Below are 230,686 nucleotides of genomic sequence, written 5' to 3'. Positions count from 1 at the left end.
CGGTGGGATCGGGGCCGCGCTTCCGGTGTCGGCCACGATCGGCACCATCGTCAATGCGGCACCGTCGATCGACGTCGACGCGTTTGCGTCCTGGCCGAGCGGCCCGATGATGCTGGCCGCTTGGGTAGTTCTGTTCTGCGGGCTCGGTTGGCTACGGACCAGGACCCGCGACATCACCTGAAAAAGCTGTCTGGGGCCGGGTCTACCGTGGATCTCGATGAACACGATCAACACGGACAGTCCGGTAGCTGGAGAGGTGGATCGAGCTCCGGGCTGGATCCGCCGCTTGGCCCACGCATGCTGGTTGCACCGAAGAGTTGCGATCGGCGCGCTACTCGTTACGGTCATCGCCTCTGCGATCGACATCTCGTTTCCTCTCCTGACCCGCTATGCGCTCGACGCCGCAAGCCAGGAGAACCCGGGCAAGGTGATCGGGTTCGTCGCGATGGCGATCGCGTTGCTCGCGATCGTCCGCTTCGCGTGCCAGTACGGCCGACGGATGCTTGCCGGCCGACTCTCGCTCGACGTTCAACACGACTTGCGGCTCGCCCTGCTCGGTTCGCTGCAACGCCTCGACGGACGGGGGCAGGATCAGATCCGCACAGGCCAGGTCGTCTCCCGGTCCATCACCGATCTGCAGCTCGTCCAGGGTTTGCTCGCGATGGTGCCGATGTCCGCAGGAGCGCTCCTGCAATTCGTGCTGGCGATCGGCATCATGGCGTGGCTCTCGCCGCTGTTGACTCTCGTCGCTGTCGCCGTCATCCCAGCAGTAGGGCTGGTGGTGTTCCTGATGCGACCGATGCTCTTCGCCGCAACATGGTCCGCGCAGCAGCGGGCCGCCGACCTCGCCCAACACGTCGAGGAAACCATCACCGGCGTTCGCGTCGTCAAGGGATTCGGGCAGGAACAACGAGCCGTCGACCAGCTGGAGAAACATAGCCGCACGCTGTACTCCGAGCGCCTTCGCGCCGCGTGGTTGAACGCGAAATTCGCGCCAACCATGGCCGCCTTGCCCCAGCTCGGGCAGGTGGGAGTGATCGCTCTCGGCGGGTATCTCGCACTGCACGACAAGATCACCGTGGGAACGTTTCTCGCGTTCGCCACCTACATCGTGACGATGACCGGAGTCACCCGAACTCTGTCGTCGGTCATCGTCATGGCGCAGCTGGCACGCGCCGCTGTAGAGCGTGTCTACGACGTCATCAACGCTCAGCCGGACATCGCCGATCCCGACCATCCGGTGGACCTGCCCGACGGTCCTCTCGGAGTCACCTTCGACGACGTGGCATTCGGATTCGACACCGAACGCGACGTCCTGACCGGGCTGAACCTCCGCATAGAACCGGGCGAGACAGTCGCCGTCGTGGGCCCGGCCGCGTCGGGCAAGACCGCGTTGTCCTTGCTTCTCCCCCGGTTCTACGCACCGACTTCGGGTGCGGTGACCGTCGATACCGCCGGCGAGACGTTCCCGATCGGCGAACTGCGCAGTGAGCAGCTTCGTGCCGCCGTCAGCCTCGTCTTCGACGAGCCCTTCCTGTTCTCGGACACCATTGCCGCCAACATCGCATTGGGCCGCGAAGACGCCTCCGACGAGGACATCCGCGACGCAGCAGGACTGGCACAGGCAGATTCGTTCATCGAGGCACTCCCGGACGGATACGACACCGTTGTCGGTGAACGAGGTCTGACGCTGTCGGGCGGCCAGCGTCAGCGCATCGCACTTGCCAGGGCACTGCTCGTCGACCCACGGATCCTGGTCCTCGACGACGCGACCTCCGCAGTCGATGCGGCTACCGAAGCCGCGATCTTCGACGCGTTCCGGGCCAGACGGCGCCAGACCACGCTCATCCTCGCTCACCGGCGGTCCACCCTGACGCTCGCAGACCGGGTCGCGGTTCTCGACGGCGGACGGATCATCGACTCCGGAACCGTGGACGAACTGGAAGCGCGATGTCCGCTCTTTCGTGCCCTGTTCTCCTCGCCGCCGGAACTACCGGCCGAACTCGACGACGTCGACTCCGATGCTTTCGGACGTGACCGCAGCGAGCCGACAACCGAGCAGTTGTGGCCGCAGGCACCGAAATCCGAAGCCGACAGCACAGCCGCTACGACGCAGGGTGCGGGCGGACCGATGGCCGGAGCGCTCAGCGGAATCGCGGTGACGCCGTCCCTGCGGGCAGCAGTCGATGCTCTCCCACCCGCACGCGAAGACCCCGGAATCGCTCCTGAGAGCCTGCGCGAATCGAATCCACAGTTCTCACTACGACAGATCTTGAGGCCGGTCCGCTGGGTTCTACTGGCGGTTGTCGTGTGCCTTGCCCTGGACTCCGCAGCGGCGATCGCATTTCCCTCCCTCGTCAGATATGCGATCGACCACGGAGTCGTGACCGCGGACAGCAGCACGCTCTGGATAGCGACGGCATTCGGCGCCCTCCTGGTCGCAGCGGACTGGGTCGTCGTCGCGGTCATGACGGTGCTCACCGCCCGGGCCGGCGAACGCGTGTTGTTCGGGCTCCGCGTGCGCAGCTATGCACACCTGCAGCGCCTGGGCCTGGACTACTACGAACGTGAATTGTCCGGGCGCATCATGACGCGCATGACCACCGACGTCGACGCGCTGTCGTCGTTCATCCAAACCGGCATGTCGACGGCGATCGTGAGCGTTCTGACCGTCGGCGGAATTTCGATCGCACTCCTGGCGACCGACGTGACGCTCGGACTGGTGGCGCTGGCCGTCATCCCACCGCTCGTGGTTGCGACCGTGATCTTCCGCAAGATCTCCTCGGTTGCCTACAGCCAGTCCCGCGAACGGATCTCGCTCGTCAATGCCGACTTCCAGGAGAACATCGCCGGTCTGCGAGCGGCTCAGGCCTACCGCCGCGAAGAAGGTGCGGCGCGTAGGTTCGCAGAACGCTCCGAAAGCTACCGCCGATCGCGGATGCGGTCGCAGCGAGCCATTTCGATCTACTTCCCGTTCATCTCGTTCCTGTCCGACCTCGCGTTGGCCGCAGTGGTGTTCGTCGGCGCGCACCAGATCGCCAACGGGTCGACGTCACCCGGCGTACTGATCGCGTTCGTGCTCTACCTCGGACTGCTGTTCGGACCGATTCAGCAACTCTCACAAGTGTTCGATGGTTACCAACAGGCAAACGTCGGATTGCAACGAATCGGTGACCTTCTACGTACTCGGAGTTCGATCGAAACAGCCGACAGCGGGGATCTGATCGCGATCTCCGGACGGCTCGACGGCGCCGTCCATCTCGACGGGGTCGGGTTCCGGTACTCGGGTGCGGACGTCGACGCCCTCTCCGATTTCGATCTGCAGATTCCGCCGGGCACGACGGTTGCCCTCGTCGGCAGAACCGGTGCCGGGAAGTCGACGGTGGTGAAGTTGCTCGCCCGCTTCTACGACCCGACGTCCGGATCCGTCGACGTGGACGGAACCGACATCCGGAACTTCCACCTCTCGCAGTACCGACGTCGCCTCGGCGTGGTCCCGCAAGAGGCGCATCTGTTCACCGGCACGGTCGCCGACAACATCGCGTACGGGAGGCCGTCGGCGTCGCACGCGGAGATCGAGGAAGCGGCGCGTTCCGTCGGCGCACTGAATTCGATAGCCGACATGCGTGGAGGCATGAATCATCCCGTCGGCGAGCGCGGCCAGGGGCTCTCGGCGGGCCAACGCCAACTGATCGCATTGGCCCGTGCCGAACTGGTCGACCCGGACCTTCTGCTCCTCGACGAGGCGACCGCGACGCTCGATCCCGCGACCGAACGAATGGTGCTCGAAGCAAGTCGGTCGGTCACCCGGAAACGGACTTCCGTCGTCGTAGCTCACCGCCTCGCGACAGCTGCCCGAGCGGACCTCGTTGTCGTAGTTGACCGGGGACGTATCGTTGAATACGGCCCGCACGATGTTCTGCGGTATGCCGGTGGTCACTACTCGGGACTCTGGGATGCATCGCAGGCGCGTGAGGGGAATAATCTGACGTCGAGAACTGTCATCGAAGGCAACCCCGTCGCGTGACAGTCGGCACGGATTTGTACCGCCGAGAGGTAGTGCGCGATCGCAAGATCACGGACTTCCGTGAGACAGCTCACAAATTGTGTGCCGCACAATTGCTCGTCACACGCTCGGGCTAATCTCACATATATAGGCGCTCTGATCGGGTACCGAAATAGAAACGAGGCGAACACCTGCCGTGAGCAGCAGTTCTACATCCCAATTCGGACAGAACCAGTGGCTGGTTGACGAGATGTACCAACGCTTCCAGGACGATCCGTCGTCCGTGGATCCCAGTTGGCACGAATTCTTGACCGATTACTCGCCGGACTCGGCGAACACGGGAGGTGGAAACGGGACTGCCTCGAACGGCAACGCGGCTGCACCCGCCGCTGTTGTAGCTCCGCCTGCTGCTCCCAAGGCCACGCCTCCCGCCCCCAAGACCGCACCTCCTGCGCCGCCTGCCAAGGCGGCCGCACCGGCCCCCGCGAAGACGGCAGCGCCCGCCGCGAAGGCCGCCCCAGCCAAGCCTGCAGCAGCCAAGCCTGCGGCCGCTCCCGCGAAGCCCGCTCCCGCCGGCGGAGCCGAGGAAACCAAGGTTCTCCGCGGCGCCGCAGCAGCAGTCGTCAAGAACATGTCGCTCTCGCTCGAGATTCCGACAGCAACCAGCGTGCGTGCCATCCCCGCGAAGCTGATGTTCGACAACCGCATCGTCATCAACAACCACCTCGCGCGTACCCGCGGCGGCAAGATCTCGTTCACCCACCTCCTGGGTTACGCGATCGTCCAGGCAGTCAACGCGTTCCCCAACATGAACCGGCACTTCGCCGAAATCGACGGCAAGCCGAACGCGGTCACCCCCGAGCACACCAATCTCGGACTCGCGATCGACCTTCCCGGCAAGGACGGCAACCGCTCACTGGTTGTTGCCGCCATCCGGAACACCGAGTCGATGAACTTCGTCCAGTTCCACGCGGCGTACGAGGACATCGTCCGACGCGCCCGTGAAGGCAAGCTCACCGGCGAAGACTTCACCGGCGTCACCATTTCGCTGACCAACCCGGGCGGCATCGGCACGGTTCACTCCGTTCCTCGCCTGATGAAGGGCCAGGGCGCCATCATCGGTGCCGGCGCGATGGAATACCCCGCCGAGTTCCAGGGCGCCAGCGACGAGAAGCTGGCCGAGATGGGCGTCGGCAAGTTGATGACCCTCACCTCGACCTACGATCACCGCATCATCCAGGGTGCCGAGTCGGGCGATTTCCTGCGCACGATCCACAACCTGCTGATCAGCGACGAGTTCTACGACGAGATCTTCCACGCGCTCGGCAACCCGTACGAGCCGGTGCGTTGGCGCAAGGACGTGCCGGAAGGCGCTGTCGACAAGAACACCCGTGTTCTCGAACTGATCGCTGCATACCGTGACCGCGGCCACCTCATGGCCGACACGGACCCGTTGCAGTTCGTCAAGGACAAGTTCCACAGCCACCCCGACCTCGACGTCATCAGCCACGGCCTGACTCTGTGGGATCTGGACCGCGAGTTCAAGGTCGGCGGCTTCCACGGCCAAGAGAAGATGAAGCTGCGCGACGTGTTGAGCGTGCTGCGCGACGCGTACTGCCGCCACGTCGGCGTCGAGTACACGCACATCCTCGAGACGGATCAGCGTCAGTGGATCCAGGACCGCGTCGAGGGCCATCACGCCAAGCCTTCGGTCGCTCAGCAGAAGTACATCCTGAGCAAGCTCAACGCCGCCGAGGCCTTCGAGACGTTCCTGCAGACCAAGTACGTCGGCCAGAAGCGCTTCTCACTCGAAGGCGCCGAAGCCGTCATCCCGATGATGGACGCCGTGATCGACCAGGCCGCCGAGCACCAGCTCGACGAGGTCGTCATCGGAATGCCGCACCGTGGCCGTCTCAACGTGCTTGCCAACATCGTCGGCAAGCCGTACTCCAAGATCTTCACGGAGTTCGAGGGCAACATGAACCCGGCAGCCGCTCACGGCTCCGGCGACGTGAAGTACCACCTGGGCGCCAGCGGAACGTACATCCAGATGTTCGGTGACAACGACATCGCTGTCTCCTTGACCGCCAACCCGTCTCACCTCGAGGCCGTCGACCCGGTTCTCGAAGGCCTGGTCCGCGCAAAGCAGGACATCCTCGACAAGGGCGAAGAAGGCTTCACCGTCCTGCCGCTCATGCTGCACGGTGACGCTGCATTCGCCGGTCAGGGCGTTGTCGCCGAGACGCTGAACCTCTCGCTGCTTCGCGGCTACCGCACCGGCGGCACCGTACACATCGTCGTGAACAACCAGGTCGGCTTCACCACCGCTCCGGAACATTCACGCTCGTCCGAGTACTGCACCGACGTCGCGAAGATGATCGCCGCACCGGTCTTCCACGTCAACGGCGACGACCCCGAGGCGTGCGTCTGGGTTGCTCAGCTGGCCGTCGACTTCCGTGAGAAGTTCGGCAAGGACGTCGTCATCGACCTCATCTGCTACCGCCGCCGCGGTCACAACGAGGGCGACGATCCGTCGATGACCCAGCCGGCGATGTACGACGTCATCGACACCAAGCGCAGCGTTCGTAAGAGCTACACCGAGTCCCTCATCGGCCGCGGTGACATCTCGCTCAAGGAAGCCGAAGACGCACTTCGCGACTACCAGGGCCAGCTCGAACGGGTCTTCAACGAGGTCCGTGAACTCGAGAAGTTCCAGCCCGAACCGTCCGAGTCCGTCGAACTCGACCAGACTCCCCCGGCTCGCCTCACCACGGCTGTCGCTCCCGAGGTTCTCGAGCGCATCGGTGATGCGTTCGTCAACGTCCCCGAGGGCTTCACCGTTCACCCGCGCGTCAAGCCTGTTGCCGAGAAGCGCCGCGAGATGGCCCGTGAGGGACATGTCGACTGGGCGTTCGCAGAATTGCTCGCGTTCGGCTCGTTGGCCGAGCAGGGTGCCTTGATCCGTCTCGCGGGTCAGGACTCCAAGCGTGGAACGTTCACGCAGCGTCACTCGGTCCTCATCGACCGCAAGACCGGCAACGAGTACAGCCCGATCGCCAAGATCGCTGCCGACGCCGAAAACGGCGGCAAGTTCATGGTCTACGACTCCGCACTCACCGAGTACGCAGGTCTGGGCTTCGAGTACGGATACTCGGTGGGTAACCCCGACGCTCTGGTCCTGTGGGAAGCGCAGTTCGGTGACTTCGTCAACGGCGCGCAGACCATCATCGACGAGTTCATCTCTTCGGGTGAGGCCAAGTGGGGTCAGCTCTCCGACGTCGTGCTGCTCCTGCCGCACGGTCACGAGGGTCAGGGTCCGGACCACACCTCCGGTCGCATCGAGCGTTTCCTTCAGCTGTGTGCAGAAGGCTCGATGACCGTCGCGGTTCCGTCGACTCCGGCCAGCTACTTCCACCTGCTGCGTCGCCATCACCTCGACGGCATCCGCCGTCCGCTGGTGGTCTTCACGCCCAAGTCGATGCTGCGTAACAAGGCTGCAGTCAGCAACGTCGAGGACTTCACGACGGGCAAGTTCCGTTCCGTCTTCGAGGAGCCTGCATTCGAGAGCGGCGAAAGCGCCCGCGAATCGGTCAAGCGGGTTCTGCTGGTCAGCGGCAAGCTGTACTGGGAGCTTCTGGCGAAGAAGCACAAGGACGAGCGTGACGACATCGCAATCGTGCGCATGGAGCAGCTCTACCCCGTGCCGAAGCGTCGTCTCAAGGAGACCCTGGACCGTTACCCGAATGCGGATCAGTTCCGTTGGGTTCAGGAAGAGCCCGCAAACCAGGGTGCGTGGCCGTTCCTCGGACTGGCTCTGCCGGATCTTCTGCCGGAGACCTTGACCGGCATCAAGCGCATCTCGCGTCGTCCGATGTCCGCTCCCTCTTCGGGATCGAGCAAGGTGCACGCGGTGGAGCAGCAGGAGATCTTGGACGAGGCGTTCCTGCCGACCAACTGAGCAGTGGCGTTCCTGCCGACCAACTGAGCAGTGGCGTTCCTGCCGACCAAGTAAGCAGTGGCAGTACCCAAAGGCCGGGCCCCACATTCCGCAAGGAGTGTGGGGCCCGGCCTTTCTGCGTTCACGTCAATTCGATTGCAGCAGACCCAGATCCGGCCCGGCATCGAAGCCGACGGCGGCCAGTGCCAACGCGGGCAACGACTGAACCGTCAGGTCGATCAGTTCCTCGCGGGTGATTGCGGGCGCGCGGAGCCAACTGATGGTGGCTTCCTCGACAAACGCGATCCAACCTCGAACGGCCAACTCCACCTGAGGCGTTCGAGTCAGGCCGATCTTGGGGAGCTGATCGAGGGTTCTCTTGGCCATGATGTCGCGAGTCTGCTCGAACACCTCACGCATCTGCGGATCCCCGCTGGCGGTCCCCCGGAGCAGCGAGACGTAGGTATTGCGGTTCTCGGTCACGTAGTCGACGTACGACGCCAGCACCGATCGGAGGGTGAGCATCGGATCGTCCGACTCGCTCGGCTCCGTGCGCTGGAGCATCTGTTCACTGCTGTGTCGGACGATGGCGAGATGGAACTCGCTTTTCGACGCGAAGTAGTGGAACAGAAGCCCACGCGACACCCCCGCTTGATCGGCGATGTCCTCGACGGAAATCTGCTCGAGCGGCCGTTCGGCCAGCATGCGCGCCCCAAGGTCGATGAGTTGCGCTCGGCGTTGCGCAGGGTCGAGCCGCGTTCGCTTTACTGCGTCCATGCCCAATAGACTACTGAATATCCGTCAATAAGCTATTGACCGTGACTCAATAAAGGCATATCGTTCCCTACATGAGTCTTCCAGTTACAGATACCTCAGCACCTGCCGCGGATACTCGCCACGTCGGCACACTGATCATCGGCAGCGGTTTCGCCGGTCTCGGTGCGGCGATCAAACTGGCACAGGCCGGCATCACCGACTATGTCGTTCTCGAGCGCGGCAACGACGTCGGTGGAACCTGGCGTGACAACAGCTACCCGGGCGCCGCGTGTGACGTGCCGTCGCATTTGTACTCGTACTCTTTTGCACTCAATCCGGAGTGGACGCGCTCCTTCTCCACCCAGCCCGAGATCTACAAGTACATCCAGTCGGTGGCCAACCGCCACAAGGTGCTCGACAAGCACATTTTCGACTGCGACGTTCTCTCCGCCCGCTGGGACGAGTCGTCGGCTCAGTGGCACGTCAGCACCAACAAGGGTGAATTCGTCGCAAAGATCGTCGTCTCGGCCGTCGGCGCACTGTGTGAGCCTTCACTCCCGGACATCAAGGGCATCGACGGCTTCAAGGGCGAGATCTTCCACTCCTCGCGCTGGAACCACGATGCCGATCTGACGGGCAAGCGCGTGGCCGTCATCGGAACCGGCGCCTCCGCCATCCAGATCGTGCCCGCTATCGGCAAGAAGGTCTCACACCTCGACGTGTACCAGCGCACGGCGCCGTGGATCCTGCCCCGCGCAGACCGCGAGTACACCAAGATCGAGCACCTCGCGTTCAAGTACCTTCCCGGCTTCCAGAAATTGTGCCGCACCGGTATCTACTGGATGCGAGAGACGCAGGTCGTCGGCCTGGCCAAGGCGCCGGTCTTCATGAAGCCGCTGCAGTTCGCCGCCGAGCGTCACCTGAAGGCTCAGATCAAGGACAAGGATCTTCGTAAGAAGGTCATGCCCAACTTCCAGATCGGCTGCAAGCGCATGCTGATCTCGAACAACTACTTCCCCACCCTCGCCCAGGACAATGTCGACCTGGTGACCGAAGGCATCGAGGAGGTCACCGCCAACGGGATCGTCTCGAAGACCGGCACCACCCGTGAGATCGATGCCATCGTCGTGGCGACCGGATTCCACGTCACCGACTCCCCCACCTTCGCGGGAATCTTCGGCAAGGACGGACGCTCGCTCGCCGAGGTCTTCGAAGAGACCGGCATGCAGGGATACAAGGGCGCCGCAGTTGCCAACTTCCCCAACATGTTCTTCCTGGTCGGCCCCAACACCGGCCTCGGACATTCGTCGATGGTCTTCATGATCGAGTCGCAGATCAACTACCTGGTCGACGCGATCGCCACCATCGACAAGTACGACATCGGCACCATCGAGGTGCGCAAGGACAAGCAGGACAAGTACAACAAGGACCTGCAGGCAGCTATGTCCAAGAGCGTGTGGAACAACGGCGGTTGCGCCAGCTGGTACATGGACAAGCACGGAAACAACACCACCCTGTGGCCTGGCTTCACCTTCCAGTTCCGCAATGCCACCAAGCATTTCGACCTCGCGGCATACCGCAGCGTCGCCACCTCGGATCTCGGCGCCGTCGGCACCGCGACCACTTCACAGATCGACCTCGACGACGAGAAGGCAGTAGCACAATGAGTGATTTTGCAGGCAAGGTCGTAGTCATCACCGGAGCGGGATCGGGCATCGGTCGCGCACTCGCACTGAACCTGGCCGGCCAGGGCGCCAAGTTGGCGATCTCCGACGTGGACACCGTCGGGCTCGCCGAGACAGCACGTCTGGTGGAGGCCATCGGCGCCGAGGTGAAGTCGGACCATCTCGACGTCACCCAGCGCGAGGCGGTTCTCGAGTACGCCGACGCGGTTGTCGCCCATTTCGGCAAGGTCAACCAGATCTACAACAACGCCGGAATCGCGTACCACGGCACCTTCGAGAAGTCCGAGTTCAAGGACTTCGAACGTGTCATGGACGTCGACTTCTGGGGAGTTGTCAACGGCACCAAGGCATTCCTTCCCCACGTCATCGCCTCCGGTGACGGGCACATCGTGAACGTGTCGAGCCTCTTCGGTCTGCTGTCGATGCCGGGTCAGAGCGCCTACAACTCGGCCAAGTTCGCCGTTCGCGGTTTCACCGAGTCGCTTCGCCAGGAAATGCTGATCGCCAAGCACCCGGTGAAGGTGACCTGTGTGCACCCGGGCGGAATCAAGACCGCCATCGCACGCAACGCCACCGCAGGCCCGGGTGAAGATCTTGCGGTCTTCTCCGAGTTCTTCGACCGCAAGCTCGCGCGCACCACTCCGGAGGACGCCGCCAAGACGATCGTCAACGGTGTTCGCAAGAGCAAGCCGCGAGTTCTCATCGGGATGGACGCAATCGCACTCGACGCCTGGGTTCGCCTCGTAGGATCGGGCTACCAGCGCATCGTCGCGATCGTCGCCGGCCGAATGATGCCCAAGTCCAGCTGAGTTCGTTTCACAGCGTCGTTCGTTTCACAGCGCAGTTCGCATAAAGAGTCAGGAGCCCTGCCGGTGAGCACGTTCACCCTTCCGCTGCCCGTGGTCGCATTCTTGTTGAAGCCGTACTTCCGTCTGGCTTTCAACTCGCGGCTGCCGTATCGGATTCAACGTCTGTTGCTCGAGGCCGGGGCACCGCTACAGCAGGTTCCAGCGGGCGCCGTCGTGCGCCCGCTGGAGCTGGCTTGCCGACCGGCTGAGAAGATCACCGTCGGCGCAACCGAGCGCCCCACCGCAGTTCTCTACCTGCATGGCGGGGCGTACACGCTGGGTTCGCTGGCCACACACCGTTCTCTCGCAGCTCATCTCGCCCGTGAGTCGTCCAGTGCGGTCTTCACCTTGGACTACCGTCTCGCGCCGGAGAATCCGTATCCCGCCGCTCTCGACGACGCGGTCTCAGCCTTCATGCAGTTGGTCACCGAGTTCGACTATTCGGAAGACCGCGTTGCCATTGCCGGCGATTCGGCCGGTGGCGGTCTGGCCGCGGCGACCGCTCTGCGTCTGATCGAGCGTCACGGCGTGACCCCCGGCGCGCTCGCACTGATCTCGCCGTGGGTCGATCCCGGCGATCGGGGTGCTACCAAAAAGGCCGACCTGGTGGTCAACACAGCTTGGTCCTTCGATGCCGCCGACGCTTACCTTGCCGGCGGCGACCGTACTGATCCTGGCTACGCGCCGATGCACGGCAAGCTCGACGGGTTGCCGCCCACCAGGATTCACGTCGGTTCCGAGGAGGTCCTCTACCCGCAGATCATGACGTTCACCGACAAGCTCTCCGCTGCCGGCGTCGACGTGTCCCTGGTGGAGTACGCACGACTGTGGCATGTGGCTCACGCACAGGCGTCACTGGTGAAGGAAGCAGCAGACGCCGTTGCCGACCTCGGCCAGTTCATCGCATCGAAACTGATTCGTGCCAAGGATGATTCGAGTTCAGCAGTGGGATCGAACAGTCACTGACGGGTGGCCCACTCCGTCCATGTCACTGACGGGTGGCCCACTCCGTCCATGTCACTGACGGGTGGCCCACTCCGTCCATGTCACTGACGGGTGTCCCACCAGGTTCGTGCCACTTCCGAGGCTGACGCCTTGCCGGTCCGCACCTGCTCGATCATTGCGGCGAGATCGGTGGTGGACAGTTCACCCGCAACGACGCTGAGCGCCTTGACAGCCGAATCTCCCAGTGCGCCCGCTCGAAAGAGCGGAACGACATTCTGCGCAGCCAGAACGTGATTCGAATCAGCGAGCACTGTGACGGCATCGGATTGTGCCAGCGCTGACAGCGTCGTGGTTCCGAATACCTGTGCACCGGGTACGTCTGCCGGCGTTGCCTGATCGACACCTGCGAAGACACACTCGGCGCCCTCGGCCAACTGTTCCACTGCCCCGTCCTCGACGAATCTCGCGGAGACGAGCGGCGTCGCCGCGGCACACGAAGGAGCAAAGGCTTCTATCGTCTTCGCTCCCAACGACTGTGCGTATCCGGTGTCGAGTGCGAGGACCGCACGATCTTCGGCCATCGCATAGTCGGAGACCGAAAGACCCTCCGGCAGAGAGCGACTCAAGGCTTCGAAGACGTCGTCGGCCTTGCGGGCCGGGGATGACGGGTCGTAGTGATCGAGCAGCGCACCGGTGAACTCGGGCACCAAGGTGACTCGCGCTGCGTCCAGAGCCTCGAGTGATTGGGTTCTGCCTCCACCCACCGATTCGACGCGAGCCGACAGACCGGAGGATGAGAGCACCGTCGAATACACCTCGGCCAACACCGAACTCTCCACTGATGCGTCAGCAGCCACCACGATCTGGTCACGAGACTCCGCTCCGGCGCTCTCTACCACCGAATCACCGTTTGCGCATCCGCTGAGAATTGGCAGGACCATCAGTGCTGCAACAACAGTCGAATACTTCGTGCGTGTGCTCTTCACCGAAATCCTCACATCCAATCCCATGGATCGAAAACCGTGCCATGTCGGTACCTATCGTTACACTTGTCGGGCGATGCGCGGTAACCAGTCCTGACGCAGCCACTCGGTGGCGGCGCCGTCGAAGCCACTCGGGTGGCTTCGCCACAAGGGGATGGTTTCCGACGCCCGAAACACGGGACGCCCGAAAAACCGGAAGGACGCTCATGCGCACCTCACGATTTCGTTCCAACCGTTGGCTCGTAGCCGCGGCAACCGTTGTCTCTCTGACTGCACTGACAGCGTGCGGTAGCAGTGACGGTGACTCCAACAGCGATCCCAACGCGGTTGTCGTCGGCTCCGCCAACTTCACCGAATCCGAGACGATCGCCAACATCTACGCCGAAGCACTGCGTGTCAACGGGTTCGATGTGTCCACGTCGTTCAACGTCGGCAGCCGTGAGGCGTACATTCCGGCGCTCAAGGACGGGTCGATCAGCGTCATTCCGGATTACACGGGAAATCTCCTGCAGTACTTGGATCCTGACAGCACGGCCACCAGCTCCGCTGATGTCCTCGCCGCTCTTCCCGCAGCTCTCGGGTCGGAATTGGCCATTGCGACGCCTGCATCCGCCGAGGACAAGGACGCCGTCGTCGTCACCAAGGAAACCGCTGACAAGTGGAACCTGAAGACGATCGCCGATCTGGCTCCGCATTCCGCCGAGGTCAAGTTCGGCGCTCCGGCCGAGTTCCAGGAACGTCCAGCCGGATTGCCCGGTTTGAAGTCCAATTACGGTCTCGACATCTCGGCAGCCAACTTCGTCCCGATCGCCGACGGCGGTGGACCGGCAACAGTGAAGGCTCTCTCGTCCGGCGACATCACGGCGGCAAACATCTTCACGACGTCTGCCTCCATCCCGGCAAACAACTTCGTGGTTCTCGAAGACCCGAAGAACAATTTCCCGGCTCAGAACGTGGTGCCGGTGCTGCGCGCGTCGAAGTCTTCCGACAAGTTGAAGACAGTCCTCGATGCGGTGTCCGCCAAGCTCACCACCGAAGAGTTGTTGGCACTCAACGTCCAGGTGTCCGGCGACACCAAGACGGAGCCGGCAGCGGCGGCCAAGGCGTGGGTGACGGCGCAGGGCCTCGACAAGCCGGTCTCGTAGTCACGTGATCACATTCGAGGGCGTCACCAAGCAGTATCCGGACGGCACCACCGCCGTCGACCGTCTCGATCTCACCATCGAGGCCGAGTCGTTCACGGTGTTCGTGGGGCCGTCCGGGTGCGGCAAGACGACGTCGATGCGCATGATCAACCGGATGATCACACCGACGTCGGGCAAGATCTTCGTCGACGGTCGTGACATCGAACAGACCGACGCGGTGAAGCTGCGTCTCGGCATCGGGTACGTCATCCAGAACGCCGGCCTGCTTCCGCATCGCACCGTGATCGACAACGTCGCAACAGTTCCGGTACTGCGCGGTGAGTCCCGCCGCGCAGCGCGCAAAGCCGCGTTGGGGGTACTCGAACGAGTCGGTCTGGACATCTCCCTTGCCACCCGCTATCCCGGGCAACTCTCGGGTGGGCAGCAACAACGTGTGGGAGTTGCGCGTGCATTGGCTGCCGATCCGCCGATCCTGTTGATGGACGAGCCGTTCAGCGCCGTCGACCCGGTGGTGCGTGAGGATCTGCAGACCGAAATGCTCCGTCTTCAAAGCGAACTGAAGAAGACGATCGTCTTTGTCACCCACGACATCGACGAGGCAATCAAACTCGGTGATCACATTGCCGTCTTCGGTCCCGGCGGGCGGCTTCAGCAGGTTGCGGCGCCTCGCGACGTGTTGGCCGCACCGGCAACGGATTTTGTCGCCGGATTTGTCGGACGCGATCGCGGATATCGGGGATTGTCGTTCCGCGCTGCCGACGAGGTTCCGTTGCACCCCGTACGCACGGCCGTCGAGAACGAATTGAAGGCTCTGCGTCTCGAATTGGGCGAGTGGGTTCTCGTGGTCACGGACAGCGGAAGTCCACAGGGATGGATCGACGTGACCGGCGTCGAAGGCCTGCGCTCGGGACGCACTCTCGCGCAGTCGACGTCGGCCGGTGGTTCGTTGTTCTCCCCCGGCGGTGATCTACGCCAAGCACTCGATGCGGCAATCTCGTCCCCTTCCGGTATCGGCGTTGCCGTCGACGGCGAGGGCGCGGTCATCGGCGGGATCCTTGGCTCCGAAGTCGTGGCGAAATTGGCAGATCAGCGTCGACGCGAGGACGAGGAACGCAACCGAGTCGCCTTCACCGAGGGATTCGGGGCGTAGCGGCATGCGCTGGCTCATCGACAATTTCTCGACGGTCGTGGACTACTCGAAGACCCATCTGTATCTGGCGCTGCTGCCCTTGCTGATCGGTCTCCTGATTGCCGTTCCGGTCGGAACAGCGATCCGCAACGTCAGATGGCTGCGCCGAATCACGTTGACCCTGGCGAGCATTGCGTTCACGATTCCGTCGCTCGCGCTGTTCGTCACCATCCCCCAGCTGTTCGGACTCAAGACCCTTGATCCGCTCAACGTCGTGATCGCACTGAGCGTCTATGCGACAGCACTGCTCATCCGGGCCGTGCCCGAAGCACTCGATTCGGTGCCGGACAACGTCATCGACGCTTCCACCGCCGTCGGGTTCACACCGCTACGACGCGCCCTGACGGTCGAGTTGCCGTTGGCACTGCCGGTGATGATCGCGAACATCAGAGTTATTGCCGTTACCAATATTTCGCTGGTTTCGGTCGGATCGCTGATCGGAATCGGCGGGCTGGGAGTTCTGTTCAAACAGGGCTACGACCGCGACTACCCGGATCAGATCGTTGCCGGCATCATCGCGATTGTCGTGCTGGCCCTGGCGCTCGATCTGATCCTGTATCTGATCGGCCGATTCCTGACCCCGTGGACCAGAACATCGACCTCGTCGAAGGTCCCCGCCGTCGTGGCTGCCGAGGGGGAACCCGTATGAGCATCTTCACCGGAGCCTGGGACTTCATCGTCGATCCCGGAAATTGGAGCGGCGACACCGGAATCGGCACCCGCATCCTCCAGCACCTCTGGTACAGCGTTCTGGCCGTGGCGCTTTCGGCTGTGATCGCGGTGCCCATCGGATTACTCATCGGCCATCTGCGTCGCGGTGAGATCGTGGTCGTCAGTCTCGTCAACGCACTGCGGTCGCTGCCCACTCTCGGCCTGCTGACCTTCCTCGTTCTTCTCATGGGACTCGGGGTGATGCCGCCGATTCTCGCCCTCGTCATCCTCGGCATTCCCCCACTACTCGCCGGCACGTACGCCGGAATTGCCAGCGTCGACCGCGGCGTCGTCGAGGCCGCGCGGGCGATGGGTATGACCGAACTCCAAGTGCTCTTCCGCGTCGAGATACCCAATGCGCTGTCATTGATTCTCGGCGGACTGCGTAACGCGACACTGCAGGTGATTGCCACGGCAACGGTCGCCGCCTACGTCAACCTCGGCGGCCTCGGCCGGTACATCTTCGACGGTCTCGCGCTCTACAAGTACGACCGAGTGGTCGTCGGCGCAATCCTGGTCGCGGTTGTGGCTCTGGTCGTGGACGGCTTACTGGCGCTGGTGGTCTGGGCATCGGTTCCCGGGACCGGCAGGCTGCGCCGAACACCCGATCTCACTCGTCTGTAGATCGGTACACACGAAAAAGCCCCGATCGGAACCTTGTGTGCGGGTCCCGATCGGGGCTTTCGTAGTCCCTCTTAGCTGGTCACGCCCTCAGCATGCGCTGCGGCCGCGACGGCTTCCGCTACTGCGGGTGCCACGCGAGGGTCGAGTGGGCTGGGGACGATTTTGTCCGCCGCCAACTCGTCGCCGACCACCGACAGGATTGCCTCGGCGGCAGCGAGCTTCATACCTTCGGTGATGCGACGGGCGCCGGCGTCGAGCGCGCCCTTGAACACACCGGGGAAGGCGAGAACATTGTTGATCTGGTTCGGGAAATCACTGCGACCCGTAGCCACGATCGCCGCGTACTTCGACGCGGTTTCGGGGTGAATCTCCGGGTCCGGGTTGGAGAGCGCGAACACGATCGACTCGGGAGCCATCGAAGCGATGAGCTCCTCGGGGATCTTGCCCGCCGAGACACCGAGGAACACGTCGGCACCTTCGAGAGCCTCGATGGCACCACCGTGCAGGTCGCGGGGATTGGTGCGGGCCGCGAGTTCTGCCTTCACGTCGTTGAGGTCGCTGCGCTCGCCCGAGATGATGCCCTTCGAATCCAGCACGATGACGTCGCTGATTCCGGCGGCGAGCAGGATGTTCGCGCAGGCAACACCCGCAGCACCGGCGCCGGAGATGACGACCTTGAGTGTGGTGATGTCGCGGCTCTGGACCTTCACGGCGCCCTTGAGGGCAGCGAGGACCACGATGGCGGTTCCGTGCTGATCGTCGTGCATGACGGGGCAGTCGAGGGCTTCGATGACGCGCTTCTCGATCTCGAAGCAACGCGGCGCCGAAATGTCCTCGAGGTTGACCGCGCCGAAGCTCGGGCGCAGACGGATGAGCGTCTCGACGATCTCGTCGGGATCCTTGGTGTCGAGAACCAGCGGAATGGAGTTCAGTCCGGCGAAGTTCTTGAACAGTGCCGACTTGCCCTCCATGACGGGCAGCGACGCGCGGGGGCCGATGTCGCCGAGTCCGAGAACCGCGGTGCCGTCGCTGACCACGACGACGAGTCGGTTGGTCCACGTGTATCGATCGGCGAGGGTTTCGTCTGCAGCGATGGCGCGGCTCACCTGAGCAACACCCGGCGTGTAGGCGATCGAGAGGGCCCGCTGCGTATCGAGCGGCGCGGTGGTCTCGACCGAGAGCTTGCCACCGACGTGAGCGGCAAAGATTTCTTCGTCGGTCAACTCGACCTTGGGTACGTTGATGGCTTCAGTCACGAGGGACACGATGACACTCCTGATTAGTCCAGCCTCAAGCGGGGCTGGGTTACTGGGAAGTAATCCTTCGGACCGCTGCGAAACTACGTTCACAACGGTCAGAGATCATTTCTTCCGCGAACGACTACTGAGAAGAAGAGCATTCGGCGTGCGCGAGAAAGTGGGCCGCAATACATCCGAAGCGTCATGGTGTGGGGCGGGTGAGCCCTGGCGTATCCATGCAATCTAGGTTTCGGGAGAAATTCTGACGAAACCTGCACTTCGGGGCCGGGCTGTGGCGCCGCCTCGAAGTAACTCCAGTTTGCCACCAGAGTCGGATCACAATCAAATCCTCCAAGCGGTCGGATTCCTCACCACACTCGAACCCGAGCCGTCATCCCCACCGTGTCATCCCACCGTGTCATCCCACCCAGTCATCCCCACCGCGTCATCCCCACCGTGTCATCCCCACCACTGCGTCACCAACAACAGCCCCGCCACCACGAGCACGACCACCGACCCTGCAACTGCCGCGATACCCCGCCTGCGGTCGCACCAGATCTGCGCGGCCAAAGCAACCACCGAGGCCGCAATGTGCGCGGTGATCGACGTTGTTCCCGGACCCGGGAATCCGCGGTTGCCGCCCAGATATGCCGAACCGATGATCACGAGTGTCAAGACCACGATTCCGGCCGCCACGGTGCCGCTCAGGGCGCGTAGAGCGCGAACCAGCAGCCATTGTCGTTTGTCGGCGGGATAGTCGTAATCGTCTTCGTACTGATAATCCTGATAATCCTGGTACCGGTAGTCGTCCTCGTACCTGTCGTCGTATGTCATCTCTTACGCTCCCGCGACGAATCCGCGGACTGATTCCGCAATGAGTTGAACTGCGATGGCGGCGAGCAAAAGACCGGCGATGCGTGCCAGCAGGCTGATGCCACCCTCACCCAGTATCCGGATCAGTGCCGTCGAGAAGCGCAGGACCACGAACAGCACGAGGTGGATGGACAGAATCGCCAACGCGATCGCCAGATACGACGCCGCTTCACCATCGGCCTGGGCGACAAAGACGATGACAGCCGCAATTGCACCGGGACCGGCCATCATCGGCGTTCCCAGAGGAACGAGTGCGACGTTGACGTCGTCGGCTCCCTGCGGACGGTTGGAGGCCTTTCCGGTCAGCAGTTCGAGTGCGATGAGAAGCAGCAGCAATCCGCCTGCGCCCTGCAACGCCGGAATGCCGATGTGGAGGTAATTGAGTATCGCCTGACCGCCGATGGCAAAGACCGAGATGACCGCAAGGGAGACGGCGGGGGCCTGCCATGCCGCTCGGTTGCGATCTTCACGGCTTTTGCGGCCGACCAGTGACAAGAACACCGGGATGACTCCGGGCGGGTCCATGATCACGAACAGCGTGATGAACACGGTGAGGTAGAGCGTGGTGTCGAGCATCAGCGCCCAAGTACCTCCACGCCGGTGGCAGCCGAGACGAGTTTGTCGAACTCGGCCTCGTCCGTGAGCTCGTCGCCGAGTCCGATCGTCTTGTTCTCGCCGTGGTAGTCCGAGGATCCGGTGACTGCCAAGCCCAGGTCGACGGCCAGGCTGCGCAGGACGTCACGATCGTCGCTGCGATGGTCCGGGTGATCGACTTCGAGACCCCCGAGACCCAGATCGGCCAGATCACGGATGTGGTCGAGCGCAAGCAATCCGCCGCGCGAACGGGCCCGTCCATGCGCAAGGACAGTTACTCCCCCGGCCGCTGCCACCAGTTCGACGGCGTACTCGAGCGGAGTGTCGTACTTGGGAACGTCGTATCGCCCTCGACTGGACAACAGGTCGGAGAAAGCCTCACTGATGCTCGACACCACTCCCGCTCGCATCAGGGCCGCTGCGACGTGCGGGCGTCCGACGGACGGACCGGCGTCAGCCAGGATCTGATCGGGATCGACGGGCAGACCGTCGCGCGCCATCATGGTCGTCATCACCCGGATACGTTCGACGCGTTCGGCGCGCAGTCGCTCACGTTCTTTGGCGAATTCGGGATGCGTCGGATCGAACAGGTACGCCAGAAGATGAACAGCGACCGGCCAACCACGCTCACCTCGACCTTCGCACGACATCTCCATCCCACGAACCAGGCTGACGCCGGCCGGCAAGGCGTGCGCCGCCTCGGCCCAGCCCGAAGTCGTGTCGTGATCGGTGATGGCGACGACGTCGAGTCCGGCGTCGGCTGCGGCGCGCATGAGGGCAGCCGGGGTATCGGTGCCGTCCGATGCGTTGGAGTGGGTGTGAAGGTCTATTCGCACTGTTCCAGTGTGTCAGCAATCGGCAACTTCATCGCGCTCCGGTGGCCGAGCCGGAAGCTGACGTACGATTACGCCGCAGCGGCAGCGCAATTCGATCACGTGTCGCTGCAGTGCCGTTCCCCTGCACTACAGACCGAGAAGGAGCGAGCGTGCCAACCATGCCGTCACTGCCGAATTGGTCGAACGGCAAATCGACGCAAGCCGATGCGCCCAAGATCCCCGTTCCGGCAGCCCGCGCGATCGTCGACTGCGCGGTCTACGTGGACGGCGTGCGGTTGCCGGGCAAGTACACGCACCGCGCCGCGTTGGCCGAGGTCCGTAGTCGAGACAACGCGTTCGTCTGGGTGGGCATGCATGCACCCGACGAAGGCCAGATGCAAGATGTCGCAGCAACTTTCGGACTCCACGAGTTGATGGTCGAGGATGCCGTCCATGCACACGAGCGCCCGAAACTCGAACGCTACGACGACGTCATGTTCCTGGTGCTGCGCACGGTCGTCTACGTACCGCACGAGTCCGTGGCGACGGCGAGCGAGATCGTCGAAACCGGCGAGATCATGGTGTTCGTCGGTCCCGACTTCGTGGTGACCGTCCGGCACGGGGATCACTCCGAACTGGCAAGCGTGCGCAAGTCACTCGAGCAGAATCCCGAGCGTCTCGCCATGGGCCCGTTCGCGGTGTTGCACGCGATCACCGACCACGTCGTCGACAGCTATCTCTCCGTCATCCAACTCGTCGAGCAGGACGTCGACAGCATGGAAGAGTTGGTGTTCAACCCGCGGAACACCGTTGCCGTCGAGCATATCTACCTGCTCAAACGTGAAATCGTCGAACTACGACGCTCGGTCACTCCACTCGGATTGCCACTGCTCCAGCTGACCCAGCCCGCGGGCGGCCTCGTCCCGAAGGAGATCCGGCGATACTTCCGTGACGTAAGGGATCACCACACGATCGTGGCCGAACGTATCTCGGAATACGACGAGGTGTTGAGTTCTCTGGTCGATGCCGCACTCGCGAAGATCGCGGTGCAACAGAACACCGACATGCGCAAGATCTCGGCTTGGGTCGCTATCGCCGCCGTGCCGACGGGCGTTGCCGGTATCTACGGAATGAACTTCGAGAACATGCCGGAACTCGGTTACAAGTACGGCTATCAGTCCATCCTGTTCCTCATCGCGTCGGTGTGTGTCGGCTTGTTCTTTCTCTTCCGTCGCAACAACTGGCTGTGAACCTCGCACGCTGACTCCCTGTACTTGCCACCGTCGCAGGCGGACAATGGATATGGGTACGCATTTTCATTCCGTTCCCGAAATTCATTTTGCGACAAGCAAATTCAGATCCAGGAGAGATGGAGGAACAACCATGCCTACAGTCGAGCAGTCTGTAGAGATCGCGTTGCCACCCAAGGACGTCTGGGAGTACATCGCCGTCGCCGAGAACTGGCCCAACTGGGAGAATTCGATGGTCGAGTGCAAACAGATCACCGACGGCCCGATGGGCGTGGGAAGCCGTTGGCACGGTGTCTCGAGAATCCTGGGCAAGCGTCTCGAGTGGACATCCGAATTCACCGAGTACGACCCACCGAGATCGTCGAAATCGACGTCCGTCGAAAGTCCGGTCAGCTTCTCGCAGACCACGACATGCGAAGAAGTCGGTGACGGCACTCGGGTCACCTACCGACTCGACAGCGAAAGCGGACTCGGCGGCGTATTCGGCAAGATGGCAGACCCGATCGTGACGAAAGCATTTTCACGGACCGTTCGGGTAAGTCTCGAGAACTTGGCGGACATCCTCGTGCACGCCGAATGATCTGACGGACAAAGCGCCGGCGCAGCTAGAGCGAGGCAGCGGAACGGTGCGGATCGCGAATGTCGATCCCCGCCTCGGTCCACGCTTCCCGCAGGGCCTCCGCGCCGCGCAGACGCACCCAGGCGGCTTCGGTACCGGTCAGGGGGACCACGCCAAGGAAGCGCACCGGATCGAACGGCTCCGGCAGCGTCAGGTCGGCGATCCCGCTGTCACCGAGAAGCACCGCCGTGAACGCAGTGTCCTTCCACAGCGGCTCGCCCAGGTCCAACAGTGCGTCCTCGAGCAGCACGACGCCTTCGACGGACGGCGCCGCAGCCAGCACCGCGAGCGTCCTGGCCACACCCGACGCGACACCCGTGCCACCGCGCAGGGTGAGCACCAACTCGGCGCGAGGACCGCGTGTGGGGTCTGCGACCAGTTCGTTGGGGTCGCCCATCGGATGACGCGAGCACCCCAGTGTGACGTAGCGGACCAGGCCGTCGGGTGATTCGAAACGCAGCACGTCCAGCGGTTCGACACCGAGGAACGTCACTGAGGCCGCGGTGGGGTCCGGCCCCTCGATGCTGCTGACGAGATGGGCCCGGACGGAAGATACGACGCTGTCTGACACTCGTCCATCTAAACACCGTGCCCGCGAGGTTCGCAGCGCAGATACCTCGCGGTGGCGGTAGCGTCGTCGAAATGGTCTCCGTTCTCGCTGTCAGCGACGAGACCGTCGAATTCCTGTGGAGCAGTCAAGTTCGTTCACTCGGAGTCGACGTGATCCTCGGCGCGGGCGACCTGCCGTTTGCGTATCTGGAGTACCTGTCTGACCAACTGAATGCGCCGTGCGTGTTCGTTCCCGGAAACCACGACGTCGATCTGTCCGGATATTCGAACAAGAGATCCGGTTGGATGCGGGCAGGTATGCCGGCGCAGTGGCCCGGCCCGACCGGCGCAGTCAACGCCGACGGACGCATCGTGACCGTCGCCGGTCTGCGGATCGCGGGCCTCGGTGGTTCCATCCGATACAACACGGGTCCCAATCAGTGGTCCGAGCGCCAGCAGAGCCGACGCGCCCGCTCGCTCACCTGGCGAAACGCCTGGCAATCGCGGCTTCCCGGCGGCCGGGCGGGCGTGGATGTGCTGCTCACCCACAGCCCCGCCCGCGGTGTCGGCGACGCCGAGGATCGGCCACATCGTGGGTTCGAATGCTTCACCCCCTTGATCCGCACCCTCGATCCGACGGTCATGATTCACGGACACATCCACCCGCACGGGCGAACACCTCTCGATCTGGAGGTAGGCCGGACTATCGTGCTCAATACCGTCGGCTTCACGCTGATGGAGATTTCCCCAGGTACTCCGCCGACGATCGTGAGGCGCCGACATGGCTCGTGACACCGGATTTCCCACAGCCGACGCGGAAAACGACTTCGCTCGTCAGCGTCGACGCGCCGACGTTGCCCGTCTGGTCAGTTGGCTACGACGCGAACCGGACGACGTCAACGCGATCCTGCCGTTCGACGAGGTTGTCGCAGCGCTCGGCAAGGTTGGTGAGAAGTCTCTGGGTCTGCAGGTCGTCACCATCGAATCGATAGTCGGAAGTGTCGACCGCACAGGTGATTTCGACAGGTACTTCCGTCCGACGTCCACTCATTCGCGCGCTCGTTGGGAGCGACTTGCGGTGGCGCAACGACGCGGCGAATCGGTGCCACCCGTTCAGTTGTACCGTGTCGGCTCCATGCATTTCGTGATCGACGGACACCACCGAGTGTCCATTGCGTGTGCGATGCACCAGAAGACAATCGACGCGTACGTCACCGAGATCATCACGCGCATCTCGCCGGAAGGCATCACTCAGCGCGCCGATCTGCTCATCAAGGACCATCGCCGACTCTTCCTCACTCGCGTTCCGCTGCAGGGCTCGCAACGCGAAGCCGTTCAGGTCACCGACCCGTGGGAGTACGCCGAACTCAGTGAGTGCGTGGAGGCGTGGGGTTTTCGGCTCATGCAGGAAAAGGGTGAGTTCCTCGGCCGAGACACGGTCGCCCGGCGCTGGTTCGGCGAGGAATTTCTCCCCGTCGTGCGAATGCTGAGGGGCGCCGACATGTTGCCCGAGCACACCGACGCCGAAGCGTACTTGTGGATCGCCCGGGAGCGGTACCGACTGGTGCGGCGGCACATGTGGAATGACGAGATCGTGGCCGAACTACGCGATCGAGCACCGCGAAAGCACAAGCCCGCTACGTAGCGACAGCGAACCGCACCTCTCGGGTCGGGATCTTCGGGTGCATGAACTTCAGCAACGAACGCGCTTCTTTCTCGATGGACGCGAGCGCGGTCTTCGGTTGCTGCGCAAACAGAGTCGCGCTCAACTCGACGGTCTCCTTTGCCGGCGTCACCGTCGCGAATCCCACCACCTTTCCGCGCACCAGGATGGCGGGCTTGATTATGCCGTTGACGGTGAAGACGCGAGTTCGGTACTGCTCGTCCATGATTCGTGAGCGGTCGGCGTGCGAGAGCAGGATGTTGTCGAACGGAGCAAGGATTCTGACCGGCGGTGTTCCGGAGGTCGGTCGTGGCGCGTCCGGCAGGTCGAACACCTCGGCCCCTTTCGCGTTGACAAAGGTGATCAAGCCGGGACGTAGCCTCTCGAAGACTTCGGCGAGTCTCGTGAGCCCCGACCACGCTTGCGCATCCTTCACGCTCGCGGGCCCGAAGGCAGCCAGATAGCGCAGCACCATCGCGTCGGGATCTGGAGTTGAACTCACCTCTGCGCCAAGCCAATTCGCCAAGGTCGTCAGTGCCGGCGCTCCGGATCGTCCCCACAAACCTCGCGGTGGGACCTGCACCATCGGCAGTAGCCCTCGAACTCCGTGCGCCAGTCCCTCGGCCGCGTGGCCGGGAAAGCGCTCTGCCAGTATCGGTCTCATCTGCATCTGAGTAAGCGGCCCGTCCGCTACCAGGTCACGCCCCGCCTGCGCCAGCGCGTCGAGATCCAACCCGGTGAGCGCCGCACGCTGAGTGCTGTTGGTGTGGAGGTCGCGTTCCATGATCGTCTGAACCGTGGCACGGAAGGGACCCGCATCGGCGGCCGAGAGGGCAAAGACCGTGCCCCGCATGGCAACCAGCCGCACCACCTGGCGCTTCTCGACAAGGGTGGAGAGGTCTTCTGCCGCAAAGTTCTTCAGCCGCGCCCACAGTGCCAGGTAGGGCGGATTCGGCGCCTGGGCCTGCAGACCTGCCAGATGCTCGATCGCATCCAACGCGCTGACCTCGGCCCGCCGCAGCAGGAACTGCCGCGCCAGAGTCGCCAGGTTGAGCTCGCGATCGGTGATCAGTGCAGACATCGACAACTCCTCAACGATCGTGGTCAGGGGCGGTGACGATCTCGAACGGTATCTCGACTCGCGCGAGCGTTCCGGACCCTTCACCCGGTCCGACCGAGAACGAGCCACCAGCGGCAACCACACGCAGTTCGTGCGAGAGCAGTCCGATGTGCCCGGCGGCCCGTCGTTGGGCAATCCGATCGGCGCTGATCCCCCGACCGTCGTCCGAGACCACGAGCACCGCACGGTGGTCCAGCCGCGCAAGCTCGATCCGGACGTTCTGCGCGCCGGCATGTTTGACGACGTTGCCCAGAAGCTCTCGGGTGGCGCCGAACAAGACCTCGTCCGCGGACGTGCGTAAATCGTCGTTCCAGCCCGAAGTGTCGACGTCGACCACCACTCCGCCGCGTCCCTGCGCCGAGCGCGCGAGGTCCCCGATCGCGCGGGCAAGGCCAACGTGGACGAGAACTGTGGGATGCAGTTCCGAGACGGACGACCTCAGCAGCGTTGTCGCTTCACCAAGCGCTTTCCCAGCTCGCGCCAATGCGACGGGTTCCGCACTGCCTGCCAATTCGTCGAGATCCATCCGCGCCGCGAGAACGTACTGGAGCGCCCCGTCGTGCAGTTGCTCGGACAGTTCTGTGCGCTCACGCTGCTCGAGCCCCATGAGTTCGGCCAGAAGGCTCGTGCGATGCCCGACGAGCTGCCCGATGGTCAACACTCGTGACCTTTGAATCCGAGTCAATCCGATTGCGCCCGCACCCACCCCGGCCAAGGCCATGGTACTCAGCAGGATCGACGGCCACGGCTCGGAATTCGAAGTCATCGTTGCCCAACTGGAAGCAAAAAACACACCGATCGTGCAGGCAACGACGCCGACACACACGTCCGTCCGCAGTTGCGTACACGCAAGAACCGGAATGACGAAGAGCCCGTTGCTCAAGATGTCGGCGGTCCAACTCTGCTCGGCTGCGAGACCGGTCAGCAATGTCAGAGTTGCGAGCACGGCGAGGTCGACGAACAAGCCGAGCCAGATCATCGTCACCGGGCCGGTGCCGCCTTTGCGGATCCACAGCGCCACGGCTGCCGACCAGAGGGCATAGGCGCCCAGAATCGCGAAACACCATCCCGCGTCGTTCATCGGCGGGACGAAGATCAGTGTCAGGGCGATGAACAGCACCAGAGCGCCGCGCACCGTCAGTTGGAGGTACGCACCGCGGTAGGCGTGTTCGCGCATGATCCGTTCGAGGTCCGGGCCGCCGGGCAGGTGCTCGGTTCGTACCGAGGATTCGTTCATCTGTCCTCCTGTGCCGCCCATCCCAGTTCCCTGTGAATGAGCTTCGCACACGAGATTTCACAATCAACCCGCAATACCGTGAATGGCACAGCATTCACCGAACCTCGAAACCACGCAGGAGTGCTCATGATCTCGACCCGAGCAAGCAAGCGCCGCATCGCCACTCGATTTGCCGTCGCCGGCGCCCTGGCAGCGGCGCCGATCGCCGTGGTCGCCGGGACAGCGCAAGCCGCCCCGGCCTCCACCCATCACGAACAATTCGGCCGCCTGGTCCCCCTACCCGAGCCGGCCGACGCAGCGCCCGGCCCCGAACAGGTACCGCTCCCCTGGGGCGCGACGTATTCGGTCACCTTGCCCGGGTAAAGGTCACAGCAGCAGATTGGCTCCCGTACCGCCGTCGAACACTGCGATCTTGGCGGGATCGAACCACAGATCGATAGACCTGCCCTGGGCCACGGTGGACTCGGACGAGAGCCTGGCAACCAGTTGACCGCCACCAGCGACGGCCGTTCCCGAATCGGCGGCGAGTTCCTCGAGTTCACGAGAATTGACGGCGGGGCCACCAGCGAGGAAATACGCGTACTTGTCGGAACCCATCGATTCCAGCACGTCGACGTCGACGGTGAACGTCCCACCGTGCGGCTTCTGCGCTGCATCGACCAGCGCCACGTCCTCGAAATGTTCCGGCCTGATACCGACCACGACGTCCTTGCCCGAGCCGCTGCCCGAGATCTTCGACTGCGCCGCCGCGGGCAGGCGAACATCGCCGATCGGCGTGCTGACGCCGTCCGCCGTCAACTGTCCGGGGAAGAAGTTCATGGACGGGGACCCGATGAACCCCGCCACGAACAGATTGTTCGGACGATCGTAGAGTTCCTGCGGCGCACCGATCTGTTGCACGATTCCGCCGCGCAGCACGACTACCCGATCGCCGAGCGTCATCGCCTCGGTCTGGTCGTGGGTCACGTAAATCGTTGTCGTACCGAGTCGCTGCTGCAGACGGGCGATCTCCGTCCTCATCTGCACGCGCAGTTTGGCGTCCAGGTTGGAAAGCGGCTCGTCCATGAGAAACGCCTTCGGGCTGCGCACGATTGCGCGTCCCATCGCGACACGCTGACGCTGACCGCCCGACAGGTTCGCCGGTTTGCGATCGAGATGCTGGGTGAGGTCGAGCACCCGCGCTGCGTCGTCGACCTTGGCGTTGATCTCGTCCTTGGACATCTTCGCCAATGTCAGTGGGAACGCGATGTTCTGGCGCACCGTCATGTGCGGATACAGAGCATACGACTGGAACACCATCGCGATGTCGCGGTCCTTGGGGGCGCGTTCGTTGACGCGTTCACCCGCAATCCTCAGCTCGCCGGTCGAAATGTCTTCCAGCCCGGCAATCATGTTGAGAGTCGTGGATTTTCCACAACCGGAGGGGCCCACGAGAATGATGAATTCTCCGTCGGCGATGGTGATGTCGACATCACTGACCGCCTTGGCTCCGTCCGGGTACAGCTTGGTCACCTTGTCCAGCACGATCTCGGCCACAGGCTTATCCCTTCACTGCGCCGGAAGTAAGCCCGGCCACGATACGACGTTGGAAGAACAGAACAAAGATGATGATCGGAATGGTGATGACCATGGCGGCCGCGGCGATCGACCCGGTGGGCTCCTCGAATTGTGAAGCGCCGGTGAAGTTCGCGATGGCCGCAGGGGCGGTGATGGAGCGTTCGGTCGACGTCAACGAGATCGCGAACAACAGATCGTTCCAGCAGAAGATGAAAACCAAGATGCCCGCAGTGACGATACCGGGCGCGGCCAGTGGAGCCACCACCTTCCGGAACGCCTGACCCGGCGTCGCGCCGTCCATCTGAGCCGCCTTCTCGAGTTCCCACGGAATCTCTTTGAAGAACGCCGAGAGCGTGTAGATCGCCAACGGCAACGCAAAGGTGATGTACGGCAGGATGAGTCCGGCCCAGGTGTCGAAGAGTCCGAGCCGTCGTTCGATGTCGAACAACGGGCTCACCAATGAAATCTGCGGGAACATCGCGATCAGCAGTGCAACACCCACCAGCAGCTTCTTGCCCGGAAAATCCAGGCGCGCAATGGCGTACGCTGCCATGGTCCCGATCACCACGGCGATGACCGTCGAGATGAGTCCGATACCGATGGAGTTGATCAGAGCACTGGTGAAGGCGCTGGTGTCGAAGATTCCTCGGTAGTTGTCCAGGGTCCACTTCTCCGGAATGAACTTGCCGTCCTTGATCGTTCCGGCCGGTTTGAAGGACAGGCTGGCGATCCACAGGACGGGAACCAGCGCGTACAGCAAGACCAGAAGGTTGACGACGGACCAGCTGATCTTGAGTCTGGGAGTCACGGTCATGTCAGCGTCCTTCCGTATCGGATCCGGGAGCCGAAGCACCGAAAAGTTTGATGAAGATGAACGCGATCACGGCCACACACACGAAGATCAGCACGCTGATCGCGGATCCGATGCCCAGGTTGAATGCCTTGAACAGATTGTCGTAACCCAGAATCGACACCGACCCGGTGTCGTTCGCTCCCTTCGTCAGCACGTAGATGTTGTCGAAGATGCGGAATGCGTCGAGTGTCCGGAACAGCAGAGCGACGAGGATGGCGGGCTTCATCAGCGGAAGGATGATGCGTACCAACCGGGTCCACGCGCCAGCGCCGTCCACCTGAGCCGCCTTGAGAAGGTCATCGGGCACGAGCGCCAAGCCGGCGAGCAGGAGCAGCGCCATGAACGGCGTCGTCTTCCAGACCTCGGCAAGGACGATGATCGCGAGCGACGGGATCTGGTCGGTGAGCGGCGCACTGCCGTCGGGCAGGAGATTGGCGAGGTAGCCGGTCCCCGGCGTCCACGCGTAGTACCAGCTGTATGCCGCCGCGACGGTGACGATGCCGTACGGGATGAGCACAACGGTGCGGACGAGCCCCTTACCCACGATCGTTCGGTGCATCACCAGTGCGATGGTCAGTCCGAGAACGAACTCGATGACGACCGAGACGACAGTGATCGACGTCGTCACCGCGAACGCTTGCCACCAGTAACCGTCGGTCAGCACCGACACGTAGTTGTCGAACCACACGAACTTTCGTTGATCCGGGAAGCGCAGGTCGTAGCGCTGCAAACTCAGCCAAACGGCGTAGACCACCGGATATGCGGTCACCGCGATCATGAGAATCGCGGCCGGGGCCACCAGCCAGAGACCGAGGCGACGCTCGGCCGCCTTTCCGTCCGACATCTTCGACTTCGCGGAGTGCTTCGGCTCCGGCGAGGGCGTCGCGACTGTTGGTGCAGCTCCCGAATTTTCGCTGTCGATCGTCACGGAATCAGCCCCTCGGAATTGACTGCCTTACGTACCTGCTCGGCAAGATCGTTCACGGTCGATTCCGGATCGATGTTTCCCACAGGGTTCAGCGTGGCAGTGATGAGCGTCGAAATACTCTGATAGGCAGGAGAAACCGGACGAACCGAAGCGGTGTCCAGGCTGTCGCGAACCTCACGCCACGCCGGGTACGCCTCCTGGAACGCCGGGTCGTCGTACAGGCTCTCGAGAGTCGGCGGAACGCCACCGGCTACCGCGTTGTTGCGCTGATTCTCCTCGTTACGCAGACAGGTGAGCGCCTCGAACGCGAGGTCCGGATGCTGGCTGGTCTTGGCCACCGCTACGTTGAAGCCGCCGATCGTGACCTCGGCCGGCTTACCCTCGATCACCGAGGGATACGGAGCGGCAAGGAAATTCCGTTCTCCGTTCACCGTGAGCACCGTGTTTCCGGTGTTCTCACTGGTGACGTTGCCCTTGTCGTCGATGTACGGCAGATCGCCCTTCTCGGCGTTCTCCATGATGCCGGGCAGCACGAACGGCCAGTTGACCTGGAAGGCAGATTTGCCGCTCTCCATACCCAGTCGCGACGACGCTTCATCCCCCTGCGAGATCGAGGGATCCGCACCCTTCGCGGTAGCGACGCGCTTCATGACGGTCAGCGCCTGCTGGGCAGCATCACCGTCGGCCACCGTCACGGTTGTTCCGTCGGGCCCCACCACCGATCCGCCGGCACTGGCGAGAAGGGTGTTGAACCAGACCATCAATCCTTCGTACTGCTTGCCCTGCACACCGATCCAGCTGGGGCGCCCCTCCGCGGCCAGGCCTTCGGAGATGTCGATCATCTGATCCCAGGTTTGGGGTGGTTGCCCGTCCGGCATCAAATCCTTTCGATACCAGAGCAATTGGGTGTTGGTGTTCAATGGCGCCGCATAGAGCTGGTCCTGCCACTTCGCCGACTCCAGCGGACCCTCGAGCGTCCCGTTGCTGACCTCGGCCGCCACGTCGTCAGGAAGCGGCAATGCCCATCCGGCTTCGGCGAATTCGGCAGTCCACACCACGTCGAGCGTCATCAGATCGAGTGACTTGTCATTGCCGGTCAGACGCCGGGCCAACTGAAGTCGCTGGTCGTCGGCACCCTTGGGCAGAGTTTTCTGCTCGACCCGGTACGCGCCGTTCGACGCCGCCGAGCAATTGGCGGCGGCCTCCGCATACTGCTCGGCGCCGTCGGCGGCGGTGTAGAAGGACAGCACCACGCCGTCGTCCTTGTCTGATCCACACGCACTGAGCAAGGGCGCCAACAACAATGTCGCCGCGCCGAGCAGCCCCACCCTCAATTTCTTCTTCTGCCCCGCCTGCAATCTCTTGTTCTGCACAGCCGTCCTCCTCGGGCGGCGAGACGGCGCAGTCGATTCGGCTGGCCGACGCACCACACATCGGCACTTTTGCCGGAGAAGGGACCTATTTCCTTGTCCGGCAAACGGTCACGGGAAGGAGTACTGCCTCGCCCGCGTGTACATAAAGTAACCGAGATCACACAAGTTGGCAGCCCGAGCGAGAATGTCAGATGGCGAGCTTGGCGAGCAGGTCGCGCGCCGACTCCGCCGTCTTGGGCTCACACAGTACGTCGTAACGTCCGGCGACCAACTGCATCGTCGAGGCGAAGTCCCGCTGCCCACGCGTCGCGGCGTACGGGATGGTCGTGGAGATGACACCGAAGATGATGCCGCCCACGATGCCCGCGATCAGCGGAGCGAGGAACCCGCCGGTGACGATTCCGAGCACCAGGCCGAAGAAGACACCGAGCCAGGCACCGGAGACGATGCCACCACCGATCACCTTGGCCCACGTCAACCGGCCGAGAACGCGCTCGACCTGCATCAGGTTCACGCCGACGATCGTGACGTCCTGAACCGGGAATTCTTGATCGGAGAGATAATCGACTGCGCGCTGCGCCTCGGCGTAGGTGGGATACGACCCGATGGGCCATCCCGAAGGCGGTGTCGGCAACGCTCCACGGCGCGACCCATTCGACGATTGACCGAGCGGATTGGACATGGCTGGCAGCGCTCCTCTTTTCGGGCACGTCATCCACGCGGATGACGCAAGTACATCTACCCCTATTGTGCCCTTTACAGACCTGATTCGTTCGGCTATGCGAGCGTCAGGCGTGTTCGGGCGGCGTGAATTCCGACGTGCGCGTCATCCCCGCGGCGCGGCCCTTGGCCGAAATCACCAGTGCCATCTTGCGACTCGCCTCGTCGATCATCTCGTCGCCGAGCATGACGGCGCCCCGCCCTCCTCCGGCGGCTGAGGTGTGGAACGCGTACGCGTCCAAGATGAGTTCTGCACGGTCGTAATCGGATTGGCGCGGACTGAACACCTCGTTGGCCGCCTCGATCTGCGTGGGATGCAGAACCCACTTGCCGTCGAAGCCGAGCGCTGCCGTCCGCGCCGCCGACCGAGTGAAAGCCTCGACGTCGCGAATCTGGAGGTACGGACCGTCGATCGCCTGGACGCCGTGTGCACGTGCGGCCATCAAGATGGTCATCAAGATGTGGTGATACGCGTCACCGCGGTCGTAGCCGTCCGGTTGCTCACCGACGACCAGAGTTCGCATGTTCAAGCTCGCCATGAAGTCGGCCGGGCCGAACACGAGTGCCTCGACGCGGGGACTCGCGGTGGCGATCGCGTCGATGTTGGTCAAGCCGATCGCGTTCTCGATCTGCGGCTCGATTCCGATCTTGCCGACCTCGAGACCGTTGGCCTTCTCGACCTGCGTCAACAACAAATCGAGTGCCTGGACGTGACTCGCGTCGGGAACCTTGGGCAGCAGAATGGCGTCCAGATGCGCTCCGGCGCGGCCGACCACCTCCACGACGTCGGCATACGTCCATTCGGTCGTCCAGTCGTTGACCCGGACGACCTTGACCTGTTTGCCCCACCCGTCCTCGGCCAACGCGTCGCCGATCGACTCTCGTGCCGCCTGCTTCGCCAACGGCGCCACCGCGTCTTCGAGGTCGAGGAAGATCTCGTCGGCGGGCAATCCCTTCGCCTTGTCGATCATCTTCCGACTGCTGCCGGGAACTGCCAATACCGATCGACGGGAACGGTTGCGTGAAGTCATTGCGGACTGCCCTTCTCGATTTTCGGTGGCGCCGTTGCAGATTTTGACGCTGGACGAATTAGCCTTGCAATCATGGCAGCAGCAGGCAAGGTATTTGCAGCCAGGCTTGCCGGCCTGGTTGTGCTCGGCCCGGACGGCGAATCGATCGGTCGTGTGCGCGACGTCGTCATCACGGTCCGTATCGGACGCCAGCAACCGCGGGTTCTCGGTCTGGTGATCGAAATGTTCACGCGCAAACGCATTTTCGTTCCGATGCTCCGCGTGACAGCCATCGAGCCGAGTGCGGTCACCCTGACCACGGGCAACGTCAGTTTGCGGCGCTTCAACCAGCGGCCGGGTGAAGTACTCGCGCTGGCGCAGGTACTCGATTCGCATGTGCGCGTGGACGACCCGGAACTCGAGGAGCTTCACGGCGTCGACACGATAGTCGTCGACCTCGGGATCGAATCGACGCGAACGCGAGACTGGGTCGTCTCGAAGGTCGCCGTTCGCGGCCATCGCGGACGCCTCGGTCGACGCGCGGCGATTCACATCGTCGACTGGCAGCACGTCGCCGGCCTCACCCAGAGCGATCTCTCGCTCCCCGGCCAGGGCGTAGCTCACCTCCTTCTGCAGTACGAAGGCATGCGACCCGCCGATGTGGCCAACGCCATGCGGGAACTGCCGGAGAAGCGCCGCCACGAACTGGCCGTGGCACTCGACGACGAACGCCTCGCCGACGTCGTGCAGGAACTGCCGGCGGACGACCAGACCGATCTGCTGATGCACCTGGAAGTCGAACGTGCCGCCGATCTACTCGAAGCGATGGATCCCGACGACGCCGCCGACCTGTTGGGCGAGCTGCCCGAGACCGAAGCCGAATCACTGTTGCAGTTGATGGACCCGCAGGATTCCGAACCTGTTCGACGCCTGCTCGAGCACTCTCCGGACACTGCCGGTGGCCTGATGACGCCCGAACCGGTGGTACTGACGGCCTCGACGACCGTCGCCGAGGCCCTTGCCCGCGCCCGCAACTACGACGTGACCCCGGCGCTGTCGAGCATGGTCTTCGTCGTACGTCCGCCGACGGCGACTCCGACCGGGCGGTATCTCGGCTGCGTCCACTTGCAGAAGCTTCTCCGCGAGCCTCCCGCCAGCCTTGTGGGCGGAATACTCGACACCGACATGCCCCGGTTGGCGCCGGACGACTCGCTGGCGTCGGTCACCCGATACTTCGCGACCTACAACTTGGTGTGCGGGCCGGTCGTGGACGACGAGAACCACCTGATCGGGGCCGTGACAGTCGACGACGTGCTCGATCACCTCCTGCCGGAAGACTGGCGTGAGGATTACTCCGACGACGAGGAACTACTCCGATGAGCGAACGGGCGTCGAGCACGACCGCACGGCAACGACTGGAAACGCCTCGCGGAAGCCGCCGGTTCAATCTCGATTTCGACGTCGAAGCTGTCGGACGCGTCAGTGAACGCATCGCCCGCTTCCTCGGTACCGGGCGTTATCTCGCGATCCAGACGATCATCGTGATCGTCTGGATCCTGATCAACGTGTTCGCGGTGGCTCTGCAGTGGGACCCGTATCCGTTCATCCTGCTCAACCTCGCCTTCTCCACCCAGGCCGCCTACGCGGCGCCGCTGATCCTCCTGGCCCAGAATCGTCAGGAGAATCGCGACCGGGTCTCGCTCGAGGAGGACCGCTCACGCGCCGAGCAAACCAAAGCGGACACTGAATTCCTCGCTCGCGAACTGGCAGCGCTGCGCATCGCCGTCGGCGAGGTCGCCACCCGCGACTACCTGCGGCGGGAGCTCGAGGAGATCAAGTCGATCCTTGCCGCCGACGGCGAACCGACCCCGAAGAAGAAGCACCGTGACTCGAATACTGCGAAACAAAGTCACAACTAGCTGAGCGTTCGCTGAGTTTTGCTGCACGCACCGTGACCGATATGTAACGTAAGTCACAGCAGGATGGATTATCACGGTGGGTACTCCGAGGCGGGAGCACCAGCAAAGGGGAATCGTGCGAGTACGCGGAATGATTGCAGCATCCACACTGGTGGGGGGACTGCTTGTCGTAACAGGTCCAGCAGCCCTCACGGCCGGAAGCGCACCATCCGGCGGGTCGCAGGTCCCCATTGCCCTCGCAGGCTCCGCCTCCGTTGCGCAGCCGGACTCTGTCGACTTCCTCCCGACGCCCCGCACCGTCCGAACGCAACGATCGGCCCCACCCAGCGATACGGTCGCCGGCGCTCCGGCAGCGCCCAACGCTGCGGCCGTCGTCCTCACTTCTCTGGGCATCCCCGAGATCGTTCTGAACGCGTACCGATCCGCCGAACTGGTGATGATGACCGAGGCGCCGGGCTGCGGCATCCCTTGGCATCTCCTGGCCGGCATCGGACGCATCGAATCCGGTCACGCCAACGGCGGCAAGACGACGTCGGTGGGTACGACGGTCACCCCGATCCTCGGCCCCGTCCTCGACGGACGGTTGGCAGGCAACGAAGTCATTCGGGACACCGACAAGGGCGCGATCGACGGAGACCCGACCCACGACCGCGCTGTCGGGCCGATGCAGTTCATTCCGGCCACCTGGGCCGGTTATGCCAGCGACGGCAACGGGGACGGAATCAAGGACCCCAACAACGTCTTCGATGCGGCGCTCTCGGCAGCGAAGTACCTCTGCAGCGGCGGACTCAACCTGCGCGATGTCGCCCAGGAGACCAAAGCTGTTCTGCGGTACAACAACTCGGCCGCCTACGCGGCAAACGTGATCATGTGGTCGACGGCATACAAGAACGGTGTCATTCCTTCCGGCCAGCTCCCGTACACCACCGGCATCAACACCGGCAGCTCGGCGATCAACGCCGCCGCCTCGGCAGACTCCGCCGCTTCGGCCGTTCTCGCCGCTGCTGCAGCTACCGACCCGGCGGCAGGCGACAAGGAATCTGCGTCGACGACTCCGACCACCACCCCCCCTCTCTTCCCAGGCCTGCCCGACATGCCCGCGCTCTCACCCGAGATCCAGGCACTGATCCCGCCGGGAGTAACGCCGACCAGCCCCACTCCGGGACCCAACGCCGCCCGGAACGCGGCTCCCGGTCCGATCATCCCGCTCCCCGTCCTCACCTCACGGGGTCTCGTCTGGCCGATTCTGACGGCTGAGGGATGGCGCTGGCCCGACGACATGTGCGTGATCCTTCCGGATCCAGCAGCACTCGACGCCTTGCAGGACGGCATCCTTCTGCCGTGCACGGTCCCAGGAATGGCAGTAGCCGCCACGGCACCCGCCACCACCGACGCAGCGCCCGCGGAATCTTCGCCGCCGGCTGCCCCGTCGCCTGAGCCCGCTCCGTCACCCGCACCGGCCCCCGCACCGGAACCTGCCCCGGCTCCGGCATTCGCGCCGTTCTTCCCGGGCCTTCCCGGCATGCCCGCTCTGTAACCAAAAAATCACGAAAGAACAGTGCATATGCCCCAAACTGCCCTTCTAGATCACGGTTGAATAACGGAAACGCAACAAATCAGGTAGCCTCGACTCCGTCAGTTGAACGGAAAACCTCCTCGCGGAGGTTCAGGAGGCATACACAGTGGGTCGGCACAGCAAGAAGACAGATTCGCACATCCGTCGAAATTCGGTCATCGCGCTCACCGGACTCATCCCTATCGGACTCGTCACCGCAGCCAACACGGCCGGCGCCGCTCCCAAGGTTCCGTTCTTCAACACCAGCTCCGCCGAAACGGTGGACACTGCCGCGCAAGCCACGCAGGAACCGCAAGCGCAGATTCTGCCCGCCGTCGAAGCAATCGCCGAGCCTGCTCCCGCCCCCGCGCCGGAACCCGCGCCGTTGGCTCCAGTGCAGGCGACTCCCCCGCTCCCAGCCTCCATGGCCGAGGGAGCACTCGGAATCCCGGGCGTGAGCGTCGCCGCATACCAGAACGCCGAGCGGATCCTCGCCGTCGAGAAGCCCAACTGCAACATGCACTGGACACTCCTGGCCGGTATCGGCCGCGTCGAATCCGGCCACGCCAACGACGGCAAGGACGCCGACGCGAACGGCAACCTCTACAAGCCCGTGATCGGCCTGCCACTCAACGGCAGCCTTCCCGGCCAGGCCGTCATCATGGACACCGACGGCGGCGCCCTCGACGGCGACACCGTCTACGATCGCGCAGTCGGCCCGATGCAGTTCATCCCGTCCACCTGGAACCAGTACGCGGGCGACGGCAACGGTGACGGAATCGCCGACCCCCAGAACCTTTTCGACTCCGCACTGACCACCGGCAAGTACCTGTGCGACGGCGGACTCAACATGCAGGACGTCACCCAGGTTGCCTCCGCGATCCACCGCTACAACAACTCGGCCGCCTACGTTGCCAACGTTCTGGCCTGGTCGCTCGGGTACTCCACCGGCATCGTGCCCGCCGCATCGGACCTGCCGCGCATCCACTGACCTACCTGGACTTACCATGGAGTCATGTCTGTACTGACCGAGTCCGACGTTCGCTCCGCGCTCGCGCGAGTTCTGGACCCAGAGATCCGCAAACCCATCACCGAGCTGGGGATGGTCAAGGGGATCTCCCTCTCCAGTGACAACAGCGTCGACATCGGCATCTATCTCACGACCGCCGGTTGCCCGATGCGCACCGAGATCACCGAACGCGTCACCAAGGCCGTCGCCGACGTCGCCGGGGTCGGTGCGATCCGCGTCGAACTCGACGTCATGGACGACGCCCAGCGGACCGAGCTCCGCAAGTCGCTTCGCGGCGATTCCGCCGAACCCGTCATCCCGTTCGCCCAGCCGGGTTCACTCACCCGCGTCTACGCCGTAGCCTCCGGCAAGGGTGGCGTCGGAAAGTCCAGTGTGACAGTCAATCTCGCGGCAGCAATGGCCGCGCGCGGGCTGTCTGTCGGCGTACTCGACGCGGATATCTACGGTCACTCGATCCCCCGCATGCTCGGCACCGACGCCAAGCCCACTCAGGTCGAGCGCATGATCATGCCGCCGGTTGCACACGACGTGAAGATGATCTCCATCGCGCAGTTCACCCAGGGCAACACTCCTGTCGTCTGGCGCGGACCGATGCTTCACCGCGCGCTCCAGCAGTTCCTCGCCGACGTGTTCTGGGGCGATCTGGACGTGCTGCTTCTCGATCTGCCGCCAGGCACCGGTGACATCGCCATCTCGGTGGCTCAGCTCATCCCGAGCGCCGAGATCCTGGTCGTCACCACACCGCAGCAGGCCGCTGCCGAGGTCGCCGAGCGAGCGGGCGCCATCGCCCTGCAGACCCGCCAGCGCGTCGCCGGCGTCGTCGAGAACATGTCGTGGCTCGAACTTCCCGACGGCACCCGCATGGACGTCTTCGGCGAAGGCGGCGGGCAGACCGTCTCCGATCGCCTCACGAAGGCCGTCGGCGCCAAGGTTCCGCTTCTCGGACAGATTCCGCTGGACCCGTCCGTCCGCGAGGCAGGCGACGCCGGGACGCCGATCGTCCTCAGCGCTCCCGATTCACCCGCGGCCATCGCACTCAAGGACATCGCCGACAAGTTGGCCGTCCGTCAGCGCGGGCTGGCCGGAATGTCGCTCGGTATCAATACGGTTCGCAACTTGTAGAACCCCGCATGCGAAAGGGCGCCTGTCACCGATCGGTGACAGGCGCCCTTTCGCATATCGAAACTAGGTTGCGTCGAAGTCCACAGGAGGACGTTCGCCCGCGGTGAGTGGCTTGTCCTTCGACAGCGTCTTCGGCTCCTGCACTCCGCTCTGCGGCTTCTTGTCGAAGTTGCCCGTGAAGATGGAGTCGTCGCCATCGAGAAGGTGCTGGGTGATCACAGCGCGCGGCGTCATTCCGCGCAGCTTGTTCAGATCTGCGAGTGGTTTACGCAGATCCTCGAAATCGGTGCCCAGTTCTTCCTTGAGCTGATTGGAAGCGCCCGAAGCATATTCGCGCACCTGCCTCAGGGACTTCGTGACCCAGGAGACCGCACCAGGAAGCCGCTCAGGTCCCAAGATGACCAGAGCCGCTACGAGGAGGATCATGAACTCGCCCCAACCGATGTTGCCAAACACAGGGTCAGCCTACTGTGTGCTCGCTCGGTGCGCGCATGTCCGGATCAACCTCACAGGAAGATCGCAGGGTCCGATCAGTCGGACACAGGCGTGACCGAAATGTCGACCTGCCGTCCGTCGCGGATCAACTGGACGTTGACCGGCTGATCGACGGTCGTCGCGTTGACCGCAACCACCAGTTCGTCGGCACTCGTCACCGGTCGGTCACCGACCTTGACGATGACGTCACCCTCGACGATCCCCGCACGTTGAGCTGGGCTGCCGTCGCGGACGTTGGCCACCGCAGCACCGCTGGTCGCGTCGTTGACCGCGGTGCGGGCATTCACGCCGATGTCGGGGTGATGAACCTTGCCGTCGCGAATGATGGTCTGCGCCACCTCGGTGACCGTATCGATCGGAATCGCGAAGCCGAGCCCGACCGAACCACCGGACTCGCTGAGCATGGCCGTGTTGATACCGATGACGCGGGCTTCGTCGTCGACGAGTGCACCACCCGAGTTGCCGTGGTTGATCGCCGCATCGGTCTGGACGGCGTCGATGACGGCGTTGGTGTCGGTGCCTTCACCCGACAAACGCAGAGGCCGGTTCAGCGCACTGACAATTCCGCGGGTGACAGTCTTGCTCAATCCGAGCGGTGAGCCGACGGCGACGACGTCGTCGCCGACCTGAACATCCTCGGATTTTCCGAGCTGAGCGACCGTCAGATTGTTGGCCGACACCTTGAGCACCGCGAGGTCTGTCTTGACGTCACGTCCGACGATCTGGGCATCGGTCTTGGTTCCGTCGGAGAAGATCACCTGGATCTTCGCGTCCTGAGCGGGCGGTACTGCCGAGGAGATCACGTGGTTGTTGGTGACGATGTACCCCTCACCCGAGATGACCACACCGGAGCCGGTACTTCCCTGGTCACCGACGGCGACCTGAATCGACACCACGGAAGGCAGCACTGCGTCGGCGACCTTCGCCACCTGCGACTCCGGCTGTTCACCGCCGCCGGATTGAACGAGCGTGACACGTGAGCTGGTGAGTGAACTGCGATCGGCGGTGATGACAGTGGCGAGCAAGCCACCGACAAGAGCGATGACAAGTGCCATGCCCGCAAGCGCGGCCAGTGCTGAGGGGGCGACCTTGCGACCGAACAACAGCTCACGCACGTCGAGCTTCTGGGCGGGAGGCAACTGCACCGGCGCCTCGGACTCTGCAGGCTTGCCCAGCGAGACCTCGGATTCAGGATCGCGCCACGGATCACGCGGGGGTTCTTCGTCGGGTGTGTTGTTCGCCGACGCCTCGGGATCGCGACCGATCGACTCGGTGGCGTCTGCGGGTCGACCGAACGCTTCGGCCAGAACCGGGTCCGGATTCCCGATCACGACGTCGGAAGACGGGGTCGATCGCGTGGCAATCGGAGTGAACGAGCCCTCGACTCCACTCGGTCGACCGAACACCTGGCGCGAGGCCGGATCGATCTGAGGTCGGTACACCGGCCGGGGGTCGAGCACCGGCGCATCTGCCGGTCGATCCGCCGAACCGCTTGCCGAAGAATCCGAGCTCACTCCGGAGTGCCCCCTCTTTCCGTCAGTCACGTTGTCCAGTATCACTGATCCGTGCCGGGAAGCTGGCGCGCGGCGTCATTTGCGCCAGCGCGCGGTGTCATTTGCGCCAGCGACGGGACAACCGCTTGCTGATGGTGGAAAAGCCTGCGGGCTGATTGCCGACGGAACCGTCGGTGTTTTCCGAATTGGGTCCGGTGGTCGGACTGTTGCACGAGGGAATCTGACTGAGAAGTCCCACCAGGGACAACGGCATCGTCATCTCGCCGCTTCGACGCAGCGCACCACGTGCCTGCTGCTGAGCATCGACGGCCGCAGCGCACTCGGCGCAGATCGAGATGTGATGCGAGGCCCGCAAGTAGGCCTGCATTCGGAGTTCTCCGTCGACGTAGGCAGCGATTGCCTCGCTGGCCAGATGTTCGGTCGAACCGAACTGGCGATGTGCCCGCGCCTCCGTCATTCGTCCCTCCAGGTGATTGACCACGTCCCGCTCTGTAGCTCGAACCCGACCGTCAGAAACCGACGAGTTCGGATTCGGCTGCGCGCTGCGCTGCCAGATGATCACGAATCGCCTGTCGCCCACGATGGATACGGCTACGAACCGTTCCGAGCTTCACTCCCAGTGTGGCACCGATTTCCTCGTACGACAGACCTTCGATGTCACAGAGCACAACAGCGGCGCGAAATTCAGGTGCGAGTGAGTCGAGTGCGGCCTGCAGACCTGCGTCGAGGCGCGCGTCGTGGTAGATCTGCTCGGGGTCCGGACCGGGTGAGGGAACGCGGTCGTAGTCCTCGGGCAGCGCTTCCATACGGATACGGTTGCGTCGGCGAACCATGTCGAGGAACAGGTTTGTGGTGATGCGGTGCAGCCAGCCCTCGAAAGTTCCGGGCTGATAATCGGAGAGCGAGCGGAACACCCGAATGAAGGTGTCCTGCGTCAAGTCCTCGGCGTCCTGGGCATCGCCTGACAACCGGTAGGCCAGGCGGTACACCCGGTCACCGTGCTGACGCACGAGTTCGCCCCAAGACGGCATGGAGGACTTCTCACCAGTTGCATCGAACACAGCAGTGCCGATCAATTCGGAATCCACAGCCGATTCCGTCGTCAAAACTTCCGACTCTCGAGGGCGAGGCTCGTCGTTGACCTGGTAAATAAGTTGATCCTCCTGCTCGGGATCGCGTAGTTCGATCACCGCGTTGTCCGAATCACGTAATGCGCGATATTCGGGAGAACCAGCCGTTGCTGTGATTTGTTCCCGATCACCGAGCTGCGAAAGACCAACTTGGTAAAAATCGATACCGCCGTGCGATCTTCGATCCGGCGATGTATACACCTTTTCTCATCGCGGTGTGCACGCCATATGAGGAGCCTGAGGGATTCCTGAGAATCCTGGTGACTGCGCGCCTTGCAGCGACAATCCGAACCGCCCGATAACCTCATGAGCGTGACCCACGCCGAACAGATACTCCGCCACGTCGAGGACGTAGTTTCCGAGGACGAGATTTTGACCGCGGCGCGAGATCGAGCGCTGGATCTCGGAGCCCATCCGGTGACGCCCGCCGTCGGTGCGACGCTCGCGATGTTCGCGAGGATGCTCGACGCGAAGACGGCCGTCGAGGTGGGTACCGGAGCCGGCGTGAGCAGCCTGTGGCTTCTGCACGGAATGCGCGACGACGGCGTCCTGACCACGATCGACAGTGAACCCGAACACCAGCGGGCGGCCAAGCTGACCTTCCGCGAAAGCGGAATCGCTCCGGCACGCACTCGCCTGATCAACGGACGGGCTCTCGACGTACTTCCCCGGCTCGCAGACGGCGGCTACGACCTGGTGTTCGTCGACTGCGCCGCGATCGACCACCCCCACTACGTCCGCGAAGGTGTCCGCCTGCTGCGCTCCGGCGGTGTCATCGTTCTGCACAACGCCCTGGCCGACGGCCGCGTTGCCGACAGCTCCGCTCGCGACGCGACAACGGTTGCGGTCCGAGAAGCAGCAAAGGCCGTGACCGAGGACGAGCGACTCATTCGAGTCCTCCTCCCCCTCGGCGACGGCCTCCTCTGCGCGAGCAAGCTCTAGATCCAGACGCCCTTACCGATGGCGACGACGCCACCCTGACTGACGGCAAATCGTTCGCGGTCACGTTCGAGATCGACGCCGATGATTTCGCCGTCACCGACCACGACGTTCTTGTCGAGGATCGCGCGCCGCACGACGGCGCCCTTGCCGATGCGCACACCCGGCATCAGCACGCTGCCCTCGACGGTCGCACCGTCCTCGATCATCACGTTGGAACTGAGTACCGAATTGCGCACGGTCGCCGCGGACAGGATCGACCCCGCACCGACCACCGATTCCTGCGCGAGTCCACCCTTCACGAACTTGGCGGGCGCGAGATTCTCGGTGGCGCCGCGGATGGGCCAGCGACGGTTGTAGAGATTGAAGATCGGGTGCACCGACACGAGGTCCATATGAGCGTCGTAGAAGGCGTCGAGGGTACCGACGTCACGCCAGTAACCGCGGTCTCGATCGGTGGCGCCGGGAACGACGTTGTCCTTGAAGTCGTAGACCGACGCCTCACCCGCGGCGACCAAGGCGGGAATGATGTCTCCGCCCATGTCGTGGTCGGAATCGGAGTTCTCGGAATCAGCGCGGATGGCGTCCACGAGCACCTTGGTGGTGAACACATAGTTACCCATGGACGCGAACGTGGAATTTGGGTCGTCCGGTGTGCCGGGAGGATGGGCGGGCTTTTCCAGGAACTGCGTGATGCGTCCGGACTCGTCACTGTCGATGCAGCCGAAAGCGAAAGCCTCACTTCGCGGTACACGAATACCCGCGACCGTCACGCCTGCCCCGGATTCGATGTGGTGCTGCACCATCTGTTCCGGATCCATCCGGTACACGTGGTCGGCACCGAAAACCACGATGTACTCGGGGTCCTCGTCGTAAACGAGATTGAGCGACTGCAGGATTGCGTCGGCACTGCCGGTGTACCAGCGCGGCCCGAGACGCTGCTGGGCCGGGACCGGAGTGATGTACTCACCCGCGAACCCGGACAATCGCCACGTCTGCGAAATGTGACGGTCGAGTGAATGTGACTTGTATTGCGTCAACACACAAATACGCAGATATCCCGCGTTGACAAGGTTGCTCAACACGAAGTCGATAAGTCGATATGCACCTCCGAAGGGCACTGCGGGCTTCGCTCTGTCCGCGGTCAGCGGATACAAGCGTTTGCCCTCGCCCCCGGCGAGCACGATTCCAAGCACATGCGGCTGGCTTCTCACACCGCTAACCTATCCGCACTGGTGAACTCCCGCTAGCGAAGCAGTCCGAGAGGTCCGATCGTGTCCCCCTCCGAACGGTCGGGGATAACGCGATCGGTAGCCGGATCGACCACGGGCGGTTAGGTTTAGCGCGTGCGAGTCGCAATGATGACCAAGGAATACCCGCCGGAGATCTACGGCGGTGCAGGAGTACACGTAACCGAGCTCGTCCCTCAGATGAAGCGGTTGTGCGAGGTCGACGTGCACTGCATGGGCGCCCCGCGCGAAGGCGCGATCGTCCACTCTCCCGACCCCGCTCTCGCCGGATCCAACCCAGCCTTGACGACGCTCTCCACCGAGTTGCGGATGGCGGACGCCGCGGCCGGTGTCGACATCGTCCACTCCCACACCTGGTACACCGGACTGGCCGGGCATCTCGCGTCGGCTCTCTACGACGTGCCGCACATCCTCACCGCGCACTCACTCGAGCCCAGACGCCCGTGGAAGGCCGAACAGCTAGGCGGCGGCTATCGGATCTCGTCGTGGTCCGAACGCAACGCCGTCGAGCACGCAGACGCGATCATCGCCGTCAGCTCAGGTATGCGACTCGACGTCCTCGACGCGTACCCCGCTGTCGATCCGAGTCGCGTACACGTAGTGCGCAACGGAATCGACACCGAGGTATGGCATCCCGGGGGATCTGCGCCGGGAGCGCCGTCCGCACTCGCGTCGATCGGCGTCGACCCCGCAAAACCCATCGTGGCCTTTGTCGGACGGATCACGAGGCAGAAGGGCGTCGGGCACCTCGTCGCGGCAGCACACCACTTCGACCCGGAGATTCAGCTCGTGCTGTGCGCCGGCGCTCCCGATACGCCGGAGATCGCCGCCGAAACGGAGAAGGCAGTGGCCGAACTCGCCAGACATCGGGGCAATGTCTACTGGGTGCGCGAGATGCTCCCGACCGAGCAGATCAGGGAAATACTCTCGGCAGCAACGGTATTCGTCTGCCCTTCGGTGTACGAGCCCCTCGGAATCGTCAATCTCGAAGCCATGGCGTGTGAGACCGCCGTGGTCGCTTCCGATGTCGGCGGTATCCCCGAGGTGGTCGCCGACGGCGTCACCGGACGACTCGTGCACTACAACGCCTACGAGCCGAACGCATTCGAGGAATCACTCGCTGCCACCGTCAATGCCGTTGTCGCCGACCGAGAAGGCGCCGACGCGATGGGTCGTGCGGGCAGAATCCGTGCGATCGACGAGTTCTCCTGGGCCGAAATCGCCAAGCAGACGCTCGAGGTCTACGCGGACGCCGTCACGAGACGCTGATCCGCGTCAGATCTTGCGATAGGTCGAGACCGTCGCCGACGCGGTGACGGTGCTCGGCTGCGGCAGCTTCGCCACGGCGGCAGCCAGATCGGCGGGCGTCAGGTGCCTCGCCGACGGTCCCATCCCCACCAAGTCGAGGACGTCCTGGTGTGAGAGTGACATCGTGAACTCGACCTCGTCGCTGCTCACGCGCTCGAACAAGCCGGCCATCGACGATTCGAGACGTTCCACCTTGCGATCGTCGACCTTGACCATCTCGAGAATGTCGATCAGCTCGCGCAGATGCCTGTCGGTGGGCGTCAGGACCACCAGAACGCCGTCATCGGCGAGAACTCGATGGGACTGCGGACCGTTGCGTGGAGCGAACACACAGAGCACGTGGGAGAGCGCTCCGTCTCGAATTGGAAGTGGTTGCCAGACGTCCGCGACGATCGAGCCGATCCTTTCGTGGATCTTCGCCGCTCGCCGTGCCGCGAACTTGGACACGTCCAAGGCTATTGCCCGAGAATCAGGCAGCGAATCCACGACGTGTGCGAGGTATTGTCCTGTGCCTGCACCGATTTCGACGATCCGCGCAGGATCCGCCCCTGCCGTCGTCGCGCAGGCCCGGGAAACGGCATCCATCAGCGGGCCGAAGTGGCCGGCGCCGAGAAGTCGTGCACGCGCGGCGATCATCTCGGCACTGTCGCCGGTGAACTTCGTGGCACCGCCACTGATCAGGCTCACGTAACCCTGGCGAGCCACGTCGAATCGATGTCCGCGATCGCACTCGGCGGCGCCGTCCACCAATTCCAGCTCTGCGGCGCACTGCGGACAGGACAGTAGATCGACCACGGCGGCAAGCATTGATCCGTCCTTTCGGCTACCGGCGGTGCGCACACTTCAGGCCCCGTACCGAAACGGATACGGAGCCTGCGTGCAATCACGTGCTGTTGTTCGTACTGCTACAACCTGGACCCGACTAGCTGGTGACGTTCGTGAGTTCCACACCGAGCGCTGCAGCTTCATCCGGGGTCAGCTCGACGACGAGGCGTCCGCCACCCTCGAGTGGAACCCGCATGACGATTCCTCGTCCCTCTTTGGTTGCTTCGAGGGGACCGTCCCCGGTCCGGGGCTTCATGGCCGCCATCCTCTGCTCCCTCCAGATCTGCGCTGCATTGCTCTGCGCCTCGACTAACGGTGCGCCCCGCCAACAATCAGCGAGGCTCGTACCCTCCATTGTTCCCTATGGATGCAGGAACCGGGAATCTGAGTCACATTTAGGGGTGTTCAGTCGACCGTCACACCTGCGCCGGAACCCAGCAATCAGCCACGTGATCGTCGACCATTCCGGTAGCCTGCATGAGCGCATAAGCCGTGGTAGGACCCACAAACTTGAACCCGCGTCGCTTGAGTTCCTTAGCCATGGCAGTCGACTCGGGAGTGACCGCCGGAACCTCTGCAATTGATGTCAGTCGTCTGGTGCGTCGAGGCGGCGAGAACGACCAGAGTAACGAATCGAGGTCCAGATCGGGTGAATTCACGAGCACTCGGGCGTTGGAAATCGTCGCCTCGATCTTCGCGCGATTGCGGACGATCGCGGCATCGGAGAGCAATCTCTCCACATCCGCAACTCCGTACGCTGCGACCTTGTCCGGATCGAACCCGTCGAAGGCTTCGCGGAACGCCTCGCGTTTGCGCAGAATCGTGATCCAAGAAAGCCCCGATTGGAATGCTTCGAGGGCGAGCCGTTCGAACAGTTCGTCGCGCCCGTGCAGCGGACGCCCCCACTCCTCGTCGTGATAGTCGCGGTACAGCGAGTCACCGGGCGTCTCGACCACCCAGCCGCACCGAACCAGTCCGTCTGCCATCAGCCCTGGGAATCCTTCGCTTCGGATTCGGTCTCAGGCGCCTCCTGCGTTGCTTCGGCCTTGGCCGGAGCATCCGCCTTCACCAGAACCTCGGACTTCTCGTCACGGCCCAGTTGCGCACGCAGAGAATCGATTTCCAACCCGAGGCGATGCAGGGCCCAATCCACTTCACTCGCCTTGTATCCACGCAACACCTGCTGAAAACGAAGAGCGTCGACGTCCGCCCCGGTGACGTCCTCTGCCGGGAGTACGGTCGCCGTCGTGCCAGGAGGCAGCGGTGGCAGCTCTTCCGAGCGCCCGAACACAGCGCTGGCGGCGAGGAAGATCATCGCGCCGACCAGTGCCATGACAATCAGGTACAGGAGGATCGTCATCATGAACCGATACTCCCATACCCGAGTGTGAGCGGTCAGACCCCCGCGGTGCGCACTATCGAATTCATCGGGGGTCGATCGAGTAGCGAAACCTCAGTGGTCTCGGGCACGAAAGAATCGCCGTCGACCAGGAATTGGGTCAACCCGGCACCCGAATCCTCGATCCCGCACCGCCGGAGCATCGTTCCGATGATCTGCCGGCTCATCACGCCGAGGTCGGCGAGCGGCCGGTTGCGATGCTTGCGCACACCGAGATTGACCTGACCGATCGCCGCCAGCCCCAACGTGTCGTACGTGTCGAGCAGAAGGCCGATCTCGACGCCGTAGCCGGGCGCAAACGGGACAGCGGACAGCAGCTCACGGGTGCCCGCGTATTCACCGCCCAATGGTTGCAGTACCGACGTGAGTTCGGGCCGCAGCGCAGCCAACATGGGCCGCGCAACCAATTCCGTGACTCGTCCGCCGCCGTTGGCGTCCTCCGTGCCGCTCACGCGCAGCGGACGGCGGTAGTAGCCCTTCACCAGATGGATGCCGTCCACCGTGAGCAGCGGCCCCAGCAGTTTGGGCACGAACGCCGGATCGGGATTGATGAGATCGGAGTCGACGAATGCGATCAGATCGCCGGTCGTTGCGGCGACCGAACGCCACAGCACCTCACCCTTGCCCGCGGTCGGCGGGATGGACGGGACTGCGCTCTCACGACTGATCACCGTCGCCCCCGCCGCGCGAGCACGCTCGGCGGTACGGTCGGTCGAACCGGAATCGAGAACGATCAACTCGTCGACCAAACCACCGAGCAACGGGTGAATGGTGTCGACCACCGCAGCAACGGTGTCCTCTTCGTTGAGCGCGGGCAACACCACCGAGACGGTTCGGCCACCCTTCGCCCGTTCGAGTTCGGCGACCGTCCAACTCGGATGGTCCCAACTGTTGGCTTCTGCCCATACGCGGGTCGGGCCCGCACCGGTGATGCTCATGCCAGACCTCGAACCGTACGTACCGGGGCACGGCGTCCTTGGATCGCGGCCACCATGTCGACTACTCGACGGGTGGACGCCACCTCGTGAACACGGAACACCCGGGCGCCGCCAGCCGCGGCCATTGCTGTCGCTGCCAATGTTCCCTCCAACCTCTCGGAAAGCTCCACACCAAGAGTCTCCCCGATGAAGTCCTTATTGCTCAGCGCCATCAGCACTGGCCACCCGGTGTTTACAAGAACGTCCACTTTTCGCAACAACTCGAGCCCGTGGAAGGTGTTCTTACCGAAATCGTGAGTGGGATCGATCAGAATCGCGTCACGCGGCACTCCGAGTGCCAGGGCGCGTTCTGCCGCCGACACGACCTCGGTGACCACATCTGCGACGACGTCGTCGTAGCGGACACGGTGCGGACGGGTGCGCGGAACCGCGCCACCCGTGTGCGAGCAGACGATCCCGGCACCAGTCTCGGCGGCAACCAGGACGAGGTCGGGATCCGCACCCGCCCACGTGTCGTTGATCAGGTCGGCGCCCTCGCCGCGTGCCAAACGCGCGACGCCGCTCCGCCAGGTGTCGACGCTGATGATCAGCTCGGGGTACTTGGCTCTGATCGCGGCGACGAACGGAACGACTCGCCTGACCTCCTCGTCGGCGTCGACGAGGTCACCTGGCCCGGCTTTCACTCCCCCGATGTCCACCAGATCGGCGCCCTCGTCGACGGCCCTGTCGACGGCAGCCATCGCTGACGAATCCGAGAACGTCGCGCCCTGGTCGTAGAAGGAATCGGGAGTGCGGTTGACGATCGCCATCACCAATGCACGGTCGACCGCGACCGGACGCCCACACAGGGTGGGCGCCGGACCTGGCTGCGCGGTAGAACCGGAGAGTGAAGACATGCCACTCATACTGGCATGACGGAACTCGGTCTAGCCCTTGGGTACCGAGCCTGCCGCGACCTTTCCGACGTATTCGTCGTACGAGTCCACGTAACCACCCTCGCGGCCTTCGAGAACGTGCAGAGTGTCGGCGCCGACGTCGTAACCCTCGTTGCGCAATTCCACCTTGCGCGACTTGAAAGTGCTGGTGTGTTCGAGTGAGTCGACGATGCGGATGAACAGCGGGACCGCGTAGTTGGGAAGCTTGCCGTAGAGGTGAGCTGCAACTTCGCTTCCCTCGAAGCTCTGCCCGTCCCGCAGCTTGACCGCCGCCATTCCCGCGCGGCCGTCGGTGCCCGGGATCTCGACGCCGTAGACAACTGCTTCCTCGACGGCCGGGTGCGAACTCAGCGCGCCCTCGACCTCCGTGGTGGCAACGTTCTCGCCCTTCCAACGGAAGGTGTCGCCGAGACGGTCGACGAAGGCGACGTGGCCCCATCCCTGCTTGCGCACCAGGTCTCCGGTATCGAACCAGGTGTCGTCGTCCTTGAATCCGCCGCGCACCAGCTTGCTGTTGCTCGCGGCTTCGTCGGTGTAACCGTCGAAAGGCGCTCGGTCCGTGACCTTGGACAGCAGGAGCCCGACCTGACCCGTGGAGACCTTGCGAAGGCGACCGTCGGCTCCACGCAACGCTTTTCCGGTGTCCTCGTCGAACTCCACGACGGCGTGCGGCAACGGACAGATGCCGGCCGTCTTGTCGACGTTGAGTGCGTTGACGAACGCGATGTTGCATTCGCTCGCACCGTAGAACTCGGCGACGCGGGGAATGCCGAAGCGCTGGGTGAATTCGGCCCAGATCTCCGGGCGCAGACCGTTACCCACCATCAGCCGAACAGCATTGTCGCTGTCGGTCGGCTTGACCGGCTGGTTGAGCAGATAGCGGCAGAGTTCGCCGATGTAGGTGAACGCGGTCGCCTTGTTGAGTGCGATGTCGTCCCAGAACCGCGAGGCGGAGAACTGACGTCCGATCGCGATTGTCGCACCGGACGCGAGCACCGAGGACAGCGAGACCGTCAACGCGTTGTTGTGGTAGAGCGGCAGGCAGCAGTACAGAGTGTCCGAGCCGCGCAAGCGCACACCCATCAACCCCAGCCCCGACATCGACTTCAGCCAACGGAAGTGAGTCATCAAGCTGGCCTTGGGCATTCCCGTGGTACCCGAGGTGAAGATGTAGAACGCCTTCTCCTTCGCAAGCACCTCGGCGGTGACCGCCGGGTTGGCCGGATCAGCCGTCTTCGCCAGATCCGCGAGTTCACTGACGAGAAGCTGCTTCGGTCCGGTAAACCCCGCCGGCAAGGATTCGAGGGCCTCTTCGCACTCGTCGGCGACCACCAGGACGCGCGCGTCGAGCAGCGTAAGGCTGTGTGCCAGAACGTCGTCGCGCTGGTTGTAGTTCAGCATGCCCGCTGCCGCGCCGAGTTTGACGGCGGCCAACGCGATCAGCAGGGCTTCGGGGGTGTTCTTTGCCAGCACTCCGACGACGTCTCCGCGGTCGACTCCTCGTCCGCGGAGGACGTCGGCGTAGCGGTTCACCAGTTCGTTGGCCTCCGCGTAACTGGTCGCGTGGCCCTCGAACCGGATGAACGGGCGCGACGGGTGCGCGTGCGCGGCCTTCTGGAAGATCAACCCGATCGATTCCTTGGCCGAAGGCTTGCGGGTGAGCCCGGCGGCCCCCCGCGCCAGGATCGGCACCTCGGTGATCATCGACGGCAGTTTTGCCGCCAGATCCAGCAGGCCGACGGTCGAACGGGCTTCCGAACTCATGGCTCCCCTAACACGTATCCGGCGCCCATTCGGCCGCCCAGTCTGCGGCCACCTTACTGCACGGTAATAAAGCCCGCCATGCGCCAGGTCAGGGTTTCACGCAGGCGTCTGATCAGGATCTGACGCACGCGTCGAGCGCAGCCTCGACGTCCGTCCGCACCAACAGAGTGTCCAAAGCCTGACGCCCGACGAAGCCGGTCCCGTCGAGCTTGTTCAACCACTCGAGCAGGCCGGTGAAGTGCCCGACGGGATCGAGCATCACCACTGGTTTCTCGTGCATTCCGAGGTAGCCGGCGGTCCACGTCTCGAACAGCTCTTCCAGCGTCCCGATTCCGCCCGGCAGCGTGATGAACGCGTCGGCGTGATCTTCCATCAGCTTCTTGCGCTCGCGCATGGTGTCCGTGACGATCAGCTCGTCGGCATCGACGTCGGCTACTTCCTTGTGCACCAGGGCCTTCGGAATGACGCCGACGGTCCAGGCGCCCGCCGCGCGGGCCGACTCGGCGACAGCGCCCATCATCGAGACGTTGCCACCGCCCGAGACCAACTGCCATCCGCGTCGACCGATCGCGGTTCCCACTTCTGACGCCAACGCCAGGAACGATTCGTCCACCGGACCCGACGCGCAGTAGACGCAGATCGAGTACTTCTTGTCGGAATCGGTCACCATTCTTCTTCTTTCCCCAGATCTGCGGCCTCGTCGACGCCCTTGTCGGCGTTGAGGACGATTCGTACTGCTTCTTCCACACTGTCGGTGACGTGAAGCAAGTTCACATCACCTTCGGAAATCTTTCCGTCGCGCTCGAGGGTGCCGCGGATCCAGTCGACGAGTCCGGACCAGTACTCGGTACCGAACAGGACGATCGGGAAGCGCGTGACCTTGTGGGTCTGCACCAGGGTCAGTGCCTCGAACAGCTCGTCGAGTGTTCCGAAGCCGCCGGGCAGGCAGATGAATGCCTGGGAGTACTTCACGAACATCGTCTTGCGTGCGAAGAAGTACCGGAAGTTGATTCCGAGATCCACCCACTCGTTGAGTCCCTGCTCGAACGGCAGCTCGATGCCGAGACCGATCGAGTATCCGCCCGCCTCGCTGCAACCGCGGTTGGCAGCTTCCATGACTCCCGGTCCACCGCCGGTGATGACGGCGTATCCGGCTTCGGCCAACGCCGTTCCCAGCTCACGGCCGGATTGGTACTCGGGATGATCGACCGTGGTGCGTGCCGAACCGAACACTGTCACCGCACGCGGGACCTCGGCGAGTGCGCCGAAACCTTCGATGAATTCGCTCTGGATACGCAGCACACGCCACGGATCGGTGTGTACCCAGTCCGTGGGTCCGCGCTTGTCGAGCAAGCGCTGATCGGTCGTGGTCTTCTCGTCCTTGCGCTTGCGTCGAAGCTGAACGGGCCCGCGGTGCTTGATCGACGAGCTCTGCTTCTTCGAAGCCGAATTCTTCTCTGGTGCCATGCGGCAAGGCTAACGGTCAGGCCGACAGATACTTCCTCAGCACGGCCGCGACGTCGGTGATCTGCTGCACCGGAACGTGCTCGTCGCGCTTGTGTGCGAGGTTCGGATCACCCGGTCCGTAGTTCACGGCAGGAATGCCGAGCGCCGAGAATCTGGACACGTCGGTCCACCCGTACTTCGCACGGAACTGACCACCGGCCGCCTCGATCAGGGCGGCAGCGGACGGGTTCGCCAAGCCAGGCAGCGCGCCGGGCGAGGAGTCGGTGACCTCGAATCCGAGGCCCAGACCGTCGAACACTTCGCGCACGTGCGCCTCGGCTTGTGCCTCGCTGCGATCGGGCGCGAATCGGAAATTGACGTCCATCTCGGCTTCGTCCGGGACGACGTTTCCAGCGACCCCGCCGGAAATCCGCACCGCCGACAAACCTTCGCGGTAGCCGCAACCGTCGATGTCGACCGAGCGCGGCTGGTAACTCGACAACCGCTCCAACGCACCGCCGAACTTGTGAATGGCGTTGTCCCCCAGCCAGGACCTGGCCGAATGTGCGCGAGTTCCCGAAGCCGTCAACCGAACCCGCATCGTGCCCTGGCACCCGGCCTCGATGAAACCGGCCGTCGGCTCACCGAGAATTGCGACGTCGGCCGCGAGCCATTGCGGGATCTCGCGTTCGATCCGTCCCAGGCCGTTGAAGGTTGCGGCGATCTCTTCGCAGTCGTAGAAAACCAGGGTCAGATCGTGGGCCAGGTTCTCGATGGTGGCCGCCAGGTGCAGAAAGACCGCATCGCCCGACTTCATGTCCACGGTCCCGCAGCCGTGCAGGATGTCGCCGTCACGCCGCGAAGGAACATTGTCCGCGATGGGCACCGTATCCAGATGTCCGGCGAGCATGACGCGACTGGGCAAACCACGCGAGGTCCGCGCCAACACGGCGTTGCCGTTGCGGATGATCTCGAAGCCCGAAGTCTGCTCACGCAGCGCATCCTCGACGGCCTGCGCGATGACGGATTCGTCGTGCGAGACGCTGGGGATGTCGACCAGGGCGGCCGTCAAGTCGATGGGGTCCGAAGCAAGATCGAGGATGCTCACACGCACCAGCCTAGGCCGGTGCACCCACCACCCAGTAATCTCTAGTCCCGTGAGCGCACAGGGAGCAACAGCAGTAGGTATCGCCAACGTGACCGCGGACGGAACCGTCCTCGACACCTGGTTCCCGGCACCGGAGCTGGGAACATTCGACAAGACCGGTACCGAGAACGTCGAGGGAACAGACATTCCTTCCGATCTTGCACTGCTGGCAGGCACTGACGACGCTCGCGAGGTCTCGCAGGTCGTCGTCCGCACCACCATCGCCGATCTCTCCAAGGCACCGGTCGACGCACACGACGTCTACCTGCGCCTCCACCTCCTCTCGCACCGTCTCGTCGCACCCCACGGCGTCAACCTCGACGGCCAGTTCGGCCTGCTCAGCAACGTCGTGTGGACCAACTTCGGCCCGTGCGCCGTCGAAGGCTTCGAGCAAGTTCGCTCACGTCTGCGCATCCGCGGCGTCGTGACCGTGTTCAGCGTCGACAAGTTCCCCCGCATGGTCGACTACGTCGTGCCGTCCGGAGTGCGTATCGGTGACGCGGACCGTGTCCGACTCGGTGCGCACCTCGCCAGCGGAACGACCGTCATGCACGAAGGCTTCGTCAACTTCAACGCCGGCACCCTCGGTAACTCCATGGTCGAAGGCCGCATCTCCGCGGGCGTCGTCGTCGACGACGGATCCGATGTTGGCGGCGGCGCCTCCATCATGGGCACCCTCTCCGGCGGCGGCAAGGAAACGATCTCCCTCGGCAAGCGCTGCCTCCTCGGCGCAAACGCCGGCCTCGGCATTTCACTCGGCGACGACTGCGTCCTCGAAGCGGGCCTCTATGTCACCGCGGGCACCAAGGTCACCGGCCCGGACGGCACCGTCGTCAAGGCCAAGGAACTCAGCGGCAAGTCGAACCTTCTCTTCCGTCGTAACTCGGTCTCGGGTGCCGTCGAGGTCGTGCCGTGGAAGGGCACCGGCGTCGAACTGAACGCTGCTTTGCACGCCAACGACTGATGACTGACACCGACGTCTCCGACGGAACAACCACTGCTCTCGGCCACGGTCTCAAGGTCCGCCATCTGACGATGATGGGCCTGGGCTCGGCCATCGGCGCCGGCCTGTTCCTCGGAACCGGCGTCGGTATCGCCAAGGCCGGCCCGGCCGTCCTGATCTCCTACATCCTTGCGGGCGCCGTCGTGGTGTTCGTGATGCGCATGCTCGGTGAGATGGGAGCTGCGATCCCGGCGAGCGGTTCCTTCTCTCACTACGCGCGCCTGGGGATCGGCGAGTGGGCCGGCTTCGTGATGGGCTGGCTCTACTGGTTCATGCTGATCATGGTGCTGGGCGCCGAGATCACCGGAGCCTCGGCGATCGTGAACGACTGGGTGCCGTCGATCCCGCAATGGGTTGTCGCCCTGGTCTTCGTGGTGTTCTTCGCCGTGGTGAACCTGGCGAAGGTCAGCAACTTCGGTGAGTTCGAGTTCTGGTTCGCCGCAATCAAAGTCACCGTCATCATCGCCTTCCTCGTCATCGGCGTCTTGCTGGTGTTCGGCATCCTCCCCGATACCGATCCGGTCGGTACGAGCAATCTGTTCGGGCAGGGCGGCTTCATGCCCAATGGGTTGTCCGGCATTGCCGCAGGACTGCTCGTCGTGGCGTTCGCCTTTGGTGGGATCGAGATCGTCACCATCGCCGCAGCCGAATCCGAGAATCCGGAACGCTCCATCGCCGTCGCTGTCCGCTCCGTGGTGTGGCGCATCAGTGTCTTCTACATCGGTGCCATCTCGATCATGGTTCTGGTGCTGCCCTGGAACGACCCCGAACTCGAGAGCGGCCCGTTTGTGGCCGTCTTGAACAAGGCGAACATTCCGGGTGTTGCCGGGTTCATGGAACTCGTCGTAGTGGTGGCGTTGCTTTCCGCGTTCAACGCCAACATCTACGGCACCTCTCGCATGGCGTTCTCACTTTCGCGCCGCGGCGACGGACCCGCTTTCATGGCGAAACTGTCGAGCACCGGAGTTCCGACCAATGCCGTTCTGCTGTCGGTGTTCTTCGGCTTCGTCAGCGTCCTGCTCAACTGGCTGCTCCCCGACGACCTGCTCGGCATCCTGCTCAACGCAGTCGGCGCCGCGCTGCTCGTCATCTGGATCTTCATCGTCGTCTCGCATCTGCGACTGCGCAAACAACTCGAAGCGTCGGGCAAGCTGACAGTTCGTATGTGGCTGTTCCCGTATCTGAGCTACGCGACTCTCGCGATGCTCGGCGTCTTCGTCGTCCTCATGCTCTTCGACGCCGATGCCCGTGCACAGTTGATCTCGACCACCGTGTTGTTCCTGGTGATCGCGGCATTGGGTTTCCTGAACGCCCGCTGGCGTAAGCAGAATCAGCCCGCCTGATCCGTGTGCCTATGCATCCCGCCTGTTCACGACGACGATGCTGAGGCCGAATACGACGAGCACGAAGAGGGCGAAGTAGACCAGGCTGCCCCAGGGTCCCCAGTGGAAGTCGACGCTACCGCCGGAACCGAGAAAGTTGTTGGCGTTCATGAACGGCAGGAACGGCATGATCTTCTCGCCGATACTTCCGAACAGGTTGAAAAGATTCTCGATCAGCAAGGGCCACAACAGCAGTAATGCGATCGCACCTGCAGACTGCCGGAGCAACGCGCCCACTCCTACGGCTAGAACTACGCAGAAGAACGCGTAGATCGGTGTTCCGTAGACGACCCGCCAGTTATCGTCGCCAGACAGAGTCAGGAATCTTCCGGCGTCACCTGATGTGGCCTTCGTGAGAGCGAAAGCGCCGAATGACAATACGAGAGTCAGTACCGCTCCGAAACCACCGATGAGGCCCGCTTTGGCGATGAGCACCGAAGCGCGGTTCGGAACTGCCTGGAAGGTGGTGCGGATGGTCCCGAAGCGATATTCGCTGGTGATCGCGAGAGCCGCCATGATCATCAGAACCAACACACCGAAGCCGGTCACTCCACTGAGTGCCCCCGACACTGTCGGCATCATTGCACCGTTGGGGCTGCTGAGCGACGACTTGGCGCTGAGTCCGAAAGCTGTGGCGAGTCCCAGCCCGAGCACGATGATGATGATCGTGCACCACAACGGTGATTTGGTCGTGGTGATCTTGATACGTTCAGCACTGAGAACAGCCATTACAGTGCACCTCCCATAGCCTGCTGTGTGTATGCGTTCTGAGTTTCGGGGACTGCTTCGATACCGGATGCGTGGTACTGGACATCGTCTCCGGTCAACTTCATGAACGCATCCTCGAGCGACCCCTGCTGAGACGCCAACTCGTACAACACGATTCCCTGCGAACCAGCCAAACCACCGATCACATCAGTGGTCGAATCCACGACCACCAACGCCGGCGCAACACCGGAACCGTCCTCACGCACCGTCAACCCCTGCGAGAGCAACACACTGCGCAACGCATCGAGCTGAGGACTACGCACCCGCACCGTCGACTCCGACGAGCGATCCACGAACTCCGCCACCGTCGAATCCGAGATCAACCGACCCCGACCGATCACCACCAACTGCTCCGCCGTCAATGCCATCTCCGAGAGAAGGTGACTCGACACCAGCACCGTGCGGCCCTCGGCCGCCAACCGCTGCATGAACTTACGAATCCAGACGATGCCCTCCGGATCGAGACCGTTGACCGGCTCGTCGAACAACAACACCTTCGGATCCCCCAACAACGCACCCGCCAACCCGAGACGCTGCGACATACCGAGCGAGAACCCGCCGGCCTTCTTGCCCGCCACCTCGGACAATCCGACCAACCCGAGTACCTCGTCGACGCGGGACTTCGGGATCCCGTTCGAAGCGGCCATCCACTGCAGATGCGCCCGCGCACTGCGATTGGGGTGCACCCACTTCGCATCCAACAACGCGCCGACAGTCCGCAATGGCGTCTTGAGCTCGCGGTACGGCTTGCCGTCGATCAACGCCGCACCCGACGTCGGCTGATCCAAACCCAGGATCATCCGCATCGTCGTCGACTTACCCGCACCGTTGGGGCCCAGAAAGCCCGTCACGATGCCCGGCTTGACGGTGAACGACAAATCGTCCACCGCTTTCGTCGGTCCGTAAACCTTGGTCAATCCCCTCAACTCGATCATGAGGACCAGTCAACCATGAAAACCGAACTGTCGGAACTTTCGGACGCCAACAGAGAAAGCCGTTGCGTGCGTTCATTGTCGGCGCTAGTATCGAATGTATGTTCGACACTACCGGGGGGTAAAAGTGACGACGAAAGTATCTGAACAGGCGATATCCAAACAGACGATATCCGAAGAGACGATCGGACAATTCCGAGCGTCACTCGTCAGCATGGATCGTTCCATCGACAACGCAGCTCGCGTGGATCTACTACGCGCACTGGAAGAGCTGAAGGCCAGTTGCGCTGGGGCCCAGGCATTGCTGGCTGCCGATCTCGACACGGTAACCCGCAAGGACCGCGGAGAACGGGGAGTTCCGCGCCCATACCAGGGCCGTGGAATCAACGCGCAGATTGCCCTCGCACGGCGAGAGTCGGCATGGTTCGGAACTCAGCATCTCAACCTGGCCCGCGCACTGAACGACGAGATGCCACACACACTTCGACTACTCGTCCGTGGCTCCATCAGTGAGCATCAAGCGACAATTCTCATGCGTGAAACTGCGTGTCTCACAGTCCAGGATCGCGCTGCATTGGATCGCGAGTTCTGCTGCGACGCTGCGATCTTGGACGGATGTGGCACCCACCAACTGACAGAAAGAATCCGCGCACGCACTGCGGAAATAGACGCCGACAGTGTTGCCAGACGAGCACGCAAAGCCGTACGAGACAGACGTGTGACGTCTCGGCCTGCGCCCGACACGATGTGCTGGCTCAATGTCCTACTTCCCGCTGCCGCGGGTACCGTCGTATATGCCACGCTCGGCCGCGATGCAGATTCCGTACTTGCCGGCGGGGACGAGCGCACGCGAGCTCAGATCATGGCTGATCTCCTGGTGGAGCGGGTCACCGGAATCGGCCGCGCCACACCGACACCCGTCACGGTGAATCTGATTGTCTCCGACCAGTCACTACTCGGCGACGGTTCCGACCCTGCCCACGTCCACGGGTACGGACCTGTTCCAGCAGCCATCGCACGTGAATGGATCACCTTGTCCGGCGAGGACTCCGAAACCATGACAACGGTTCGAAAGCTCTACGCACGCCCCGATACGGGCGCACTGACCGCAATGGAATCCACCGCGAGAACCTTCCCGAAGGGGTTGGCACGATTGATCGAACTTCGTGATCGAAGCTGCCGCACTCCGTGGTGCGACGCGCCGGTTCGCCACCGCGACCACATTCTCGATCACTCGAGGGGTGGCCTCACCAGCGCAGCCAACGGTGCCGGGTTGTGCGCGGCATGCAACTACGCGAAACAGGGCTCGGACTGGTCGGCCGAACCTGTACCAGGTACCCGGCACACCTTCACCACGACGACGCCTACCGGGCACCGATATTCGTCTGAGGCTCCGCCACTTCCGACGCCCTGGGCCGGTCCCGACGCGGCCTGAGGTCCTCGGCGTGGCCTGAGGTCCTCGGCGTGGCCTGAGGTCCTCGGCGTGGCTCACGATCCTCGGTGAGCCAGTGCGTTCACAAACACCTCGGAAATCTCCGAGGGGTCTCGAGCGATGTACGTCGAACCGCCCGTCACGCGGGAGATATCGGCGAGTGCCGCCGCATCGGCGTCATCGGTGATGCCGATGGTGACGATGATGACCGGACGCGCCGGATCCTGCTCGCGTGCAAGAACATCGAGCAGCTGTTCACGGCTGATGCTGTCGGGATCTTCGTTGGCACCGTCGGTCAAGATGATGACGCTGTTGACCGCTCGCGGATCGTACGATTCCTGCACCTTACGGAAGGCGGCCAGAGTCGTGTCATACAAACCGGTGGCGCCACGCTTGAGTTCGGTGAGACGGTTCGCCTGATCAGCCATCAACTTTCGCTGAGTCATGCCGTCGACGATGGTGTCGTAGCGCCTGATCGGCACTAATTCCTGAAAGTCCTGGGTTCCGTTCATACCTTGGGAGAACGCCCAGAGACCGGCAGCGACACTGTCCGGGAAGACCTGATTGCCGGCGAGAGCGGCAGCAGTGGTCAACTGCATGCGCGTCTTGCCGCCTGCTGCCGGGTAGTCCATCGACGCAGACACGTCGATCGCAACGAGTGTCCGGATCGGCTTGGCCATCAGAGCCCAAGCGCCCAGCGTTTGATCGGCCACCGACTGTTCGGAGACCGTCAAGGCCGTCACGTCACCAACTCCACCTTCGACAGCTCCACCGCCGGAAGTGCGGAAACCGCTGCGTGTCAGCACTTCCTGAGCAGATTCACTGTGCAACAGGTCGGCTATGGCGTCACTCTTCTTCGCTGCCGCGTAGTGCCGATCCGGCGCCGAGGCACTGACCACCAGGGGGTAATCCATGATCATGGTTCCAGTCGCCGGTACTGTCGCGGAAATCTTCGACTCGGCTTTCGTGAACTCGACGACCTGTTGCTCGGTCGAAACACCGACCTTGCCGGAGCTGACCAATTCGGTGAGCATCTTCTGCCCTACCGGCTGATCTTCGGTACGAACGCTCTCTGCTTGGGCATGGGGTACGAGTGCCGCTCGAACCGATTCGGAGGTGGCCCCGGTCTCCGCGAGGGCTCCGAGAATGGGCGCCGACGCAACCCCGGTGAACAACGGATTGCCCAGCGCGAGATCGGGAACCTGAAGCGCCGTGAGCCAACTGGCAAACTGCTCGCCACCGCCGGACGCGAGGACGACAGGCGAGGTGGCGATCGAACCACCGGCGGCAGCGACCGGCCCCTTGGCCGTCAGTGCAGCTTTGCCGACCCACGCTGTCGAATCCGGTATCCACATGTCCGGTGCGTCCACGCCCTTGCCCAGGGTTCCCGCTACGTCGCCTGGCAACGCAGAGGTGACCGTGATCCGCGAACAGCCTGTCTGCTCCGGCGACGATTCTGCGAGGATCTCCGTGACTGCAGGCGCGATCGCAGGATCTGCTGCCAGCGAGTACTCGTCGACGCTCTCGCAGGAATCGGACTGTGTTGCCTTGAAGACCACCACCCCGGTAGCGACTACCGCGACGGCAACCAACCCACCCACTGCGTAGAACCCGATCGATCGTCCGCTGTCAGGACTCGAATGCCGTCCGCCCGCCATGAAATCTGCCCTTCCGAGGCCACTCGCACTAGGACATACCGACGGCATGCGTGCGACTGGAGCTATCCCTACCGGGCGGTAGTGTAGCCAAGAACACAGAAATTCCAACTAGCGCTGAATCGTCGGAGAACCGACGAGCCCATATTCCGGGACAGTCCGACCGAAGTCACGAACCTTCAAGCGTCGCAGCGACTTTTCAGCAAACGGCTCTGCTCAGAAGAGCTCGCGCTTCTGGACCTTGCCCATCGCGTTACGCGGAAGAATCTTGGCAAAGCGAACCTCACGGGGACGCTTGTGCGCCGACAACTCAGCCCCGACCAACTCGACCAATTCAGCTTCGGTGACCTCGGGGCTCCCGGGCTTACGGACTACGACGGCGATGATCCGCTGACCCAGATCGGCGTCGGGGACACCGATCACCGCAACTTCGGACACCGAAGGGTGCCCGAGGATGGCGGTCTCGATCTCGCCGGCGCCGACTCTGAATCCACCGGTTTTGATCAAGTCGATGGATTCGCGGCCGACGATTCGGTGGAACCCACCCTCGTCGATGACGGCGACATCACCGGTCTTGAAGTAGCCGTCCTCCGTCCAGGACTCGGCGGTTGCGTCTGGACGGTTCAAGTAGCCGTCGAAAAGCATCGGCCCACGTACCTGTAGACCGCCGATACTCTCGCCGTCGTGTGGCACGTCGTTGCCCTTCTCGTCACGAAGACGAGTCTCGACTCCGCGCAGCGGCACGCCGACCCACCCTGGGCGTCGCTCGCCGTCGAAACGTGTGCTCAGAGTCAGCATCGTCTCACTCATGCCGTATCGCTCGATGGGCGTCAATCCTGTTCGGTCCCGTAGCTTTTCGAAGACAGGCACAGGAAGCGGCGCACTACCGGAAACCAGAAGTCGGGCACCGGACAACGCGCGGGCAGCTTCTTCGTCCTCGGCGATACGCGACCAGACGGTGGGAACACCGAAGTAGAGGGAGCCTTTCGCCCGGGCGTAATTTTCCGGCGTCGGCTTGACGGTGTGGATCACCCGGCTGCCGATCCGGAGGGGGCCGAGGATTCCGAGGATCAGTCCGTGCACGTGGAAGAGCGGAAGCCCGTGCACGAGCGTGTCTCGCCACGTCCAGTCCCAGGCCTCGGCAAGCGCGTCGATCCCGGCTGCGATGGCCGAGCGACTGAGCAGAACGCCCTTCGGTGGGCCAGTGGTTCCGGACGTGTACAGGACGAATGCTGTGGACTGCGGTGCCGGTTCGGGATAGCTGTGCCACGAGCGAGCGTGCAACCGGACGGGAACTACCGGCAGAGTGTCGCAGTGGTCGTCCGTTTCACCGAGCCACGCCTGGGCCCCGGAGTCACGCAGAATGTGCTCCCGCTCAGCCTTCCCCGAGTCCGGCGGTACCGGCACAACGGTGACGCCGGCAATCAATGCCCCGACGACGGCGAGGATCGTTTTTGCTGTGGGAGTTGCCAATACGGCAACCCGATCGGCCTGCGCCACCCGTTCCGCGACCGAGGTCGCGGCACCGAGAATGGCACTCCGCGAGAGAACCGTGTCACCGATCGTCACGGCGTCGTCGAGGTCGTCACCGCGGGCGACAGCAAGGGGGTTCAGTGATCTCAGCAGCACCACGACAGCATCTCACAGGGCCGAAGGTCGCAAACTTTCTCCTGCCCGACGCGCGTCTATCGAGTGCGGAGGGAACAGCGTCACCAGCGCCGCCCCCAAGAGCGCCCCGGAAAGAACGGCGAATCCGTGCGCGTCGTCGACCGTCACCAGGGTTGCGCCGCCGACGACAATCACGGCCGTCAGAACAATCTCAGGCATTCGCGGGCGCACCAGAACACCGATCCCCGCGGCCGCCGCTGCCAGAGCAAGTGTGGCTCCGGAGTTACCTGCGCCGGTCGACGGAAAGACTGCGGTGGTGAGCAAACCGAACAACAGTTGACCGAGCAGGAAGAGAGCCCAGCCACGTGCGGCGCCCCAGAGCCGAAACGCAGGCGGTGCAACCACGGCCAGCGTCACGAGATTGGTGACGGTTCCTGCGACCCCTCCGTCCTGGACGAGCACGGAGGTCAGAATGCGCCACCATTGACCGTCGCGAATCAACGCGGGATCACGACGAAACATCTCGAGTAGTCCTGGTATCAGCGCCTGCAGGATGGATGGCACTGCAACCATCAGCCAGAGGAGAGCTGCCGAGAGTGGGAATTCTCCGAAAACTCGACGACTTTTCAACCACACGAGCATCAGTGCAACCGAGGCGACAACGACAGCAAAAATCAGTACCGCGTCCAAGCCGCCGGTCCCTGAGGTGGTCACAGCGCGACCTTACATCGGACCGATACCGACATCAGGGAACCTGACACCTGGGAAAGCACACGGTTCAGGCGGAGAGGCGCTTTGCTGCCGCGGCGATTCGTTCGTCTGTTGCAGTGAGCGCGATTCGCACGTGCTTGCTCCCGCTCGGTCCGTAGAACTCACCGGGGGCAACGAGGATCCCACGATCGGCGAACCAACTGACCGTCGCTCGACATTCCTCGCCGCGCGTCGCCCAGAGGTATAGACCCGCCTCGGAATTGTCGACGGTGAATCCGGCGCCTCGAACAGCTTCGATCAACACGCTGCGACGCTCGCGGTACCGCTCGCGCTGGATGTTCTCGTGTTGGTCGTCGCCCAAAGCTGCGGTCATCGCCGCCTGGATCGGCAGCGGCAGGATCATGCCCGCGTGCTTACGCACCTCGAGCAGTTCCGACACCAAAGCCGGATCACCGGTGACGAACCCCGCGCGATAGCTCGCGAGATTGGACGTCTTCGAAAGTGAGTGGACCGCAAGCAAACCGGTCAGATCGCCGTCGTTGACCCGGGGATCGAGAATGGAGAGCGCATCCGATTCCCACGTCAATCCGAGGTAGCACTCGTCGGAGACGACGATCGCGCCCCGCTCGCGCGCCCAGGCCACGACCTTCTGCAAGTGCTCGAGGCCGAGCACTTTGCCGGTGGGGTTCGACGGCGAGTTCACGAAGATCATCGCCGCCGACTCGGGACCGAGCTTGTTCAAGCCGTCGGCGCGCAGGACGCGAGCGCCTGCCAGCTTCGCCGCGACCTCGTACGTCGGATATGCCAACTCCGGAATGACCACCAGATCGTCGGCTCCGAGACCGAGCAATGTCGGCAGCCACGCGATCATTTCCTTCGTGCCGATCGCCGGCAGGACCGCTGCCGGATCGACGTCGGGAATGTTGTAACGGCGATCGAGTGACTCCGCTACGGCCTCGCGAAGTGCGAGCGTGCCGTGCGTCGTCGGATATCCGGGTATCTCGGCAACAGAAGACAAAGCCTCCTGTATCACCGGATCAACGGGATCAACCGGCGTTCCCACGGACAGGTTCACGATGCCGTCGGGATGAGAGTGCGCCTTCGCCGTGACGTCGGCGAGCGAATCCCACGGAAAATCAGGAAGCCCAGCGGCCACCGGAGTACGAGACAAGATCTCTATTCCTCACCCATGGGAGGCAGCGCCTTGATGAACGGCGTGTCGTAGTCGACCTTGCCGAGCTTGGCCGCTCCACCCGGCGAACCGAGATCGTCGAAGAAATCGACGTTCGTGCTGATGTACGCGTTCCACTGGTCCGGGACGTCGTCTTCGTAGAAGATGGCTTCGACGGGACAGACAGGCTCACACGCGCCGCAGTCGACACACTCGTCGGGGTGGATGTAAAGCATGCGTCCACCCTCGTAGATGCAGTCGACAGGGCATTCTTCGATGCACGCCTTGTCCATCACATCTACACACGGTTCAGCAATCGTGTAGGTCACTGCCGATCTCCCTGCCTTCCTGTCGTGCATCGCCGCCGCAACACGCAGTTGCAAGGGGCCGAAAATCCGATACGACTCTCACGTACCGCGGGAACAGCCTATTATCCCCCTGCCAACCGACTCTGAGCAGGCGGGGGTAACACATTTCAGCCTACTGCGGTGATGTTCCTCGACCGAATCGCGATCCACTTCTCCCCCGCGGCAGCCGCGCGGACCAAAGCGCCGCGCTCACCGAGATAATCCGCCACGACGCCGACCACCGGAATCTTGCCGAAAATCTCGTACGGTTTTGTCCGCGACGGCCGCTTGTGCAGCTCGTCCGTGATGGCACGAAAAGTCTTGGACGTGCGCCACAAGGTGCCGATGAGCGCGAACGGGCGCCAGGTCTCGTCGGCACCGCTGACCGACTTTTCGGCGAAATCCTCACCGGCGAGCAGATCTCGGGACTTGGTCTCACGCCGGCACAGCACCGACGCCAGGAGGTCCACCTGCTGATCCCGCTCCGTCACTCCGTGTTCACGGGCAACCGCAACGAGCACAACGGCCTGATTCGCGAATGCCAAGAGGTCCTGGATCGGCAGCCGATTGAGGAGGACGCCGAAGATGCCGGGGAACGCGACGGCGACGGTGTTGAGTGCACCCAACCGGGTCGTCCACCACTTCGAGCGCTGCTCGTCGGTCATCACCGACCACGCCGCCGTCCCGGGGAACTTGACGACGTCGAGGACCCAGGCCGCCGCGTCCAACACCATCGCTGCGGCATTTCGCTCGGGATCGGTCGGCTCGAAGGTCCGACGCTTGATACCGAGCGGATCGCTGTAGGCGAGATCGAGAACCGGGTTGATCCCCCACACCGCTCGATCGAGAACCTCGACGACCTTGCGGTCCCCCAGTACGTCAGCCATCAGGCAATCGCTCCTTCGCGTCGTGCATGTGTGGTGGTTCGTTCGCGTGCCGGACGTCCGATTCCCTCGGCGATGGCGCGCAGTTCTGCGACGGTCTTCTCGGACCCGTGTTCGGAGCCAGCCATCCGCGAGATCGTCTCCTCCATCAGCGTCCCACCGAGGTCGTTGGCTCCGCCGTTGAGCATCATCTGTGTTCCGGTGATCCCGAGCTTGACCCAGCTGGTCTGGATGTTGGGGATACGACCATGCAGCATGATGCGTGCCAGTGCATGCGCAGCGCGGTTGTCCCGGTTGGTCGGCCCTGGCCGTGAAGCGCCCGCCAGGTACAGCGGCGCGCTCTGGTGAACGAACGGCAGCAGCACGAACTCCGTGAATCCACCTGTACGGTCCTGGATTCCGCGAAGAACGTTCAGGTGCCCGACCCAGTGGTGCGGCTGATCGACATGCCCGTACATCATCGTCGAACTCGACCGCAGCCCCACCTCGTGCGCCGTGGTGACCACTTCGATCCACTCCGCCGTCGGCAGTTTGCCCTTGGTGAGGATCCAGCGCACCTCGTCGTCGAGGATCTCCGCTGCCGTACCGGGAATGGTGTCCAGGCCCGCCTCACGCAGAGCGGTCAGCCAATCCCTGATGCTTTCACCGCTGCGCGATGCACCGTTGACGATCTCCATCGGCGAGAACGCGTGGACGTGCATCGACGGCACGCGCTTCTTGACGGCCCGGACCAGGTCGGCGTAACCGGTGACGGGAAGTTCCGGATCGATACCGCCTTGCATGCACACCTCGGTCGCGCCGGCGACGTGCGCTTCCCACGCACGGTCGGCGACCTGCTCTGCCGACAGCGTGAACGCGTCAGCGTCGCCCTTGCGCTGCGCGAATGCACAGAACCGGCAGCCCGTGTAGCAAATGTTGGTGAAGTTGATGTTTCGGTTCACCACGTAGGTGACGTCCTCGCCGACGGCGTCCTTGCGTAGCGCATCCGCCAGTGCCACAACAGCTTCCAGACCCGGGCCCTCCGCCGTGGCAAGGGCCAGGTACTCGTCGTCGGAGCATCCGGCCGGGTCGCGTTCGGCACTGCGCAGCGCAGCCAGCAGATCGGTGTCGACGCGAATCGGAGCACTGAGCTCGAGTACCTGTTCGCGCACGGTCTCCCAGTCGCCGAACGCACTGCCCAGGTCACTGCGGGTCTCGGTGTTGCGCCCGTCTGTATCGATCTCGGTATTGAGATCGACGCGTCCGCTCGATTCCCACGACTCGTCCGGTTCCTGCCACGGTCGACCCACCGGTTTGGTGTCGGGCCGGGCGAGGCCGGTTTTGGGGTCCGCCAGTGCCTGCACGTGGCCCGCAATGCGCGGATCGATCCACGGAGCCCCGGCCAGGACATATGCCGGCTGAGCCGCAGTGCGTTCGGTCAGGGTGAAGCCGCCTTCGGCGCTGATCTCCGCCAAGGTCTCGAGATTCGGCCACGGACGCTCCGGGTTGACGTGATCGGGGGTCAACGGTGACACCCCGCCCCAGTCGTCCACACCGGCGCCGAGCAGCGCGAGGCACTCGCTGTTCGAGACGAGATTCGGCGGACTCTGAATCCGCATCGTCGGCCCGAGCAGCAGGCGTGCGACGGCGATGGCCGCGAGAAACTCGTCGAGTCCTGCATCAGGGGTATCGCGCATCGCGGTATCAGGTTTGGCCAGGAAGTTCTGGATGATCACTTCCTGGATGTGCCCGAACGCCTTCTGCGACTTGCGTATCGCCATGATCGATTCGGCACGCTCGAGGAAGTTCTCCCCGATGCCCACAAGAATTCCCGTGGTGAACGGGATGTTCAGTCGGCCTGCGTCGGTCAGGGTGCGCAGCCGAACCGCCGGGTCCTTGTCCGGGCTGCCGTAGTGGCATTCACCCTTGTCGGTGAACAGGCGGGTTGCGGTCGTCTCGAGCATCATGCCCATCGACGGCGCAACGGGCTTGAGCCGCGCGAGTTCCTGCCAGCTCATCACACCGGGATTCAGATGCGGGAGCAGTCCGGTCTCCTCGAGCACCCGAATCGACATCGCCCGCACATAGTCGAGGGTGGAGTCGTAGCCGCGTTCGTCCAGCCACTGCTTTGCTTCCGGCCAGCGAGCCTCGGGGCGATCACCCAAAGTGAACAACGCTTCCTTGCAGCCCAATTCGGCGCCTGCCCTGGCAATGTCCAAAACCTCGTCCGGCTCCAGGAACATGCCGTGCCCAGCGGCACGCAGTTTCCCGGGCACCGTGACGAACGTGCAGTAGTGGCACTTGTCCTGGCACAGACGGGTCAGCGGAATGAAAACCTTCCGCGAATACGTCACGGTGTTCGGCCGACCCGCTGCCAGCAGACCCGCATCGCGAACCTTGGCTGCCGAGGAACACAGATCGGTCAGATCGGTTCCCCGCGCCTGCAGCAGCGTTGCCGCCTCGTCGACGTTCAGGGTCGCTCCATCGCGTGCGCGACGGAGAACTCGCCGCATCGCCGACGCTGACGGGCCGGGCGACGGACTGGACGAGGCGGACGCGGAAATACCTGGCATCGGAAGCATGGTGGGTTTGCCGGAGTCATCACCAGTTCGGTTCACCTAGCGATCATGCGCCATGTGGGACGACTAGTGCCACCCGGTGCCAGAAGTAGGAGGCCTTACCGCCCCGACACGGCCTCGATCACGACGGCCGGTAGTCGTCGTCGACCGCGACCTCGACTCGTTGATCCACCACGTCAGCCACTGGCGCGTCGAGTGGAATGTCGGTCAGATCGGGTTCTTCGGGGGCGTTCGGATCTACGGGTGTCGATTGTTCGAGCGCATCTGATTCCGGAGCCTCCGGGTCGAATGTCGCATCTTGTTCGGTCATCACGTGCTCCCTTCGCAGTCGCCACACTCCACGATAGGGCCGATGTCGACAGATCGCCCCTCACTCGACCAAAGTAGTGCCCATGACTGCCCCGCAACCGCTGACCATGGCCGACCCGTTATGGCGACCCAGCGCCAAAGCCCCGAGGCTGTGGGCAATCACTGCCTCGCTGTTCTGGGTACCCGTCATCGTCGCCGAAATCGTCTGTGCCGTCTTGATACCCGGAATCCCGTCCTGGGTGGTGGGCCTGATCTTCGCAGTCACCGTCCTATTCGCGGCCACCTACATTCTGATGGTTCCGGCGTGGCGGTATCGCGTACACAGATGGGAAATCAGTGACACTGCGGTGTACACACGCACGGGGTGGTTCACCCAGGAACGACGGATCGCACCGATATCGCGCGTGCAGACCGTGGACACCGAACGCGGACCGATCGACCGCATGTTGGGTCTGGCAACCGTGACCGTCACTACGGCGTCGTCTGCCGGGGCTGTGAAGATCTCCGCGCTCGACCAGGAAATCGCCGACCGCACAGTGGCCCAACTGACGGAGATCGCGGGCACCAACGTGGGAGACGCAACGTGAACGAGAAGCAGTTGGGCGACCCGACCGCGATCGAAATCCCGGTCGAGGCGGAAACGGCAGCTGCCGAGGCCGCCGAGGAGGAACAGCCCTGGCTCCGCCTCGACCGCCGCATGCTTCTGGTCCACCCCGTCAACGAAGTCGTCAAACTGCTCCCGGTCCTGCTCGTCTCCGTAGTTCTCGGCAGCCAATCCGGAAACCACTGGTGGGGACTCGGCGTCGTCACTCTGCTCGTCGTCTTCGGTCTGTTGCGGTACTTCACCACCACGTACCGAATCGGGCCCGTTCACGTACAACTGCGCACCGGGGTATTCCAGAAAAAGCTGCTCTCCGTCCCGCGTAGCCGCATCCGATCCGTCGACGTCGAGGCCGGGGTCATGCACCGACTGCTCGGGCTGTCGATCGTGCGCATCGGGACCGGCCAGCGCGCCGGGATCGGCCACGATTCGAACAAGTTCGAACTCAATGCCCTCTCGACTGCCCTGGTTCCGGACCTACGTGCCGCACTGTTGGCCGGCGCGCAACAGGCACGGCGACTGGAAACCCCGGGCACACCGGTCGAGAACTTCGCCGAACCGGTCGACACCGAGATCGGTCACTGGGAGCCCAGTTGGGTTCGCTACGCTCCCTTTTCGTTCACCGGAATCGCCATCATCGCAGCGATCATCGGCATCTCGTTCCAATACGGCATCGGCACTGCCGTCGCGAAATCGTCGGCAGTAAGCGACAGCTTCGACTCACTCGAGAGCCTCGGCATCGCGCTGCTTGTCGTCATCGCACTCGTCGTGCTGCTGGTGCTGTCGAGTGCACTCGCCTGCGTCCAGTACCTGATCGCGTTCGGCAACATGAAACTCACCGACAACGGCCGCATCCTGCATGTCAGTCACGGCCTGTTGAAAACTCGGCAAACCACACTCGACCGCGCCCGCCTCCGCGGCACGACGCTCAAAGAACCGCTTCTACTGCGATTGGCCCGCGGCGCGCGGCTCGACGCCATCATGACCGGGGTCAGCGCCGAGAAGAAGGAATCTTCGCTGCTGCTCCCGCAGGGACCACGCAGGGAAGCCGAGCGAGTGATGGCTACCGTGATCGGTGATTCACGCCAGGCGTCCGCCCCGCTGATCCCGCACGGGCCAGCCGCGCGGCGTCGCCGGTACACCAGGGCACTGTTTCTCGCGACTGTGGCGTTTCTGGTCTGCGTGGCGTGCGCGGCTTCTGGTCTGGATGTACCGATCTACGCGTGGTTCGGGGTCGCCGTACTCGCCATCGCTGGCGCTGCCCTCGCCTACGACCGATACAACGGCCTCGGCCACGCAGTCCTGCCGGGATGGTTGATCACCCGAAGCGGCTCGCTCGATCGCCAGCGCCACAGCCTCGAATCCGAAGGTGTCATCGGATGGACGGTGCGCGAGACGTTCTTCCAGCGACGCGCAGGCGTGGCAACCGTCATCGCCGCGACGCCAGCAGGCACCGGAAGCTACGAGGTGATCGATCTCCCCGCCGAGAACGCGTGGGCATTGATCGAAGCCGTCACTCCGGGCGGTGGCGACGTTTGGGCAGGTCGTCGATGATGAGCCTCGCCAGCGAACCGAGACGCGATCGCTCCGGCTGGATGGTCGGAACACCGAGGAGTTCCAGCGGGGCGGCCGTCACCGGTCCGACGCAGTAGGTCGGTACCGGTCCGCGCATAGCTGCGACGAACCGCTCCAGCTCGCCCATCTCTTTTGCCGTGCTGAGCATCGAGGAGACCGCGGGGGCACTGGTGAAGGTCAGCGCGTCGATTGCACCGGAACGAACTGCAGCGACCAACGCGCGGACTGGCGACTGATCCGGCGGCCGGATCCACCGATAGACCGACACGGGGGTGACAACCGCGCCGATGTCGGCGAGGGAGGCGCTCAGGTCCGTCAACGGCTCCCATTCGGTGATGGTGCCGTGCAACTGGACCGCGACGCGTAAGCCTGCCACTCCCTCGCTTCCGAGGTGCGCCAGAACTTCCTCGGACGACTCACCCGAAGGCGACCATTCCTCGCGCAGTCCGGCGCCCCGGATGGCGCCCGTCGCCTTGGGGCCGCGGGCGATGATGCGCGTGCGGGCCAGAGCTCCGAGGAACTCGTCGGTCAAACCCCACGACGCGACGGCGTCGAGCCAACCCCGAAAGCCGATTCCGGTGCTGATCACGACCAATTCCGGTGGATCGGAAATCAACGCGGACGTCTGAGTGCGCAGGTCTCGATCGTCCACCAACGGCAGCACATGGATCACCGGTGTCCGCACGATCTCCGCCCCTCGACGTTCGAGGAGCGTCGCAAATTCTTCGACACGCCGTTCTGCGGTCAAGGCGATAGTCGCGCCCGCCAGATCATCTTCAGCCACAGGCTGAGTGTCCCTTATGGATGGGTCACTTTCCTACGCGCGCGCCGAGAACTATTGCGAACTGAGGGCGGCAAGCCTATTGATCGCTACTTTGAAGAGGAAAACCGCGGCCGGAGCGATTGCGCCGACCAGCAGTAAGAACGTCAGAGGGGACGAGAGCACCAGCACGTCGCCGCCCGGACCGCCGACCATGCACACCAAGAACCCGACGATCCAACCGGCGAGCGGCAATGCGGCCATACCCGGCGTCGTAACCGTGCGGGCGGCGATCACCAATACGAGGTTCGCGGTCGCTGCCACGAGAATGCTGATCGGAAATGCCGTCGTACCGAGATGAGTCGGCAAGAACAGGACTGACAACACCGCGCACAAGAACCCGTCGAAAATCAGGACACCGAGGATGATGGGGTCGAGCCACGACAGCGACGTTTCTGTCGAAGCGTCTGTGTTGTTCTCGGCCGTGATCATGGTTTTGATAGTGGTCTATCGACGGCCAACGCGCGAGCGCGGGGTCCCTCCCGACAAGCACCCCGGCTCGCGCCCGAAAAGCACGAAGTCGATCAGGGAACCGGCGGGAACCCGAGCAGCGTCAGCAGATGACTTTGCTGATCTGCAAATGCGTAGAGCGATCCGTAATACATGTCGTGGTAGTAACCGGCCATCGGACGCAACGAATCAACGAAGGCGACGATCTGGTTCTGCAGGTCCCAGTTGTACATTTCTTCAGCCCCCAGGCTTTGCTGTTACCGAAAGGACCACCCATCCGGTGACACGCATCACACATCACTACGGCGGCGATCGCAATGCCTGTGAGCCGACGCCCAGGTCAGCTGGGCAGCCCGCCGAACAGATCGCGCTCGCGACCGTCCTCACCCACCGGACCGAGCGTGCCGGCGGCCAATACGAAATGCTCGACCGTCAGGATCGGTTGGACCACGTTGTTCGACAATGCGAACTCGGCTCCACTCGGGGCTACCGTCACCTGAGTGGCGTGGGCGCTCAATGCCCTCGCCTTCGCATCGATGACGCCTCGAACATCGATTGCCGTCGTCACGTCTGCGTCCTCGACGCTCGGCAATTCACCGGGCTCGGGCAGACGCCAGTTCTCCGGGAACTCGGAAATCGCCGCGATGCCGCGTTCGAGTCCGCTGCGCTCGGTCACGGTCCAGTAGAACTTCGGAGTCGACCACGGCTCGCCGGCCTCGGGATATGCGGTCGTTGCTGCAGCTTCCACGGCCGCTGTCGTGATCGCGTGTGCCTGGATGTGATCCGGGTGCCCGTAGCCTCCGTTGGGGTCGTACGTGATCACGACGTGCGGCCGAATCTCACGAATGACGGCAACCACCGCGCCGACTGCCTCGTCGAGTCGAGCATTGACAAAGGCACGGGGATTGGCGGCCGAAGGTGTGCCGATCATTCCGGAGTCGCGATACCGACCGGCACCGGCGAGGAAGCGAGGAGCGGCACTGCCCAAAGCCGACAAAGCAGCGCTCAATTCGGCGATCCGGTAGCCCCCGAGTTGATCGGCCTCGGCAGCCACGAGCCCGGCCCACGCGTCACCGATCACTTCGCCTTCCTCCCCCAAGGTGCAGGTGAGGACCGTGACGTCCGCGCCTTCGGACGCGTAACGCGCGATGGTGCCACCGGTGGTGATCGTTTCGTCGTCCGGATGTGCGTGCACCAACAGAAGTCGCTTCGCCGACGCGGTCACTTTGCCACCCTCACCCAGTCCGTAGCGTTTCCGAATATCCCCACCTGCACCGGCCCGTCGAGGACCACGCCCTCGACTCCGGTCCCGACCGCAACCAGCGCTCGGCTCTGCACGATCGGCAAAACCGCCGCAAGATCCCACAACTTGGGTTCCGCATCGGCGATCAACGACCCGAGATCCCCGATGCCACTGAGCGCTTCGTCGATCCGACCTTGCAACGCCGGATCACACAGCCCGGACAGGTTGCTCGGAGCCTCGACGCTTGTCGTTCGGACAGGCTCCGGAGACTGCGACGGCGTGGGTGCGGGCACCGCCGAACCTGCCACAGGAGTGGAAGGTGCTGTCGGGCAACTGAACCGGGAGGCCAGTGAAGTTGCGGTGTCAGCGCCTGCTCGGCTCCAACCGACGATCATGTCGACGCGTCCTGTGGTCAGATCCTCGCCGTAGAGCTCCTCCGGCGGCACCGATTCGACGGTCGCCAGGATCCCCACGTCACGCAATTCGTCGGCAGCGGTGTTTGCCACGGCGATCGCGATGTCGTCGTTTTCGGGAGCGCCGATCAGCAGGGTCAACTGAGCGCCGTCCCGGACGATCGATCCGACCGTTCCAGTGCCAGTAACGATTCCGGTGGGCGGTGCTGTCAAGTAGCCGGCTGCGGTCAGCTCGCCGAGCGCCTGCTCTCTCGTCGGTTTCGGCGGCGCGGTTGGCGCATATCCCGGATCCGACGGCGCGAGGATCTGAGCTTTCACCGGGGCCGACGCCGATTCACTCCCGGCCGCCACTACGGCGAGCAGGTCCGGATCGAGCAGTCCCAGAACACCTTTACGCACCCGAACGTCCGCGAAGTTCTTGCTGCGCCCATTGACGTTGATGTCGAGAGTGCGCGGAACGTAGGAGAATGCCGTACTGACACCCGGGATTGCAGAAAGCTGAATATCCGTGGCACTACCCGAATGAACTTGCGCCACTTGAGCGTCGTCGGTACGCAGTGCATCCGCCAACTGCGAAGCCGTTCCTCCGCGTCGCAGAACTATCTGATCCGGATCTGAGGGCTTGCCCCAGAATCGGTCGTTGCGTTCCAGCACGATTTCGTCTCGACCACGGTCGACCGAGCGCACGTGAAAGTGGGCTCCCGACACCGGAATCCCCTCACTCAAACCGGTGCTGAAACCGCCGGGAGTGTCCTTGATCAGGTGAGATGGAAGAATATCGGTGAACAACTCTCGCCACGCCGGATACGGCGCACGCATCACGACGTTGACCGTCTTGCCACCGCCGGACGAGTTCACGTCGTCGATCATCTGATAGCCCGCGGGGTTGACCACACCGGGAACCGAGATCATCTGCTGCCAGAGATAGCGAAAATCCTCTGCCGCAATGGGAGCGCCGTCCGACCATTGAGCTTCGTTGCGCAGTTGGTAGCGAATAGTGAACGGAGCCTCTGACGTCACTTCAGCCGAAACGAGAAAAGAATCGTCGATCGCCCACTCCGTCGCACCAGGCTGCGTCGGCGAATTGATCGGGCGAAACGCACTGGGCAACACGAGGTTGCCGACTGCGGAGTTGACCGGCGACTGATCCGCGAGCAGGTGCGGGTTGAATCCGCCTCCTACCTCGTCGATCGCCACAGTGACCTGCTTCATCGCCGGAACAACCGGAGTCGGTGTGGGCTTGACGGTTTCGGTGCTCTCGACCGGAGGCGGCGGATCAGCCGTACACGCAGTCAGCGACAACGCCGTCACTGCCACTGCCAACGCCAGGTAGCGACGTCCTGAGGCCACAGACAATTCCTTCCGTACGGGGCCGCGTCGCCCCCTCGCACTCGATTTCCGGGCAGAACTTTCGCCCGGAAACCATGAAGGCGAATGTACCTTTCCGCCGAAAACTCGGCTGAAAGGCACATCCGCCTGTCAGGTGGTAACCGACGAAAGACTACAGAGCAGCCTTGTCGCGAGACTTGCTACGCGAACGCTCGCGAGCGCGCTCGGTTGCATTGAGATGCACCTTGCGGACGCGGACGTCCTCGGGGGTGACCTCGACGCACTCGTCGCCGGAGCAGAATTCCATGGCCGCTTCGAGCTCGAGCTTGATGGGCTTCGCGAGGGTCTCCATCACGTCTGCGGACGACTGACGCATGTTGGTCAGCTTCTTCTCGCGGGTGACGTTGATGTCGAGGTCTTCCTGACGGGGGTTGATACCGACGACGTGACCCTCGTAGGTGTCTGCGCCGGGCTCGACGAAGAAGGTTCCGCGGTCAGCCAGCTGGATCATGGCGAACGGCGTCACCGTGCCGGAACGGTCCGACACGAGAGAACCGGTGTGGCGAGCACGAATCTCGCCGGCCCAGGGGCCGTACCCGTCGAAGACGGCGTTGGCGATGCCGGTTCCGCGGGTATCCGTGAGGAATTCCGTACGGAAGCCGATAAGACCACGCGAAGGAACGATGAACTCCATACGAACCCAGCCCTGACCGTGGTTCGACATCTGAACCATCTTGCCCTTGCGGTTGGCCAGAAGCTGAGTGATGGCACCGAGGTACTCCTCGGGGCTGTCGATGGTCAGCTCTTCGAAAGGCTCGTGGATCTTACCGTCGACAGTCTGAGTGACCACCTGCGGCTTTCCGACGGTCAGTTCGAAGCCTTCGCGACGCATCTGCTCGACGAGGATGGCGAGCGCGAGCTCTCCACGACCCTGGACCTCCCAGGCATCGGGACGTCCGATGTCGAGGACCTTGAGCGAGACGTTACCGACCAGCTCCTGGTCCAGGCGAGCCTTGACCATGCGCGAGGTGAGCTTGTGACCCTTGACGCGGCCGACCAGCGGTGAGGTGTTGGTACCGATCGTGACCGAGATAGCCGGCTGATCGACAGTGATGCGAGGCAGCGCAACCGGGTTGTCGAGGTCGGCAAGCGTGTCGCCGATCATGATGTCCGGGAAGCCCGCAACAGCGCAGATATCGCCGGCAAGCGCAACCTCGGCGGGAACACGCTCGACACCGATGGTGGTGAGCAGTTCGGTGATCTTGGTCTTGGTGATGACGGGCTCGCCGTCGACCTCGCGGCACCAGGACACGGTCTGGCCCTTGCGCAGCTCGCCGTTGTGGATGCGAACCAGCGCGAGGCGACCGAGGAATGCCGACGCGTCGAGGTTGGTGACGTGAGCCTGAAGCGGCGCGTCGACCGTGCCCTTGGGGGCCGGGACGTACTCCATCAGAACCTGGAACAGAGCGGTAAGGTCCTCGGCGTCGGGCGCCTGACCGTTCTCGGGCTGCACCGTCGAAGCCTTGCCCTCGCGGCCGGAGGCGTAGAGAACCGGCAGCCCGAGCGCAAGCTCGGCGGCTTCGGCGGCCTCGTCGGAGAGATCGGACGCGAGGTCCAGGAGCAAGTCCTGAGCCTCGGAGACAACCTCTTCGATGCGAGCATCGGGACGATCGGTCTTGTTGACAACCAAGATGACGGGCAGTGAGGCAGCAAGTGCCTTACGCAGCACGAAACGCGTCTGCGGAAGCGGGCCCTCGGACGCATCGACGAGCAGGACGACGCCGTCGACCATGGACAGACCGCGCTCGACCTCGCCACCGAAATCGGCGTGGCCCGGGGTGTCGATGACGTTGATGACGGTGACCGAGCCATCCTCGTTGCGCTTGTGCACCGAGGTGTTCTTCGCGAGGATCGTGATGCCCTTCTCGCGTTCTAGGTCGCCGGAGTCCATGACGCGATCGACCAGCTCGGCGCGCTCCTCGAACGCGCCGGACTGACGAAGCATGGCGTCGACGAGGGTGGTCTTGCCGTGGTCGACGTGTGCGACGATGGCAACGTTACGGAAGCTGGTGGTGGTCACGCGATGGCTCTCCTGGCTGAGTTGATTCGGCCACGCGAAAGTCAAGTCGCACGGCTCTTCTGGTGGCCGCTGCACGAGTGTGTGATCCGAATCAGGGCACGAATCGCCTGAATAGGCACCGCGGCCTAGTAAATACTACTCGCTCCGAGCGGATTCTCCTGCATTGTGCGGCCTCTATCACCGCCCCCACCAGCCAATAGTGATCTGCACCACGCTGAAGCGAGTAGGATTACGACCTGGAGAAACAGGGTGTTTAAGGGTACGCTAACCTCGTTCCAAGAGCGGGCTCTCCGCCGTAGTGAAACAGGAAAGCCGCAGCGTCACATGGGAAAAATCAAGGCAAGCAAGGTCTCGAAGCTCAAGCCGAAAAAGAAGTGCTGCCGGAAGAAGACACGGTGCATCAAGTGCCCCGTCGTCATCATGCGGATGAAGAAGCTCGAGAACGAGGGCGCATCCAAGAAGGAACTGAAAGCCGGTCTCAAGAAGGCCCGCGCGGCGTAAGCGACCTCAACTCCTCGAGCAGTTCGGGGATCCAGGCTCGATCGCTGTCGACCAGATCCATCGACAAGAGTTCATCGGCATCGACCCATGCCAACTGAGCGTGGTCGAGCGCGACCGGTTCGCCGGACACCAACTCCGCCCGGTACGCCCGCAGGACCAACCCGGCCGACAGTTGCACATCGACGCCGATTCTTGTTCCGCATCGAACCTCTAACGCAAGCTCCTCGCGCAACTCGCGGGCCAACGCAGCCTGCGGCGTTTCGAACTCCTCGACCTTCCCGCCCGGCAGTTCCCAGCGACCGGCCAACGCCGGCGGACTCGTCCGCTGCGCGAGGAGCAGCCTTCCCCCACGGAAGATCGCACCGGCGACAACTTCGCGATCCCTTGCAGGCACATCACTCATCGCACCATGATGGAGTATGGCCACTTTGTTGTCCGACTCCGCGATCCAAAGCGCTCTCGACGAACTGCCGGCCTGGCAGCTGTCGCCAGGCTCGATCACTCGTACCGTCGATTCCGCGACTTTCCCGGATGCGATCGCGCTTCTTCAACGCATCGCGGCAGTCGCCGAGGCCGCAGATCATCATCCCGACATCGACGTTCGCTGGCGAAAGGTCACGTACACGCTTTCGACACACTCGGCGGGCGGTCTCACGGAACTGGACTTCGACCTTGCCCGTCGAATTGACGTACTCGTCGACGATTCGGTCCGTTTCGACTGATCTCCGAGTGAACAAACCTCGCAATCTGACGTAACAGTTGCATCAACTTTCACATAGATCACTTCAGTCACAGGTATGGTCGCCGTAAATCACGATCGAGGCCGGTCATGCCATAGACTCCCCCCGGTGCGTAGCTGCTCAGCAACTGAACAGCTGTACAACCCGGGGGCTCTGTACATAGAGTGACCCCTCGAGCCGTCAAACGCGGAGCTCGCCTAGGCGCCCGCGCGGTATGACTAAGGATGGGGAAACAGTGCTTCGAACCCGAGGTATGCGAAAGGCGTTCACCGCCGTCGCTATTGCCGCAGTAGCAGGACTGGCATTGCCGGCGCAGGCAATGGCCGATCCGGCAGCACCGCCCGCACCCGAAAGTGTGCCGATCGAGTTCCTCGCATCGTTTGCGCCCGCCATCATCGGCGCCGCTGCAGGTCCGGCTGACGTCGCCGGCGGCCCGCAGCAAGCGTTGCTCGACCAAGCTCGCGCGATCCTGAACTCCCCCGGCATTCCGCCCGAGATCAAAGCCACCCTCGAGAAGGTCATCACCTTCCTCGACGGCAGCGGCGGCGGCGGACCGGAAATCCCGAACGAGAACGCCCCCGTCATCGCGCAGTTCCTCTACCCGACGCTTGGCAAGGGCTGCATCTCGGCCACCGCCGATTCGGTCGGAACCGCGCTTGCTGTTCCGGGCCCGGCTCACCTGCCTCCTCCCGGCCCCGCTGCCGGTCAGGCTGGATTCGTCTTCACCGCCCTCGGAACGGCTCCCGCCGTCGACGACCAGCCGGTGCCGATGACCGTGACGTGGGTCAACATCGACAACCAGCGCAGCGCCACCCAGAACCTGACCAACGCGTCGCGCATCAACCCGGATGGTCCCGCCACCTTGTCGGCTATTGCCGATACAGGTCCGGGACGCGTCCTCTCGGTGATCAGCGGTTCGCTGACCACCCAGCCGGAAGGCGCAGATCGCATCACCTGCAGCTTCCTCCCGACCGTGGGTATGTTCGCGGTCGCTTGATCGAAGTCTCGTGAAAGGGACCCGCCGAATTTCGGCGGGTCCCTTTTGCATCTCCGATCACCGTGATAGACCCGATAGATGGGACATCTACGAGTGGACATCACGCATGGCCGTCCAGACAAGGCATCGAGCCCAGACGACCAGTCGATACGGTCTCACAAGTCGAGTCGATCGATACTGTCCATCCGATCCGAGGGGTCCATTCTCTCGATCGGATCGGCGTACTCGATCCTGTCGATCGGTAGCGTCGGCTCTTTCCTCTCCATCGGAAGCATCGGGTCTACGGCGTCGGTGCTGAGTTCGGGCTCGTTCGCCAGCCTCGGGTCGGCACTGTCCGGCCTCTCACACTGGTCACTACTCTCCTGGCGTGGAAATCACGCAGCACCTGAGGAACATCCGAAACTTGTTGTCATTGCGCCGGAATCGGATTCGAGCGATCCGGATCGATCACTGCGGTCCGTCTCGCACTCTCAGACCTGATTCGGTCGCGGCCAGTCGCGGCCTTCCAAGGACTCGACCGAGGTATTGAATCGCCGCAGAAGGTCACCGAGCGCGAGGCGCTGCTCCGGCGTCCACTCACGCAAGACTTTTTCGACGCCGGCCGTCGAATGTTCGCGATCTGCACGAAGTTTCGACAGACCCTGCACCGTCGGCCGAACCTTTCGCGCCAGCCCACCGTCCGGATCCTCCACTCGCTCCACCAAGCCCTGACGCCTCAGCGCGCCGATCTGCCGGTTGATGGTCGAGATGTCGAGCGAGAAGGCACAGGAGAGCTCCTTGAGGCTCATCGGTTGTTGCAATTCCAGTCGTCCGAGCAGTAGATACGCGGACCGGTCCAGATGAAGTTCCGCCCGTTGAGCGAGCGCGTGATAGCGCGAGAGCAGGGTCAACTCGTACTCGATATTCACCAGTTCGGGTTCCCGATCCACACTCATATTGTGCAGAATACACACGATGTGTAGCGTGCACACTGGGGCGAACGCACCGAAACCGAACACGCCATGGCGGGAGCCGAATGTCCGTTCACGCAGATTCGTCGAGCGTCGACGAGAAATCCCCGGACAAGAAAACCACGGCCACGAACTACGCCCCTTCTGGTCCCGTACTCACTGTCCTCGGGCTGTGCGGAATCGTCGTCGCCTTGATGCAGACGCTGGTAGTCCCCATCATTCCGCAGTTGCCTCACCTGCTGAACTCCACTCCCGCCGACACCTCGTGGGCGGTCACCGCAACGCTCCTCGCCGCCGCGGTGATCACGCCGATCAGCGGGCGCCTCGGCGACATGTTCGGCAAGAAACGAATGCTGCTCGTCAGTCTCGGGATGGTCGTTTTGGGCTCGGCCATCTGTGCGATCGCACCTTCACTGATCGTGCTCGTTGTCGGCCGCGCTCTTCAAGGAGCATCGGTCGGGGCAATTCCATTGGGCATAGCCATCATTCGTGATGTTCTTCCACCGAAGAAGGTGGCCGGAGCCATGGCGGTCATGAGCGCCACCCTCGGCGTCGGCGGTGCGATCGGACTGCCGATCGCTGCGGTGATCGCTCAGAATGCCAACTGGCACTTCCTCTTCGTCACTTCGGCAGCGTTCGGGCTGATCTGCATCGCACTGGTTGCGTTCGTGATTCCCGAATCGACGGTACGACGCCCGGGACGCTTCGACTTCGTCGGAGCGTTCGGCCTCACCGTTGGTCTGATCACTCTGTTACTCCCCATCACCAAAGGCGGAACCTGGGGATGGGGCGACCCGAAAACCCTGGGCCTCCTGGCAGTTTCCGCTCTCAGTTTCCTCGTCTGGGGTTGGTGGGAACTTCGACGCAGCGCACCGCTGGTAGACCTCCGCGTATCGGCCCGGCCTCAGGTTCTTTTCACCAACTTCGCCTCGATCGCCGTCGGTTTTGCCATGTACGGCAATTCCTTGACGCTCCCCCAACTCCTCATGGCACCGACGTCCACCGGCTACGGACTCGGACTGTCCATGGTCGCAGCGGGACTCGCACTGGCCCCCGGTGGACTCGTCATGATGGCGCTCTCACCCGTCTCCGCTCGCATTTCGGCGTGGCGTGGCCCACGAATCACGCTGATGCTTGGCGCCCTCGTCATCGGATTGGGTTATGCCTTTGCATATTTCACGGTGTCGAGCGTCTGGCAGGTCGCCGTGGCCGGAATGTTCATCGGCGCGGGCGTCGGGCTCTCTTACTCGGCCATGCCCGCCCTGATCATGGGAGCAGTCCCCATCACGGAATCTGCAGCCGCGAACGGACTGAACTCCTTGATGCGATCGATCGGCACGTCGACGTCTGCCGCGATCGTGAGCGTCGTTCTGGCCGGAATGACCATCACCGTCGGCACCGCAGTGATCCCCTCGTTCGAGGCGTTTCGTGCCACGTTCCTGATTTCCATCGCCGCCGCCGCTGTGACGATGGTGTTCGCCGGGTTGATTCCCAAACAGAAAGTCACGTAAGGGAATCAACCCGGCAGAGGACTCACTTCTCCGAAGAGCCTTCGATGCTGCCAGTCTGCAACTTCGACAAAAGTGTGTAGATGAAATTGATGATGATCTCCACGTGGTGCCCTCTCACATAACGGGTCCCCGACCCGTCAACGACGGTACCGCAGAACTCTTCTGCATCGAATCACCGACAATCAATTCTGCAACGTGTTCTAATCTGAAGCGACGACAAACCGAGGAGCCCTTCATGACCTGGACGCGTACCGAACTCGAAGACGCCTTCGCGGGGTACCAGAACACCGTTGTCGAGTGCACTCGTTCCGGCGATTGGAACGCCTTCGCGGACATGTTCACCGAGGACGTCGTCTACGTGGAACACGCTTTCGGAACCCTCAATGGCCGAGAAGCTGTACGCAAGTGGGTCACTCGCACAATGACGGAGTTCCCGGGGCACCGCATGACCGAATTCCCGGCCAACTGGTTCGTCGTCGACGAGCAGCGCGGATGGATCGTGTGCGAGATCGACAACCCGATGGAGGATCCGGGCGACGGATCCAAGCACGGAGCCGCCAACATCACGATCCTGCATTACGCCGGCAACGGATTGTGGTCTCGCGAAGAAGACGCCTACAACCCGATGAACTTCCTGTCGATGGCAAAAGCATGGTGCCTCGCCGCCGAAGCGGCGGGCACCCTCCCCGATGACGCCAAGGCCTGGCTCGCCAAATTCGGCGCTATGGTGCGATAGATCCTGTCGGCAACGAGGAACCAACCGGTTGGGCCGGCCCGACCGAGCCGGCCAACGACCACTGCCCGTAGTCGCGAGTGAGGATCGAGTTCAGATCCACGCCGACGCCGTCGACCTTGCGCTTGTCGATCTCGAACTGGTGCAGGTTTGCCCTCGGGTGCACATATCCTGCGGGCGAACCCCAATTGTGCTGCCAGAACCAGGTTCCGATGCCGGCGCTGATCATTGCGTCGATCACGCGCGTGTTTCCGTAGATACCGAGTGCTCCGTTGCCGACGACCGAGGCCCACCCCTCGAGGTACGGCGCGATCAGGGTGGTGATTTCGGTACTGGTCGGGTTGTCGTCGATCGACGCGTAAATCGGCCGACCGGACGGCCCACCGGCCGCAGCGTGCAGTTCGAGGCCACGGGACGCATGACGCTTGCCTGCCTCGCGAGCCCCGCGCCAGTCCGCCGTTCCGCCCTTGCCGAATTGATAGCAGGAAACGACTTGGAGTCCAGCCGCCGTCAACGCGTCGGTTTCCCGCGCCAGTACGGGCTTGCCGACCATCCAATTGGCGCCTGGGCGCCTGTCCGAAACATATCGAATGGCGCCTGCATACCCGGCGGCCTTGATTGCCTGAGCGGACGGCACGCCGGCGGCGTAATCGAGCAAGGTCCCGAGAGAACCGGCATTGGCCACCGACGTCGTACCGCTCAATGCAGCGAGTCCGGCAGCTGCCGATCCAGCCGCTGCGTACTTGAAGAGGTTTCTTCGCGAGACGTGCACAAAGCTCCGATCATCGGCGTGTCCCGCTGGAAGTGGCGGGCAGGCAAGCTATCTTCTTTCGCTCGCATTCCACCACAGTCACATCATCCCCGCCATGCACTTGGCCAACATGAGCCACATTTGCGACAAATGGGCTCAGCGCCCGCTCCACCACACAGCTCGACGAAACAGAGAAGTGCCCCCGAGCCACAGGCTCGGGGGCACTTCTTGCTCTGCGGGACTTACTCTGCCGACAGGCCTTCAACGCTTCCGGAGATGAAGTCGAGGAATCCGAAGAGGTCAGCGAAAGCGCCGAGGAAGTCTGAGATGTCGCCGAAACCGATAGTAGGCATTGATGTTGCTCCTGTCAGTGATGAACTGTCCGTGATGGCGGGCCACTGGCTGGCTGCCGGGGCTAACACTAGAGCCCTTCCGTTACTTTTACGACACCAAATGTGTCCGGGACGTTACATTTCAGGCCCGCTCAACTGACCTCATATCCACAGGTAACGACCAGTCACGGTGAATAATTTGTCGACATATGGCGCATTCCTGACAAAATTCGAACATGGTTCCCGAGAACAGTTATCGTGCAGCATCACAGCTGTACCGTGGTTGCAAGTTCGGAACGCTCGACTTCCCCGCCCTGAGAGATTCGCCCTCAACGTCTCTTACTTGCAAATCGGTGCCGAATCTCCCCCTCTCGGACGCATTGCATCCTGAGGATGTGCGCAAATTTTCAGCCCAAACTTCGGTTAGCGAGATCTTTACGCTGAAAACGACCGCCCCGACGGGGCGCGGGACCGTACCTATCGGTCATCATGGTGACGCTATTCACACTGATATGAGGAACTCGAGGCACCGATAACAACCAGATCTCGACACCGATTGGACGTTCGAGGGCACAGTGGAGTTCATGAACCTCACAAAAAAGAAATCCTGGAGTGAGCTGTCACCCGCGCAGCGCCGCGTCGCCGCCCTGCTCGCAACGATTCAGTCCCTGTTGGCGATCGCCGCGTGGACAGACCTGGCGCGACGCCCTGCCGATACGGTCAACGGCAGTAAGAAGAAGTGGGCGGCGATCATCTTCGTCAACTTCTTCGGACCGCTCACCTACTTCCGCCGAGGCCGGATTCAGTCGAAGTAGTCCCAGAACTGCAGCCACTTCACGGAGGCGAAGAGCGTCAGAGTCACGACGTACACCGCAATTACCGCTGCGACACCGCGCCAGTTCGTGCGGGGAACGGCGCCGTCGACCGGGTCGAGCCAGTGGCGGAACCACCTGGTGACCGTCGGCATCAGGAACCACGTCATGGCGCCGACGCTGACTATCTGGCTCAACCACATCGACAGCCATGGAGGCGCTCCGATCCCGTCGAGCAGCGGACCGAGAAATCGCGACAGCGTCATCACTGTCGGATAGAGAACGAGCAGGATGATCATCGCCGTCTTCCAATTCGGCGTCGCACGGGTCTGCCCGTTCTCCGTGCGCAGAATCGTGCCGAACGGTGTCGACCGCGTGGTCTCGGTGAAGTCCTCGGCCAACTCGGCTCGCAATTTCGGCAGTGCCGCGGCCCTTTCGGGCGACGCCATCCACTCCGCCAATTGCTGCTCGGTCCGGAACCGAAGGACGGACTTCCACTGGGTGGAGTCGGTGACCGACCGCAACAACATCACCGACTCGTAGCCGGAGAATCGCGAACTGAGATCGATGAGATGGCGTTGCGTTCGCAGAAACTCGTTCTCCTTACCCACGACGACGACGTGGTCGTACACGCCGATACCGGGCGGCGGCAGAACTCCGTCGACGAGGACCAGATCACTCGTCTGTGCCAGAATTCCCGTTGCCGCAGCGGCTCTTTCGAGATCGCGGCGATCACTCGACTCCAGCCAACGGTGAAGATCGTCGGCACTGTCGAATGTGACAGACATGCCGTGCGACACCGGTTCCGGTTGATCACTGATGCCACAGCTCAGGTAGCCGTCGAATCGACCGGCGGTCTCGGCCGCACGCTCGACCCACGCCCGGAATCCCGAACTCGTTCGGTGATACCCGGTGATGGCGGTTGCCGACACGTCAGCCCGACACCCGGCGCCCTTGCACGTATACGTGTGCAATCGCGGGCTCGCGCATCGCCATCAGGAGGCCGAAGAGCGTCTGGTCGCGGGCGAGTATCGGATCATCCGAACGCGTTCCGTGGTTGACGAGCCCGGCGAGCGGCGGCCACCCGGAGGGATCGATCACCAGGAAGTCGGCCTCTTTGCCCTCGTCGAAGTTGCCGATCCGGTTCTCCATGTCCAGCGCGCGAGCACCGGCGAGTGTTCCGGTGAACAGCAGTTCGGCGGGGTGCATCGACACTCCGTCGTCGCCGGCTTCGGAGATATGAACCTTGAAGGCGTCGCCGAGGACTCGGGTGAGCAGGCACTCGTCGCCGCCGCCGAAGTCCGATCCGATCGCGATGTTGACCCCTGACGCAACGGTTCGTTTCCACGGCATGGTGCCTGAGCCGAGAAACTGCTGGGACGTCGGGCAATGTGCGATCGAGGTTCCGGTCTCGGCCATGCGTGCGAGTTCGGAGTCCTGGCAGTGCACCGAGTGCGCGAGTATCGCGCGCGGACCCAGAAAGCTCTTTCCGCCGACCTGTGAGCCGGGGAGGAACTTGCCGTCGTACGTGTCGAGATAGGTCTCGACCTCGTACTCGGCGAGTGTGGTTGCCACCTCGCCGGTTCCCGGCCGATTGTTCTCATTGAGGTGACTGTGGAAGTAGACGCCTCGGTCACGGACCGAGTCGTACAACTCCCCCAAGTCTTTAAGCGTCCGTGTTGTCACCGCGAGGGAGAAGCGGGGAACCACTGCAACGTGAATGAGTGCGGTGTTCACGTCGCCGGTGTCGGCCGCGTGCCACTTGTCGATCTCCTCGCGGGTGAGTCTGATCGCGTCCTCTTCCGAGGTGATCAGCGCGGCAGCGGACGCCGGGCCGGTGGTCTGAATCCCGCGGCCGCTGACCACTCGAAGGCCGCGATTCAGAGTTTCACTGAACAATGCGTCCTGCGCGTGCGGGAAGGCCGATCCGAACACCATCGCGGCCGTCGTTCCCGTGGCGATTCGGCGAGCGCAGAAGGCCTCGGCAGCGTGCTGGGCGAACTCCGGATCAGCGAATCTCGATTCGGAGGGAAAGACGCACAGGTCGAGCCACTCGAGGAGTTGGCCGCCGCCGTACGCATCGCCGGCGTAGGTCTGCGGGAAATGAATGTGGGCATCGACGAATCCGGGCAGCAGGAAACCCGGTCGATGATCGTGAGTTTCGCCGCCCGCGAGGTCTCCGGGGAGCGATTCGAATTCTCCGCAGTAGACGATCGTTCCGGCATCGTCGATCGCCAAGACGCCGTCGGGGATCGAGACGAGCGACTGCGCCGCATCCTCAACCGTCGGACGACCTGAAATGTGGAAAACATGGCCTCGATGAAGGTGCGTCACTTACTGAGCAAAGCACAAAACTACCCGGCGCCGCGCGGCGAATGCTGTCCTTTTTGTCAGATATTGGGATCAAGCAAGAGTTGCATGCCAAACAAGAGCAGCAGCCAGTGCACCTGCACCATTCAACGACCAATGCAGAGCAATCGGCGCAATCAGGCTGCCGCTGCGATGACGAAGCCAGGTGAATACGAGACCGGCCGCAGCGGTGGCGAGAACGGCTCCGAGGATGCCGGCGACCTGGCCGACCACTCCGGTACCGAGAAAGCCGGACAGCCCTTCGTTACCGCTGGTCAAACCCATCGACGACGCGATGTGCCACAGTCCGAACATCAGAGAACCGGCAGCGGCGACGCCGCGGAATCCACTGACCCGGTTCAACGTGCCGTGCAGGACGCCACGGAAAGCCAACTCTTCGGGAATGACGGTCTGCAGCGGGATCACGATCATCGACGCGATGATCGCGCCGGAAATAGTGGCGTAGCGATCCGCCATGAAGAAAGGACGTGTGAGCGGAAGCAGAGCGCCGACGGCGACAACGGTCAGGACCAGGCCGACGGCAGCAAGCGCGTACTTCGAACCTCGCCGCAGGTCACGAGGGGACAGCCCCAATTCCGCCCAACCCATTCCCCGGCGCTTGGTGAGCGCCAACAGGACGAGAGCAGAGATGGGTACCGTCGCGATGCTTGCCCAGGCGGTGGTGAAATGCGCGATCAGATTGGTTCCCACCAGCACCACGATCACAACAGCGATATCCACGTATGCATGCATCCGCGGAAAACGAGGAGCGGTCGTTGCGATCTCCACTGGACCGATCTCCACTGGGCCGCCGCTCGTTAGCTGAAAGTTCACTTTTTCCAGTGTACTGACGCATGAGAACTGCCCGCCACTGTTTGCGAACACGCTCACAGTGACGGGCAGGTCCCGAAACACCTCTGATCAGGCGCCGAGCGTGCTCGCAAACTTCGGAACGGCGTTGTCGATTGCGTAGGTCAACCCCGGTACCGAGCCACTCGAGAACGCATTGACGAGTGCCGGGTCATCGAGGATCAACAGATGTCCCTCCTGGGCCGACGGGATTGCGCGCAGTAGCGGATCGTTCGCAAACGCACTGCTGTCGAGGAAGATCGGAAACAGCACCGTGAGATCCGCGTCGAACAAGTTCAGGTTCTCGTTGGCGACCGGGATGTAGAAGTTTCCGGTGGCTTTTTCGGTGATCGCCGTCGGGATCGTGAAGCCGAGGCGCGTCATGAAGTCTGCGCGTGCGTCGCCTGGTACGTACGCGCCGTAACCATCGGAACTGTAGGCGCCGACGGCCGCTGTCTTACCCGCAAAGCTCGGATTGGCGGCAATTGCAGCGTCGAACTTGGCGTCGAGGCCGGACAGTAGCGCCTTTCCTTCTGCTTCCTTGCCGAGAGCCTTCGCGACGAGTTCGGTCTGCTGCTCGACCGTCGTCCCGTACGCAGTGGCCAGACCCGGGGGAGGCCCGACCGTCGGCGCGATGGCGCTGAGCTTGTCGTAGGTGGCCTGCGTGTTGTCGCTTCTCGTCCACAAAATCAGGTCCGGGTCGAGAGCAATGACGTCCTCGATGCTCAGGTCCATCGTTCCGAGGATCTTCGGGTCCGTGGTGAACTCGTCCGCAATCCAGGGTCCGACGCCCTTGCCACCGAACGCCATCCAGTCCGCGACACCGACCGGCTGTGTTCCGAGGGCAAGTGCCGTCTCGGCGTCCGACCAACCGAGCGCGACGACGCGCTGCGGGTTGGCCGGGACCTCGACGTCGCCGAACATGGTCGAGACGGTTGCTCCCGCCTCCGCGGGTGCGTCAGCGCTGTCGCTGCTGCAGCCGGCAAGCCCGGCGACGGCGAGCGAGGCCGCCAAGGCGGTGACTGCAATCTTCATTCGAGAGACTTTGATTCGCATGGTTACCAGCACTCCTCCAACGCTCCAGCGAGAATTAGGGAAGGCTAGCATCAGCTAACGAAGGCTGTCGCCCATCGGCCAGATCGTGTTCAGGACGCGTCTGCGGCCCGTTCGAGCTCCGCGATGTCGATCTTCTTCATCTTCATCATCGCGTCCGTGGCGCGTTGTGCCTTGGCCCGATCCGGATCCTTCATCAGTTCGAGAAGACGATTCGGGACTACCTGCCAGGACAATCCGAACTTGTCCTTGGCCCATCCGCACGGGCCCTCTTCCCCACCTTCGGTCAGCCTGGACCAGTAGTGATCGACCTCAGCCTGATCGACGCACGGAATCTCGAACGACACTGCTTCCGAGAACGTGAACATCGGTCCGCCGTTCAATCCGGTGAATCGCTGACCGCCGAGCTCGAAGCTGACGGTCATCACCGATCCCGCCTGCATTCCGGAAGGCGATCCCTCGACGTATCTTTCGATTCCCAGGATCTGCCCGGAACCGAACACCGAGATGTAGAAGTTCGCTGCTTCTTCTGCTTGGTTGTCGAACCACAAACAGGGAGTGATGGAAGGCATGTTCTGTCCTTGTCGATGAGGTTACGAATCAGGTGTACAGGGTTATAGACCCGGCCCGAAGCGGAAACTCATCGCAAGGAATTACTCAAGCCGACAACGCAGAGTCGAGCATCGGCCAGGAGCGAACGAGTTCGTCGCGCCAATACGGCCAACCGTGCGTCCCCACCGGTTGAGCGCTGCGGGTGACATCGACTCCGCGATCGCGCAACACCTGCGTGATCTGGTCGGTGCACAGGTTCGATCCCAGTTCCATGACCCCGCCAACGACCAGTACCCGGCCCAGGGCAGGAGTATCGAGAGTTTCGTGCGGGCCTGGTAGTCCCGATCCCGAGGCGAGATACACCTTGGTGCCGCGCAGATTGTCGGCATTGGCGAAAATGTCGTGCTCTTGCCAAGCCTCACTGCCGGCCGGACCCCACATCTGCTCCGAACGGGCATTTCCGTTGATGACCACAAGATCGGTCAACGCCTTGCCGAATCCTCCGACGGTTGTGTAGCAGCCGCTGTAGCCCGCGACCGCGTCGTACAACCCGGCCGAGCGTTGGGCCAGGATCAGCGCGGCCTCTGCGCCCATCGAGATCCCGCCGATTGCATTGTGCCCGTTGGTTGCCAACCTCGTGTCGATCAGTGGGGGAAGCTCTTTCGTCAGGAACGTCTCCCATTTCAGACGACCGAATTTCGGGTGGTCTTCCTGCCAATCGGTGTACATGGTGCCGGTTCCACCGATGGGGAGTACGACGTTCACGTTCTTGTCGGCAAAGAACGGGACGATATCGCCGTTGGCCGGAGCCAGCCAGTTGTTCTCTTCGATCTGCCCGGAATTGCCGTCCAGGAGATACAGCGTCCCGCGTGGTTCCGAGCGGTCGGCAGGAAGCAGCACTTTCACCTGCATGGTGCGCCCCATGGCGGGACTCGCGACGTCGAGAAGAACCAAGCGCGAAGACAGTTCGGTGACACTCGTTATCTTCGGGGTCTCGTCGGCGAGCGCGGTCGAGGGCAACGCAAGTAGTGAAATCAAGGCGAGCGCGCCGACGAGAACGACGCTTCGAAGGCTTGCTCGATGGGGCCTCACACGCCGAGCGACGCGGCGATCATCGGCCACGAGTCGTGTAAGTCGTCTTCCCAGTATCCCCATGAATGCGTTCCTGCCGGCTTGAAGTTGTAGCGAATATTGTTCATACCCAATGCGTTCGTCCTGTCCGCAAGCTGGGTGGTGCAGTAGTGAGTTGCCGCCTCGATTCCGCCACCGAGTACAAGCTGCAACGCCAAATCTGTGACGTCGTTGTCGATCCGTGGATCGGCAAGCGTGTCGTACGGACCCGGAATCCCGGTTGCGGTAGTGATGTACATCGGGATTCGAGGTAGCTTGTCCGCGTTGACAACCGGATCGTGAGCCGGCCAACCCGGGCCATCGTACGGACCCCACATGTTCTCCGCGTTGCCACCACCCACTGCGACCACGAGTTTCACGAAGTCCTGACCGATGCCTGGACTCGTCATCGCACACCCGCTGAAGGAGCCGACACTGTTGTACAGCGCGGGCGCCGCCATAGCCAGATCCAGTACCGACGTGCCTGCCATCGACAAGCCGGCAAGTGCGTTCTCGCCGGTCGTCCCGAACGTCGAATCAATGACTGGCGGTAGTTCTTCCGTCAGGAACGTGGTCCACATGTTGACCCCGTTGTTGTTGCCGGATTTCGCGAGGCCGGGGTCCGGCCGCTCCCAATCGGTGTAGTAGCTGAATGCTCCACCGAGAGGGGTGACCACGTTGACGTGCTTGTCCGCGAAGAACTTCGGTGCATCGGTCCGCACCGACCACGTCGCGTCGTCTTTGCCTCCGTCCACTCCATTGAGTAGGTAGAGCGTCGGAGCGGGCGTGGAGGTATCAGCCGGCCGCAAGACCTGCAACGGAATGTCGCGCCCCATCGACAGTGAGTACACCGAGATGTCGACCAGCCTGCTGTCCACCGACTGAGCGTGACCCGGTGCCGTGAGGAGCTGGAGCCCACATACTGCCGTGGCCAACGCCACGAAGACGCGGAAAACCGTTCGCAAAGCACGAGTCTCGATCATCCGGGTCACTCTCTTCGGCAGCGGAACCTTTCGAACGGTACCGGCTGAAAGAGGCAAACCCGACGTGATCGGAAAAACTCGATCCGGTCGACACGGAAAGGCTCACGCACCGAGTGCGTGAGCCTTTCTCGTCAGACGACGCTTACTTGGGCGTAACCGTGCCGCCGCTGAGCGTGGTCAGTGCGTCGACGAGACGCTGACCGAGGTTGTTGACGCTTCCGATGGCTTCACCGAGAGATCCCATGAGTTTCCTCCTGCAGTTTGTCGAAATTGAAGTAACTACACCCGGAGCGGGCGTGGCAAAGTCGCGCTGAATTAGGGGGTGGGGTCTTTGGAGATGGTCTCTACCGATCCCATGAAGGTCTTGAGCAGACCGTCAGCGCTGAACAGTGATCCCAGGCCCTGAACAACAGCGCCGAGAATTCCTTCCATTGAACCCATGTGAATCTCCTTGAGAGGTCAGAGGTCAGCTGCCGAAAAGCACCCGACAGTGCTGTGACAGCTGCGTCACATCTGTAATGTATCCGTGACGTGGGTAACAGTAATCATACGAACGACCAGTTGGCAAAGGATTCCGACAATGGGGTCATTATTTCGACTAATAAGGTCTGCTACTGAAAAAATTCCGGACAATCGGTCGAATTTCACCAATTCTGTCGTCGCATTGATCAACTGTCCCAAATCCTGCGGTTACCCACCAGTAAACTGAAATCATGTCTAGCGCAACCTCACTCACGCAGTTGGCTAATTTCCGGTGGCACCGCCATCGACTCGACCGAGCGGCTGCCGGTGACGCCGATCACACCGATTGCACCGTTCTCGATCTCGGGATTCAGAACACCGGACCTGACGGAGCCGTCTGGGCCCTGCGGATCCGCGGCGTCCGCGGCGTCCGCGGCGACGCCACTGAGCTCGCTCTTGCCTGGACGTTGCGCGGAGCTCCCCACTATTACCGTCGGGGCGACCTGCCTGCCATCGCCGTCGCCACGTCGCCGTTCAGCGAAGCCGATGCAGCCAAGCGCATTTACGACGCGAATCGGCCCCTGAAGGCCGCCGGCATCCCGACGCTGAGTGCCCTGCAAACAGTTGCTACTGCGATGCGGGACATCGTCTCGAAACCAACCGTCAAGGGCGAGATGTCCGCGCAATTGACCACGCGAGTCACCGAGCCCTTTCTGAGATTCTGCCGCCCGTGCAACGCCACTCATCTGTACGAGATGCCGTTCCGGCTCGCGGCACTCCAGGCAGGCCTCAAGCTACAGCCGGGCACATCTCCCCCAGTGCTCGAACGCATTCCGGGTTGGCGCCGACGCCCGTACACCTCCACGGCAGCAGACGCCGATCCCCGCTTCGACGTGATCCGCGGGTATCTGCGCTTCTACGGCCCCGCCACTCCTGCTCACGTCGCGTCGTTTCTCGATGCTCCGGTCAAGGACGTCAAAGCCCACTGGCCCGTCGATGCCGAGGAGATCGAGGTGAACGGCGAGAAGCGGTGGATTCTCGAACAAGACCGCGAAGACTTGCTCGGCTCCCCCTCCGATTCGAGTACGCGCTTGCTCGGGCCTTTCGATCCGTATGTACAGCTCAAGGATCGGGAGACCCTGGTGCCCGATCCTGCCGCCCAGAAGACGGTGTGGCCGACCCTCGGGCGACCGGGCACGGTGGTGGTCGGCGGCACGATCACCGGACTGTGGCGACCGCGGGCGTCCGGAAAAAAGCTGAAGGTCGCGGTCACCCCGTGGGGAACGTGGTCACGATCGGCCCGCGCAGCGGTGGCCGAGCAGGCCGAAATACTTGCCGAATTTCGCGGCGTCGAGCTCTCCGAACTGGTCGAAGTATCTTGATCGAGCCAGTGGCATCCGGATAATTCCAGCTCACACCCGCCCCGATTCGGAGAAGGAAACCCCCAACGATAACCTGAATGCGACCTTCGCACGCACCCTTGTTCAGGAGAGATGATGGCCGACTTCCTCTATGAGGACCTGTTGCCGATCGGTGATGACACCACCGAGTACCGATTGCTCACCACCGAAGGGGTGTCGACAGTCGAGGGACCGGACGGCCGCACCTTCCTTCAGGTCGAGCCGGAAGCGATGCGCTTGCTGACCGAAACGGCGCTGCACGACATCTCTCATTACCTGCGCACGGATCACCTGACGCAGCTCGCGAGCATCCTCGACGATCCCGAAGCGTCGAACAACGACAAGTTCGTCGCGCTCGACCTGCTCAAGAACGCCAATATCGCCGCTGCCGGCGTTCTGCCGATGTGCCAGGACACCGGAACCGCCATCGTCATGGGCAAGCGTGGACAGCACGTACTCACCCCCGGCGACGACGAGAAGTCCATTGCCCGCGGTGTCTACGACGCATACACGCGTCTGAACCTGCGCTACTCGCAGAACGCCCCCATCACGATGTGGGACGAGAAGAACACTGGCAATAACTTGCCCGCGCAGATCGAGCTGTACGCCGATACTGCTGCCGGACATGAGAACTCGTACAAGTTCCTCTTCATGGCCAAGGGCGGCGGCAGCGCCAACAAGTCCTACCTGTACCAGGAAACCAAAGCGATCCTGAACCCCGACTCGATGATGCAGTTCCTCGAGGCAAAGATCCGCTCGCTCGGTACCGCTGCCTGCCCGCCGTACCACCTTGCAATCGTCGTCGGCGGCACGTCGGCCGAGTTCGCGATGAAGACAGCCAAGTACGCGTCCGCGCACTACCTCGACGAGCTCCCCACCGAAGGCGCCATTACGGGCCGCGGCTTCCGCGATCACGAACTCGAGAAGAAGGTCTTCGAGCTCACGCAGAAGATCGGCATCGGCGCACAGTTCGGCGGTAAGTACTTCTGCCACGACGTCCGCGTCGTTCGACTCCCCCGCCACGGCGCTTCATTGCCCGTCGCCATTGCGGTGTCGTGCTCGGCCGATCGACAGGCGAAGGCCAAAATCACGCCGGAGGGCGTGTTCCTGGAACAGCTCGAATTCAACCCGGGCCGTTTCCTGCCCGAGGTCACGGACGCTCAGCTCGACGAAGAGACCGATGGCATTTCGGGTACCGGCAAGGGCGCTGCGGTCAAGATCGACCTCACCAAGCCCATGGCCGAGATCCTCGCCGAGCTGTCCAAGCACCCGGTGAAGACTCGTCTCTCCTTGACCGGTCCGCTCGTCGTGGCACGCGACATCGCGCACGCCAAGATCAAAGAGCGTCTCGACGCAGGCGAAGAGATGCCGCAATACCTCAAGGATCACCCGGTGTACTACGCCGGCCCCGCCAAGACACCCGACGGTATGGCGTCCGGTTCGTTCGGCCCGACCACAGCCGGCCGTATGGACTCGTACGTCGAGCAGTTCCAGGCCGCCGGTGGCTCGATGATCATGCTGGCCAAGGGAAACCGCTCCAAGCAGGTCACCGACGCCTGCAACACCCACGGCGGTTTCTACCTCGGATCCATCGGTGGACCGGCAGCACGCCTGGCACTCGACTGCATCAAGAAAGTCGACATCCTCGAGTACGCCGAACTGGGGATGGAAGCCGTCTGGAAGATCGACGTCGAGGACTTCCCCGCGTTCATCGTCGTCGACGACAAGGGCAACGACTTCTTCGCCCATACCGGTGAAGTGACCCTGACGATCGGTAAGCGTCCAGGCCTGTAGACACGTCAACAGCAAAGAGCCCCGGCGAGTTTCGATCGCCGGGGCTCTTTTGTGTCTTTGTCAGGTCCAGAGCGCGGCCACGAATACGGTCACGATCGACAAACCGCCGACGACGTGTACCAGATTCGGATTGGGCTGGCCCTTCTTCTGCTTCGCCCGGGTGATCTCGGCAAGCGCCACGATGACCAGCGAAAGCACCAACTTCACAGCGATTTTCGCGTGAATGTAGTTCTTGTCCAGGGCGCCTTCGCCCAACCCGACGATGATCAGGCCGGACACGAACTGCATCCTGGCACCCCACACCATGACCTCGGTGATCGAAGGAGCCTTGAGGACGGTGAAGTAGCTACCGACCAGGGCAGCCATACCGAGTAGGTGAATCACTACAAAGACGTTGTATAGAACAGACATACAAGCACTTTAACTTGTACCTTGTTCTGGCCGAACGGAACTGCGACTTCTCTCAGAGAAGTCCGGCTTCGGATGCGGCGGAACGATATTTCGCTGCCAAGGTGTCCACCGTCTCGTGTGCGTTGAGGCCACTGGGATTGGGCACGATCCACAGTTTTGCCCCCTCGAAATCACGGTCTTGGCGCCCGGCCTTCGCCTTCTTGTCACCGAAAGCTGTTCGATAGGCGGTGATCCCGGCGAAGGCAACTACTTTCGGTTTTGTCGCACGCACGACCGCCCGCACCCGCACTCCCCCGGCGGCAAGCTCCTCCGCCGTCAACTCGTCGGCTCTGGCCGTCGCGCGAACGGCGAGATTGGTGATACCGACGCCGCGATCGATCAGGTGCTGCGTATCGGCGTCCGACATACCCGCGGAAGGATCGATCGGACGCTCGATGATGCCTGCCCTCAGCAGTGCCGGGTAGAACCGATTACCCGGCCTGGCGAAATGCGCGCCGGTCGCCGCCGTCCACAGTCCCGGATTGATACCGACGAACAACAGACGACAATTCGGCCCGATCAGATCCTCGATCTCGGCGTCTCGGAACGATTCCAGTTCGGCGCGCGTGAATCCCATGCTGCCAGTACATCAGGCCGTCACGACAGCGCTTCGCGTACCTCGTCGATCGCGTCGTGCATCATCTGCTCGTACACGTCGATGTCCGCGATCGAGGCCGGACTGCTGGTGATGCTGATCGTCACCGTGTCCCCGATCCCGTGTACGCCGTGGGTCAAGGACATGACCGGTGACAAACTCGGGAAGCCCGCTGTGAACCGAACGACGCCGCCTCCGAGCACCAGATCCGCGTCACCGCGCGCGACACTCGACACCACGGTGTTGCCGGTGACCTCGTCGGGCACTGCCGTGAAATCGTATTGCTGCACGCCCCAACGGACCAGCGGGCCGGGAACCGCGTTCAGCGCGAGATCCGAAGCTGCGCTGGACGGATGGGATGCCCGTGCGCGACGCTCGTCCATCGACGCCTTGATCCGTTGAGCTCGCTCACGGAGGTCATCGATATCCGGGAACAGTCCGACACCTGCATTGCGGAAGTGGTTGCGCGCCGTGGGTGTACCCGCCTTGGCGATGGTCACCTCAGCTCCCAGTTCCGGCGGTACCGAGCCGTCTCGCTCGGTGAGGTAATTCGCCATCGCTACCGAGATGGCTGTCATCGCTCCGACTGTGACGGATACGCCGTCGCCACGGAAATCTGCGCTGTCCCGCACGACCATGCGCACCAATCGATGAGGTCCAGGCGGGATGTTGGAGCGCACCTTGGGACGGCTCGCCGCCTGCGGCGCAACAACTCCCGATTCGGTGTCCGCCTGCAGCTGTAACTGCGCTCGGTGCCCCGCCCGGCCGTCGCGGAACAGCGAAACAAGTTGACCCGGAAGGCGCAGGGCGGCGCGGCCCAGAATCTCGGCTGATCCGCTACGCCGCACGTCCGTCTTCTGCTTTGCGGGCGGTTGCGGCGAGAACAGCTGGCGAGCAATCGCCGACGCGCGTTTGCCGTCCGCCAGAGAATGCGCGACCTGCAGAACTGCGATCAGCGCCGGGCCGCTACAACGCGGCGCGCCGGTGACGCCGTGGAACAGGTGAAGCGTCCACGGGGACTCACGCGGGTCGACGTGGTTTTCGAGAAGCTTTTCGATTCCGTGAATACACGATGGCCACGAGTCATCCGGCAGCTCATGCACTCTCACCAACGAGGCATCGACCGGCATGGGATCCCAGAGCGGATAGTCGAGATGCCACGGTGATTCACGAATCCGAACATTGAGATCCGGAATGAGCGACGCTCTTTCCACCACCGAGCGTCGTAGCTCGTCGATCGACTGGCTCTGCCCGTCGAAACAGTAGAGCAGTAGTTGATCGTTGGGGATCTTCTCCGAAATCCAGAAGGTTTGGGCATCGGTGGGCGTCATCCGTAACACCGGGAGACGGTACCACCGGCTCGTCAGCCCTTTTCGGCAGCAGCTTTCAGCTGGGACAGGCCCTTCTCGAAATCCTTTCCGACGAGCTTGTCCATGCTGAAGATGAAACCGAAGATCTTGAAGAACAGATTCTTCTTTCCAGTCATCTTCCACGTCACCTGAACTTCACCGGCATTGGGAGAGGCACCGGCATTCGGAGAGATGAGAAAGGTGGTGACGTTCTGTGCCTTGAACGGCTTGAGGAAGGCCAGGTCCAAAACTACGCGTTCGTCTGGGACGGATTCGGTTATCACCATCGAACCGGAGCCTGCCTTCTTGTTGCCGGCCCAGGCGTACGAAGCCCCGACGCCCGCGTCAGGACCCGCGTACGTGCGCTGCATTGCCGGGTCGAGACCTTCCCAGGGCGACCACTGCGTCCACTGGTGGAAATCGTTGATCAACGCGAAGACGACCGATGCTTCTGCCTTGACGATCGTCGTACGTTCTACCAGGAATTCGTCGGAATTCTGCGAAGCCATCGTCGATCTCCAATTCTCGGGCGTGACAAGTGTTCGGAATTATCCACGGTCGACGAGATCGGGGCGAGTCGACACTCAGTCGCGCAGACACAGGCAGAAGTGGTGACCGACCGGGTCGCGGTAGACGCGGAAAGTCTGATGCTCCGGGATGCCGGTCACCCGCTGCGCACCCAGGCTGATCACCCAAGCCTCCGCGGGGTCGAGAGAATCGACGAGCAGATCCAGATGGATTCCGACGCCGGATGTCGGCCAGTCGACCGGAACAAAATCCGGAGCAAGCTGAAACGCGAGCCGCTCGCCGGCGGGTCCTTCGATCACGTGCCAATCATCTTCGTCCCGAACGCTTTTCCAGTCGAGGACCTGGACGTAGAAGTTGGCCAATGCAGCCGGATCCGGGCAGTCCAGGACTGAGTAGTCCATACCGATGTTCGGACGCGTCACTGAGCCTTCTTCTCCTGAACTTTCTTACGCACGAACAACAACGGAAGCACCAGCGTCGCAAGTGCTGTTACCAGCCACACGACGACTGTTCCCAGAATCCACGTCGAGACACCGGAGATCGACAGATTGGAGAAAAGCGACGCCACCAACAGAGCGACAAACGTCGACACCAATCCGATTCCGCCGAGAAATGCTGGTGCGTGGCGCTTTGCCACTGTCGCGATGAACGGCGCCAGAACCGACTGCGCTATCGCAAAGATCACGACCGCAACGATGAATCCGGATGTGGGCGCCGAGAAGCCCGAAAGAATCAACGACGCAACAAGAAGCCCGACAGCGGCAGAACCCAGGAAGATCGCGGCGCGAATCAGGAAGCTGATCATTTGTTGATCCTATATGTCGGAAATCGAGCAGAACAGATATTCACAATCCCAGAGATTCCTGCACCTCTCGCAATGTACGGGCAGAAGATCGGAGCCCCGAAGCCTCTTTTTCTGAAAGCGGTACCTCGAGGACTCGACCGGCACCCGCACGACCGACCATCGTGGGAAGGGACAGGCAAACGCGCTCGAGTCCGTGGACACCGGTCTGCAAGGTCGATACCGGAAGAACCCGTTGTTCGTCCCGCAACACGACTTCCGCGATGAATGCGCTCGACAATCCGATGGCGAGGTTGGTCGCACCCTTTCCTTCGATGATCTCGTAGGCACTCTCGACCACAGACTTCGCGACATTCGCGCGTAAGTCGGGGCCGAGGACGCCGCCCGACGGTCCCACGAACGAGGTTGCCGGCACTCCGCCGATGGTTGCGCTCGACCAGAGCGGAATCTCGGAGTCCCCGTGCTCGCCGACGATGAAGGCATGGACGTTCTCGACCGCGACTCCGAGTTCGGTGGCCAGCAGGAATCGCAATCGGGCCGTGTCGAGCACCGTCCCCGATCCGAAAATTCGGCTGCGGTACGACGGTCCCGCAGCCTGGATCGCTGCGTAGGTCGCCACGTCGACCGGGTTGGTGACGAAGAGTAGAACCGCGTCCGGTGACACCGCCAATAGTTGTTCGGTCAGAGTCTGTGCAATCTTGACGTTCACCGCGGCAAGTTCGAGCCGCGACTGGCCGGGATGCTGTTTTGCGCCCGCGGTGACGACGACCAAGTCGGATCCCGCGGTGACCGAGATGTCATCACCTCCCTCGACGGTGCACGGCGGTGTGAACTGGGTTCCGTGGTTGAGATCGAGAACTTCGGCGCGGACCTTTGCACTGTTGGTGTCGTAGAGGGCGAGCGCGTCGGCTGATCCGCGTATCAAGCACGCGTACGCAATCGCAGTGCCGACGCTTCCCGCACCGACAACGGACACTTTTCGCCTGGATGAACGATTCGGCGTCGTCATGGGTAAATGGTGCTCGCTCGATAACGATTTCGCAGCACAACGGATTGCCAGCCTCTTCTCAGGGTTTGGATGCCGGCCTCTCAGAATCGACGTGGATCATCGCTGGCATGGCTGAGGTAACCGTTCTTGCAGTTGGCGGCACCGGCGAATCCCACGTCGGCGACCACGGCGCGCGTGTGCGCGGACTCCTCAGTGCCGTCACCGACGAACTCGACAGTCGATTCGATTCTCGCTGGGTCGCCTATCCCGCGTCGTATGGCCCGGTCGCCGACGGCGGCCTGAGCTTTCGGCACAGCACCGCGATGGGTGTGAAGGCCCTCTCGACCGCAATCGCAGAGACAGACGGCCCAGTCATGCTGATCGGATACTCACAGGGATGCACCGTGATCCGCGCGGCACTCCCGACATTGACTTCTCCGACGACTTCTCCGACGCTGAACGGCGCCAACATCATCGGAGTCGGACTGATCTCCGATCCACAACAACCGACCGGCGTCATCGAAGGTTGCGAGGGACACGGAGTTGCCGGCGACGGACCCGAAGTCCAGCCGTGGATTCCGGTCAAGTGGATCGGGCACCCACAGGACATGATCTGTAATGCCAGCGACGACAGCTACATTCGCGACATCGCAGACTTGACGCGCTGGATGTCCTTCTCCCAGACACGCGTGTGGGCACAAAAAGTTTGGGAACTACTTCGTAGCAATGCTTTCCAGAATGCGCAGAAGACTCGTTTCAGTCCGAAACAGTGGCGCACCGATCTACGACGCATTCGCACCGCGTTCCTCGAAGTCCTCGGCTATCTGCCGACGCGGTTGAACCTGAACCGCTTTCAGCTGGAGAACCCTCGCGGCGGTAGACACATCAGCTACGCGATCGAACCTCTCGACGAGAGCGGACTGACCGGGTGCGAGCTTCTGGCGTCGTGGATGAAGGTCCAGGCAAACGGCGTCGAGCAGCGCGTTCACGCAGCCTGACCTTTACCGTTAGTTTACCTAACGAACCCCGGCGAGCCATTCGACGCCCTTACGTTCCTTTCATGCAACTGAGCAGAATATTGTCGTGTGCCGCCGTGACCGTCGCACTCCCCCTCACCGCCCTGGCGACCCCGGCCGGCGCATCGCCAACCGGCAGTCTCGACTGGTCCGGTTCGTTCGGTAGTTCAGCACCCCAACCGGTTTCGACGTTCGACGTCCAAGCCCACCGCGGCGGGCTCGGCCTGTACACGGAGAGCAGCCTGGCCGCGTTCTCCAATGCTCTCGAAATGGGCGTCAGCACACTGGAACTCGATACCCAGATCACCGAAGACGGGATCGCTGTCGTCACGCACGATCGTAAGATCTCGAACAAGAAATGCCTCGACACCGAGCCCGCCACTACCGGCGACCCGGAGTTCCCGTACGTCGGCAAATTCGTCAACACGCTGAGCCTGCAACAGATCAAGACCATGGACTGTGGCACGCTCCCCCTTGCCGGATACCCTGAGCAGCAAAATGTTCCGGGAGCGAATATGCAGACACTCGAAGAAGTGCTCGCTCTGGTGAAGTCGTACAACGCACCCGGAATCAAGCTCAACATCGAGACCAAGGTGGAAGCGGGAGCGCCCCACGAGACCGCCCCGCGTGAGCAGTTCGTCTCTGTAGTCCTCGATACGATCCGGGCAGCCGGATTGTTGGACAGCGTCACCATTCAGAGCTTCGACTGGGGCTCGCTCATGCTCACCCGTCAACTCGCGCCGAGTGTGCCCGTGGTCGCGCTCACCAACGGTGACTTTCTCCAGGTAGGCAAGGACGGAGCGTCACCGTGGCTCGGCGGTCTGGACATCGATGATTTCGGTGGCGACGGCATCTCGGCGGTGGCAACCTTCGGCGCCTCCGCCTACTCCCCTGTCCAAGGAACTCCCCAGGGTGGAAAGGTCGGCGACCCCGGCTTCGCCTTGTACCCGACAGCCGACATGATCGCGAGCGCACATGCGCGTGGCATGAAGGTCATCCCGTGGACCGTCGATGATCCCGCCACCATGCACGCCCTCATAGACCTGGGTGTCGACGGAATCATCACCGATTACCCTGACCGTCTCCGCGCCGTCCTGTCCGAGCGCGGTATGCCGCTACCAGCGCCTGCGGTCAAGAAGTAACCTCCACCGCACACCGAAGCAGGTACCTGAACAGGTACTTCGGCCGATGTCCGCGGGGTGTCGCCGGACGCATCCTGGACAGGTACTTGCTCGGGCGATCGGAGGTGAATTCTGATGATGTCTTTGAAGGATCAGTTGGACAACTGCGAATACCTACTTGCCGACGCGGAAATGGCGGGTGACTGGAATGCTGTTCGGCGATTCAGGGAATACCGGCTGAGGCTCGTTCGACAACTGTGCAGGCAAAGGGCTGCCGGTCTCTGCGCCTAGAGTCCTCACGTCAGCCGTATCTGAACTGGTCCCTCTGGGCTCTGAGCTGGTCCCTCTGGGCGGTTACGATCCGCCGTCGCCCGAGTCACAGTCGGGTGCTCTCACCAATTGAGCTACAGAAGGTATGGACCGCAGCACTTTTCGACCGCGATCGTGTGTGTCGAAACCATACGGAGCCTTCCGGGGTCCGCGCTACTGATTTTCCGACTCGACGATCTCTGGTGATCACCGCTCCGAGTTGGTCCCCACGTCCCCGCGGGGACGTCTCCGGCAAGGCCGCACCGAATCACCGCTGACCAGCAGTCGATGGGATGATTACCTGTGTGTCCATGTCCCCACCGCTGCCCGTCAAGAACGGGGTTGGCCCGACGCGTCTACGCATCCCGCTCTCTGGGCCATGGACGACGATCGCCGAGTACGTCGTAGCCAAGTTCGACCATCTGGACGCCGAAAACCTGTATCGGCGGTTCGACGACGGCGAGTTCGTGGGTATCGACGGCCACCCGATCTGCCGGAGCGCCGAGCTCAGCGCGCACCGGTTCGTCTGGTACTACCGCGAGTTACCGGCGGAGGACCCGGTGCCGTTCCGCGAGGAGATCCTGCACCTCGACGACGATCTCGTCGTGATCGACAAACCACATTTTCTCCCGACCACCCCCAGCGGGCGTTACCTGCGCGAGTCGGCGCTCGTCCGACTGCGGGTCCGCCTCGACAACCCAGATCTGACCCCGATCCATAGACTCGACCGCGGCACCGCAGGCGTGGTGATGTTCTCAGCTCGCCCCGCGACGCGCGGCGCGTACCAGTCACTGTTCGAGAAGCGGCAGGTCACGAAGGTCTACGAGGCGGTGTCGGCGCGACCGTCCCGGTGGGACCAGGATGCGCCAGCGCTCGACGTCCCTCTCGTTTACCGCAACCACATCGAAGCTCGACGCGGCGAGTTGCGGGTCGTCGTCGACGACAGCCGTGAACCCAACTCCGAGACCATGATCGAGGCGCGAGGGATGGGCGTGAGCGCCTCCGGACGTGCTGTGCTGCACACGGTTCTACGTCCGCAGTCCGGACGGATGCACCAGTTACGGGTGCATCTGGCAGCTCTCGGCGCCGGGATCCTGGGCGACCGGCGATACCCCGACCTGCTTCCCGACGCCCCGGACGATCATTCCCTCCCCCTCCAATTGCTCGCGAGGGAACTCGAATTCACCGACCCGTTGACTGGGAGAGCGCGGCGGTTTGTGACACGTCGGACGCTCAGCGAGTTGCCCGTGGGGTGAGGACCAGAAGCCGGATTTAGACGTTGAAGCGGAACGCTAGTCCGTCGGAAAATACGCCTTCGACCAGGAGAAACCTGTCCGTGACAAGACGGGCGATCCCCGTTTGATCCCCTTTGTCGCGGTGCTGTCGAAGGTCACACTTAGACTGATGCATTGTGACCACTGGCATCGAGGGGTAGATATGGGCAACGCACGTCGTGTAGCTAAGTGGGTCATCGCGTCGAAAGACCTACTCGGCACACTGGCGCTCCTCGAAGATTTCGGCCACACCTATCTCGATGAGAACGCTGAGCTTCCGATCCAGGACTACACAGTATTTACTCCCAGTAGCAACAACTTGTTTGACACTCCAGACCTCGAACGAGCGATCGAGCGACTCGGCGAACAACCTAACAACGTCAACATCAACTTTAAGCGCCCACAGAATGACCCGCTCGCACTCGTTCGAGAGGTTCAATACAGCGCCCACGTGATCCACGTCAAACAGTTGGTAACAATTGAACTTGTGGTGCTGGGGCAGGACAGCGAGTCGATGGATCAGTTCTTTGCTCATGCTCGCGACGCTCTCGACGCTCGTATCAGCGAACTCTGGCCTGAGACAATTGAGGAATTCGAAGCCAGTGCAATAGGCGTCGCCCGGACGCCCACAGTACCGCGTCGTTTGCCGTCAGTTCCCCAGTCAACAACTCGGCCGACTCCTCCGGCAACGGCACCCGATGCCTCCACAGCAAAACCTGATTCCAAGAGAACCGTTCGCGAGCGCGCAGACGCGATAGCGCGCCACCCGCTCTGGTCAGCACTCATTGCCGCACTTGTCGCTGGATTAATCATTTTCGCCCTCACTGCTCTCGTAACCTAATTCCGCGGTCAAAGCTGTCTGTGGGAGCTGTCACAATATTGCCCATGGCAGCAGAAGCGAACAGCCCTCAAGACGACGAGCGCAATCCCGACACGCTCCCGACCAGCCGAGACCCCAGTGGTACCTGTCCACGATGTGGGCGCGTCAGCAACTTCACTCCCGAGCAGTCGCTGAATCTAAGGAGCTCTGTCGAGTCCGTCACGCCTCTCCGATGCCAAGGCTGCCGGGACGCAATCATCGTGGTAGAAGCTTTCGGTCACCTGGATGGGGTTTCCAAATGGCGGGGCGTTCACTGGTGGCCTAAGCCGGGGCATCTTGAAGATGCGGCAGATGTCCCGACGAACCTTGCGAGTGCCTTCCAGGAAGGCGTGCGGTGTGTCGGCGTCGAGGCCCCGCACGCGGCCGTCGCTATGTTTCGCAACGCGCTAGCCCAGATCGTGCAGGACAAGGGCAGTGAGGAAGCCAGGAAGAAGCGCACGCTGAACGATGCCGTCAAACAGATGGCCGACGACCGCACACTGCACGACGGGTTTAAAGAATGGGCCGACCACGTTCGCACAGTCGGCAATGCTGGGGCACATCAAGAGACCTGGGATGAAATTCCACTGGAACAGGCGCAGGAATTACAGGATCTCGTCAAACACCTAATCGACACGCTTTACGTGCAGCCAGCGAAGCTTCGTCGCGCCATGCCAGCGACCAAACGCCCCAAGCTCTAGCCCCACATCTGGCGGACGTTCGACGGCTCCGGGTAGGTCGGGGCCGCGAACGCCGCGTTGAGCGCATCGGTCACTACGTCCGTCGAGTCCGCGTACAGGTGGCCGTAGGTGTCCATCGTGATCTTGAATGAGCTGTGGCCGAGGTGCGCTTGGATCGCCTTCGCGGGGACGTTCGCCGCAATCAGCAACGAAGCGCAGGTGTGGCGTAGCGCGTGGAAGGTGAGCGTGGCCGGCAATCCGGCCTCCTTCACCGACGCCTTCCACCATTTCAGATAAAAGTCTCGCCCCCAGTGCATCGGCGTATAGCCGTAGGGCGCTTCCTCCGACGCCACCGGCGACGGCCACACATAGGCTCCCGGCGCGAAGGCTGAACGCTGCTCTCCCGTCTCCAAATCCTTGTGGGTGAAGCGGCTTTGGCGTTCCGCGTGGCGCTTCAGCTCTTCTACTAGCGCGGAAGCGATCGGTACCACGCGGGTCTTGTTATTCTTCGGCGCCACGACATACCACTCGCTGGCGCTGATCGTGCTGATGGATTCCGCGACGGTCACGCGTCCCCGCAACAGGTCCACGTTCTCCCACCGGAGACCACAGCACTCCCCCGAACGCATTCCGGTCTGGGCCGCGAAGCGCACCAACATCCCGAAAGCGTCTCCGCTGGAGGAATCGCCATCCGCGACCACCTTCGCAGTGCCGACCGCGAGCCGTTCGACCTGGCTGGCGGAGAGATAGTGGACCTCCTCGCGGTGATGCTTCGGCATATCGTCCCGAGTCAGTCCGTTCGCTGGGTTTCCTCGGAGGTACCGCGCCCGCACAGCCGCGTCGAGAATCTGCTTCATCACCCGAACCGCGTTGTGGACGGTACCCGGCGCGAGGGGCTTGCCGGGCGCTACGGCGACGCCGGATCGCTTGCGTGCTTCCTCGAGACGTTCCCGTCGCCGACGGTCGCGCAGCGTATTCGGATTGGCGAGGTCGGGTTCCCCCTTGTTGTTGTGGTTGACGCGTTTCCCCTCTGTGCCGAGGAACGTAATCCACGCCACGAGGTCCATCGTGGTGATCGACCCGATGGCCCGGTGGGCGAACGTCGGGTAAATCCGGTGGTCGAGGATCGTGCGGTAGGCGTGTTCGGTCTTGGGCCGAAGGTTCCGCGACGCAAACCACAACTCCGCGACCTCTCGAAACTGGCGCTTGGCGTCGTTGGGGTCGATGTAGTCATCCCGGTTGCGGTCGCTCTTGATGTTGTCGAGGAACCGTTTCGCCTCCGTCTTGGTCATGAACGTCTTCGACTTGCGTTCGCCAGCGTCGTCATACCAGCGCGCCTGGTATCGGCCCGAACTCAGATCACGGATCGAATAACGGTTTGTTCCTGTGGTTTTCGGCATCTCAGATTACCCCACTCTGGTCGGTTGACTGGAAGAGGCGACGAACGGTGGACTCTTGCCACGTCGAGCGCCCAGCCGGGGACAGCACCCCTTCCGTGGTGAGCGTCCGCGCGATTCGCGCAAACGAAAGTCCCGCATTGCGTTCCATGACGATTCGGCGGACGACTGCTGGCTTCGCCAAGCGAGGCCGACCAATCGCCACGCCCGCCGCTTTCTTCTGGGCCAGCGCGTCTTTCGTTCGCTGCGAGATCATTCGGCGCTCAAACTCCGCGAACACCGCAAGCATTTGGGCCATTGCGTTACCGGCTGGGGTTGCGAGGTCAATTCCCATATCCAGAATCGACAGATTCCAACCCTGACGCTCAGCGGTAGCGAGGATTTCCGACGCGTGCTGGGACGAGCGCACCAGCCGATCCATCTTCGCCACGACCAGCCCATCCCCCTGACCCGACGCCAAGAGCTCGAGAGCCTCCCGCAGACCTTCGTTGACGTACTTTCCTGACTTGCCTTCGTCGCGGAACAACTCAATATCCCAGCCCCGCCGCTCGGCTTCAGCCATGATCGCTGCCTCCTGCGCGTCGAGACCTGCTCGACTATCGACCTGCTCCTCAGTGCTCACCCGCACGTATCCGAACATGTATGGCTTTTCAGTGACAGTCATGGTGGACCTCCTTGGTCGATTGATTGAATTCGGTTGGGCTAGCTAGGTAATTCGCCGTCAATACCGATTGGTGCGCAAGGAAAGCAGAAGATTTCGGGCTTGGTTTCGGGCTTGGTTTCGGGCTTGGTTTCGGGCTTGGTTTCGGGCTTGGTTTCGGGCGCGGTGGTCGAGCATTCGAGGACTACTCCGCTGGAGTCCTCGTGGTCGGGTCCGCGCAACAACGCCCCACACGTCGAGCAAACCTCACCATTTCGAGCATTACGAATCGCGTACATCTGCACTCTCCCTACATATTTCGAGGCTTAAACGACCGTTTCCGCCTTACGCCTCGAGACCGTACGCCGAATCCGCGTCGAGCACTACAAAGCCTGGTACAGACGTTGAGGGCTACGGCTGCGATGAAAGTTGAACGCTCAGTGCAGTATTCGTAGCCCAATTGCCACGTAACGTTGCCAAGCGTCACTACGTCCGATTCCCCTACTCGTCGCCGCAAGTCCTTGACAGATGGAATCAGGGGTCAATGAGTGTGGGTCTCGGACGTAAGCGCGCCGACGGGCGAGAGAGGCCGCGTCGGCGCGGGAAGTCAGAAAGGTTCCGGCCCCGGATCGACCCCATCCCACTCGACCGGCTCACCAGTCGTCACAGCAGGTGGGCGCAGTGGCACGGAGACTGGCGCGGCAGAACTCGCCATCGCATCGACCTCGGCCCACCTCTTCGCCTCCAGCTTCGCGTATCGCTCACGATCCGCGTCCAGAGTCCTCCGAAACCCTTGCTCTTGCAGCGTTTCTGCCAATGCTCAACCCCGCTCTGTTACTTGACTTTTGAATGAAATGTGAAGTCGCCTCGCGTACACGAGGGCCGACCGAAAGGGAAAGACAGATTTTCACGGTATTCCCTACCGTTTCAGTAGGGATCATCCTAAACTGCTCCCCATGCTAGTCCGCTCCCAACCTATAATGCTGCCTTCACCGCTTGAATTGCTGACAACTCAGAAGTTCTGTCCACCAACCAATTCCAGCCTGAGATCTGGGTGATTCAGCTTCTCCGAACTCTGGCCAGTTCGGTCGCCGCTTCAGTAGTAGTAGTCCTATCCGGCGAGCGAGTACCCCGCTCGCCGAGTAGTAGTCCCTCCTACGGAGGGGACTAACACTACTCAGTGTTATTGACTAACACCGGATAACACGGATAACACTCAGTGTTATCCGGTCCTAGTCAGTACTATCCGATAACACTGACTAGGACTCGGACCCCAGGCTTTAAGGCCCTCACCAACCCAAACCAACCCAGATCCAACCCAGATCCAACCAAGACTCATGATCACGACTAACTATGATCGGCTCCTCGACCGTTTCCCATTACTACTCTGCCCCATTAACTTTGAACTCCGAAGCACTCACAGAAGTCCACGCATGCCCTTCCGAGAACGGGTCCACCGGGCCGACCGTGTACAGCTTCGAGTTCCCCGGCCCCGGTTGCTCATTGAGCCAACCCCGCCCCACACACGACTCGCGCCCGGCCTTCAACAACTTCCCCTTCCCTCCGGGCTTGCTGTCTGTCGTGGAGATTCCGAGCGCTTCGTTGAAGTCGCCTGCCTTGAAAGGCCGTGGCGCTTCGCCGCGCTCTTTCGCTGCGGCTTCGTGGTCTCGGACTACCTTGTACACATCCAAAGCCCAACGCCCCGTCTCATTTTCGGCCTTTGAGCCCTTCTCCGATGTGGCTGAAAGCCGCCGCGTCGGTGCGTCATAGTCCAACGTGAACACCGGTACCGACACATCGCGCCCACGGGCGGTGAGGTAGCGCAGGTTGTCGGGTGGGGATTCGTTGACGGTGCCGCCGTGGGTATACGACCACTTCACACTCATCCAATCCTCCAACCGATACGCGCCCCGCGCTCGAATATCCCCACCATTCGCGGACGAGCTGCCGGAGTGCGCCGCGAGCACGACCAGCGACAACCCCGCCCGCCGCGCAATCCGATCAATCGCATTCGTCCAGGCGCGGGTGTCGTCGTTGCTGTTTTCGTCGTGATTGATCGCGGCCCCGTACGGATCAACCACCCACACCGACGATTGCCGACTGAGCAGCAGGTTCACGATGTGGTCTTCGACGTGGTCAGCGGGCAGGGGGACCTTGTAGCCCTTCCACGGGTCCAAGTACAGCCGGTGGTGACGCTCGACGTCGTCGCCCAACCCCATATCCCGAATCCAGTTCTCGGACATCGTTTTCTCCAACTCGAAGTTGGAGTATGTGATTGAGCTTCCGACGGGCAGATTCCCAATCTCGTACTTGCCGAGGAACTTCGCGCCTGTCACCATCGCCACCACCAGATTCATCACGAGCGTGGTTTTGCCGGCCTTAGCTTCGGCAACGAGCAGCACGTTCGACCCGACGGGCGCCAGGTCCTCGACCACGTACCGGACCGGTGTCGGGTCCTTCGCCAACTCGACCAGAATCTCTTCGGACTGGGGTGGAGCTTCCCAGCCCTCCACCGCGAGGTCGTGTTTCGCGAGCTGCCGCGCCTTCATCTGCCTACGGGCAGCGATCCGCTGTTGTTCGATTGCGGCGGTGTCAGCCTCCTCATCGTCCAAGAACGATCCGCCCTCGATCAGCTCATGCCAAAACCCGCCCGGAGACAACGCTTCCGAAGCGATCCGCAGTCCTTCCAGCTGCACTTTCGGCGTCGGATCGCCAGCCACCAACCGCGCACCCGACCGAACCAGCCGGTCGAACTCCGCGCCAGGGTTCCGCTCAGCGTCATCAATGGCCACAACGAACGCCGCCCTCAGTATGTCGAGTGCTTTCTGCACGCCGGTTTCGCCTTGCTCTCCCAGTCGTAGAAGCGCGCCAACGCTTGATCGTGTGTTCTCGTGCCGCGAACCAGACAGGTCCCGAACGGCGTTGCCGAGAAGAGCGGCGACCACTACCGACATCGCCCCGCTCGGAAGCGCGGAGAGAAGGTCCGTTGCGGCCTCCTGACTCGCTAGCTGAGTCGGTTGCGTGACGTTCGCGGTTAAAGCCTCGACTAGCCGCGTCGGCAACTCCGAAAGGTCGCCCGGAGCCGGTGGGGTCAACGAGACGTTCCCCTCTGGATCGCGCCAGCGGTACTGGTCGCCGGTTTCGGGATGGATGCTCGGGAAGACCACCGAGTAGCGATGGCCGGGGTGGATGAGTTCGACGTCATTTCCGGGTAGCTTGCTCGGCCAAGTCAGCCCTTCGGGTACTCGATAGAAACGCTGCTCACTGCCGTCTGACCGAGAAGTTGAGGTCCACGTCGCCGGAAACTCGCACCCGACCTCAACCTCGAAAGCAGACAACGTCGCCGCGCCGACTTTCCCATCGTGCGTCGTATCGACGTCAACCGCCACCACCCCGTCGTGCAGCCGCAGTCCGAGGTTGCCGTCGGGAGATTCTCTGCGCCACAACTTGATCTGCGCAGGGTCTGGGTACGGCGCAGTTTTGCCGGTCCATCCGGTCGGCGGAGGGTACTTCTGGCCAGGCGGCAACGGAATCGGTGAGCGCCAGCCCGCTTTGAAGTACGTGGCAGCGAGCGCGCCAAAGCCCTTATTTCTGTTGATCGTTCGATCGTTGGTAGATTGCGTGGAGGTTGCGTCGGTCATGATGGTTCCTTCTGGGAAGTGTTCTAAGAGCGTGGGTTCGAGTGGGGGTTCGAGCCGGAGTCCGAACCCGAACCCCACACAAATTCGAGCTGGTCGGTTATGCCCTACCCGTCGAAACCTCTGTTGTAGTCCCACTTCGGAGGCAAGATCACCACCGCGCCATCGCGCCGACTAAGCCGCTTTCCGGGAACCAGCTTCGTCAGTCCCTCTCCCTCATCTCCCCATCGTCCAAGGTGATTAATCTCGCCGTTCGCCAAGACGACGTACGAAACCGCCGCATCTGCACCAACTGCGATGTTTCCGGTGACATAGGTGACAAGCGCGACCGCAAGTCGCGGTTCACCCACAACCTCCTCATCGAGTTCAATCTCGTTGACTACATACATCTCTGGCGGCAAAGCAACGACCTTCGCTCGACTCTCTTCACGTGCGGCCTCCTCGAAGGCCGCTGCGGTTTCCGGGTCGTCGTAGTCGAGCGCGGGTCCGGTAGAATCGTTCATGTGAAGTCCTTTGTCGACTGAGTGGTTTCGGGAAGGCAAGGAAAGGTTGGTGGGGCTGGTACCCCGTTGGCCGGCAACGTCCCCGGCGCTCCCCTAGCGTCGGGGGCGTTTTGTTTGTGCAGGAACGGATTCCCCGGATGACTCCAGAGCATGGAACCGACCCCGAAGGCAGCCAGATAGCTCAGCATCTGCATCACGATCGGCCTCCGCCACTCGGGAACCAGGACAGCCCATTTCCCTCCGAATCACACCGAGCGCGAGCGCGGTCCCCGAGCACACCCATGACGACCGTCGGCCCACACGAAACCAGAAGAATCGCGCTGTCTGCGTGGATCGAGTAGTCGGGTTCCGAAGCAGACAAGTCGCGGCGATACTCCTGCCACTGACCTCCCATCCCCGTCCAGTCCGTCGCGCCGGATCGGTCATACCGATCCCGGTCACACTGCAGCAGGGGCGCTGACGCCCTCCCTCTTTCTCGTGCGGCTAGCTGCTCGTCGTACCGAGCTACCGCGTCGTGTCCCGATACGGCATCTAGTTCCGGCTCTTCCCGGAGGTACTTTGCGCGCTGAATCTCCAACGCGTGCAGCAGCAGTGCTCGGGCGTACTCTTCCAACGTCCAGACGATGGAGACTGGATACAGAACCAAGCGCCGGTGACGATAGTCCAGATCCAGGGTGTCAATCGACCACCACAGCAAGCAAGGCGCGGCCGGATCATCACGAGCCACATCGAGAGCCTGGCGCTGCAGCGCGTGATTGATCCCGTCCTTCAGCAGGAGAAGCGGCTGGTCGCGATCAGCAAGCTCGAACACACCAGAACGCGAGTAGGGCGGAGCTGGGATTGCTTCTCCATCGACTCCGAGCGCGTGCTCATCCCACCCGCGCATACCCGGTTCAACCCACTGAAAGTCAGCTCGGTCGATACACCGAACATTCGTGCCAAAGGACTCGTCACGAACTAGTTGTGTCGGTTCGTTGTAGCCGTGCGTTTGCTCCATCGTTCGCGGAGCCCAACCAAGACCCCGCGACAGCCCTTCGCGATGGTCCGCGACGAAACGACCTACCCAAGGATGATCGAAATACCCAGCGCTGTAGTCAGTTTGACGACCAAGCATCAGTTCCGAAGGGTCACCCGACGGTTCTGGAAAGTGAATGTCACCTTGCAGTGCGTCGTATTTTGCGACCAGCTCAGCGCGCCGCCGGGCGGAAATGTTGTCGGTCATGCGGCACCGTCGGAGGTTCCGATGCGACGCATACCTTTGACCCATTCGGCGATGTCTTCTGCCGTGTAGTGCCGGACTCCTCGAATGAAGTAATGGGCCAGATTGCCACGCTCAGTCTCCCGCTTGATGAAGCTCAGTGTGCACCGGAAGTATTCGGCGCTTGTGAACTCGGCGGCGGCTTCAGCGCGCATGAAGCGACTCGGAGCGATGGAATCCGAGGTGGCCTTGGACGGCTCGGTAAGTGCCGTAGTCATACGAGACATAATTTGGGTTCCTTTCGGGTGGCTAGATAGCCAGGAACCGCGCCCAGAAACGAGAAAACGCCGAATGAGAGCACAGCCCTGACGGGACAAGATGGGCCTCCGGCCCAAACTGCGAGCCTCGCGGCTCAGCTGTGGGCCTACAGGCCCGTTCTCTCAATTCGACGTAGAAGTTATGTCACTCCGCGCTCGGAGGACTCGTAAGAACTATATCCGATCCGAACCGATCCGGTCGAATCGAAGCCGATCCGACCCAATCAATACCGAAGTCCCGCAACACTTTCTAACCTACCGGCGGTCGGGAGTCCGCCAGACAATACAACAAACCCCGACCGCTGAGCGTGAATCGGTCGGGGTTTGTTGTCGTCGCAGCCGGGACAAGTCAACCGATCACACGACGCGCGAAGAGGCACGGACAAGTCAACGTGCTGTCCCCTCCGTGATTCCGCGTGAACGTGGGCGCTCACGCGGAAGTATTAAATGAAGTTGTCGGGGCGGGGTCCGACCCGGAAGCGCCCGAGACGGACCCCGCGAGGTCACTAGCGACCGACTTTGCGACCGGATGAGCTGCCACGAGCCGAAGTTGCGCGGCGGGCGCGACCCTTCGTCCCCGTCGATATCTTCGACCCGGCAGATTTGGTCGAGGCTCTGGGCTTCGACTGCTTGCGGGACGTGACCTTCACCGACCCGGTGCGATTCTTGAGGTCAGATGAAACGTGGACCTTGGTTTTGGCGTTGGGCTTCTGCGAGACCGCGATGCTGCCTTTGACGAGGATTTGCCGACCTCCCGGCGCGCGGTAGACCGCGCCGACCTTCGCGCCCGTGAACTTCCCATCAGCAGAAGTCCCAATGCGCGAGTGATCTTGGAGGCTGCCGGATACGTACCGCTTCCGCATGGCCTTGCTTCCGAGTGCGCCGCCGATAGCGGCACCCGCCGCAGCGCCAGCGATTGAGCCGCCCGAACGAGCAAACCGGCCGCGTGCATCGCGCTTGTAGTTGCGGCTCATGACGATCGACCTCGTCTCAGTCGGGCCGCACCACGCACCGCGTCCGCCGTCATATCGACCGGCGGAGCCATGCCCTTGTACCGACCGCCCTGCGATGGCGGCGCATCTTCAAGACCGGGTGGAGTCGGCCCCGGCCCCCAGCTGAACTCGCTGGGTCCGGGAGTACTGCCACGCTTGAGCATTACCGACTCCTCACTCGACCTGTGCTGTCGAGGCCGCGGGTCGACATTCGGGGTATCGCTGTAGACCTACCAGACGTTGCCGCTGTACTCGCGCGCTTCGCGGCTTGCCGACGACCAGCGCGGTTCGGCGGTTGAGCCGCCGACGACTTGGACGCTGAGACGAACCTGCCGTGAGAGTCACGAAGTTTCGGCTTGGTTGCCTTCGACTTTGCTGCCCCCGCCTGAACTCTCGCAGCGACTCGCCGCTTGTTCGACTTGGTAGCCATCACGGATCACCGCCAAGTCAATTGCGACGGCGCGGAATACGTTGCGCCCGTTGTAATCTGAACGCAGACCGCAGCGCCGCGATGCCGAACACCTACGCCGAACTGGCGCGCAAAGAAGCTCTCCTGCAACGGATACGCCGGAACCGTACCGGGAAACAGACGGAGACCGTGGTATGCCGTATTGGTGTGCTGCCGGAATGCGACAGGATTGAGGTCGCTGCTCGGCCCGCCGGTAGCGACGACCGTGAAATATCCGGCAGGAATGAACTCCGACTGGATTACGAGCAGTTCACCATACGAACCGAGCACAGGAAGACGGTTGAACTCTGCGGGTGCGACAGCTCCGACGACGTTGTCCGGCTGAAGGTACGCGGGCGCACCCACCGAGGGGATGAAGTCCCACTTCGCAATTGGGCCTGCCAGTTCTGCCCCGTACTTTGCGCGGCTCTCTTCACCTGCGCGCCACGAGCGAACGTCCTCTGCTTCTTGCGGATTTACGAGCAACAACACTTTGGAGCCTGTCTTGCGGCCATACCCCTTGGACGTGACCATGCGTGCTGCATCTTCCACGTCGGAGGAATCAATCACGGGCGCACCCGAGGCGATGTAGTGGTTGGTGTTCTCTGCGAATGTCTTGCCGAGGTACGACGGTGGGGTGATTCCATCGGTGCCGGTATACAGACCATAGACCGGAACATGGAACTCATTCTCACGCTGCGCCGGATCGAAAAGACGTCCGAGAATCGAAGTGCTGACTTTCCGATTGTCGGCTTCGATAATCGAGGCAAAGAGCGCCTCGATCTGGCGTGAGTCCGCGTCGCGGAGGTACTTCCACGTGCTTCGAGTCGCCATATCGAAGTCGCGAATGGTGTAGCCGACCTTGAGCGCCTCGTTCGGAATCCGCGCAGACTGCGGCACACCGAACTCCGACGCTTCCTCAAACTCCAAATCGGAGGTGGACTGCGGAACCGCGTCGGCTTGGCTTGTCGTCGGATAGCTGAGAAGTTGGGTGATTGCGCTGCGCTCTTCGTTGTAGATCGAGAGCGCCAGTTGCTGCTCGGCCCAAATCGAATTGAGATCTACGCCGTCCGCGCTGCGTGTGACGATTGCGGATTCTTCGGAAAAGCCGCGATTTCTTGCCATGAAATGCTCCAGGAGAGAGCCAGCCCTTTGGCTGGAAACGGGGTAATGGACACCCGGTCGCGCTCCGCGCAGTGCCGGGGTGGGGCACTACCCCGTGGAGACGTTGTAACTCCGGGCGCTCTCACGAGCGAATCAACCGGCTTACCGGGCCGACTCTACGCCGCCGATCCGCGACGAAATCGACGCGGAAATTCGTCACGCCCATCCCCGTTTCATCCCCGCCCATCCCCGTACCGATCCGGTCCGATCCCGAACCGATCACGTACCGATACGGACCAAAAAAGCCTCTGACCTGCCGGGATAACGGCAAGGCAGAGGCCCTGTCCAGCGGCTACGCTGGATCAAAAAATCCCATCAAACGTTGAAGCGGAACTCCACCACATCGCCGTCGGCCATGACGTATTCCTTACCCTCCATGCGGACCTTGCCTGCAGCCTTGGCTGCGGCCATGGAACCCGCCTCGACGAGGTCGTCGAAGGACACGATTTCAGCCTTGATGAAGCCGCGCTCGAAGTCGGTGTGAATGACGCCGGCAGCCTGGGGCGCGGTGTCACCCTTGTGGATCGTCCAGGCGCGAGCTTCCTTCGGACCAGCCGTCAGGTAGGTCTGCAGTCCGAGGGTGTGGAAGCCGGTACGCGCGAGAGCGTGCAGGCCCGGCTCGGTCTGACCGATCGAGTCGAGCATTTCCTGGCGGTCTTCCTCGTCGAGCTCGAGGAGTTCCTGCTCGACCTTCGCGTCGAGGAACACAGCGTCGGCCGGTGCAACGGATGCGCGCAATTCCGCAACCTTCGCTGCGTCGGTGAGCACAGACTCGTCGGCGTTGAAGACGTACAGGAAGGGCTTGGTGGTGAGCAGGCTCAGTTCACGCAGCAGCGAGAAGTCGAGCTTGTCCTTGACGCTGAACAGCGTCGTACCCTCGTTGAGGAAAGCCTGAGCCTTCAGTGCCTCGTCGTGGGCCGGCTTGAGCTCCTTGTTCTTGCGAGCTTCCTTGTCCAGACGCGGGAGAGCCTTTTCCAAGGTCTGCATGTCGGCGATCACGAGCTCGGTCTCGATGACTTCGATATCGGAGGCCGGGTCGACCTTGCCGTCGACGTGGATGACGTCGTCGTCGGCGAAGACGCGAACTACCTGGCAGATGGCGTCCGCTTCACGGATGTTGGCCAGGAACTTGTTACCAAGGCCTGCGCCCTCGGACGCGCCCTTCACGATTCCCGCGATGTCGACGAACGACACGGTCGCGGGGAGGATGCGCTCGGAGCCGAAGATCTCGGCGAGCTTCTGCAGCCGCGGATCGGGCAGCTCGACCAGGCCGACGTTGGGTTCGATGGTCGCGAACGGGTAGTTCGCTGCCAACACGTCGTTGTTGGTCAGTGCATTGAAAAGGGTGGACTTGCCGACGTTGGGCAGTCCGACGATTCCGAGGGTAAGGCTCACGGTCTGTGGATTCTACGGCCTCGCCGCGACGTGACGGGTACTCGCCCCACCGTCACGTCGCGGCAGGTGATCAGTTGTAGGTATACGAATCGACGGACGACACGATCGCAACCAGGAAGATGACGTAGAACGCGATGAACAGCACCCAGCAGATGACGGCTATGAGGAGCGAGATCTGACCGAGCTTCTTCACCCGCTCGGACGCGTACTGCGCGCCCTGGTGATCGCCCATCGCCCACTTCGGGTAGATGTCGTGGAGATGGTTGAACGCGGCGAACGCGATAGGCCAGAAGAAGATGATCGACGCGACGGCCCATCCCGCGTTGGACTTCGGCGGACCGTACTGAGGCGCCGCGTACGTGGGTGCGGCGCTGTACTGCTGGGTCGCGCTGTACTGCTGACCGGTCGGATACTGCTGTCCGGCTGAGTACTGCGGGTCGGTCGGGTACTGCTGGCCCGTCGGATACTCCTGGCCGGCTGAATATTGCTGACCGGCTGAATACTGCTGGCCCGCCGGATACTGCTGCTCCTTCGGATCCTGCGGGTCGGTCGGATATTGCGGTTCGGTCATCATTCCCCCAAAGAGTCGGATTCGGTTCTCTATCGCAGAACCTAGTGGAGACTTACCGCTGCCGTGTCACAGTGGGCGCCTACGCTCTCGAGGTGACTCGGATGCTGATCGTGCTCTTGATATGGATAGTGGGTCTCGGCACCGCCGCGCTCGCAATCGTCGCCTCGCCCGGATGGTGGGTGATCGCTGTCGTCACTCTCGCGCTGGCGGCGATGGGCACCTATGACCTCACTCAGAGGTCCCACAGCATCCTCCGTAACTATCCGGTCCTGGGGCACGCGCGATTCCTCCTCGAGAAGATTCGACCGGAGATCCAGCAGTACTTCGTCGAATCATCCACCGATGGAATGCCATTCGATCGCGAAACGCGAGATCTGGTTTACGAGCGGGCAAAGGGAACACTGGCGGAAGAGCCCTTCGGGACCGAGCGCGACGTCAATGCGATCGGCTACGAGTTCATGACGCATTCGATTCGCGCACGGACCGCCCCCGACACCGTTCCGCGAGTTCGCCTCGGCGGACGCGATTGCACGAAGCCGTACGACATCGCTCTCTTGAACGTCTCCGCGATGAGCTTCGGGTCGTTGTCCGCCAACGCAATCGAGGCCCTCAACGCCGGCGCCGCCAAAGGCGGCTTCGCCCACGACACCGGCGAAGGCGCGATCAGTCCGTATCACCGCAAACACGGCGGCGATCTGATCTGGGAAATTGCCTCGGGATATTTCGGATGCCGAACCGAGGACGGCCGATTCGATCCTGACCGGTTTGCCGAGCGTGCCGGCCTCGATCAGGTGAAGGCCATTTCGATCAAGCTCTCGCAAGGTGCGAAACCCGGGTTGGGTGGCGTGCTTCCCGGAGTCAAGGTCTCCCCCGAAATCGCCGAAACCCGCGGGGTACCCGTCGGCCAGACCGTGATTTCGCCACCCGCGCATACCGCGTTCAGCACCCCGGTCGAACTGGTCGATTTCATCGCGACCCTGCGAAAACTGTCGGGCGGCAAGCCAGTCGGTATGAAACTGTGCGTCGGCTCGCGTCGCGAATTCCTCGGAATCTGCAAGGCGATGATCGAACGCGGCATCACGCCGGACTTCATCATCGTCGACGGTTCCGAAGGCGGCACCGGCGCAGGTCCGGTGGAATTCGAGGACCACATGGGCATGCCGTTGACCGAAGGCCTGATGCTCGTGCACAACGCCTTGGTGGGAACCGGTCTGCGCGCTCTCGTGAAAGTCGGCGCTTCCGGAAAGGTGGCGAGCGGTTCCGACATCGTCAAACGCATCATCCAAGGCGCAGACTTCACGATGGCTGCCCGCGCAATGATGTTCGCAGTGGGCTGCATTCAGGCCCAGATGTGCCACACAAACCGCTGCCCGGTCGGCGTTGCCACTCAGGATCCGGCGCGCACCCGCGCACTCGACATCCCCGACAAGAGCGAGCGCGTCTACCGCTTCCAGAAGGCAACTGTCGCCAGCGCACAACAGATGATCGCGTCGATGGGCATCGATTCGTTCGACCAACTGCAACCGGGAATGCTCAACCGCCGCGTCGACGGTCTCACCACGCGTACCTATGCCGACCTGTTCGACTGGCTGATGCCGGGCGAACTGCTCGACTCCCCGCCGCAGAGCTGGCTCACCGATTGGATCGACGCCGACGCTCACCGATTCTGACGCCGGTCGACTCCCGCGCCACAGATCGCGCGGATTCACCCGTCTGGTCCTACAGTGACAGATGGCCCGCTGTGACGGCGGCCACACTGCACTAGTGGACGGAGTTCGACGATGAGCTTGACGACTGCGCCGGAACCAAATGTCGAGTACCTGAAAACCGATCCTGACCTGCCACCTGTCGGCGTCATCGACAAAACACCCATTTCCACCACTGCGCGCGTCGTCTTCCTCGTTCTCGGACTGGTCGGCGCGGGCTCCTGGTACATGATTGCGATCGTCCGCGGTGAACACATCAGCGCCGTGTGGTTCGTGTTGGCCGCAATCTGTACCTATCTGATCGCCTACCGCTTCTATGCGCGGTTGATCGAACGCAAGATCGTCAAGCCTCGCGACGACGTCGCAACTCCCGCCGAGATCATGGAGAACGGCGCCGACTACATGCCGACCGACCGTCGGGTGCTGTTCGGTCACCACTTCGCGGCAATCGCCGGTGCCGGTCCCCTGGTCGGACCCGTCCTGGCGGCGCAGATGGGATATCTTCCGGGAACGATCTGGATCATCGTCGGCGTGGTGTTCGCCGGGGCGGTGCAGGACTTCATGGTCCTGTGGATCTCGTCGAAGCGCCGCGGGCGCAGCCTCGGTCAGATGGCTCGCGAAGAACTCGGCCTCGTCGGCGGCGTCGCCGCATTGATCGGCGTGTTCGTCATCATGATCATCCTCATCGCCGTTCTCGGACTTGTGGTCGTCAATGCGCTCGCCGAGTCCCCGTGGGGTGTGTTCTCGATCGCGATGACCATCCCCATCGCCCTGTTCATGGGCGTGTACCTGAGGTATCTGCGGCCGGGCAAGGTTTCCGAAGTCTCCCTGATCGGCGTCGTCCTGCTTCTCCTGGCCATCGTCTCCGGTGGTTGGGTAGCCGATACCGGTTGGGGCGCAGACTGGTTCACACTCTCGAAGGTCACCATTGCGTGGCTGATGATCGCGTACGGATTCGCCGCTTCGGTGCTGCCGGTCTGGCTGCTCCTGGCACCGCGCGACTATTTGTCGACGTTCATGAAGGTCGGCACCATCGCGCTGCTGGCCATCGGAATTCTGGTCGCACGACCCGCGCTGAACATGCCTGCAGTGACGCCGTTCGCCTCCAACGGCGAAGGCCCGGCCTTTGCCGGTTCACTGTTCCCGTTCCTATTCATCACCATTGCCTGTGGCGCACTCTCGGGCTTCCACGCGCTGATCGCGTCCGGCACGACGCCGAAGCTGCTCGAGAAGGAAAGCCAGACCAAGATGATCGGTTACGGCGGCATGCTGACCGAATCGTTTGTCGCGATCATGGCTCTGGTCACCGCCTGCATCCTCGATCAGCACCTGTACTTCGCACTCAACGCTCCCGCGGCGCTGACCGGTGGAACACCGGAAACCGCAGCCGAATACGTCAACAATCTGCCCCTCGGCACCGCCCCCATCACACCGGACGTGCTGACGCAGGCAGCCGAGGCCGTCGGGGAAGAATCGATCATCTCGAGAACCGGCGGCGCCCCGACGCTCGCGTTCGGCATGTCCGAAGTGCTCAGCGACGTCTTCGGCGGCGACTCGCTGAAATCGTTCTGGTACCACTTCGCGATCATGTTCGAGGCTCTCTTCATCCTCACCACGATCGATGCCGGCACTCGCGTCGCTCGATTCATGCTCTCGGACTCGCTCGGCAACTTCGGCGGTCCGGCAAAGAAGTTCAAGGACCCGTCGTGGCGCATCGGCGCGTGGCTGTGCTCGCTGATCGTCGTCGCTGCGTGGGGCGCGATCCTGCTCATGGGTGTCACCGATCCGCTCGGCGGAATCAACACGCTCTTCCCACTCTTCGGCATCGCCAACCAACTTCTGGCCGCGATCGCACTGACGGTGGTCATGACGATCGTCATGAAGAAGGGCCTGTTCAAATGGGCCTGGATCCCCGGCGTGCCATTGGTGTGGGACCTGGTCGTGACTATGACCGCGTCGTACCAGAAGATCTTCTCCGACAACCCCGCGATCGGTTACTGGGCTCAGCACAACGTGTTCAAGGATGCGAAGGCCGCAGGTGAGACGGCGCACGGTTCTGCGAAGACTCCGGAGGCCATCGATGCCGTCATTCGCAACACCTTCATTCAGGGCACGTTGTCGATCATCTTCGCGTCACTGGTGATTGTCGTCGTCATCGCCGGGATCATCGTATGTGCCAAGGCAATCCGAGCGGGCGGGCTGCCGACCACCGAGTCCCCGGAGGAACCGTCGAAGATCTTCGGTCCCGCAAGCTTCATTCCGACGCCCGCGGAGAAGGAAATCCAGAAGGAATGGGACGAGCTCATCAAAGCCGGGAAGGTCCGAGCACCCGGCGCCGCGCACGGAGGTGGGCACTGACCATGACCATGACGGCAAAACTCACCACAGCGTTCCGCGGAACGCTGTGGTGGGTTCGCTCGGTGATGGGTGATCTCGACTATCAGCGCTACGTCGAGCACACCCGACGCCACCACGCCGACTCACCGGTGATCAGCGAACGAGAGTTCTGGCGCCGCCGGCATGCAGCAGCCGACGCCAACCCGGGCGCCCGCTGCTGCTGAATCCGGTCAGGGGCAGGTGGCCTTAGCGAGTTCGTAAATGTGGCCGGCCTGCTCGTCGGTGGGCTTGTTGCCGTTGTTCTCGGCCAGGTCGGTGATCTTGGACTTGACCTCCGCCTCGTCCGTGCCGTTGGCGACCTCCGTGCACGTGGCCGTCAAGATCTCCTCGATGTCTGCGTCGTCGCGGTTCTCCGCCAACGGTCCGTAAGCCCCACGGAAGGTGGCGACGAACAACGCCGTCTTGCCCTGGTCGATGGCGTTGCCCGCTGACTGCTTCGCCGTCTCGAGCGCCTGTTGCCCGCTCGTGACTGCCTCGCTGATCTTGTTCTGCGCGTTGTCCTGATCCTCGGTGCTACACGCGGTGAGCCCGAGAACGACGATTGCTGCTGCCCCGACTGCTGCTGCGATTCTCATGACGGAAATGTTAGTCCGGTCGGCATGCTTCAAAACACAGAATTGCATCGCAACACACGAGTTATCGCATGCAGTCGTTACGATCAGCTCAGCTAGATCACCGGATTCTCACATCGGCGAGGAGATCCCTGCGCCGACGGAAAGGACGATCAGTGAGCGAGCAAGACAAGGGGACGTCCGCAGGGGTGCGAAAGCGCGACCGCGGCGAGATCATCGGGCAAGGGGGTATGTGGCTCGCAAAGTGGTCGTTGGTGTTGGCGTCGATTTCGCTGGGCGCCTGGATTTTCGGTTGGCTGATCGAAAAGCTCTGGGTCATCATCCTGCCGGTGGCTCTGGCAATCGTCGTTGCGACAGTCATGTGGCCACCGACCCGCGGAATGATCAAGCGCGGTATGCCACCGGCCGCGGCAGCCGGCATCACCCTGGTCCTCTCGATCGGAATCTTGGCCGGTGTGATCGCAGGCATCGTTCCGTCAGTGGTCAGCCAGGCCCCCGAGCTCGCGAACAAGACCACCGAGGGCATCAATCAGGTTCAGGACTGGCTCCAGGGTCCGCCACTGAATCTGAAGGACGACCAGATCGACAACGCAGTCCATGCCGTCATCACGAAGGTGCAGGAAAGTGGAACCGCCATCGCTTCAGGCGTTTTCAGCGGTGTGAGCACGGCGAGCTCGTTGTTGGTCACGCTCGGTTTGGTCCTGATTCTCGCCTTCTTCTTCATCAAGGACGGACCGAGGTTCATCCCCTGGCTGCACGCTGTCGGCGGCGGCCGCGCCGGTCGGCATCTCGAAGAGGTCCTCACCCGCATGTGGGACACGCTCGGCGGATTCATCAGGACTCAAGCACTGGTGAGCCTGATCGACGCGGTCTTCATCGGCGCCGGACTGCTGATACTCGGGGTCCCGCTGGCACCGGTGCTGGCAATTCTGACGTTCATCGGTGGATTCATCCCGATCGTCGGTGCGTTTGTCGCCGGCGCCCTGGCCGTGTTGGTCGCGTTGGTGGCAAACGGCCTAACCACCGCCATCATCGTGCTGATCATCATCCTGGCCGTTCAGCAGATCGAAGGAAACGTCCTTCAGCCTGTGCTGCAGAGCAAGTCGATGAAACTCCACGCCGTCATCGTGCTGCTTGCCGTGGCCGCCGGTAGCTCGCTGTACGGCATCGTCGGCGCCTTCCTCGCAGTGCCCGTCGCCGCGGTGGCAGCAGTTGTCATCCGCTACATCGGAGAGCAGATCGACGAACGCGCAAGCGACAACGAGCCGATGCCCGCCGGCGATGCCTCGGACATCCTCGAAGATCAGGACGACGACGCCGAGTCAGAGGTAGAGAACAAAAAGGCCTGATCAGCCCGCGATAACCTTTACCGAGGAGCCTGCACGTCCGCGAATGACGTGCAGGCGACTCGGGATTCGCTGCCTCATCTCGTCCACGTGACTGACGATGCCCACCACTCGTCCTCCGTCGCGAAGCTCGTCCAACACAGCCATCACCGAGTCGAGGGTGTCGGCGTCGAGGGTGCCGAATCCTTCGTCGATGAACATCGTGTCGAGAACGATTCCGCCGGACTCCGCCGCAACCACATCGGCGAGTCCGAGCGCCAAAGACAATGACGCCAAGAATGATTCACCGCCCGAGAGCGTCTTCGCCGAGCGAACGACGCCCGTGAAGTCGTCCCGGATGTCGAGTCCCAGACCGCCGCGGCGACCCCGAGATCCTGCCTCGTCACTGTGCACGAACTCGTACCGTCCCCCGGACATCCGCTGCAGACGAACCGATGCCGACACGGCGATCTCTTCCAACCGCGAAGCGAGCACATACGCTCGCAGCGACATCTTGCGACTGTTCTGACCTTTACCGGCGATCACGTCTGCGAGGGCAGCGAGTTCGTCGTGCAGTTCACGCTCAGGCGCAACCGCCTCGTAGGCCTTCTCGAGTTGTCCGCTGAACCGTTCGAGATCCGACACACGGTTCTCGGCCAGGGAAGCGGCCGCAACAGTCGCGTTCACTACCTCGGCGCACTGAAGCGCGAGGCCGCGAGGGCCGTCCACGTCGACGGTCTCGACTTCACCCACCGCAACAACCTCGGGGTCGTCGAGGACAGTCCGGGCGGCAACCTCGAGGTCACGCGCCTTGGCGAGTTCCGTTTCGATCGCCGCGATTCGGGCAGGCGCTCTCACCCCTCCGATCGCAGCCTCGACCGAATCGAATCCGGCAGCGGCCGCCGCAGCGGCCAGTTTGGCCGACAGTTCCGCCGATCGGGCCTGCGCACGAACGGCGTCGTCGCGCATTTCGGACGCCGCCGTGGCAGCGGAGGCAAGGCCTTCGAACCGTGAGCGCCGAGCAGCGATGGTCGAATCTTCTCCCACCGCAGCAACGATCGCCGCTCGAATCTGCTCGACCGTCGCTGACAGAGTCGTCCTACGCTCGGCAAGGGCCGCCAATTCGGCTGTCAGAGAAGCGGATTCCTGTTGCAGTTCGGTGTCACGCCCATTGAGTTGCGCAAGTTTTTGTGCCAGCACTCCAACCTGACCGGCAGAGTGTGTCGCCTCGTCGACGGCGTTCCGTGCCTCGGCGCGGAGCCTGTCGAGTTCTTCGGAATCGCCGTCTCCGCCGCGCGCGATCACCCGGTCGATGTCACGTTCGACGGTTACCTGGCGATCGGCCACCTTGCTGAGGGCTTTCTCGGCCGCACGCTCGGCCGCTGACGCGGCTTCCAGATCGGGCTCGGTGACCGTGACGACATCCGACTGAGCCAGCGCAGGGTGTTCACGCGAACCACACACCTGGCATGGGTCACCAGGCGCGAGTGAACTCGCCAACTCCGCCGCCATGCCCTCGATACGCTTCTGTACGAGGTCGAGCCAGCGCCCGCGAGCACTCTGATGGGCGTCGCGCGCATCCAACACCTGCACACGAATCTTCTCGGCTTGCGCACGCAGAGAAACGATTTCATGGGCCGCTGCCGCAGCATCCGACGCTTTTACGAGTGCAGCCTCGAGGCCAGGCAGAGCCGCCTGAGCGCGTTGCGCATCCTCCAGTCGTTGGCCGGCCGAGCGCACCATGTCTGGCAGTTGTGTGCGTTCAACCGCGATGGCATCGATGCGCTCGGACAGAACGTCTCGCCGAACTCCGAGTTTCTCGATCTCGGCTTCTGCCGCATCGGCTCTGCGAGCGTCCTCCGCCATTGCGTCCAGGCGAACGATCTCGTCACGCCAGGTCCGGATCCGAGCTACGACGCGTTGACGCTCATCGTCGGCGGGTGGCCACACCTCCGGCACAAAAATCTCCGGACCATCGAGTGCGGAGTAGGTCGACATCGCTGTAGTCATCGATTCGAGTGCGGCAGCGAGGTGCAAGCCGGCAGCGTCCACATCGCCGGCGACAGCGGCCACCGGCAGTGCGCGCTTGGCGGTCTCGAGTTCAGCGCCGATCACAGCTCTTTGGGCGGCACCCGTATTGAATGCTGCGAGCTCAGCGGTCGCACGATTACGGCGAGCTACCAGATCTGCGGTTCGCTGCGCCGCCGACAGAACCCGATTAGCCTCGGCTGCTGCATCTTTCGCGGTCACCAGCTCCGCAAGACTTGCATCGCGGGTGTCCTGAGCCTCGGCGAGGAGTTTGCGCGACCATTCCAGTGGGTGTGCCTCGGCGCCTACCTCGAGTCCCGCAGCTGTCTCGACCTTCGCGAGCAGCAGCCGCACGGATTGCTCCCTGGCCGCGAGCGCGGTCGCACTTGCCTTTCGCTTGGCGTCGAACCATGCCTCGACGGAGACAAACCGCTTGGTGTCGAACAGACGCTCGAGCAGTTTGCCTCGCTCGTCGCTCTCGGCACGCAAGAATTTGGCGAACTCACCCTGCGGCAAGAGCACCACCTGGAAGAACTGATCAGCGCTCATGCCCATGAGGCGGTTGATTTCGTCACCGATGTCAGGGATGCGCGAAAGGTTTTCGCCGCGGCCGTCCAACCACGTCAGTGTGGCCTTTGCATTCTCTGTGATCGAACCGGTGCCACGCTTCTTCGGGCGCGAATACTCTGGACTACGAACAAGTTTGATTCTGCGACCACTGATGGTCGCTTCGAGTTCCACGCGCGGCACCGAACCGGCAGGCGCATGATCGGACAGTAGCCGTTTACCCTCGTTGCGCGCACCCGGAACCCGCCCGTACAGGGCAAAGGAAACCGCGTCGAGGATCGTGGTCTTGCCTGCACCGGTGTCGCCGTGCAGAAGGAACAGCCCGTCTGCACCCAATCGGTCGAAGTCGACCTCGACAGTGTCGGCAAAGGGCCCGAAAGAGCTGACTTCGAGTTTGTGAAGCCTCACGCGGTTTCACTCAGTTCTACCGTGGACTCCTCGGCGCGCGCGGCAGCGCTGAGCGCTTCGGCCATCAACGTGACCTCCCGCTCGGACGGGTCACTACGCACGGCCGAGACAAAGCCACGGGCGATCTCCATGTCGGTTCGACCCCGTACCGCGTCGCGATACTTGAGATCCGATTGTCCTTCCGGCCTTTGCCATTCGAGGTGAACGGCAAAGGGGAAACGTGCCTGGAGCTGCCTCATGGCATCGACGGGACGAACCGGATCAGTGAGCAAAGCGGAGACGTAGCACTGCTCGGAATCGGCGTACTTCGACTCGGTGAGAAGTTCCTCGAGAGTTCCCGTCACCTGGCTCAGCCCTCGAATCACCGGAAGATCGAGGCGCTGCACCGACGACAGACCGGCTGCGTCGAGTTCGATCAAAAGAGCAGCCTTGCGGTGGCTGCGCTCACCGAACGAATACGGCAACGGTGAACCTGAGTAGCGGACGCTCTCCGAGAGCATCTGGGGCGAATGCAGATGCCCCAGCGCAACGTAGTCGACACCGGCAAACTCGCCCACTGCGACAGTCTCCACTCCGCCGACCGAAATGGAGCGTTCCGATTCAGACGCCTCACCGCCCACGACAAAGGCATGCGCGAGCAGTACCGACCGAGTCGACGGATCGGTAGCTGTTCGTTCGGCGAGGTCTCGCCGAACACGCGACATTGCCGCACCGAGGATGTCGGAATGAGTACGAGCCCGGGGCACGTCCAACTCGACGCGCGTGATCTCCGGCTCGAGATACGGAATCCCGTAAAACGCGACAGGTCCGAACTGATCACTGAGCATCACCGGAGTACCGATCTGGCCGACTCGGGTGATCAAGTGCAATCCGCCGGCAGCTGCAAAGGACGCCCCGGCACCGAGCCGCACCGCGGAATCGTGGTTGCCGGACGTGGCGACGATGACCGCTCCGGCCGCCCGGATTGCCTCGAAGCCTCGATTGCACACCGTGACCGCGTCGGAACTGGGAATTGAGCGGTCGTAGATGTCACCGGGCACGACCACGACGTCAACACCGTGTTCGCGGACGGAATCCGCGATGGAACCGAGCACACTCGCCTGATCGGCCAACAGATCGACGCAGTGAAAGGTGCGACCTATGTGCCAATCGGAGGTGTGCAGAATCTTCATGAATCCGACGGTAGAGCAGCCCACCGACACTGCCGATCTCCCACGCTGACGGCTTCGACGGTGTGCCCCAACCCACGAACGTCCGGTGACCCTGCACACAATCCGTCCGGTTCGTTTGGCGAAGAACCCGAAACCATCGCGCCATCGCGCCGATAAATGCGCCAGCCACGTCCCGCACAAACACGGCCGACAACGCAAGAACCGCTAATGTCGTTATGTGTCTGCAACCCAACGTGCTCGCTCCGGGGTACCGCTGGACAAGCGATCGCTCATCGTGACCGTCCCCGGCCTGCCCTGGTGGGGAGTGATCCTGCTTGCTGCCGGTGTCACCGCCGTCGGCGTACTGATCGATGCAACCGGAGGCGGCGGCGAGCTCACCGCGGTGTTCTCGACGTTCTACTTCCTGGGCTGTCTCTTCGCTGTGGTTGCCGCTTCGAACAAGGCTCTTTTCACCGCGATGGCCCAACCTCCGTTGCTGCTCTTCGCTGCGGTGCCGATCGGGCACACGCTCATCGGCAAGGACAACAGCACCGCACTGCGCGACATCGCGATCAACATCGCGTACCCGTTGGTCAACCGCTTTCCGATCATGTTGGCCGCAACCGTCGTCGTGCTGATAATCGGCGGTTTCCGGTACTTCCTGCTCAATCAGCGTCCCACCGGGCCTGCGCGCTCGACCCGCTCCCGCCGCTCGGCGACCGCCACTCGAGAATCCTCTGCGGCTGCCACGCGAGAACAATCCGCGCCCGAGACCGGGCGTCGCCGCAGAGTCTCGGACGCGCCCGTCCCCGGGCCCCCGCGTCGCCGCGCCCCCGAGGTGGACGAACAGCCCGCTTACCGAAGCGCTCCCCGGCGCGAACCGATCGAAGACGATCGCCCGCTGCCGCCCCGGAGAAGCCCACTGCCGCCCAGGGTCGATCGCACGCACCAACCGCCTACGCGTCGCCCTCAGCCGGACAGCAGACCGACAGCAGACGACGACTACCCGTCGTACGGTCGCCGCCGGGCGCCCGAGCCCAGTCCGTCGCCCAGGCGTGAGGAGCGGATGGAGCCCTTCTTCGCTTCGGGTGACGACGTATCGCCGCCGCTGCCCCCTCGCCGCCGCCCACCCGGAGTCGATCTTCCCGCGTATCCGCCGCCGCGAGTTCGGTACCGCGATCGCGAAGAGCCCTGACAGACGAGCCCAGTAGCAAAAAATGCGGGGCACCTTCCATCTGGAAGGTGCCCCGCATTTTCTTGTTCTAGGACGTGCGCGCTGCTCGCAATTCACGGGGAAGAGCGAACACCAAGGTCTCGTTGGCTGTGGTGACGGGCTGAACGTCGTTGTATCCGTGCTCGGCAAGAAGTTCGATCACGCCGCGCACGAGCACCTCGGGTACTGATGCACCCGACGTGATGCCGACGGTCTGGACACCCTCGAGCCACGCGAGATCGACCTCACGGGCGTAGTCGACCAGGTACGACGCGGCAGCGCCCGCCCCGAGTGCGACCTCGACGAGGCGAACCGAGTTGGACGAGTTCCGCGAACCCACCACGATCACGAGATCGCACTCGGGAGCCATCGCCTTGACCGCGACCTGACGGTTCTGCGTGGCGTAGCAGATGTCGTCGGACGGCGGGTCCTGCAGATTGGGGAAACGCTCACGCAGGCGCGCGACAGTCTGCATCGTCTCGTCGACGCTCAGTGTGGTCTGGGAAAGCCAGATGACCTTCGACTCGTCCCGAACCGTGACTGCGTCGACCGAATCCGGACCGTCGACGATCGTGACGTGATCGGGAGCCTCACCTGCGGTGCCCTCGACCTCCTCGTGGCCTTCGTGGCCGATGAGCAGAATGTCGTAATCGTCGCGAGCGAATCGCTTTGCTTCCTGGTGCACCTTCGTGACCAGGGGGCACGTAGCGTCGATCGTGCGCAGGTTCCGCTCGGCGGCCGAGTCGTGGACGGCCGGAGACACACCGTGCGCCGAGAACACGAGGAGTGATCCTTCCGGAACCTCGTCGGTTTCGTCGACGAAGATCACGCCTTGATCTTCGAGCGTCTCGACGACGTGGCGATTGTGGACGATCTCCTTACGCACGTAGATGGGTGCGCCGTGCTTCTCGAGCGCCTTCTCGACGGTCTCGACCGCGCGGTCGACGCCGGCGCAGTAGCCGCGAGGCTCGGCAAGGAGCACGCGCTTGGCGCTGCCCTTGCGGGTGGACGGCGAATCAGCCGAGTGCGCGATACCGAGATTGAGAGGAACAGCCGAAGACATGTGACCAGCCTACTGGCACCTCGAACGTGAGACACTCCGGCAAACGTGAACACCTCGGTTTCGGGCTCCGATCGAAGGTTCCGAAGTAAACGAGTACGGCCGTCACAGGCAAGTCGGCTACCGATTGTCGGAGCTTTGCGGCAAGCTGTGGGAATGATCCGACCACCGTTCGTGGCGCGCGTTGCCGCGGGACTCGCCGTCACCGCGATGGAAGAGGCAAAGAAGTTGCCCACCACCGCTGTCGCCCTGCCGATGACCGCCGTGAGCCAGATGCTGCAGACAAGCATGCGCGTGCAGCAGTCGATCACCTCGTTGGCGATCAAGGGCGATCAGGCATTTGCACTGATCAACTGGTCTTCCGAGGACGAACAGCCCGAGTGGGCGGTCTTCGACGAAGACGCCGACGCTCCCGCGGACTCGGCGTCTTCCACCGGGTCGACCACCGCTGACACCCCGACCAACGCCGGACGCTTCGCGCTCTACTCGCTCGAGCCGACTGCCCCCATCGAGGAGCCCGCACCCGGCGCCGAGTCCGAATCCGCGGCAGCTACGACGGACGGACCTGCCGATGAGCCCGAGATCGTCACCGAACTCGACTACCCCAACCTCACACTCGCACAGCTCCGTGCGCGCATCCGGACGCTCAGCATCGACGAGCTGACCGCCGTCCTGGACTACGAGAATGCGACGCTCGCCCGCGCACCGTTCCAGACCATGCTCACCAACCGCATCACCACAGCCAAGGCAAAGTGACTTCCGCAACGCCCCCCGCTTCATCGCAGCGATCGTCCGGCGCCAGCAGCGCTGAGCAGCCGTGGCCGGTCCGCACGGTTTCCGCCAAGGTCGCCGGCTGGATCGATCGACTCGGCAGCATCTGGGTCGAAGGTCAGATCACACAGATCAATGCACGCCCCGGTACCCGGACGGCCTTTCTCGTTCTGCGTGATCCGTCGGCAGACATGTCGCTGTCGATCACATGCTCACCACAGTTGTTGCACAACTCTCCGGTGCCGTTGACCGAGGGCTCGCGTGTGGTGATGTTCGGCAAGCTCTCGTTCTACACCGGACGCGGAACGGTGTCGTTGCGTGTCACCGAGATTCGCGCCGTGGGAATCGGTGAGCTGCTGGCCCGCATCGAGAGACTGCGCGCCTTGCTCGCCGCGGAGGGCTTGTTCGATCCGAGACTCAAACGGCCTCTTCCGTTTCTGCCCGGCACGATCGGCCTGATCACGGGCCGAGCCAGCGCGGCCGAAAAGGACGTCGTCTCGGTCGCCCACCGTCGCTGGCCCGCAGTGGCTATCGCGGTGCGTAACACCGCCGTGCAGGGCCCCACTGCTGTTCCCCAGATCATCGAAGCGCTGAAGGAACTCGACGCCAACCCGGTAGTCGACGTCATCATCCTCGCTCGCGGCGGCGGTAGCGTCGAGGATCTCCTGCCGTTCTCCGACGAAGCGCTGTGCCGCGCCATCGTGGCCTGCACGACGCCGATCGTCAGTGCCATCGGCCACGAGCCGGACAGCCCGCTCAGTGACCACGTCGCCGACCTGCGCGCAGCCACACCCACCGACGCGGCCAAGCGCGTCGTACCCGACGCGGTTGCGGAAGCTGCTCTGGTTGCCGATCTTCGTGACCGCAGCGCTGCGGCACTGCGCAGCTGGGTCAAGCGTGAGTCTCATCTGATCGAACAGTTGCGCACTCGACCGGTCATGGCATCACCGCTGCTCGCGGTGGACCGTCGCGCCGAAGAGGTCGAAAGGCTCCAGGCCGCCGGGCGACGCGATGTGACTCGGTTGATCGACTCCGAGTCCCGAACGATCGAGCATCTGCGCGCCCGGCTCACCACTCTCGGCCCCGCCGCGACGCTGGCCCGCGGGTACGCAGTCGTGCAACGTGTTGTCGCCGACGGCGATCCGGAGGTTCTGCGCTCGGTCGAGGACGCGCCACCCGGAACCCAGATTCGAGTTCGACTTGCAGACGGCGCCGTTCGCGCCGCAGTGATGGGAAGAGAAAAATGAGCAACGCCACCGACACCGACACCGACATCAACGAACTCGGCTACGAAGCAGCCCGCGACGAATTGGTGAGCGTCGTGAAGATTCTCGAACAGGGCGGCCTGGACCTCGACGCGTCACTCTCACTGTGGGAGCGAGGCGAAGCGTTGGCCAAGCGCTGTGAAGAGCATTTGGCCGGCGCCAGGGCTCGCGTCGAAAAGGCTCTGGCCGAAGCGGACGAGTAACGTCCGCTCCGACCGGAAATCCTATGGCGTGATCGGCTGCGCTGCGCCGACCTTCTCGGCAAGAATCCGGAACTCGTCCGGCGTCGCCGCGCCCGTGAGCAACAGGCGAACATCCCCGACGTCCGTGACCCAGATCGACTCGACACCTTCGCCGCCGAAGACGTTCCACGTATCGGCGCCGACGGTCTCGACTCCGGTCGCGAATCGCTGTCCACCGGCAACGTGTGACACCAACGGGAATTCCTCGGCGTTGCTCTGTGTCAGCTGAATGTAGCGACCGCTGGTCGTGATGAATCCCACAGTGCTCGAATCTCCGCCACCGTCGCCGGAGATGATTTTGCGACTGCCGGAGTTCGGGGTCCACCCGTCCGGAACACCGGGATTACGGATGGGAAATCCGAGTTCCTTCGCGTCGTAGTTCAGAGCAGCGTCCACGTCGACGCTCGGGATAGGCCCCTGCGTCGGGCCGCCAGGACTGAACGTGCACTGGCTGGCGATGCCCGCAATGATGATGCAGAACAGCACCAACGGTACGAGAGACCAGACCATGTCTTTGTTGTCTTCGAGAATGCGGGGTTTCTTCGATGCCACACCCCCAGTATCCAGGTACTGCGCAGTAGATACGATTCCCGGTCCCCTTCGAGCGAGACAAAACGTCGCAGCGGCGACCCGACAGCGCACGTAGCCGCTCCCATCTGGGACAATGACGCCTGAAGAAACCACTGCGTCGACACACCCCGTCGACCGCGACCGCGCCAGGAGGCACCGCACATGACGGCCAGCAGCACTCATCGTGAGACCCCGGACCGTAACCTCGCACTCGAATTGGTCCGAGTCACCGAAGCCGGTGCTATGGCTGCCGGCCGCTGGGTAGGCCGCGGCGACAAGGAAGGCGGCGACGGAGCAGCCGTCGACGCTATGCGTCAGCTCGTCTCCTCCGTCTCGATGCGCGGCATCGTCGTCATCGGTGAGGGCGAGAAGGACGAAGCGCCGATGCTGTTCAACGGCGAAGAGGTCGGAAACGGCGACGGCCCCGACTGTGACTTCGCCGTCGACCCGGTCGACGGCACCACCTTGATGTCCAAGGGCATGCCCAACGCGATCTCCGTTCTGGCTGTTGCCGAGCGCGGCGCGATGTTCGATCCGTCGGCCGTGTTCTACATGGAGAAGATCGCTGTCGGACCGGATGCTGCAGATGTCATCGACATCAGCGCACCGATCGCCGAGAACATCAAGCGCGTCGCCAAGGTCAAGAAGGCGTCGGTCTCCGACATCACGATCTGCATCCTGGACCGCCCGCGTCACAACCAGCTGATCCAGGACGTGCGCGACACCGGCGCTCGTATCCGTCTGATCTCCGACGGTGACGTTGCCGGCGCCATCGCCGCAGCGCGTCCCGAGTCCGGCACCGACATGCTCGTCGGCATCGGCGGAACGCCTGAGGGCATCATCGCCGCAGCAGCCATGCGCTGCATGGGTGGATCGCTGCAGGGCAAGCTCGCACCCACCGACGACGAAGAGCGCCAGAAGGCCATCGACGCCGGTCATGATCTCGATCGGATCCTGACCACCGAAGATCTCGTCTCCGGCGAGAACGTATTCTTCTGCGCCACGGGCGTCACCGATGGTGACCTGCTGCGCGGTGTCCGCTACTACGGCGGCGGCGCCAGCACGCAGTCCATCGTGATGCGTAGCAAGTCCGGCACCGTTCGCATGATCGACGCGTACCACCGTCTCGAGAAGCTGCGTGAGTACAGCTCCGTCGACTTCGACGGCGAAGAGGGCGCGGTTCCCCCGACGTTCTGATCGGCTCCGCCCCGTGAGCGGTTAGGGAGTCCCTGCACTCCTTAACCGCTCACGGGGGACGTAGTCCCCTACCCGCCCTCCAAAAGTGGCAATGTGGAGCCATGACGGAGAGCAACGATCAACAGTTCCGAATCGAACACGACACCATGGGCGAAGTTCGGGTGCCCATCGACGCGCTGTGGCGGGCACAGACGCAGCGTGCAGTCGAGAACTTCCCGATCAGCGGGCGCCCACTCGAGCGCACCCAGATCCGCGCAATGGGCTTGCTGAAAGCAGCGTGTGCGCAGGTCAACAAGGACCTCGGACTGCTCGACGCGGACAAGGCCGACGCAATCATCGCCGCCGCGAACGAGATCGCCGAAGGCAAGCACGACGATCAGTTCCCCATCGACGTCTTCCAGACCGGCTCGGGAACCAGCTCGAACATGAACGCCAACGAGGTCATCGCATCCATCGCGAAGGCCGCCGGTGTAGACGTACATCCCAATGATCACGTCAACATGTCGCAGTCCTCCAACGACACCTTCCCCACCGCCACGCACGTCGCAGCCACCGAAGCAGCGGTCACCGATCTTGTTCCGGCACTGGAACATCTGCACGCTGCACTCGCCACGAAGGCGACCGAGTGGAAGACCGTCGTCAAATCCGGACGCACCCACCTGATGGACGCTGTGCCGGTCACGCTCGGTCAGGAGTTCGGTGGCTACGCACGTCAGATCGAGGCCGGCATCGAGCGCGTCAACGCAACACTCCCCCGCCTCGGCGAGCTGCCGATCGGCGGAACAGCAGTCGGCACCGGTCTCAATGCTCCGGATGGATTCGGCCCCAAAGTTGTTGCCGAGCTGGTCAAATCGACAGGCGTCGACGCGCTGACTCCAGCGAAGAACAGCTTCGAAGCACAGGCCGCGCGTGACGGACTGGTCGAGGCATCGGGCGCGCTGCGGACCATCGCAGTCTCACTGACGAAGATTGCCAACGACATTCGGTGGATGGGATCGGGTCCGCTGACCGGACTCGGCGAGATCGCACTCCCAGATCTGCAGCCGGGTAGCTCGATCATGCCCGGCAAGGTGAACCCGGTCCTGCCCGAGGCAACCACTCAGGTTGCGGCTCAGGTGATCGGAAACGACGCCGCCATCGCGTGGGGTGGCGCTGCCGGAGCTTTCGAACTCAACGTCTACATCCCGGTCATGGCACGCAACCTGCTGGAGTCGTTCACCTTGCTGGCCAACGTCTCTCGACTGTTCGCCGACAAGTGTGTCAGCGGACTGGTCGCGCACGAGGAGCACCTCAAGACACTCGCCGAATCGTCACCGTCGATCGTGACGCCCCTCAACTCGGCGATCGGTTACGAGGAAGCCGCGGCCGTCGCGAAGCAGGCGCTCAAAGAGAAGAAGACGATCCGCCAGGTCGTCATCGAGCGCGGACTCGTCCCGGACAAGCTGAGCGAGGAAGAACTCGACAAGCGTCTCGACGTTCTGGCGATGGCGAAGGTCAAGGACTGAACAAACAACAGAGTGGCGGTTTCCACTTCGGAAACCGCCACTCTTTTCCCTACACCGTAGTGGTTGCGCGCCACTCGTCGGTGCGATCGGGGCTCGCCTCGGCCAATGCCTTCAACGTCGCTTCACGATCGAAGTCCTTGCCGTACACCGGAGTTCCCGGCTGCTGACGCCAGGAATCGTCGATCGTTCCCGCATCGACAGGATCGAAGCCCAACTGATTGATCAGATCGAACACGACCTGCTTGTTCGCGTCGTCGTCGCCGGCGATGGGTAGCGCAATGCGCCCCTCTGCACCTTCGGGAAGCCCCTTCTCGAGGAGATGCTTCCACCAGATTCCGTTGAACGCCTTGAATACCGGTACACCCAGGCGCTCCTGCACCCATCCGCTTTCGGTCTGTCCGTCCTCGATGGCCGAGATCAGACCGTCACGCTGTTGCGGGTAGTAGTTGTTGGTCTCGATGACCGGGGCACCGGCGACCGCACCGCTGAGGATCCCCGCCGGTAGATCGACCACGTTCTTCTGCGGGATGCTCACGATGACCAGCTCGGCGCCCTCGGCGACCTCGGTGCTGCGGACTGCCTTCGCGCCCGTCTCCGCTTCCAGTTCTGCAAGGGTGTCCGGTGTCCGCGAGTTCGAGACGCGCACGTCGTGACCGAGCGCAGCGAGCCTACGTGTGAGCGTGCCACCGATCTGACCGGCTCCGATGATTCCGATGCGCATGACCCTGCTCCTTCGTCGTGTGCAGTGGCGATCGCGCCACCGCTGCATTCGTCAACGACGAGAACGCACCGGGTCATTCCGTACCGACTACTTCAACTCCCGTTGATTCAATCGGTTGACGGATCGAGTTCGAGCCTGATGCGAACACTGACCGGATCGGTCTGCAATCCGCGAAAGGCAGAGGCCGTCAGCGCCGATCTGAACTTCCCCGACGTGAATGTCTTCACCCGCGCCGGGACGTCGTCGTCCGGCATGATCTGGGCCTGTCCGTCCACCCACTCGCCGCGGCGACGGATCCGAACCTTCGGCGTCGCAGAGATATTGGCGCCCCAGCCCCTGTCGATGCCATGCTGCGCGATGACCCACGCCTCGTCGCCGTCGTAGGTGATCGCAACGGGCACTCGGCGGGTCAGACCGGTTCGGCGTCCAACCGTCTCGATCTCGGTCATCAACGACGGCATCAAACCGATCCGATTCAATCCGGTGACCAGCGGATTGGCGAAATACTTCCCGACTGCGACTTCGATTCTTCGTTTTCGTGCAACTGACGTCGGTACCGGCATGCCGTTTCCTCTCCTCCGGAGCTGGCGCTCGAAGCAACAGCTCTATACCGCACGATATAACCACTGATCCGGGAGTTTTGCCACCATGAATATCGATCAATACCCACTACCTGCACACAACACTTGACTGTGTCTGTCGGTTACATCTAGTCTCAGATTCGTTCCTATACCGATCGACATACTGGGAGGCAGTGATGAACACACCTCGAGACACCTCGTTGCCATGACCGGCCCGCAGACGCGTTGTCCGATCGCCGCAGCGCGTCGCAAGTGGGGAGTACCAAGAGAATCAGCGGCACCAGATGAATCGAACAGCTCTGCGATTGCATACGATGGCGGGATGGCCGACTCCGATTCCCGCACTCTGATGCTGGTCGGCGCCATCAATGCCTTCCGTGAACACGGGATCGCGACGACCTCGCTCACCGAGATCGTCGAACGCTCGGGAGCTCCCCGCGGGTCGGTGTACCACTACTTTCCCGAAGGCAAAGGACAGCTGGCCGGCGAAGCAGTTGCCTACTTCGGCCGAGGCGTCAGCGCCGCCATCAGTTCGATGATCGCTCAGTCTTCCCCACCGGAGATCATCGACGCGGTTGTCACAATATTTCGAAACAGCTTGGTAGAGAGCGATTTCACCTCCTCCTGTCCGGTCGCAGCCGCGGCGGTGGAGGGCGCGTCGACGCCGGCGGCATTAACTGCTGCGGGCGAATCCTTCACCTCGTGGGAATCGCTTCTCACATCGTTCTTCTGGCAGCAGGGACAGCCGTCCGAGACTGCAGCACAGTGGGCAACCGTCGTGATCGCGTCGATCGAAGGCGCGACTCTGATGGCAAAAGCTCAGCACACCACCGCGCCTCTCGATCGGATCGGCGCGCACCTCAAGGCTCTGGTCTCGGCCCCGAGCTGACCAACCCCTCTACTTCCAACCGCTGCTGCCGTCCGCGCAGGAGCAGAGATGGCGTACAAACATGTCTCACACACTTGCACCGGCGCCCTCGGCGCCTATGATGACCAAGTCCCGTCGATTCACTGCGCTGATCTTCATCTGCCTCGCCGAACTCCTTGTCGTGCTGGACAACACAGTGGTCAACGTCGCACTGCCGACGATGAGCGTCGACCTGTTCGCCAGCGTCAGTGACCTGCAATGGATCGTCGACGCGTACACGTTGACCTTCGCCGGGTTCCTACTCACTTTCGGCCACCTGGGTGACCGCTTCGGACGCCGCCGAGTGATGATCATCGGTCTGATCGGCGTCGGCGCGATGTCGCTCGTCGGCGCTTTGGCTTCCAACCTCGAACAGGTGATCATGGCGCGCGCTGCCATGGGTGTCTTTGCCGCAGCGGTCTTTCCGGCCACCCTGGCCATGATCACGAACATCTTCACCGACGCCAGAGAACGAGCCATCGCCATCGCTGCCTGGACCGCAATGGCCGGCTTCGCGATTGCCATCGGCCCGACGGCAGGCGGTTGGCTTCTCGAGCACTTCTCCTGGCACTCGGTGTTCTGGATGAACGTTCCGGCTGCGTTGCTGGTCATCGTCGGTGTGCTGCTGGTTGTTCCGGAATCGAAGGCGCTTCACGTCGGCCGATTCGATTTCGTCGGAACAATCTTGTCGCTCCTCGGCATCGTCATTCTGGTGTGGACCATCATCGACGCGCCACATCGCGGATGGGTGTCGCCATTCAGCATCACGGGATACCTCTCTGCGACAGTGTTGTTGGCGGCATTCGTCGCATGGGAACTGCGCACCGATGCGCCGATCCTGAACATGAATCTCTTCCGAATCCGGCGGTTTTCATTCCCCGCCTTGGCTATTGCGGTCAGCTACTTCAGCATGTTCGGGTTCTTGTTCCTGATCACGCAGTACTTCCAGGGCGTTCGCGAATACTCGCCACTCGAATTCGGCATCCACTCTTTGCCTTTCGCCGCCGCTGTTGCGGTGGGCGCTCCCGTCGCCACCTTGGCGGCACAGAAACTCGGCACGACCGCAGTGATGGTGTTCGGCCTCCTCGTCCTCAGCGGCGGCATGTTCCTGGCCGGCCAGACGACCGTCGAGACGCCCTACCTCGGACCCGTCGTGATCTCGATGGTTCTCATGGGTCTGGGCCTCGCAATTGTCCAGGGACCGGCTACCGACTCCATCATGTCCTCGGTGCCCCTCGACGAAGCCGGCGCAGGCTCGGCAGTCAACGACACGACGCGTGAACTCGGTGGGACCCTGGGCGTCGCCGTCATCGGCTCGATCGTCGCCTCGTATTACACGTCCAAGGTGGCTCCGATCGTCGACGCCATTCCCGACGCCGTGATGTCGGCACAGGAGAAGGGCTTCGCTCGTGAGTCGGTGCTCAGCGTCATCGAGATCCGCTCGCGCGACATCAGTCCGCTCTTCGAGCAGCAGAAGGACAGTCTGATCTACACGATGAAGACCGCGTGCCTGGAAGGCTTCGCCATCGCGTCGTACTTCACGGTCGGCGCAGCACTGATCACCGCGCTGCTGGTCGCGTTGTTGCTCCCCTGGAAGCCGGTCACAGAAGGCTCCATTCTCGGCAGTCTGGCAACCAAGACCCCGAAGTAGCTACAAGGTTTCCCGATTTGTCCGTATCTCAGCCCGCCGTTCCCCGATACTGGATTGACCGAATGGTACCGACGACAGCCCTGCTAGGGAGAATCTCGTGTCCATCACCTGTAGAAACAGCTCGCGACTGTCGGCTGCGGCGGTTCCGGTAGTACTGACGGTCGCCCTGCTCGCCGGATGCTCGTCCGATTCAGACACCACCTCAGCGCCCGGGCCGGTCGTCAGCGACGCCAGCCCCGGTCTCGACGCCGGGGTGCCGATCCCGGACGGGCAAATCGACGACGCGGTCGGAAAGCTCGACGGCCTCGCGAACGATCTCATGGCAAGTTCGGGCGTCCCCGGCATGGCTGTGGCCGTGGTGCACGGCGGTAAGACTGTGTATGCAAAGGGATTCGGGGTTCGCGAGTTGGGTAAGAGCGCCACCGTCGATGCCGACACCGTGTTCCAACTGGCATCGGTGTCGAAATCGGTAGGAGCCACGGTGGTCGCCCACGAAGTCGGAATCGGGACCGCCGACTGGGACACTCCGGTGATCTCGAAACTGCCGGGGTTTGCGCTTGCCGATCCGTGGGTGACCGACCACCTCACGATCTCCGATCTCTACACGCATCGGTCGGGATTACCGGACCACGCCGGCGACGGACTGGAGGACCTGGGCTACAACCGGGCCCAGGTGCTCGAGAAGCTACGCCAACTACCGCTCAATCCATTCCGAATCACATACGAGTACACGAACTTCGGCGTCACAGCCGGCGCTGAGGCCGTTGCAGCTGCGGCGGGCACCGATTGGGAAACGCTGTCGCAGAACACAATCTACGGCCCGCTCGGTATGACATCGACGTCTTCGCGGTTCGCCGATTACCAGGCCCGAGAAAATCGAACAGTGGGCCACATCCTCGAAGACGGAAAGTACAAGGTAGGGCCGGTTCGGGACGCCGACGCCCAATCCCCCGCCGGTGGAGTCAGCTCCTCCGCGAACGACATGGCCAAGTGGTTGGACATGGTGCTGTCCGGCGGTCAGTATCAGGGGCAGCAGGTCGTTCAGACGGATGCCCTCGTGCCCGCAGTGAACCCGGAGATCGTCTCGCGCCACGCGCAGGAAATCGGGGAACGCTCCGGCTTCTACGGCTACGGATTCAACGTTTCCGACAGCGCCGCTGGCCGTGTCACCGCCAGCCACTCCGGCGGCTTCCTGGTCGGAGCCGGGACAAATTTCGTGACGATTCCCTCCGCTGACGTCGGCATCGTCGTTCTGACCAACGGCACGCCCACCGGCGTCGCGGAGACCTTGAGCGCCGAGTTCGCCGATCTGGTGCAGTTCGGGAAGATCACCCGCGAGTGGCGCCCGCTGTACGAAGCGGCGTTTGCCTCACAAGCCGATCCCGAGGGCGAACTTGCCGGGAAGACACCGCCGACCTCCCCCGCGCCTGCCCCACCGACAAACCAATTGACCGGCGACTACGGCAACCCGTACTGGGGTCCCGCACTCGTGACACAGCAGAACGGTGCGCTGACCTTGACCATGGGTCCCGCGGCGGTGACGTATCCGCTGACCCACTGGGACGGAAACACCTTCACGTTTCCGCTCAGCGGCGAGAACGCACCGGCCGGGACGGTCTCGAAGGCCACCTTCGACGGAAACTCGCTAACCTTGGAGTACTTCGATCACGATCATCTCGGTACCTTCATCCGGGCAACACCGGCCGAATAATCAGCCAAGGACACCCCATGAGTAGTTCGACAGCCACGGTGAACGCAATGTTCGCGGCCCTCACCGATTTCGACGTGGACGCAGCAGCCGAATTGATGACAGACGACATCGTCTGGCAGAACGTCTCGCTCCCCACCCTGCGAGGCAAGAAGACCGTCGTGCGAGCGCTACGTCTGGTCACCAAGCCTTCACTGAAATTCGAGGCGGAGATGCACCACATCGTCGGCGACGAGTCCACGGTGCTCACCGAACGCACCGACATCCTCACCGTCGGACCGTTGCGCATCGAGTTCTGGGTATGCGGAACTTTCGAACTGCGCGACGGCAAGGTCTGCGTCTGGCGGGACTACTTCAGTCTGCGAGACGTCGCGTGGGGCGTGGTGACCGCGGTCGGCCGCGCAGTCGTCGGGACCGGGACACGAAGTAGGCTTGCTCCGGCCTGAAATCACCTGCCGAAAGCGAGCGAACCTGCCATGTCCGAAAACACCACGCCTGACTCCTTCGACGCCGGATTGGCTGTGCGCACCGAAGTCATGGGGGCCGATTTCGTCGACGCCGCCTTCGAGCGCACCCGGGGAACGGACAGCGAAGAACTGCAGAACTTCGTGACGGCCAACGTCTGGGGTTCGGTATGGACGCGTCCCGGACTCGATCGCCGCAGTCGCAGTCTGATCAATCTGGGGATGCTGATCGCGCTGCGCGCCGAGAACGAACTCAAAGGCCACGTACGTGGGGCATTGCGAAACGGATTGACGCGCACCGAGATCGTCGAAACCGTGATCCACGCGAGCGCGTACTGCGGCGCTCCGGCCGGACTGGCGGCGATGCGTGTCGTGCAGGAAGTTCTCGACAACGAACTGGGACCGCTGCAAAACTGAACAACTTCAAACCCAGGCATCTCCCCGTGCAGACCGAAGTCCGCACGGGGAGATCACTTCTCAGGAAGTGGGGCCGAACTCCTCGAGCATGTCGGTCACCAACTCGGCGATCGGCGAGCGCTCACTGCGCGTGAGTGTGATGTGCGCAAAAAGCGGGTGACCCTTGAGCTTTTCGATGACGGCCGCAACTCCGTCGTGCCTGCCCACTCGCAGGTTGTCACGCTGCGCGACGTCGTGCGTGAGGACCACTCGCGAGCCGGTTCCCAGACGAGAAAGCACTGTCAGCAGAACATTTCGTTCGAGCGACTGCGCTTCGTCGACGATCACGAACGAATCGTGCAGCGACCGACCGCGAATATGCGTCAGCGGCAACACTTCCAGCATTCCGCGGGCGAGAACCTCCTCGAGAACCTCTGGCGAGGCCAACCCGTCGAGAGTGTCGAAAACGGCCTGAGCCCACGGGCCCATCTTCTCGCTCTCACTACCGGGAAGGTAGCCGAGTTCTTGTCCGCCAACGGCATACAACGGACGGAAGACGACAACCTTGCGCTGAGTGCGGCGCTCGAGAACCGCTTCCAGACCTGCCGTCAGAGCCAAGGCCGACTTACCGGTGCCCGCCTTACCACCGAGAGAGATGATGCCGATGCTCTCGTCCATGAGGAGATCGAGCGCAATGCGCTGCTCGGCGGAGCGGCCGTGCAACCCGAACGCCTCGCGCTCACCGCGCACCAACTGGATGCGCTTGTCGGGAGTCACCCGACCGAGGGCGCTCGACGAACCACCGAGCAGGCGAAGACCCGTGTGACACGGCAGATCTCGCGCTTCGTCGAGGTCCAGGAAACCCTCGTTGAACAGCTCGTCGATGTCCGTCGAGGCGACGTCCAGCTCAGTCATGCCCGTCCATCCGGATGGCACGACGTCGTGAGCGTGGTACTCGTCGGCAGGTAGTCCCACCGCGCCTGCCTTCACACGAAGCGGAATGTCCTTGCTGACGAGGACCACATCCTTGCCCTCCGCAGCAAGATTCAGCGCACACGCCAGAATCCTCGAATCGTTACTGTCCGTGCGGAATCCGACGGGCAGGACCGCAGGGTCGGTGTGATTGAGTTCGACCTGCAGTGTCCCGTTCTCGGTGCCGATCGGCACCGGACGGTCGAGGCGGCTGTATTCGATCCGTAGATCGTCGAGCATGCGGAGCGATTCTCGGGCGAACCATCCCAGTTCGTGGTGGTGCCGTTTGCCTTCGAGTTCACTGATCACGACCAGTGGGAGTACCACGTGGTGTTCGGCGAATCGAGTGACAGCCCATGGATCGGACAGTAGTACCGAGGTATCCAAGACGTACGTGCGAAGTGCATCTCCCGAATGATTCCCGGCTGATAGATCAGCCCGGGCCGAGTGGGCAGAGACGGAGCGTGATGCAGTCACGTTGGGCTCCTAGGTCTGCGCGGCACCCGCGCAAACTCAGCTCGCTGGGCCGGACGGCTCTGGTGTCAGGTGACGCTGTGTCAGCTGAAACAAGGGCCGGGCGCCGGCCCTCTCGTACTGAGTGTTTCAGTCACGATCAGAACCTCCCGCACAAGTAACTTCTGGTTACTCGTTACTGCCGACGGTACTGCGGATCGGACACTCGCGCCACGGAACGAGCCGCACATCTGGTGAACGCCAGGTAACAAAATGCCACTCGTGTGATTCGGCGTCACTCAGGACTCGATCAGACCCCACTTCGCGGCGCGCACCGCTGCCTGAACCCGCGAATTGGTTCCGGTCTTGACGAAGATGTTCTCGAGATGGGTGGCGACGGTGCGACGGCTGACGAACAACTCCTCGGCGATCTCGACATTGCCCGCGCCCCTGGCCACCAATTGCAGTACTTGAATCTCCCGTGGGCTCAGATGGACACGATCGAGCGCCACCTGGTCCCCCACGACGCGCGAGCAAGCTGCGCTGGACGCCGCCACCACCTCCCGTACGCGATCGACGACGCCGGAATCCGCGAAGCTCATGTGCAGCAATCCGGTCACCTCACGGCCGGAGAACCCCAATGCGACCGACGCACCCTCGGCGTACCCGGACGGCCGCAGAACATCGGTGACCATCTCGACCTGCTCGAATCGTGGCACGTCCTGCCAGAACACGGGCACGCCCGAAGCCTCGCGAATGATGCCGAAGAGATTGCGATCGGCGACGAAGTCCTCGAGCAGGAACTCGAGCACTCTGGCGTCGTATCCGGAACTCGCCAGAGCCCGATGTCTTCCGCTCGACGGGTCTCGGTACGTGACCGCCGCAGCCGAGTACGCGAGTCCACGTGCGCGGAGTTCTTCGGCGCACAGGCCGAGAATGCCGTACGCCCCGGCCGCCGGCGATCGCGGCGCGAACATGTCAGGTCCAGCGCCGCGATCAGGCAGTACAGACGTCATCACACCAATCTAGCCAATCGTGTGAGCTAGGCCACCACCAGTGAATCGGCCGGCTTCCTGTCCGCCCACGGACGCACCGCTTCGAAGTTCGCGGCAGTCCGCAGAACCAGTGCGTCCTGGCGGTGGCGTGCGGCGATCTGCAGCCCCACCGGTCGACCGTCGGCGGTGAATCCGGCCGGTACGGTGATCGCGGGGTTGTTGAGCATGTTGTACGGGTAGGTGAAGAGCCAATCGAGCAACTGCTCACGCAACGACGCACCTTCGAGCCACGACGGCGCGAACTGACTGAGCGGGAACGTGGCCGAAGCCAAGGTCGGCGAGACCAACACGTCGTAGTCGTTCATGAACGTGGTCCACGTGTCCCACATGACGCCGCGGAATGCGTCGGCCCGCCCCACGTCGACACCGGTGAGCCGCTCGGCCTCGTGCATGATCTCGATCAGGTTGTCGTCGACCTCGCCGCGCTGGTTCTCCCAGTCGAGCAAGTCGTATTCGGAAGCGAAACCGGGAACCCAGATGCCGTTCCACATCGACTCCGACGGATTTCCCCACTGCGGGGTCGCCTCGGTGATCTGGGCACCCAATTCCTCGAATGCCGCCAGCGCGTCGAGGCACACCGCCAGCACCTCCGGATCAACATGGCCGAGGCCGAGATTCGTAGACCACGCGACACGAAGCCCCTTCACGTCACCCTTCGCCGCTTCGACGTACGAGGTCTCCGCACGCTCGATCGAGAGCGGATCCGCATTGTCCGGCCCGGCCATGATGTCGAGCATGAGCGCGTTGTCGGCGACGGTCCTGGTGATCGGACCGTGGTACGCCCAGTTGTAGAACCGCCCGGCCAGAATGGTCTGCGGAATGACGCCGGTGGTCGGTTTGAGCCCGACGACCCCGCAGAGCGCCGACGGGATACGCACCGATCCGGCGCCGTCACTGCCCTCGGCCAGTGGCCCGAGGCCTGCAGCCACAGCAGCCGACGCACCGCCACTGGACCCGCCCGCGCTGTTGCCGAGCTTCCACGGGTTGTGCGTCGGCCCGTACAGGTGGTTGTCCGTGCCACCGTAGTAACCGCTTTCGGGAGTGTTCGTCTTTCCCAGGAACAGTCCGCCGGCGCCGCGCAGCCTGTCCACGACGACGGCATTTCCCGTCGCGATGTTGTCGGCCATCGGCTTCATCCCGAACGTGGTCGGCAGCCCGTCGACTGCCGTCAGATCTTTGATCGTGAATGGAACGCCGTGCAGCGGGCCGAGTTTCTCGCCCGATTCCTGTTGCCGTGAGAGTTCGGCCGCGTCGCGCGTGACCTGCTCGCGATCGAACTGCACTATCGCGTTGATCGACGGATTGACGGCGTCGACGCGCTGGATCATCGCTTCGGCAATCTCGTTGGGCGAGAGACTGTTCGACGCGACCGACGCCGCCATCTCGGTAGCGGAGAGCCAATGCAGATTCTGTTCGGTCATGGGGTTTCCTTCGCCGGAGGGGTGATGCTCTCAGGCTAGGAAGCGCCGAACTCGGCCACCATCGGTCATGTGACCGATGCCACAATCCGCGACTGGCAAAAACCAGCGGCCCGGCCCCTCGAAAGGGACCGGGCCGTCGGTGAAGGAATACCTAGACGTTCTTGCTGAGCAGGCCCCAGTTCTCGAGACCGTCGTACAGCGGAAGGTCGAGGGCGAGCTTGGCGACGCGCGCACGCAGCGCCGGCAGATCCGCGTTGCCGGCCAGTGCGGTACCGATGATGTCGGCGACCTCGGTGAACTCGGCGTCGCCGAATCCGCGGGTGGCCAACGCTGCGGTACCGATACGCAGACCGGAGGTGGTCATCGGCGGGCGGGGATCGAACGGAACAGCGTTGCGGTTGACCGTGATGCCGATTTCGTGCAGAAGGTCCTCACCCTGCTGGCCGTCGAGCTGCGAGTTACGCAGGTCCACGAGAACGAGGTGGACGTCTGTGCCGCCGGTCAGGACGCTGATGCCCTGGTCTGCGACGTCCTTGTTGCCCAGACGCTCGGCAAGGATGCGCGCACCGGAAAGGGTGCGTGCCTGACGATCCTTGAACTCTTCACCGGCAGCGATCTTGAAGGTGACTGCCTTGGCCGCGATGGCGTGCATGAGCGGTCCACCCTGCTGACCCGGGAAGACAGCGGAGTTGAGCTTCTTGGCCCACTCCTTCTTCGCCAGGATCAGGCCCGAACGCGGACCACCGAGGGTCTTGTGGACGGTCGAGGAGACGACGTCCGCGTACGGGACGGGCGACGGGTGCAGGCCTGCGGCAACCAGTCCGGCGAAGTGAGCCATGTCCACCCACAGGTACGCCCCGACCTCGTCGGCGATCGCACGGAACGCCGCGAAGTCCTGCTGACGCGGGTACGCGGACCAACCGGCAACGATGACCTTCGGCTTCTCGGCGAGGGCGATCGAGCGCACCTCGTCCATGTCGATGCGGTGATCTTCCTTGCTGACGCCGTAGGACGCGACGTCGTACAACTTGCCGGAGAAGTTCAGCTTCATGCCGTGCGTGAGGTGACCGCCGTGTGCAAGGTCGAGGCCGAGCAGCTTCTCACCCGGGTTCATCAGTGCCATCAGAACAGCAGCGTTGGCCTGTGCGCCCGAGTGCGGCTGAACGTTCGCGAACTCTGCACCGAAGAGTTCCTTCGCACGGTTGCGCGCCAGATCCTCGATGACGTCGACGTGCTCGCAACCGCCGTAGTAACGACGTCCCGGGTAGCCCTCGGCGTACTTGTTGGTCAGGACGCTGCCCTGAGCCTGCAGAACCGAGCGGGGAACGAAGTTCTCCGACGCGATCATCTCGAGCGTGTCGCGCTGACGAGCCAATTCACCAGCCATCGCCTCGGCGACTTCGGGGTCGAGTTCGGCGAGTGATGCAGAGTTGACGTCGGAGCCGGGCACAGCGGTCATCGAGGAATCTCCAAGCTGGATGCGGAAACGAATGCGTCCAGTCTACGAAGTTCGCTCCCGCCGTCTCCACCCGGCACTAGGCAGCACGCAGAGAGCTGGGGACCAGCGGCTCGTCGAGCAGCCTGCGGAAGCGTTCGGTGCGCTCCGCGCCCACCGGCACCTCGTCCAGCCAGCCCCCGAGCAGCCGGTATCCCTCGACATACGTGCTGGTGTATGCCCGCCACAGCGGCGAAGACAGGAACTTGAGCGATTGGCGAGCGCGTTCCGGCGTCGACAGCGACCACCGTTCGAGGAACAGCGCCACGTCGTCGAGGCTGCGCCCCTCGTCGTGCAACATCAGCGCCGCATCCTGCCGGACACTCAGCAGTTGCCCCGACGCGGCGGAGAGCCGTTGCGCCTTTTCCCCGTCGAAAGACAAGCCGAGGTCGGCGTAGATGTCCTGCGCCCACAAACCCCAGTCCGGGCCGACAATCGCTTCCAGCGCCAAATCCGCGAGGCCTTCGGCCATGATGCACTGCGGCGTGTTGACCAGGAACAGTGTCTGCTCGAGCTGGCCCGAACCGACCAGACCGGCTTCCTTACGGCAATGCTCGGTGTGATGGCCGGGGTAGGACTCGTGCGCGATCAGCCGCGGCAGGTTGGCCATGAACTGCGGCAGATCCGAATTGATCGCAACCTTGGAGCGGTAGTCACCGAGGTAGTAGTTGAAGCCGGACCACGGCTTGTCCCCCACCACTTCGTATTCGACGGTTTCCGACGCGGGAAGCCCGAACGTGCCGCGGACCAGATCGCGCAGCGCACTCGACATTGCCTCGACGCATTCGTTCAGTTTCGCCGCGGGGATCTCGTCGGCCTTGCGATGGGCCTGCACCCGCTCGGCCAACGGTCCCGGACCGGGCAGAACTTCACCCATCAACCGGTGAGCGTCGCTGTAGGCGTCCTCGTTTCCCTTCTCGATTCGGACGTCGAAGTACGCCTCGACCTCGTCCACGAAGCCGATGTCCTCACCCGCGAACTTGCGCCCGGAGCATTCCAGGGCGCGAAGGTGTACGTCGACGAAGTGGGAGCGTTCGGCATTCAGACCACTTCCGGCCAACTCGCCCCGCAATTCACGTGCCGTGCGGGCAAGTTCACGCGGATCGGGCTTCGGGGCGCTCTCGATCTGCTTACGCAGCGCCGGGTCACCGGTGAACGCGTCGACGAACCCGTCTTCGAGACGGTCGAAACCCAGTCCGAGCAGCAGGTATTGGCGAACAAGTGTGTCTGGATCCATAACGACCGAGCCTAGTCGCTCGCTCCGGAATGCCACCCGGCGAAAGTCCCGGACGTGGCACCGAGCACAATCCGACTATGCACTCGGATCGTGCGCACACGCGCCTGGCTTGCTCGCATAGCTGTTTCGTCCGCCGGGCCCCGGGTTCACTACGTGCCGGTGAGCTGGGCTGATGGCGCGCACCAACGAATCGAGTCCCTACGTCGAGTTCGACCGCAAGCAGTGGCGGACACTGCGTAAGTCGACGCCACTGGTGTTGACCGAGGACGAGTTGTACGGCCTGCGTGGTCTCGGCGAGCAGATCGATCTCGAAGAAGTTGCCGAGGTTTATCTCCCCCTCGCACGTCTGATCCACCTACAGGTAGCGGCACGCCAACGACTGTTCGCGGCCACCGCGACCTTCCTCGGCGAGAAGCATCCCGACCGTCAGGTGCCCTTCGTCATCGGCGTCGCCGGTTCGGTCGCGGTCGGAAAATCCACGACTGCTCGTGTGCTGCAAGCTCTCCTGGCCCGCTGGGATCACCATCCGCGCGTCGACCTCGTCACCACGGACGGATTCCTCTATCCGACCAGGGAACTCCAGCGTCGGGGCATCATGCACCGCAAGGGTTTTCCCGAAAGCTACGATCGCCGCAAGCTGTTGCGCTTCGTCACCGAAGTCAAGTCCGGGGCGGAAGAGGTAGCGGCGCCGGTCTATTCGCATACGTCGTACGACATCATCCCGGGCCAGTACCACCTGATCCGCCAGCCTGACATCCTCATCATCGAGGGCCTCAACGTCCTGCAGACCGGCCCGCGTCTGATGGTCTCCGATCTGTTCGACTTCTCGATCTACGTCGACGCCCGCATCGAGGACATCGAAGCCTGGTACATCCAGCGGTTCCTCGCGCTACGCAACACGTCGTTCGCCGATCCGAACGCCCACTTTCACCACTACTCCGGCCTCTCCGACCGTGACGCGACCATCGCGGCGAAGGAGATCTGGAACTCGATCAATCACCCGAACCTGGTGGAGAACATTCTCCCCACCCGTCCCCGCGCAACCCTGGTGCTGCGCAAGGACGCCGACCACACGATCAACCGGCTGCGGCTGCGCAAGCTCTGAGACGGCTCAGGCGCCGAACCGGCGGTGGCGCGCCGCGTAATCGCGCAAGGCTCGAAGAAAGTCGACTCGACGGAACTCGGGCCAGTACGCCTCGGTGAACCAGATCTCCGAATAGGCGCTCTGCCACAACAGGAATCCGGAGAGCCGCTGCTCGCCGGAGGTGCGGATCACCAGATCCGGATCGGGCTGTCCCGACGTGTACAGATGCCCGTCGATGCCGTCGACCGTGACGGCCTGGATCAGTTCGTCTCCGCTCAGACCCGCACCGATCTTGTCGCGCAGGAGCGATTGGACGGCGTCGGCGATCTCCTGACGCCCGCCGTATCCGATCGCGACGTTGACATGTGTCCCGGTTCGGCCGCTCGTCCCCGCCGCCGCTTCCCGCAAGCGCCTGGACTGCTCGGGAGGCAGAAGATCGAGAGCACCGACGATCTGCACACTCCAGTTCTTGCCGGGCCCGGAGATCTCTTCGACGACGTCGGTGATGATTTCGAGGAGGGTGTCGAGCTCTTCCGGCTCGCGGCGCAGGTTCTCGGTCGAGAGCAGGTAGATGGTTGCCATCTCGATTCCGGCGGCGTCGCACCACTCGAGCAATTCGGCAATTTTGAGCGCGCCCATGCGGTGCCCGTGACTGACATCGGTGAAGCCGTTCTCGCGAGCCCATCGCCGATTTCCGTCACACATCACGGCTACGTGCCGTGGGTGCGCGAGACCGTCGAGATGACTGAGGAGTCGTCGCTCGTAGATGCTGTACAGCAGTCCGCGCAGATTCACCGTGACATCACCATGGTGTCAAAGACTACGCCCGGCAGTGACAGCCACATGCGAGCGCCGTCACGGTTTTTGTACGCGTCGAAAACCCGCAGGTAGGTTATGCTACTGATGCGTAACCTACGGTACCGTAGGTTACGCGGTTCGCAACAGTACGGAACGAGAGGGGTTGCACATGACGGCATTCGGGGTCGACGAGCTTCCGGTCAAACCACGCATGCGCGGTTGGATCCATCTGTGGGCGCTCGGTGTCTCCGTCGTCGCGGGCGTCGTTCTCGTCTCCGTAGCCGGCGCTCAGGTCGGCGCCAAAGCGGCTTGGGCAACCGCGATCTACAGCGTCACGATCTGCGGCCTCTTCGGCATCAGTGCGACGTATCACCGCATCCAGTGGCAGACGGTCAAGGGCCGTACGTGGATGAAGCGTGCGGACCATTCGATGATCTTTCTCTTCATCGCCGGCAGCTACACACCGTTCGCCATGCTCGGCCTCCCGACTCACACCGGCAAGATCATCCTCGCGATCGTGTGGGCAGGCGCGCTCGCCGGCGTCGCACTCAAGATGCTCTGGCCCACCGCCCCGAAATGGGTGGGAGTCCCGCTCTACCTGCTCCTCGGTTGGGCGATCGTTCCCGTGGTCGGTGAACTGACGCACCAGGTCGGTGTGGCGCCGATGGTGCTGCTGCTCGTCGGCGGAATCTTCTACAGCGTCGGCGCAATTCTGTACGCGACGAAATGGCCAAACCCGTGGCCCACGACGTTCGGGCATCACGAGTTCTTCCACGCCGCGACGGTCGTCGCAGCGATCTGCCACTACATCGCGGTATGGCTCGTCGTGTTCAACTGACTCGCCAGTTCCACCACCGTCGTCACCGGCCGATCACACACGAATCCCCGACAGATGTACGCGGCTTCACCACCGTCGACGAGGGGTCGATCTGCAAGCAGCGGTGAAGAATCCGGGGCACCCCCGACAACCACTGCACCACCCGGGGCAAGCCGCCGGGCATAGGCCAACAGCGAACCTTCCCCGACGACGGCCACCTGTATCGGACCACGCAACGACGCTTCCGCCACCGCGAGCCAGTGCCCCGCCGACCGAGGCGCACGCTCGAGCGGCAGCGTGGCCCTCGCCAACGCGTCCGCCGCGGCCTGGGCGTAACGAGACGATCGATCGGCATCGGTCAACGCCGCCGCGGTCAACAGCGCCTCCGCGACGCTCGACGCACCGGACGGCGTCGCGCCGTCCAACGGGTCTCGGGGCCGAGTCACGAGCGACTCCGCGAAATCGGCCGTGTCGAACCAGCTGCCCGGCTCGGCCGGATCAGCGAAGTGGTCGACAGTGACGTCGAGCAACTGCTGCGCCGCATCGAGCCACCGCGCCAATCCCGTTGCCTGGTATAGAGCCAGGAGGCCGGTGGCCAACATTGCGTAATCCTCGAGCACGCCCGTCGGGGCGCCGACAGCCCCGCCGAGGGAAGCGCGACGCAAGTGACCGTCCACCAGGTGAAGGTCGAGAAGAGCGCCTGCGCACTCGGCCGCCGCGGTGATCCAGTCGGGTCGGTCCAGGGCAAGTCCGGCTTCCGTCAAGGCCGTGACGGTCAGCCCGTTCCAGGCCGTCACCACCTTGTCGTCGCGGCCGGGCTGTGGACGCTGAGCCCGGACGGCGCGTAGAGCGTCGGAGACCGTCTGCCAGCGCGACCAGTCGTCGGGGTCACGGAGCAACTGCAGTACCGACGCACCCTCTTCGAAGGTTCCGGTATCGGTGACCCGGAACAACTCCGACGCCCACTGCCCGTCCTCCGCGCCGAGTACCTCGACCAGCTGCGTCGGCGTCCATACGTACGTGAGGCCTTCGACGCCGTCGGTGTCGGCATCGAGAGCCGAAGCGAAGCAACCGTTCTCGGTCAGCAGATCGGAGAGCAGGAACCTTGCGGTCTCCTCGGTGACGCGAGTGGCGAGGTCCGATCCGGTGCGCCGCGCCCAGTGCGCGTAGAACCGCAGGAGCAGCGCATTGTCGTAGAGCATCTTCTCGAAGTGCGGAACCACCCACTCGGCATCGACCGAGTACCGCGAGAAACCGCCACCCAACTGGTCGTAGATCCCGCCACGTGCCATTGCTTCGGCGGTGCGCTCGATGCCGCCGAGGATCTCGCCCGAACCCGTTCGCTCGTACTGTCGGAGCAGCCCCTCCAGTAGTACCGACGGTGGAAACTTCGGTGCCCCACCGAATCCCCCGCGCGGGACGTCCTCGTCGCCGAGGATCGACCGACCCGCCGCGTTCAGCAGCTCGGCGTCGATGGGTGCTCCGCCGTACGGAATCCCGCCCGACGCGCGCTGAAGTTCCGTGACGATCGACTGTGCCGCGTTGTCGACCTCGTCGCGCCGATTCGTGAAGGTGTCGGCTATCGCTTCGAGAAGCTGTGTGAACGACGGCATTCCGCCGCGAGGCGTCGGCGGGTAGTACGTGCCGCAGTAGAACGGTGAACCGTCGGGAGTCAGGAAACAGGTCATGGGCCAGCCGCCCTGGCCGGTCATCGCAACCGTCGCATTCATGTAGACGGCGTCGATGTCGGGACGTTCTTCTCGGTCCACCTTCACACAGACGAAATTCGCGTTCATGACGGCCGCGATCTCGTCGTTCTCGAACGACTCGTGCGCCATGACGTGGCACCAGTGGCACGCGGAGTATCCGATCGAGAGGAGAATCGGCACGTTGCGCTCGCGCGCCCACTCCATCGCTTCTTCGCCCCACTGTTGCCAGTGGACCGGATTGTCGGCGTGCTGACGCAGGTAAGGGCTTGAGGACCCACCCAGGTTGTTCCGCATCCGTGGGTCCATCGCCGCTACCTCGTTCGTCTCAGGATTCTTGCTTGGGCTTCTTCTCGGTAGAGACGTTGGGTTCCGCCGGGCTCGGAGCAGTGATAGCTCCCCGGTCGGTGCCTTCGTCTGCCTGCTGATCGAGTTCGGGATGATCCGGTTCGAACGTCTCCGGCAGCTTCTTGAGCTGGCGGTTCATCGACCGAACCAGGAGGATCACACCGATGAGCAGCGCAAGAATCACCAGCAGGCCGACCGGAGACGACTTTCCGAACTCCGGTCCGGATGGGTTACTCGGGGTCTGAGCAAGAAATTGTGTGGTGCCGAGAACTACCTCGGCGGACAGAGCATTCACTTCTGAGCGTCCTCTTCGAGACCTGCGAACAGGTCGGTTTCCGGAATGGACGTGGTGACCCGCGTCTTGGCGAGCTCGAATTCCTCGGTGGGCCAGATCTTCTGCTGAATGTCGAGCGGCACAGCGAAGAACGAACCGTTGGGATCGATCTGCGTCGCGTGTGCGCGCAGAGCATCGTCACGCTGGGGAAAGTAGTCGCCGCACGTGACCTGAGTGGTCACCCGGACCATCATGTCGCCGCGTTCGGTCTTCCACTTCTTGAGCCAGTCCGCCATCGGGAACGGCTCTCCGCGACGCTCGTACTCCTCCTGGAAGAGTTCGAGGCGCTTACGGATGAATCCGTGCGAGTAGTAGACCTTCTTGATTTCCCACGGCTGACCGTCCTCGGGGAAGTACTCGGGATCGGCGGCGGCTTCGTAGGCTGCCATCGTCACCTCGTGGCACCGGATGTGATCCGGGTGCGGGTATCCGCCGTTCTCGTCGTACGTCGTGACGACGTGGGGACGGAACTCGCGAATCACCTTGACCAGAGCGCGCGTCGACTCTTCGAGCGGAACGAGGGCGAAGCACCCTTCGGGCAGCGGCGGAAGAGGGTCGCCCTCGGGAAGCCCGGAATCGACGAAACCGAGCCAGCGCTGCTTCACGCCCAGGATGCGAGCGGCCTCGGCCATCTCCTCCTGGCGAACTTCGCTGATTCGATCGCGGACACCGGGAACGTCCATGGCCGGGTTGAGAATGTCGCCACGCTCACCCCCGGTGAGCGTCAGGACCATCACTTCGTGGCCTTCGGCTGCATAACGGGCGGTGGTGGCCGCACCCTTGCTCGACTCGTCGTCGGGATGGGCATGGACGGCCATGAGCCGGAATCCGCTCACGTGTTCGTTCACCTCAACTTCACCTGTAGCCGTTGCCGGCAGTTCACTTGTAGCCGTCACCGGCAGTTCACCTGTAGCCGTCACCGGCAGTCTTCGAGTCACACGCTGTGCACCGCTCGGATTACTCCGGGTGGTTGCCGTCAAACGTACCGACTGCCGACAAACCTACCGACGGCGCGACGGGATACGTCCTCTATAGTTCCACCCGAGAGTTCCTGGCGCAGCCGTGACCCCTTCGGTAATCCGGCGGGACACAGTCAGTTGCTGCACGACACGCGAACTCGAGTCTTCGAGAGCAGAGTGATGAGCAAACCGCTTCCCCAAGATCGGTACCCGAGCACAACTCGCACGGGCAGTCCCCGCAAGTGGATGGTGTGGGCTCTGACCGCTCTCGTCATCGTCGTAGGCGGCGGAATCGCGTACTACGCGTACGGAAAATTTGCGGTCAAGGAAATCGAGACCGAGACCATCTCGTTCGACATCGCCAACGACTCCACGGTGAAGATCCGTTTCACCGTCACACGCGACGACTCGTCGCGTGAAGCGATGTGCATCGTGCGCGCACGCTCGAAGGACGGCTCCGAAACCGGTCGACGTGAGGTCTACGTCCCGTCGTCGGAACATCAGACCCTCGAGTTCAACACCGAGGTCAAGACGTCCCAACCGCCAGGCATGGCCGACGTCTACGGCTGCAGCTTCGACGTTCCGGAGTACCTGACCAAGAGCTGACCTCGGAACGCACCCACCCTGCCGGACGTTTGACGCCGGACAGGGCGGGTAGTCATGCGTGATAGAATTGCCCGATACACGGTTCCGGGTGGAACCGTGTATTGCTGCATTGACGCAAGGTTTGACGGCAAGGTTGCATCCCTGGTGGTGCTTCTGTGTCGTTGTTCGCTGCTGTTGCAGCGATCGTCGAGGGAGCCCCCGGCTCCGACTACTAGGGAGTGATCGAGATGACCGAGACCCAGGTGACCTGGCTTACCCAGGAATCACATGACAGGCTCAAGAACGAACTCGACCAGCTCATCGCCAATCGCCCGGTCATCGCCGCCGAGATCAACGAGCGTCGCGAAGAGGGCGACCTGAAGGAGAACGGCGGCTACCACGCTGCCCGCGAAGAGCAGGGTCAGCAGGAAGCCCGCATTCGCCAGCTCCAGGAGCTGCTGAACAGCGCAAAGGTCGGCGAGGCCCCCACTCAGTCCGGTGTCGCACTGCCCGGATCCGTAGTCAAGGTCTACTACGACGGCGACGAGAGTGACACCGAGACGTTCCTGATCGCTACCCGCGAAGAAGGCGCACGTGACGCCAAGCTCGAGGTCTACTCGCCGAACTCACCGCTGGGCGGCGCGCTGCTCGAAGCCAAGGTCGGCGACACGCGTGAGTACAACCTGCCCAACGGCAGCACCATGAAGGTCACGCTGCTGAGCGCGGAGCCTTACCACAGCTGATCGGCTGTACCAGCTCTGAAAAGAAGCGCCACCCGACTCGGTCGGGTGGCGCTTCTTGCTCTGTCGACGCTCGCCGTTTCCTGCCCACTCACACCACGCGGCGAGCCTTCATGCCGGCGAAGATCGGGCCGACCTTCACCACGTCGCCGAACGTGGGTGCGTGAAGCATCTGACCGTTGCCGACGTAGATCGCCACGTGGCCGGGGCCGCCTGCCTGCCAGTTGCCGAACAACAGGTCACCGGGCTGCGCCTGATCCAGCGGGATCTCGACGCCGACACCCCACTGCGTCTCCGAGGTCCGGGGCAGAGTCACCCCGGTGGCCGCGTGGATCGCGTACGACGTCAGCCCCGAGCAGTCGAACCCGCCCATCGACGGCCCGTTGATGTTTCCGCCACCCCACACGTACGGCAATCCGAGAAACTTCAGACCGGCCTCGACGACGCCGCCCACCGCTGCGGCGAGGTTGTTGTAGTCGAAGGGCGCAAGCATCAGGGCGAACGAGTCCTGCAACGATTTGATCTGGGCGACGAACGGAGCGGCGACCGCCTGCTCCGCAGGAACCTCGCCCGACTTGTCTGCCGGAACGCCGCCCGCTTCGCGAACTGCGTCCGGCCCGACGTCGTAGGCAGCGAGCGCGAGGTCGACGGTATCGCCCTCGACCTCACCGGACTTCTGCCAGGACTGCGCTTGCTTCACGAGATCGCACAACCGGTATCCGGTTGTCATCACCGGATCGGCAACGCCCAGGATGTCCATCTTTCCGTCGCCGTCACCGTCCTTGCCGTATGCCGTCCACGCTGCGGTGGTGAAGCGGCCAGGCCCGCGCCCACCTTCCGGTGAGATGTCGGTATCGGGTCCGTACTTGAATCCGTTCTCGACCGAGTACAGCGAGGCGATCACCGCGGGCGTGATCTCCGAGCACAGAGCACCGGCCTTTTTGATCCACGGCGCGAACACTGCCACCGCTCCCACGGGTGCCAATGTCGCTCCCGGAAAGTTGGAGGGTACGGAAGGCACGATTCCCTCAGGTGTGTCCTGAGTTCGTGCCGGTCCGTTCCAGGCTGCAAGTGAGACTGCAGCATTCGAAGACTCGTTCTTCTCGACTTGTGCGGGCGCTCCGAGAGTTCCACTCATCACGCCCAGTGCGGTGCCGATCGACACAGCGATCGCCAGGACACCGACTGCCATCCGAACCTCCGATAAACCTCTGAAAATCCACGTACGTGGTCGTACCCGAAACTTGTCGGTGCGAACATCTACTCTTTCGAACATGCATTCGACACGGCTCAGTCTCGCGACTCCTGTAACCAATGTCTCATTTATCTCGGCGGGCGTTACGCAAATGACTACAGACGCCAAGGCTTTTCTCAGGTTCGGCGTGCAAGCTGAGTCCATGAGCGACGATCGGCCACGACCCGCCCGGGGACGCACTACGGTGTATCGACCCGTTCGCCTCGCCCTCGCAGCCACGGCTGTGGCGGGAGCACTCGCAAGCGGCGGACTTTCACTCGTTTCTTCTCCCACTGCCACGGCACTCGCACCGGACACGTCGGCTTCTCACACCAAGAATCCCGTAGCGAAGCGGCCCGTCGTGGTCGCCGGATTCGGAACCCCGGACGCCGTCTCCAACGGTTCGTGAGTACTCCGCGCTCGGCCTCCGAGTGGCTCACGTGGGGGGTTCAGGCCCGGGTCGTCGTCACCGACCCTGAAGTCCTTCCCTCCGCGGCCAGCCTGGTTCGCGGGTACCTCACCGCTGCCGACGCCGCCACCAATCGAGATCGTGCCGACTCCGAGATTCGTACCTATGTCAGCGCCGCGAGCAACGTCGACGGCGTCGCCGTGACCCCGATGTTCGCGCACTTCCTCGAAGACGCGTTGGCTGTCGCACGACTGACCGACGGCAAACTCACGCCGACGGCCGGGTCGGCAGACCCTCACTCCTGGTGGAAGATTCGCGTCGAGAACAACCGCGTGTACAGCCCGGACGACGTCGTTCTCGATCTGTCCGCGACGGCCCGCGCCAGTTCAGCGGACCACTGTGCCGCGTCCACTGCGACTCTTCTCGGGTGTGGCGTGCTGGTCGGCCTCGGCGGGGACATCGCGGTTGCCGGCCCGGCGCCGGAAGACGGCTGGCAGATTCAGGTGCAAGACCTGCCCGGCGACCCGACCTGCCAGGTAGCACTTCCGTCCGACTGCGGGATCGCCACGGCCAGCACCGTCAAGCCACTGCACCGCGAATCGACGGCGACGCCGATGTGGCGCACGGTGTCGGTGATTGCATCCTCCTGCGCCCAGGCCGCCGCATTCAGTCGGGTTGCGGTCGGCATGGGCGGTTCGGCCATCGACTGGCTACATCAACTCGACGTACCCGCCAGGCTGGTCGACCAGGAGTACCGCGTGACGGTTCTGGGCGGCTGGCCTGACGAGTAACTCGCCTCAGTTCTGCAGTCGTACTGCGTAACCGGCGCGGTCGAAGGCCGTCAGAAGTTCCGCCTTGTTGTCCGGACCACGCGTCTCGACGGTGAGGAAGACTTCCACTTCGTCGAGTGCAAGTTCGCCACCGGTACGGGAATGGATGACATCGACCACGCTGGCGCCGTTCGCTCGAACCACTTCGAGCAACGAGACCAGTGCGCCCGGCCGATCGTCGATGGTGATGTGAACTCCGAGGAACCGTCCGGCCGCTCGCAGACCGTGCGAGATGACGTGCGTGAGAAGTAGCGGATCGATGTTGCCGCCGGAAAGCACGGCGCACACCGGCCCTGTCAGTCCCAGCTCCTCCGGAGTACAGGTCATCAAGGCCGCGACGGCCGCGACGCCGGCCGGTTCGACGATGAGCTTGGCGCGTTCGAGGCACAGCAGGAGCGCCTTGGACAGCGCTTCCTCGCTGACCGTCACCACGGCGTCGACATGGGCGGCAACTTCGGCGAACGGAACCTCGCCCGGGCAGCCAACGGCGATACCGTCTGCCATCGTGGACATCGACGCCAAGGCGGTCGGCTTCCCGGCTGCCAACGACGCCGGCCAGGCAGCCGCGGTCTCGGCTTGCACTCCGACGATGCGGACCTGCGGGCGCACAGCTTTGACGGCTGCAGCCACTCCCGCGATCAAACCGCCGCCGCCGGTGGGAACGAGGATCGTGCCGACCTCAGGCAGTTGCTCGAGGATTTCGAGCCCCACAGTCCCCTGCCCCGCCACGACGTCCTCGTGGTCGAACGGGTGGACCAGAACTGCTCCGGTTCGGTCCGCGAATTCGCGAGCGGCCACGAGCGCTTCGTCGACAGTCGAACCGTGCAGGTGGACCTGAGCTCCATATGCCTTGGTGGCCACCAACTTCGGCAGCGGCGCACCCGTCGGCATGAAGACGGTCGACTTGATTCCCAATTCTGTTGCAGACCAGGCAACTCCCTGCGCATGGTTACCGGCACTGGCCGCCACCACGCCCGCTGCCCGTTCCTCTGCGGAAAGATTGGCAATGCGGTTGTACGCACCGCGCGGTTTGAAAGAGCCGGTGCGCTGCAGGTTTTCACATTTCAAGCTCACGGCGAAGCCGGTGGTTTCGGACAACACTCGCGAGGCCACGACCGGGGTGCGTCGCATGACCGGGGCGAGCAGTTGCTGTGCAGCCTTTATCTGTTCGAGATTCACGCATGCCTCCAGAAAGTGCGCCTCCACACCCTCGTGAGGTGTGAAGGCGCACTGCAGATTCGAAGTCGAATTACTGTAGAGCGAAGATCAGGACAGCGCTTGCTCGATGTCGCCGACCAGATCGGAGGCGTCTTCGATGCCGACCGACAGGCGAACCAGATCGTCGGGAACCTCGAGAGCGGAACCGGCCGTCGAGGCGTGGGTCATCGCACCGGGGAATTCGATGAGGGATTCGACTCCGCCGAGAGATTCTGCCAGCGTGAAGATCTCGGTGCGCGAGCACAGGTCGAGAGCTGCCGCCTTGCCGCCCTTGAGGCGGACGGAGATCATGCCGCCGAAGCGTCGCATCTGCTTGGCCGCGACCTTGTGCGACGGATGCGAAGCCAGTCCGGGGTAGATGACGCCGGCAACCGCGGGGTGGCCGTCGAGCAATTCGACGACCTTCTCCGCGTTGTCACTGTGACGCTCCATGCGCAGCGCCAGTGTCTTGATTCCGCGCAACGTCAGGAACGCGTCGAAGGGGCCGGGAACGCCGCCGGATCCGTTCTGCAGGAAGGCAAACGCGGTGTCCAGTTCTTCGTCGTTGCAGACGAGAGCGCCACCGACCACGTCGGAGTGTCCGCCGATGTACTTGGTCGTGGAGTGCAGCGCGATGTCGGCACCGAGCTGCAGCGGCTGCTGCAGGTACGGCGAGGCGAAGGTGTTGTCCACCACGATCTTTGCGTTGCCCTCGTGGGCGACCTCGGCAAGGAGCTCGATGTCACCGATATTGAGCAGCGGGTTCGTGGGCGTCTCGACCCAGACCAGCTTGGTGTTGGACTTCATCGCCGCGCGCACCGCATCGACGTCGGACACCGGAGCCGGGGTGTACTCGATCCCCCACTGCGTGAAGACCTTGTCGATGAGGCGGAAGGTTCCGCCGTACGCGTCGTCGGGGATGACCAGGTGATCGCCGGGTCGAAGTACCGAACGGAGCAGGCAGTCGGTGGCCGCCATTCCCGAACTGAACGCTCGGCCGTAGGTTCCGGATTCGAGCGCGGCGAGGTTCGCCTCGAGTGGGCGACGGGTGGGGTTACCCGTTCGCGCGTACTCGAAGCCACTGCGCATTCCACCGACGCCGTCCTGGGCGAAGGTGGAACTCGCGTAGATCGGCACGTTGACCGCACCGGTCAGCGGATCGGGTTCGTAACCCGCATGCACCGCTTTCGTGGAGAAACCCTGCCAGCTGATGTTGTCGGCCTTGCTGCGTTGCTCACTCATGGTCCCCAGCCTAATGGCGCCGGTGCCGGCGCAGGAATCCGAACTCAGGAATCCGAACTCAGGAAACCCAGGAGATCGTGGCGCGTGATGACACCGACCGGCTTGCCGTCGTCGACGACCATGAGTGCGTCGGTGTCCCCGAGCGCCTTCGTGGCAGCCGAGACCGGCTCGCCGGAACCGATGAGTGGGAACGGCTTGCTCATGTGCTTCTCGACGGAATCCGCAAGGTGCGCACGGCCTTCGAAGACCGCGCTCAGCAGATCCCGCTCGGACACACTTCCGGCGACCTCGCCTGCCATGACCGGCGGTTCCGCACCCACGACGGGCATCTGGGACACGCCGTACTCGCGCAGGATCTCGATCGCATCGCGCAGGGTCTCCGACGGGTGGGTGTGAACGAGGTCCGGCAGCTCGCCCGACTTGCCACGCAGAACGTCGCCGACGGTGGGGACGTTGGTCTTGCCGTCGAGTGGGGTGCGCAGGAATCCGTACGACGCCATCCACTGATCGTTGAAGATCTTGGACAGGTAGCCGCGGCCACCGTCCGGGAGGAGGACGACGATCAGGGCGTCGGGGCCCTCACGCTTGGCTACTTCGAGGGCAGCGACGACGGCCATACCGCAGGAACCGCCGACCAGCAGTCCCTCCTCGCGGGCGAGGCGACGCGTCATCTCGAAGGAATCGGCATCCGAGACGGCGATGATCTCGTCCGGGATGGACGGGTCGTATGCCGACGGCCAGAAGTCTTCGCCGACGCCTTCGACCAGATACGGACGACCGGTGCCGCCGGAGTAGACGGAGCCCTCGGGGTCTGCGCCGATGACCTTGACCTTGCCGCCCGAAACTTCCTTGAGGTAGCGGCCGGTGCCGGTGATGGTGCCGCCGGTGCCGACGCCCGCGACGAAGTGCGTGATCTTGCCGTCGGTGTCGGCCCAGATCTCGGGGCCGGTGGTCTCGTAGTGGCTCTCCGGTCCGCCCGGGTTGGAGTACTGGTTGGGCTTCCAGGCGCCGGGGATCTCACGGGTGAGACGGTCGGAGACGCTGTAGTAGCTGTTCGGGTTGTCCGGCGCGACGGCCGTGGGGCACACGACCACCTCGGCGCCGTAGGCGCGCAGGACGTTGCGCTTGTCTTCGCTGACCTTGTCTGGGCAGACGAAAACGCACTTGTATCCACGCTTTTGCGCCACGAGCGCCAAGCCGATTCCGGTGTTGCCCGAAGTCGGCTCGACGATGGTGCCGCCCGGCTTCAGTTCACCCGAAGCCTCGGCTGCGTCGATCATCTTGACGGCGATGCGGTCCTTGGAGCTACCGCCAGGGTTGAGGTATTCGACCTTGGCTGCCACCGTGCCGAAGTTTTCGCCCGTGACGGACGTGAGCTTGACGAGTGGGGTGTTGCCGATGAGGTCGACGACGTGTTCCGCGATGCGCATTCGTCCATGTTCCCAGATGAAAGAAAACGGTGCGCGCGGACGTCGGGCGAAGGTGGTGCAATCCGGCTAGATTGGCAAGTGTGAGTCGAACCGGACTGAAAGCGTCGGTGGCCACGGTGGTGGCCGGATCGAGTGCAGGCACGCTCTCCTGGTTGGGCTACAACTATCTGATGTCGCAGGCGGGGGCGGCCCGCGGGGTGATCGGTCGCAATATCGCCAAGCCACCCGAGGCGGACGGGGTGTACGCACCCGGCGCCGACAACCCGGAACTCTGGTGGCGGGCCGTGCCCTTCGATCTCCACTTGATGATCTTCGGCGATTCGTCTGCGGCCGGCGTCGGCGCGCTGACGGCCTCGGAAGTACCGGGTGTTCAGGTCGCGAAGCTGCTTGCGAGTGAAACCGGGAAGCGAATCCGTTTGAGCACCAAGGCCATCGGGGGCGCCACCTCCCGCGGGTTGAGTGGGCAGGTCGACGCCATGTTCGTCGCCGGTCCTCCCCCGGACGCTGCGGTGATCCTGATCGGCGCCAACGACGTCACCGCCAAGAACGCGATTCACGCGTCGGCTAAACGCCTCGGCGACGCGGTTCGACGCTTACGCGAGAGCGGCGCCGTCGTTGTTGTCGGCACCTGCCCGGATCTGGGGGTGGTCACGGCGATCCCGCAACCTCTGCGCTCCGTGGTGCGTGAATGGGGCCATCGCCTCGCACTCGCCCAGGCGGCCGCGACCAGAAACGCCGGGGGTCATCCCGTTCCACTGGCCGACCTGCTGGCCAAGGAATTCCTGGCCTCGCCCGACACGATGTTCTCGGCCGACCGTTTCCATCCGTCCGCGGCCGGATACGAACTCGCGGCGAAGCAGATCGTCCCGGTTCTCGCGTCGGCTCTGGGTGAATGGCAGGGTGGCCCGCTACCCGAGCTCCCCCACGTTTCAGAGGCGGCGCAAGCCCGCACCGTCGCGGCCCGACTGACGGCGGCGGCAACCCAGTGGAAAGCCTTCGCGAGACGCACCAAACCTGCAGGTCAGCGCCCCGACGTCAACTGAGTGAGACTGCGTGACCACCATCTGGGAGCAGCAACGTAAATTGTAAGTCGAAGCTGCATTCAACTTGCCCTGCTCGACGGCGTTTCAAGCCGCCCCACGAGCAGTACACAAAAGGAGTTTTCATGCCCGAGGCAGTAATCGTCTCAGCAGTACGGTCGCCCATCGGCCGCGCAATGAAGGGTTCGCTCAAGGACATCCGCCCGGATGACCTCGCAACTCAGATGGTTGCCGCCGCGTTGGCAAAGATCCCCGAGCTCGACCCCACCGAGATCGACGACCTCATGCTCGGTTGCGGCCAGCCCGCCGGCCAGTCGGGCTTCAACATCGCCCGCGTCGTCGCCGTTCAGCTCGGCTACGACTTCCTCCCCGGTGTGACGGTCAACCGTTACTGTTCCTCCTCGCTGCAGACCACCCGGATGGCATTGCACGCCATCCGCGCAGGCGAGGGCGACGTCTTCATCTCCGCCGGCGTCGAGTCCGTCTCCAGTTTCATCACGGGCAACGCCGACGGCCTACCCAACACCAAGAACCCGCTCTTCGACGCAGCGCAGGCTCGTAGCGCCAAGCTCGCCGAGGGTGGAGTCGCCTGGACCGATCCTCGCGAAGAAGGCCTGATCCCCGACGTGTACCTGGGCATGGGCCAGACCGCCGAGAACGTCGCTTCGGCCACCGGCATCACCCGCGAAGACCAGGACCGCTGGGCAGTGCGCAGCCAGAATCGCGCCGAGGAAGCCATCGCTCGCGGCTTCTTCGAGCGTGAGATCACGCCCGTCACGCTCGCCGACGGCACCGTCGTCTCCAAGGACGACGGCCCCCGCGCCGGCACCACCTACGAGGGCATCAGCGGCCTCAAGCCCGTCTTCCGCCCCGACGGCACCGTCACCGCCGGCAACGCCTGCCCGCTCAACGACGGCGCAGCCGCACTGGTGATCATGTCCGACACCAAGGCGAAGGCACTCGGCCTGACCCCGCTCGCTCGCATCGTCTCCACCGGCGTCTCGGGCCTGTCCCCCGAGATCATGGGCCTCGGCCCGATCCAGGCCGTCAAGAACGCCCTGAAGATCGCCGGCAAGTCGATCTCCGACATCGACCTGTTCGAGATCAACGAGGCATTCGCCGTGCAGGTCCTCGGATCCGCTCGCGAACTGGGCATCGAAGAGGACAAGCTCAACATCTCCGGTGGCGCGATCGCCCTGGGTCACCCCTTCGGTATGACCGGTGCCCGCATCACCAACACCCTGATCAACAACCTGCAGGAGCAGGACAAGACCTTCGGCGTCGAGACCATGTGTGTCGGCGGCGGACAGGGCATGGCAATGGTGATCGAGCGCCTCAGCTGATCCCCTGAGCACGTCGAAAGCGGCCGCCCGGCTTCTGCCGGGCGGCCGCTTTCGTGTGGTCGTGTTTCAGGTAGTCGTGAATTTCCGAGCAAAACTCCCCAACTCGCGAATCAACGCTCGTGCAGCGTCGTCCTCACGCTGCACAGCGGCGCGGGCTTCGTCGGCCCAACCGTGGCGGAGCAGTCGCTTGGCTGCAAGGACTGCCGGTCCGATGTTGGCGGCAATCTGCTCGGCACTCTCGCGGGCGCGTGCCTGTACCTGGTCGGCCGGTAGGGCAGCGGTCGCCAGTCCGTAGGCGGCAGCTTCGATGCCGCCGAGCCACCGGGCCGACAGGATCAGCTCGGCGGCTCGCTGTGTTCCGATCACCTTGGGCAGCAACCAACTACTGGCAGCTTCGGGAGCTGTACCCAGCGACGTGAACGGTGCCCGCAGACGTGCGTCCTCGGCAACGTAGACGACGTCACAGTAGAGCAGCATGGTCAGGCCAATACCGACTGCTGCGCCGTGCACCGCGGCGATCAAGGGCTTCGGGAACTCCACCAGCGCAACGACCAGCGGCGCGAATGCGTGGCCGAAGTCTGAATTGTCGGCGCCTGGTTCGGCGAGTGCGCGTAGGTCGACGCCACTGGAAAATGCCTTGCCTGCGCCCTCGACGATCACCACGGCCACGGCCTCGTCCGACGCCGCATCGTCAAGCGCCTTGGTCAACGCTCGGAAGCCGGCCGCATCGAAAGCGTTCAGGCGGCTCGGATTGTTGAAGGTCAGCGTTCGCACTGCTCCGGCATCCGCCACAAGCACGGGTTCGGTGGTGTTTGTCGACATTCGCTCCCCTTCGCTCCAAACCAAGCAGTTGCTAGGCATCCAAGCACCGTAACCGCCCACAGACGACAAAAGAAGGGCCCCTCGCGGGGCCCTTCTTCGTGTTACGGAACGACTCGAGAACTAGTCGTTGTTGAAGTAGCTCAGCAAACGCAGGATCTCGACGTACAGCCAGACCAAGGTGACGGTGAGGCCGAATGCGACGCCCCAGGCTGCCTTCTCGGGCGCCTGTGCGCGGATCAGCTGATCAGCGGCATCGAAGTCGAGCAGGAAGCTGAAGGCTGCGATGCCGATGCAAACGAGGCTGAAGATGATGGCGAGCGTTCCGCCGTCACGCAGTCCCAGCCCGCCGTCGACGAAGAAGCTCGCGACGAGGTTGCCGAGCGCCAGAACGACAACGCCGATCAACGCGCCGATGATCATTCGCGTCAGACGCGGTGTCACCCGAATCGCGCCGGTCTTGTAAACCACGAGCATGCCGAAGAACACGCCGAATGTTCCGAGGACCGCCTGAGCGATCAGTGCCGATCCGCCGACGCCACCGAATTGAATATCGGTGAACATGAACGACAGCGCACCGAGGAACAGACCCTCGGCGACGGCGTACGCCAACACGATTGCCGGGTTGTCCATCTTGCGACCGAACGTCGCGACCAGAACCAGAACGAGGCCGACGAGACCGCCGCCGATGACCAGCGGGGCTGCAAGGTCGGCGTTGTTGTTGACGAGGAAGTACGACACCAGCGCCGAGATCGTCAGCACACCGAGCGTGATGCCCGTCTTGGTGACGACGTCGTCGATCGTCATGGCCCGCGAGGTGGGACCGGTCTGGTACGGCTCGGCCGGAGCGTACTGCGGCTGACCGAACTGCTGGGTTGCCTGCGAGGCGCCCGCCGTCGCAGATCCGAACGAGGCGTATCCGTTGCCCTCTTGCTTGGGCAGATTGCGGAACACCGGGTTGCTGGTGGTGCGCACCGTGATCATCCCTTCATCGTGGTGGCCTACGACGGGTGCGTCGCGGGTTCGCCGTACGGATCCGAGTTTCCGACACGGTCCGTGTACCTAACTAAAAGTAAAGCACTCGTAATTTACAACGTCGAAGCGTCGGTTGTAGTTCCCGGCGCATTTCCGGAAGATCAACACTCTTCGATACTAGGACGGTTTGACCGACTTCATCACGATGAACTTCGCGTTCTTCGCCATCGCCTCGCTCGGACCCACCGCGGCTTTCAGCGGTTCGCGATACCCCAGATGCGCGTTGTGAACAGTCCACAACTCGCCACCCGGACGCAGGACGCGACCGGCGGCTTCGAACATCTTGAGTGCTCCGCCGGTGTGCACCGCCGCGCCGACGTGGAACGGCGGGTTCAACAGAACCAGATCGGCACTCGCACTGGGCAACGAACTCACGGCGTCGTCGCGCAGGCCGCTCACCCGATCGCCGACGCCGTTAGCAGTTGCGGTCGCCAGAGCGGAAGCGACGGCTGCCGAGGACTGATCCGTTGCGATCACGTGGACATCCGGGAACTTACGCGCGATCGCCGCCGCGAGAATGCCGCTGCCACAACCCAGATCGATCACGTCGCTCAGCGGATCGACCGCAATCTTTCCGAGGTTCTCCAGGAGCAACCGGGTGCCGATGTCCAGGCTCGCACCGGCAAACACGGCGCCGTGAGCAACGACGTCGAGGTCGAACTCGTCGAGGCGTTCGGTCATCGGGAACGTGATGGCAACATCGGTCTTCGGTTCCGATGCCTTGAGTACGCGGGACTTCTGACGCCCACGCGAGGCGCTGACGTCGGAAAACGATTCGCCGAGAACCTTGTTCATCGCCGGGGTGATGTGCTTGTCACGCCCACCGGCGAAGACACGAACCGCCGGGTCGGCGTGGAGCGCGATCAGCTGAGCGATCTCGGCAAGTTCAGCGAGGCTACGCGGCAATTGCATGAGCACGACGCGGGCGCCGCTGAGCAACTCCTCGTCCAGTCCGTGGGAGGTGAAGGCGTCACTGAAACCGAGTTCGCGCGCATTGTTCGCGAGGGCCAACTCTCCGGTGAGCGGATCCTGGTGAACCCGCACGCCGGCGATTCCGTGAACGAGCGCAACACCGGCGGTCAGCGCACCGTAGTGATCGCCGATCACGACGACGGTGCCCGCCAGTGCCGCAGCAAGAGCGTCGGCGGCCTCGTCGAGGATCAGACGATCAGCCGCGTCGACGGCAAAGAGATTGGGTGCCTCGACATCGGGGAATCGGCGCAGACGATCGAACAGTTCGGGTGTGTCGGACATGCCACCAGTCTTTCAGGTGAATCAGCTCAACACTCAATCCCTGGAAGTGCAGGTGATCAGTTCGACATCCACATCAGTTCGACATCCACTGCACGACGTTGTCGACGGTTTCGCGTTCGGTGCGGAATCCGTTCACCGGGTGGTCGGTATCTGGGTATCCGAACGAGATCGCGCACACGACCTTGCGAGTGTCGTCGATGCCGAAGTGCTCGTGAATGAACTTGGAGCTACCCGCGAGCGCCGCCTGCGGAATGGTGGCCACCCCCAGGCTCTGGGCCGCGAGCAGGAAGCTGTTCACGTACAACCCACAGTCGACGGCGCCGTAGGTGCCCAATGCCTCGTCGGTGGTGATGATCGCGACGTGGGGAGCGCCGAAGAGCTCGAAGTTCTTCATCGTCTGTGCCGCGGAACCGGCGCGGTCACCGTGCTCGATTCCGACGCTCGAATAAAGCGCCATCGCACAGTCGAACCGACGCGACTTGTAGATGCCCTGGTACTCGCGGGGGAACTCGAAGTCCGACTCCTGGGCGTTGGCCATCACGTATTCACCGAGCCCGGCGCGGAATCGCTCTGTGCCCTCCCCTTCGGTGATCGCAACCTGCCACGGTTGCGTGTTGCACCACGACGGCGTCTTCTGCGCCAGCCGAAGGATCTCCTCGATCACCTCACGTGGCACCTGACGGTCCTCGTAGGCGCGGCAGCTGATCCGGGCATCGAGCAACGCTTCCAGGCTCGTATCCACGACGATGCTCTCGGTCATGTGTTCTCTCCTCGATCAGGCTGCACTACAACACTTCGCACGATAGAACTATCGCTTCAACGCAATAGTCATCGGGTCACCTTTGCGAAGGCCGACACCAGCTCGCCGAACTCCGACATCGCCGTGTCCGGATCCGGATCAACAGCTGCCAGCGCGACCAGCACATCGGTAGCACCGGATTCGAGCAGCTGTTCGGCACCGATCATCGTCGCCGGGAGATCGATCGAACCGTCAGCCCCGCGAACAACGGTCAGTCGCCCACGGACCTGCAATTCCGCTGGATCGCGTCCGAGATCCGCCATGGCCTTCCCGATGACATCGATCCCTTCACGTAGGTCGTCGTCTGCGGCGCCCATGATCGGAATCCACCCGTCACCCCAGGTTGCGACGCGTCGTACGACGGCTTTGGAGAGCGAACCGGATACCCAGATCGGGATTCCAGCGGCTGGACGGGGCGCGCAATACACGTCGTCGAACTTCAGACGAGGAGTGTCGATGCTCGCCGGCGCCGAACTCCACAGGGCCCGGCACACAGCGAGAGCGTCGTCGAGCAACGGTCCTCGTTTACCGAAGTCCATACCGACCGCGTCGTATTCGCGTTGCTGCCAACCGGTTCCGACGCCAAGGTCGAGGCGGCCACCGGACAGCAGATCGAGTGTCGCGGCAGTCTTGGCAAGTACCGCTCCCCCGCGAAGCGCCGCGATGACGATTCCGGTCCCCAAGCGAATTGTCTTCGTCTGTCCGGCAACAAAAGCCAGGACGGTCAGCGGTTCGAGCCAGTTGGCGTCAGGCTCGGTGGGGAACGCCGACCACGTGTATGCCGAGTTGTCCGAGCCCATCACCACATGATCGGTGACGAGGACCCGGTCGAAGCCGGCAGCTTCCGCGCTCTGACAGACCTGCACGAGTTTCCCGTAGGAGTTCTCCGCGAGAGTGGTGCCGAAATTGGGAACGTTCAGACTGAAAGTTGTCATGTGTCAAGCCTTTCGGGGCCGGTTGGTCCAGCCGCCTTCTTCGGTGGGGAACCAGCCTCCGGCAGCGTGCGAGCCGCCGTCGACGTGGATGACGGTTCCGGTGATGTATCTCGCCAGGTCTGAAGCCAGGAACAGCGCGGGGCCGGCGATGTCGACCGGCTGGCCCGGTCCACCCAACGGCGCCCATGCCGGCCACTTGTCCCAGTCGTCGGCAGGGACGATCCTGCGATACGGCACCTGTACCGACTCGATCAGATCCGGGGCAATGGCGTTGACGCGCACTCCGGTTCGACCGATCTCCACACCAAGACTTCTGGTGAACTGCGTCAGCGCGGCCTTGTATGCCGAGTACATGGTGTGGCCCGGGATCGCTCGATGCGCCTCCACCGTCGTCAGGTTCACGATCGATCCACCGGCTCCGCGATCGATCATGCCGGGAAGCAGGGCATGGGTCAGGCGCACGACGTGATCGAAATTGATGTTGCCCGCCTCGGACCAGAATCCTGGATCCGTACCGGTGAACGCTGTCGGCGGGTTCAGGAAATGACCCACATTGTTCACCACAACGTCCGGCGCGAACTCGGTCAACGCGACGGGGACCTCCTGCGCACGCACGTCGTACTCGAGATGGTTGATCGAACCACCTGCAGCTGAGTCGAATTCGACCTCGCCCAGCGGTGCCATGTCCACAACCAGAACTGACGCGCCATGCGAGGCAAATGTTCGAACGATCGCTGCGCCGATTCCCTGGGAACCGCCTGTGACCACTGCCTTCTTACCCACCAACATCGGCCCTGGGAAGTACGCCGATCCGACCACCACGAAGACACCCTTCTGCAGTTCGATGTGAATCACTTCGGCGTACCGTCACACATCGATCGCCAAAACGGGCGCAAAGTTCTCACTCAGTGGTAGCCGCGACACCCAGCCTGCTCGGACCACCTGGTCGCTCATTCAAATAGTCCGGAATCTCGGCTGCCCGTATCGGCATTCCCTCCAAGTACCCCTGGATCACGTCACATCCGCACTCCGTCACTATCGCGCGCTGCCTCTCCGTCTCCACGCCCTCGGCAACGGTGTCCAGCCCGAGAGATTTGGCAATCGCGATGACGGCTCGCAGGACAGCGAACCTCGAATTCGAGGGATCCGCGTCCAGCGGTGCGACGAACGCCCGATCGATCTTCAACCGATCGAGCGGCAGCCGGGCCAAGCTGGCAACCGAGGAGAACCCTGTACCGAAGTCGTCCATCGCAATCGCGATTCCGAGCGCCGAGAGCTGTACCAACACATCTCGGTCGGCATCGTCGATGACCAGCGATTCGGTCACCTCGATCTCGAGTCGGCTGGGGTGGAGGTTCACCTCGTTCAGTGTCTGGCGTACCGATTCGACGTATCGACTCGAACGCAGTTGCACCTGAGAAACATTGACGGCAACCCGAATGTCCTCCGGCCACGTTGTCGCTGCCGTGCAGGCAGCCCGCAAAACACCTGCACCGATCGGCACGATCAAGCCGGTTTCCTCGGCGACCGAAATGAAGTCTCCCGGCGAGACGAGACCTGACGTCGGATGGTTCCACCGCAGCAGAGCCTCGAACCCGACAACAACTCCCGTCGCGGCTGAAACCTGCGGTTGATAGACCAACTCGAACTCTTCGTCGATCAACGCACGACGAAGATCCAACAGTGCTCTGGCCCGACCTGTCGCACGATCCCGCAAAGTCGCATCGAAGGCGCGAATCTGGTTCCGACCGCTCTCCTTTGCGTGGTAGAGCGCGAGGTCCGCAACAATCACCAGGTCTTCGAGGCTGTCGGCGTCGTCGGGCATCGAGCCGTACCCCAGACTGGCACGAATGCGAATCTGGTTGCCGACCAGTGAAAATGGTCGTTCGAATGAGTCGAGAATCGTTTGGAATCGTTCCTCCACCTCATCTGCACTCGCGATGTCGTCGAAGGCGGAGTCGTCGAAGGCGGAGTCGTCGAAGGCGATGGCAAACTCGTCACCCCCCAGTCGCCCACAGATCTCGTTCGATCGCAGAACGCTGTGCAGCCTGCTCGCAACATCGCGAAGCACGTCGTCTCCGACGTGGTGTCCCAACCGGTCGTTGATCGACTTGAAGTTGTCCAGGTCCAGAATCGCCAACCACACTCTGCGTCCGTCCCGAAGCCTCGACGAGAGCTGAGAGTTGAAGCTGTACCGATTCTTGAGCCCGGTCAGCGAATCGACTTCCGCCAGTCGCAAGATATTTTGACGCTGGTGATAAGAGTGCGTGATATCGGATCCGACACCGCGCCACCCGTAGTCCGCCCCGTCGCCGCTGGCGGGGTGACCTGACATCGACCACCAGCGAGTATCGCCCCGTACGACAACTTGCATGGTGAGGTCCCGAAACGCCGTCCCGGCTTGAAAATTCGCGGTGAGAAGATCAAGGGACTTCCTGCCCGCATCTGTTCGAGATGCGCCGATCCCGATCAGGATCTCGTGCATGGTGCGGCCCCGAATCTGCGCTGCCGGTAAACCGACCTGCTCGGCAAATCGATACGACACGGTACTGGCGATACCGCGCGAATCGGTTTCCCAGAGCCAATCCTGCGCTCCGTCTTCGAGATCGTTGAGCAACAATTCGACGAGATCTCGTTCGTCCTCGGCTACGAGTTCGGCGCGTAGCCGTCTCTCGAAGAGGTTGGCCAACAGCAAAGTTCCGCTGTAGAGCGAACCTACGAAGATGACCAGCACCCCGATCAGTACATAGCGCGAGGGTTCCGGCTCGGTCCAGAATCCCCCCGCCAACCCAAGCCCAACCAGTCCGATCCATATCAGCGTGAATCCGCGAAACATCAATGTCGGGAAAACGCCGACTGCGATGCCTCCCATCAATGTCGAGGTCAGCACCAATTCGTTACCAGGATCCAGGATCGGGAACAGCACCAGCGCCAGGCACGCGAGCAAGACCCCCCACACGACGACCTGGGTTGTGAGTACAACCAATTCGGTGGTCTGCGACTCCGAAACCCCCAGCCGCGAGCGCCCCAGCCAATAGAGGCTGAACACGATGCTCGACACGGCCACGACGCTCGGCCATACCCAGCGGAACATCCCGGTATCTGCCGGCAGAAGCACCACGATCGTCGAAAGCGCGATAGCAGCGATCAGGAAGGCCCACGGCAGTACTCGCGACGTGAACTCCAGGCGTCGGTTGAGAAGTCGGTGACGATCGTAATCCGAAAGGTGGTCGTCAGAACCTCGTCGACCGAGCCTGCGCACGGTGGTTACGACTCGACGTCTGCGTACCACCGCCGGGTCATCCACGTCGGCCTGCTGTCGCCAGCGCCACTGCCTGGACAGACATGACTTCGCCGGCAGCACGCCCCTGCACCGTCCGCACCCCCGCAGCCGCAACGGCCTTCAGTTGCTCCTCGCTGTCCACCCCCGAGACAACGACCTCCATTCCCAGTGCGTCGACCAGATCCACGAGCGCTTCGAGGATCGGCCGCCCGCCGGGCGCCGCACCGGAAATGGAGCGTTCGATGCGCACTCGCGTGAACGGAAGGCCGGACAGTGATGCAAGGGAGGAGAATCCGGCTCCGAACTCGTCGACCGTCAGCGATACTCCCATCTCCGCGATGGCATGCAACGCGGCTCTGGACTGGTCGGTAATGACAGAGGACTCGTCGAGTTGGAGCTCGAACTGCCCTGCCCTGGCATCTGATCGACGAAGCGAGTCGCCGACCGCCTCGATGAACGCCTCCGATTCGAGCTGACGCGTCGATACCGCGACGGCTACCCGCAGGTGATCAGGAAGACGCGACGCCGCCTCGCACGCCAACTCGAAGACTGTCGTTCCTAGTGAATAAGCCAAACCGGTGTCGTCTGCCACGCTCATGAATTCGGCGGACGTCACAGCTCCGAGGCGGGCGTTGTGCCAGACCACGCGGACCTCCACGGCCACGATCTCGCGGGAGAGCACGTCGATCCTGGGCAGCAGCTCGAGTTCGAGGTCCTTCTCCGCGACGGTGTTTCCCAGATCTTCGAGCAGGCGGGCCCGCCGATCGGCCACGGACTTCATCGAGTCTCGATATTCACGCACGGCCCCGCGCCCAGATTCCTTTGCCGCGAACAATGCGAGGTCCGCAGCGCCCATCATTTCGTCGGCGGAGGACGGCAGTTCGGCGGGGAGGTAGTACCCGATGCTGCATCCGATCTCCAACCGCGTGCCGGCCACTGTGATCGGCTCATGCAGAGTTTCGATGTAGCGGCCGAGCAGAGTACGAACTTGCGAACTGTCACCCATGTCGGTGAAAAGAATCGCGAACTCGTCTCCACCCAGACGTGCGAACAACTGTGACATTCCGCCGGCTTCGGACAGGCGATCCGCGACCTCTCGCAGAACCGCGTCGCCAACGGTGTGACCCAGTGTGTCGTTGACCGATTTGAAGTTGTCGAGGTCGAGCATCGCCAACGCGAGACCACTTTCGCTTGTGTACGGATCACGCAGCAGTCGCTCGAGCTCGGTCCAGAAGCTGTGCCGGTTCGGCATGCCGGTCAGTGCGTCCACGCGACCCATCCGCACGATCTCGTCACTCTGCAGTTTCACTTCCGTGACGTCGGAACCGACTCCTCGCCAGACGAACTCGTCAGGTGTGCGGCCGGGGCGCGGGCGTCCGGAGATCTGCCACCACCGGATTTCACCGTGCACTCGGACCGGAACGAGCACGTCGACGAATGCGGTCTTCGTGTGGCGGGCTTTCTGCAACTCCATGAGCGCATCGATTCCGCCGGGGATCCGTAGAGTGCCCAGCTCCATGAACAGGTCTTGCCACGCCGTTCCCTGCAACTCGGCGGAGTCCAGCCCCGCTTCGGATGCGAGCCGCGTCGGGATTCGGTTGAATTTGCCTTTCTGGTCCGTCTCCCACACGAAGTCCCCGGCGTTGCCTTCGAAGTCTTCGAGCAGCATCTGCACAACCGATCGTTCCGATGCTGCGCGCAGCTCGGCTCGGTAGCGAGATTCCAGGTTGCCCGAGACCACTATCGTGCCGCCGATCAGAGCTGCTCCGTACACGATCAATCCGATGAGAATTCGTTCGAACTCGGGCCCCGGTTGGAGCCAGAACGCCACGCCCAAAATCACGAGATTCGACAGGACCCAGGTGAGTCCGACGATCCGCAACATCGCGGTAGCCACGGCTCCGGCGCCGGTGATAGACGCGGACGCCGCCGTGAGGATCAGATCGCCGGAATCGTCCAGGATCGGATACAGGACCAGGGCGAGCGAGGAATACAGGATCCCGACTACAGCAAATTCGACGATGAGAAACGCGTAGGACATCCGGTACGTGGGTGCGATCAGGTTGAAATGAATGGCGAGACCGACGCACATCCCCACCAGCCCGATCACTCCGGACAGGAATGGCCACAGGCGCGGCAACGGTCCGCTGTCCGGCGGAATCACATACAACGTCAGCCCGAGTGTGACGACGAGGTGGACAGCAGCGGCCCACGGCAGCACGCCGAAGGTGACGGCTATCTGCTCACGAGTGACGTCATCGCGCTGCGCGGGCGTCAATCTTTCTCGCTGGTGGGGTTGCAGAAGAGACAGGACCGACATCACTTACCTCCCGCTCCCACGACGCAATTCGAATCGGACGTCCGACTCAGCAATTCTCTCGTAATTAGGCACTGCGGTGCCAACCAGTACGTCCGACCTATTTCGGAGTCAGGTCTGCCCACAGACACAGTAATCAGCAAACTACTGGTCTGCCGGTAGTTGGTGCGGCAAGTTTGATGCCGATGGGTTGAAATCAGACATGAGGGACAATGGCCGGAGATCGCCGATCACGTCGGTGGAGATTCCTCGACGGGTAACACGATCGGACTCATTCGAGTTCAGACAAGGACTATCACGATGGCAATCGACTACACCCGACGTTCCGGCGAGTCCACTCCGTCGCAAGCACCGGTCAGCCTGAGCAAGATCACGCTCACCAAATCGGCACCGACGGTCAACCTCGCGAAGGCGGGTGAACGACAAGGCAATATGCGCGTGAACCTCAACTGGTCGCAGGGAGCACCACCGAAGAAGACCGGTTTCCTCGCCAAACTCGCCGGCGCAGGTTCTGGCGCGGTCGACCTGGACCTCGGATGCCTGTACGAACTTGCCGACGGGTCCAAGGGAGTAGTTCAGGCCTTGGGCAACAGTTTCGGTTCACTGACTTCTCCGCCCTACATCTCCCTCGACGGCGACGACCGAAGTGGTGCGAACACCGGCGGCGAGAACATGCACGTCAATCTCGGTGACCCAAGCGCTTTCCGGCGAATCCTGATCTTCGCGATGATTTACGACGGCGCCCCCAACTGGGCGGCCGTGGACGGCGTCGTCACCCTGTATCCCACCAACGGCCCCGAGGTGGAAGTGCGGCTCGATTCGGCCAGCAACCAGGAGCGGTTGTGCGCAATCGCTCTCATCCAGAGTTCAGGTCAGGGCGTGACGGTGACCCGCGAAGTTCAGTACATCAACGGCAGTCAGTCAGATCTCGATCGGGCCTACAACTGGGGAATGAAATGGGCGGCTGGACGAAAGTAGGTGTCGCGGGCGGGGTGTCCCCCATCCGAATGACAATGTCTGAATCGTCCACAATGTCGCAAATTACTGGATAGTGTCGAGAAGTGGGGTCGGACATGAGGGGTCACGCTCGACACCGATAGTGGGTCGGTGACGCTATGTGCTTGGCGACACCGACGTTCGACCGGAAAGGCCCTCGATTTCCCCCGAGATCGAGGGTCTTTTCGTATCTTGCGTCACTGTTCGGACCCCTTTTATTAGTTGATCATTAAACTAAGCGTTCGTCCAACATGTACCGATGGAGAACGTGAATGTCCACGAATTCAGACCGACGCCCGCGCCTGCCCGTGAGAATCGCCTACCTCACCGCGGGAGTTCTCTTTGTCGCCGCCATGCTCCTGCTGGCAAGCGTCGTCAACCCTGACCGGGACCGCGATTTCTCCATGAACCACGTCCCCGCGGGGACGTCGGTGACTTCCGTCGTCGCCACCACTGACCTCGGCTAACGAAGGTACTGGTACGTAAGTGGCGCGCGTCACGAACTGTGGGTACCTTCAACGCCAATGGTTCGCCGTAGGTCGGTATTGAGAGGGACGGCCAACCACTGCCCTGCCTGGTTGCCCCACCCAAGCAGGCAGGGCACCCCTTCAACTCCATCGACTTTTCTGCGGATCCACGCCGACGCACTCTGGCGTCCGGACAGTTTCACCGCAGCGCCTGCAGTAATGGGTCCGATGCCCGCCATTCTCGGTCGAGGCACACCCGCACACCTCCCAGCCGACGAGGCACGTATTGGCCGTCAGCGGGTGTCCGTTCGGGCAGCGGTCCGGGGATCGCTCGGTTAGCCGCATCTCCACATTTTCGCACACACGTTCGATGCCTTGGTACTGCACACTGCAAATTCGATTGCACCGGCCGCTTCCGGTCAGCCCGAGCGCAACTATCCCTTCTGTCACTTCGGTCTGCTTTAATACGAAGGCTTTGTCGGGGGTTTACCAATGTCCGAAGTTGTCGAGTTTCTGCGAGCACACGCAGGCGAACACGGGGTTGAACTATGGGTTTCTTCAAGAAGGCGGCTGTGACTGCTCTAGCGGTCGCTGCAGTCGGAGCATCAACAGGGATCGCATCAGCTGATCCGTCGACCGACGTGAATTACGAAGCGAAGATCGTCGACAAGTCGATCGTCACCACTATCGACGCCGGGCTGTTCAAGGTATCCGGCGACGGCCACTCCGTCGTCTTGCAGGACAGCAAGGGAGCCGACCTTGTTTCCCTGCCTCTCGCATACAACCTCGGGGATCTACAGTTCCCCTTCGATCGCACGATCAGTGAAGACGGTAAGACCCTCACGCTGACACCGATCACCGATTCGTCGAAGGCAACACCTCGACCCGAGAGTGCGCCTGCGGCAAAGGAATGGACGCCGGTAGCTTCGCCCGAGGAAAATGATCGGGCGATTGCGCACTTCCAGAGTCAGCTCGGTCTCGGCACTCAGGTCGGCAGCCTGCTCGGCACCATCGTCGGTGCCGGAATCGGTTGCGCTGTCGGTGCTCCGCTGGGCTTGACCATCGTCGGACTCCCCGTCGCTGCGGCACTGTGCCTGGGTGGTCTCGCAACAGGAGCCGGAATCGGCGGTGTCGCCGGAACGATCCTCGGTGGCGGCGGCGCGGCTGTCGTAGCCGGCATCGACCTCGTCAACACACTGAATGCGCCTGCCGGAACGACCGTCTGGGCCCAGTAGCCACTTGGTGGGTCAGTCGTTGCTCCACGGAAAACCCCGCCCGTCCGTATGAGGACGAGCGGGGTTTTTCGATTCCACGGACAGGCGGATTTACTTGGTGCCCCCAGTCGGACTCGAACCGACACTTGACGGATTTTAAGTCCGTTGCCTCTGCCAATTGGGCTATGGGGGCCTTGACGCACCCGACTGGTCGGGTGCGTCGGGAATCAGACTATCGGGTGGGTCTGAGCTATCGACATCGCGATGCCGTCGAGGATGTCGTGTTCGCTGACAACCAGTTCGGTGATCCCGGCTCTGGCTTCGAATGTCTGAGCCAGCACCGTGGTGATGATCGCTCCGCCGCCGATGACGTCCACCCGCCCCGGATGCATCGGTCCGAAGGCGGCGCGATCAACCCGAGGCATGGCGGTAAGTCGCTCGCACACGTCGAAAAGTTGCTTGAACGGAATCCTCGACAGGTGCACCTTCTCGGCGTCGTACTCCGGGAGTTCCTGAGCAATCGCGGCCAGCGTCGTCATGGTTCCAGCGACACCCACCCAGGTGTGCGCCTTCTCGACGGGCACGGCCTCGAATGCCTCGGCCAATTTCGCGGTCGCAAAAGCCGTCGCCTCGGAAACCTGCTCTGCCGTAGGCGGATCCGACGGTAGGCATCGCTCAGTGACGCGCACACAGCCGATGTCGGTGGAGTACGCAGCCTGGACGCCCGACGCGTCGCCGAGGACAACTTCGGTGGACCCGCCGCCGAGATCGACTACCACGAAGGGGCCCTCGGAGGGATCAAGTTCTCCCACAGCACCACCGAACGAGAGTCGCGCCTCTTCGTCGCCGGTGATCACCTCCGCTCCGGATCCGGGAATCACCGCACCGAGCACGTCCCGCGTCATCGTGAAGAAGTCTTCCCGATTCGCAGCGTCGCGAGTAGCCGACGTCGCGACCATTCGAACGGCGGTTGCTCCGGCATCGGCGATCATCGACGCGTACTCGACCAGCGCGACCCGGGTGCGTTCGATGGCCTCGGGCGCGAATGTCCCTGTCGCATCAACACCTTGGCCCAGTCGCACGACGCGCATCTCGCGGCGGACATCCACCAGACGGCCGTCGGCGCCGACGTCGGCGATCAGCAGTCGAATGGAGTTGGTACCGCAATCGACTGCGGCAACACGGCGAGTCACCGGTCGGCGGTGTCGGCATCGTCGATGCCAGGCCAGTCCGCGGGAATTGCAGTTCCGCGGAGCTTTCCGTGGCCGGCCAAGGCAACGGACTCGTCACCGAGCGGATTGACGCCGGGACCCTTGGCAAGCGAATGCGCCATCAGCACGTGCAAGCACTTGACGCGATCCGGCATCCCGCCACCGGCAAAGTCGGTTCCGAGAGATTCGATCGCGTCCCGCTCGGCAAGGTACGACTCGTATGCCCGCCGGTAGGCCGCGGCAAGTTCCGGATCCTGGGTCAGGCGTTCAGTCATTTCACGCATGACACCGGCGGATTCCTGACGGCTCGCTTCGGCCGTCAGTCGCGGGTCGGTGAGGTAGTACAACGTCGGGAACGGTGTTCCGTCCGGAAGTTTGGGGGCAGTCTTGACGACGCCGGGCTGACCGTCCGGGCTGCGGTACGCGATCTCGATCACTCCGCGTGGCTCACGGCCCAATTGAGCGGCAACGGCGTCGAGATCCGCTTGTGAAACCTGTGGGGAATTTTCGGACGTGTTGCTCACCCGGTGGGTACTCCTTGTTCTTCTGGCTCTATCGGCGCCAACGGCATCGGGGCCGGTGTCGTCGTCTCGGGAACCACTGGCGGTTCCGAAATCGTTTGCCACAGATCGCGATACCACGGACCTGTCAGCGGTGTTTCCTTTTCCTGCTTCTTCTCGGGTTCCTTGTAGTCGCCGGGAAGCTGAACCTGAAAGGGGGTCTCGCCCGGTTTGACGTACCGAAGGCGTTCTCGTGCAAGAGCTTCGATGTACGCAGGGTCGTCGAAGCGCGCGTTCTGGCCCTGCAGCTTTCGCAGTTCTTCCTCGAGCACCTGACGTTCGGCCGCCACCTGTGCGGCATCCGAACGCTGGCTGATGTACGTACGCAGCGGCACTGCCAGTGTCAGCGCCAGCATGAGCACAACCATCGCGAGCACAACGGCCCGACTGGTAGACAAGCCGAAAATGGTGTTGTCCGACTTCGGAAGCCGAGACCAGAACTTGTTGGTTCCACTCTTCCCCCGGGCCGACTTCGACCCACGCGCCGACGCTTTCTCAGCGGAGACACCCGGTTGCGCGGGGTCTGTCACAGCGGAATCAACTGCTGCCGGATCGACCGAAGATGCCGGTTCCGACGCGCGTGGGCGTCGAGCACTGTCACGACGCGCACGCGACGGTGTGTCCCCACGACGGGAACCACGACCCCCCGGACTTCCGCCGGGGGATCGTGGCTTACCGCGCTGTGCAGACACTACTGAATCTTAGATTTCCGTCAGGCCTCGAAAGCGAAGCGCGGGAACGCAACCTCGCCGGCGTAACGTGCTGCGTCGCCGAGGTTCTCCTCGATACGCAGCAGCTGATTGTACTTGGCAACGCGCTCGCTGCGGGCCGGAGCACCGGTCTTGATCTGACCGCTGCCGACGGCAACCGCGAGGTCGGCGATGGTGGTGTCCTCGGTCTCGCCGGAACGGTGGCTCATCATCGTCTTGTAGCCGTTGCGGTGAGCGAGATCGACGGCGTCGAGGGTCTCGGTCAGAGTGCCGATCTGGTTGACCTTCACCAGGAGTGCGTTTGCCGCACCCTTGACGATGCCTTCTTCGAGGCGCTCGGGGTTGGTGACGAAGAGGTCGTCGCCGACGAGCTGGACCTTGTTGCCGATCTGATCGGTGAGTGCGACCCAGCCGTCCCAGTCGTCTTCGTCGAGCGGATCCTCGATGGAAACGAGCGGGTAGGCGTCGATGAGCTCGGCGTAGAACGCCGCCATCTCGGCCGCGGTGCGGTTCTTGCCCTCGAACTTGTAGCCGGTGCCATCGGTGTAGAACTCGGTGGCGGCGACGTCGAGAGCGAGCGCGACGTCGGTGCCCAGCTTGAGGCCGGTCTTGTTCACGGCGATCGTGATGAGGTCGAGTGCTTCCTTGGTGCCCGCGACGTCGGGAGCGAATCCGCCTTCGTCACCAAGACCGGTGGAGAGGCCCTTCTCCTTGAGGACCGACTTCAGGGAGTGGTAGACCTCGGCACCCCAGCGCAGCGATTCCTTGAAGCTCGGCGCGCCGATGGGAGCAACCATGAACTCCTGGACGTCGACACCGGTGTCTGCGTGCGCGCCACCGTTGAGGATGTTCATCATCGGGACAGGGAGAACGTGAGCGTTGGGGCCACCGACGTAGCGGAACAGCTCGAGGCCCGAGGACTCGGCAGCGGCGCGAGCCACGGCAAGCGAGGCACCGAGCAGAGCGTTTGCGCCCAGACGCGACTTGTCCGGGGTGCCGTCTGCGTCGAGCAGCGCCTGGTCAACCGTGCGCTGCTCGGTTGCGTCGATGCCGATGATGGCCGGAGCGATCTCGCCGAGCACAGCCTCCACGGCCTTCTCGACGCCCTTTCCGCCGTAGCGTGCGCCACCGTCGCGCAGTTCGACGGCTTCGTGCTCACCGGTGGAAGCACCGGACGGCACCGCAGCCCTGGCGAAACTTCCGTCTTCGAGCAGAACCTCGACCTCAACCGTGGGGTTGCCACGTGAATCAAGGATCTCGCGAGCTCCGACCTGCTCAATACTGGCCACTGTGTGGTTCTCCTTCGAATGGGCTTCGCATTGGGGCACGCTCTGCGTGCTTGACACTTGGGCTCCGACCCCTCCGGTCGAAAGAGGACCACGATCGCGGCTGGGCCTCTGCAGTGCCAGCACCTCTGTAGTGCCAGCACACAGCCTAACCGCACGGGCCGAAGGCTTCTTTATCGACGCGCGGTCACGGGCCCGACCTGCGGATCGATCGCCGTCAGTCCGGCCGTACCCCGACTGAATACGCCGACGCACGATCACGAACGAGCGCGAGATAGTCGCCCGAGAGGTTGTACGCCATGAGCGCCTGCTGCCACCCGGCAGCGGCAGTGAGGTCTCCCCCGCGTGCACACAGGTAACGGGCGGCGGTGAGGGCAGCGTCGTCGATGTTGTCCGGGTCCACCCGGCCGTCGCCGTTGGCGTCGACTCCCCATTTGAGCCACGTCTCAGGGATGAACTGCATGGGCCCCATCGCACGGTCGTGCACTGGATCGCCGTCCATCGCCCCGCCGTCGGTGTCGGGGATCTCGGCAACTCCCGGGCCGCCGTCCAGAGGGATTCCCCGAATGGTCGGGGCGACCTGGCCGAACGCATCGACCGACGAACCGTCGTAGGTCCCGTGGCGGCTCTCGACGCTGCCGATACCGGCCAATGTCGTCCACCCGATTCCGCAGCTGGGAAGCGTCTCGGCCATGACCGCAGCGGCGTACCCGTATGCCTCGAGTGCCGTCGTCCCTATCCCGATGTCGTCCGACAATCCCGCGGCCCAGTCGGCGAGTTGATCAGCACTGCGGCCGGGGGCATTGATGTCGATCGGTGGCGTCGGAGAGCCGGTACCTGGGGGTATGCCCTCCGGAATGGCTACTTTCGGTTCGTTCGATCCACACGCCACGATGCCTGCGCCCAGCAAGGCTGTTCCGGCAGCTACTGCGGCTACGACTCTCGAGAGACGCCGGGGACTTCTGCGGGCTGCGGGAGTTCGGTACACCCTTCCATCATCCACATGCGAGCGAAGTACTCCCGAATCCATTGGTAAAGAACAGTAAAAGTACAGGTCAGGGCGTGGTTCACCACCGATTGTGGAGTATCTTCTTCTGAGTTAAGGCTGGCCTAGCCTCATACGTTCGGCAGAAGCTGTCGCACTCACTCAGTCAGGAGTCGCCCGTGCCCGTGTCGGTACTCGCTGCCGCGAGCACACCATCAGTTGCCACCCAGTTATTCGGTAGTGGCCTGATCGGTCTGCGCGAAGGCCTCGAAGCGGGCATCGTGGTGATGATTCTCGCTGCCTACCTCGTGAAAGCTCAGCGCAGGGATGCACTCAAATGGGTGTGGCTCGGCGTCGCGATCGCCGTCGCAATGGTGGCGATCATCTTTTTCGCGATCCACTACGGAACGTCGACGGTCGACGGCCTGACCGCAGAGATCATCGCGGGCGTTGCCTCCCTGGTCGCCGTCGTCATCGTCACGATCATGGTCCTGTGGATGCGCACGGCTGCGAAGAACATTTCCGGCGATCTGAAAGCGGGGATGGAGAAGGCGTTGATCGCCGGCCCCGTCGCCATCTTGTCGCTGTCGTTCTTCGCGGTCGGTCGTGAAGGCGTCGAGACAGCGTTGCTCATGGTCGGATACGCCGAGAACACCGCAGGCAGCTCCTGGCCGTTGGTCGGACTGCTCCTCGGAATTCTCCTGGCCGCCGTCTTGACCGTCGCCATGTACTTCGGCGCCCTCCGGCTCAACCTGACGACGTTCTTCCGGTACACGGCGATCTTCCTCATCGTCGTAGCCGCCGGAATCCTCTCGTACGGTGTTCGCGCTCTACAGACCGGAAATGTGCTTCCGGGCGGTTCGAATCTCGCGTTCAACCTGACGCCCGGCTACGACCCGTCGACCTGGTACGGCACCGTCCTCGCCGGAATCTTCAACTTCCGCCCGGATCCGACGGTCCTGCAAGCCGTCGCGTGGGTCGTCTACCTCGTAGTCGTCCTAGCGCTCTTCCTGCGTCCCTTCCGTCGAAGCCAACCGAGCCGACGGCCCCGCCTGCGCACGACACACACGTTCCCGAAAAATCCTGAGAGGCATTGCCGACATGCGTAAATCCACCCTCGTACTGGCCACGGCTGCGGTACTTCCCTTCTCCCTCGCCGCGTGCACCGAGAAGACGACGGCGAGCGACGGCGACATCGTCGTCACGGCCACCGACGATTCGTGTGACGTCAGTGCCACCACCGGGACCACTGGCAGTTCGACGTTCCAGGTGACGAACAACGGCTCGAAGGTCACCGAGTTCTACGTCTTCGCCGAGGGTGATCGAGCGATGGGCGAAGTCGAGAACATCGGCCCCGGCCTTACCCGGCAGCTGATCGTCTCTCTCCCCGAGGCTGCGACCTATCAACTCGCGTGCAAGCCGGGCATGGTCGGAACCGGCATCCGCCAGGACTTCGTCGTCACGGGCGATTCGCAGGCGGCCACCGACGAGAGCGGACAACTCGCCGAAGCTGCCGACGGCTACCGGCGGTACATCCGCAGCCAGATCGTCGCGCTGCAGGACACCGCAGCTCAGTTCGTCGCCGCCGTCCAGTCCGGCAACGTCGACCAGGCGAAGGCACTGTTCCCGATCGCACGTACCTACTACGAGCGCATCGAGCCCGAAGCCGAGAGCTTCGGCGAACTCGATCCCAAGCTTGACCTGCGCGAAGCGGACCTGGAGCCCGGTCAGGTCTGGACGGGATTCCACCGCCTCGAGAAGGATTTGTGGGTTACCGGACTTCAGCCGGATACCAACGCAGTCGCCGATCAACTGCTCGAAGACATTCAGTATCTTGCCGATCAGGTGAACGCCGAGGACTACACGATCGATCCAACCAAGATCGCCGGCGACGCCCAAGGACTGCTCGACGAGATCTCGACCTCCAAGATCACCGGAGAAGAAGACATCTTCTCGCACACCGACCTGTGGGACTTCCAGGCCAACGTCGACGGCTCACAAGCGGCGATCGCGGCACTGAACCCGATTCTGCAGGAACGTAATCCCGAGCTCGCCCAGCGCATCGCGGACCGCTTCGCCGACCTCGACGCCGCTCTGGCGCAGTTCCGGGTCGGCGACGGATTCGTGTACTACGACACCGTCACCGAAGCGCAGCGTCAAGAACTCTCGCGTAAAATCGATGCTCTGTCCGCCGAGGTCAGCCAGGTCCAGGAAGTAGTCGCGGGACAGTAGATGACTGATTCACCAGAAGGCACACCCGCTGCGGAAAACGCAGCACCGCATGCGGTCTCACGGCGCCGACTGTTCGGCGCCGTGGGGGCCGGCGCCGTCCTGGCCGGTGCCGGTGCCGTCATCGGGCGGGTGACCGCCGACGAGAATTCCGGCACCGATCTCGCAGACGTGGTGGCATTCCGCGGCGAGCATCAGGCAGGCATCACGACGCCGGCCCAGGATCGCATGCACTTCGTCGCTTTCGATGTGACGACGAAGTCGCGCGACGAACTGATCACGCTGCTGCAGACGTGGACGGCGATGGCCGAACGAATGACAGCGGGTCAGGAAGCAACCGAGGACGGAGCGACCGGCGACGGTCCGTACGCGCCACCGAGCGATACCGGTGAGGCACTCGATCTCGCGCCGTCGCAACTCACCCTGACCATCGGATTCGGACCGTCACTTTTCGACGACCGTTTCGGGCTCGCAGACAAGAAACCTGCTGCCCTGCTCGATCTCCCCCACTTCCGCGCGGACAACCTCGATCCGAATCGCAGCGGGGGCGACATCGCCATCCAAGCGTGCGCCAACGATCCCCAGGTTGCCGTCCATGCGATCCGCAACCTCGCGCGAGTCGCTTTCGGGACCGCGTCGGTCAAGTGGTCACAACTCGGGTTCGGGCGAACGTCCTCGACCTCGACGACGCAGGCGACACCACGAAATCTGTTCGGGTTCAAGGACGGAACAGCCAACATCAAGGCGGAAGATCCAAACGCACTCGCCCAGCACGTCTGGGTTGATCCCACTGACGATCAGGCCTGGATGGCAGGCGGCTCATTCCTCGTCGCCAGACGAATCCGCATGCTGATCGAGCAGTGGGATCGCGCAGTACTCAAGGAACAGGAAGCCGTCATCGGCCGCTCCAAACGCAGCGGAGCGCCACTCGGCGGCAAAGACGAGTTCGACGAACTTGATCTCGATTCCAAAATGGGCCACGACTTCGTCATCCCGGAGGATTCACACGTGCGCCTGGCCTCTGCCGAGGAACTCGGTGGGATTCAGATCTTGCGCCGCGGATACAACTTCACCGACGGCTCCGACGGCTTCGGCCACCTCGACGCGGGACTGTTCTTCGTTGCGTACTGCCGGAATCCGTTCGAGCAATTTGTTCCGATGCAGCAAAACCTTTCACGACACGATGCGCTGAACGAATACATCCAACACGTCGGTTCTGCCGTCTTCGCGTGCCCCGGCGGTCTCGCCGACGGACACTACTGGGGCGAAACACTGTTCGCGTAGCCGAACACCGGAACACCGGTCCAGGTTGCGATCTCGGAACGAAATCTGCGCACGGAGTACTTCTCGTACGAGCGTGCACCATTCACATCCACCGCGGCGACATCTCGGATGCACTCGGCCACCGATTCCCAACTGTCGTCGTGGAAATGGAGTCCGTCGACACCAGGTGTCACGGTTTCCGAAGCTCCACCAATGCTGTTCGTAATCACGCGCGCACCCGCAGCCATCGCCTCCACCGGCATGATTCCGAAGTCTTCGATCGCCGGAAAGACGTATGCGAGTGCCTGCTGATACAGCGCAAAAAGCAACGCATCCGAGGGGCGACGAACAATTCGAACGGGAACCGACGCAGAGTCAGCCATCGCGCGGAGCCGATCCTCTTCCGGGCCCGACCCTGCGATGACAGCAGCCGTCCCGGCCCGCTCGGCTGCCCGGATCACCCAGTCCAAACGCTTGTACGGAATGAACCTCGAGGCACCGAGAACGAATGGTGATGGCAAACTGGATAGTAGCTGAAGTTCGTTTTCGCTCAAACGGGACCGCCAATCCTCGACGGCAGAGATCCGGTCGACGTCCACCGGGGGGTGGATGACCCGTGACTGCACGCCCCAGGCACGCTCAACCCGTCGACTGACGAACTCGCTGTTCGCTGCGAACGAGGCCCCCTCCGACGCTCTCTTGCGGTCAATTTTGCGCAGAATGGGTGATCCCAGCCTCGCGAGTGGCGAGTTTCCACGCTCGTCCAGTTCGGGGTTCCACACGTACCTGGCGGGGGTGTGCACGTAGACGAATTTCCGGAATCGCGCAGACTGCCCCCTGAATGTTGCGTGATGGGCAAACACGTGGGAGCTGATCAGCGCGAAGTCGTAGTCGCGGTTCTCCAACCCTCGCCAGGTAAACGGCATGACAGGCAATGAGAGCGCTTTGCTACGACGCAATGGCGTTGCAGCGAGCGCACTTTCGTTGACATCGGTTGTCGAGTAACGCCCGGGAGCATCGTTCCACAGACAATACAGGTCAGCGTCCGGATAGCAGTTGACGAACTCGTCCAGCACCTTCTCTGCGCCGCCCGAACGCTCTATCCATTCATGGACGAGTACACCTGACATTTTCGGACTCCTATGCGCTTTTTTGGCGCTCCACAAACCTAGAGATTGCCGGATCGGCACCAAACAGACTACTGGTATGTTTACTAGCAACATACAGGCAACCGATCTTGACCGGAGTGATCACCATCGAGACTCAACTGGCCACGTGGTTCGAGTCGGCAGACAGGCCGTTGCTCGGATTCGTTCACTTGCCCTCTTCAGGAACTGTCCGAGAAGCCGTGGTCATGTGTCCCCCGCTGGGCAAGGAGCACATCGACACCTATCGCGGCATGCGACTTCTCGGCGAAAAACTCGCGGCACAGGGTATGGCCGCTTTTCGTTTCGAGTACGCGGGAGTCGGCGACTCGGCCGGTGCCGAAGACGATCCTGACGCTCTCACCCTCTGGCTGAAGAGCATCGTCAGCGCTGTGGACTATGTCCGACGAGCGGGCGCGGAATCCGTCAGTATCGTCGGACTGAGAGTTGGGGCCCTCCTGGCAGCGTCGGCATTGCAGGAGTGCGGAGCCGTCAACTCGATAGTCCTGTGGGACCCAATTCTGACCGGCCGCAACTACCTCAGGGAACAACGTGCGTTCTACGCGATCAGCGTCGGAGAGGACGATCCCGCCGACTCACGTGTGTCGATCATGGGTGGCGTGCTGGCACCCGAATGCGCCGACCAACTGTCACGTCTCCGCATCACCGGACCATTTCTCGGACGTCCACGCACCCTTCTGGCCGTGAAGTCTTCGGTACTGGACAGCAGGGCTGTCGCCGGGCTCGCAGCAACTCTTGATCCCGAGATGATGATCTTGGAGAACCACGACGCGTTCACGTCGCCTCCCAGTTTCTACGTCGACATCCCCTACACACACATCAGCGAAATCGCACAGTGGTTGGATCGCCACGCGCCCACGAGTTCCTCCGCGTTCACTCCCGCGATCACCACCACAGCTCGCGTCGCGATCACCGAAGTCGGCGAGGAGGTGTTCGAGACGTTGGAACGATTCGGTGCTCAGGAGCTCTTCGCGATCCGCACGCATCCCGCAACTTCTCCCGAATCCGAGGCAGGCAACATATCGACCACCGATGCGCCTCCCGAGCGCGGACTACTGTTCTTCACTACGGCAATCGAGCATCGAGTCGGGCCTGGCCGCTCGTGGGTGACCATCGCTCGTGAGGCCGCGGCTCTCTCGGTCACGAGTCTCCGATTCGACCGACGAGGGGTCGGCGACTCGGGCCCGATCGACGCCGACAATCCGACGTCGGTCTATTCACACGCGGCAGACGAGGACGCACGTACTGCCGTTGCTGCACTCGGCGCAGATCCGAGAAACCTCGTGATGACCGGATTGTGTTCTGGGGCATGGACCTCAGCGTCCATGGCGCTCGAGATGGGTGCGAGATCGACAATACTCGTGAACATGATTCTGTGGTCGGTGAGGCGCAAGAAGTCCCTGATGGATGCTGTCTTGCCGGAGGCTCCTCGAATCGATCCAGGTGCCGAAACCACGAAACTTCCCCTCCGCGGACGGGTGAAAGGCGTACTGCAGTCCCGTCTCCCCTATTCAGCGTGGAAGCTACTGGGAATCAGAGGAATCACGCAGGTTCCTGAGGTAATGCTGGAGGCACTCTGCAAGCGTGGGGTGGATACCACCGTCATCCTCTCCCCCGCGGACGCCGCATGGTTCAATCAGCAACGCGGACCCGAAGGCGTTGCCCGGATGACTCACCGAGGACAAACGTTCGACGCGATCATGCCACCGGTCGGCGATCACCCGTCCTACCATCGTGACCTCCGAAATATCGTGCAAACAAAGACGATTTCTTCGATAGCGAAAGCATTCGGAATTGCGACGGCTCCCCGGGCACACACGGCGAATGCGAACCGGTTCATCGCGTGAACACATCATTCATGATTGTTGCTGCAATCTTCGCAGTACCCATCGTCGTTGCGATCTACCAGCGACCACAACGCGGCTTGCTGCTTGTTGCACTGTTCGCTCCGCTCCACGGTCTGTTGGCGATCATTCCCGGCGGGACATCGATGGCCGGTTGGAAGGAGGGGTTGCTCCTGCTCACGTTGGGATGCACCTTCGTCAGCCCCAATCGCCTTCGGGTAGTGCGCCCCTCGATGCCTTGGTGGCCGGCTGCCGCGGCCTGGGTAGCTTTCGGTTCCGCGTCAGCACTGCTTCTGTCCGGTATCGCCGGGGTGACATCGATAAAGATCACCTACTTCTACATCTTGATACCCGTCATTCTCTGGCGCGCACCGTTCTCGCGGGACGACCGAGATCATCTCGTGTCCGTCCTGATGGGTATGGGGATACTGACAGCAGTCATCGGACTCCTTCAGCAAGCAGTAGGGCCTGCATACCTGGTGGATCTCGGCTACAGCTACACCGAGCAGATTCGAATCACCGGCTCGATCTTGCGAAGCTTCAGCACTTTCACCGGTCCGTTTGCGTTCGGTCTCTTCGTGATGCTGAGTTTGATCGTCGGCATTTCGGTCGCTCTCGCGGATCCGAAACGGCTGCGCAACATTATCTTTCTGGCCGCAACTCCGATCATGGTCGTAGGCATGGGAGTCTCGATTGTGCGGGCCAGCTACATCGGGTTGGCTGTCGGGCTTCTCTGGATTGCCGTATACAAGTATCGGTCTATCTTGATGTTGTTCGGCGCGGCTGCCGCTGCCGTTCCCTTCGTACTTCTGTTGGCACCACCATCAATCGTCAAACCACTGTTCTCGTCGTACAGTCTCGAAGAACGCGGTAGCGGATGGTCGTCGACAATCAGCTCGCTGTTCGTGCATCCACTCGGGCAAGGTTTGGGCGCAACAGGATCCGCGGCGGCAAAGGCGGCGGAAGCAGCGCAACCGATGCTCAACACGATGACGATCAAGGCCGCGACAACACTTGGGCTGATCCCCTATCAGCCCGACAACTACTACATGAAAGTCGCAGTCGAGCTCGGACCGATCGGCTTGTGGATTTTTGTCCTGGTCCTCATATCTTCCGGAGCGTCCGCGCTGAGGGCATCGCGTGTGCTTCCCGGCTCGGACGGCGCTTTGGCTCTCGGTGTCAGCGCCTCGATCGTCGCGGCCGCGGTCGCTTCTGTCGTCTCGACATATTTCGAGATATTTCCCCTCGACCTCTACTTTTGGCTACTGATTGGAACCGTGGGATGCGCACTGACTCAACACCACTCGGAGAAAGAAGCGATATCCGATCACGAATCACCCTCGGAGCCATGGCACTCCGACCTGGTGGGGGCGGCGTCCAAACCTATGCACGCGAACTACTCCGAGAACTCTCCCCACTGATCAGCGAATCGACGAACCTCAGCGCAACAGTGCAAATCGACGCTGTCGATGAGATTCCAATCGGAGTGCGCGCCGTGACGCGCCCTGTTGCCTCCGGAGCACGCAGAGCCGCGTGGGCGATGGTGCCGGTCGCGGGCAGCGACTTGTTCCACAGCCTCGACGTCGACCTCCCGATCGGGCAAGGCGGCCTGAAGATCTCGACGTTTCACGACATGTCGGTATTCGACGTTCCGTGGGCCTTCAGTCGATATCGAGCAGCTGGCGAACGCCGACTCCTGTCCGCGGCGCTACGCAAGGCCGACGTCGTCATTGCAGTATCGGACTTCACCGCCGAACGAATATTCGCACTGAGCGGTCGGCATGCCGTTGTCACGCCGCTGGCACCCGCATCCTGGGCCACGATCCCCACCGAAGCTGCAGTGACCGAAGTTCGGCGGCGATTGAAACTGCCGGAGCGATTCGTGCTGCAGGTCGGAACGATCGAACCTCGAAAAGATGTCGCTCTGGTCGCCGAAGCGTGCACGGAGCTGTCGATTCCTTTTCTGCTGGCGGGCTCCGGCTCGACGGGCCCCGACGCGCCCCGTTCCGCCCGAGGATTGGGTTACGTCGCGACAGAAGACCTTCCGGCACTCTATTCCGCCGCAACTGCTGTCGCATACTCCTCCCACTACGAGGGGTTCGGTCTGCCGCCACTCGAAGCCATGGCGTGCGGCGCGGCAGTGGTTGCGAGTGCGGTCGGAGCACTGACCGAATTCGCCGACAACGCCGCCGTGCTTGTCCGCAAGCACGACAAGGCTTCCTGGTTGGCCGCTCTTCGCTCAGTCGTCCTGGACGACGATGTCAACACCGCACTCCGTATATCTGCGCCACGTGTCGCGGCCCGATCGACGTGGACCCGAACAGCCGAATACACGGTTGACGCGTACCGCATTGCAGGGCTGAGCGTGTGAGTTGCTCATGACGAATCGCAATTCGACGGGCACCGAGCCCGTATCGCCGCGAGAGTTCGCCGAATTGCGCCAGGCCGCTATCGACAAGTTCGAGAAGGAACGTCGCGAGCGAGAGACGAAAATCCACGGGCCGGCCGCTCCGGATTTGACTGCGAACGATGCACGCCGAAGCACTGCGATCATGCTCGGAAGCCGGATCGCAGTGGCAGCGATGGGGTGGACCGGCTCGGTTCTGATCGCGCGTTCGATCAGCCCTGACGAATTCGGTCAGTTCTCCCTCATCTTCGGATTGCTCGGATTGTTGTCCGTCGTCACCGATCTCGGCGTCGGCCGAGTGGTGCTCGCGAAGTTGGTCGAGTGCAATCCGTGGGAAGTTTCGCTGGTCACCACCGCGTTCATATCCCTACGGGTCGCCCTTGGTCTTTTCGGATACATCGTCGCGGTGGGTTATGTCTGGATTCTCCGCTACCCCGCAGAAGTGGTCGAAGCAACGGCGGTCGCTGGTTTGGTCGTTGTCGTTGCCACTCCCAGCCATGCACTTTCCGTCATGTACCAGAGCCGCCTGCGCATGACGTATGTCGCAATCGCCGAGGGCGTCGGGCAACTCGCCCAGCTTGTCGCGACCATCGTCGCGGTTTTGTGGCAGCCGATCCTCCTCGTTCTCGTCATCCCTGCGGTCATCAACGAAGTGGTCGCGGCCGTCGTGAAAGTGCGCGGTGTCCGAAAGGGCGTCGCCGGGCCAAGGCCGTCGTCACGAGCGCAGTTTCGTAGGTGGCGGGAAATGCTGATCGAAGCAATCCCTTTGAGCATCGGCTTCGCTTTGGTCACGCTTCTGTCCAAAGTGGATGTGCTGCTCTTGGGCAAGCTCGATACTTTCGATTCGGTCGGCTTGTACACCATCGGGTACAAATTCGCGGACCTTCTGCAAATCGTCGCAATCACCGTAGTCACCCCGGTAACAACACTTCTCGTGTCATATTGGCCCGACAGCGTGGGAGTGTTCCGCGAACGAAGCCGCGAAACATTCATCGTCCTGACAGTTCTCGGGAGCGCATCGATCGCCGCGTTCTGGCCTGCTGCCACCGGAGTGCTCACCTTTCTGTACGGAGAGCGGTTCGCAATTGCAGGGACCTCGACGCGACTGTTGGTGCTTGGCGCATGCTTCTCGATGCTCACCCAGTTGGGGTTGATGATCCTGGTTGCGAGCGGCCGGCATCGAATATATCCGTGGATTGCATTGGGCGGCTTACTCTTCAATATCGTGGTCAACATCGTGTTGATTCCTCGAATGTCATTCAACGGAGCGGCAGTTGCGACCGTATCGACCGAACTGCTTCTTTTCGTTGCAATTTGGATTGTAGTGCGGCAAAGTCTGCCGGTTCACAGAATGTTTCCGATGCTCCCGCTCGGAGCGGCCGTCGCCCTCTGCGCGGTGGTCACAGTGGCAGGAACGATCTGCGTCGAAAGGTTGAGCGTGCCATGGCCAGTCGTTTCGGTTCTCGCTCCACTTGGGACAGTCGGAATCTATGCACTTGTATCGCTCGCGGGCGGGAAGTCGCCACTCGCAATGGTAAAACCCGACAGGGAAGTAAAATGACACGAACGATCATTTTCGTCAGCCACACTGGAGAGATCTCCGGCGCCGAACTGGTCATGCTCCAACTGATGCGGTTGGCACACGAGCAGGGTTTCACGGTAACGTTGGCTTGTCCGGAAGGGCCGCTGAGGGATCGCGCACGCGCGTCAGTCGACTTCGAAACGGTCACGCTACCAACCCTGTCGCTCAGAGGCGAAGGGGGTCTGGCACGCGTCCTGGCGATTCTCGAAGTTGCAAAGAATTGGCGAATTGCCGGGCGCATCATTGCGTCTCGGGCTCAGTCGGCCAGCTCGACCGTGATAGTCAACTCACTGTTCGCATTGCCGGTGATCAGGCTCGGCCGCGTACCGCAACGTGCAACGTGGCTTGTCCACGACACTCTCTCGAGCACAAAACAACGAATCGTCGTACGGATTGCAAAACCCGGGATCCGACGAGCAGTCGCCGTCTCCGGACCGACCTCGCTTCCTGTTCTTTCGCTGGGAATTCCCACCTCGGTATCACGACTTGGTGTTGTAGTTCCCCCTGAGGTAACGGAAGTTCGATCACCGGCACGCCGAGTTGTCGGAATCATCGGGTCACTGACGCCGTGGAAAGGCCACTTGGTGTTGATGGATGCCATCGCCCGCACAGTAGACGTCCAACTCGAAATCGCCGGACTTCCGTTCCCTGGCGACGAAATGTACGCACAAGTGCTACGTGAACGCGCACAGCAGTCGGATCTGGCGGGTCGCGTCACATTTCTCGGATATGTCGATTCACTGGCAACTATCAAAGGATGGGACATCGCGATTTCTGCGAGCACCTCTCCCGAAGCCGGCCCACTCGTGGCACTCGAAGCAATGAGCATCGGAGTGCCAGTCGTCGGAACCGATCTCGGCGGCACCAGCGAGCTGCTGGGGGACGGCGCCGGATCGCTCGTCGAGCCATCTGATTCAGTAGAACTCGCAGCCGAGATAACGAGACTGTTGGAGGACGGGAGTGCACGATCCGAATTGTCACGCATCGGCCGGCGGAAGGTAGAGGACCGATATGACATCCAGAAGAATCTTCCGGCTCTGCTGAAGGAGCTCATCGATGGCTAAGGCACGTCGAGTCGCCGCAGTCGCAGTGGTCTTGTTGATTGTCGGATTGGTAGTCCATTCTTCGATTACCGCAACCGGCGAACCTTGCGCAATTCAACCTTCGTCAGACAATACTGGCATCGCACTTGGTTCCGGCTATACCGCAATGAGTGACGCCGAAATGGATCGAACGGTGGAAGCTATTCGATCATCGGGTTCGCACTGGGTCAGATTCGACATCGACTGGTCCGCCATCGAAAGTACCGAGGGCGCCTTCGACTGGTCCGGAACCGATCGCCTCGTGGACATCGCAAAATCTTCCGGACTCGAGATTCTGGGTCTCATCACCTACACGCCTGCCTGGGCAAGAGATCCGGCAGCGACGAGTCCTGACACGCATACCCGTCCGGCCGACCCGGACGAGTTCGGTAGGTTCGCGGCGCTTGCCGCTGCCCGCTACTCGAATTCCATTTCGTCATGGGAGATCTGGAACGAGCCCAATCTCCAAACATTCTTCAATCCGACGCCGGATCCTGAGTATTACTCGAAGCTGCTCGCCGCATCGAGCGTAGCAATCGAGGCAGTGCAACCGGGCGCAACAATTGTCTCCGGTGGCTTGTCCCCCGCAACTGACAACGGCGCTGACATAAGCCCCACGACGTTCCTCGCGAACATCTACGAATATGGAGCTGGACAACACTTCGACGTTGTCGGAATGCATCCGTACACCTACCCGGCACTGCCCTCGGACCCGTTGACTCGAAACTGGAACTCTTTCTATCGAATGCGGCTGATGCACGACACAATGGTTGCAAACGGCGACTCGACCAAATCTATTTGGGCGACCGAATTCGGGGCACCAACAGGAACTGGTCTCGACGCTGTGACCGAGTCGATGCAAGCCGAGATACTGCGTGACGGATTCAACGAAGCACGTAGCCTCGGGTTCGTTCAGAAGGTCTTCGTTTACAGTCTCCAGGACCGCGGCTCCGATCCCGGTGATCGCGAACAAAACTTTGGCCTTCTGAATCTCGACTTCGAACCGAAGCCCGCTATGGCCGTGTTGCAAGATGCAAACGAAACTGGAGGATGCCTCTGAACTATTGATCATTTTCGACCACAGTCACCGAGAAAATCGGACAATACCAACCGGCGCATTTCGCAGTAGCACCCAACCGGACGGAAGTACTGCAGAACCGACTTCGAGACTGGTGCCAAGTGACCCAATTCATGCAATTCTTTGATTTGTCGGATTGGTCATCTAGTTCGGCTTCCAACTTGTCTGTCCCGCACCGGTTTCGAGTCACTGTGGAAAGAAGGTGGTCGACGTGAGTCGACTTCGATTGTCCCTCGCCTGCGCCCTGTTGACTGTCGGGTCATTGAGCGCGTGTGCACCGAGTCCAGTTCCAACAACAACCCCAACCCCGAACTCGACGTGCAGTTCCGTTGGTTTAGGGATCGCCGCGGGCGCCCCACTCAACGGTCTCTCTCAGAATGATCTCGATGCAGAACTGACCGCAATGAAGAATGCCGGCGCGACCTGGCTCAGGTTCGACGTCGATTGGTCCGCCGTCGAATCAACCAAGGGCCAACAGAATTGGAGCGCAACCGACCGCGTCGTCGATCGAGCACGTCTCCAAGGATTGAGCGTCTTGGGAATCGTTACGTACACGCCGGCTTGGGCTCGCGTCGCCGGGGTCAGCGATACCCACGGGTATCCATCCGATCCGGCCGCGTTTGCCAAGTTTGCACAACAAGCAGCACAACGGTACTCGAACAGAATCAGCACTTGGGAGATTTGGAACGAACCGAACCTGACACAATTCTTCCGCCCCAAGCCGAATGTGAACACCTACACTGCACTCCTGAAAGCCGCATCTGCAAGTATCCGTGCGGTACAACCGGGTGCAAAGATTCTCAACGGCGGTTTGGCACCGGCCGTCGACAACGGATCCGACATCTCACCGGTCACATATCTCAAGGGTATGTACGCGGCAGGAGCAAAGTCTTCATTCGATGTCTTTTCGATCCATCCGTACAGTTGGCCTGCGCTACCTTCGGATTCGTCCACCCAGAATTGGAACACTTTCTACAGGATCCGACTGATGCGAGAATCGATGGTGCAGAACGGGGACAGCGGAAAGAAAGTCTGGGCAACCGAATTCGGAGCTCCGACAGGTACAGGCCCGACCGCCGTCAGCCCGCAATTACAGGCCAACATCATCTCGGATGGATTCGCGCAAGCAAAGGTGCTCGGTTACATCGAGCGCATTTTCATCTACAGCATGCGTGATCGCGGAACCAACACTTCGGATATCGAACAGAACTTCGGTCTGGTCACGATCAACTACACTCCGAAACCCGCACTCGCGGCGGTGAAACAGGCAGTTGGAGGGTGCGGCACACCCAAGATCTAGTGAAAGCCCGGTCCTTCAGGATTCCGACTGTCCGTCTGCTGAATCCGAACGTATAAGGCTCACGCGAGTTCTTTGCCTCCTCTTTCGAATTTCCGCTATATCCTTGGAGGTCAACATAATTCGTTCGGTCGAGGCTTCGGAGTCGATGCTGTCGGCTTCCCCGGACGCCTTGACACCAGTTGCATCAGTGCTGGTCGTCTCCGCTCCGGAAGTTTCCACTACGGACGCCTCGACTCCGGCCCCCTCGACATCAACAGTCTGCACGACCTGCGGCTCTTCGAGCTCGACCCCTGCGCTCGACTTGGGCGTAGCCGTGCCCTTCGGCAGGTTCTTCTTCGCAATACTGACCGTTTTCGCATCCACCAGGCTGGCGCGATCCCTCCTCGAAACCAGGTCGGAAGTATCCATTCCGTAGGGCACGGCAACGGAAGGCTCGTTCAGCCGCGGCGCACCGGACTTCACCCAGGCGCTGTCGGACGGGGTCTGTGAGTTCGTGGCCGAGTTGGTCGGCTCGGCCGCCAGTTTCACTGAACTTGCGGGCCTGCGTCTGCGACGCAGCACCGCGAGGGTAAGTACGTCGAGGAGAGGCTCGGGAGCAGACGGACCCACGAGTACCAGTGTTCGCGCAACATCGACTTCGGCTAAGGCTCTGAGGCATTCGACGATCTCCCGTTGGTTGGATTGCTGTGCGGAGACAACAACCAGGGCAAACCCGGTTCCATTGGAGTCAAATCGGCTCCACCAGTCCGACTTCAGCGAATATCGGGAGACCCCGGATCGCACGTGCGCAGGAACATCCCATGATGTCGAGGGGACGCCGTCACCCGAAAGCACCAGGACATGATCACCGAGACTTGCACGCTGGCATATCGTCAGCGCGAGGTTCGGTGGAAACTCAGCGGCTTCGGAGTGCTGCAGGAGTAGTGAGGCTCCGTATTTCCGGGCCGTTCGACGTGCCCACGCGTCGGTCACTCGCGAACTGAATCGACCCCGGCAGGCAGAGAGGATTTCGGCAGCGAGAATGAGGACCACCAAGAACGCAACCGCCGACTCGACGAGCGGCTTCGGTGCAACCGGCAGACCCGTTCCCGCGGGGGCGGAAAGCAACTGCAGTCGGTCGGAACCGGATACGGTCGATCTCAACTGGCGCAACTGCTCCAGCCTCGCGTCGAGATCCGCCTTGATAGTCGGATCGTCGGCGGGCGTCTCGTATTCGTCCAAGCTTTCTCGCCGCGCTGCGTCCAAGTCCCCGTTCAATCGAGCGATGTCGTCGGTGAGAACTCGGGTACGACGATCCAGCGTGTCTGCATTGCGTCGCGCCTGCGCGTCGCTCAAGGTGGCGACGACTATTCGTGCCAGCGCGTCCGCGTCAGCCTGACTGAAGGCAGTCGCCTTGACGAATACCAATGCCGGAGAAGTACCCGGCGTCACCGAGATGTGGCTCGAGACATCCGCTGTCGTCCACCCGTTATTCAACTGGTCGTGGATGGCGGCAACCACATCGCTATCGGTGGCCAGTGCGACATAGGGGGCAACCAACTGGCCGAGGTTCGCGTCCGTCACGACGATCTGCGAGGCAGACTGAACCTCCGCGACGATGTCGGATTGATACACCGGTGTCGCGCTTCCCCGCACAGCGTAGACAATCCCACCGACGAGCAATGCGATGACAAGAGCGGGGAAGAACACTCTTGCAAGGTTTCGTGCATGCCTCACCAGGTCGAAAGTGGGCGGAACGCCGAGTTCGCGACGTATCGCCGCATCCCTGGTACTCGAATCTGCCATCTTGAGTACCCCCGATTGGATCGCGCGTTGAAGCGTAGCTGAAAGAAACCAAAAGTTTGCCGAACGCACACAAACATACCTGACGGCTGATGTCAGCTACCAAGTAGCCATCGCGGTCGCGACCACATCTGCCAGTACTCGACGATTTCGGCTCCGCTCGCGTCGTACAGAGCATTGCCGGCAGCGCTGGCGAGACCACACACGGCGCCGTCGCCGACAGCCTCGAATGCGGCTGCCGACACTTGCCGAAGGACCCGCAACCCATGTCCGCGCCGCTGTCCTTGCGCCCTGGTTCCGGCCGCCCACACAGTGCTGATGGGCTTACCGAACGACAGCATCGCTGCGGTCTGCAGCGTGTCGAGTTCGAACAGGCCGACGACTGAACGCTCACTTGGTCGGTCGGGGGCCGCCTCCTGATACACCAGAGTCGCAGATTCGCGATCGATACCGAAAACATCCTCCGCAAGTTGCCGTGCTGAACGCAGGTCGCCACCTTCCAGGATCCGCACCGCGGCATCCGGCGCTGACGGAGAATTCGGTAGCGCGCGCAGCGAACTCGAACCTACGCACACCCACCCTGCATCCGCGAGGACGGTCGCGGCATCCAGACCCGCCCCGGCGAGCATGACAACGGTGCGCAGTCGCTCTGCGAGCACTCGTTCCACAACGGCGACCGTGTTTTTCCGCACATCACCCCCATGGACCAATGCAAGGTTGTAGCTGGGATCGGGTGCACCCGTGAGAGCGATCCACCAACCGTCGTCGGCGAGATACACACCGGTCTCAGGTACGAGTCCAGACATGTTCTGCCCATAGGCATCCCGTAAGGCGGTCAACCCCGCCACCGTCCGAAGTGGTTGCCATCCGATCATCGTCGTCTCCTGGGTCCAGGTATTGTGGGGCCATCAAACAGATCAAATCGGCCTTGAAGATTGCGGGCATACCTCTATCACTCCTCGCCCTTGGTGCGGCAGCGGGTTGGCCCGTCTTCGTCTCACCCAAGATCGATGCACCACGAAGTGCTGACGCTATCGTTGTCCTCGGCGGAGCACACGACGGACGCGAGGAGGTCGGAATCCAACTGATGAAAGACGGTTACGCACCACGCCTGATCTTCTCGAATCCTTACGGCGACAACGACAAGAAGATGCGGTCGATCTGCGAGGGTACGTTCGACTTCCCTGTCGACTGTTTCGTCCCCTCACCGTCCACCACCGAGGGCGAGGGGTTCGAAATCGAGAGAATGGCCAATGCCAACGGATGGAAGACTGTCATCGTCGTGACTTTCGTTCCTCATATCTCGCGGGCGCGGCACATCATTTCGCAGTGTTATCAAGGAGAACTGGTCATGGTCGCAAGCCGTCCGGAACTCTCGATCGGGACGTGGGCATTCAACTACGTTTACCAAACTGCCGGCTACGTCAAGAATCTGTTCTCGCATTGTTGAGCTCGACAGCTGACAGGAGGGTGCCCGGCGCGGATATCCGCGCCGGCACCAACCGCGTAGTCAGTACGCTCCGTCGCTCTTCGCGACCGCTGAGACGGTACGACTAATGATCGAAAGATTTTGCAGGATAGACCAATTCTCGACGTAGGAAGAGTCCAGTCGAACAGATTCTTCCCACGAGAGGTCACTGCGACCACTTACCTGCCAGAGACCGGTGATACCAGGCTTGACCAGCAGGCGCCGGGCAACCTCGTCGTCGTACATCTCGACCTCGCGCCGCAACGGCGGCCGCGGACCGACAACGCTCATCTCGCCGCGAATGACGTTGAAGAACTGTGGTAGCTCGTCGATGCTCAATCGACGAAGGATCTTGCCGACGGACGTGATTCGTGGATCCTCCCGCATCTTGAACAACACGCCTCCCGCGCCTTCGTTGTCCCCCATCAGATCGACAACCTGCTGATCGGCGCCTTCCACCATGGTACGAAACTTCAACATAGGGAACGGTTTCCCGTTGAGGCCGATGCGTTCTGCCTTGTAGAACACCGGACCTTTCGACGTGAACTTGACCGCAGCGGCGGCGGCGACCATGACCGGCGCCACGAGGAGGATCATCAGCATCGAGAACACCGCGTCGAAAACAGCGGGCGCAAGCCGGTTGGCGCCCTGGTAGCGCGGTCGCGCAACGTGAATCAACGGGAGTCCCGCCGCCGGGCGAAACATCAAGCGAGCCTTCGACACGTCGGCTACGACCGGTGAAACCACCATGTCGACGCCCTCGGCTTCGAGGTCCCACATCAGCTTGCGTATGCCCACCTGCCCGAGGTCTTCGGTTCCGGTGACGATGACGGTGTCTGCGCCGCTTGCGCGCATTGCCTCGACCACCTCGAACTCGTTGCCCAATACCGGGACCGCTGCGCCGTCGACGACGATGTGATCGTCCAGCGCGGTCGCCCGACGCGGAATGCACGCTCCCACAACGTCGTAGCCTGCCGAGGAGTCCCGCACGAAGGCTCGCGTAGTAGCAACGACGGACGCGTGTCCACCGACCAACAGCACCGAGTTGCGGCAATCCCCGCTCGCACGCTTCTTTCGAATGTCGCGTCGCCAGAGGTAGCGCCCGAGAAGCAGCGCAGCGAGCCCGACGGGCAGTGCGATCATGAGATAGCTACGCGCGATTCCTACGCCGAGAATGATCCCGGCCAATGCGCCCACTCCGAAGACTTGGCCGGTAGCGAGCAGCACCTTCTCGTACTCGTCGCTACCCTCGCCCAGCATCGACTGATGACGGCTGCGTCCGCGTGCGAGCGCGATCATCCACAGCCCTCCCAGCGCTGCAGACGCAATCACCTTGAGTGGCGTCAGCCACTCGATCGGATGCGGCCACATGCTGCCGATCTGTGCGAGCGCGATCACGAACAGAACCGTGATCGAATCGCTCACGGCAATCCGCTTCCGGTATGCCCGACGCCAGTCGGTGCCGACATGAGCGGAATCCTGCAATGCTGCCGACCGGCTCTCCACCTCAGCATGAACGCTCATTTGCCATCAGTCCTTCTAGTCATTCGAATGACTTCAGCGGGTCGAACGGATTCAGCGGATCGCTGATCGGTAGCCACCGCGAGCCTCCAGGTACGGCAACACCCCGCCGGTTGCCGTACCTCGCTGCTCGCAGTGCAGAAACGAACCGTCATCGGACCCCCTACATAACTGCCGATCAAGGGCCACTTCGTGCGATAAAACGACCCAGTGTTGCTCATTTCGTACGTAAACATACCTTAGGTTTGTTTCAACTGCACTCACCGAGTCCAAGCTATTTTCCGGTTGCCAGATGATTACCGGGCAATTACGTCAAAGTGGGCTAATCCTCCACATTTTCGAGACGTCTTCCCTCACGAATCCGAATGTCGGCGATCAGCATGTCCAGGGCGCCCAGGAGTGCAGTGTCGGCGCGTCGGCACTGTTCGATCAAAGCTTCCAGATCAGCTTCGTCGGCGCTTTCGATCACACCGGCTTTGGCGGCCCTGCTCAGTACTTTTTCGGCGAGGAGCAACGGCGGCTGCGACCGAGCGATGCCGTCCATGGACGACGCGCGCGCCTTCTCGGCAGCCTTCAAAGCGTCCCACGCCCGCTCCTGCTCAGCGATGTCGACCACCCCGGAACTGACCAGGTGCGGGCTGCGATGCACGAGTTTCGCGATCAGTGCGCCGGCCACGTCGTCCAATTCGAAAACGCCGTGAGATTGAGCGATCCGCGAGTGGAACAACACCTGGAGCAACAGATCGCCGAGTTCCTCACGGAGATCGCTCTCGTCGTCGCTTCGAATCGCGTCGAGTACCTCATAGGTCTCCTCGACGAGGTAAACCGAGAGGCTCTCGTGCGTCTGGGTCGACTCCCAACCGCCGCGATTCCACAACCGGTCCATGATCGACGCCGCTTCCACCAATCGATCGCCGTGAATGGGTTCGGCGCGAATCATCTTTACCCCAGCGGCAGACAACGCCTCGATCTTCGGCTCGGCGGTGTCCATCATCACAGTCACCGCGGCGCCGGGTGTCGTGGCAGGCAATGCGCCGCGTACCGAGTCGGGAACGTCCGGGTCGATATCGATCGCGCCGGACAGGAACGGGAGCGCCTCCAGCGGAAAGACATGCGGCCGCAGAGGATCGAGCAGTACGACGACGGGCGATTCGTTCACCGAGTGCTCACGCCTCGACCAGGACGGCACCGGCGGCGCGCCCGTCTATCGCCAAGATGAAGTCCGCGATGTATTGAAGTAGTTCGACGTCCCGCAGGCGATCCGAGCCGACTCCGCCGGTGCGAGGCAGCGGGAGTTGCACGAGCCCGGTCGTTGCCCGGTACTGCGCGCTCGGATAGATCCTCTTGAGCCTGATCTGTTTGGAATCGGGCAGTGACATCGGCGAGATCTTGAGCTGAGTTCCGGTGACGGCGACTTCCTCCAGTTGGTACTCGCGGCAGAGCAGTCGAAGCTTGGCCACCGAGATCAGCCGTCGAACCTCTTCGGGCAGTGGGCCGTAGCGATCGACCAGTTCTTCGACTACGGCAGCGATGCCGTCGGAATCAGTTGCCGCAGCGAGCTTGCGGTACCCCTCCAACCTGAGCCTGTCACTGGTGACGTAGTCGGGCGGGATGTGCGCGTCCACCGGTAGGTCGATCCGGACTTCCTTCGTGCCCTCGTCCACGGTGATCGGTTTGCCGTCGGCTGCAGCCCGGAAGGCTTCGACCGCCTCACCGACCAGCCTGACATACAGATCGAACCCGACACCCGCGACGTGGCCGGACTGCTCTGCGCCCAGAACGTTTCCGGCTCCACGGATTTCGAGGTCCTTCATCGCGACTGCCATACCAGCGCCGAGGTCCGAATTCTGCGAAATCGTTGCCAGCCGATCGTATGCCGTTTCCGTCAAAGGCTTTTCGGCCGGGTACAAGAAGTATGCGTATCCACGTTCACGACTACGCCCGACGCGTCCGCGAAGCTGATGCAACTGCGAGAGGCCAAGCGAGTCCGCACGTTCGACGATCAGTGTGTTCGCGTTCGAGATGTCCAGACCGGTTTCGATGATCGTGGTACAGACCAACACGTCGAAGTCGCGTTCCCAGAAGCCCTGCACGGTCTTTTCGAGAGTGTCCTCGTTCATCTGACCGTGCGCGACGACGACGCGAGCCTCCGGGACGAGTTCACGGATCTTCTTGGCCGCCTTGTCGATCGAGCTGACACGGTTGTGTACGTAGAAGACCTGACCGTCGCGCAGAAGTTCACGCCGGATGGCCGCGGCAACCTGCTTGTCCGCATACGCGCCGACGTAAGTGAGGATCGGATGACGTTCTTCCGGCGGTGTGAGGATCGTGGACATCTCGCGGATCCCGGCCATGCTCATCTCGAGAGTACGAGGAATCGGGGTAGCCGACATCGTCAAGACGTCGACGTGGGTGCGTAGTGCCTTGATGTGTTCCTTGTGCTCGACTCCGAATCGCTGTTCCTCGTCGACGATCACAAGCCCGAGGTCCTTCCAGCGAATACCGGTCTGCAGCAACCGGTGAGTACCGACGACGATGTCGATCTCGCCTTCGGCCATGCCGGCGATGATTTCCTTCGAGTCCTTGGCGTCGGTGAAACGGGACAGCCCTCGCACCTTCACCGGGAACGACGCCATTCGTTCGGTGAATGTCTGAAGATGTTGCTGTGCAAGCAGAGTCGTCGGGACCAGTACCGCCACCTGCTTGCCGTCCTGGACTGCCTTGAACGCGGCACGAACGGCGATCTCCGTCTTGCCGTACCCGACGTCACCGATCACCACCCGGTCCATCGGAACCGGCTTCTCCATGTCGGCCTTGACCTCACTGATGACGGTCAACTGGTCGATGGTCTCGGTGAAGGCGAATGCGTCTTCGAGTTCCTTCTGCCACGGCGTGTCCGGGCCGAACGCATGCCCCGGGGCCGCCTGACGCGCAGCGTAGAGCTGAACCAACTCACCCGCGATCTCACGAACCGCCTTGCGGGCCTTACGCTTGGTGTTCGCCCAGTCGGATCCACCGAGCTTGCTCAGCGCAGGCAACTCTCCACCGACGTACCGGGAGAGTTGATCGAGCGATTCCATCGGGACGAACAGACGATCACCCGGGTGACCACGCTTGCTCGGCGCGTACTCGATGACCAGGTATTCACGACGCGCCCCGCCGATGGTGCGTTCGACCATCTCGACGAACCGGCCGATACCGTGCTGATCGTGCACGACCATGTCCCCTGCAGACAGCGCGAGGGGATCGACCTGATTGCGGCGCTTGGCCGGCAAGCGCTTTCCGTCGCCGACCGCAGCAACGCGGTTGCCCGTCAGATCGGACTCGGTGACGATCACCATCCCCGGCGTCGAGTCGTCGCCGGCGAGTACCAGTCCGTCGTGCAGAGACCCGCGGAGCACCGCGACCTGTCCGCGGGCAGGGGTCGCTCCGCCTTCGAGCATCTTGGCGGGTACTTCGGCTTCACCGAGTCGCTCGACGACTCGGCTTGCTGTGCCGGCGCCTGCCACCACGATCGCCGCGCGACCGCCCGTGCTCACGTGTGCCCGGAGGCTGACGAACAGCTCGGCCAAGAGGTCGTCGGAACCACGTACCTGCGGTGCCGCCTGAACCGGGATTTCCAGTTCTTCACCATTTCCCGAAGCCAGCGGGCTGACCGTCCACCACGGACGGCCGGCAGCTTCGGCAGATTCGCGAACATGACGAAGCGACCGGTATGCGGAGGCACCGAGATCGACTCCCCCGCCGTTGAGGATCGACGTGTCGAGCGGTGCAGCGCCGCCGATCGACGCCGCCGTCCACGACGCTTCCAAGAATTCCTGGCCGGTGCGCACCAGATCGGTGGCGCGGGTGCGCACCTTCTCCGGATCGCACAGAAGGATGTGCGCCCCTACCGGAAGGACATCGGAAAGTAGTTGCAGTTCACCGGGTTTGAGAACCGGGAGCAGAGCTTCCATCCCCTCGACGGGGATGCCTGCCGAGATCTTGTCCAGCATCTCGACCAACGACGCGTCAGCCTGATTCTCAGCAGCGAGTGCCGCAGCTCGATCGCGAACATCAGCTGTCAGAATCAGCTCACGACACGGCGGCGCGATCACGGAATCGACGTCGACGTCCGGTAGCGAACGCTGATCGGCGACAGAGAAGTACCGAAGCTCCGATACCTCGTCACCCCAGAATTCGATACGTACCGGATGATCCGCCGTCGGCGAGAACAGGTCGAGAATGCCGCCGCGGACCGCGAACTCACCACGCTTTCCCACCATGTCGACACGGCTGTACGCCATCTCCACCAGGCGAACCAGAACAGAATCGAAATCGATCTCGGTGCCGACGCGCAACGTGATCGGCTCGATCTCGCCAAGACCCGGCGCCATCGGCTGAACGAGAGAGCGCACCGTGGTCACGATCACCCGGAGAGGCGAGCCGTACGAGGCGTCGTCTGGTCTGGCGAGTCGGCGCAGTACCTCCACCCGTCGCCCGACGGTGTCCGCGCTCGGCGACAGTCGCTCGTGCGGCAATGTTTCCCACGACGGGAACTGCGCGACGCCTCCACCGAGCATCTCGGTGAGTTCTGACGTCAGATCGTCGGCTTCGCGACCGGTGGCCGTCACCAGCAGCACCGGAGTGCGCGCGGCAAGTGCAGCGGCGATGAATGGTCGAGCCGGCTTCGGCGCCACGATGTCCAGGGCAGGCGCACCGATCGAGTCGATCACTGGAGTGAACGCGGCGTCTGCGAGGGCGACCTCGGCGAGTCCAGCGAGCGCAGTCTGGGCAGAGGACAAGGAAGTCAACGAACGCGCTCCTGAACAGTGATGACGGGTTGCGGACGCACAGCCCGAGCGCAAGATCTCCACCGAGGCAGAGTTGTGCGCCGGTTCGATTCTATCGGTGCGCGATCTCGCAGCGCAGTCCGATCCGTTCAGTTTCCCGTAACGCTCGGCTTCTTCGTCGTCCGCTTGGCCGGTGAAGATCGGGTGGCCGGGGCGCTCGGCGGTGCCACGGCCACGCTGGTGTGAGAGTTGAGCGCCCGAACCCGGCCGATTACCTTCGTTGCCTGGCTGGTTCTCCGTAGACGTACAGTCCTGCGACCGTTCGGCGCGAGGTGGAACCAGGAGTCTTCGGGCTCGAAGCCCTGCAGTTCGAGGGCAACGTATTGGGCGGAAGCATCCGTCGTGACGTCGACTACCCACTCTTCGTCGCCGACGTTGCGCGCCGTGGCGACAAGTCCGACCGACCGCTCGAGGGGCCGTGCCGGGCTCCCCAGGAGGTGCACCACTTCGTCCACCATCTCTCCGTCTTCGTCTTCGAGTGTGACGGTGACGGCGTCGTATGTCCGCGCCCCGAACTGAAAGACGTGAGTGAGGTCGGTGAAACGGCCGACAAGGCTGTCCACGGACCAGGTCAGACTCGAGTGCGATTTCACCTTGACCGGTAGCGCGACGTCGACTGGGACGACACCTGACCGACTGTGCGCTCGAAACCTGATCTCGCCGACGACAGGTTCGGCAGTCTCGTTGATCGCGTCGAGCCTCAATCCGTCCATACCGTCGTCCGTGACGAGGAGCGCGATCGGTTTGGCGCTCCTACGGAGCACGAACCACGGAGCCTTGGGGCTGCCGCTCCAATCGAGGACCCCCCATCCCGGTCCGGGCTCCAGGTCTCGCAGTGCGAGTGTCAAGGCGCCGTCGCACCGAGAATCCGGGCGACGCCAGTAGCCGAGCGTCGAGGCGAACGCCTCACATACGGCTGCTCGCCCCAGGTCGAGATAGCGTTCCGGGTCGGACCACCGGACTTCACGAGCGTCTTCGCCGAAAAGCGCGTGGACGTAGTGATCCCGAACATCCTCGAAATCCCACGACGATCCGTTGTCCCGCGGCACCGCGGCTTTCCATGCCGGGTGGTGCCCTGCGACGGCGAGCGAACCGAATTCGTTCTCGATCACGGCATTCGACGGTGGAATCGAAAATGCCAATGATTCGGTCGCAAAACGTACTCGCGCGCTGAGCACGTCGGCCAGTGGACGACGATAGGCACCCACCCCGAAGTAGTGGGCGACCCCGCTTCCGACATGCGTTGCCAATTGCTCTCCCCCGCGAGGCGCCGAGGGCGACGACGTCACGTATTCGAGTTCAGGTGCCACCGCCGAGATCAGCTCCGGCAGTCTCGAATGAATGAGCGGGATGTGTTGATCGACCAAGCCCAGCATGGTCGGCTGCTGTTCGGTCTCGCTGCCGCCGCAGAAGACTGCCAAAGCGGGATTTCCACGCACTCTGTGCAAGAACGCGGTGACCTCTGCTGCAACGAGTTCGAAGAATTCGTCGGTGTCGGGCGGATCAAGCGTCGCCAACATCATGTCCTGCCACACGAGAATGCCCAGTCGCGCGCATTCCTCCCAGAAGTGGTCGCTCTCGTAGACCATCGTCCCCGGGATTCGAATCATGTTCAGGCCCGCCTCAGCCAGGCGTTCCAAGACACGAGTGGTGCCGGCGTCGTCTTGAAGCGAGATCGGGTCGGTCGGCACCCACACCGAACCACGGCAGTACACCCGGATGCCGTTGACATTCAAACGGAATCCACCATCGGATCTGTCGGCCTCCACCGTCCGGAAGCCCACTGAACCGAGATGCTCGGAGACTCCGATCGTTTCTATCGTCACCGGATACGTGCGAGGAGCGCCATGAGTGTGCGGCCACCACAACTGCGCGTCCGGCACTTCGACGACGCCGGACACCTCGAGGAATCCGTCCGGTCCGGCAATTACAGCCAATTGTCGCGAGTGTTCGCCGACGCGCACGGTCACGTACTCCAGCGAGGCCGGCAATCCGGTGAGCCGAGCGCTGACGGCAACGTGACCGGTTGTGCCGTCAACACTCGCGTGCTTGACAGCCGAGACTACGGCGGCAACTCCCTTGTCCAACAACCGGATACCCCGCCACGGTCCCACCGGTACCGGAACGCCACTGAATACGGGAGCCATACCGAGCATCGTGGTTCGGATCCACCGAAGACCCTGTTCACGGACCATCGACGAGCGCCAACGTCCTCGAGGACGCCTCGATCTCAGAATCGCGGACAGAGAATGAAAATGAATAGCGACCTGGACGCGTTTACCAGCGCCGACTACGGCCGGAATGCTCACTTCCCCAGGCGTGAACATGGATTCAGTGGACGCGACATGGACGCCGCCGATCCAGACATCGGCAAACGCCGTCACACCGTCGAACTGGAGCAGCCACGACCCCTCACCGGTCGTGGCCACGGTAGTCACGAACCACCAGTCCGATGATGCAACAGACGATGATGAAACCGACGACGATGCAACGGACTTCGTGCGTCCGGCGTCCGTTTGCGCCGCCTGTATCGCACCAACGACTGTCCCAGGCACAGACGCTGCGGCCCACTCGGTCACGGTTTCGAGGGCACCCGGATCAGATATGGATCCGGGTTCGGTTGCAGCGCATCGCCATATCGCGCCGGCCAGCAGGTCTGCTGACGAACGAGGCACTGTTAGACCAACCTCAAGTGTCGATGCGAGTCGACGCCGACTGTGTCGGCAACGACTTCCATCGCCCTCTTCCACGACACGGCCATCTCGTCGAGTTGCTCACGCGGGTCCACCGCGCGGCCCCTGGAGGCACGCGCCATCTGAAACTGCACGCTCTTGGCCCCGGACGCCACTTTTCGGAAATCTGGCGCAGCTTCGCCTGTCCCGGAGAAACCTGCAGTGTCCAAAAACTCGCTGGCGTCGGCTGCCAGCTCCGCGCTGGCACCGCACTGACGAAGTAGCCCGAAGGACCAGAGGTGAAAGGCATCCATACCCGCCCCCTGCACCCATTCGAGGTCGTCGATCACCCGGCGTCCCAGCTCTCGCACGGGATTACCCGCCGCTCGAACCGCTACGTTCCGCCGAGCCACTTCGGCGATGTTTCCGGCGTTGGTCGCGTGAACCGGATTCAACCTGATCTGTTCGACGTAGGGCACGAACGAAGGAAGTGAGGAACGATCGAGATCGAAGACGCCGGAGAAATCGTCGCCTCGCAGCACGTAGTACCCACTGTTGTGGAAGTACTCGAGCTCGCCGGCAACGCGATCGATCCGATTGGGCACGATCGTGGTCTTGGTGTGCCCCTCGTGATAACTCGTTCCGAGAGTGTCGGGAAGCCAGTATCCGTCGACTTCAACCGTCGACAGCATTCCAACCGCGAGGTTGTCCTCGACATGGATCAGCGGTGCCCGCCAGACGTTCATCTCGGCGACTTCGATTCCGTACAGCGCGTAGATGTCCTCGGCCTTGAGCTTGAGGAACGTCCACTGAGTCCCGTCGAACCGCGATGAGAAGGCACATGCCAATGCCGGGACGGGGTCCAATCCCAGCGAATGCAACACTTCGATCCACAGATCCGTATAGCAGTTGGTCTGCGCCCACACCCGGTCGTCCTGGTGCAACGAATGGGGTTGGTAGCGATCAGGTGAAATGTCGATGAGCCGGGACATCAGATGCCCATTCGTTCGCGTACGGAGGTTGGCCACGCAGCCACATCAAGACCATGAGTCCGCAACAAGGACAACGCGATTCGCTCCATCCCGAAGCCGACGCACGAGCTGTGCGCCACCTCCCCCTCCGCCGTTCGGATGTCGAAGTTGACACCGAAATGGTCGAGATGGTTGTTCGAGGACACGATCGCCGTGCCCTCGTCGAGATCTCCGTAGAGCCGAACCGTCAGTTCCGTCTTGAGATTCTCTTCACGCTGGTTGGCTGCAAGCATCTTTCCGGCGCGTCCGAAGAAAGGATCATTGGCAATCACCGGGGTGGCGTCGAGTTCGAGCCGGCCGAGCACCTCGAGCCCCCGCTCGATCCAGTGCTCGCGATGCGCTCGCGCTGCCGCGGCGTCACCGATCGTCACGAACTCGTGCATCCGAAACGCTTGCATGCGAGCCGGATCGATCGCCGGTTCGTGCCGGAAGCAAAACCCGTAGATGTCCAGCAGCACCCCGCCTTCGGGGAGAACTCCGGTGTATCGCGCATAGGCAGGATGGCACGCTGCCGACACGAGCATGGTCTCGGTCGGCTCGAGGTGGCGATCCCACGATTGCCCGTCGGCGCGATCGGCCAGCAGTCGCGCGTGATCGCGATTGGAACCAGCGAAGGTGTGGATGGCGCCGGTGAGGTTGGGAAACGAAGCGATGTAGTCGGTGCGCTCGAAACTGCTACGCGGGAACACCGGCGGGAACCGCAGCCGAGTCGCGGCGTCGCCTGGCCCCGCTGCAACCACCACTCGGTCGATACCGTCGACGATGTCCTCGAACACGCCGGAACGCCCGTAGAGTCCCGGTACCTCTGTCTCGACGAGTAGTCCTTCGACGAGCAGTTCGCGTTGAAATGCAGCCCGAGCCCGATCCAGATCGGTCTCGCCTGTCACAGTCTCGGTTGTCACATTCTCCGTCGTCATAGCGTTCCCCGGTATCCGATAGCCATGTGCGCTGAACCTGCCATGATTCGATCGTTGTTCACCATCACCGCTGCGCCGTGCGCGTCACGAAGGTGCCGACCGAGTGAAAATTCGGTGTCCTCGCGATATCCCGAGATGCCACAGATCAGCATTGTCTGCCCCACGATTTCCACCACCGCGGTGGAGGCTGTGACTTTCAGGTTGTTCATCGCGAGCGAAAAGCCCACCGCTCCCGTCGCCTCGAAATCGGCGGCGCCTTCCGCAGCGTGAACTGCGCGGTCGTACCTGCGTGCAGAGGCGTCGACAAGATCGGCGAATTGTTGTGCCGAAGCAGCAACTTCGGCGAGCCGCAGCGCTCCGGGGGAAGTGACTCCGGGCTGCTTGCGGGCGGCGGCACGCACGTACTTGCGTGCCTTCTCGACTGCAGCGTCGGCAATTCCCAACCACACCGAGCTCCAGACGACGTGCGAGACCGGAAGCATCGTATGGGTGGAGATATCGGAATACGGTACGTCGGCGACCATCTCGGGCGTCGAGGTGGCCCGAAGGATGTAACCAAGACTGCAAGTTCCCCTGAGTCCCAGCGTGTTCCACTCGGTGGTGCGTTCGAGCGTCAGGTCTGGGGTACGACACACAACGAGAACCTGATCGTTCGGCTGACTCTCCGGGGTTCGCCGAGCCGTCACGACTATCGCGTCGGAGTGTTCGCCGTACGAAATGACAGGTGCGTTCTTGATCAACAGCAGGTGACCGCCCAAGTCTTCGACCGCGCAGTAACTCCGGCTGACGTCACCACCGATTCCCAGCTCAGTGGTTGCCGATGCCAACAGCAGTTGCTTGTCGACCGTTTCTTCGACAAACCCGCGTAGCGCTTCGGTGTTGCCGTGCTTGACCAACGAGTAGATTTGCGTCTGATGCATCGCGAAAATCATTCCGCTTGCTGCACAGCGTGTTCCGATCACACGGGCGATCTGCGACACTTCCTGCAGCGAGAGTCCTTCGCCGCCTAGTTCCCTCGGCACAGCTACCGACAGCAGCCGTTCGCTTCGCATGGCGTCGACAGCTTCACGCGGAAACCTTGCCTCGGCATCGACTTCGTCGGCCCACACCGCTGCAACTTCGTCGGCCAACCGTGTGGCCCGCTCGAGGGCCGTCCCGGTGGCGCACTGCGATTGCGGAGCGTTCATGCAGCACCCAACTCCGTCAACGCACCCTCGATCGCCTTGACGCTTGCGAAAGTACTCTTCCGCAACAACTCGTCAGGGAACTCGATGTCGAACGAATCCTCCAGCGCCAACATGACATTCACGCTCGCGTGCGACGTCAAACCCAACTCGTAAAGATCGGCCTCTCCATCGATCGTGCTCACGTCGACTGCCAGCCGACCGTGCTCGACGAGCACTTTCCGAATTGCCTGATCAATCATCAGCGATGTCGTCCTTCTTTTCGATGCGAGCGCCCGAGCGTGTTGCGATCACCATTGCGATGGCCACGTCCGCTTCGTGCGAGATAGATACTTGAAAATCGTGCAAATCCTGGGCCCGCGCGAGTTCCGCGGCATTGCCGGACAGCGTCACCCCACAACCACCCCACTCGGCCCGAGTGATTTCGATGGAATTCCACGGGACGGGAACGTCACCCGGCCTGAGCACCTTCACAACAGCCTCTTTGGCGGCGAAACGTGCGGCCAATCGTTGATCCCGTGCCGGCCCGGCGCACGTCTGCAATTCGTGCGGGGTGAAGGTCCGATCGAGATACCTCCGCCCGAAGAGTTCGATACTTCGAGTGACATCCACGACGTTCACTACGTCACAGCCGATCCGCGGGCCGATATCGAGCATCGGCGTCGGCGCAGTGTCACCCATCTGTTGACTCCCCATCTGGGGTCGTACACGCCGGGCAGCCCCCTATGCTGCCCGGTGCGCCGACGCCGTCACCCTGCACTGACAAACCTTCATTCTCAGCAATTCTTCAGCTACCGGTAGAACATACCGCAATCCGAAGATGATGGGCAAGATCAGACTTCCAGATTCCCATCAACACTATAAACATACTCTTAGTTTGTTTCGAATGCAGAACAAAAAGAACAATGTCGCTACCAGGACATTTGCAGCAAACTGACCAAAGGAGCAGTGCGGAGAGTCAGTGATTTCAGTGATCGCTGGCAAGGCGGCGGGCAGCGAATTGCCTGAAGTACTCCACTTTCGATTCCGGGACCACGATCGGAAGTATCAGGTTCCACGATGCCTTCATGGAGTCCGAAAGCTCACGAACGGTCCCGGTGGCGGCTGCCATCAGCCGAACTCCGGACGCCACTTCCAACAGGAAACGAGCAATGTCAGCAGAATCCGCGTCCGAACGCAGATCACCTTCGTCTGCCGCACGGCTGGCAAGTTCACGGTAAATGTCGAGCCACACGTCCAGAGTCGCCGGACCGGAGCCCCGATAGTCCCCGATCTCGACCAACAAGCGGAACGTCGCTCTAACCATGGCGTCATGCGCACCGATGTCGACGATGACGGACGAAATACCGATCAGCGACTCGAGTGCGGGAGTGCGACGGTCCAACCAGAGCTCACATTTTGCGTCGAAACGCGCCGAACCCTCGTCGATCACCGCCCGCGCGAGTTCTTCCTTGGACCCGAAATGGAAGTACAGCGCGCCTTTGGTCACCTGCGACTCGGCGATGATCTCGCTCAAGCTGGCATTGGCATAGCCCAGGCGCAAGAACACACCCGCTGCTCCGCGCAGCACCGAATCACGGGTGGCTTCTGCCCGCTCTTGCCTCACCATCGATCCGGCCTCCAATCACCACACATCGAACGAATCCTTGGTCTTACCCGTTCACAGCGTCAAAATGGAAGGCACGGTTCGGCATTCAACCCACCCTGCAAACAAATGAGACATTTGCCCATCAAACGATCGTGATACAGCGAACACAGCTTAGACCGCGATCCATCTCTGCGCGGCAGGCGCGCCTGGTTAACCCTCCAATTGTGGGTCGGCTTCCAGATTCGTCAGCCCATTCCAACACAAATTCACGAGATGAGCGGCGACAACTTCCTTCGACGGAGTCCGTTCGTCGAGCCACCAAGTGGCCGTAGTGGACACCATGCCGACAAGCGCCTGTGCGTACATCGTTGCTAGTCCGGGGTCGAAACCGCGTCTGGAGAAGTCCCCCGCAAGCAGGTAGCCCACCTGACTGATCGCATCGTTGAGCAAGCTCGAATACGTCCCACTGGGCGCAACAACGGACGAATCGCGCACGAGTATCCGAAATCCGTCAGTGTGCTCTTCCACGTAGGTGAGCAAAGCCAACGCAACCCGCTCGACTCGAACTCTCGAGCGATTTTGCGAGAGCGAAGACGTGATCATCTCGAGGAGTCGCGACATCTCCCGGTCCACTACTACGGCGTACAGCCCCTCCTTGCCGCCGAAGTGCTCGTACACGACCGGCTTGGACACGTTTGCTCGCTGGGCGATCTCCTCGATCGACGTCGCTTCGTATCCCCGTTCGGCGAACAATGCCCGCCCGATCTCGATCAGTTGTTGCCGACGTTGGGTACCGGTCATCCGGATCCGTGTCACTCGTTCGGGAACTGGATCCCCGCCACCCGAACCGGACACCGCCGCCATTGTCTTCCTCTCGCCGACACACAAATTACTGCTGTGGACGCTCAGCCTATCGGGACTTCGGGGACCCAATCAGAGGAGCGGTTCGACCTACGGCGGGTCGGCATGCGATTATTCTTGCGCGCGTTCGGCCGCAAGGCTCGGCAATGCGTGGCAATCCGCCGTGGTGTAATGGCAGCACCTCTGATTTTGGTTCAGATAGTTCAGGTTCGAGTCCTGGCGGCGGAGCTGGTGAACAACATGCATTTCCCGAGCGGAAATGCGTGTCTTGATCGACAGCTTGATCGACAGTTTGATCGACAGAGGGAGCTCAAACCAGTGCAGACCGCCGTGATCGTTCTCGCAGCGGGTGCCGGTACACGAATGAAGTCGAAGACTCCCAAGGTCCTCCACACTCTCGCCGGACGCAGCATGCTGGCACATTCGCTTCACGCGGCAACCTCACTGAACCCCACGCACCTGGTGACCGTCGTCGGTCACGATCGTGAGCGTGTCACCGAAGCAGTCAACGCAGTCGCGAGTGAACTGGGCCGGCCCGTCACCGTCGCCGTTCAGGACGAGCAGAAGGGCACCGGGCACGCCGTCAGTTGCGGACTCGAGGGTCTGCCGGCCGACTTCGCCGGAACCGTACTCGTGACCGCCGCCGACGTGCCGCTGCTCGACGGCAAGACCATCGCAGACCTCCTCGCTCAGCACACTGCCGCTCCCGCGGCCGCGGTCACGGTGTTGACGTCGACTGCCCTCGACCCCACCGGCTACGGACGGATCCTTCGTACGACGGACGGCGAAGTCAACGCCATTGTCGAAGAGAAGGAAGCCACCGATTCGCAGCGCTCGATCACCGAGGTCAATTCAGGTGTCTACGCCTTCGACTTCGAGACTCTGCGCGATGCGCTGGCGTCTCTCGACTCCAACAACGCACAGCACGAGTTCTATCTCACTGATGTGATCATGATCGCCCGTCGCGCGGGCAAGCGTGTTCGCGCGCAGCACATCGCGGATTCGGTTCTCGTCGCGGGCGCCAACGACCGCGTGCAGCTCTCGACGCTCGCCCGCGAGATGAACCGTCGGATCCTCGAGACGTGGATGCGTGCCGGCGTCACCGTCGTCGATCCGGCGAGCACGTGGATCGATTGCGGCGTGCACATCGCACAGGACGTGACGCTCCTGCCCGGAGTTCAGTTGACCGGCACAACGTCGGTGGGCGAGGACGCCGTGATCGGCCCCGACACCTCCTTGGACAACGTGAGCGTCGGGGAGCGCGCGCAAGTCGTCCGCTCCCACGGGACCGACTCCGTGATCGGAGCCGACGCGACCGTCGGTCCTTTCGCCTACCTGCGGCCGGCTACACGTCTCGGTGACCACGGGAAGATCGGCGCATACGTGGAAACGAAGAACGCGGACATCGGCGAGCATTCGAAGATTCCGCATCTTACCTACGTCGGCGACGCCACCATCGGCCATCACAGCAACATCGGGGCTTCGAGCGTCTTCGTCAATTACGACGGCGTGAACAAGAGCCGTACTGTGGTGGGGTCGCATGTGCGAACCGGCTCCGACACGATGTTCGTCGCCCCGCTCACCGTTGGTGACGGCGCATACACCGGGGCCGGAACCGTTCTGCGAAACGACGTACCGCCAGGGGCGCTTGCCGTCTCGGGTGGTTTGCAGCGCAACATCGAGGGCTGGGTTCAGAAGAATCGTCCCGGCACGCCCGCGGCCGATGCTGCAGCAGCTGCACAACCTGACAGCCCTGCAACAACCTGACAGCCCTGCATTACCTGACAGCACAGATCACCACCAGATCGACCGGCAAGTACAAAAGGATGGCATGAACCAGTGACTGCGAATTGGATCGACAACCAGAAGAACCTGATGTTGTTCTCGGGTCGCGCTCATCCCGAGTTGGCGGAGCAGGTGGCGAAGGAACTCGACATCCGCGTCACCCCGCAGACCGCGCGTGACTTCGCGAACGGTGAGATCTTCGTTCGATTCGAAGAGTCGGTTCGCGGCTCCGACGCGTTCGTCCTGCAGAGTCATCCGGCACCGCTGAACACGTGGGTGATGGAGCAGCTCATCATGATCGACGCTCTCAAGCGTGGATCGGCAAAGCGCATCACCGCCGTTCTTCCGTTCTACCCGTACGCCCGCCAGGACAAGAAGCACCGCGGACGCGAGCCGATCTCCGCTCGCCTGATCGCTGACCTGCTCAAGACTGCCGGCGCCGATCGCATCATCACGGTCGACCTTCATACCGATCAGATCCAGGGCTTTTTCGACGGCCCCGTCGATCACATGCACGCACACAGCCAGTTGGCCAACCATATTCGCGCGGGCTACAACCTCGAGAACATCACGGTGGTCTCCCCCGACTCGGGCCGCGTTCGCGTCGCCGAGAAATGGGCCGACTCGCTCGGCGGAGCGCCGCTGGCGTTCATTCACAAGACGCGCGATCCCTTGGTACCCAACCAGGTCAAGTCCAACCGCGTGGTCGGTGATGTCGAGGGTCGCACCTGCATCCTGATCGACGACATGATCGACACCGGCGGAACCATCGCCGGCGCGGTCAAGGTACTCAAGGAGGCCGGAGCGGGTGACGTCGTCATCGCTGCAACCCACGGCGTCCTCTCCGACCCTGCTGCCGAGCGCCTGTCGACGTGTGGCGCAAAGGAAGTTGTTGTCACCAATACACTTCCGATCGACGAGTCGAAGAAGTTCCCGACGCTGACGGTGCTGTCCATCGCACCGCTGCTGGCTCGCACCATCAAGGAAGTTTTCGAGAACGGTTCTGTGACTTCACTGTTCAACGGCAGCGCCTAGTCTCACGCTGCTCTACGGGCGCGTACCTGTGACTTCACGGTCACTGGTACGCGCCCGTCGTCGTCTTCGTGAACACCACAGAAACAGACCACCCGGTCATCATGAAACCACCTGTGGGACACACGAATACCACCGAATACGGCATTCAGCATGATCTTGATCACGCCCACGACCAGAAACCCAGGTCGATGTTGGGGCGGTGTTCACCGCGCCGCAATCTTCGCCTAGTGTGGCTCGTCGTGATCGACGCGCAAACCCTGGAATCCCGGCCCGAATCTCATTCCCTGAATTCATCAGTTCCGACGATCCGGCGGTGGCGCCCAGGATCTTGTGTCTGGTGCGGAGACGACAACTCCGTGGACATGTTCCGCAACGAACCCCGCTGTGGAAAATGTCGTGAAAACGAAGGCATCATCGACGACGCGAAGCGCTTCCTCGGTATGTACGGTCTGCGCCCGCTCGGCGGCACGCTGCAGTCCGACGACGACGAAGAACGCGAGTACCGCGTCAACGCTCGCGAGGCTCGCCGAGTTCTGAACGAGATCCGCATGGACGTCCTTCCCGATGCGGCCGCCGTTCGCAAGGCAATTCGGCCCCGTGCCGCAACGGTTGTCGCCGACACGTCACCCGCACGGGCTTCCCGCCCCGCCAGCACGGGCACAGCGACGCGCGTTGCCGCTCCGGTCAAGACGGACACCGTGGACATCGACACGCTCCAGGCTCGCGTCCTAGGGCTTCTCGATCAGCTCGGTTCGATCGACGAGCAGATCAAGGTCGCCGAACTCGCACAAGGGTTGCCGGCGCGCGCGCGACTGAGCGATCTCAACAAGCAGAAGGCCACGGTTCTTCGCACGCTGGCCGCTCTCGAGAAGGCTCGCATCGCCGCCTCCAACTAATTCCTTCGCGTCCGTCCCACGGCCCCGTCTCCCTTGCGAGACGGGGCCGTTCTGTATGAGCAGGTACCTTTACGAATCGTGAATGACATCACCATCACCTTTGTCGTGCTTGCACTGGTCGTGGCGCTGTTCGTGATCGGCCGAATCCCGGTCGGCATCATCGCGATCGGCACTGCCCTGGCGCTCTACGCCACCGGTGTCATCACGATGGAGCAGGCGCTTGCCGGATTCGGCGATCCCACGGTGGTGTTCATCGCCGCGCTCTTCGTCGTCAGCGAAGCCCTCGACGCCACCGGTGTCACCACGTGGGCGGGCGAGAAATTGCTGGCAAAAGTCGGTGAATCCCGAGTCCGTCTCTTGAGTGCGATCATGTTGCTGGTTGCCGCGTTGACCGCATTGATCAGCGTCAACGGAGCCGTAGCCGCGTTGGTGCCGATGGTGGTCGTCTTGGCAGTGCGTCTCGGTAAGTCGACGTCACAACTGCTTCTGCCGTTGGCATTTGCCGCCCATGCCGGTTCGATGCTCACCTTGACCGGAACACCGGTCAACATCATCGTTTCCGAAGCCGCCGAGGAATCCGGGGCCGGTGCTTTCGGGTTCTTCAGTTTCACCTTGGTCGGTGCGCCGCTCGTATTGGGAACGATCGCGATCGCCGTACTTCTCGGTCCTCACGTCCTCCCCCATCGTGCGGGGACGTCGATGTCGCCTGACCTGAGTCGGCACGCCAAGACCCTCGCGAAGCAGTATCAGTTGATGGGCAAGGATGCGCCGTCCGCAGAGCCCTTGATCACCAAGCACGACGGTGTGGTCGAAGTGATAATCCCGCCGCGCTCGGAAATGATCGGCGACAGGGCTTTTCCCGGCATGGTGACCGACAGTGGCGATCTGGTGATCCTCGCGGTCCAGCGTGCCGGTGAGGACTGCGGCCCGAAGGGCGTCAAGTTGGCGGCAGGTGACACGCTCCTCCTGCAAGGCAGCTGGGACGATCTCGACACCCACACCGCGGTCGATCCGAATGTCCTCGTGGTCGACGCACCTGGTCAGATCCGTAAGCAGGCAGCGCCGTTGGGAACTCGCGCGGTCATCGCCCTCGTCGTCGTCGCGGCGATGGTCGTGTTGCTGACCTTCGGATTGGTGCCGTCGGCGATAGCCGGACTCCTCGCGGCGTGTGCGATGGTTTTGTTACGAGTGATCAGCGTGGAGCAAGCGCATCGGTCCATCTCGTGGACCACGTTGATTCTCGTCGGCGGAATGATCCCGCTCTCGACCGCGATCCAGCAGACCGGCGCAGCCGAGAAACTCGCTCATGCCTTCGTCGACGTCGTCGGTGGTGCAAGCCCGTATGTCGTCGTCGCCGGACTCTTCGTCGTGACGGCGACGCTGGGTCAGCTGATCAGCAACACCGCGACCGCGCTGATCATCACGCCGATCGCCATCTCGGTCGCCGGCGAACTCGATATCTCGGTGCTGCCCCTTCTGATGACGGTGACCGTCGCTGCCGCAGCCTCCTTCCTGACGCCCGTCGCCACTCCCGCGAACATGATGGTGATGGGACCTGGCGGATACAAGTTCGGCGACTACTGGAAGCTCGGACTCCCGATGTTGTTGTGGTTCCTGGTAGTTGCGACGGTGTTGATCCCAGTGATCTGGAGTTTCTGATGTGCTCACCGAAGGTGTTGTCGGAGGTCTACGAATCGATCGGACGAGAGGGCCGGAAAGTCAGCCGACGATCTATGTTCGCGGCGCTCGGCACTACTGCGCTCGGTGCGACCGTCGTTACCGGCGCGGTGCAGCCCACTGCGTCGGCAGCGCCATCGGGTCGGACCATCGTCGATCTGACCCATGTACTGACGCCGGATTTCCCGGTGTGGCCGGGCGCGCGCTCGTTCGAGATGAGGAACCTGGCGAAGATCGCCGACGCCGGCGGATCTCTGGGCTCGCTCGGGTCCGCTGGTTTCGGCGGAAACTTCTACCTCAACGAACTCCGCCTCGAGGAACACACCGGTACGCACATCGACGCGCCCGCGCACGCCAGTGCGGACGGAATCACTGTCGAGAAGATTCCAGTCACCGACCTCGTCGTACCGATCGCGGTCGTCGATATCAGCGCCCGAGCCGCCGTCGACCCTGACGCGTTGCTCACCCGTCAGGACATCCTCGATTGGGAAGCCGTCCACGGGACAATCTCTCCTCGCAGCCTGGTGGCGATGAACTCGGGTTGGGATACCCGGGCCGGTGCCGGCGGAGCCTTCACGAATCGAGATGTACACGGCGTGCAACACACTCCGGGATTCGCCCCCGAAGCGATCGACTTCCTCGTCCGCGAGCGCGACATAGTGGCCGTGGGTTCGGACACCCTCAGCATCGACGGGGGCCGAAGCACCACCCACGGGGCTCACCGAAGCGCTTTGGGCTCAGGAAAGTACGCAGTCGAAGCCCTCGCGAACCTGTCCGCACTTCCGGCCGTCGGCGCCACGGTGATGGTGGGAGCGCCGACGCATGCGGGTGGTTCGGGTGGTCCGTGCCGGGTCATCGCCTGGTATTGAAGATCAGGGCGTTGGCGTCACCCGCAGCACCTTGTCGCCTGCTCCGTTGTCGGTGGTCACCAGGAGCGAGCCGTCCGGCGTCGGAGTCACCGAGCGCAAGCGCCCGAACTGGTTCACCAACCCGAAGGTCTGCGCGTCGACCGAGCGTCCGTCGGCACTGAGGCGGAGGAAGATCAGTTCCTTGCTCTTGAGACCACCCATTACGAGCGCACCGTCCCAGGCACCCCACGCGGCTCCGCCCGTGAAGGCAGCGCTGGCGGTAGCCAACGTGGAGCTACCCGAACGCCACACCGCCGCAATTGCTCCCGGCACTCGCACCGGATCGGTCATCGGCACGGATTCGTCGTACGTTCCGGGAAGCCGATCCGGGCGGTAGCCGTAATTTCCGCCGGGGGTAAGCAGATTGACTTCGTCGTCGACGCTTGTGCCCTGTTCAACCGAGTAGACCCGGCCGGTTCCAGGTTGCACGGCCAAGCCTTGGACGTTGCGATGCCCGAGCGTGTAGACGGGGCTGCCTGCATTCGGATTCCCCGCTGCTGGAGATCCGTCGGCGTTGATGTGCAAGACCTTGCCGCCCAACGAATTCGGATCCTGCGGAACGCTCGGCGTCGCGGTGTCACCCGTCCCGACGAACAGCGTTCCGTCCTGCGCCGCAAGAATTCGGCAACCCCCGTGACGCCCGGACGAGACCGGGATTCCTGGCAATACGGTTCCGGTTCGAGTGAGGGCGGTCCATCCGGCGTCGACGGTCCACGAGATCACTCGAACGTCCGTGACTCCCCCAGCGCTGAATCCCTGGCAGGTGTAGAGGGTGCGCGACTGAGCGAAGTCAAGGGCAAGCGCGATGCCCATGAGCCCGGTTTCGGACTGAGCGTAGAGATCCGAAAGGTCAGCAGAGACTGGACCTGTCGTGTTGTCGCCTCGGCGAACGAAGAATCCGCCGGACCGTTGTCCCGTCAGGATCGCGCCGTCCGGGGCTGCCACGACGTCCCAGGGGTGATCGAGTCCGTCGACGAGTGTGGTGACCGAAAGCTGCGGGAGGGTGTTCTCGATGGGGATGTCAGGGTCGTCACCGCCCAGCGATCCGGTACTGCCGTTGCCGAAACTGCCGGGGTCGAAGGGGAAGGGTTGAGCCACGCTCTGCGTTACCGGCATCACCAGTACTGCAGTCAGGGCCACGGTCAATGCGGCGAGCTTCGGATGACGCACGCGTTCTCCTCGGGTCGGAAACCGTTCTGCGCCTCACTATAAACAGACAAACACCATTTTTCGGGCCCTCTCGCTATACCCGCAGGCCACAGGAGAAACGAAACCCCTTCAGAAGTCGGCAAACTCCGGCAAGGCGTTCGCCAGTGGGGACGCGTTGCGTCTTGATGCAGATCGTGCCTTCCGCCAACCGGGCACACTCCAGTCCAGGAGGTATTCGAGATCCGCTTCCACTCCCCTGTCCCGAAGTCCGAAACGTCGTTCCAGCGCATCGTCGTCCGTCAAATGCAGTCTCGCCGCGTCGGGCACTCTCAGTTCGGGGTCACAGAATGGGCCTACGGGCGCGGTAACCGTTCGTCGTCCTGACGGATCTTTCCACTCCAGAAGACCACCTCCGATTTGCTTCACTGTCCACCTGCCAAACGTCTTCAGTCGGTGATGTTTTCGACACAGACAGGCCAAGTTCCGTTCTGCAGTAGGCCCTCCCTGAGCGGGGTTGCCGTGATCGAACGGCACCGTGTGGTCGATATCGCAACTATCAGAACGCACAACACAATTCGGAAAGCGGCACGTACCGTCTCGCGTCCTTACAATCGTCGCCAACGCCGCGGACGGCTGGTACGTGGATTCACCGCGCCGCGAACCACTGTTCCTTCTCGAGCGATTATCCCTTGCCGCAGCGGGCAATATCTCCGGTGAGCGCATCGACCGACCCACGCCGAGCACCGGTCCGACTGCCCCCGCAGTCGAACAATGTTGCACCTCGGACGGTGCAAGGGTGAGGACTCTCTGCCACGTGGCGTCCGCGGCGATCGCGCGCGCAAGGTCGGCATCGATGTGGCCGTACCCCTGCAAATAGCCTGGCAGGTCGTCGAATCCGAGCAGGGTGGAAGCGTTGACACCCACAAGAATTGTCGCAATCGGGAGCGCGGAGGTCTTCGTATCACCCCTACGGGTGCAATCGCCGTCGCACTGACAATCCAACGACGTCTTTCCTTCCGCCAATGCGATCAGTGCATCGGCACGACGTTGCCCGAAAGTTCTCGGATCGGAACCACACACCTGCATCGACATCGCACGGAGCCTGGTGGCCAAAGTCTGAGCGCCGACCGCTGGAAGCATTCCGTCCAGAGTCGACATACCGTCGTGCGACGCGCACGTTCGAACGTCCCGATCCGCCTCCGCACGAACTCGCCTGGCACGCACCCCATCAGGGTCGTACCGAGCAATGAGACCTCGTGCGCGCGCCTTCAACTTGTTACCGGTTGCACGGCAGGCACCGTCCACGAGGAGTCGCTCGATCTCATCGAGCGCGTGCTCGGAAACGTTGGCGAGAGCTTCGGACAGTGCCGTCGCTTTGGCCAGATCGATGTCACCGCAAGCAAAAGCGGCCGCCACCCGCGGAAGTCGCCAGCGCAGGTCACATCCCAGTGCAATCATTTTCTGCGCGGCGTACTCCGTAATGCTCAGTATCGACGCGATCTCCACGTGCGCGAATTGACCCCGAAAAGCCTCATTGACTCCAACCGCGGCATCCTCCTCACAACGGTCCAAGTACAGCGCAGTGACCGCGTCGATCTCGAGGAAGTGGGCGCGCGCGATTTCCGCATGCTGCCGAAACAGCGCGCCCGCGGAAGTCTTCGATTCGAACATATGAGCGATTCTACGGGCGCCCACCGACAAGTTTTTGCGGAATCCCGGGGTATTCACCGATACCTTTTGCGCTCCGATGTCACTACGTTCAATCGCATGACTCAGCATCCGACACGAGATCAACCGTACTTCGGCATAGCGATATTCGAGTTGGGGAAGAATGACGGGGTCGGGTGCTTCTACCGAGAGGACTGTTATCTCATCTGGGCTGGCGACCCCGCTGAGGCGCAGTCAAAATTCGAGCGCAAGGCCGGCGAGCAGGAGTATCCGCTCGGCGCGAGCGATGACCAGTCCTATGTAAAACTCGCGCATCTCGTGGATCTTGCGCCGGTGTCCGACGCTGTCCATACTGGCACCGCCGATCTCTACTCTCGACACTTCTCAAATATTGCCGCCTACAGAACTTTTGAGACACTTCTAGGAGGAGACAGCATCCTCTGACAAGCGCCCACTTCACGCCCGCTGCGCGCACAACAACGCGAAGCGCTGATCCTGATCTGTCCACACCTTCCGTACCCCGAAGCCCGCGGACGCGAGCTCCGCGGCAATCCCGTCCTCGGTGAACTTCGCCGAGATCTCGGTGCGCAGCTGCTCGCCCGCTGCGAAGGTGATCTCCAGATCCAGGTCGTCGATATGCACCGAGAGTTCACGAAGTGCTTCCAACCGCATTTCGATCCACTGGTTCTCGGCATCCCAGAGCGCGACGTGACGGAAGTCTTCCAAGGGAAAGTTCGCTCCCAGTTGCTTGTTCAGGACCGCGAGAACGTTGAGGTTGAACTGGGCAGTCACGCCGGCAGCGTCGTCGTAGGCGGGCACGAGAACCGCCGGATCGATCACCAATCCCACCCCCAGGATCAGGTTCTCCCCCGGAGCGAGCACCGCTGCGATCCCCGAGAGGAACTCGGCTCGTTCTGCGGGAACGAGATTACCGAGAGTTCCGCCGAGAAAAGCGACCGCGCGCCGTCCACCACCGGGCAGATGATGCAGCGAACCGGTGAAGTCGCTGACCACTCCGAGCACGTCGATTCCGGGAAACTCGGCACCGACTTGCTGCGCCGCGCCTTCGAGGGCCGTCACCGAAACATCCTGCGGTACATACGTTCGCAGAGTTCCGCGAGCCGTCATCGCGTCGAGGAGTAACCGCGTCTTCTCCGAGGAACCTGAACCCAGTTCGATCAGGATCTCGGGTTCGGTCAACGCCGCGATCTCGTCGGCGTACTGCGTGAGCAGGCCGCGTTCGGTACGGGTGGGGTAATACTCGGGTAAGGCCGTGATCTCCTCGAACAGTTCACTTCCACGCGCGTCGTAGAACCATTTGGGCGAGAGCCACTTCGGCGTAGCGGTCAGACCCTCCCTGGCCTCGGCTCGCAATGCGTCGACCGATTCGGCCGGTGTCAGATAAACCTCGAGCGTAGGGGTTTTCATTTTTCTCCCATCGGGATCGGGGTGATGATCACATGGCCGGGACGCGCGCAGACGATGTGCCGGTCCGGCACCTGCTCCCAGTCCGGGGATCGATCGAACGGTTCGGAAACGATCAGGGCCCGCGACTCGTCGGCCCGCGTGTACAACGTGTGGCCCCACGCCGTGGCCCACAGTTCCTGCCCGTCACCGAACAGGAAGTTCAATCGTGAATCCGGCGCCGCCGCAGCTACATCGTGAACGAGGCTCGTCACGGCGACCTCCGCGGGCTTCGACTTCAACCGATGCCGAAGCACTGTCCACAACAAGGCAGCATCCGTCGGGGCGGGCATCTTCAGCAGTTCGACGGCCGGAACTTCTGCCGCCAAGTCGGCAAGTGATCCAGGCCAACCGGATACCGCTCCGTTGTGACTGAAAGCGTAGGTTCCGTCGACGAACGGTGCGCAGGCACCGATCTCGACGGCCATCCCCTCCGTCGCGGAACGTACGGCGGCGAGAACGGATCCGGAAACGATGTGGGACAACGTCTCGTCGACTGTCGGGTCCGACCAGATCGGCGAGATACTGCGGTACCGTCCCTGTCTTCCACCGTTCCACCACACCGCACCGAATCCGTCGGCATTGATGGTCCCGCCGCCACGCATCTCGCGAGGTGCCCACGACTGTCGCATCAGTGAGTTCTCGCCGTCGTTGATGAGTTCACGAACCGAACGTGGCGGCCCGAGGTACCCGAGGTGCCGACACATGTCAGGGTCTAACCGAAATCGTTCTGGCGCAACGGAAACCCGAGAAGATCTGGCGCCTGATCGGATGGTCCCAGTTACGGAACGTCCCACGACAGGCAACGCTGTCGGTCCCGAACGATCCCCCTCGCAACACCTTGTAGTCGCCGCCGAAGAATACCTCCGAGTACTCCCGATACGGGAAAGCCCGGAAACCCGGATACGGATGGAAACCCGAAGACGTCCACTCCCATACGTCGCCGATCAACTGCTCGACACCCGCTGCTGACGCCCCTGCTGGGTAAGAACCGACGCCGGCGGGGCCGAGATGGCGTTGACCGAGATTGGCGAGATTCTCGTCTGCGGACGCGTCCCCCCACGGGAACCGTCGTGATCTTCCGGATTCCGGATCCCAGCGCGCGGCCTTTTCCCATTCCGCCTCGGTGGGAAGCCGTTTGCCTGCCCAGCTGGCGTAGGCCTCGGCCTCGTAGTAGCTCACATGCACGACCGGCTTGTCCGGCGGAACCGGAGCCTCGACGCCGAAAGTCTCGTGCCACCAACCCGAATTGTCGTGTTCCCAGAACAGGGGTGCACGAAGTTTCGCGTCGACGCGATGCCGCCAACCGTCGCGAGACCACAGTTCCGGTCGGGAATACCCGCCGTCCTCGATGAATTCGACGAACTGCCCGTTCGTGACCGGGAATTTGTCGATCGCGAAGTCGGTGAGATAGACCTGATGCGCAGTGCGCTCGTTGTCGAGTGCCCACGGTTCGTCGTCGGTCCCCATGACGAAGGGGCCGGCGGGAATCGTGACCTCGTCGAGTTCCGGCATGCGGGCCGCTTGCGGAGCGGGAGTCGCAACGAGTGCCGTGGGCCCCGAACGCAATTGGTGGGTCGCGAGCATGGTCTCGGCGTGTTGCTGCTCGTGCTGCGCGATCATCCCGAAGGCAAAACCGTCCACGTCGAGTTCTGTACGACCGAACGTGCTGGCTTCGAGCACATCCCAGACCTTCCCACGGACCGTACGTACGTATTCGCGCGCCTCGGCCGGGTTGAGCAGGGGAAGTGTGGGTCTCGACGATCTCGAATGCTTGAAAGCGTCGTACAGCTCGTCTATGTCGCTACGCACCGGATCGCGGCCACCGACATCACGCACCAACCAGAGTTCCTCTTGATTACCGATGTGCGCCAGGTCCCACACGAGTGGACTCATCAACGGGGAATGCTGAGCGATCAATTCGGTATCGTCGACGCAGTCGGTGAGCAGCGTCGACCGCTCACGCGCTCGCAGAAGTACGGCCTCGACCGCTTCCTTGGTGATCTCCCCCGTCATGTGTCGCTCTCACCGGGCACGATTGCGCGACAACACCGTTCGGCTGCGGCATCGAGAAGACGAACGAACTGCGGCTCTGGCGCGTACGACGCGGCAAGCGACATCAGAGAGGTTGCAGCCGAACGCAGTTCGACATCGTCCAATCCGTACTCCGCCGCGTCTCGCCACCGCCCGGCCGTAGATGCTGCAGCATCACTGGCCTCCCTCATCACGGCAGGCCCGGACAGCAACGCGTCGATCGCTGCTACCGGTACTCGCCACAGATCTCCCGGCTGCGCATCGATGTAGCGAACCTCCAGATGCCCGACGGCGCGAACCGGCGGGAACAGCGTGGACAGGTGATAGTCCAAGTCTGCCCAGACGGGTCGGCGTCCGATCTCGGCATCCACAGCGCCGTCTATCCAGTCTCCGAAAGTGGCACCCCGCGGAGCCGTCCAATCGTCACCCTCGTTTCGCACACACATCAGCGGAACATCGAGCGCCCAGCCGGCGTAGTCCTGCACTTGCGGGACTGCGACCGTTCGCCATGAATCGAGTTCGAGCCACGTCCGCATGCGTTGGGACGCCCAATCTCCCTTCGGAACCCCTTGCAAGCGTGGAGAACACGCAAACGCTGCGATGAGAGCCGGGCCCATGTCCCCGAGGAGCCGCCAACGCTGGGCGATGGACTCCGGGCTGCCGCCGGCATCGACACTGATCTGTACTGCCGCGGTATTGCACATCATCAAGGTGCCGTACGGTCCTATCCCGGCGAAGCGGGATTCCATTGCGCAATAACGCGGCAGCCGGAGAATCCGGGAAGGTGGGCGGGCGACGTCGGCCGCCGCAGAACTGATTTCGATGGAGTACGGCGCGAGGAGTGTTTCGAGAGTACGACGGTCGTCGTCGAGGCAGTCACACAGTTCGCGAGCGGACGTGCGCGGCGCTGAGGAGAGTTCTATTTGTCCGCCAGGTTCTACGGTGACGAGGCTGCCACGCGGAAGCGGTGCCGCCGGTGAATCAGGGTCGATGCTGGTGGGTGCATGTCGCCCGAGTGCCCTTGCCAGAGTCGCGGCTGACGGCCTCTCTCCACCGGGAACGTGGCTGGTCAGCCACTCGAGCTCAGCTCCTACCAAGCGGGGTGGCCCCTGTTTGAAGCACACACCACCGACGTAGGCCTCGGCCGCAGGACGCGAATCCACCTGCGTGGTCTGTGCTGCTGTCAACGCTGCTGTCACCATTCGACTTCCCCTTCGGGCGGTCTTCGCGGTCGCTACCGACGATAGAACGCCAACGTCCGAGATGCACCCTTTGTGGTGTTACGTGTCGTTGAATTTCTTCAGTCGTATCCACCGGTACCCACAACCGGCCAGAACAACACCTACCCCGAAAACAACCGCAATCCACGGAAGTGTGACCACCAGAACGACACAACCAGCCGCGCCGACCGCTTGCAGCCACTTCGGATACATCCGGTCCACCCCGCGCTGGCTGTACGCACTCACGTTCGCGACGAGGTAGTAGAGCAGCACTCCGAACGACGAAAAGCCGATCACCCCACGAAGATCGGTTGTCGACACCAAAACGATCACGACAGCACCGACCACAAGTTCCGCATGGTGAGGTACCTCGAACCGTGGGTGGACGGCTGAGAGGGCAACCGGCAGATCACGCTCGCGTGCCATCGCCATCGCCGTACGGCTCACCCCCGCGATCAGAGCCAGCAGCGCCCCCGCCGACGCCGCCGCGGCACCGATCACCACTACGGGAACTGCCCAGTTCCACCCGGTCGCGCCCACTGCATCGGCCAAGGGCCGTGCCGAGTTCGCCAGCCGATCAGGTCCCAACGTCACCAACAGCACCACTGCTACCAGTGCATAGAGGATGACGGCAACGGTGAGAGCAATCAGGATCGCCCGCGGAATCGTGCGGCGCGGATCGCGCACTTCCTCCCCCAGCGTCGCGATCCTGGCGTAGCCGGCGAAGGCGAAGAACAGCAGCCCCGCCGATTGCAGGATTCCGTACCACGACCCGAACGCGAGATCCGGGAGCTCGCGCACTGCACCAGGACCGACGACGGCAACCAGCAGCGCTACGCACAGTGCTGTCGCCGACACAGCGACGATCACCCTGGCCATGTGCGCCGTCCGCGTCACTCCGCGGTAATTGACTGCAACCAGCGCCGCCACCACCAATACCGCGACGGGAACACGCCAGGCGGTAGGCGCAACATACGTCGCGAAAGTCAGGGCCATGGCCGCGCAACTCGCGGTCTTCCCGATCACGAACGACCAGCCTGCGGCAAACCCCCACCAGGGTCCGAGCTGCTCACGTCCGTAGACGTAGGTCCCACCTGACGTGGGGTATCTGGCCGCAAGCTGCGCCGACGACGTCGCGTTGCAGAATGCGATGAACGCTGCAATCGCCAGGCCCACAAGCAACCCGGTACCGGCCACCGCGGCAGCGGGCGCGAACACCACGAAGACTCCGGCGCCGATCATCGCGCCGAGGCCGATCACCACGGCATCGGACGTGCCCAGCCTTCGCTCCATCGGGACAGCTTCGTTCACAGGTAGTTTGAACCACACCGACATGAACGGAAGGTGCCATGTTCGATCTCGACACGATCCGCCGCGACACTCCCGGATGCCTCGACAAGGTGTTCCTCGACAGCGCGGGATCCTCGCTCCCACCCGAGCCTGTGCTGACCACGATGATCGAGCACCTGCGACGTGAAGCCGACGTCGGCGGATACGTCGCAGCTGCTCGTCAGAGCGGCGCCCTGGCTGCTGTTCCGCATTCGCTGGCCCGGGTCATCGGCGCTCAGGCAACCGATATCGCGTTGACGGACAGCGCGACCCGCGCGTGGAATGACTTCTTCGCCTCGGTTTCGCTTGGACCTGGTGATCGAATCCTCATTAGCGGAGTCGAATACGCGAGCAACGCCATCGCCGCGCTGGGGCGGGCGCGTTCGACCGGCGCCCACGTCGAGATCATCCCGAGCGATCAGTACGGACGCATCGACCTCGACGCACTCGAGAACATGCTCGACGATCGGGTTCGCCTCGTCTCCGTCGTCCACGTCCCCACCAACGGCGGCCTGATCAACCCCGTTTGCGAGGTCGTCGAATTGGCCAGAGCCCATGGCTCTCTCGTTCTGCTCGACGCGTGCCAGTCCTTCGGCCAGTTGCCCATCGACGTCACCGAACTCGGCATCGACGCCCTCAGCGCCACCGGCCGCAAGTGGCTCCGCGGGCCACGCGGAACCGGATTCCTGTACGTCCGCCCCGGACTCGTCGACGCGCTCGAACCTGCTGCGATGGACCTGCACGGAGCGGAATGGACGAGCGAGAACAGCTTCGTCCCTGCACCGGACGCAACACGATTCGAACTCTGGGAGACGAGTGTCGCTGCGCGCCTGGGTCTTGGCGTCGCCGCCGATTATCTGCTCTCGATCGGCACCGACACGGTGTGGGCACAGATCGAATCCAGAGCAGTCGCGCTGCGGCAAGGGCTGGCATCGATTCCCGGAGTCGACGTCCACGATCGAGGGACCCAGCTGAGCGGCATCGTTTCCTTCACCGTCGAAGGTATTTCCGAGCACCTCGTGCGGGATCAGCTTGCAGCACAGAACATCACCGTCACCGTCAGCGGTCGCGGGTCCACACTCCTCGACATGGATGCACGCGGGCTCGACGCCGTGGTTCGCGCATCGCCGCACTACTTCGTCGACGAAGCGGACCTGGACGCATTCCTGGGCGCGGTCAGGAGATTACAAACCTCCCGTTGACCGGGACCACGCCTGATCCGCGGACGTCGAAACTGCAACTGTGTGGCGATCAGTAGTTTCGTCTTCCGAAAGGACGCTTCGCATGGCCGACCCGACCGTCAGACCGATCTCCGCTGCAGACATCACCACCTGGGACTACGAGGCCGACGTCGTCGTCGCGGGATACGGCATCGCCGGCG

At 62.7% G+C, this 230,686-nt stretch carries 214 protein-coding genes and 3 tRNA genes (2 of these 217 running past the window's edge); 87 read left to right on the top strand and 130 right to left on the bottom strand.

The genetic code is table 11. The annotated features are described in order from the left end of the window. From EEB12_RS24920 to EEB12_RS24910, 3 genes are all read left to right on the top strand, one after another. Positions 1-181: the final stretch of an ABC transporter permease gene (locus EEB12_RS24920; RefSeq protein ID WP_141488662.1), read on the top strand. 593 nt of this gene lie to the left of the window's left edge; only the last 181 of its 774 coding nucleotides appear in the window; its start codon lies beyond the left edge, outside the window; the stop codon is at positions 179-181. 36 nt (positions 182-217) lie between these two features. Further along, on the top strand, positions 218-4,027 hold the full coding sequence (locus EEB12_RS24915) for an ABC transporter ATP-binding protein (RefSeq protein WP_141488661.1): 3,810 nt from the start codon (positions 218-220) through the stop codon (positions 4,025-4,027). A gap of 175 nt (positions 4,028-4,202) precedes the next feature. Beyond that, the gene (locus tag EEB12_RS24910) at positions 4,203-7,964 is read left to right on the top strand and encodes a multifunctional oxoglutarate decarboxylase/oxoglutarate dehydrogenase thiamine pyrophosphate-binding subunit/dihydrolipoyllysine-residue succinyltransferase subunit (RefSeq protein ID WP_021344987.1); all 3,762 of its coding nucleotides are present in this window, start codon (positions 4,203-4,205) and stop codon (positions 7,962-7,964) included. A gap of 126 nt (positions 7,965-8,090) precedes the next feature. On the opposite strand, the gene EEB12_RS24905 is transcribed toward EEB12_RS24910, so the two are convergent. Further along, complete coding sequence (locus tag EEB12_RS24905) at positions 8,091-8,720, bottom strand: TetR/AcrR family transcriptional regulator (protein ID WP_007736130.1); 630 nt, start codon at positions 8,718-8,720, stop codon at positions 8,091-8,093. Positions 8,721-8,791: 71 nt separating this feature from the next. Here EEB12_RS24905 and EEB12_RS24900 point away from each other — a divergent pair, with 71 nt between their 5' ends. The 3 genes from EEB12_RS24900 (at position 8,792) to EEB12_RS24890 (ending at position 12,198) form a co-directional block, all read left to right on the top strand. After that, positions 8,792-10,366 carry a flavin-containing monooxygenase gene (locus EEB12_RS24900; RefSeq protein WP_019749332.1) on the top strand — a complete coding sequence of 525 codons (1,575 nt, stop codon included), beginning with the start codon at positions 8,792-8,794 and terminating at the stop codon, positions 10,364-10,366. Beyond that, the gene (locus EEB12_RS24895; protein WP_019749333.1) at positions 10,363-11,193 is read left to right on the top strand and encodes an SDR family NAD(P)-dependent oxidoreductase; all 831 of its coding nucleotides are present in this window, start codon (positions 10,363-10,365) and stop codon (positions 11,191-11,193) included. Before EEB12_RS24900 ends, EEB12_RS24895 begins: the two co-directional genes overlap by 4 nt. Before the next feature lie 63 nt (positions 11,194-11,256). Further along, on the top strand, positions 11,257-12,198 hold the full coding sequence (locus tag EEB12_RS24890) for an alpha/beta hydrolase fold domain-containing protein (RefSeq protein ID WP_019749334.1): 942 nt from the start codon (positions 11,257-11,259) through the stop codon (positions 12,196-12,198). Positions 12,199-12,278: 80 nt separating this feature from the next. Here the strand turns inward: EEB12_RS24890 and EEB12_RS24885 are convergent, their stop codons facing one another. Beyond that, positions 12,279-13,163 (bottom strand): ABC transporter substrate-binding protein, encoded by an 885-nt coding sequence (locus EEB12_RS24885; RefSeq protein ID WP_070384947.1) that lies wholly within the window; start codon positions 13,161-13,163, stop codon positions 12,279-12,281. Between the two features lie 203 nt (positions 13,164-13,366). Between EEB12_RS24885 and EEB12_RS24880 the strand changes: the two genes are divergently transcribed. Genes EEB12_RS24880 through EEB12_RS24865 form a run of 4 tightly spaced genes read left to right on the top strand, consistent with a single transcriptional unit; the run spans position 13,367 to position 16,829 of the window. Then, positions 13,367-14,305, top strand: a complete 939-nt coding sequence (locus tag EEB12_RS24880; protein ID WP_019749336.1) for an ABC transporter substrate-binding protein — start codon at positions 13,367-13,369, stop codon at positions 14,303-14,305. 4 nt (positions 14,306-14,309) lie between these two features. Then, complete coding sequence (locus EEB12_RS24875; protein ID WP_141488660.1) at positions 14,310-15,455, top strand: ABC transporter ATP-binding protein; 1,146 nt, start codon at positions 14,310-14,312, stop codon at positions 15,453-15,455. A 4-nt stretch (positions 15,456-15,459) separates the two neighbouring features. Next, positions 15,460-16,143 (top strand): ABC transporter permease, encoded by a 684-nt coding sequence (locus EEB12_RS24870; RefSeq protein WP_019749338.1) that lies wholly within the window; start codon positions 15,460-15,462, stop codon positions 16,141-16,143. Further along, positions 16,140-16,829 (top strand): ABC transporter permease, encoded by a 690-nt coding sequence (locus EEB12_RS24865; RefSeq protein WP_141488659.1) that lies wholly within the window; start codon positions 16,140-16,142, stop codon positions 16,827-16,829. Before EEB12_RS24870 ends, EEB12_RS24865 begins: the two co-directional genes overlap by 4 nt. Before the next feature lie 71 nt (positions 16,830-16,900). On the opposite strand, the gene EEB12_RS24860 is transcribed toward EEB12_RS24865, so the two are convergent. The 4 genes from EEB12_RS24860 to EEB12_RS24845 form a co-directional block, all read right to left on the bottom strand. Continuing rightward, complete coding sequence (locus tag EEB12_RS24860; protein ID WP_003945072.1) at positions 16,901-18,094, bottom strand: NADP-dependent malic enzyme; 1,194 nt, start codon at positions 18,092-18,094, stop codon at positions 16,901-16,903. Between the two features lie 432 nt (positions 18,095-18,526). Beyond that, positions 18,527-18,901, bottom strand: a complete 375-nt coding sequence (locus tag EEB12_RS24855) for a hypothetical protein (RefSeq protein ID WP_020908450.1) — start codon at positions 18,899-18,901, stop codon at positions 18,527-18,529. Positions 18,902-18,904: 3 nt separating this feature from the next. Beyond that, positions 18,905-19,519 (bottom strand): MarC family protein, encoded by a 615-nt coding sequence (locus EEB12_RS24850; protein ID WP_164490628.1) that lies wholly within the window; start codon positions 19,517-19,519, stop codon positions 18,905-18,907. Beyond that, positions 19,516-20,370 (bottom strand): PHP domain-containing protein, encoded by an 855-nt coding sequence (locus tag EEB12_RS24845; protein ID WP_019749340.1) that lies wholly within the window; start codon positions 20,368-20,370, stop codon positions 19,516-19,518. The genes EEB12_RS24850 and EEB12_RS24845 overlap by 4 nt, the downstream gene beginning before the upstream one ends. A 158-nt stretch (positions 20,371-20,528) precedes the next feature. Here EEB12_RS24845 and EEB12_RS24840 point away from each other — a divergent pair, with 158 nt between their 5' ends. Continuing rightward, positions 20,529-21,599, top strand: a complete 1,071-nt coding sequence (locus tag EEB12_RS24840) for a magnesium and cobalt transport protein CorA (RefSeq protein ID WP_019749341.1) — start codon at positions 20,529-20,531, stop codon at positions 21,597-21,599. A 133-nt stretch (positions 21,600-21,732) separates the two neighbouring features. Further along, a complete protein-coding gene (locus EEB12_RS24835) occupies positions 21,733-22,179 on the top strand; it encodes an SRPBCC family protein (protein ID WP_007736117.1) in 447 nt (148 codons plus the stop codon). 25 nt (positions 22,180-22,204) lie between these two features. Here the strand turns inward: EEB12_RS24835 and EEB12_RS24830 are convergent, their stop codons facing one another. After that, positions 22,205-22,789 carry a suppressor of fused domain protein gene (locus EEB12_RS24830; protein ID WP_019749342.1) on the bottom strand — a complete coding sequence of 195 codons (585 nt, stop codon included), beginning with the start codon at positions 22,787-22,789 and terminating at the stop codon, positions 22,205-22,207. Between the two features lie 71 nt (positions 22,790-22,860). Between EEB12_RS24830 and EEB12_RS24825 the strand changes: the two genes are divergently transcribed. Together EEB12_RS24825 and EEB12_RS24820 are read left to right on the top strand one after the other, a co-directional pair. Continuing rightward, positions 22,861-23,559: a metallophosphoesterase gene (locus tag EEB12_RS24825; protein WP_003945097.1), complete on the top strand. Its 699-nt coding sequence runs from the start codon at positions 22,861-22,863 to the stop codon at positions 23,557-23,559. After that, positions 23,549-24,412: a hypothetical protein gene (locus tag EEB12_RS24820; RefSeq protein ID WP_003945080.1), complete on the top strand. Its 864-nt coding sequence runs from the start codon at positions 23,549-23,551 to the stop codon at positions 24,410-24,412. The genes EEB12_RS24825 and EEB12_RS24820 overlap by 11 nt, the downstream gene beginning before the upstream one ends. On the opposite strand, the gene EEB12_RS24815 is transcribed toward EEB12_RS24820, so the two are convergent. Next, positions 24,405-25,511, bottom strand: coding sequence for a winged helix DNA-binding domain-containing protein (locus tag EEB12_RS24815; protein WP_141488658.1), 1,107 nt, complete (start codon positions 25,509-25,511; stop codon positions 24,405-24,407). The genes EEB12_RS24820 and EEB12_RS24815 overlap by 8 nt on opposite strands. A 10-nt stretch (positions 25,512-25,521) precedes the next feature. After that, the gene (locus EEB12_RS24810) at positions 25,522-26,787 is read right to left on the bottom strand and encodes a sensor histidine kinase (RefSeq protein WP_141488657.1); all 1,266 of its coding nucleotides are present in this window, start codon (positions 26,785-26,787) and stop codon (positions 25,522-25,524) included. A 126-nt stretch (positions 26,788-26,913) separates the two neighbouring features. Here EEB12_RS24810 and EEB12_RS24805 point away from each other — a divergent pair, with 126 nt between their 5' ends. Then, complete coding sequence (locus EEB12_RS24805; protein ID WP_007736112.1) at positions 26,914-27,150, top strand: hypothetical protein; 237 nt, start codon at positions 26,914-26,916, stop codon at positions 27,148-27,150. Positions 27,151-27,153: 3 nt separating this feature from the next. Here the strand turns inward: EEB12_RS24805 and EEB12_RS24800 are convergent, their stop codons facing one another. The 6 genes from EEB12_RS24800 to EEB12_RS24775 all read right to left on the bottom strand — a co-directional run bounded on the left by EEB12_RS24800 (position 27,154) and on the right by EEB12_RS24775 (position 33,249). Continuing rightward, complete coding sequence (locus tag EEB12_RS24800) at positions 27,154-28,323, bottom strand: ABC transporter ATP-binding protein (RefSeq protein ID WP_019749347.1); 1,170 nt, start codon at positions 28,321-28,323, stop codon at positions 27,154-27,156. 4 nt (positions 28,324-28,327) lie between these two features. Continuing rightward, on the bottom strand, positions 28,328-29,158 hold the full coding sequence (locus tag EEB12_RS24795; RefSeq protein WP_019749348.1) for a carbohydrate ABC transporter permease: 831 nt from the start codon (positions 29,156-29,158) through the stop codon (positions 28,328-28,330). A 1-nt stretch (position 29,159) separates the two neighbouring features. Further along, the gene (locus EEB12_RS24790; protein WP_044480569.1) at positions 29,160-30,041 is read right to left on the bottom strand and encodes a carbohydrate ABC transporter permease; all 882 of its coding nucleotides are present in this window, start codon (positions 30,039-30,041) and stop codon (positions 29,160-29,162) included. 80 nt (positions 30,042-30,121) lie between these two features. Further along, positions 30,122-31,459, bottom strand: coding sequence for an ABC transporter substrate-binding protein (locus tag EEB12_RS24785; RefSeq protein ID WP_141488731.1), 1,338 nt, complete (start codon positions 31,457-31,459; stop codon positions 30,122-30,124). A gap of 226 nt (positions 31,460-31,685) precedes the next feature. After that, entirely contained in the window at positions 31,686-32,180 is a 495-nt protein-coding gene (locus EEB12_RS24780; protein WP_003945065.1) for a general stress protein, read from the bottom strand. Between the two features lie 106 nt (positions 32,181-32,286). Then, positions 32,287-33,249: an HpcH/HpaI aldolase/citrate lyase family protein gene (locus EEB12_RS24775; protein WP_020908461.1), complete on the bottom strand. Its 963-nt coding sequence runs from the start codon at positions 33,247-33,249 to the stop codon at positions 32,287-32,289. Positions 33,250-33,321: 72 nt separating this feature from the next. Here EEB12_RS24775 and EEB12_RS24770 point away from each other — a divergent pair, with 72 nt between their 5' ends. The 5 genes from EEB12_RS24770 (at position 33,322) to EEB12_RS24750 (ending at position 38,854) form a co-directional block, all read left to right on the top strand. Next, a complete protein-coding gene (locus EEB12_RS24770) occupies positions 33,322-34,608 on the top strand; it encodes a magnesium transporter MgtE N-terminal domain-containing protein (protein WP_019749352.1) in 1,287 nt (428 codons plus the stop codon). Next, positions 34,605-35,147, top strand: coding sequence for a DUF1003 domain-containing protein (locus tag EEB12_RS24765; protein ID WP_003945067.1), 543 nt, complete (start codon positions 34,605-34,607; stop codon positions 35,145-35,147). Before EEB12_RS24770 ends, EEB12_RS24765 begins: the two co-directional genes overlap by 4 nt. Before the next feature lie 130 nt (positions 35,148-35,277). Continuing rightward, the gene (locus tag EEB12_RS24760; protein WP_020970202.1) at positions 35,278-36,684 is read left to right on the top strand and encodes a lytic transglycosylase domain-containing protein; all 1,407 of its coding nucleotides are present in this window, start codon (positions 35,278-35,280) and stop codon (positions 36,682-36,684) included. Between the two features lie 145 nt (positions 36,685-36,829). Beyond that, positions 36,830-37,693 (top strand): lytic transglycosylase domain-containing protein, encoded by an 864-nt coding sequence (locus EEB12_RS24755; protein WP_046378901.1) that lies wholly within the window; start codon positions 36,830-36,832, stop codon positions 37,691-37,693. 24 nt (positions 37,694-37,717) lie between these two features. Next, entirely contained in the window at positions 37,718-38,854 is a 1,137-nt protein-coding gene (locus EEB12_RS24750; RefSeq protein ID WP_003945178.1) for an Mrp/NBP35 family ATP-binding protein, read from the top strand. Positions 38,855-38,917: 63 nt separating this feature from the next. On the opposite strand, the gene tatB is transcribed toward EEB12_RS24750, so the two are convergent. The 4 genes from tatB to sigE form a co-directional block, all read right to left on the bottom strand. After that, entirely contained in the window at positions 38,918-39,310 is a 393-nt protein-coding gene (tatB, locus tag EEB12_RS24745) for a Sec-independent protein translocase protein TatB (RefSeq protein WP_003945177.1), read from the bottom strand. 74 nt (positions 39,311-39,384) lie between these two features. Next, a complete protein-coding gene (locus tag EEB12_RS24740) occupies positions 39,385-40,863 on the bottom strand; it encodes a S1C family serine protease (protein ID WP_042952447.1) in 1,479 nt (492 codons plus the stop codon). A gap of 97 nt (positions 40,864-40,960) precedes the next feature. Next, the gene (locus EEB12_RS24735) at positions 40,961-41,320 is read right to left on the bottom strand and encodes a hypothetical protein (protein WP_042952454.1); all 360 of its coding nucleotides are present in this window, start codon (positions 41,318-41,320) and stop codon (positions 40,961-40,963) included. Between the two features lie 52 nt (positions 41,321-41,372). Continuing rightward, entirely contained in the window at positions 41,373-41,969 is a 597-nt protein-coding gene (sigE, locus tag EEB12_RS24730; RefSeq protein ID WP_141488730.1) for an RNA polymerase sigma factor SigE, read from the bottom strand. A gap of 330 nt (positions 41,970-42,299) precedes the next feature. On the opposite strand from sigE, the gene EEB12_RS24725 reads away from it, so the two are divergent. Then, complete coding sequence (locus tag EEB12_RS24725; protein WP_007736091.1) at positions 42,300-42,935, top strand: O-methyltransferase; 636 nt, start codon at positions 42,300-42,302, stop codon at positions 42,933-42,935. Here EEB12_RS24725 and glgC read toward each other — a convergent pair. Continuing rightward, the gene (glgC, locus tag EEB12_RS24720) at positions 42,932-44,146 is read right to left on the bottom strand and encodes a glucose-1-phosphate adenylyltransferase (protein ID WP_003945185.1); all 1,215 of its coding nucleotides are present in this window, start codon (positions 44,144-44,146) and stop codon (positions 42,932-42,934) included. The genes EEB12_RS24725 and glgC overlap by 4 nt on opposite strands. 132 nt (positions 44,147-44,278) lie before the next feature. On the opposite strand from glgC, the gene glgA reads away from it, so the two are divergent. Then, positions 44,279-45,451: a glycogen synthase gene (gene glgA / locus EEB12_RS24715; protein WP_141488656.1), complete on the top strand. Its 1,173-nt coding sequence runs from the start codon at positions 44,279-44,281 to the stop codon at positions 45,449-45,451. A gap of 6 nt (positions 45,452-45,457) precedes the next feature. Here the strand turns inward: glgA and EEB12_RS24710 are convergent, their stop codons facing one another. From EEB12_RS24710 to dapE, 10 genes are all read right to left on the bottom strand, one after another. Continuing rightward, on the bottom strand, positions 45,458-46,297 hold the full coding sequence (locus EEB12_RS24710) for a putative RNA methyltransferase (RefSeq protein WP_070386684.1): 840 nt from the start codon (positions 46,295-46,297) through the stop codon (positions 45,458-45,460). A 115-nt stretch (positions 46,298-46,412) separates the two neighbouring features. Next, positions 46,413-46,580: a DUF3117 domain-containing protein gene (locus EEB12_RS24705; protein WP_003945169.1), complete on the bottom strand. Its 168-nt coding sequence runs from the start codon at positions 46,578-46,580 to the stop codon at positions 46,413-46,415. A 151-nt stretch (positions 46,581-46,731) separates the two neighbouring features. Continuing rightward, on the bottom strand, positions 46,732-47,301 hold the full coding sequence (locus EEB12_RS24700) for a DNA-3-methyladenine glycosylase I (protein ID WP_019749361.1): 570 nt from the start codon (positions 47,299-47,301) through the stop codon (positions 46,732-46,734). After that, positions 47,301-47,678 (bottom strand): DivIVA domain-containing protein, encoded by a 378-nt coding sequence (locus EEB12_RS24695; protein ID WP_019749362.1) that lies wholly within the window; start codon positions 47,676-47,678, stop codon positions 47,301-47,303. Before EEB12_RS24695 ends, EEB12_RS24700 begins: the two co-directional genes overlap by 1 nt. 32 nt (positions 47,679-47,710) lie before the next feature. Beyond that, a complete protein-coding gene (locus EEB12_RS24690; RefSeq protein ID WP_019749363.1) occupies positions 47,711-48,652 on the bottom strand; it encodes a glucosyl-3-phosphoglycerate synthase in 942 nt (313 codons plus the stop codon). Then, entirely contained in the window at positions 48,649-49,548 is a 900-nt protein-coding gene (gene folP / locus EEB12_RS24685; RefSeq protein ID WP_037119658.1) for a dihydropteroate synthase, read from the bottom strand. The genes EEB12_RS24690 and folP overlap by 4 nt, the downstream gene beginning before the upstream one ends. Before the next feature lie 30 nt (positions 49,549-49,578). Continuing rightward, positions 49,579-51,351 (bottom strand): long-chain-acyl-CoA synthetase, encoded by a 1,773-nt coding sequence (locus EEB12_RS24680; protein ID WP_141488655.1) that lies wholly within the window; start codon positions 51,349-51,351, stop codon positions 49,579-49,581. A 112-nt stretch (positions 51,352-51,463) separates the two neighbouring features. Then, complete coding sequence (locus tag EEB12_RS24675; protein WP_019749366.1) at positions 51,464-52,021, bottom strand: TIGR00730 family Rossman fold protein; 558 nt, start codon at positions 52,019-52,021, stop codon at positions 51,464-51,466. Beyond that, a complete protein-coding gene (locus EEB12_RS24670) occupies positions 52,015-52,818 on the bottom strand; it encodes a TIGR00730 family Rossman fold protein (RefSeq protein ID WP_003945176.1) in 804 nt (267 codons plus the stop codon). The genes EEB12_RS24675 and EEB12_RS24670 overlap by 7 nt, the downstream gene beginning before the upstream one ends. Before the next feature lie 16 nt (positions 52,819-52,834). Next, on the bottom strand, positions 52,835-53,905 hold the full coding sequence (gene dapE / locus EEB12_RS24665; RefSeq protein ID WP_029538455.1) for a succinyl-diaminopimelate desuccinylase: 1,071 nt from the start codon (positions 53,903-53,905) through the stop codon (positions 52,835-52,837). Between the two features lie 49 nt (positions 53,906-53,954). Between dapE and dapD the strand changes: the two genes are divergently transcribed. Both dapD and EEB12_RS24655 read left to right on the top strand, forming a co-directional pair. Further along, entirely contained in the window at positions 53,955-54,908 is a 954-nt protein-coding gene (dapD, locus tag EEB12_RS24660) for a 2,3,4,5-tetrahydropyridine-2,6-dicarboxylate N-succinyltransferase (RefSeq protein WP_019749368.1), read from the top strand. Beyond that, positions 54,908-56,290 carry an amino acid permease gene (locus tag EEB12_RS24655; protein WP_020908472.1) on the top strand — a complete coding sequence of 461 codons (1,383 nt, stop codon included), beginning with the start codon at positions 54,908-54,910 and terminating at the stop codon, positions 56,288-56,290. The genes dapD and EEB12_RS24655 overlap by 1 nt, the downstream gene beginning before the upstream one ends. Positions 56,291-56,299: 9 nt before the next feature. Here the strand turns inward: EEB12_RS24655 and EEB12_RS24650 are convergent, their stop codons facing one another. Continuing rightward, positions 56,300-57,058 carry an ABC transporter permease gene (locus EEB12_RS24650; RefSeq protein WP_029255815.1) on the bottom strand — a complete coding sequence of 253 codons (759 nt, stop codon included), beginning with the start codon at positions 57,056-57,058 and terminating at the stop codon, positions 56,300-56,302. After that, on the bottom strand, positions 57,058-58,032 hold the full coding sequence (locus EEB12_RS24645) for an ABC transporter ATP-binding protein (RefSeq protein WP_020970214.1): 975 nt from the start codon (positions 58,030-58,032) through the stop codon (positions 57,058-57,060). Before EEB12_RS24645 ends, EEB12_RS24650 begins: the two co-directional genes overlap by 1 nt. 211 nt (positions 58,033-58,243) lie before the next feature. Here EEB12_RS24645 and EEB12_RS24640 point away from each other — a divergent pair, with 211 nt between their 5' ends. Then, positions 58,244-59,464: an HNH endonuclease gene (locus tag EEB12_RS24640; RefSeq protein ID WP_258537200.1), complete on the top strand. Its 1,221-nt coding sequence runs from the start codon at positions 58,244-58,246 to the stop codon at positions 59,462-59,464. A 53-nt stretch (positions 59,465-59,517) separates the two neighbouring features. On the opposite strand, the gene EEB12_RS24635 is transcribed toward EEB12_RS24640, so the two are convergent. The 8 genes from EEB12_RS24635 to EEB12_RS24600 form a co-directional block, all read right to left on the bottom strand. Next, positions 59,518-61,119, bottom strand: a complete 1,602-nt coding sequence (locus EEB12_RS24635) for a substrate-binding and VWA domain-containing protein (RefSeq protein WP_070385335.1) — start codon at positions 61,117-61,119, stop codon at positions 59,518-59,520. 213 nt (positions 61,120-61,332) lie between these two features. Next, positions 61,333-62,745, bottom strand: coding sequence for an acyl-CoA synthetase (locus tag EEB12_RS24630; RefSeq protein ID WP_141488729.1), 1,413 nt, complete (start codon positions 62,743-62,745; stop codon positions 61,333-61,335). A 12-nt stretch (positions 62,746-62,757) separates the two neighbouring features. Continuing rightward, positions 62,758-63,438: a rhomboid family intramembrane serine protease gene (locus EEB12_RS24625; protein WP_021332788.1), complete on the bottom strand. Its 681-nt coding sequence runs from the start codon at positions 63,436-63,438 to the stop codon at positions 62,758-62,760. A 64-nt stretch (positions 63,439-63,502) separates the two neighbouring features. Further along, the gene (gene dapC, locus EEB12_RS24620) at positions 63,503-64,606 is read right to left on the bottom strand and encodes a succinyldiaminopimelate transaminase (protein WP_070795992.1); all 1,104 of its coding nucleotides are present in this window, start codon (positions 64,604-64,606) and stop codon (positions 63,503-63,505) included. A 5-nt stretch (positions 64,607-64,611) separates the two neighbouring features. Continuing rightward, positions 64,612-64,935 (bottom strand): ferredoxin, encoded by a 324-nt coding sequence (fdxA, locus tag EEB12_RS24615; RefSeq protein WP_003945248.1) that lies wholly within the window; start codon positions 64,933-64,935, stop codon positions 64,612-64,614. Positions 64,936-65,081: 146 nt separating this feature from the next. Next, positions 65,082-65,840 (bottom strand): hypothetical protein, encoded by a 759-nt coding sequence (locus EEB12_RS24610; RefSeq protein ID WP_020908480.1) that lies wholly within the window; start codon positions 65,838-65,840, stop codon positions 65,082-65,084. Then, positions 65,840-68,398: a bifunctional FO biosynthesis protein CofGH gene (locus EEB12_RS24605; protein WP_141488728.1), complete on the bottom strand. Its 2,559-nt coding sequence runs from the start codon at positions 68,396-68,398 to the stop codon at positions 65,840-65,842. The genes EEB12_RS24610 and EEB12_RS24605 overlap by 1 nt, the downstream gene beginning before the upstream one ends. Positions 68,399-68,516: 118 nt before the next feature. Then, entirely contained in the window at positions 68,517-68,705 is a 189-nt protein-coding gene (locus EEB12_RS24600) for a hypothetical protein (RefSeq protein WP_003945217.1), read from the bottom strand. An 82-nt stretch (positions 68,706-68,787) separates the two neighbouring features. Between EEB12_RS24600 and EEB12_RS24595 the strand changes: the two genes are divergently transcribed. Further along, positions 68,788-69,291: a PH domain-containing protein gene (locus EEB12_RS24595; protein WP_141488653.1), complete on the top strand. Its 504-nt coding sequence runs from the start codon at positions 68,788-68,790 to the stop codon at positions 69,289-69,291. Next, complete coding sequence (locus tag EEB12_RS24590; protein ID WP_141488652.1) at positions 69,288-70,859, top strand: PH domain-containing protein; 1,572 nt, start codon at positions 69,288-69,290, stop codon at positions 70,857-70,859. The genes EEB12_RS24595 and EEB12_RS24590 overlap by 4 nt, the downstream gene beginning before the upstream one ends. On the opposite strand, the gene EEB12_RS24585 is transcribed toward EEB12_RS24590, so the two are convergent. From EEB12_RS24585 to typA, 6 genes are all read right to left on the bottom strand, one after another. Further along, complete coding sequence (locus EEB12_RS24585; RefSeq protein ID WP_020970223.1) at positions 70,819-71,664, bottom strand: uroporphyrinogen-III synthase; 846 nt, start codon at positions 71,662-71,664, stop codon at positions 70,819-70,821. The two genes, EEB12_RS24590 and EEB12_RS24585, sit on opposite strands and share 41 nt — an antisense overlap. Positions 71,665-71,715: 51 nt before the next feature. Then, a complete protein-coding gene (locus tag EEB12_RS24580) occupies positions 71,716-72,132 on the bottom strand; it encodes a hypothetical protein (RefSeq protein WP_070795987.1) in 417 nt (138 codons plus the stop codon). Positions 72,133-72,224: 92 nt separating this feature from the next. After that, positions 72,225-72,383: a hypothetical protein gene (locus tag EEB12_RS30565; protein ID WP_019744522.1), complete on the bottom strand. Its 159-nt coding sequence runs from the start codon at positions 72,381-72,383 to the stop codon at positions 72,225-72,227. A 107-nt stretch (positions 72,384-72,490) separates the two neighbouring features. Then, positions 72,491-73,375 carry an N-acetyl-1-D-myo-inositol-2-amino-2-deoxy-alpha-D-glucopyranoside deacetylase gene (gene mshB, locus EEB12_RS24575; protein ID WP_141488651.1) on the bottom strand — a complete coding sequence of 295 codons (885 nt, stop codon included), beginning with the start codon at positions 73,373-73,375 and terminating at the stop codon, positions 72,491-72,493. Then, positions 73,372-75,156, bottom strand: a complete 1,785-nt coding sequence (locus EEB12_RS24570) for an ABC transporter family substrate-binding protein (protein WP_141488650.1) — start codon at positions 75,154-75,156, stop codon at positions 73,372-73,374. Before EEB12_RS24570 ends, mshB begins: the two co-directional genes overlap by 4 nt. A gap of 151 nt (positions 75,157-75,307) precedes the next feature. After that, on the bottom strand, positions 75,308-77,215 hold the full coding sequence (gene typA / locus EEB12_RS24565; protein ID WP_019744525.1) for a translational GTPase TypA: 1,908 nt from the start codon (positions 77,213-77,215) through the stop codon (positions 75,308-75,310). A 324-nt stretch (positions 77,216-77,539) separates the two neighbouring features. Here typA and EEB12_RS30560 point away from each other — a divergent pair, with 324 nt between their 5' ends. After that, the gene (locus EEB12_RS30560; RefSeq protein ID WP_019744526.1) at positions 77,540-77,716 is read left to right on the top strand and encodes a hypothetical protein; all 177 of its coding nucleotides are present in this window, start codon (positions 77,540-77,542) and stop codon (positions 77,714-77,716) included. On the opposite strand, the gene EEB12_RS24560 is transcribed toward EEB12_RS30560, so the two are convergent. After that, complete coding sequence (locus tag EEB12_RS24560; protein WP_141488649.1) at positions 77,694-78,119, bottom strand: (deoxy)nucleoside triphosphate pyrophosphohydrolase; 426 nt, start codon at positions 78,117-78,119, stop codon at positions 77,694-77,696. The genes EEB12_RS30560 and EEB12_RS24560 overlap by 23 nt on opposite strands. A 16-nt stretch (positions 78,120-78,135) precedes the next feature. Between EEB12_RS24560 and EEB12_RS24555 the strand changes: the two genes are divergently transcribed. The 3 genes from EEB12_RS24555 (at position 78,136) to EEB12_RS24545 (ending at position 79,933) form a co-directional block, all read left to right on the top strand. Continuing rightward, entirely contained in the window at positions 78,136-78,438 is a 303-nt protein-coding gene (locus EEB12_RS24555) for a 4a-hydroxytetrahydrobiopterin dehydratase (protein ID WP_029255826.1), read from the top strand. 271 nt (positions 78,439-78,709) lie between these two features. Continuing rightward, positions 78,710-79,453 (top strand): hypothetical protein, encoded by a 744-nt coding sequence (locus EEB12_RS24550; protein ID WP_029255827.1) that lies wholly within the window; start codon positions 78,710-78,712, stop codon positions 79,451-79,453. 78 nt (positions 79,454-79,531) lie between these two features. Further along, a complete protein-coding gene (locus tag EEB12_RS24545) occupies positions 79,532-79,933 on the top strand; it encodes a hypothetical protein (protein ID WP_258537196.1) in 402 nt (133 codons plus the stop codon). On the opposite strand, the gene EEB12_RS24540 is transcribed toward EEB12_RS24545, so the two are convergent. After that, entirely contained in the window at positions 79,924-80,388 is a 465-nt protein-coding gene (locus tag EEB12_RS24540) for a MarR family winged helix-turn-helix transcriptional regulator (protein ID WP_176450540.1), read from the bottom strand. The two genes, EEB12_RS24545 and EEB12_RS24540, sit on opposite strands and share 10 nt — an antisense overlap. A gap of 80 nt (positions 80,389-80,468) precedes the next feature. Here EEB12_RS24540 and EEB12_RS24535 point away from each other — a divergent pair, with 80 nt between their 5' ends. Both EEB12_RS24535 and EEB12_RS24530 read left to right on the top strand, forming a co-directional pair. Next, positions 80,469-81,914, top strand: coding sequence for an MFS transporter (locus EEB12_RS24535; protein ID WP_019744532.1), 1,446 nt, complete (start codon positions 80,469-80,471; stop codon positions 81,912-81,914). Between the two features lie 235 nt (positions 81,915-82,149). Continuing rightward, the gene (locus tag EEB12_RS24530; protein ID WP_007726289.1) at positions 82,150-82,650 is read left to right on the top strand and encodes a nuclear transport factor 2 family protein; all 501 of its coding nucleotides are present in this window, start codon (positions 82,150-82,152) and stop codon (positions 82,648-82,650) included. Here the strand turns inward: EEB12_RS24530 and EEB12_RS24525 are convergent. Continuing rightward, positions 82,637-83,419 carry a DUF1906 domain-containing protein gene (locus tag EEB12_RS24525; RefSeq protein ID WP_141488648.1) on the bottom strand — a complete coding sequence of 261 codons (783 nt, stop codon included), beginning with the start codon at positions 83,417-83,419 and terminating at the stop codon, positions 82,637-82,639. The two genes, EEB12_RS24530 and EEB12_RS24525, sit on opposite strands and share 14 nt — an antisense overlap. Positions 83,420-84,314: 895 nt before the next feature. On the opposite strand from EEB12_RS24525, the gene EEB12_RS24520 reads away from it, so the two are divergent. Continuing rightward, positions 84,315-84,545 carry a PLD nuclease N-terminal domain-containing protein gene (locus EEB12_RS24520; RefSeq protein ID WP_029255832.1) on the top strand — a complete coding sequence of 77 codons (231 nt, stop codon included), beginning with the start codon at positions 84,315-84,317 and terminating at the stop codon, positions 84,543-84,545. Here the strand turns inward: EEB12_RS24520 and EEB12_RS24515 are convergent. The 8 genes from EEB12_RS24515 to EEB12_RS30925 all read right to left on the bottom strand — a co-directional run bounded on the left by EEB12_RS24515 (position 84,533) and on the right by EEB12_RS30925 (position 91,879). Beyond that, a complete protein-coding gene (locus EEB12_RS24515) occupies positions 84,533-85,474 on the bottom strand; it encodes an antibiotic biosynthesis monooxygenase (RefSeq protein WP_020970233.1) in 942 nt (313 codons plus the stop codon). The two genes, EEB12_RS24520 and EEB12_RS24515, sit on opposite strands and share 13 nt — an antisense overlap. 1 nt (position 85,475) lies before the next feature. Continuing rightward, entirely contained in the window at positions 85,476-86,876 is a 1,401-nt protein-coding gene (locus EEB12_RS24510) for an amidohydrolase family protein (protein WP_020970234.1), read from the bottom strand. A 69-nt stretch (positions 86,877-86,945) separates the two neighbouring features. After that, positions 86,946-87,644 carry a CPBP family intramembrane glutamic endopeptidase gene (locus tag EEB12_RS24505; RefSeq protein WP_020908494.1) on the bottom strand — a complete coding sequence of 233 codons (699 nt, stop codon included), beginning with the start codon at positions 87,642-87,644 and terminating at the stop codon, positions 86,946-86,948. Positions 87,645-87,812: 168 nt separating this feature from the next. Next, positions 87,813-88,775 carry an iron-siderophore ABC transporter substrate-binding protein gene (locus EEB12_RS24500; RefSeq protein ID WP_223257893.1) on the bottom strand — a complete coding sequence of 321 codons (963 nt, stop codon included), beginning with the start codon at positions 88,773-88,775 and terminating at the stop codon, positions 87,813-87,815. 110 nt (positions 88,776-88,885) lie between these two features. Then, a complete protein-coding gene (locus EEB12_RS24495; protein ID WP_020970236.1) occupies positions 88,886-89,365 on the bottom strand; it encodes a VOC family protein in 480 nt (159 codons plus the stop codon). A gap of 85 nt (positions 89,366-89,450) precedes the next feature. Then, positions 89,451-90,437 (bottom strand): alpha/beta hydrolase, encoded by a 987-nt coding sequence (locus EEB12_RS24490; RefSeq protein ID WP_020970237.1) that lies wholly within the window; start codon positions 90,435-90,437, stop codon positions 89,451-89,453. After that, positions 90,434-91,438: an alpha/beta hydrolase gene (locus EEB12_RS24485; RefSeq protein ID WP_141488647.1), complete on the bottom strand. Its 1,005-nt coding sequence runs from the start codon at positions 91,436-91,438 to the stop codon at positions 90,434-90,436. Before EEB12_RS24485 ends, EEB12_RS24490 begins: the two co-directional genes overlap by 4 nt. A 315-nt stretch (positions 91,439-91,753) precedes the next feature. Next, on the bottom strand, positions 91,754-91,879 hold the full coding sequence (locus tag EEB12_RS30925) for a hypothetical protein (protein WP_019744544.1): 126 nt from the start codon (positions 91,877-91,879) through the stop codon (positions 91,754-91,756). A gap of 272 nt (positions 91,880-92,151) precedes the next feature. Between EEB12_RS30925 and EEB12_RS24480 the strand changes: the two genes are divergently transcribed. Together EEB12_RS24480 and EEB12_RS24475 are read left to right on the top strand one after the other, a co-directional pair. Continuing rightward, a complete protein-coding gene (locus EEB12_RS24480) occupies positions 92,152-93,282 on the top strand; it encodes a winged helix DNA-binding domain-containing protein (protein WP_141488646.1) in 1,131 nt (376 codons plus the stop codon). A gap of 114 nt (positions 93,283-93,396) precedes the next feature. Continuing rightward, positions 93,397-95,094, top strand: a complete 1,698-nt coding sequence (locus EEB12_RS24475; RefSeq protein ID WP_003945198.1) for a fumarate hydratase — start codon at positions 93,397-93,399, stop codon at positions 95,092-95,094. Positions 95,095-95,154: 60 nt separating this feature from the next. Here EEB12_RS24475 and EEB12_RS24470 read toward each other — a convergent pair whose 3' ends face one another. The 7 genes from EEB12_RS24470 to EEB12_RS24440 form a co-directional block, all read right to left on the bottom strand. Next, complete coding sequence (locus tag EEB12_RS24470) at positions 95,155-95,505, bottom strand: hypothetical protein (RefSeq protein ID WP_003945214.1); 351 nt, start codon at positions 95,503-95,505, stop codon at positions 95,155-95,157. A 52-nt stretch (positions 95,506-95,557) separates the two neighbouring features. Continuing rightward, positions 95,558-96,121: a mismatch-specific DNA-glycosylase gene (locus EEB12_RS24465; protein WP_020970240.1), complete on the bottom strand. Its 564-nt coding sequence runs from the start codon at positions 96,119-96,121 to the stop codon at positions 95,558-95,560. 20 nt (positions 96,122-96,141) lie between these two features. Then, positions 96,142-97,470 carry a WS/DGAT domain-containing protein gene (locus EEB12_RS24460; protein ID WP_141488645.1) on the bottom strand — a complete coding sequence of 443 codons (1,329 nt, stop codon included), beginning with the start codon at positions 97,468-97,470 and terminating at the stop codon, positions 96,142-96,144. Between the two features lie 32 nt (positions 97,471-97,502). After that, complete coding sequence (locus EEB12_RS24455; protein ID WP_019744550.1) at positions 97,503-97,997, bottom strand: SRPBCC family protein; 495 nt, start codon at positions 97,995-97,997, stop codon at positions 97,503-97,505. Between the two features lie 75 nt (positions 97,998-98,072). Further along, complete coding sequence (locus EEB12_RS24450) at positions 98,073-98,438, bottom strand: VOC family protein (protein WP_019744551.1); 366 nt, start codon at positions 98,436-98,438, stop codon at positions 98,073-98,075. Continuing rightward, on the bottom strand, positions 98,435-98,821 hold the full coding sequence (locus EEB12_RS24445) for a phage holin family protein (protein ID WP_019744552.1): 387 nt from the start codon (positions 98,819-98,821) through the stop codon (positions 98,435-98,437). The genes EEB12_RS24450 and EEB12_RS24445 overlap by 4 nt, the downstream gene beginning before the upstream one ends. Positions 98,822-98,861: 40 nt before the next feature. Continuing rightward, entirely contained in the window at positions 98,862-99,827 is a 966-nt protein-coding gene (locus tag EEB12_RS24440) for an L-lactate dehydrogenase (protein WP_019744553.1), read from the bottom strand. A 107-nt stretch (positions 99,828-99,934) separates the two neighbouring features. On the opposite strand from EEB12_RS24440, the gene EEB12_RS24435 reads away from it, so the two are divergent. Both EEB12_RS24435 and EEB12_RS24430 read left to right on the top strand, forming a co-directional pair. Then, entirely contained in the window at positions 99,935-100,804 is an 870-nt protein-coding gene (locus EEB12_RS24435; protein WP_141488644.1) for a PE-PPE domain-containing protein, read from the top strand. Between the two features lie 95 nt (positions 100,805-100,899). Next, positions 100,900-101,964, top strand: coding sequence for a glycerophosphodiester phosphodiesterase family protein (locus EEB12_RS24430; protein ID WP_070796100.1), 1,065 nt, complete (start codon positions 100,900-100,902; stop codon positions 101,962-101,964). Positions 101,965-102,281: 317 nt separating this feature from the next. Here the strand turns inward: EEB12_RS24430 and EEB12_RS24425 are convergent. Beyond that, positions 102,282-102,357: transfer RNA gene (locus EEB12_RS24425), tRNA-His, on the bottom strand. 188 nt (positions 102,358-102,545) lie between these two features. Here EEB12_RS24425 and EEB12_RS24420 point away from each other — a divergent pair. The 3 genes from EEB12_RS24420 to EEB12_RS24410 all read left to right on the top strand — a co-directional run bounded on the left by EEB12_RS24420 (position 102,546) and on the right by EEB12_RS24410 (position 105,086). Then, entirely contained in the window at positions 102,546-103,508 is a 963-nt protein-coding gene (locus tag EEB12_RS24420; protein ID WP_141488643.1) for a pseudouridine synthase, read from the top strand. Positions 103,509-103,689: 181 nt separating this feature from the next. Then, a complete protein-coding gene (locus EEB12_RS24415) occupies positions 103,690-104,367 on the top strand; it encodes a hypothetical protein (RefSeq protein ID WP_141488642.1) in 678 nt (225 codons plus the stop codon). A gap of 44 nt (positions 104,368-104,411) precedes the next feature. Continuing rightward, positions 104,412-105,086 (top strand): DUF4145 domain-containing protein, encoded by a 675-nt coding sequence (locus EEB12_RS24410; protein WP_141488641.1) that lies wholly within the window; start codon positions 104,412-104,414, stop codon positions 105,084-105,086. On the opposite strand, the gene EEB12_RS24405 is transcribed toward EEB12_RS24410, so the two are convergent. From EEB12_RS24405 to EEB12_RS24360, 10 genes are all read right to left on the bottom strand, one after another. Further along, positions 105,083-106,357: a tyrosine-type recombinase/integrase gene (locus tag EEB12_RS24405; RefSeq protein WP_258537194.1), complete on the bottom strand. Its 1,275-nt coding sequence runs from the start codon at positions 106,355-106,357 to the stop codon at positions 105,083-105,085. The genes EEB12_RS24410 and EEB12_RS24405 overlap by 4 nt on opposite strands. Positions 106,358-106,466: 109 nt before the next feature. Then, positions 106,467-107,126 (bottom strand): recombinase family protein, encoded by a 660-nt coding sequence (locus EEB12_RS24400; protein ID WP_141488639.1) that lies wholly within the window; start codon positions 107,124-107,126, stop codon positions 106,467-106,469. Positions 107,127-108,484: 1,358 nt separating this feature from the next. Then, positions 108,485-110,743: a bifunctional DNA primase/polymerase gene (locus EEB12_RS24395; RefSeq protein WP_141488638.1), complete on the bottom strand. Its 2,259-nt coding sequence runs from the start codon at positions 110,741-110,743 to the stop codon at positions 108,485-108,487. 104 nt (positions 110,744-110,847) lie between these two features. Continuing rightward, complete coding sequence (locus EEB12_RS24390) at positions 110,848-111,243, bottom strand: hypothetical protein (protein ID WP_141488637.1); 396 nt, start codon at positions 111,241-111,243, stop codon at positions 110,848-110,850. A 193-nt stretch (positions 111,244-111,436) separates the two neighbouring features. Beyond that, complete coding sequence (locus EEB12_RS24385; protein WP_141488636.1) at positions 111,437-112,054, bottom strand: hypothetical protein; 618 nt, start codon at positions 112,052-112,054, stop codon at positions 111,437-111,439. 407 nt (positions 112,055-112,461) lie between these two features. Beyond that, the gene (locus EEB12_RS24380) at positions 112,462-112,719 is read right to left on the bottom strand and encodes a hypothetical protein (protein WP_141488635.1); all 258 of its coding nucleotides are present in this window, start codon (positions 112,717-112,719) and stop codon (positions 112,462-112,464) included. 545 nt (positions 112,720-113,264) lie between these two features. Beyond that, on the bottom strand, positions 113,265-113,732 hold the full coding sequence (locus EEB12_RS24375) for a hypothetical protein (RefSeq protein ID WP_141488634.1): 468 nt from the start codon (positions 113,730-113,732) through the stop codon (positions 113,265-113,267). Between the two features lie 454 nt (positions 113,733-114,186). Continuing rightward, a complete protein-coding gene (locus tag EEB12_RS24370) occupies positions 114,187-115,323 on the bottom strand; it encodes a hypothetical protein (protein ID WP_141488633.1) in 1,137 nt (378 codons plus the stop codon). A gap of 354 nt (positions 115,324-115,677) precedes the next feature. Beyond that, positions 115,678-116,757, bottom strand: coding sequence for a redox-regulated ATPase YchF (gene ychF / locus EEB12_RS24365; protein ID WP_019744568.1), 1,080 nt, complete (start codon positions 116,755-116,757; stop codon positions 115,678-115,680). A gap of 70 nt (positions 116,758-116,827) precedes the next feature. Further along, complete coding sequence (locus tag EEB12_RS24360) at positions 116,828-117,331, bottom strand: CD225/dispanin family protein (RefSeq protein ID WP_019744569.1); 504 nt, start codon at positions 117,329-117,331, stop codon at positions 116,828-116,830. 89 nt (positions 117,332-117,420) lie between these two features. Here EEB12_RS24360 and EEB12_RS24355 point away from each other — a divergent pair, with 89 nt between their 5' ends. From EEB12_RS24355 to EEB12_RS24345, 3 genes are all read left to right on the top strand, one after another. After that, the gene (locus EEB12_RS24355; RefSeq protein WP_029255844.1) at positions 117,421-118,998 is read left to right on the top strand and encodes an FMN-binding glutamate synthase family protein; all 1,578 of its coding nucleotides are present in this window, start codon (positions 117,421-117,423) and stop codon (positions 118,996-118,998) included. Between the two features lie 111 nt (positions 118,999-119,109). Beyond that, positions 119,110-121,392, top strand: coding sequence for a carbon starvation CstA family protein (locus EEB12_RS24350; protein ID WP_019744571.1), 2,283 nt, complete (start codon positions 119,110-119,112; stop codon positions 121,390-121,392). A gap of 2 nt (positions 121,393-121,394) precedes the next feature. After that, positions 121,395-121,595 carry a YbdD/YjiX family protein gene (locus EEB12_RS24345; protein ID WP_019744572.1) on the top strand — a complete coding sequence of 67 codons (201 nt, stop codon included), beginning with the start codon at positions 121,395-121,397 and terminating at the stop codon, positions 121,593-121,595. A gap of 6 nt (positions 121,596-121,601) precedes the next feature. On the opposite strand, the gene EEB12_RS24340 is transcribed toward EEB12_RS24345, so the two are convergent. Further along, complete coding sequence (locus EEB12_RS24340) at positions 121,602-122,006, bottom strand: hypothetical protein (protein ID WP_021345035.1); 405 nt, start codon at positions 122,004-122,006, stop codon at positions 121,602-121,604. Between the two features lie 152 nt (positions 122,007-122,158). Between EEB12_RS24340 and EEB12_RS24335 the strand changes: the two genes are divergently transcribed. Continuing rightward, positions 122,159-123,352, top strand: coding sequence for an AI-2E family transporter (locus EEB12_RS24335; protein ID WP_003945249.1), 1,194 nt, complete (start codon positions 122,159-122,161; stop codon positions 123,350-123,352). Here the strand turns inward: EEB12_RS24335 and EEB12_RS24330 are convergent, their stop codons facing one another. Both EEB12_RS24330 and EEB12_RS24325 read right to left on the bottom strand, forming a co-directional pair. Then, positions 123,353-126,331, bottom strand: coding sequence for an AAA family ATPase (locus tag EEB12_RS24330; protein ID WP_141488632.1), 2,979 nt, complete (start codon positions 126,329-126,331; stop codon positions 123,353-123,355). Further along, entirely contained in the window at positions 126,328-127,503 is a 1,176-nt protein-coding gene (locus EEB12_RS24325; RefSeq protein WP_141488631.1) for an exonuclease SbcCD subunit D, read from the bottom strand. The genes EEB12_RS24330 and EEB12_RS24325 overlap by 4 nt, the downstream gene beginning before the upstream one ends. A 217-nt stretch (positions 127,504-127,720) precedes the next feature. Here EEB12_RS24325 and EEB12_RS24320 point away from each other — a divergent pair, with 217 nt between their 5' ends. Continuing rightward, positions 127,721-128,677 carry a DUF6542 domain-containing protein gene (locus tag EEB12_RS24320; protein ID WP_020908514.1) on the top strand — a complete coding sequence of 319 codons (957 nt, stop codon included), beginning with the start codon at positions 127,721-127,723 and terminating at the stop codon, positions 128,675-128,677. Positions 128,678-128,744: 67 nt separating this feature from the next. Here the strand turns inward: EEB12_RS24320 and EEB12_RS24315 are convergent, their stop codons facing one another. Continuing rightward, positions 128,745-129,758, bottom strand: coding sequence for a 4-hydroxy-3-methylbut-2-enyl diphosphate reductase (locus EEB12_RS24315; protein ID WP_003945273.1), 1,014 nt, complete (start codon positions 129,756-129,758; stop codon positions 128,745-128,747). 153 nt (positions 129,759-129,911) lie between these two features. On the opposite strand from EEB12_RS24315, the gene EEB12_RS24310 reads away from it, so the two are divergent. The 3 genes from EEB12_RS24310 to EEB12_RS24300 are packed head-to-tail and all read left to right on the top strand — an operon-like array spanning position 129,912 to position 131,994. Beyond that, on the top strand, positions 129,912-130,511 hold the full coding sequence (locus EEB12_RS24310; protein WP_141488630.1) for a lipid droplet-associated protein: 600 nt from the start codon (positions 129,912-129,914) through the stop codon (positions 130,509-130,511). Beyond that, entirely contained in the window at positions 130,508-131,773 is a 1,266-nt protein-coding gene (gene xseA, locus EEB12_RS24305; protein WP_003945258.1) for an exodeoxyribonuclease VII large subunit, read from the top strand. The genes EEB12_RS24310 and xseA overlap by 4 nt, the downstream gene beginning before the upstream one ends. After that, entirely contained in the window at positions 131,770-131,994 is a 225-nt protein-coding gene (locus EEB12_RS24300; protein WP_019744579.1) for an exodeoxyribonuclease VII small subunit, read from the top strand. Before xseA ends, EEB12_RS24300 begins: the two co-directional genes overlap by 4 nt. 21 nt (positions 131,995-132,015) lie before the next feature. On the opposite strand, the gene EEB12_RS24295 is transcribed toward EEB12_RS24300, so the two are convergent. Beyond that, positions 132,016-132,585 (bottom strand): DUF4245 domain-containing protein, encoded by a 570-nt coding sequence (locus EEB12_RS24295; RefSeq protein ID WP_029255848.1) that lies wholly within the window; start codon positions 132,583-132,585, stop codon positions 132,016-132,018. 180 nt (positions 132,586-132,765) lie between these two features. On the opposite strand from EEB12_RS24295, the gene glpX reads away from it, so the two are divergent. Together glpX and EEB12_RS24285 are read left to right on the top strand one after the other, a co-directional pair. After that, positions 132,766-133,800 carry a class II fructose-bisphosphatase gene (gene glpX / locus EEB12_RS24290; RefSeq protein WP_019744581.1) on the top strand — a complete coding sequence of 345 codons (1,035 nt, stop codon included), beginning with the start codon at positions 132,766-132,768 and terminating at the stop codon, positions 133,798-133,800. Between the two features lie 101 nt (positions 133,801-133,901). Continuing rightward, a complete protein-coding gene (locus EEB12_RS24285; protein WP_003945220.1) occupies positions 133,902-135,305 on the top strand; it encodes a class II fumarate hydratase in 1,404 nt (467 codons plus the stop codon). Positions 135,306-135,354: 49 nt separating this feature from the next. Here the strand turns inward: EEB12_RS24285 and EEB12_RS24280 are convergent, their stop codons facing one another. Together EEB12_RS24280 and EEB12_RS24275 are read right to left on the bottom strand one after the other, a co-directional pair. Further along, entirely contained in the window at positions 135,355-136,074 is a 720-nt protein-coding gene (locus EEB12_RS24280) for an NADPH-dependent F420 reductase (protein ID WP_081671569.1), read from the bottom strand. Between the two features lie 59 nt (positions 136,075-136,133). Further along, positions 136,134-136,589, bottom strand: a complete 456-nt coding sequence (locus tag EEB12_RS24275; protein ID WP_020908518.1) for a nitroreductase family deazaflavin-dependent oxidoreductase — start codon at positions 136,587-136,589, stop codon at positions 136,134-136,136. A gap of 340 nt (positions 136,590-136,929) precedes the next feature. Here EEB12_RS24275 and EEB12_RS24270 point away from each other — a divergent pair, with 340 nt between their 5' ends. From EEB12_RS24270 to EEB12_RS24250, 5 genes are all read left to right on the top strand, one after another. Beyond that, positions 136,930-137,496: a TetR/AcrR family transcriptional regulator gene (locus tag EEB12_RS24270; protein WP_003945239.1), complete on the top strand. Its 567-nt coding sequence runs from the start codon at positions 136,930-136,932 to the stop codon at positions 137,494-137,496. A gap of 97 nt (positions 137,497-137,593) precedes the next feature. Then, positions 137,594-139,165, top strand: coding sequence for an MFS transporter (locus EEB12_RS24265; RefSeq protein WP_020970254.1), 1,572 nt, complete (start codon positions 137,594-137,596; stop codon positions 139,163-139,165). Between the two features lie 97 nt (positions 139,166-139,262). Next, positions 139,263-140,876 (top strand): serine hydrolase, encoded by a 1,614-nt coding sequence (locus EEB12_RS24260; protein WP_141488629.1) that lies wholly within the window; start codon positions 139,263-139,265, stop codon positions 140,874-140,876. 17 nt (positions 140,877-140,893) lie between these two features. Further along, entirely contained in the window at positions 140,894-141,319 is a 426-nt protein-coding gene (locus EEB12_RS24255; protein ID WP_007726363.1) for a limonene-1,2-epoxide hydrolase family protein, read from the top strand. Between the two features lie 30 nt (positions 141,320-141,349). Then, positions 141,350-141,754, top strand: a complete 405-nt coding sequence (locus tag EEB12_RS24250) for a carboxymuconolactone decarboxylase family protein (RefSeq protein ID WP_003945227.1) — start codon at positions 141,350-141,352, stop codon at positions 141,752-141,754. Positions 141,755-141,814: 60 nt separating this feature from the next. On the opposite strand, the gene EEB12_RS24245 is transcribed toward EEB12_RS24250, so the two are convergent. The 5 genes from EEB12_RS24245 to EEB12_RS24225 all read right to left on the bottom strand — a co-directional run bounded on the left by EEB12_RS24245 (position 141,815) and on the right by EEB12_RS24225 (position 148,366). Next, positions 141,815-143,182 carry a PhoH family protein gene (locus EEB12_RS24245; RefSeq protein ID WP_003945274.1) on the bottom strand — a complete coding sequence of 456 codons (1,368 nt, stop codon included), beginning with the start codon at positions 143,180-143,182 and terminating at the stop codon, positions 141,815-141,817. A gap of 275 nt (positions 143,183-143,457) precedes the next feature. Then, entirely contained in the window at positions 143,458-144,174 is a 717-nt protein-coding gene (locus EEB12_RS24240; protein ID WP_030536254.1) for a helix-turn-helix transcriptional regulator, read from the bottom strand. 26 nt (positions 144,175-144,200) lie between these two features. Next, positions 144,201-145,634, bottom strand: coding sequence for an amidase (locus tag EEB12_RS24235; protein ID WP_019744590.1), 1,434 nt, complete (start codon positions 145,632-145,634; stop codon positions 144,201-144,203). A 151-nt stretch (positions 145,635-145,785) separates the two neighbouring features. Continuing rightward, complete coding sequence (gene glyA, locus EEB12_RS24230; protein WP_003945195.1) at positions 145,786-147,093, bottom strand: serine hydroxymethyltransferase; 1,308 nt, start codon at positions 147,091-147,093, stop codon at positions 145,786-145,788. Between the two features lie 76 nt (positions 147,094-147,169). Beyond that, complete coding sequence (locus EEB12_RS24225; protein WP_007726370.1) at positions 147,170-148,366, bottom strand: hypothetical protein; 1,197 nt, start codon at positions 148,364-148,366, stop codon at positions 147,170-147,172. A 172-nt stretch (positions 148,367-148,538) separates the two neighbouring features. Here EEB12_RS24225 and coaA point away from each other — a divergent pair, with 172 nt between their 5' ends. Then, complete coding sequence (gene coaA, locus EEB12_RS24220; protein WP_003945270.1) at positions 148,539-149,471, top strand: type I pantothenate kinase; 933 nt, start codon at positions 148,539-148,541, stop codon at positions 149,469-149,471. Between the two features lie 6 nt (positions 149,472-149,477). Here the strand turns inward: coaA and EEB12_RS24215 are convergent, their stop codons facing one another. Further along, a complete protein-coding gene (locus EEB12_RS24215; protein WP_003945211.1) occupies positions 149,478-150,245 on the bottom strand; it encodes an isoprenyl transferase in 768 nt (255 codons plus the stop codon). A gap of 172 nt (positions 150,246-150,417) precedes the next feature. Here EEB12_RS24215 and trhA point away from each other — a divergent pair, with 172 nt between their 5' ends. Beyond that, positions 150,418-151,086, top strand: a complete 669-nt coding sequence (gene trhA / locus EEB12_RS24210) for a PAQR family membrane homeostasis protein TrhA (RefSeq protein WP_042920879.1) — start codon at positions 150,418-150,420, stop codon at positions 151,084-151,086. Here the strand turns inward: trhA and EEB12_RS24205 are convergent. The 3 genes from EEB12_RS24205 to mca are packed head-to-tail and all read right to left on the bottom strand — an operon-like array spanning position 151,053 to position 154,289. Beyond that, positions 151,053-153,080 (bottom strand): thioredoxin domain-containing protein, encoded by a 2,028-nt coding sequence (locus EEB12_RS24205; RefSeq protein ID WP_141488628.1) that lies wholly within the window; start codon positions 153,078-153,080, stop codon positions 151,053-151,055. The two genes, trhA and EEB12_RS24205, sit on opposite strands and share 34 nt — an antisense overlap. A 19-nt stretch (positions 153,081-153,099) precedes the next feature. Beyond that, positions 153,100-153,414 carry a hypothetical protein gene (locus tag EEB12_RS24200; protein WP_007726381.1) on the bottom strand — a complete coding sequence of 105 codons (315 nt, stop codon included), beginning with the start codon at positions 153,412-153,414 and terminating at the stop codon, positions 153,100-153,102. Beyond that, entirely contained in the window at positions 153,411-154,289 is an 879-nt protein-coding gene (mca, locus tag EEB12_RS24195) for a mycothiol conjugate amidase Mca (protein ID WP_007726383.1), read from the bottom strand. The genes EEB12_RS24200 and mca overlap by 4 nt, the downstream gene beginning before the upstream one ends. 303 nt (positions 154,290-154,592) lie before the next feature. Here mca and EEB12_RS24190 point away from each other — a divergent pair, with 303 nt between their 5' ends. Together EEB12_RS24190 and greA are read left to right on the top strand one after the other, a co-directional pair. Further along, positions 154,593-155,018, top strand: a complete 426-nt coding sequence (locus tag EEB12_RS24190; protein ID WP_007726384.1) for a DUF4307 domain-containing protein — start codon at positions 154,593-154,595, stop codon at positions 155,016-155,018. A 227-nt stretch (positions 155,019-155,245) separates the two neighbouring features. After that, positions 155,246-155,740, top strand: a complete 495-nt coding sequence (greA, locus tag EEB12_RS24185; protein ID WP_007726385.1) for a transcription elongation factor GreA — start codon at positions 155,246-155,248, stop codon at positions 155,738-155,740. Positions 155,741-155,828: 88 nt separating this feature from the next. Here the strand turns inward: greA and EEB12_RS24180 are convergent, their stop codons facing one another. Next, a complete protein-coding gene (locus tag EEB12_RS24180; RefSeq protein WP_003943296.1) occupies positions 155,829-156,929 on the bottom strand; it encodes an NlpC/P60 family protein in 1,101 nt (366 codons plus the stop codon). A 205-nt stretch (positions 156,930-157,134) separates the two neighbouring features. Here EEB12_RS24180 and EEB12_RS24175 point away from each other — a divergent pair, with 205 nt between their 5' ends. Further along, entirely contained in the window at positions 157,135-157,380 is a 246-nt protein-coding gene (locus tag EEB12_RS24175) for a hypothetical protein (protein ID WP_153211881.1), read from the top strand. Then, entirely contained in the window at positions 157,377-158,171 is a 795-nt protein-coding gene (locus tag EEB12_RS24170) for an FAD:protein FMN transferase (protein WP_003943281.1), read from the top strand. Before EEB12_RS24175 ends, EEB12_RS24170 begins: the two co-directional genes overlap by 4 nt. 6 nt (positions 158,172-158,177) lie before the next feature. Here the strand turns inward: EEB12_RS24170 and ilvA are convergent, their stop codons facing one another. The 3 genes from ilvA to EEB12_RS24155 form a co-directional block, all read right to left on the bottom strand. Next, positions 158,178-159,341: a threonine ammonia-lyase gene (ilvA, locus tag EEB12_RS24165; protein WP_223304414.1), complete on the bottom strand. Its 1,164-nt coding sequence runs from the start codon at positions 159,339-159,341 to the stop codon at positions 158,178-158,180. A 135-nt stretch (positions 159,342-159,476) separates the two neighbouring features. Then, positions 159,477-160,649, bottom strand: coding sequence for a cystathionine gamma-synthase (locus EEB12_RS24160; RefSeq protein ID WP_003943272.1), 1,173 nt, complete (start codon positions 160,647-160,649; stop codon positions 159,477-159,479). 44 nt (positions 160,650-160,693) lie between these two features. Continuing rightward, positions 160,694-162,079, bottom strand: a complete 1,386-nt coding sequence (locus tag EEB12_RS24155; RefSeq protein WP_003943292.1) for a cystathionine beta-synthase — start codon at positions 162,077-162,079, stop codon at positions 160,694-160,696. Between the two features lie 71 nt (positions 162,080-162,150). On the opposite strand from EEB12_RS24155, the gene EEB12_RS24150 reads away from it, so the two are divergent. Together EEB12_RS24150 and EEB12_RS24145 are read left to right on the top strand one after the other, a co-directional pair. Further along, entirely contained in the window at positions 162,151-163,122 is a 972-nt protein-coding gene (locus tag EEB12_RS24150; RefSeq protein ID WP_042448870.1) for an SGNH/GDSL hydrolase family protein, read from the top strand. Between the two features lie 122 nt (positions 163,123-163,244). Continuing rightward, positions 163,245-164,462: an acetyl-CoA C-acetyltransferase gene (locus tag EEB12_RS24145; RefSeq protein ID WP_019744600.1), complete on the top strand. Its 1,218-nt coding sequence runs from the start codon at positions 163,245-163,247 to the stop codon at positions 164,460-164,462. A 66-nt stretch (positions 164,463-164,528) separates the two neighbouring features. On the opposite strand, the gene EEB12_RS24140 is transcribed toward EEB12_RS24145, so the two are convergent. The 8 genes from EEB12_RS24140 to EEB12_RS24105 form a co-directional block, all read right to left on the bottom strand. After that, positions 164,529-165,284 (bottom strand): enoyl-CoA hydratase/isomerase family protein, encoded by a 756-nt coding sequence (locus tag EEB12_RS24140; protein ID WP_141488627.1) that lies wholly within the window; start codon positions 165,282-165,284, stop codon positions 164,529-164,531. Between the two features lie 120 nt (positions 165,285-165,404). Then, entirely contained in the window at positions 165,405-166,256 is an 852-nt protein-coding gene (locus EEB12_RS24135) for a Bax inhibitor-1/YccA family protein (protein ID WP_007728810.1), read from the bottom strand. A 177-nt stretch (positions 166,257-166,433) separates the two neighbouring features. Beyond that, entirely contained in the window at positions 166,434-167,570 is a 1,137-nt protein-coding gene (locus tag EEB12_RS24130; protein WP_141488626.1) for a class I SAM-dependent methyltransferase, read from the bottom strand. A gap of 73 nt (positions 167,571-167,643) precedes the next feature. Beyond that, positions 167,644-168,330 carry a nitroreductase gene (locus tag EEB12_RS24125; protein WP_021345059.1) on the bottom strand — a complete coding sequence of 229 codons (687 nt, stop codon included), beginning with the start codon at positions 168,328-168,330 and terminating at the stop codon, positions 167,644-167,646. 68 nt (positions 168,331-168,398) lie between these two features. Further along, positions 168,399-169,304 carry a TIGR03619 family F420-dependent LLM class oxidoreductase gene (locus EEB12_RS24120; RefSeq protein ID WP_046378941.1) on the bottom strand — a complete coding sequence of 302 codons (906 nt, stop codon included), beginning with the start codon at positions 169,302-169,304 and terminating at the stop codon, positions 168,399-168,401. A gap of 3 nt (positions 169,305-169,307) precedes the next feature. Beyond that, complete coding sequence (locus tag EEB12_RS24115) at positions 169,308-170,159, bottom strand: SDR family NAD(P)-dependent oxidoreductase (protein WP_141488625.1); 852 nt, start codon at positions 170,157-170,159, stop codon at positions 169,308-169,310. Positions 170,160-170,205: 46 nt separating this feature from the next. Beyond that, positions 170,206-172,611, bottom strand: coding sequence for a putative bifunctional diguanylate cyclase/phosphodiesterase (locus EEB12_RS24110; RefSeq protein WP_181447532.1), 2,406 nt, complete (start codon positions 172,609-172,611; stop codon positions 170,206-170,208). Next, entirely contained in the window at positions 172,604-174,907 is a 2,304-nt protein-coding gene (locus tag EEB12_RS24105) for a putative bifunctional diguanylate cyclase/phosphodiesterase (RefSeq protein WP_249346597.1), read from the bottom strand. The genes EEB12_RS24110 and EEB12_RS24105 overlap by 8 nt, the downstream gene beginning before the upstream one ends. Before the next feature lie 297 nt (positions 174,908-175,204). Here EEB12_RS24105 and EEB12_RS24100 point away from each other — a divergent pair, with 297 nt between their 5' ends. The 3 genes from EEB12_RS24100 (at position 175,205) to EEB12_RS24090 (ending at position 177,602) form a co-directional block, all read left to right on the top strand. Beyond that, a complete protein-coding gene (locus EEB12_RS24100; RefSeq protein WP_007728823.1) occupies positions 175,205-175,882 on the top strand; it encodes a tellurium resistance protein TerA in 678 nt (225 codons plus the stop codon). Between the two features lie 290 nt (positions 175,883-176,172). Next, positions 176,173-176,367: a hypothetical protein gene (locus tag EEB12_RS24095; protein WP_029255862.1), complete on the top strand. Its 195-nt coding sequence runs from the start codon at positions 176,173-176,175 to the stop codon at positions 176,365-176,367. Between the two features lie 548 nt (positions 176,368-176,915). Then, on the top strand, positions 176,916-177,602 hold the full coding sequence (locus EEB12_RS24090; RefSeq protein WP_070385465.1) for a hypothetical protein: 687 nt from the start codon (positions 176,916-176,918) through the stop codon (positions 177,600-177,602). Positions 177,603-177,697: 95 nt separating this feature from the next. Here EEB12_RS24090 and EEB12_RS24085 read toward each other — a convergent pair. The 6 genes from EEB12_RS24085 to EEB12_RS24060 all read right to left on the bottom strand — a co-directional run bounded on the left by EEB12_RS24085 (position 177,698) and on the right by EEB12_RS24060 (position 182,378). Further along, positions 177,698-177,774 (bottom strand) — tRNA-Leu (locus EEB12_RS24085). Positions 177,775-177,808: 34 nt separating this feature from the next. Then, positions 177,809-178,774, bottom strand: coding sequence for a Ppx/GppA phosphatase family protein (locus tag EEB12_RS24080; protein WP_060939525.1), 966 nt, complete (start codon positions 178,772-178,774; stop codon positions 177,809-177,811). Further along, on the bottom strand, positions 178,771-179,316 hold the full coding sequence (locus EEB12_RS24075; protein WP_020908542.1) for a DUF501 domain-containing protein: 546 nt from the start codon (positions 179,314-179,316) through the stop codon (positions 178,771-178,773). Before EEB12_RS24075 ends, EEB12_RS24080 begins: the two co-directional genes overlap by 4 nt. After that, entirely contained in the window at positions 179,313-180,044 is a 732-nt protein-coding gene (locus tag EEB12_RS24070; RefSeq protein ID WP_042952506.1) for an FtsB family cell division protein, read from the bottom strand. Before EEB12_RS24070 ends, EEB12_RS24075 begins: the two co-directional genes overlap by 4 nt. Before the next feature lie 20 nt (positions 180,045-180,064). Further along, entirely contained in the window at positions 180,065-181,351 is a 1,287-nt protein-coding gene (gene eno, locus EEB12_RS24065) for a phosphopyruvate hydratase (protein ID WP_019744628.1), read from the bottom strand. A 214-nt stretch (positions 181,352-181,565) separates the two neighbouring features. After that, positions 181,566-182,378 carry a lytic transglycosylase domain-containing protein gene (locus tag EEB12_RS24060; RefSeq protein ID WP_019744629.1) on the bottom strand — a complete coding sequence of 271 codons (813 nt, stop codon included), beginning with the start codon at positions 182,376-182,378 and terminating at the stop codon, positions 181,566-181,568. A gap of 140 nt (positions 182,379-182,518) precedes the next feature. Here EEB12_RS24060 and efeU point away from each other — a divergent pair, with 140 nt between their 5' ends. The 3 genes from efeU to efeB are packed head-to-tail and all read left to right on the top strand — an operon-like array spanning position 182,519 to position 185,846. Continuing rightward, complete coding sequence (efeU, locus tag EEB12_RS24055) at positions 182,519-183,442, top strand: iron uptake transporter permease EfeU (protein ID WP_141488726.1); 924 nt, start codon at positions 182,519-182,521, stop codon at positions 183,440-183,442. Further along, positions 183,435-184,565, top strand: a complete 1,131-nt coding sequence (gene efeO / locus EEB12_RS24050) for an iron uptake system protein EfeO (RefSeq protein WP_019744631.1) — start codon at positions 183,435-183,437, stop codon at positions 184,563-184,565. The genes efeU and efeO overlap by 8 nt, the downstream gene beginning before the upstream one ends. Further along, a complete protein-coding gene (efeB, locus tag EEB12_RS24045) occupies positions 184,566-185,846 on the top strand; it encodes an iron uptake transporter deferrochelatase/peroxidase subunit (protein ID WP_141488624.1) in 1,281 nt (426 codons plus the stop codon). On the opposite strand, the gene EEB12_RS24040 is transcribed toward efeB, so the two are convergent. Further along, positions 185,819-186,955, bottom strand: a complete 1,137-nt coding sequence (locus EEB12_RS24040) for a glycosyltransferase (protein ID WP_019744633.1) — start codon at positions 186,953-186,955, stop codon at positions 185,819-185,821. The genes efeB and EEB12_RS24040 overlap by 28 nt on opposite strands. 116 nt (positions 186,956-187,071) lie before the next feature. Here EEB12_RS24040 and EEB12_RS24035 point away from each other — a divergent pair, with 116 nt between their 5' ends. The 7 genes from EEB12_RS24035 (at position 187,072) to EEB12_RS24010 (ending at position 196,284) form a co-directional block, all read left to right on the top strand. Beyond that, complete coding sequence (locus tag EEB12_RS24035; RefSeq protein ID WP_258537207.1) at positions 187,072-188,838, top strand: alpha/beta hydrolase; 1,767 nt, start codon at positions 187,072-187,074, stop codon at positions 188,836-188,838. A gap of 11 nt (positions 188,839-188,849) precedes the next feature. Continuing rightward, the gene (locus EEB12_RS30555) at positions 188,850-190,256 is read left to right on the top strand and encodes an O-antigen ligase family protein (RefSeq protein ID WP_020970281.1); all 1,407 of its coding nucleotides are present in this window, start codon (positions 188,850-188,852) and stop codon (positions 190,254-190,256) included. Further along, the gene (locus EEB12_RS24030; protein WP_258537192.1) at positions 190,184-191,206 is read left to right on the top strand and encodes a glycosyltransferase family 4 protein; all 1,023 of its coding nucleotides are present in this window, start codon (positions 190,184-190,186) and stop codon (positions 191,204-191,206) included. Before EEB12_RS30555 ends, EEB12_RS24030 begins: the two co-directional genes overlap by 73 nt. Positions 191,207-191,213: 7 nt before the next feature. Then, positions 191,214-192,803 (top strand): flippase, encoded by a 1,590-nt coding sequence (locus tag EEB12_RS24025; protein WP_097388146.1) that lies wholly within the window; start codon positions 191,214-191,216, stop codon positions 192,801-192,803. Continuing rightward, a complete protein-coding gene (locus EEB12_RS24020; RefSeq protein WP_019744638.1) occupies positions 192,800-193,888 on the top strand; it encodes a glycosyltransferase family 4 protein in 1,089 nt (362 codons plus the stop codon). The genes EEB12_RS24025 and EEB12_RS24020 overlap by 4 nt, the downstream gene beginning before the upstream one ends. After that, on the top strand, positions 193,881-194,966 hold the full coding sequence (locus EEB12_RS24015; protein ID WP_141488622.1) for a beta-xylosidase: 1,086 nt from the start codon (positions 193,881-193,883) through the stop codon (positions 194,964-194,966). The genes EEB12_RS24020 and EEB12_RS24015 overlap by 8 nt, the downstream gene beginning before the upstream one ends. 220 nt (positions 194,967-195,186) lie before the next feature. Then, complete coding sequence (locus tag EEB12_RS24010; RefSeq protein ID WP_020908554.1) at positions 195,187-196,284, top strand: cellulase family glycosylhydrolase; 1,098 nt, start codon at positions 195,187-195,189, stop codon at positions 196,282-196,284. A 15-nt stretch (positions 196,285-196,299) separates the two neighbouring features. Here EEB12_RS24010 and EEB12_RS24005 read toward each other — a convergent pair whose 3' ends face one another. Together EEB12_RS24005 and EEB12_RS24000 are read right to left on the bottom strand one after the other, a co-directional pair. After that, positions 196,300-198,069, bottom strand: a complete 1,770-nt coding sequence (locus tag EEB12_RS24005; protein WP_141488621.1) for a hypothetical protein — start codon at positions 198,067-198,069, stop codon at positions 196,300-196,302. 92 nt (positions 198,070-198,161) lie between these two features. Further along, positions 198,162-198,941, bottom strand: coding sequence for an N-acetyltransferase (locus EEB12_RS24000; RefSeq protein ID WP_141488620.1), 780 nt, complete (start codon positions 198,939-198,941; stop codon positions 198,162-198,164). A gap of 53 nt (positions 198,942-198,994) precedes the next feature. Between EEB12_RS24000 and EEB12_RS23995 the strand changes: the two genes are divergently transcribed. Next, entirely contained in the window at positions 198,995-199,516 is a 522-nt protein-coding gene (locus EEB12_RS23995) for a YdcF family protein (RefSeq protein WP_020970286.1), read from the top strand. A 60-nt stretch (positions 199,517-199,576) separates the two neighbouring features. Here the strand turns inward: EEB12_RS23995 and EEB12_RS23990 are convergent, their stop codons facing one another. The 11 genes from EEB12_RS23990 to EEB12_RS23940 form a co-directional block, all read right to left on the bottom strand. After that, positions 199,577-201,058, bottom strand: a complete 1,482-nt coding sequence (locus EEB12_RS23990) for a sugar transferase (protein ID WP_141488619.1) — start codon at positions 201,056-201,058, stop codon at positions 199,577-199,579. 319 nt (positions 201,059-201,377) lie between these two features. Further along, the gene (locus tag EEB12_RS23985; RefSeq protein WP_046378951.1) at positions 201,378-202,214 is read right to left on the bottom strand and encodes a MazG family protein; all 837 of its coding nucleotides are present in this window, start codon (positions 202,212-202,214) and stop codon (positions 201,378-201,380) included. 7 nt (positions 202,215-202,221) lie between these two features. Next, positions 202,222-205,848: a transcription-repair coupling factor gene (mfd, locus tag EEB12_RS23980; RefSeq protein WP_141488618.1), complete on the bottom strand. Its 3,627-nt coding sequence runs from the start codon at positions 205,846-205,848 to the stop codon at positions 202,222-202,224. Between the two features lie 128 nt (positions 205,849-205,976). Beyond that, entirely contained in the window at positions 205,977-208,562 is a 2,586-nt protein-coding gene (locus tag EEB12_RS23975; protein WP_029255887.1) for a glycosyl hydrolase 2 galactose-binding domain-containing protein, read from the bottom strand. Positions 208,563-208,564: 2 nt separating this feature from the next. Next, complete coding sequence (locus tag EEB12_RS23970) at positions 208,565-209,551, bottom strand: DUF1839 family protein (protein WP_021345086.1); 987 nt, start codon at positions 209,549-209,551, stop codon at positions 208,565-208,567. Beyond that, positions 209,551-210,507: an amino acid--[acyl-carrier-protein] ligase gene (locus EEB12_RS23965; protein ID WP_141488617.1), complete on the bottom strand. Its 957-nt coding sequence runs from the start codon at positions 210,505-210,507 to the stop codon at positions 209,551-209,553. Before EEB12_RS23965 ends, EEB12_RS23970 begins: the two co-directional genes overlap by 1 nt. Further along, positions 210,504-211,694, bottom strand: coding sequence for an acyl-CoA dehydrogenase family protein (locus EEB12_RS23960; protein ID WP_020908563.1), 1,191 nt, complete (start codon positions 211,692-211,694; stop codon positions 210,504-210,506). Before EEB12_RS23960 ends, EEB12_RS23965 begins: the two co-directional genes overlap by 4 nt. Further along, on the bottom strand, positions 211,691-211,933 hold the full coding sequence (locus tag EEB12_RS23955; RefSeq protein ID WP_003946296.1) for an acyl carrier protein: 243 nt from the start codon (positions 211,931-211,933) through the stop codon (positions 211,691-211,693). Before EEB12_RS23955 ends, EEB12_RS23960 begins: the two co-directional genes overlap by 4 nt. Next, a complete protein-coding gene (locus EEB12_RS23950; RefSeq protein WP_020970291.1) occupies positions 211,926-212,372 on the bottom strand; it encodes a holo-ACP synthase in 447 nt (148 codons plus the stop codon). Before EEB12_RS23950 ends, EEB12_RS23955 begins: the two co-directional genes overlap by 8 nt. 286 nt (positions 212,373-212,658) lie before the next feature. Beyond that, complete coding sequence (locus EEB12_RS23945) at positions 212,659-213,300, bottom strand: ScbR family autoregulator-binding transcription factor (RefSeq protein WP_003946317.1); 642 nt, start codon at positions 213,298-213,300, stop codon at positions 212,659-212,661. A 189-nt stretch (positions 213,301-213,489) separates the two neighbouring features. Continuing rightward, the gene (locus EEB12_RS23940) at positions 213,490-214,143 is read right to left on the bottom strand and encodes a TetR/AcrR family transcriptional regulator (protein ID WP_019744652.1); all 654 of its coding nucleotides are present in this window, start codon (positions 214,141-214,143) and stop codon (positions 213,490-213,492) included. Positions 214,144-214,297: 154 nt separating this feature from the next. Between EEB12_RS23940 and EEB12_RS23935 the strand changes: the two genes are divergently transcribed. The 6 genes from EEB12_RS23935 to EEB12_RS23910 all read left to right on the top strand — a co-directional run bounded on the left by EEB12_RS23935 (position 214,298) and on the right by EEB12_RS23910 (position 220,402). Continuing rightward, positions 214,298-214,368: transfer RNA gene (locus EEB12_RS23935), tRNA-Gln, on the top strand. 90 nt (positions 214,369-214,458) lie between these two features. Beyond that, positions 214,459-215,907 carry a bifunctional UDP-N-acetylglucosamine diphosphorylase/glucosamine-1-phosphate N-acetyltransferase GlmU gene (glmU, locus tag EEB12_RS23930; protein WP_141488616.1) on the top strand — a complete coding sequence of 483 codons (1,449 nt, stop codon included), beginning with the start codon at positions 214,459-214,461 and terminating at the stop codon, positions 215,905-215,907. A gap of 72 nt (positions 215,908-215,979) precedes the next feature. Further along, positions 215,980-216,960 carry a ribose-phosphate diphosphokinase gene (locus EEB12_RS23925; RefSeq protein ID WP_019744654.1) on the top strand — a complete coding sequence of 327 codons (981 nt, stop codon included), beginning with the start codon at positions 215,980-215,982 and terminating at the stop codon, positions 216,958-216,960. Positions 216,961-217,199: 239 nt separating this feature from the next. Beyond that, positions 217,200-217,856: a hypothetical protein gene (locus tag EEB12_RS23920; RefSeq protein WP_024487329.1), complete on the top strand. Its 657-nt coding sequence runs from the start codon at positions 217,200-217,202 to the stop codon at positions 217,854-217,856. Positions 217,857-217,934: 78 nt separating this feature from the next. Then, positions 217,935-219,515, top strand: coding sequence for an SLC13 family permease (locus EEB12_RS23915; RefSeq protein ID WP_019744656.1), 1,581 nt, complete (start codon positions 217,935-217,937; stop codon positions 219,513-219,515). After that, a complete protein-coding gene (locus tag EEB12_RS23910; protein ID WP_141488615.1) occupies positions 219,515-220,402 on the top strand; it encodes a cyclase family protein in 888 nt (295 codons plus the stop codon). Before EEB12_RS23915 ends, EEB12_RS23910 begins: the two co-directional genes overlap by 1 nt. Positions 220,403-220,405: 3 nt before the next feature. Here the strand turns inward: EEB12_RS23910 and EEB12_RS23905 are convergent, their stop codons facing one another. Continuing rightward, positions 220,406-221,611 (bottom strand): PQQ-dependent sugar dehydrogenase, encoded by a 1,206-nt coding sequence (locus tag EEB12_RS23905; protein ID WP_141488614.1) that lies wholly within the window; start codon positions 221,609-221,611, stop codon positions 220,406-220,408. A 108-nt stretch (positions 221,612-221,719) separates the two neighbouring features. Continuing rightward, complete coding sequence (locus EEB12_RS23900; protein WP_084325320.1) at positions 221,720-223,261, bottom strand: HNH endonuclease signature motif containing protein; 1,542 nt, start codon at positions 223,259-223,261, stop codon at positions 221,720-221,722. Between the two features lie 96 nt (positions 223,262-223,357). On the opposite strand from EEB12_RS23900, the gene EEB12_RS23895 reads away from it, so the two are divergent. Next, complete coding sequence (locus EEB12_RS23895) at positions 223,358-223,702, top strand: DUF4288 domain-containing protein (protein WP_046379990.1); 345 nt, start codon at positions 223,358-223,360, stop codon at positions 223,700-223,702. Between the two features lie 12 nt (positions 223,703-223,714). On the opposite strand, the gene egtD is transcribed toward EEB12_RS23895, so the two are convergent. From egtD to EEB12_RS23870, 5 genes are all read right to left on the bottom strand, one after another. Next, entirely contained in the window at positions 223,715-224,686 is a 972-nt protein-coding gene (gene egtD / locus EEB12_RS23890; protein ID WP_019744659.1) for an L-histidine N(alpha)-methyltransferase, read from the bottom strand. Then, the gene (gene egtC, locus EEB12_RS23885; protein WP_141488612.1) at positions 224,683-225,429 is read right to left on the bottom strand and encodes an ergothioneine biosynthesis protein EgtC; all 747 of its coding nucleotides are present in this window, start codon (positions 225,427-225,429) and stop codon (positions 224,683-224,685) included. Before egtC ends, egtD begins: the two co-directional genes overlap by 4 nt. Position 225,430: 1 nt before the next feature. After that, positions 225,431-226,738 carry an ergothioneine biosynthesis protein EgtB gene (gene egtB, locus EEB12_RS23880; RefSeq protein WP_141488611.1) on the bottom strand — a complete coding sequence of 436 codons (1,308 nt, stop codon included), beginning with the start codon at positions 226,736-226,738 and terminating at the stop codon, positions 225,431-225,433. Continuing rightward, entirely contained in the window at positions 226,735-227,958 is a 1,224-nt protein-coding gene (egtA, locus tag EEB12_RS23875; RefSeq protein ID WP_019744662.1) for an ergothioneine biosynthesis glutamate--cysteine ligase EgtA, read from the bottom strand. The genes egtB and egtA overlap by 4 nt, the downstream gene beginning before the upstream one ends. Positions 227,959-228,036: 78 nt before the next feature. Beyond that, positions 228,037-229,311 (bottom strand): APC family permease, encoded by a 1,275-nt coding sequence (locus tag EEB12_RS23870; RefSeq protein WP_019744663.1) that lies wholly within the window; start codon positions 229,309-229,311, stop codon positions 228,037-228,039. Positions 229,312-229,325: 14 nt separating this feature from the next. Between EEB12_RS23870 and EEB12_RS23865 the strand changes: the two genes are divergently transcribed. Together EEB12_RS23865 and EEB12_RS23860 are read left to right on the top strand one after the other, a co-directional pair. Next, positions 229,326-230,507: an aminotransferase class V-fold PLP-dependent enzyme gene (locus EEB12_RS23865; RefSeq protein WP_019744664.1), complete on the top strand. Its 1,182-nt coding sequence runs from the start codon at positions 229,326-229,328 to the stop codon at positions 230,505-230,507. A gap of 82 nt (positions 230,508-230,589) precedes the next feature. Then, positions 230,590-230,686 carry the 5' end (the start) of an FAD-dependent oxidoreductase gene (locus EEB12_RS23860; RefSeq protein WP_029255897.1) on the top strand. Its footprint extends 1,364 nt past the window's final position, so the window shows 97 of its 1,461 coding nt (coding positions 1-97); it begins with the start codon at positions 230,590-230,592; the stop codon falls past the right edge of the window.

This window comes from Rhodococcus sp. WS1 (genome assembly GCF_003797745.1).
Taxonomy (GTDB): Bacteria; Actinomycetota; Actinomycetes; order Mycobacteriales; family Mycobacteriaceae; genus Rhodococcus_F; species Rhodococcus_F erythropolis.
Note: the sequence above shows the minus strand (reverse complement) of the source record. Positions and strands in the feature narration are given on the sequence as shown.

Bases quoted from the DNA above. Each gene is read 5' to 3' on its own strand.
- EEB12_RS24255 (WP_007726363.1), top strand. From the start codon at position 140,894: ATGAGTAGTTCGACAGCCACGGTGAACGCAATGTTCGCGGCCCTCACC.
- EEB12_RS24160 (WP_003943272.1), bottom strand. From the start codon at position 160,649: ATGAGTGAGCAACGCAGCAAGGCCGACAACATCAGCTGGCAGGGTTTC.
- EEB12_RS24560 (WP_141488649.1), bottom strand. From the start codon at position 78,119: ATGAGTGATGTGCCTGCAAGGGATCGCGAAGTTGTCGCCGGTGCGATC.
- EEB12_RS24775 (WP_020908461.1), bottom strand. From the start codon at position 33,249: ATGACTTCACGCAACCGTTCCCGTCGATCGGTATTGGCAGTTCCCGGC.
- EEB12_RS24580 (WP_070795987.1), bottom strand. From the start codon at position 72,132: ATGATCACGGCCGAGAACAACACAGACGCTTCGACAGAAACGTCGCTG.
- EEB12_RS24690 (WP_019749363.1), bottom strand. From the start codon at position 48,652: ATGAGCATCACCGGTGCGGGCCCGACCCGCGTATGGGCAGAAGCCAAC.
- egtD (WP_019744659.1), bottom strand. From the start codon at position 224,686: ATGAAAACCCCTACGCTCGAGGTTTATCTGACACCGGCCGAATCGGTC.
- EEB12_RS24360 (WP_019744569.1), bottom strand. From the start codon at position 117,331: ATGATGACCGAACCGCAATATCCGACCGACCCGCAGGATCCGAAGGAG.
- EEB12_RS24285 (WP_003945220.1), top strand. From the start codon at position 133,902: ATGACGGAGAGCAACGATCAACAGTTCCGAATCGAACACGACACCATG.
- greA (WP_007726385.1), top strand. From the start codon at position 155,246: ATGACCGAGACCCAGGTGACCTGGCTTACCCAGGAATCACATGACAGG.
- EEB12_RS24400 (WP_141488639.1), bottom strand. From the start codon at position 107,126: ATGACTGTCACTGAAAAGCCATACATGTTCGGATACGTGCGGGTGAGC.
- EEB12_RS24650 (WP_029255815.1), bottom strand. From the start codon at position 57,058: ATGGCTGTTCTCAGTGCTGAACGTATCAAGATCACCACGACCAAATCA.
- EEB12_RS24900 (WP_019749332.1), top strand. From the start codon at position 8,792: ATGAGTCTTCCAGTTACAGATACCTCAGCACCTGCCGCGGATACTCGC.
- EEB12_RS24540 (WP_176450540.1), bottom strand. From the start codon at position 80,388: ATGAGTGTGGATCGGGAACCCGAACTGGTGAATATCGAGTACGAGTTG.
- EEB12_RS24770 (WP_019749352.1), top strand. From the start codon at position 33,322: ATGGCAGCAGCAGGCAAGGTATTTGCAGCCAGGCTTGCCGGCCTGGTT.
- EEB12_RS24810 (WP_141488657.1), bottom strand. From the start codon at position 26,787: ATGAACGAATCCTCGGTACGAACCGAGCACCTGCCCGGCGGCCCGGAC.
- EEB12_RS24465 (WP_020970240.1), bottom strand. From the start codon at position 96,121: ATGGGATTCACGCGCGCCGAACTGGAATCGTTCCGAGACGCCGAGATC.
- EEB12_RS24265 (WP_020970254.1), top strand. From the start codon at position 137,594: ATGATGACCAAGTCCCGTCGATTCACTGCGCTGATCTTCATCTGCCTC.
- EEB12_RS24635 (WP_070385335.1), bottom strand. From the start codon at position 61,119: ATGGCGGGCGGACGGCATTCGAGTCCTGACAGCGGACGATCGATCGGG.
- EEB12_RS24270 (WP_003945239.1), top strand. From the start codon at position 136,930: ATGGCCGACTCCGATTCCCGCACTCTGATGCTGGTCGGCGCCATCAAT.
- EEB12_RS23910 (WP_141488615.1), top strand. From the start codon at position 219,515: ATGTGCTCACCGAAGGTGTTGTCGGAGGTCTACGAATCGATCGGACGA.
- EEB12_RS24155 (WP_003943292.1), bottom strand. From the start codon at position 162,079: ATGCGCATCGCGGAACACGTCGTCGACCTCATCGGCAACACCCCACTC.
- EEB12_RS24420 (WP_141488643.1), top strand. From the start codon at position 102,546: ATGATTACCTGTGTGTCCATGTCCCCACCGCTGCCCGTCAAGAACGGG.
- EEB12_RS24235 (WP_019744590.1), bottom strand. From the start codon at position 145,634: ATGACCGAACAGAATCTGCATTGGCTCTCCGCTACCGAGATGGCGGCG.
- EEB12_RS24470 (WP_003945214.1), bottom strand. From the start codon at position 95,505: ATGTCTGTTCTATACAACGTCTTTGTAGTGATTCACCTACTCGGTATG.
- folP (WP_037119658.1), bottom strand. From the start codon at position 49,548: ATGTCTTCACTCTCCGGTTCTACCGCGCAGCCAGGTCCGGCGCCCACC.
- EEB12_RS24700 (WP_019749361.1), bottom strand. From the start codon at position 47,301: ATGGCAGACGGACTGGTTCGGTGCGGCTGGGTGGTCGAGACGCCCGGT.
- EEB12_RS24840 (WP_019749341.1), top strand. From the start codon at position 20,529: ATGCCGTCACTGCCGAATTGGTCGAACGGCAAATCGACGCAAGCCGAT.
- EEB12_RS24865 (WP_141488659.1), top strand. From the start codon at position 16,140: ATGAGCATCTTCACCGGAGCCTGGGACTTCATCGTCGATCCCGGAAAT.
- EEB12_RS23950 (WP_020970291.1), bottom strand. From the start codon at position 212,372: ATGGGTGACACTGCGCCGACGCCGATGCTCGATATCGGCCCGCGGATC.
- EEB12_RS24680 (WP_141488655.1), bottom strand. From the start codon at position 51,351: ATGAGTTCGGAAGCCCGTTCGACCGTCGGCCTGCTGGATCTGGCGGCA.
- EEB12_RS24710 (WP_070386684.1), bottom strand. From the start codon at position 46,297: ATGCTTGCCGCCGTGGTCGATCTACTGTCCTGTCCGCAGTGCGCCGCA.
- EEB12_RS24835 (WP_007736117.1), top strand. From the start codon at position 21,733: ATGCCTACAGTCGAGCAGTCTGTAGAGATCGCGTTGCCACCCAAGGAC.
- EEB12_RS24040 (WP_019744633.1), bottom strand. From the start codon at position 186,955: ATGTCAGGTGTACTCGTCCATGAATGGATAGAGCGTTCGGGCGGCGCA.
- EEB12_RS24250 (WP_003945227.1), top strand. From the start codon at position 141,350: ATGTCCGAAAACACCACGCCTGACTCCTTCGACGCCGGATTGGCTGTG.
- EEB12_RS24735 (WP_042952454.1), bottom strand. From the start codon at position 41,320: ATGACGGAGGCGCGGGCACATCGCCAGTTCGGTTCGACCGAACATCTG.
- EEB12_RS24595 (WP_141488653.1), top strand. From the start codon at position 68,788: ATGACTGCCCCGCAACCGCTGACCATGGCCGACCCGTTATGGCGACCC.
- EEB12_RS24495 (WP_020970236.1), bottom strand. From the start codon at position 89,365: ATGCCTTCCATCACTCCCTGTTTGTGGTTCGACAACCAAGCAGAAGAA.
- EEB12_RS24275 (WP_020908518.1), bottom strand. From the start codon at position 136,589: ATGCCGGTACCGACGTCAGTTGCACGAAAACGAAGAATCGAAGTCGCA.
- EEB12_RS24415 (WP_141488642.1), top strand. From the start codon at position 103,690: ATGGGCAACGCACGTCGTGTAGCTAAGTGGGTCATCGCGTCGAAAGAC.
- EEB12_RS24105 (WP_249346597.1), bottom strand. From the start codon at position 174,907: ATGTCGGTCCTGTCTCTTCTGCAACCCCACCAGCGAGAAAGATTGACG.
- EEB12_RS24455 (WP_019744550.1), bottom strand. From the start codon at position 97,997: ATGGCTTCGCAGAATTCCGACGAATTCCTGGTAGAACGTACGACGATC.
- EEB12_RS24815 (WP_141488658.1), bottom strand. From the start codon at position 25,511: ATGTCTGCACTGATCACCGATCGCGAGCTCAACCTGGCGACTCTGGCG.
- EEB12_RS24180 (WP_003943296.1), bottom strand. From the start codon at position 156,929: ATGGCAGTCGGTGTCCTGGCGATCGCTGTGTCGATCGGCACCGCACTG.
- EEB12_RS24750 (WP_003945178.1), top strand. From the start codon at position 37,718: ATGTCTGTACTGACCGAGTCCGACGTTCGCTCCGCGCTCGCGCGAGTT.
- EEB12_RS30565 (WP_019744522.1), bottom strand. From the start codon at position 72,383: ATGTACAACTGGGACCTGCAGAACCAGATCGTCGCCTTCGTTGATTCG.
- EEB12_RS24600 (WP_003945217.1), bottom strand. From the start codon at position 68,705: ATGACCGAACAAGATGCGACATTCGACCCGGAGGCTCCGGAATCAGAT.
- EEB12_RS23965 (WP_141488617.1), bottom strand. From the start codon at position 210,507: ATGACGACGGAGAATGTGACAACCGAGACTGTGACAGGCGAGACCGAT.
- EEB12_RS24315 (WP_003945273.1), bottom strand. From the start codon at position 129,758: ATGTCTTCGGCTGTTCCTCTCAATCTCGGTATCGCGCACTCGGCTGAT.
- EEB12_RS24395 (WP_141488638.1), bottom strand. From the start codon at position 110,743: ATGACCGACGCAACCTCCACGCAATCTACCAACGATCGAACGATCAAC.
- EEB12_RS24240 (WP_030536254.1), bottom strand. From the start codon at position 144,174: ATGACGTCTGTACTGCCTGATCGCGGCGCTGGACCTGACATGTTCGCG.
- EEB12_RS24645 (WP_020970214.1), bottom strand. From the start codon at position 58,032: ATGATCGAGTTGAGGGGATTGACCAAGGTTTACGGACCGACGAAAGCG.
- EEB12_RS24640 (WP_258537200.1), top strand. From the start codon at position 58,244: ATGGATCGTTCCATCGACAACGCAGCTCGCGTGGATCTACTACGCGCA.
- EEB12_RS24705 (WP_003945169.1), bottom strand. From the start codon at position 46,580: ATGGCGGCCATGAAGCCCCGGACCGGGGACGGTCCCCTCGAAGCAACC.
- efeB (WP_141488624.1), top strand. From the start codon at position 184,566: ATGACTGATTCACCAGAAGGCACACCCGCTGCGGAAAACGCAGCACCG.
- EEB12_RS24345 (WP_019744572.1), top strand. From the start codon at position 121,395: ATGACCATGACGGCAAAACTCACCACAGCGTTCCGCGGAACGCTGTGG.
- EEB12_RS24550 (WP_029255827.1), top strand. From the start codon at position 78,710: ATGCGAAAGGCGTTCACCGCCGTCGCTATTGCCGCAGTAGCAGGACTG.
- EEB12_RS24405 (WP_258537194.1), bottom strand. From the start codon at position 106,357: ATGACCAAGACGGAGGCGAAACGGTTCCTCGACAACATCAAGAGCGAC.
- EEB12_RS24280 (WP_081671569.1), bottom strand. From the start codon at position 136,074: ATGCAGCGGTGGCGCGATCGCCACTGCACACGACGAAGGAGCAGGGTC.
- EEB12_RS24820 (WP_003945080.1), top strand. From the start codon at position 23,549: ATGGCTCGTGACACCGGATTTCCCACAGCCGACGCGGAAAACGACTTC.
- EEB12_RS24655 (WP_020908472.1), top strand. From the start codon at position 54,908: ATGACTGACACCGACGTCTCCGACGGAACAACCACTGCTCTCGGCCAC.
- EEB12_RS23865 (WP_019744664.1), top strand. From the start codon at position 229,326: ATGTTCGATCTCGACACGATCCGCCGCGACACTCCCGGATGCCTCGAC.
- EEB12_RS23945 (WP_003946317.1), bottom strand. From the start codon at position 213,300: ATGGTGAGGCAAGAGCGGGCAGAAGCCACCCGTGATTCGGTGCTGCGC.
- EEB12_RS24870 (WP_019749338.1), top strand. From the start codon at position 15,460: ATGCGCTGGCTCATCGACAATTTCTCGACGGTCGTGGACTACTCGAAG.
- efeO (WP_019744631.1), top strand. From the start codon at position 183,435: ATGCGTAAATCCACCCTCGTACTGGCCACGGCTGCGGTACTTCCCTTC.
- EEB12_RS24380 (WP_141488635.1), bottom strand. From the start codon at position 112,719: ATGACTACGGCACTTACCGAGCCGTCCAAGGCCACCTCGGATTCCATC.
- EEB12_RS24480 (WP_141488646.1), top strand. From the start codon at position 92,152: ATGTCTAGCGCAACCTCACTCACGCAGTTGGCTAATTTCCGGTGGCAC.
- EEB12_RS23895 (WP_046379990.1), top strand. From the start codon at position 223,358: ATGACTCAGCATCCGACACGAGATCAACCGTACTTCGGCATAGCGATA.
- egtA (WP_019744662.1), bottom strand. From the start codon at position 227,958: ATGGTGACAGCAGCGTTGACAGCAGCACAGACCACGCAGGTGGATTCG.
- EEB12_RS24225 (WP_007726370.1), bottom strand. From the start codon at position 148,366: ATGGATCCAGACACACTTGTTCGCCAATACCTGCTGCTCGGACTGGGT.
- EEB12_RS24310 (WP_141488630.1), top strand. From the start codon at position 129,912: ATGATCCGACCACCGTTCGTGGCGCGCGTTGCCGCGGGACTCGCCGTC.
- EEB12_RS24855 (WP_020908450.1), bottom strand. From the start codon at position 18,901: ATGACATACGACGACAGGTACGAGGACGACTACCGGTACCAGGATTAT.
- EEB12_RS24205 (WP_141488628.1), bottom strand. From the start codon at position 153,080: ATGGACCCACGGATGCGGAACAACCTGGGTGGGTCCTCAAGCCCTTAC.
- EEB12_RS24780 (WP_003945065.1), bottom strand. From the start codon at position 32,180: ATGTCCAATCCGCTCGGTCAATCGTCGAATGGGTCGCGCCGTGGAGCG.
- EEB12_RS24000 (WP_141488620.1), bottom strand. From the start codon at position 198,941: ATGATCGGATGGCAACCACTTCGGACGGTGGCGGGGTTGACCGCCTTA.
- egtC (WP_141488612.1), bottom strand. From the start codon at position 225,429: ATGTGTCGGCACCTCGGGTACCTCGGGCCGCCACGTTCGGTTCGTGAA.
- EEB12_RS24025 (WP_097388146.1), top strand. From the start codon at position 191,214: ATGACGAATCGCAATTCGACGGGCACCGAGCCCGTATCGCCGCGAGAG.
- EEB12_RS24535 (WP_019744532.1), top strand. From the start codon at position 80,469: ATGTCCGTTCACGCAGATTCGTCGAGCGTCGACGAGAAATCCCCGGAC.
- EEB12_RS24375 (WP_141488634.1), bottom strand. From the start codon at position 113,732: ATGAGCCGCAACTACAAGCGCGATGCACGCGGCCGGTTTGCTCGTTCG.
- glyA (WP_003945195.1), bottom strand. From the start codon at position 147,093: ATGACCGCTGTGCCCGGCTCCGACGTCAACTCTGCATCACTCGCCGAA.
- EEB12_RS24145 (WP_019744600.1), top strand. From the start codon at position 163,245: ATGCCCGAGGCAGTAATCGTCTCAGCAGTACGGTCGCCCATCGGCCGC.
- EEB12_RS24020 (WP_019744638.1), top strand. From the start codon at position 192,800: ATGACACGAACGATCATTTTCGTCAGCCACACTGGAGAGATCTCCGGC.
- EEB12_RS24390 (WP_141488637.1), bottom strand. From the start codon at position 111,243: ATGAACGATTCTACCGGACCCGCGCTCGACTACGACGACCCGGAAACC.
- EEB12_RS24500 (WP_223257893.1), bottom strand. From the start codon at position 88,775: ATGAAGATTGCAGTCACCGCCTTGGCGGCCTCGCTCGCCGTCGCCGGG.
- EEB12_RS24825 (WP_003945097.1), top strand. From the start codon at position 22,861: ATGGTCTCCGTTCTCGCTGTCAGCGACGAGACCGTCGAATTCCTGTGG.
- EEB12_RS24895 (WP_019749333.1), top strand. From the start codon at position 10,363: ATGAGTGATTTTGCAGGCAAGGTCGTAGTCATCACCGGAGCGGGATCG.
- EEB12_RS24880 (WP_019749336.1), top strand. From the start codon at position 13,367: ATGCGCACCTCACGATTTCGTTCCAACCGTTGGCTCGTAGCCGCGGCA.
- EEB12_RS24100 (WP_007728823.1), top strand. From the start codon at position 175,205: ATGGCAATCGACTACACCCGACGTTCCGGCGAGTCCACTCCGTCGCAA.
- EEB12_RS24795 (WP_019749348.1), bottom strand. From the start codon at position 29,158: ATGACCGTGACTCCCAGACTCAAGATCAGCTGGTCCGTCGTCAACCTT.
- EEB12_RS24125 (WP_021345059.1), bottom strand. From the start codon at position 168,330: ATGACCGAGAGCATCGTCGTGGATACGAGCCTGGAAGCGTTGCTCGAT.
- EEB12_RS24695 (WP_019749362.1), bottom strand. From the start codon at position 47,678: ATGATGACGATCCTCCTGTACCTGATTGTCATGGCACTGGTCGGCGCG.
- EEB12_RS24300 (WP_019744579.1), top strand. From the start codon at position 131,770: ATGAGCAACGCCACCGACACCGACACCGACATCAACGAACTCGGCTAC.
- EEB12_RS24350 (WP_019744571.1), top strand. From the start codon at position 119,110: ATGAGCTTGACGACTGCGCCGGAACCAAATGTCGAGTACCTGAAAACC.
- trhA (WP_042920879.1), top strand. From the start codon at position 150,418: ATGACGGCATTCGGGGTCGACGAGCTTCCGGTCAAACCACGCATGCGC.
- EEB12_RS24440 (WP_019744553.1), bottom strand. From the start codon at position 99,827: ATGACGACGCCGAATCGTTCATCCAGGCGAAAAGTGTCCGTTGTCGGT.
- EEB12_RS24805 (WP_007736112.1), top strand. From the start codon at position 26,914: ATGATCTCGACCCGAGCAAGCAAGCGCCGCATCGCCACTCGATTTGCC.
- EEB12_RS24030 (WP_258537192.1), top strand. From the start codon at position 190,184: ATGGCACTCCGACCTGGTGGGGGCGGCGTCCAAACCTATGCACGCGAA.
- EEB12_RS23990 (WP_141488619.1), bottom strand. From the start codon at position 201,058: ATGAGCGTTCATGCTGAGGTGGAGAGCCGGTCGGCAGCATTGCAGGAT.
- EEB12_RS24435 (WP_141488644.1), top strand. From the start codon at position 99,935: ATGGCTGAGGTAACCGTTCTTGCAGTTGGCGGCACCGGCGAATCCCAC.
- EEB12_RS24130 (WP_141488626.1), bottom strand. From the start codon at position 167,570: ATGTCCGACACACCCGAACTGTTCGATCGTCTGCGCCGATTCCCCGAT.
- EEB12_RS24670 (WP_003945176.1), bottom strand. From the start codon at position 52,818: ATGGCACCAGAGAAGAATTCGGCTTCGAAGAAGCAGAGCTCGTCGATC.
- EEB12_RS24675 (WP_019749366.1), bottom strand. From the start codon at position 52,021: ATGGTGACCGATTCCGACAAGAAGTACTCGATCTGCGTCTACTGCGCG.
- EEB12_RS24765 (WP_003945067.1), top strand. From the start codon at position 34,605: ATGAGCGAACGGGCGTCGAGCACGACCGCACGGCAACGACTGGAAACG.
- EEB12_RS23970 (WP_021345086.1), bottom strand. From the start codon at position 209,551: ATGTCCCGGCTCATCGACATTTCACCTGATCGCTACCAACCCCATTCG.
- EEB12_RS23955 (WP_003946296.1), bottom strand. From the start codon at position 211,933: ATGATTGATCAGGCAATTCGGAAAGTGCTCGTCGAGCACGGTCGGCTG.
- EEB12_RS24410 (WP_141488641.1), top strand. From the start codon at position 104,412: ATGGCAGCAGAAGCGAACAGCCCTCAAGACGACGAGCGCAATCCCGAC.
- EEB12_RS24760 (WP_020970202.1), top strand. From the start codon at position 35,278: ATGATTGCAGCATCCACACTGGTGGGGGGACTGCTTGTCGTAACAGGT.
- EEB12_RS24725 (WP_007736091.1), top strand. From the start codon at position 42,300: ATGAGCGTGACCCACGCCGAACAGATACTCCGCCACGTCGAGGACGTA.
- EEB12_RS24790 (WP_044480569.1), bottom strand. From the start codon at position 30,041: ATGTCGGACGGAAAGGCGGCCGAGCGTCGCCTCGGTCTCTGGCTGGTG.
- EEB12_RS24445 (WP_019744552.1), bottom strand. From the start codon at position 98,821: ATGATCAGCTTCCTGATTCGCGCCGCGATCTTCCTGGGTTCTGCCGCT.
- EEB12_RS24370 (WP_141488633.1), bottom strand. From the start codon at position 115,323: ATGGCAAGAAATCGCGGCTTTTCCGAAGAATCCGCAATCGTCACACGC.
- EEB12_RS24475 (WP_003945198.1), top strand. From the start codon at position 93,397: ATGGCCGACTTCCTCTATGAGGACCTGTTGCCGATCGGTGATGACACC.
- EEB12_RS24610 (WP_020908480.1), bottom strand. From the start codon at position 65,840: ATGGCTGACGTACTGGGGGACCGCAAGGTCGTCGAGGTTCTCGATCGA.
- EEB12_RS24555 (WP_029255826.1), top strand. From the start codon at position 78,136: ATGGCCACTTTGTTGTCCGACTCCGCGATCCAAAGCGCTCTCGACGAA.
- EEB12_RS23940 (WP_019744652.1), bottom strand. From the start codon at position 214,143: ATGGCGGCGGTGTCCGGTTCGGGTGGCGGGGATCCAGTTCCCGAACGA.
- EEB12_RS24545 (WP_258537196.1), top strand. From the start codon at position 79,532: ATGGGACATCTACGAGTGGACATCACGCATGGCCGTCCAGACAAGGCA.
- ilvA (WP_223304414.1), bottom strand. From the start codon at position 159,341: ATGCGACGCACCCCGGTCGTGGCCTCGCGAGTGTTGTCCGAAACCACC.
- EEB12_RS23870 (WP_019744663.1), bottom strand. From the start codon at position 229,311: ATGTCGGTGTGGTTCAAACTACCTGTGAACGAAGCTGTCCCGATGGAG.
- glpX (WP_019744581.1), top strand. From the start codon at position 132,766: ATGACGGCCAGCAGCACTCATCGTGAGACCCCGGACCGTAACCTCGCA.
- EEB12_RS24175 (WP_153211881.1), top strand. From the start codon at position 157,135: ATGAGCGACGATCGGCCACGACCCGCCCGGGGACGCACTACGGTGTAT.
- EEB12_RS24340 (WP_021345035.1), bottom strand. From the start codon at position 122,006: ATGAGAATCGCAGCAGCAGTCGGGGCAGCAGCAATCGTCGTTCTCGGG.
- EEB12_RS24190 (WP_007726384.1), top strand. From the start codon at position 154,593: ATGAGCAAACCGCTTCCCCAAGATCGGTACCCGAGCACAACTCGCACG.
- EEB12_RS24060 (WP_019744629.1), bottom strand. From the start codon at position 182,378: ATGGATTCGGGAGTACTTCGCTCGCATGTGGATGATGGAAGGGTGTAC.
- EEB12_RS24605 (WP_141488728.1), bottom strand. From the start codon at position 68,398: ATGCTTCCGATGCCAGGTATTTCCGCGTCCGCCTCGTCCAGTCCGTCG.
- EEB12_RS30560 (WP_019744526.1), top strand. From the start codon at position 77,540: ATGGGAAAAATCAAGGCAAGCAAGGTCTCGAAGCTCAAGCCGAAAAAG.
- EEB12_RS24485 (WP_141488647.1), bottom strand. From the start codon at position 91,438: ATGATCGAGACTCGTGCTTTGCGAACGGTTTTCCGCGTCTTCGTGGCG.
- EEB12_RS24520 (WP_029255832.1), top strand. From the start codon at position 84,315: ATGAACCTCACAAAAAAGAAATCCTGGAGTGAGCTGTCACCCGCGCAG.
- EEB12_RS24120 (WP_046378941.1), bottom strand. From the start codon at position 169,304: ATGACAACTTTCAGTCTGAACGTTCCCAATTTCGGCACCACTCTCGCG.
- EEB12_RS23960 (WP_020908563.1), bottom strand. From the start codon at position 211,694: ATGAACGCTCCGCAATCGCAGTGCGCCACCGGGACGGCCCTCGAGCGG.
- EEB12_RS30555 (WP_020970281.1), top strand. From the start codon at position 188,850: ATGATTGTTGCTGCAATCTTCGCAGTACCCATCGTCGTTGCGATCTAC.
- EEB12_RS23900 (WP_084325320.1), bottom strand. From the start codon at position 223,261: ATGTTCGAATCGAAGACTTCCGCGGGCGCGCTGTTTCGGCAGCATGCG.
- EEB12_RS24915 (WP_141488661.1), top strand. From the start codon at position 218: ATGAACACGATCAACACGGACAGTCCGGTAGCTGGAGAGGTGGATCGA.
- EEB12_RS24095 (WP_029255862.1), top strand. From the start codon at position 176,173: ATGTCCACGAATTCAGACCGACGCCCGCGCCTGCCCGTGAGAATCGCC.
- egtB (WP_141488611.1), bottom strand. From the start codon at position 226,738: ATGACGGGGGAGATCACCAAGGAAGCGGTCGAGGCCGTACTTCTGCGA.
- coaA (WP_003945270.1), top strand. From the start codon at position 148,539: ATGGCGCGCACCAACGAATCGAGTCCCTACGTCGAGTTCGACCGCAAG.
- EEB12_RS24505 (WP_020908494.1), bottom strand. From the start codon at position 87,644: ATGCATGCATACGTGGATATCGCTGTTGTGATCGTGGTGCTGGTGGGA.
- EEB12_RS24090 (WP_070385465.1), top strand. From the start codon at position 176,916: ATGGGTTTCTTCAAGAAGGCGGCTGTGACTGCTCTAGCGGTCGCTGCA.
- EEB12_RS24005 (WP_141488621.1), bottom strand. From the start codon at position 198,069: ATGGCAGATTCGAGTACCAGGGATGCGGCGATACGTCGCGAACTCGGC.
- EEB12_RS24140 (WP_141488627.1), bottom strand. From the start codon at position 165,284: ATGTCGACAAACACCACCGAACCCGTGCTTGTGGCGGATGCCGGAGCA.
- EEB12_RS24460 (WP_141488645.1), bottom strand. From the start codon at position 97,470: ATGACGCCCACCGATGCCCAAACCTTCTGGATTTCGGAGAAGATCCCC.
- EEB12_RS24015 (WP_141488622.1), top strand. From the start codon at position 193,881: ATGGCTAAGGCACGTCGAGTCGCCGCAGTCGCAGTGGTCTTGTTGATT.
- EEB12_RS24530 (WP_007726289.1), top strand. From the start codon at position 82,150: ATGACCTGGACGCGTACCGAACTCGAAGACGCCTTCGCGGGGTACCAG.
- EEB12_RS30925 (WP_019744544.1), bottom strand. From the start codon at position 91,879: ATGGGTTCAATGGAAGGAATTCTCGGCGCTGTTGTTCAGGGCCTGGGA.
- EEB12_RS24325 (WP_141488631.1), bottom strand. From the start codon at position 127,503: ATGAAGATTCTGCACACCTCCGATTGGCACATAGGTCGCACCTTTCAC.
- EEB12_RS24905 (WP_007736130.1), bottom strand. From the start codon at position 8,720: ATGGACGCAGTAAAGCGAACGCGGCTCGACCCTGCGCAACGCCGAGCG.